Here is a 227,580-nt window from a genome sequence, read left to right as displayed (position 1 = left end):
CTATTCAAAAACCGCGCAGGTCCGAGCCATTAACCATTACAGGAAAGCCCGTAGAGCAACAGGCGGTTTAAAAAACCTGATGCGCGGCCTGAATAAATACTGTCATGGATAACCACGTTCGGAGTCAGACAATGGAGTTGATCACCATGAACACCCCTACTGCCAACACCACGTTCAAAGGTCTGCGCGGGCTGAAACTCGCTGCGCTGGCTCTGGGTAGCACTTTCATCCTTGCCGGTTGTGCAGGCAACCCGCCGTCCGAGCAGTACGCCGTTTCTCAGTCGGCCGTGAACAGCGCAGTCAGCGCTGGCGGTACTGAGTTTGCTGCGGTGGAAATGAAGTCGGCTCAGGACAAGCTCAAGCAAGCTGATCTGGCCATGCAGGACCACAAATACGACGAAGCACGCAAGTTGGCCGAACAGGCTGAGTGGGACGCCCGTGTAGCGGAGCGTAAGTCTCAGGCTGCCAAGGCCGCCAAAGCCGTGCAGGATGCTCGTCAGGGCGTCAACGAACTACGTGAAGAAGGCATGCGCCAGGTGCAGTGAGCACCGCCATCCAGCTTTGGTTTTCATGCATTCGTAATCGATTAAAGGACGACCCTAATTATGCGTAAACAATTGATGATCCCTGCCCTGCTGGCCATGAGCGTTGCTTTGGCAGCCTGCGCCACCAAGCCAAACCCTAACCTTGATCAGGCGCGCACCAACTTCACCGCCCTGCAGACCAACCCGGACGCCACCAAGGTTGCCGCGCTGGAGACCAAGGACGCGAGCGAGTGGCTGGCAAAAGCTGAAAAAGCTTTCCGCGATGACGAAGACGCCAAGAAAGTGGACCAGCTCGCTTACCTGACTAACCAGCGCGTTGAACTGGCCAAGCAGACGATCAACCTGCGCAACTCCGAAGCTGCCCTGCAGAACGCTTCGGCCGAACGCGCCAAGGCTCGTCTGGATGCCCGTGACGCTCAGATCGCTGCGCTCAAGAACAGCCTGAATGCCAAGCAGACCGAACGCGGCACCCTGGTGACCTTCGGTGACGTGCTGTTCGACTACAACAAGGCTGAACTGAAGCCAGGCGCTCAGGGCGATATCGGCAAACTGGCCGCTTTCCTCCAGGAAAACCAGGACCGCAAGGTGATCGTTGAAGGCTACACCGACAGCACCGGTTCGGCTGCCTACAACCAGTCGCTGTCCGAGCGTCGCGCCAATTCGGTTCGCATGGCGCTGACACGCATGGGTGTAGACCCAACCCGCATCGTGGCCATGGGTTACGGCAAGGAATACCCGGTTGCTGACAACACCAGCAACTCCGGCCGTGCCATGAACCGTCGTGTGGAAGTGACCATTTCCAACGACAACCAGCCGGTTGCCCCACGTTCTTCGATGAAATAATCGACTGAGCGGCTGTACCCAAAGCCCCGCCTGCGCATACAGGCGGGGCTTTTTCATGCCTGCGTTACTGCCCTGGCGCTGACCGATTCTGAGCGATGCAGCGCACAGCCTGCTTTCGATCATCGACCAGGACGCCCGACAGCCCCTTGCGCGAGGTATCGAACAAGACCAGCACGCCATCAATGCACTGTGCGACCTCAGCCGCAGGTGTGGCGGCAACTTTGTAATCCTCGCCCGGCACCGTCTTGAGCAAGGTGAATTCGCTGAGCAACAGGGCATCCTCAGGCCGGGCAAAGTGCAGATAGCCGTAATACCACAGACAGCCGACCGTACCGATGATGCTCGCGATGCCGGTCAGGATCATGCCTCTGACGTTGCGTTCCTCGCTCATTCCTGCGTCTCGGGTTGCTTTGAAGCCGCGGGGTAATTGGGAACTTCGGCAAGGCGACGCAAGCCATCGAAATGCTGTGGATCTTCCAGATAACGGACCATGACCTGCCGCCACAACGGATCGGCGAAGGTCTGCACATGCCCGCCGCGGGTCAGTTGCAGCACACGGGGCGGCGGCGCAGCCTTGTAGAGGCTGATGCCATTGGCGAGCGGCACCAGGGTGTCGTCCATGCTCTGGAAGATCAGCATCGGCGTACCGGCCAGTTTCGGCAGCCCGTTAAGCGCGCTGTCGCTGTCGGGGATCAGCCAGGACAGTGGCGTTTTCAGCGGCCAGGTCAGCCAGGACGTGCCCAGTGTGTAGCGTGCGACGTCGCGATAACTGGCAGGCGTGCCGTCCAGAATCAAGGCTTTTACCCGGGCACGCTCCTGCGGGTGCTGCGAAAGATAATGCACTGCCAGCGCCCCCCCGATACTTTGTCCCAGCACCACCAGCGGCGCACTCTTCACCTCGGGCGCGGCGTTCAGCCAGTCAAAGGCCGCCTGAACGTCCTGATAGATCGCAGGCAGACTCGGCTCGCCCTGTGACCGACCGTAGCCACGGTAATCGAGCATCAGCACCTGATAACCCTGCTCGGGCAGCCACCCGCTTCCTCCCAGATGCCAGGACAGATTCCCGCCGTTGCCATGCAGGTGCAACACCGTGCCCTTGACCGGCACGCCCTCCTTCGCCGCAAGCCACCAGCCATGCAGCCGCGTGCCGTCCGCGGCAGTCAGGTTGACGTCACGGTACTGCAGACGTGCCTGGTCAGGCGTGAACGGCAGACCCGGCTCCGGGTAGAACAGCATAGAACTGCAGCCGGCAAGACTGAGGAGCAGGGCAAGGATGCTGAACAGTTTCAAATGGGGGGGATTCCTTGAGAGAGTCAAAATCGTGCCCGTCGCGCGGAAACGACCACCAAACCTGTGGGAGGCGGCGTGCCGGCGATAGCGTCAGCCCAATCACTTATATGTCGCTTCAAAAGACGCATCGCCGGCAAGCCGCCTCCCACAATCCATTGGTTGCTGCAGACTTGCGTGTAACGCAGGAGCGTGGAAGTGATCGGGCTTTATCAGAGAATATTCGAGTAGTCCGCCTCGATGCGATCCAGACTCAGGTGATTGAGGAAGTTGGAGAAGCACATCCAGGCCGACAACGCATTCATGTCACGGAACTGTTCGGGCAGGTATTTGGGAGCGACCACCAGACCTTCATCGACCAGTTGGCGCAGGGTGCGCATGTCTTCCAGTGTGGTCTTGCCGCAGAACAACAGCGGTACCTGTTCAAGCTTGCCCTTGCGCACCGCAAGCTGAATGTAGTTGTAGACCATGATGAAGCCTTTCAAATACGACAAGTCCTTGGTGAACGGCAGCCCGTTCGGCACCGAACCACGAAACACCCGGCTGGCATTGCCATAGCTTTCCGGCATGCCGAAACCCTGTTCGCGGTAGAACTCGAACACCTGCAGAAAATCCGCGCCTTCTTCGGCCATGTGAATGGCACGTGTGCGGTTGGTCAGCTTGCGCAGACGGCTGGGATAGGACGCAAAGGCGATGACTTCCATGAGGATCGCCAGACCTTCCTGGGTCACAGTCGAGGACGGCGGCCCCTTGGACAGAAAGGTGCAGATCGGCTGGTTCTGGCCGTTAAGCGTGGTGCCGACATGCACCAGACCTTCGTGGACTTCCAGGGCTCGCACGTCGCGCTCGTTGAACATCGCGTCGCTGCGGATCTTGATGTAATCCGCGCCCGCCGCCGCATCGGCCACAATACCGTCGGATTCGAAAACGCGGATGGTTTCTTCAGCCTCGCCGAACACCCGGTTCAGGCGCGATTGCAGCAAGGCCACGGCGTCCTTGGCCGTCAGGATTTTCGGTTCGTCCTTAAGGTCGCCACGTCCGGCGATGTTATTCAGGTAGTCGGAAAGCATCAGCCCAAGATCGGCCAATGTGGGATCGCCCGCGTGAAACGCATCGGAGGCCGCGCCGTACAATTCCTGAGAGATCAGCCCGAAGTCGGGTGTGCCACGCGCTTCAAGCATGCGGATTACCATGCGGTATTCCCGGCACATCCGGCGCATGATCTGCCCAACCGGATTGAACTGCCCCAACTGGCGCGTGACGTCGCGCTCGATGTTCTGGAATTCCTGCTTGAGAGCGCTAGAGTCGAAGCCCAGTGGGCGATTCTCGTAATACGCACGATCCACGGCAGGCATGACCTTGCCTTTGGCAGTGAGGAAGTCCCGGCGGACCGTGTCGTCCCACTTCACCGCATCCAGCACGCGAATCGGTGTCTGCGCGGCAACAATTCGATCCGATAAAACACGAATAGTCTGTTGGTACTCGTCCACCCGGTACTCCTTGGCTGGCGGGCTATCGCCCTACTACTTGACGGCGCGCTGGTAGCGCGCGACCTCTAGAAAAACATCGGAGTTGGCGGGATCGTCGAGATAACCGAATACCTGTTCAAGCGAACTGGTAATCAGAATGCCCTTGCCCGCTTCACTCTCGATTGACTGACCGTCGAGCTTGTTCTGCTCGACCCACTGACCGACGCGGTCCATGTCCAGACTATAGACAACCAGTTCGCCGTTAACGGTCAGCTCGAACCCACCCAGGCCGTAATGAGCACCGTATTTGTCCGGGAGATTTGCAGACAGATACCAGCGGCTGCCGTGGCGCGCCACGGTCACCGTGTAGTCATCGCCGTGACGCCTGTCGCCCTTGCGATAACTCACGGCCTTGTAGCTGTTGACCCCGGCACGCGAAACATCCAGTTCCAGAGGTTCGCCCCAGGCATTCTTGCTGGTCCAGTGCCCCAGTAATCCGGGCGGCGCGGCATCGCGAGCGGGAATCGGGTCTTTGAAGGTCACCAGACAGCCACTGAGCAACAGGAACGACAGCGCAAAAATCACGCGCCAGCTCTTCATGGGGTTCTCCTGAACAGAGGTTTCGTCACCCTCGAACCGGTTGAGGGGTTCCAAGCACCAGACGCATCTGGCGGGTGAGAATACAGAGGATTTCTTCGTCCGCCTGACGCTGCGGGCCATGAAGCAGACCCTGATATTCCATCCGGCGGATGAGCCCCGTCAACACTTGCGCGTCCTGATAAGGCTGCAACGAGCCGATCACCTGGAAAAACTGACAACTGCCCTGCAACAGAATTTCCTGGTGCGCCATGACCAGCGGGGTAAGACGCGGATTGATCAGCGCCTCGTGATAGAACGCTTGCTCGGCAATCAATGCATCGCGGCGGGTGAGGAGTTGATGGCGGATGTACTCCATGACCATCCGGGCAATGTCGTCGGCCAGGCGAAATCGGTCGCTGGGGCTGCCGGAACTGCGCGCCATCATGTCGCGCAGCATGACCTCGGTGTTCTGCCACAGCTTGACCAGATAATCGGCGCTACGCTGCACATACTGGGCGAACGCATCGGTCAGCAGGTCATCAATGTCCTTGAAGTAATACGTGGTGGCAGACAGCGGTACGCAGGCTTCGGCGGCGACGGCGCGGTGTCGCACCGCCCGCACGCCATCTCGCACCACGATGCGCATGGCGGCGTCGAGAATCACCTGCCTGCGCTGCTCACTGCCCTCCCGGCTGGTCTTGCGACCTTGGTACTTGACACTCTTGGCCACCGCGCTCGCTACGCCGGCAGCCCCTTCTCTGGCAATCGTCACACCGTATTCCTTATAAAATCGTCCTGAAAAAGACCCAAAAAAAAGCCGCCCATTCGAGGCGGCTTTCTTTTTTTCACTACGCTTGCGGGCGCATGTGCGGGAACAGGATCACGTCCCGGATCGACGGCGAGTTGGTGAGCAGCATCACCAGGCGGTCAATACCGATCCCCTCACCGGCGGTTGGCGGCATGCCGTACTCCAGCGCACGCACGAAGTCGGCGTCGTAATGCATGGCTTCGTCGTCGCCCGCATCCTTGTCGGCCACCTGGGCCTGGAAGCGTTCGGCCTGGTCTTCGGCATCGTTGAGCTCGGAATAGGCGTTGGCGATTTCACGACCACCGATGAACAGCTCGAAGCGATCGGTCACGTTCGGGTTGTCGTCGTTGCGACGGGCCAACGGCGAAACTTCGAACGGGTACTGGGTGATGAAGTGCGGCTGCTCCAGCTTGTGCTCGACCAGTTCTTCGAAAATCATCACCTGCAGCTTGCCCAGACCTTCGAAGCCCAGCACCTTGGCGCCGGCCTTCTTGGCAATGGCGCGAGCCTTGTCGACGTCCTGCAGGTCGGCTGCGGTCAGCTCGGGGTTGTACTTGAGGATCGAGTCGAACACCGACAGGCGTACGAACGGCTCGCCGAAGTGGAACACCTTGTCGCCGTAAGGCACGTCGGTGGTGCCCAGAACCAGTTGAGCCAGTTCGCGGAACAGCTCTTCGGTCAGGTCCATGTTGTCTTCGTAGTCAGCGTAGGCCTGGTAGAACTCGAGCATGGTGAACTCGGGGTTGTGCCGGGTCGAGACGCCTTCGTTACGGAAGTTGCGGTTGATCTCGAAGACCTTCTCAAATCCACCCACAACAAGCCGCTTGAGGTACAGCTCAGGCGCGATACGCAGGAACATTTCCAGGTCCAGCGCGTTGTGGTGGGTTTCGAACGGCTTGGCTGCCGCGCCGCCAGGAATGGTCTGCAACATCGGCGTTTCGACTTCCAGGAAGTCGCGTTTCATCAGGAAGCTGCGAATGTGAGCGATAACCTGCGAACGCACGCGGAAGGTCTCGCGCACATCCTCGTTGACGATCAGGTCAACGTAGCGCTGGCGATAGCGTTGCTCGGTGTCGGTCAGGCCGTGGTGCTTGTCCGGCAGCGGACGCAACGACTTGGTCAACAGGCGCACGGTTGTCATTTCGACATACAGATCGCCCTTGCCGGAGCGGGCCAGGGTGCCTTCGGCGGCAATGATGTCGCCCAGGTCCCAGGTCTTGACTTCGGCCAGCGTCTCTTCAGGCAGCGTCTTGCGGTTGACGTAGACCTGAATGCGACCGGTCATGTCCTGGATCACCATGAACGAGCCACGGTTGAGCATGATGCGACCGGCAACCTTGACCGGAATCTCTGCCGCAGCCAGATCTTCCTTGGTCTTGTCGGCGTACTGCTTCTGCAGATCGTTGCAGTAGCTGTCGCGACGGAAGTCATTCGGGAAGGCCTGACCCTTGGCGCGGCCGGCAGCAAGCTTTTCCTTGCGCAGGGCGATCAGGGTGTTTTCTTCCTGTTGCAGGGCTTGCGGGTCGAGTTGTTGGTCGCTCATGTTTTCAGTCATTCCATCACAGGTTCGTTGCCCCGGTTCATCCGGGTTCGCGGGCGAGGCCGATAGCCGTCCCGGACGCTTGCAAAGGGTCGCACCTACGGTGCGGCCCCTGCGAAGCGTGCATTACAGCCCTTGTTTGAGGCTTGCGATCAGGTACTCGTCAAGATCGCCATCGAGCACTTTGTCGCAGTCGCTGCGTTCGATGTTGGTCCGCAGGTCCTTGATGCGCGAGGCATCCAGTACGTAGGAGCGAATCTGATGACCCCAGCCGATGTCGGACTTGGTGTCTTCCAGCGCCTGGGACGCTGCATTGCGCTTCTGCACTTCCTGCTCATACAAACGGGCCCGCAGCATTTTCATGGCGGTGTCCTTGTTCGCATGCTGGGAACGTTCGTTCTGGCAGCTGACCACGGTGTTGGTCGGTACGTGAGTGATACGGACCGCCGAGTCAGTGGTGTTTACGTGCTGACCACCGGCACCGGAGGAACGGTAGGTGTCGATGCGCAGGTCCGACGGGTTGATGTCGATTTCGATGTTGTCATCGATTTCCGGCGACACGAACACGGCCGAGAACGAGGTGTGGCGACGATTGCCGGAGTCGAACGGGCTTTTGCGCACCAGACGGTGCACGCCGATCTCGGTGCGCAGCCAGCCAAAGGCGTATTCACCCTTGATATGTACGGTCGCGCCCTTGATACCGGCGACTTCGCCAGCGGACAGTTCCATGATGGTCGCATCGAAACCACGCTTGTCAGCCCAGCGCAGGTACATGCGCAGCAGGATGTTGGCCCAATCCTGTGCTTCGGTACCGCCGGAACCGGCCTGGATGTCCAGGTAAGCGTTGTTCGGGTCCATCTCGCCGCTGAACATGCGACGGAATTCCAGCTTCTCCAGCGACTCACGCAGGCGCTCGACTTCGGCAGCGACGTCATCGACGGCCGCCTGGTCTTCTTCTTCGGCCGACATCAGCAACAGGTCCTTGGCATCGGCCAGCCCGGACGTCATTTCATCGAGCGTGTCGACGATCTGCGCCAGCAAGGCACGCTCGCGGCCCAGGTTCTGTGCGTATTCGGGGTTGTTCCAGACGTTTGGATCTTCGAGCTCGCGGTTGACTTCGGTCAGACGATCATGTTTGTGATCGTAGTCAAAGATACCCCCGAATGGTTTCGGAGCGCTCGGACAAATCCTTGATGCTGTTTAGGATCGGGTTGATTTCCATGGTAGGCAGCACTCGCAGGCGAAATTTTCAAAGCCGACGAGTATACCCCAGGCAGCGCCATGAAGGCAGCCCGTCGAGCACGCCTTGTGACGCCTATTTGCAGCGATACGGTGTACAGAGGTCCGCGGACACCTGCACGGGTGTCCGGTCAGCCTACCGCCACCTGATTGCGACCATTGTTCTTGGCCGCATACAGCCCCTTGTCGGCATCCAGAATGAGCTGTCGACTGTTCAGCCCGACCTGCGGCCCTACGGTCGCCACCCCGATACTGACGGTCAGATGCGCTCCCTCGGCGGGCGCGATATGAGGGATGTTCATGCCCACGACGCTCTGGCGCAGTTTCTCTGCGATCAAGCGCGCACCGCCCGGAGACGTGTTGGGCAACACCATCGCAAACTCTTCGCCACCATAGCGGGCGGGCAGATCGGACGGCCGGCTGCAACTGTTGCGAATCGCTTTGGCGACCTGACGCAACGCCTCGTCACCTTCAAGATGCCCGAAGCTGTCGTTGTAGGCCTTGAAGTAATCAACGTCGATCATCAGCAGCGACAACTGCGTCTGGTCGCGGGTCGCCCGACGCCATTCCAGTTCGAGGTACTCGTCAAAATGGCGACGGTTCGACAGCCCGGTCAGGCCATCGGAGTTCATCAGGCGTTGCAGCACCAGATTGGTGTCGAGCAACTGTTGCTGGCTGACGCGCAAGGCGCGATAGGCCTCATCGCGTTGCAACAGGGTCAGATATGAGCGCGAGTGGTAGAGAATCCGCGCGACCAGCTCGATGTTGTCCGGCAGCTTGACCAGGTAATCATTGGCGCCGGCGGCAAAGGCTGCGCTCTTGATCAGCGGGTCTTCCTTGGTGGACAGCACGATGATCGGGATATCGCGCGTCAGCGGATTGCTCCGGTATTCGCGCACCAGGGTCAGACCGTCCAGGCCAGGCATCACCAGGTCCTGCAGAATGACCGTCGGTTTGATCTGGACCGCCTGGGCGATGGCTTGATGCGGATCGGCACAGAAGTGGAAGTCGATCGAGCTCTGGTTGGCCAGACCACGCCTTACCGCTTCACCGATCATGGCTTGATCGTCGACCAGCAGCACCATCGCAGAGTTTTCATCCGGGGTTTTGATGTCGTCCACCTGCACATCAAGCATGTCGTTTCTCCTGCTCACCGGGCTGCAGTGAGTTCACCTGGAAAGTCATTGAGCGAATACCTCTACAAGGCGCGGGGCAATGGCCGTCAACGTACGGATCTCGACGGCGGCGTCGATGGCAGCCGCTGCCTTGGGCATGCCATAGACGGCAGAGCTTGCCTGATCCTGAGCAATGGTCAGGAATCCGCGCTCACGCATTGCCTTGAGCCCCATCGCACCGTCACGCCCCATGCCCGTCAATAAAACGCCCACAGCATCTCCACTCCAATAGCGAGCCACACTTTCGAAAAACACATCGATAGAGGGCCTGTAAATTTCGTTCACCGGCTCGGCCGTGTACGCCAGCGTGCCACCTTTAAGCAGACGGATGTGATGATTGGTGCCCGCCAGCAGGACCTTGCCACGTTGCGGCACCTGCCCCTCGCAGGCCAGTTGCACAGGCAGCCCGGACGCGGTGGACAGCCACTCGGCCATGCCTGCGGCAAAGACCTGATCGACATGCTGCACCAACACGACTGCCGCCGGAAAGGTCGGCGGCAGGGCCTTGAGCAAAATCTCCAGGGCGGCAGGACCACCCGCTGACGAGCCGATGGCCACCAGCCTGTCACGCCGGACCGCTTCACGCAAAGGTGTCGCCACCGCACGTTCGTGGGTGCTGCGCTGTCCCACCAGCCACTCGATATTCAGAATCTTGCGCAGCAGCGGCGCCGCCGCTTCCTTGGGATTGCCTGCACCGATGGCCGGCGTGTCCACCACATCCAGCGCACCGTAGCCCATGGCCTCGAAGACGCGATGCACGTTCTGCTCGCGATCCACTGTGACAATGACGATAGCGCACGGTGTACTGGCCATGATCTGGCGCGTGGCTTCGACACCATCCATGACCGGCATGATCAGGTCCATCAGGATCAGATCAGGCGTTTGCTCGGCGCAGGAGCGCACCGCTTCGGCACCATTGCCCGCCACCCATATCACCTGATGCATGGGCTCGAAAGCCAGCGCCCGACGCAGTGCTTCGACAGCCATGGGCATGTCATTGACGATAGCGATCTTCATGCCTGCGCATCCCCTATCAGCTCGACGACAGCGTCGAGCAAGGCATCATCATGGAAACTGGCTTTGGCCAGATAGTAATCGGCACCCGCATCCAGCCCGCGGCGTCGATCTTCCTCTCGATCCTTGTAGGAAACCACCATTACAGGCAGCGATTGCAGCCGGGTATCCCGACGCAACAGGGTGACCAGTTCGATACCGTCCATGCGTGGCATGTCGATGTCGGTAATCAACAGGTCAAAATCTTCAGCGCGCAGCGCGTTCCAGCCGTCCATGCCATCGACGGCAACCGCCACTTCGTAGCCGCGACCGACCAGCAGCTTGCGCTCCAGCTCACGCACCGTCAGCGAGTCATCGACGACCAGCACACGCTTGCGCGACACGCTGTCGATCTGGCGGTTACGCCGGTCGATACGCTCCAGACGCCCGGTATTGAGCAGCTTCTCGACGGAGCGCAGCATGTCTTCCACGTCGATGATCAGCACCACCGACCCGTCGTCGAGCAGCGCCCCGGCCGAAACGTCCTGCACCTTGCCCAGCCGCGCGTCCAGCGGCATCACCACCAGCGTGCGCTCGCCGATGAAGCGCTCGACCGCCACTCCATACACCGCGTCACGCTCGCGAATGACCACGACCTTGAGCGCTTCACCAGCATCCTGCAACGAAGGCCGGTGCAACAACTGACTGGCCGACACCAGACCGACGTGGCGCTCTTCATCCCAGAAATGCTGTCGCCCTTCAAGCTGGACGATGTCATCGGGCTGCAGATCGCGCATGCGCTCGATGTGGGCCAAGGGGAAGGCATAGGCTTCGCCACCGACTTCGACCACCAGACTGCGCACGACGGACAGCGTCAGTGGCAACTCGATTCTGAAACGACTGCCCTCGCCCGCCCATTGCTGCAGTTCGACGCTGCCATGCATCTGGCGAACCATATGCTGCACGGCATCGAGGCCCACGCCGCGCCCGGACACCTGAGTGACCTTGTCGCGCATGCTGAAGCCAGGCAGAAACAGAAAACTCAGCAGTTCCTCTTCGCTCAACTGGGCAGCGGTTGCGGCAGGTGACAGGTTACGCTGCACGATGCTCTGGCGAAGCCGTTCCAGATCCACGCCGCCGCCGTCGTCGCTCAACTCCACCACCAGCAGACCAGCCTGATGTGAAGCCTGAAGGCGGATCAGACCTTCGGAATCCTTGCCCTGTGCAAGGCGTTTTTCCGGCGATTCGATACCATGATCGACCGCATTGCGCAGCAGATGTGTCAACGGAGCTTCGAGCTTTTCCAGCACATCCCGGTCGACCTGGGTCTTGTCGCCCTCGATCTGCAGACGAACCTGCTTGCCCAGCTCGCGCCCCAGGTCACGCACCATGCGCGCCTGACCGACCAGCACATCGGCGAAGGGCCGCATGCGGCAGGCCAGCGCGGTGTCATACAGCAACTGCGCTCGCTGCCCGGACTGCCAGCCGAATTCATCCAGCTCGGCAGTCTGCTGAGCCAGCATCTGCTGCGCCTGAGACAACAGGCTACGCGCATCTTCCAGGGCTTTCTGCGCGTCGGCATTCAGGCCGCCTTCGCCAAAGCTGGCCCCCAGCACTTCAAGGGCACGATCACTGCTGCTTTGCAGACGCTTGAGGCGTTGCATCCCGGCCAGCAACGGCTTGAGACGCTGGGTCTCGACCAGGGATTTACTCGACATGTCCAGCAGACCGTTGAGGCGCTCGGCGGTGACTCGCAGCACCCGCTCGCCACCTTCGGTGACCCGGCGCTCGCGAAGCGGCCCGGAGGAACGGGCTTCAGGTTCAGGTTTCTCAGCCACGGCAGGCGCTTGCTCAGGAGCCGGACCACCAGGCAACGGGGCAACCGTCGATTCAGCTATCGACTCCGATGCAGCCGAATCTTCAAGCAGCTGCAAGGCGCTGGCCAGCAGCGGGTCGGGCATCGGCACGCTGACGGTGCGCGCCGCCCCGGCACCGGAGCTCAGCAATGTGTTCAACTTTTCGACATAGGCATCGATATCGGGCTGGCCGACGCTGTTACCGCCCGGTGTGGCGATGCGCATCAACAGATCGGTGCCGGATAAAAGGGCGTCGATGTGGTCGGGCTGAAGGAGCAACCGCCCCTCCTGCGCGCTGACCAGACAATCCTCCATCACATGCGCAACGCTGACCCCGAACTCGACCCCGACAATCTTCGCTGCACCCTTGAGCGAATGGGCCGCGCGCATGCACGCTTCCAGTTGATCGGCCTGGGTTGGGTTACGCTCCAGCGCCAGCAGACCCGCACTCAGAACCTGAGTCTGCGCATCGGCTTCCAGCGTAAACAGTTCGAACAGTGAGGCGTCGCGCATTTGATCTGGCGTCATGTAAGGCTCCGGTGCACCGCCGACAGCAACTGTTCTTCATCGAGCCACCGCAGGCTGCGGTCCTTCCACAGAAACACACCCCGGGTAAAGCGCGCATTCGCATGCGTGCCGGACGCCGAAGCGGCCTCCAGCTCGCGCTCGTCGATGGCATGGATACCCTCCACCTCATCCACTGGCACCACAACCGGCCCGCCTTCGGCTGCCAGAATCAGCATGCGCGGCACCGTTCGGGCAGAGTGGGCCGCGACCGGGTTGCTGTCCAGACCCAGCAGTTCGACCAGCGAAATACAGGCCACCAGTGCGCCGCGTACATTGGCGACCCCCAGCAAGGCGCGCGAGCGCTGATGCGGCAGGGAGTGGATGGTCTGATCCGGGGCCACTTCCGACAGGCAGCGCGATGCCAGCCCCAGCCACTCCTCGCCCAGACGAAAGACCAGAATCGAGCGCGTCTTGATATCGCGCTGCAAGACCGATCCCTGGAAATGTTCGTGACGTTCCTGGGCCAGTGAATAACGATCGAGCAGGCGTGTCGCCGCTGCCGAGTAGACCGAGCAGTTGCGGCAATGGATGTGATCTTCGAGCAACGGGCACGAGCGGTCGCCGTGAATGCCGATACGGTTCCAGCAGTCGTCGATGTCCTGGGCCTGATCATGGGTAATGCCTGAAAAACCGAACGCGCCCGTCATCAGTGGCTTCCTTGTTTATTCGCGCCGCGCGCTGCGCGGTCCTGCAGTCGACGGGCACCCGCGCTGTCCCCTTGCGCGGCCAGCAATGCGGCCAGTTGAGCCAGCGATTCAGAGTGCTGCGGCTGCAAATAAAGCGCCTTGCGGTAAAAGCCCTGGGCCTCGGCCACACGCCCCTCCACTTCACTGAGCAACCCCAGCCAGTAGAACACCTGAGCGACAGGTTCATGCTGCTGCAGATAACGCTCACAGGCAGCGCGGGCTTCGACACTTTTACCTTCATTGGCCAGGCTGGCAATCGTGGTCAGCAGCGTCGCGCTTTCCGTGTTACCCGTCGGTGCGGCGGATTTGACACTGGGCGCAAAGGCAGTCGAGTTTCGCGAAACGGGCTTCGAGACGGGCGGGCGCGCCAGGGGTTCAGGCACCGGGCGCGGTGCAGGGCTGCTGACCGGCGCAGGCAGGGTGAATGCAACGGGCTTTTCCGGTGGCGCGTGACGAAACACGAAGGACTGGGCGATGCCCAGTGAGCGCATGCCGATGGCGGACAGCAGGTTGCCCTCTGCCGGCCCGATGAACAGCACGCCGTCTTCCCGGGTCAGTTGCTTGAGAACCTGAAACACGTGCTGTTGCGTCGGACGATCGAAGTAAATCACCAGATTGCGGCAGAACACGATGTCGTAGGCCGTCTGCGTGGCGAGCTTGGGGTCCAGCAGGTTTCCAGGCTGAAACTCGATGCAATCGCGTACCTGACCGACTATCTCGAACCCCTCGGCGACCGGGTTGAAGAACCGCTCGCGAAAACCCAGGTCGCTGCCCCGAAAGGAATTCTTGCCATAAACGCCATGTTTGGCCCGCGCGATGGAGATAGGGCTGATATCAATGGCGTCGATTTTGAACTGCCTGGGCCCCATGCCGGCATCGATCAGCGCCATCGCAATGGAGTACGGCTCCTCGCCAGTCGAGCAGGGCAAGCTGAGGATGCGCAGAGGACGTGCGCCCGCGAGCCTGTCCAGTTGCTCGCGCGCCAGCTTGCCAAGTGTCGCGAAGGACTCCGGGTAACGGAAAAACCAGGTTTCCGGGACGATGACCGCCTCGATCAACGCCTGCTGTTCCTTGGCCGATGTCACCAGCAGGTGCCAGTAAGCATCGCTGTCTGAGCAGTGCGCGCTGGCCTCTCGCTGGCGAAGGGCACGTTCGATGATGGCCTCGCCGACCGAGGTCACATCCAGCCCGATACGCTCTTTGAGGAAGCTGAAAAAACGCGAGTCGTCCGTCATGACGCATCCTCGAGCAATTCCAGATCCAGCGGCGGCACCGGATACAGCAATTCGCGAACCGGCTCGCTCAGCAGCTCCTGCACATGAATCCACTGCAGCAGGCCCTGCTCGTCTTCCCGCACAGGCCCCAGATAAGGCGACAGGCGATTGTCCAGTCCGTACTCCTTGAACTGCGAAGCCGGACAGCGCAGGGTCTCGGTGGCCTGCTCAAGAATCAGGCCCAGCAGTTGAGCCGGATGCTGATCGTCATGCCGATAGTGCACCAGCACCATACGCGTACTGGTGCGCGCCTTGGCAGGCTGGCCGGAGTTCAACGCACTGATGTCGATCACCGGGACGATCTCGCCCCGATGCGCAAAAATACCCGCCACCCAGTGCGGCGCCTGGGCAATGGCCTTGAGCTTCACACGAGGCAATATCTCGGCGATTTCGGTCGCTTCCAGCGCGTAGCGGTCTTCGCCGATACAAAACAGCAGGAACAGCTTGTTGGAAGCGGGCAGCGCAACGTTACGCCTGGGCGATTGATCCATCATGGGCGATGCTCAGACTTTGAATCGCGAAACGCCACTGCGCAGCCCGACCGCCACCTGACTCAACTCGTCAATGGCGAAACTGGCCTGGCGCAATGACTCGACGGTCTGGCTGCTGGCATCGGCCAGTTGCACCAGCGCCTGATTGATCTGTTCGGCACCCGTGGCTTGCGCCTGCATGCCTTCGTTGACCATGAGCACCCGCGGGGCCAGCGCCTGGACCTGATGAATGATCTGCGACAACTGCTCGCCGACCTGGGTGACTTCGTACATGCCGCGACGTACTTCCTCGGAAAACTTGTCCATGCCCATGACGCCAGCAGACACGGCGGACTGAATTTCGCGCACCATCTGCTCGATGTCATAGGTGGCGACAGCCGTCTGATCGGCAAGGCGACGTACTTCGGTGGCAACCACGGCAAAACCACGTCCGTACTCGCCGGCCTTCTCGGCCTCGATGGCGGCGTTCAGCGACAGCAGGTTGGTCTGGTCAGCCACTTTGACAATGGTCACAACGACCTGATTAATGTTGCCAGCCTTCTCGTTGAGGATTGCCAGCTTGGCATTGACCAGATTGGCAGCGCCCATCACCTGATGCATGGTGTCTTCCATGCGCGCCAGCCCCTGTTGACCGGAACCGGCGAGAATCGAGGCCTGGTCTGCGGCCGACGTGACTTCGGTCATGGTGCGCACCAGATCGCGGGACGTCGCGGCGATTTCACGCGAAGTAGCGCCGATTTCAGTGGTCGTTGCAGCGGTTTCAGTGGCCGTTGCCTGCTGTTGGCGCGACGTGGCGGCAATTTCAGTGACCGAAGTCGTGACCTGGACCGAGGAGCGCTGGGCCTGGGCGACCAGTGCGGTCAACTCGGTCATCATGTCGTTGAAGCCGGTTTCAACCACGTTGAACTCGTCCTTGCGCGACAGGCTGAGACGCGAGCTGAGGTCGCCAGTGCGCATGGTTTCCAGAATCCGCACAATGAGCTGCATTGGCGCGATGATCGAACGCATCAGGAGCAAACCGCACGCCGCGGCAGCCATGACCGCGATCAACAGGGAGAAGACCATGCTGATCTTGGCGCCAAGCACGGCATTGACGATGTTGTCAGTGGCGCGGTCCGCCAATTGCTTGTTGGCAACGATCAACTCATTGAGCTGCTTGCGACCGTCACTCCAGACCGGATTGGCCTCGCCGTAGAATTCTGCGCGTGCGCCGGAATAGTCGCCACGCTCGAATTTGTTATGAACTTCGGCGAGCAGTCGGGAGTATGTTTCGCGGCGTTTTTCGAAGACGGCGAAGCTGGCCCTGTCGGCATCATCGAAGATAGACCTTTTGTAACCGTCCATCTGGGTCTGCAGCGCATCGTCAAATCCCTGGAACTGATCCTTTTCCTGTTTGGTCAGGGCGCGGCCCTGTCCTTCGCCGATCAGTTCAAGCGTGCGGATATAACTCTCGCCCCAGGCACTGCGCACCAGCGTGCTGTAGTAAACGCCCGGCAAGGCGTCGAGACGAACCTGTTCTTCGCTGGACTCGATGGATAACAGGCGGGAGTAAGACACAACAACCATTAACAACATGATTGCAATGATGACGGCAAAACTCGCCAGAATTCGTTGGCGCAAGGTCCAGTTCTTCACAGTCAGCCCTCAGGAGTTCAACAACGGCATCCGGCCGTGTTCAAGAAGTGGACCGACAGACGGTCCAAGCCGCGTGAGTATAGCCCAGCGTTCTATACATTAGCGTGTCATGTGAAAATGAAATCAAAGGCGGTTTTAACACGCCCGGATTTACAGCACGAAACCTGCACTTGGGCGCAATAAGAAGGGTTTGAACAGGTGCAATAAAGCTAACTATCGAAGCGATAACGCTGGCGTGCATAGGCGTCGGGAATGCGCTGTCGGGGCGCTGACGGGATCGCGCTCCGACAGGCACTTCAATACAGCCTTACTGCGCGTCCCGGACCTGCGCTTCCAGCTCGGCCTTAAGGCCGGGTTCCAGTTTCAACGCACGTGCCAGCTCATCCAGATAGGCGCGTTCCATGAAATGCTCCTGATCCACCAGCATCACACTGGCGATGTACATTTCTGCAGCCATTTCCGGTGTAGTGGCCGCTCGGGCGACTTCAGCGGGATCCAGCGGCTTGTTCAACTCGGCATGCAACCAGCTTTGCAACGTCTGATCGGTGCTCAACTTGTTGAACTCGCCTTCGATCAACTCGCGCTCGCGCTCATCGACGTGGCCGTCAGCCTTGGCGGCGGCGACCAGCGCGCGCAGTATCGCCTGGCTGTGCAACTCGGCTTCGGACTCAGGCAGGCGGTCAATGGTCTGCGGCTCGCGCTGGCCGGTCATGCCCTGGCTGGCCTGCCAATTGTTGTAAGCCTTGTAAGCCAGCACACCCAACGCGGCCAGGCCGCCGTAGGTCAATACCTTGCCGCCCATGCCCCGAGAGCGCTTGCCTTTGAGCAGGCTCATGGCACCGGCGGCCAGCGCCCCGCCACCAGCGCCTGAAAGCAGCCCGCCAAGTCCGCCCTGCCCGCCACTCTTGCCGCTGCCGAGCAGGCTGCCCAGCCCGTTCATCAACGAATCACTGCCCGATGACGCTTTGCCGGGCTTGCCGCTTGCCTTGTCCTGCAACAGGTTCTGACCAGACTTGAGCAACTGATCGAGTAAGCCACGCGTATTCACAGAAACCTCCAGAGGGTTGTCAGATAAAACAATTGACCCGAAACACGGCGCGATGTCGCTAAACGCTGTTCACGGGTGTGCTTCCAGATGTTGCAGACGAGCGTAATGGCGAGCGTGATAAAGAAGCAGAAGCGGCTGACAGGCCGTCGTGAAGACCGTGCAACCCTGCCTGATTAAAACGGTCAGTTCGTGTGAGCCTCAAAAGAGAGGACAATACAGGGCATTCCTTTGAATGGGTCGTTAATACCGCTAACGCTCGTGGATACTTATATGCAACCCAGTAGCCCATCAGGAGCTTGCCTGAAGTGATATCACATCTTGGTTTCCCGGTAGGCACCAGCGAAGCAGCCGGGGTAATCAGGTCCATGGACTGGAGCCAGACCTCACTCGGCCCCATGGCCCAATGGCCTTCTACGCTCAAGCATGCACTGAATCTGATCCTGAACAGCCCGGAGTCGATGTACGTGCTGTGGGGTCGGGAGATGATCTTCTTCCATAATGACGCCTATGCACCGATTCTCGGCCCGCGCAAGCCGCATGCTATCGGTGCGCGGGTACAGGAGCTATGGGCCGATGTCTGGGATCAGGTGGCCCCCTTGGTCGAGCAGGCGCTGAGTGGCCAGCCAGGGCGCTGGACAGACATGCCGCTGACCATGGCCCGCTACGGAGAAATCGAACAGACCTGGTGGTCGTTTTCGTTCTCGCCGTTGATCGATGAGCATGGCGTGACCGTGGGCATACTCTGCGCGACCAACGAAACCACGCGGCATGTGCTGGATCAGCGGGCACTTCAGGACAGCGAACACAAACGGCGGGACCTGATCAAGCAATTGATCGAGCTGGAAAGACAGCAGACCGCAAAGCTTGAAGCACGCACGCTGGAGCTCGATACATTCTGGACGATTTCGCCCGACCCACTGGCGATGCTCGACTTCAACGGCATATTCCTGCGCGTTAATCCGGCCTGGACCTCAATCCTGGGCCGGACGGAAGACGAACTGGTCGGCACCTCGATCTTGAACCTGCTGCATCCTGACGACGTCGCCAGCACGCAGAACGCCCTGACGCATACCATTCATCACGTGCTGCCGCTGTTCGAAAACCGCTACCAGCACGTCGACGGCACCTACCACTGGTTTGGCTGGACCGCGGCACCCGGCAACGGCGTGATTTTTGCGCTGGGCAAGCACCTGACCGATGAGAAACAGCGCATTGAAGCACTGCGGCTCACTGAAGAAGCACTGCGTCAGTCACAAAAGATGGAGGCCGTCGGGCAACTGACCGGAGGGCTCGCGCACGATTTCAACAACTTGCTGATGGGCGTGACCGGCAACATCGAGCTGCTGCAGTCACGTGTGAAGCAGGAACGATTCTCCGAGCTGGATCGATACATCGGCTCGGCACTGGAAGGCTCACGCCGGGCCGCCTCATTGACCCACCGTCTGCTGGCGTTTTCACGCCGTCAGACCCTGGCACCTAAGTCGACAGACGTCGATCAACTGGTCGCTGGCATGGACGAACTCATCAGGCGCACGGTCGGGCCGTCCATCGACATGCAGGTACGTCCCTCACGAGGCCTGTGGTCGACCATGGTCGATCAGCACCAGCTGGAAAACTCCCTGCTCAACCTGTGCATCAATGCCAAGGATGCGATGCCTGACGGCGGCCGACTGCTGATCGAAACCGCCAACCGTCATCTGGACGCGGCTTCTGCCGCGCGCTACGAACTGACAGCGGGACGTTACGTTGAGCTGACCGTCAGCGACACCGGCACCGGAATGGCAAGGGACGTCATCGGACGGGCGTTCGATCCCTTCTATACCACCAAGCCTATTGGCATGGGCACCGGACTGGGCCTGTCGATGATTTATGGCTTTGCCCGCCAGTCGGGCGGCGGCGTGAGCATTGAATCGCAGGTCGGGCGAGGCTCGAAACTCGGCATCTACCTGCCGATGTTCGAAGGTGAAGCGCAACTGCCCGAACCGGACAGCAACCTCATCCTGCCGGCGCCGATCAGTGCCGGTGGCGAGACGATACTGGTTGTCGACGATGAACTGGCGGTACGCCTGCTGATCACTGAAGTGCTTGAGGAGCTGGGTTACCTGGTGCTGCAAGCCGAGCGCGGCGCCGAGGCACTGGTCATTCTGCAATCGAAGGCTGCGATTGATCTGCTGATTACCGATGTCGGCCTTCCGGGTGGCATGAACGGTCGCCAGGTAGCCGACGCGGCTCGGTCAGTGCGGCCGGATCTGAAAATCCTGTTCGTGACCGGCTACGCCGAAAATGCGGCACTGGCGCACGACACACTTGAGCCCGGCATGTACGTTCTGCCCAAGCCCTTCTCCATCGCGGCGCTGACCGCACGGGTCGCTGAATTGCTGGAGAGTGCCAATGAACGGTTGTAGCCCAGGCTGCCGGTCATGAAAAACGCCAGCCACTGAAGAAAAACGGCTGTACGTTTTGAGCGAGGTGCCGCCGTGTCACAGACACGACTGCATCTCCCACGCTACCGCGCCAGGCGGCCCTTCCCTCAGTCCCGAAGATCAGACTCGTGAATCGGCTGATCCCGATGCGTGGCGCGCTGATATTGAGCGGGCCAGGTGGCCAGTCGCCCGCCCAGATCATCATCGGCGTGCAGCGGCCAGTACGGGTCGCGCAGAAGCTCGCGGGCCAGCAGGATGATGTCCGCTTGCCCGGTACGCAGGATGTGCTCTGCCTGTGCGGGGTCAGTGATCATGCCCACTGTACCGGTCGCAATCCCGGACTCCTTGCGAACGCGTTCGGCAAAGCGGGTCTGGTACCCCGGGCCGACCGGAATTTCCGCATGCGCGGCGGTGCCGCCCGACGACACGTCGATCAGGTCTGCGCCCAACGCCTTGAGACGGCGCGCCAGCTCCACGGTTTCATCCGGGTTCCAGCCATCTTCCACCCAGTCAGTCGCCGAAACACGCACGAACAGCGGCAGCTCTTCCGGCCAGATCGAGCGAACGGCCTCGGTCACTTGCAAGGTCAGGCGAATGCGGTTTTCAAACGAACCGCCGTACTCATCCGTGCGCTGATTGCTCAGCGGCGACAGGAATTGATGCAGAAGGTAGCCGTGCGCCGCATGGATCTCGACCACTTTGAAACCCGCCGTCAATGAACGTCGCGCCGCATCGACAAACGCCTTGATCAGCTCCTGAATCTGGATTTCGCTCAACTTCACCGGTGCAGTGTGCTGTGGATCGAAAGCAATCGCCGAAGGACCGACCGGGGTCCAGCCGCCTTCACTTTCGGGGATACTGCCATGCTTGCCCAGCCATGGACGCCAGGTGCTGGCCTTGCGTCCGGCGTGCGCCAGTTGCACACCGGCTACAGCACCCTGTGCAGTGATGAAACGCGTGATGCGTTGCAGCGGCTCGATCTGCTCGTCGTTCCACAAACCGAGGTCTTCAGGGGTAATACGCCCGTCAGGCGTCACCGCCATGGCTTCAGTGATCACCAGCCCTGCGCCACCAACGGCACGGCTGCCCAGATGCACCAGGTGCCAGTCGTTAGCCAGACCATCGACGCTGGAGTACTGGCACATAGGCGATACGGCGATGCGATTACGCAGGGTCAATTGACGCAGGGTATACGGCTCAAGCAGCAGGCTCATGGCAACCTCTCATGTTGTAAATTCGGGTGTCCCGGCTCGTTTTCAGTGAGCAGCTTTCAGGGAACAGAGCCTAGTCGACAACCCATGAGCCTGACGGGTTCCAGCGCATTCTCAACGTGGCGCGATGTGCACCACCATCAGTTGCACGGTTTCATTGCCGCGAAATTCGTTGAGATCCAGCTTGTAGGCCAGCTCGACCCAGCGGATGTTAGGGTTGGGCCAGATATCACGGTCCACGCTGAACGCAATACCGTCGAGCTTGACGCTGCCGCACTCGGTCTTGAGCACCATTTTCAAATGGCGTTCTCCGACCACCCGCTGTTCCACCAGCTGAAACACGCCATGAAACAACGGCTCGGGAAAATGCTGGCCCCAGGGACCGGCGTTGCGCAGCGCACGGGCCAGTTCCAGATGAAACTCTTCGACCGCCAGGGAGCCGTCCGACAGCAGACGCCCGGTCAGGTCCTGTTCGTCGAGCTGACGCCGCACCTCCTGATCGAACGCCTCGGCGAAGGCCGCAAAGTTCTCTTCAGGCAAGGACAAGCCCGCGGCCATGGCGTGTCCGCCAAACTTGCTGATCAGGTGCGGATGAGCCGCCGCCACAGCATCCAGTGCATCACGAATATGAAAGCCCTGCACTGAGCGAGCCGAGCCCTTGAGCACGCCCTCCCCCGCGCTGGCAAAGGCGATGGTCGGGCGGTGATAGCGCTCCTTCAGTCGCGAGGCCAGGATACCGATCACGCCCTGGTGCCAGTCCGGCTCGAACAGGCACAAGCCGAACGGCATCGATTCCAGCGGCAGGTCCTTGAGCTGAGCCAGTGCTTCGCGCTGCATGCCTTGCTCGATGGATTTGCGGTCCTGATTCAACTCGTCCAGTTGCACGGCCATTTCCCGCGCCAGCGTCGGGTCATCGCACAGCAGGCACTCGATCCCCAGGCTCATGTCATCCAGACGTCCGGCGGCATTCAGGCGTGGGCCAAGGATGAACCCCAGGTCAGTGGACGTGATGCGTGACGGCTCGCGGCGGGCCACTTCCAGAATCGCGCGCAACCCCGGACGCGCACGACCGGCGCGGATCCGCATCAGGCCCTGATGCACCAGAATGCGGTTGTTGGCATCCAGCGGCACCACGTCCGCCACGCTGCCCAATGCGACCAGATCCAGCAGTTCACCCAGATTGGGCTGGGCACGCTGATTGCTCTCGAACCAGCCGGTATCACGCAGACGTGCGCGTAACGCCATCAGCACATAGAAAATCACCCCCACGCCCGCCAGTGATTTGCTGGGGAACGTGCAGCCAGGCTGGTTGGGATTGACGATGGCGTCGGCGGCGGGCAGCTCATGGCCTGGCAAGTGGTGATCGGTGACCAGCACGTGCAGACCTGCCGCCTTGGCCGCCGCAACGCCTTCGACGCTGGAGATGCCGTTGTCCACGGTGATCAGCAACTGCGGTTCGCGCTGCAGCGCGACTTCGACGATCTCCGGCGTCAGGCCGTAACCGTATTCGAAACGGTTCGGCACCAGATAATCGACGTGGGCTGCGCCCAGCAATCGCAGGCCCAGTACCCCAACCGTGCTGGCGGTCGCGCCATCGGCATCGAAGTCGCCAACGATCAGCATGCGCTGGCCCTCGCGAAGTGCCGTCACGAGCAGGTCAACGGCAGCGTCGATGCCCTTGAGCTGCTGATAAGGGATCAGGCGCGCCAGACTCTTGTCCAGCTGGGCCTCGCACGCCACGCCCCTCGCCGCGTACAGACGAGTGAGCAGCGGTGGAAGATCGCCGAGGAATGGCAGGGTGTCGGGCAACAGACGAGGTTCGATGCGCATGCGGGTCAGCTGATTCTCTTCGATGGGTCAGTAAATGTGGGCAGCGCGGTGTCAGCCGCGCTCGCCAGCGAGCCATTGCAGCTGGACTTCGTGCTGGCCACGGTCATCGGTGACAAACACTGTGCCTTCGCTGATCATCACATCCCACTTGATAACGCGTGGCATGTCTTTGGCCAGTACCTCAAGCACCTCTTGTGGAACGGCCGCGATATTGACGTTCTTCAGATTCTTGATGGCCGGAATGACCTTGCCTTCCCAGACCCGCAGGCTACCGTAAGCCAGCAGACTTGTTCGCTCAGTGCGACGCGAGCACCACGTCAGTCGATCAGCATCAGGCTGGCCCACTTCGATCCAGTGCAGAACCCGGTCGTCGAGGCTTTTTTCCCACAGCGCCGGCTCGTCTACATCAGACAGACCACGGCCAAAGGAAAGCTGCTCGTTGTACCAGAAGGCGTAGGCCAGCAAACGCACGGTCATGCGCTCTTCGGTTTCGGAGGGATGGCGGGCAATGGTCTGCTTGACGCTTTCGTAAACGCCCCGGTCAAGATCGGTGAGGTTCAGTTCGAATTTATAGGTCGTGGACGGCTGGGCCATGAACGGGCTTCTAGAGTCTGGAGGAAAGAGGCCAAGTCTACCCGATGCGGGCCCGGCGAACGAATCGGCTCTGCGTCGAACCCTCGAACGGCGGCGCATTCACCGCGTAACCTCCAGCCTGGCGGGCGTTCACTTGCCTGACAAGGAAATTGGGTTAGCCTGTTACTTACTGTGTCTACCGGCTGGATGTGACCCCGTCACGCTGGGGCGACTCAAAGCCTTGCAGTCTGGCAACCGTGACTGACTGAAAAACTTTCGAGGATGACACCAACGAATGACTTTTCGTGCCTCGTACTGCGCAACGCTGCTCGTGCTGCTGTTGCCTGCCATGTCGACCCCGAGTCAGGCACGCGAGACCCTGACCTGGCTGCTGCGCGACCTGCCGCCTTCGACCATCTTTTCGGGAGCGATGCAGGGACAGGGCGCCATCGATCAACTCATGCCGCAACTGACTGCAAGGATGCCCGAATACGACCACGTCCTGATGCGGGTCAACAGGGCCAGGGCAATGCAGATACTGACCGAAGGCACCTCACTCAGCTGTGACCCGACCATGCTGTGGACACCGGAGCGTGCCAGAATCATCGCGTTTTCAATCCCCACGTTTGTCCTGTTCAGTAGCGGGCTGATTGTGCGCAAAGAGGAAATGGACCGGTTCAAGCCCTTCATCTCCGAGGGAAAGATCGACTTTGACGAGCTGATGGCCAGCAAGACGATCAAACTGGGGATCGTGGCCGAGCGCAGTTATGGCGGGGTGATCGACAAGACGCTGCAGACCACCCAGGAGCAGGACCTGAGCCTGCATTACGGCAGCGACGCCGTCGGCAGCCTGCTGCAGATGGCGCGGGCGGGCCGCCTGCAAGGCATGCTTGGTTTCTGGTTCGAGGTACGTTATCAGGCGCTGCAGCAAGGCATTGATCCAGAAGAACTGGTGTTTGTGCCGATCAAGGACAACCCCGCCTACCAACCGGCTTACATCGGTTGCAGTAACACAGCACAGGGGAGACAGGCGATTGCCTCGATCAATCGGGAAATGCGCACCCTGCGCGAGAGCAGCCTGATGGGGCTCTACGCCCAGTGGCTGGCGCCTGAACAGCGTGCGCAATACCTGCAGGATGTGAAGGCGATATTCGAGGCCAGCCCGTCCCCGTAAACCCGCCTCCACAAAAAAGAAACCCCGGACAGCAGAGCGGCTGACCGGGGTAAACGTGGCCTTTAAGACCAGTACGTCAGACCCTGATCACCGGAGCACAATGATCAGTCCTGACATACCGTATAAGAGCGCCGGGCAACCATAAGGTTCCGGCCGGCAATCATCCGAAGGCCGGAGCGCCGACGAATGTGCGGCTGATTTCGGCATTGCGCATCGCGGCGATCATGCAGGGCTCGATTCTGCCCTCTGCAACCATCAGATCGCGGTGAAGTCCATCGACAACGTCCGTCAACTGGCGTTTGTCACTGAGCTGATCAGCAGTGAATGTGCGTTCGACCACGCAGGCACCCGACCTATCTTTCAGCGTCACCAGACGCTCACCGTGAGCGCCCGCCGGGCCGATAACGGCCTGATAGGGAGCAAGCGCTTCACTTAGCAGTAAGCTGATATTTTCCATATAGATCACCACTCAACAGTTTGAATGCAAAGGTGCTTATCAATGACCATCGGCACAGGCACAAAGTTCTTTCCTGCTGCCCGGTCATAGCGACTCTTTCGGCATTCGAGCATGCCTGTCGAATGTGACAGGGAAAAAACTGCACTTCAGAGGCAGATTTGCGCCAGGTTGTGCATGGACAATGCGGTCGGGTTCACCAGGCCGTCATCATTGCGTAGGATTTTTCATCAATTATCAGATCAACATCCTACAAATCGCTTATCCACTGCCTGCCCTTACAAACAGCCGCGTCAGATGCAATACCATTAGGACCTGTACGAAACGTCGGCGAGCGCAGCCACTGTTCGTGCCGAGCCTGCCATCCCTCCATGGAGCCAGACCTTGAGCGCTTCCAACGCCCCGCCCTTGCGTATCATCGTGGCTGATGACCACCCTATCTTCCTGATCGGACTGCGAGTCGTTCTGGAGCAGGATGACGCTGCAACCGTGATTGCCGAGGCAAGTGATCCGGACGAACTGTTGATGGCGCTCAAGAACCACGCCTGTGATGTGCTGGTGACGGACTTCATGATGCCTGCCGAAAAGCAGGGCGACGGGCTGCGTCTGCTGCAACGCATTCAACGGGATTTCCCCACGCTGCCTGTGGTGGTGGTGACCACGCTAAGCAATGCCGGTCTGTTTCAGGCCATGCTGGCGCTTAACGTCAAAGGCCTGTTGAGCAAAGCCAGCGTGGCAGGCGAGTTGCCGGTGGCGATTGAAAGCGTTCGCAGTGGTCAGGTGTTTCTGGCCGACTCGGTGCGCAGGGTCCTGCAGGACGCACAGCATCACGGCCCTGACGCGCCGCTGGCCTTCGAGCAGTTGTCGCCCCGAGAACTTGAAGTGCTGCGCCTGCTATCAGCGGGCCATGCGGTAGGCCAGATCGCCACTCAACTCAACCGCAGCAAGCAGACGGTGAGCGCCCAGAAGGTCAGCGCCATGCGCAAACTCGGCCTGGCGAACGAGGCCGCCCTGTTTATCTATTTGCAGGAGCACGGACTGTCCTGAACCACAGCACCACGGACAGCGGCACGCGTCCTGCTGCGCTCATCCAGCCAGCGAACGAGGTCTGCTGCCGCCATCGGCCGAGCAATGAAGTAGCCCTGAATTGCCGACGCCTCCAGCGCCAGCAGACTATGGTAGTCATCCAGAGTCTCGACACCTTCGACCACCACCGTCATCGACAACCGTTGCGCCATGAGCATCGCGCCCGCCACGACCGCCGACTTGCGAGCATCTTCGGCCATCCCCCGCACGAAGTCGGTCGGGATTTTCAGCTCACTGAACGGTAGCTGCAGCAGGCGATCGATGTTCGAAGCCCCCATGCCGAAGTCGTCGATCGACAGCTTGCAGCCCTGCATGCAAAGACGTAACAGCACCTCCATCGGCCAGGCCTGCAGGCCTGCGTCATCCTGCTCGAGAATCTCCAGGGTCAGGGCATCGGCTGGCACCTGATGACGCGCCAGCGCTTGTGTGACCTGCTCCATGAAATCGGCCTGCTGCAAGACCTGCGGGGCAATGTTCACTGACACCGGTAGCGTCTGCCCCCGCTCGCGCAGACATTGCGCAGACAGCGCCAACGCCTGATCCAGTACGCGCCAGGTCAATGGGACAATCAGTCCTTGCGCTTCAATGATGTCCATAAAGCGTCCGGGCGCCAGCAGACCAAGCACCGGGTGCTGCCAGCGAACCAGCGCCTCAACCCCAAGCACGTCACCATCCAGGCTGACCTTGGGTTGAAAGTGGGCGATCCACTGCGCTGCACAGGATGCATTCGACGGGCCGCAGAACAACTGATGCACACTCAACGGCTTCTGCAATGGACGCTCCGACACGGGCTCATGGCGTTCGGCGGCATTGTGTTCATAGGTATCGAGCAGCTCGCGCAGGACCGCAGCCGAGGCGGGTTTCTGCAGACAGCCCAAGACTTCAAGCCCCTGATCGACAGCCAATCGGGCTACGCCCTCCAGCACGCAGCTGGTCGTGCTGCTGAGCACGATCAAGGCATTTGCCCGCCGTTCGGACGCCAGATGGCGAATCAACTCCAGACCGTCCGCCCCTTCCATCTGCAGATCACAAATGGCGATATCCACAGGACCACGACAGTGCAACGACTGCAGGGCATCCTCGACGCTCTCGGCCGTGCGCACATCGAAAACCTGCAGGGCGTTGAGCATCTGATGCAACGCCATCAGTTGGAAGGGATGATCTTCGAGGATCAGAACCTTGAGTGAGCGCACAATCATGCCTATCGAGTCGCAGCCGTCAGGCCAGAAGAGCGTTCACTCTAGACACTCGCGGTTCTGCGTCCCATAGGACAAGTCTTAAAACACAGCTTGGCGTTCACACGTTGTGCCCTGGTACTCAACCAGACTGAGGCGACACTTCAGGCAACTCGACAAGATGAAGCTCTATGTCCTGACGCAAGCTGTCGATGGCCGCCTCAAGAACAGGCCAGCGCTCACGCACTTCTGCCGAGGCCTCGCGCAAGGTGCTTTCGTCCAGAGCCGCACAGGCCTTTGCCAGCGGCAACGCATCGACCAGGCACGCTGCGCCCTTGAGACGATGCAGCGACGCCCCCAGGCCCTGCCAGTCCTGCGAATGGACTGCCGACTCCAGAAGCGAATGCTCATGCAGCAGGTTTTTCCAGAGTTCAGCCAACAACCGCTGTATCTGCTGGTCATTGGCCTGGGTCATACGATGCAGCGTCTGGATATCGAACGTGGGATCGCGGACCAGCCTTGTCAGCGACTGCGCCAGATGTTCCAGTGACACGGGCTTGGTCAGCAGGCCGTCCATACCTGAACGCTCGCAACGCTGCACCTCATCGTTCATGGCGTTCGCGGTACAACCGATGACCGGGCAACGCCGGCGCAACGTCTGCGCTTCGACCCGTCGAATGGCTTCGGTCAGCGCATAGCCGCTTATGCCGGGCATGTTGCAGTCGGTGATCACAGCGTCGAACACGCCCTCCCGCCACGCCTGCAACGCCGCCTCTCCGCTCTGGACAGGGACTACCTGATGCCCTAAAAACTCCAGCTGCCGGGTCAGCACCATGCGATTGGCAGAAAGATCGTCGACCACCAGCAATTCCAGACTCTTGTGCTGGGTGAGCGACCCATGCGGTTCGCTATCGGGAGCGATAGCGTGCTCAACCCTGGCAAGCGTCAGGTCGATCATCACCCGCGTACCTTTTCCAGGCTCGCTCTGCAGGTTGATCTGGCCCTTCATCAGCTCCACCAACTGACGCGAAATGCTCAGCCCCAACCCACTGCCGCCATAACGCGCTGCGGTGTCGACGCTGGCCTGGGTAAACGGTTTGAACACCTGCTGCTGGCGCTCCGGCTCGATGCCTGCGCCACTGTCCTCGACATCGATTTGAATGTGCGAAGCGTGATCGGACCGGTCAAGCAGCCGGACCGTCACAACGACCGACCCCTCCTCGGTAAACTTCAAGGCATTGCCCACAATGTTATGCAGAACCTGACGCAACCTCAGGGAATCGAGCCAGTAATCACCTTCGGCCTGCGCCGAAAAATCCAGCCGAAGCTGCAGCCCCTTTGCCCTGGCCTGAGCGGAAAACAGCTGAACCACGCCTTCGAAGAACCCACGCAGCGACGTCACTGCGAGGGACAATTGCATTTCCCCGGCCTCGATCCTGGCCAGATCGAGACTGTCGCCCACCAGTGCAACAAGTTCAGTGGCTGAACGGTGTGCCACCTTCAGACCTTCGGAGGGCGCATGCCCTTCACGCAGCGCCTGCTCACACTCCAGCTCGAGCAGCCCGATGATTGCTCCCATTGGTGTGCGAATCTCATGACTCATGCTGGCCAGAAACGCGCTCTTGGCCTCATTGGCCTGATCGGCGTGGCGCAACGCCTCTTCGAGCTGGCGCTCCAGACGCTTGCGCTCGGTGATGTCGACCCAGCCACCCAGCAAACCCTGCAACTGGCCATCAGCACCGAAGAACGGCACCGTCCACTGCCAGGCGTCCAGACGCTTGCCCAGGACTTCCAGTGTGCGATCGGCAAAGACCGGACGATGGTCTTCCAGTAACTTCAGGTAGTCCGCATGCATCTGCTCGGCGACAGGGCGCGGAATGAGGTCAACGTCCGTCAGGCGACGGCCGTTGAGTTGCTCGAAGCTGACACCGAAGCTGTCCTCGTAACTGCGATTGCAGGAGATCAGACGCCCCCTGAGGTCGCGTACATAGATGGGGTTGGGAATCCCGTCGAGCAACGCACGTTTGAAGGCCAACTGGTCGCTGAGTTGTCGCTCCACCTTGAGACGCTGGCGAATCTGCGCCTTGAGCCGACTGTTCCACACCAGCGACACCAGCCCGACCAGCATGGCCACGGTCATTACCCAGATCACCCAATCGGGAATGCGGCTCCAGAGAGAGGGTTGGGGCAGCATCGAACCCAGCCATTTCACCCGAATGGAGCGCAACTCGGCGACGGGAAATTCTTCGAGCGCCTTGTTCAGGATGCCGAGCAGTTCGGGCTGTGACTTGACCACCGAAAAGCGGTCAGGCGACCATTTTCCGTCCACACTGCGAGCCACCTTGAGCTTGCCGGAGGGAAACAGATAAGCGCCGGCCTCGTTCTGGATCGAGGCATCGGCAACGCCACTTTCAACCAGCGCCCGCGCCTGATCGTAGGTATGAACGAGCTTTAACTGGATGCCGGGGTATTCGCGCCTGATCTGGTCTTCGAGTGCGTGACGGGCAGGTAACGCAAGCACACGTCCTTCAAGACCTGCCAGGGAGACATCCGAAGAACTCTCGGAGCGCACCACGAACACCCAGTTGTTGCCGCCGAAGGAGTAGGTGAAATCCAGAAAACCTCGACGCTCGGCGTTCTCGGCAAGGGTCGTGTTCATGTCCGCCATGCCGTTACGAAGCGCCTCGATACTCTCGCGGGTGGACGGCACTTCGCGGTGGACGAACTGCAAGCCCGTCATGCGCGATATACGCGCCAGCACATCGATGTTGAGCCCTACCCAATGGCCATGTTTGTCCTTGTAGATATAGGGTGGATGCTGAGTGGTCGATACAGTGACGACGGGATGTTTGAGCATCCAGCGCCGTTCGGCACCGGTGACGCTGACCCGCTGCCCCACCAGATCAGCACCCAGCCCCATGGTCCAGCGACTCAACACCTCGCGACAGACCGAAGGATCGATGCCGGCCAGCGCACGGTCGAAAAGCGCGAGCAAACGCTGCTCATGCTCGCGTACCGCAAACGCAAAGCCTACCGGAGGCAACGCGCTTTCGAATTTGATCTGCAACCCGAGATAGGGGCGCAACGCGATGTAGGAACGCACGATCACTTCATTGCCGATGAAGACATCCACCTCGCCCTGGCTCAGGGCTTCCAGCGCGCTGTACAGGTTGGGCGCGATGATAATCCTGCTGCCGGGATAAACGCTACGCACGACGTCTGAGTCGGCATAGCCGTCCAGCAGAACGACTTTCTTGCCCTCAAGCCCAAGAGACGGACTCAAATCGTTGCCACGACCCACCACGACCGAACGGTCCGGCATGTATTCTGTGGAGAAGGCCAGGCCTTTGACGCCGCGCTCGAAGCCATTTGCGCTGGTCAGTACATCGATGGTGCCCTTGCGCAACGCTTCGATGGCCTCGTCACGCTGGGCAAACCCGGTGACTTGCATCGACACGTTCAACTGATCACCGACCATACTCAGGTAATCGGCACTGATGCCTTGATAGCGGTTACGGTCACTGGTGATATCAATGGGCTCGTAATCGGCAATGGCGATGCCGACCCGAATGACCTTGTGCTGGTCCAGCCATTGTCGATCCTGTTCATCCAGAGGCAGGTCCTCGGACACCAGAAACGGAGCGGTCAGGGTAAAGGGCAGACTTTGCGCTGCACTGACCGACTGGGTGAAGAAAATCATCAGCAGCAGGAATAACAGGCGCCATGCGCTGCCCTCCTCGACCCTGCCTGTCATCCTGACGATCCTTCGCATACTTGCCTGCTTCACAACACCCGACCCGACTGAACTGAAAACATCCGAAGTTTGGCACGTAGAAACGAGAAGGCCCGCCAGATGGCGGGCCTAAAGTTGTTACACAACGATTCTGTCAGAGCGGCTTGCCGCGGTTACCGTGCTGGCTGACGAACGCCTGTATGGCTTTCAGGTCATTTGGCAGGACCGTGCAGCGTTCCTCACGCTCGAAAAGATCAGACATATGTGCAGGTAGCTCAAGCGCTTTTCCTACGCCTGCCTTCTCCACAGCCTCGGGGAATTTGACCGGATGCGCCGTGCCCAGAATCACCATCGGCGTGTCCAGGCTGCGACGGCACTCACGAGCGGCTCTGACACCGATCGCCGTGTGCGGATCCAGCAGCTCGCCGGTTTTTGCAAACACGTCGGCGATGGTTTCGCAGGTTTGCTCGTCACTGACTGCCAGGGAGTCGAACAGCTTGCGCGTTTCGGTCCAGCGCTCTTCTTCAACGCTGAAACCACCACCTTGCCTGAAGCTGTTCATCAGCTCGGCAATGGCCAGACCGTTGCGACCGTGCATGTCGAACAGCAGACGCTCGAAGTTGGACGACACCATGATGTCCATCGACGGCGACAGCGTGGCGTGCAGGGTTTCCTTGACGTACTGATTGCCACTCATGAAGCGGTGCAGGATGTCATTGCGGTTGGTGGCCACGATCAACTGATTGATCGGCAGCCCCATGTTGCGCGCCAGGTAGCCGGCGAAGATATCGCCGAAGTTGCCGGTCGGCACGGAGAACGACACGGAACGCGCCGGGCCGCCCAGTTGCAGCGAGGCGTGGAAGTAGTAGACGATCTGGGCCATGATCCGCGCCCAGTTGATCGAGTTGACCGCGACCAGACGCGTACCTTTCAGGAAGCTCTGATCGGCGAAGCTGGCCTTGACCATCTCCTGGCAGTCGTCGAAGTTTCCTTCCACGGCGATGTTGTGGATGTTGTCGCCGAAGATGGTGGTCATCTGACGGCGCTGAACATCGGACACACGATTGTTCGGGTGCAGAATGAAGATATCGACGTTGTCGCAGCGGCGGCAGCCTTCGATGGCAGCCGAGCCGGTATCGCCGGAAGTGGCGCCAATGATGACCACGCGCTCGCCGCGCTTGGCCAGCACGTAATCCAGCAGACGACCGAGCAGTTGCAGGGCGAAATCCTTGAACGCCAGGGTCGGGCCGTGGAACAGCTCAAGCACCCACTCGTTGCCGTTCAATTGACGCAGCGGCGCGACCGCGCTGTGAGCAAAGACGCCGTAGGTCTCTTCAAGAATCTGTTTGAAGTCGGCGTCCGGGATGCTGCCGGTCACGAAGGGACGCATCACCCGGAAGGCCAGCTCGTGATACGGCAGGCCTGCCCAGGAAGCAATTTCCTCCTGAGTGAAGCGCGGCAGGTTTTCAGGAACATACAAGCCGCCATCGGTGGCCAGGCCAGCCAGCAGCACGTCTTCGAAATTCAGCGCAGGCGCTTGGCCGCGAGTACTGATATAGCGCATGGGATCAAACCTTTGGTTTGAGCTTCAAGCCCGCAGCGTGCAGCCGCAGGCTTGCAGCTGAAGTTAATTCAGATGTTCGACACGGATGCGAACCACCGGGCCCACAACGTCCTGCAGGGCTTCCAGAGCCTTGATGGCGTCGTTGATGCGCTGTTCGATCACGCGATGCGTCAGCAGGATCATGGGCACCAGACCGTCATGCTCTTCGACTTCTTTCTGCATGATCGATTCGATATTGATGCCGCGCTCGGACAGGATGCTCGCCACCTGCGCCAGCACGCCCGGATGGTCCTTGGCCTGAATGCGCAGGTAGTAGGCGCTTTCGCAGGCTTCGATCGGCAGAATCGGGTGAGCCGACAGCGAATCGGGCTGGAAGGCCAGGTGTGGCACACGGTTCTCGGGGTCGGAGGTCATGGCACGTACGACGTCGACCAGATCGGCGATGACCGACGACGCTGTAGGTTCCATGCCAGCGCCTGCACCGTAGAACAGGGTCGAACCCGACGCATCACCGTTGACCATCACCGCATTCATCACACCGTTGACGTTGGCGATCAGACGATCGGCCGGGATCAGGGTCGGGTGTACTCGCAATTCGATACCTTGGGCGGTGCTGCGCGCCACACCCAGATGCTTGATGCGATAGCCCAGCGCTTCGGCGTAGTTCACGTCAGCGGTGGTGAGTTTGGTGATGCCTTCGGTATAAGCCTTGTCGAACTGCAACGGGATACCGAACGCGATGGACGCCAGAATCGTCAGCTTGTGCGCCGCATCGATACCTTCAACGTCGAAAGTCGGATCGGCTTCGGCGTAACCCAGCGCCTGGGCTTCAGCCAGCACGTCAGGGAACGTGCGGCCCTTTTCACGCATTTCAGTGAGGATGAAGTTGCCAGTGCCATTGATGATGCCGGCGACCCAGTTGATGCGGTTCGCCGACAGGCCTTCACGAATCGCCTTGATGACCGGGATGCCGCCCGCGACGGCTGCTTCGAAGGCGACAATGACGCCCTTCTCGCGAGCCCTGGCAAAGATCTCGTTGCCGTGAACGGCAATCAGCGCCTTGTTGGCGGTGACCACGTGCTTGCCGTTCTCGATGGCCTTGAGCACCAGTTCGCGCGCGATGGTGTAGCCACCGATCAGCTCGATGATGATGTCGATTTCAGGGTTGCTGGCAACAGCGAACACATCACTGGTCGTAGGCGTACCGGTAATCTGGCAGTTGGGGTTTGGTGTACGAACCGCAATTTGCGCGACCTCGATTCCACGCCCGGCACGGCGGGCAATCTCCTCGGCGTTACGCTTGAGTACGTTGAAAGTACCGCCACCGACAGTACCCAGCCCACATATGCCTACTTTGACCGGTTTCACTGATGAACTCCCCGAAAAACAGCCGAACCTGAATCGACTGTGAAAAACAGTCGCGTATCGCCACGCGACCACAATTTAGCGAGACGACGGCAAGGCCGTCATGTCAGGTCGCGGGCGTGCCCGACGACCAGAACGCCTGACACGAACTACTTGGCACCCAGTGCCAGTTTGGCAACCTGGGCTGCGGGTTGATAGCCCGGAATGACCTGACCATCGGCCAGGACAATCGCCGGCGTGCCGTTTACCCCAATGGACTGACCCAGTTCGTATTGCCGGGTGACCGGGTTGTCGCACTTGGCGGCCTTGATGTCTTTGCCATCGACCATGCGATCCATGGCCGCTTTACGATCCTTGGAGCACCAGACAGCCTGCAACTGCTGGTCACCCGGCGAACCCAGCCCCTGGCGCGGGAACGCAAGGTAACGCACCTCGACACCCATCTTGTTCAACTGGCCGACTTCTTCGTGAAGCTTATGGCAGTAAGGGCACGTGGTGTCGGTGAATACCGTGATGTGCGATTTGGTCTCGCCGACCGCCGGATAGACCACCATTTCGGCAGCGGGAATGGCGTTGATGGTCTTGGAAATGGCCAGACGCTCGGTCTTCTCGGTCAGATTGACCGGCTTGCCGTTCTGCACCTGAAACAGGTAACCCTGAACCACGAACTGCCCGTCGGCGCTGGCGTACAGAACGCGGCCGCCTTTGAGCTTGACCTCATAGAGGCCATTGAGCGGGCTGGGCGCAATGCTTTCAACCGGCAGTTCCAGTTGGAGCGTATCAAGGGTCTTGCGAATGGCCTGCTCAGGGGCGGCATCGGCCTGGGCAAACGTACTGAACGTGCCGGCCAGTGCAACGACGGCGGCAGCGAAAATCTGGGGCAAGCGCATGAAAACTCCTATGACGGCGGACAGACGAACCACTGCTGAGAGGGAGAAGGTCGGTCTGGTTCTGCGAAACCGGCAAAGCCTATCACATAAGGCCTGTAACACCGACCCGGACTGACGTCAGACGCGTCGGAAATTGCAGCCGTAACTACCCTCGCGGATGGTGCCTGGCATGCAGGTCCTGCAACCTGGCGCGTGCTACATGAGTATAGATCTGCGTGGTCGACAAGTCGCTGTGCCCCAGCAGCATCTGCACCACCCGAAGGTCGGCGCCATGGTTGAGCAAATGCGTGGCAAACGCATGGCGCAACGTGTGAGGTGACAAGGATTTATCGATGCCGGCAACCATGGCCTGGTGCTTGATCCGGTGCCAGAAGGTCTGTCGGGTCATCTGCTCGCCGCGCTGACTGGGAAACAGGACGTCACTGGGACGACCGTTCAACAGTTCGTCCCGAGCGCCGCGCATGTAGCGCTCGACCCAGACGATAGCCTCTTCGCCCATCGGCACCAGACGCTCCTTGCTGCCCTTGCCCATCACCCGCAGTACACCCTGACGCAGGTTGACCTGCTCCAGTGTCAGACTGATCAGTTCCGTAACACGCAGGCCGCAGGCGTACAGCACTTCCAGCATCGCCCGATCCCGCTCACCGATGGCTTCGCTCAGGTCCGGTGCCGCCAGCAACGCCTCGACATCCGCTTCGGACAGTGACTTGGGGAGCGGTTTGCCCAACTGGGGCATGTCGATCTGCAGGGTAGGATCGACTGCGATCAGCTTTTCGCGCAACAGATAGCGGTAGAAACCGCGCGCACCCGACAGAAAACGCGCGGTTGAGCGCGGCTTGTAGACCTGATCCACGCGCCACGCCAAATGATCGAGAATCGCCTCGCGCCCCGCGCTCGGCAGATCGATGTTGCGCTCCTGCAGCCAGCCGTTAAACAAGGCCAGGTCGCTGCGGTAGGCGTCACGGGTGTTGTCGGAAAGGCCTTTTTCCAGCCAGAGAGCGTCTAGAAACTGGTCAATCAGCGGATGGTCGATGGCAGGCATGGCTACTCGGGGGCTTGTACAGGAGCGGGAAGGTCAATCATTAAACACCAGACAACAAAAAAGCAGCCCGAAGGCTGCTTTTTTTATGCATCGAAAAACTGTATCAGGACAGTTTTTCCTTGATGCGAGCTGCTTTACCGGACAGGTCACGCAGGTAGTACAGTTTGGCCTTGCGAACGTCACCGCGACGTTTCACAGCCATGCTGTCGATTTGCGGGCTGTAAGTCTGGAAAGTACGCTCAACGCCAACACCGTTGGAGATTTTACGAACAGTGAAAGCACTGTTCACGCCACGGTTACGCTTGGCAATTACAACGCCTTCAAAGGCTTGCAGACGAGCGCGGTCGCCTTCCTTCACTTTCACCTGAACGACAATAGTGTCGCCTGGGGCAAAGGTAGGGATCTCTTTGGTCATCTGCTCTGCTTCGAGGGCAAGAATGATTTTGTTAGTCATGCTGGTGCTCCTAAGGTAATCCGTCTGGATCGACCATCGATACGTTAACTATCGTCCCGCTCGCGGATGTATTCCGCCAGCAGCTTCTTCTCTTCTCCAGAAAGCGAGCGGCTTTCCAGAAGATCAGCGCGTCGTTCATAGGTCCGCCCGAGGGACTGCTGTAAACGCCAACGCCGGATGTGCGCGTGATTGCCACTTAGCAACACGTCGGGAACACGCTGATCCGCATACACCTCAGGTCGGGTGTAATGCGGGCAATCCAGCAGACCGTCCGTGAAGGAATCTTCCTCCGCGGAGTCCACATGCCCTAAAGCTCCAGGCAGCAGCCGCGTAACCGCGTCAATCAGGACCATCGCCGGCAGCTCGCCACCGGAAAGAACATAGTCACCAATCGACCACTCTTCATCGACATGAGCCTCAATAAAGCGCTCGTCAATGCCTTCATAACGACCGGCGATGAGGATAATCGCGTCCTCCTGCGCCAGTTCGCGTACCGCAGACTGATCCAGCTTGCGGCCTTGTGGCGACAGGTAGATCACCTTCGCCGCATCCCCCGCCGCTTGCCTGGCCTGAACCAGAGCATCTTCAAGGGGCTTGATCTTCATCACCATGCCCGGACCACCGCCAAATGGGCGATCATCCACAGTGTGATGGCGATCAGTGGTGTAATCCCGCGGATTCCAACAAGTGAGCTGCAACAGCCCCTGTTTCACCGCACGGCTGGTAATACCGTATTCGCTGATGGCGGAAAACATCTCGGGAAACAGACTGATGACTTCTATGCGTAGGCTAGCCATGGCACTCAGAAGTCCGCATCCCAATCCACCTTCATCTCGCCAGCATCCAGGTCAACTGCCAACACGCATTGCTCCGTATAGGGCAACAGGCGTTCGCGATCATCTAGGCTACCCGCGCAGGGCTTTACAACCATTACATCGTTCGAACCGGTTTCGAGCAGGTGATCGATTTTCCCGAGCAGTTGCTCGTGTTGATCAATGACCTTGAGGCCTTCAAGCTGGTACCAGTAGTACTCGCCATCGTCCAGATCAGGGAACAGGTTACGCGGCACGCAGATTTCGTAACCGGACAGAAGACGGGCTTCTTCACGATCATCGAGATCTTTGAGCTTTGCGACCAGAAACTTGCTCTGCAAGCGTCCGCTGACCAGCTCAACCTGCTTCTCAACGCTGCCTTCGCGCCGAAGCGTCCAGGTTTTGTAGTCCAACAGGTTTCCAATCGGATCAGTAAAGGAAAAAACCTTCACTTCGCCGCGAACGCCATGAACTGAGTAAATCTTGCCAATGACGATCAGATCGTCGGCAGGTGCAGGCGTCGCGTTCATAAGACTCAGGCCGCGGCCTTTGCCTTGTTGTGCTCTTTGAGCAGCTGTGCAACGCGCTCGGAAGTTTGTGCACCCACGCTCAACCAGTAGTTGACGCGTTCTTCGTTAACGGACAAACGGATTTCCTGACCACGGGCAACCGGGTTGAAGAAACCTACTTGTTCCTTGTGGGAACCGTCACGAGCGTTGCGGCTGTCGGTAACGGTCAAGTGGTAAAACGGGCGCTTTTTGGAGCCGCCAAGGGCAAGACGGATGGTTAGCATTGAACATCGTTCCTGTAGTCGGTGCTGCAAATCTAAGATGCACAGCGGGCATAGGTGCCCGAAAGGCCGCATATTCTAAGGAATATCCCGACTTTTGCAAATGTCTTTTTCCGGTGCCTATCGGCGTGCCATCCAGATTTGCCAGAGCGCTGTCGGTATGACAGCAGGTAGAAGCCCGCACAACGCGGGCTGAGCGGGGGTCACCCCCCATGCGGGACGCGCGCAAGACACTCCGCGCGCGACACAATCACATCTTTGGCATGCCGCCGCCGGGGAACATTCCACCCATGCCGCGCATCATTTTTGCCATTCCGCCCTTGGCGGAGAATTTCTTCATCATCTTCTGCATCTGCTTGTGCTGCTTGATCAGACGCCCGATGTCCTGAACCTGAGTGCCCGACCCCATCGAAATGCGGCGCTTGCGCGAGCCGCTGATCAGATCAGGATCACGACGCTCGGCCGGAGTCATCGAGTTGATGATGGCTTCCATCTGCTTGAACTGCTTCTCGGCTGCGCCCTGAGCGTTGCCCATCTGAGAGAGATTGACGCCACCGATGCTCGGCAGTTTGTCCATCAGGCCGCCGAGGCCGCCCATGTTCTTCATCTGTTGCAGCTGATCGCGGAAGTCTTCGAGGTCGAAGCCCTTGCCCTTCTTCAGCTTCTTGGCCAGTTTGTCGGCCTTGTCCTTGTCGAGGGTCTGTTCGGCCTGCTCGATCAGGCTGAGCACATCGCCCATGCCCAGGATGCGGGAGGCTATACGGTCCGGATGGAATGGTTCGAGCGCATCGCTCTTTTCACCCATACCGATGAACTTGATCGGCTTGCCGGTAATTGCCCGCACCGACAATGCAGCACCGCCACGCGCATCGCCATCGACCTTGGTCAGGATCACGCCGGTCAGTGGCAGCGCATCGCCGAAGGCTTTGGCGGTGTTGGCAGCATCCTGGCCGGTCATGGCGTCGACGACGAACAGTGTCTCGGCCGGCTTGACCGCCGCATGCAGGGACTGGATCTCGCCCATCATCTCGGCGTCGATGTGCAGACGGCCGGCGGTGTCGACAATCACGACATCGATGAACTTGAGCTTCGCTTCTTTAATAGCAGCCTGGGCGATGTCCACTGGCTTCTGGCTGATGTCGGACGCGAAGAACGTCACGCCGATGTCGTTGGCCAGGGTTTCCAGCTGCTTGATGGCGGCGGGACGATACACGTCGACCGACACCACCATCACGGTTTTCTTCTTTCGCTCTTTGAGGAAGCGTGCCAGCTTGCCTGCGGTGGTGGTCTTGCCCGCACCCTGCAGGCCGGCCATCAGCACGACGGCCGGTGGCGTGACGTTGAGCACCAGGTCTTCGTTAGCCGCGCCCATCAGGCTTTCGAGCTCGGCCTGGACGATCTTCACGAACGCCTGGCCCGGCGTCAGGCTGCGCGACACTTCGGTGCCGACTGCACGTTCCTTGACGTTGTTGACGAAGTCCTTCACCACGGGCAAAGCGACGTCGGCCTCGAGCAAAGCCATACGCACTTCGCGCAAGGTATCTTTGATGTTGTCCTCGTTCAGCTTGGCTTTGCCAGTTACGTGGCGAAGCGTCTGCGAGAGGCGGTCTGTCAGATTTTCAAACATGCGCGATCCTTTCAGGCTCTCGTCGAACCCCGGTTGATGCGGCCCGGCCCGTGATGCAGAAATGGCGCTCGGCGAGCCTGCGGCTTGAGCAGGTCGCGGATTATAGCGAAGACTCCGCTGCACGGACACCACGCAGACTGCTTCTGTGGCCTTTCGTGATTTGTGGGTTCTATGCCAAACTCACCCTCTTTCCAGGCCCGTCCTTCAGGATCTATGTCCCCTTTGCCACCCAGCCTGCTTCCCAGCCTCGCCGCCGCCAGCCTTTACGCCGCTGCGACCGCCTATCAGGGCCTTCGCCTGAGCCAGACCACAAGGCCCGACAAACGGCTGCTTTGCCTGCTTGGCACTCTGGCCGTCATCGCTCATGCCATTGGTCTTTTCTCGCAACTGGCACGCCCCGCAGGCCTTGGCCTGGATTTTTTCAATTCGGCCAGCCTTATTGCAGCTTCGGTTATCGCAGTGACCTTGATCGCCACGGCGCGCATTCCGGTTGAAAACCTTCTCGTCCTGCTGTTTCCGCTCGGCATGATCACCGCCCTGCTGGCGCAATTTGCGCCCAGCGGCACAGTGCAGCCGATCGAAGAAGAACCCGGCATCCTGAGCCATATCCTGCTGTCGCTGCTGGCCTACGGCATGTTCACCATTGCGGTGTTTCAGTCGTTGCTGCTGCTGGTCCAGGACTATCAGCTCAAGCACAAACACCCGTTGGGTCTGATCAAGAACTTCCCGCCGCTGCAGACCATGGAGAGCCTGCTGTTCGGCTTCCTGTGGGCGGGCTGGACCCTGCTGTCGCTGTCGCTGATCTCGGGCTGGCTGTTCGTCGAGAATCTGTTTGCCCAGCACCTGGCTCACAAAACCCTGTTGGCCTGTCTGGCCTGGATAGTGTTCAGTGTCCTGTTGTGGGGCCGTAACCGCCTGGGCTGGCGTGGGCACAAGGCCATTCGCTGGACGCTGGGCGGCTTCTGCCTGCTGATGCTGGCCTATTTCGGCAGCAAGCTGGTACGCGAATTCATTCTGCATATCTGACGGGCGACGATCATGGATAACCTGCCCATCGGCCCGCTGCTTGGCGTGCTGGCGCTATTGATACTCTGGTCCGGCCTGTTCACCGCTGTCGAAACTGCACACCAGCAACTCAAGATACTGCGCGCAGGCAGCCGCCCGGGCGGAGCGGAGTTTCCCGAACTGGCGTTCAATCTCAACAGCCTGATCCTCAGCAACACGCTGATCAAGGTGCTGATCACCGTCATCGCCACCCTGATCGCAGCCGATTACTGGTTCTATAACGGGCCTACTGTCGCCTGGCTGGGCACGGCTGGCGTGATGCTGGTGTTTGCCGAATACATGCCGCGCCGCCTGGCGGGCCGTTATCCTGTTTCAACGCTGCTGCTGGGTAATGGCCTGCTGCGCATCCCCATGAAACTCCTCTGGCCAGCGACGTACGTGTTCAACGTCGTCGCCAAAACCCTGTTGCGCCCATTGCTGAAGGGCAACGCGCAGGATCCTGGCCGGGAATTCGACGAAGAAGCGCAAAAATCCGTTCATCACGATGGCGTTCACGAACATTATCCGCAGGCCAACGTGCTGTCAGGCGTACAGGCGCTGGACAGCATTACGGTCAATGACATCCTGATCCCTCGCAGCGAAGTGGATGGCGTCAACCTCGATGACTCCATCGAGCTGATCATCGAGCGGCTGATCATTTCGCGCCATACACGCCTGCCGGTGTTTCACAACGACATCAATCAGGTGCAGGGCGTGATCAACACACGCGAAATCAGCCACCTGCTGCCCAAGGGCACGCTGACCAAGGAGCAATTGCTGGCGGTCTGTTATGAACCGTATTTCGTTCCTGAAAGCACGCCGCTGCAACTGCAACTGCTCAACTTCCATAAACAGCAGCGTCGTCTTGGCGTGGTAGTCGATGAGTACGGCGAAGTGTTGGGGATTGTCACGCTGGAAGACATTCTCGAAGAAATCGTCGGCGAATTCGAAAACGAGCAGGCGCTGGACAACCCGCACATCAAACGCCAGGAAGATGGACGGCTTGAAGTGGAAGGCGCGGCATCCATACGCGACCTGAACAAAAGCCTGGGTTGGCACTTGCCGTCGGACGGCCCGAAAACCCTGAACGGGCTGGTGACCGAAGCCCTGGAAACCATCCCCGACGCCCCGGTCTGCCTGAAGATAGGCCCGTACCGGCTGGAAATTCTTGAAACCGAAGACAACCGCGTCAAACGGGTTGCCATGTGGCAGAACGCCCCCAGCAGGGTTTTCAAGTAGCGATCGACGTCACAGCGGCTCTGTAAGCACTTGTTTCAGAGCCGGACTGCTTCCTATAATCGAAACGCTTATCCAAGCCCGGCTTTCGTTGTGCTACCCGCACAGGACGCGAACTCCCGGTAGCCTGATCGCCCCACGCCTTATCTGGCTCACGCTCCATCCACGAGCGAAGCCACGCCCCTGCCCAACCGGGCTACGCTGCTCAGCGCTGCGCCAACATGACACGACTATCACAATAACGAATGCTTGCTGGCGTGCATCCGCGCACCGACAGACAAGCCGACCGTCAGGGATAACCGCATGACCAGCACCTCAACCGTTCATGAAGACGACACTGTCGCAACGCCACCCGTGAACTCTGCGACTCGCGTTGCGACGGCCAGCTTCATTGGCACTGCCATCGAGTTTTACGATTTCTACGTGTACGCCACCGCCGCTGCCCTGGTAATCGGTCCGGTGTTCTTTCCGCAGACATCCGGCACCGCACAGATGCTGTCGTCGTTTCTGACGTTCGGCATCGCCTTTCTTGCTCGCCCGCTGGGCTCGGCGCTGTTTGGCCATTTCGGTGATCGTATCGGCCGCAAGTCGACGCTGGTCGCCTCGCTCTTGCTGATGGGCATCTGTACCACCTTGATTGGCGTGCTTCCCGGCTACGCAACCATCGGCGCCTGGGCTCCGATTCTGTTGTGTGTACTGCGCTTCGGCCAGGGTCTGGGCCTGGGGGGTGAATGGGGCGGAGCCGCGTTACTGGCGACGGAGAACGCGCCCAAGGGCAAGCGCGCCTGGTTCGGCATGTTCCCGCAACTGGGGCCCTCCATCGGTTTCCTGGCCGCCAACGGCCTGTTCCTGACGCTGGCCATGACCCTGAGCGACGAACAGTTCCGCGCATGGGGCTGGCGTATTCCGTTTCTGCTCAGCGCGTTGCTGGTCATGGTCGGGCTGTACGTGCGCCTGAAGCTGGAAGAAACACCGGTCTTTGCCCAGGCCATGGCGCGTCATGAGCGGGTCAGGATGCCGATTGTCGAGACCTTCCGCGATCACTGGAAGCCCATGCTACTGGGTGCCGCCTCGATGGTGGTGTGCTATGCGCTGTTTTACATCTCGACGGTGTTTTCGCTGAGTTATGGCGTCTCGACACTGGGCTACACCCGCGAAACCTTCCTGGGCCTGCTGTGCTTTGCAGTGCTGTTCATGGCGGCTGCCACGCCACTCGCGGCGTTGGCGAGCGACCGTTATGGACGCAAACCGGTCCTGCTGGTCGGTGGCGTGCTGGCAATTTTGTCAGGTTTTGCGATGGAACCCCTGCTGACCCACGGCACCACATGGGGCGTAGCGTTGTTCCTGTGCATCGAGCTATTCCTGATGGGCGTGACCTTTGCACCGATGGGTGCGCTGCTGCCTGAGCTTTTTCCCACGCAGGTGCGCTACACCGGCGCGTCGGCTGCCTACAACCTGGGTGGAATTGTCGGGGCGTCGGTTGCACCCTTCTTCGCCCAGAAACTGGTGGCGATGGGCGGTTTGAGCTGGGTGGGCGGGTATGTGTCGGCAGCAGCGCTGATCAGCGTGCTGGCGGTGCTGTGCCTGAAAGAGACACGCAATGATGATTTGAATCGGGTGGGTTGAACACATTCACAATTAACCCTGATCGTGCCCATGGGCACGATCAGGGACAATTTTACAGCTCGACCTTGACCGCCTGCGATGCGCGGGTCGCCTTGGCGCGAGCGGCCTCAATGGACTCGTCACGTGCCAGGGCTACGCCCATGCGGCGCTGGCCATTGACTTCCGGCTTGCCGAACAGACGCAAGGCCGTGTCCGGTTCGGCCAGTGCGGCACCGAGGTTGGAAAACGCGGTTTGCGTCGACTGACCTTCAACCAGAATCACGGCCGAAGCGGATGGACCGAACTGACGGATCAGCGGAACCGGCAGGCCAAGAATGGCGCGTGCGTGCAACGCGAACTGCGACAGGTCCTGCGAAATCAGCGTGACCAGGCCCGTGTCATGCGGACGCGGCGAGACTTCGCTGAACCATACCTGATCACCCTTGATGAATAGCTCGACGCCGAAGATCCCACGACCACCCAGCGCCTCGGTCACGGCCTTGGCTACACGCTCGGACTCTGCCAGCGCTGCCGGGCTCATGGCCTGTGGCTGCCAGGATTCCTGGTAGTCGCCTTTTTCCTGACGATGACCGACCGGTGCGCAGAACGTGGTGCCGCCCACATGGCGCACGGTCAGCAGGGTGATTTCGTAATCGAAGTCGATGAAGCCTTCGACGATGACCCGACCTTTGCCGGCACGGCCACCCTCTTGAGCGTAATCCCAGGCCTTCTGCACGTCGTCAGTGCTTTTGAGCAGGCTCTGGCCCTTGCCGGAAGAACTCATGACCGGCTTGACCACGCACGGGAAGCCCAGGTCCTCGACGGCCTTGCTGTAAGCCTCGAAGGTGTCGGCAAAGTGGTAAGGCGAGGTCGGCAGCTTCAGCTCTTCAGCGGCCAGGCGACGGATGCCTTCGCGGTTCATGGTCAGCTGGGCTGCGCGCGCGGTCGGGATAACGGTGAAACCTTCCGCTTCCAGCTCCACCAGCGTGGCGGTGGCGATGGCTTCGATTTCCGGAACGATGAAATGCGGCTTTTCGGCCTCGATCACGGCACGCAGTGCAGCGCCGTCGAGCATGTTGACCACATGACTGCGATGAGCCACCTGCATGGCCGGCGCGTTCGCATAGCGATCGACTGCAATCACTTCGACGCCCAGGCGTTGCAGCTCGATCACGACTTCCTTACCCAGTTCGCCGCTGCCGCAGAACAGTACGCGCGTCGCGGTAGGCGACAGTGGAGTTCCGATTTGAGTCATCTCAGGTCCTCGTGGAGCAGATATCGAGGGCAGCCCGCCGTGTGCGAGCGACCGCTGTGGAGAAAGGCGCGCAATTTACCACGAAGCCCCGGCAAATGGGGGCTCAACCCGGACAAGCGTTGTTGCGCGCACGCCAGGCCATGATCATCCAGACGGCAGTCACGCCAGCGAACTTGGAGAGCAAGGCAGTCAGCACAACCGGCGCTGTCAGGGCATCGATCATGCCGAAGAAGATGAAGGTGTCCAGCGGGATACTCAGCGCAGAGCTGATCCACAGGCGGTCACGCAACGGACGCCTGGTGATGGTGAACACCAGCCAGTCGATGCACTCGGAGACTGCGAACGCCGTGGCGCTGGCCAGGGCAATGGTTGGATCACTGGTGATGTACGACAGCACCAACGCGGCCAGCATGGCGAGAATCGCGCCGTGGCCGAAACGGATCTGCACCATATCGCGCAACACAAAGACCAACCCGCCCCACGCCGACCAGATGATGTCCAGGTGCGGTGCGCTGGAAAATGCGAAGTTGATCAGCACGACGCTGCCGATATAAGCGATCAGAAAAAGCATGGCGGTACTGCTGCCTGAAAAAATGGGGGCCAATGGTAGCAGCCGCGGGCGCAGCGGTGGGAATGGTTACGGGCTGCTCATCGCTCCTCGCCAGGGCTCAGCCCTTGCCACCCACCGTCCACATCATGCCGCTGGCCCTGGCCCGGTCATCGCACAGACCCAGCACGACACGACGCTCGTCATTGCTCATGCGGCTCCAGCGGGTGATTTCGCTCACGGTGCGCTGGCAACCGGTGCAGACATCGTCCTCGTCCAGTGCGCAAATGCTGACACAGGGTGAACGGACCGGCTTTTCGATAATCGATTCAGTGCTCATCACTCTTCCTGCACGGCTAGATCGCGGGCGTAGCGCTGGGCGTTGTGTACGTAATGGGCGGCGCTGGCTTCGAGCATTTTCTTCTGCACATCGGTGAGTTCGCGGACGATTTTACCCGGAGACCCCATCACCAGAGAGCCATCAGGGATGACCTTGCCTTCGCCGATCAGCGAATTGGCGCCAATGATGCAGTATTTCCCGATCTTTGCGCCGTTGAGAATGACCGCGTTGATACCGATCAGGCTGAAATCGTCGACGCTACAGCCGTGCAGCATAGCGTTGTGGCCGATGGTCACACCTTTGCCGATGTTCAGCGGCGACCCCATGTCGGTGTGCATGACTGTGCCGTCCTGCACGTTGCTGTTCTCGCCAATATGAATCAGCTCGTTATCACCGCGTAATACCGCGTTGAACCAGACACTGGCGCCCGCCTCCAGCCTGACCTTGCCGATCAATACCGCATTGGGCGCAACCCAGCTGTGCGGGTCGGTCTGAACGCGGGATTCTCCCAGTCGGTATTTCATGCACTTTCCTCAGGCTGGCCACGCTCGTGGGCATGACTCTTTATGGATGACACGGCGTTCAGGTGGTGGAGCGTTCGGGCGGATGATGCAGGCTGATCTTCGTGCCGTACATCACATTGACCAGTTCGACGATCATGATCGCCGTCAGCCCCCAGATCTTGTATTCGCCATAACGATAGCTGGGGACGTACCAACTGCGACCTTCGTAATCGATGCGATGCGTGTGTTCGCGAGTGTCCTGACGAAAGAACTCCAGCGGCACACTGAACACGGCAGCGATCTCGCCATCGTTAGGCCGGTACTCGACAAAATCGGGAACCACACCCACATAAGGGGTCACTTTGATACCGTGCTTGGAAATCAGCGGGCTCAAGGGGCCGACGATTTCCACGAGACCGGGCGGCAGGCCGATTTCTTCCTCGGCTTCACGCAGTGCGGTGAAAATCAGGTCGGGATCTCCGGGGTCGCGGTGCCCACCGGGAAACGCGACTTCGCCACCATGAGTGGAAAGCCCACTGGCGCGCAGGGTCAGGATCAACTCAGGTTCGTCACTGCGCGTGACAGGCACCAGCACCGCAGCCTCGGGAAAGAGTCGATCCGTCTCGAGGGTGTCTGGCGTGTGACTGACTACACGGCGAAGTAGCTCATCCAGCATGGGAAATCTCGATCTGTTGCCTGCCTGGCATCATGCACCAAAGCAGCCAAGTGCCCAACCCCTTGCAGGACAAGTCATGTGACATGGACGCTTGCTCATGGACGGCGGGACGGGCCAAGATAGCGCCTGCATCCACTATCGACTGACACCATGAATTTTTGCAGCCAGTGTGGCAAACCCGTTATCCAGCGCATCCCCGAAGGCGACAGCCGTCTGCGCTATGTCTGCGAACACTGCCAGACCATCCATTATCAGAACCCGAACATCGTCGCCGGCTGCCTGGCCACGCTGGGCGATAAAGTGCTGTTGTGCCGTCGCGCGATCGAGCCACGCCTGGGTTTCTGGACGCTGCCCGCCGGTTTCATGGAGAACGGCGAGACGATCGAACAGGCCGCCCGGCGCGAAACCGTCGAGGAAGCCTGCGCGACGCTGAGCGAGCTGGATCTGTACGCAATCATCGATGTGCCGCATATCAATCAGGTGCACGTGTTCTATCGCGGCGAAATGGCCACCGACGACTTCGCGGCCGGTGTCGAGAGCCTCGAAGTTCAATTATTCGAGGAAGCCGACATTCCGTGGCAAGACCTGGCTTTCCTGACGGTCAGGCGTACCCTAGAATGCTTCTTCGCGGATCGGCGTCGGCAGGTTTACCCGGTTCATACCAGTGCCCTCCCTCCATCGCGCCCGATACATACCACTTAATTCAAGTTCGCACAGTCAGGATCGGCTTGCTCACAGGTCGTCAGGGAAATGGTAATGCGCTGGTTGCTCGCTTTTGTTTGCATAGTGTTCGTCCCGTTGTCACAGGCTGCGTTCACCCAGACCATCGTGCCCAAGGGCAGCGAACAGAAGATCATCAACAACAAGGTCATCAATACCGAGCCTATTGCCGGCAAGAAGATCGACAAGGTGCTGGTGCTCAAATCAGTACGGCAGTTGCAGTTGATCAGTGGCGGCGAGGCGCTCAAGACCTACCGTATTTCTCTGGGCAAGAACCCCAAAGGCACCAAACTTCAGGAAGGCGACCAACGCACCCCGGAAGGCTTCTATTGGCTCGACTGGCGCCAGCCAAGCGGCAACTACAACCTGTCGATGCACATTTCCTACCCCAACATCGCAGATTCGGCACGGGCGCGTCGCGAAGGGGTGAAGCCGGGCAGCATGATCATGATCCATGGCACGCCCGTGGATGAGGAGTACCCGGAATGGTACTTTCACACCCTGGACTGGACCAACGGCTGTATCGCGCTGAAGAACAACGACATGCGCGAGATATGGGATCTGGTGAAAGACGGGACGATGATCGAGATACGGCCCTAGCCTGACCGCTGAATGCACACTTCGTGGGCCTGCGCCTGCTCACGAACAGGCCGACACAGTCGCTGAAGATGCAGCGCGTTTATCACGATGAGCGCGAGAACGATTTGGCGATGACCTAGAAGTCTTCCAGTCGCCACACTTCATAAGCCGGCGTTTCATAGGGATGGCTTTGCTTGAGCGCCACCACAACCTGCTGAATCAGCTCGTCGGCCACGACCAGCTCGACCTTCCACTCCTCCACCTGCTCGACCACACCGCCCTGCCCGATAAACGGCTGACTGCCATCCAGCGGACGGAACTGACCATGGCCGAGCACCTGCCAGCAGCATTGGTCGTAAGCGCCGATTCGCCCTGCACCTGCAGCGAATACGGCGCTCTTGACCTCGTCCACATGACTCGGCGGAACAAAGAAGGCGAGCTTGTACATGTGCCGACCGGCGCGCCTTAGTTCACCCAGACGCGTGCATTACGGAACATGCGCATCCAGGCGCCGTCTTCGTTCCAGTCTTCAGGACGCCACGAGTTCTGCACAGCGCGGAACACGCGCTCCGGGTGCGGCATCATGATGGTGACGCGACCGTCCAGAGTGGTCAGACCGCCAATGCCGCGCGGCGAGCCGTTCGGGTTGGCCGGGTAGGCCTCGGTGGTCTTGCCGTGGTTGTCCACGAAACGCAGGGCCACAGTCCCGGACACATCGGCTTCCAGCAGCGCATCGGCGTTACGGAACTCTGCGTGGCCTTCGCCGTGAGCGATAGCGATCGGCATGCGCGAACCGGCCATCCCCTGCAGGAAGATCGACGGCGACTCCTGAATCTGTACCATCGCAACGCGAGCTTCGAACTGTTCGGAGCGGTTACGCACGAAATGCGGCCAGAACTCACTGCCCGGAATCAGCTCGTGCAGATTGGACAGCATCTGGCAACCGTTGCACACACCCAGCGTGAAGCTGTCGGTACGCTCGAAGAAGCCCTGGAACGCGTCGCGTGCCCGGCTGTTGAACAGCGCCGACTTGGCCCAGCCTTCACCGGCCCCCAGTACGTCGCCGTAGGAGAAGCCACCGCAGGCAACCATGCCCTTGAAGTCGTTCAGATCGACCCGACCGGCCAGAATATCGCTCATGTGCACGTCGATGGCGTTGAAGCCTGCGCGGTCAAACGCTGCCGCCATTTCGACCTGCCCGTTGACGCCCTGCTCACGCAGTACGGCAACCTGAGGACGCACACCGGTCTTGATGTAAGGCGCGGCGATGTCATCGTTGACGTCGAAGCCCAGCTTGACGGTGAGGCCCGGATTGTCTTCTTCCAGCAGTGCGTCGAATTCCTGATCGGCGCATTCGGCGTTGTCACGCAGACGCTGGATCTGATAACTGGTCTCGGCCCACTGACGCTGCAGCAGACGGCGTTGGCCGCTGAATACCGGCTCGCCAGCGTAGCTGATGACCACTTCGTCGTTATTCACCGGCTGACCGATGACCGACACGCAGTCTGCCAGACCGGCAGCACTGAACTGAGCCAGCACCAGCGGCGTGGCGTCCTGACGAACCTGGATGACCGCGCCCAGTTCTTCGTTGAACAGAATCTCGTTCAGCTCGGCGGCATTGTCAGCCAGACCGTCGAGGTGCAGTTTCAGACCGCAATGGCCGGCGAAGGCCATTTCCAGCGCACTGACCAGCAGACCACCGTCGGAACGGTCGTGATAAGACAGAATATGGCCGTCGGCATTGAGCCCCTGAACCACAGCGAAGAACGCCTTGAGGTCTTCAGCGTCATCGACATCCGGTGCCAGACGGCCCAGCTTGCCGTGAGTCTGGGCAAGAATGGATGCGCCCATACGGTTCTGGCCACGGCCCAGATCAATCAGGATCAGGTCAGTGATGCCCTTGTCCATGCGCAGCTCTGGCGTCAGGGTCTTGCGAATATCAACAACCGGCGCGAAGCCGGTCACGATCAACGACAGCGGCGAAGTCACGCTCTTCTCTTCGCTGTCATCGCTCCAGCGGGTCTTCATGGACATCGAGTCCTTGCCCACCGGAATGGTCAGACCCAGCTCAGGGCACAGCTCCATACCGACCGCTTTCACGGTGTCGTACAGACGCGCGTCTTCGCCTGGGTGGCCAGCGGCCGACATCCAGTTGGCCGACAGTTTGATGTCGGACAGCTTTTCGATGCGCGAGGCCGCAATGTTGGTCAGGGTTTCGCCGATGGCCATGCGACCCGATGCAGGCGCATCCAGCAGCGCCAGCGGAGTCCGCTCACCCATGGCCATGGCTTCACCCGTGTTGACGTCGAAGCTGGTGGCAGTCACCGCGCAGTCGGCGACAGGGACCTGCCACGGACCGACCATCTGATCGCGTGCCACAAGGCCCGTGATACTGCGGTCGCCGATGGTGATCAAAAAGCTCTTGCTGGCAACGGCCGGGTGACGCAGAACGCGCTGTACGCTCTCTTCGAGGTCCAGCGTGCTCGGGTCGAAATCATCGCCCATCTCCGCTTCACGCTCGACCGAACGGTGCATGCGCGGCGCCTTGCCCAGCAACACTTCCAGCGGCATGTCCACCGGATTGTTGCCGAAATGGCTGTCGGTCACGGTCAGCTGTGGCTCGGCGGTAGCCTCGCCCACTACTGCGAACGGGCAGCGCTCGCGCTCACAGATCGCCTTGAAGCGGTCGAAGTCTTCGACGCCCACGGCCAGCACGTAACGCTCCTGGGATTCATTGCTCCAGATTTCCAGCGGAGCCATGCCCGGCTCGTCGTTGGGCACGTTGCGCAGTTCGAAACGACCGCCACGACCGCCGTCGTTGACCAGTTCAGGGAACGCGTTCGACAGACCACCGGCACCCACGTCATGGATGAAGCTGATCGGGTTACGGTCGCCCAGCTGCCAGCAACGGTCGATGACTTCCTGGCAGCGACGCTCCATTTCCGGGTTTTCACGCTGAACCGAAGCGAAATCCAGGTCCGCAGAGCTTGTGCCGGTTGCCATGGAGGAAGCTGCACCGCCGCCCAGGCCGATCAGCATGGCGGGACCGCCGAGCACGATAAGCTTCGAACCGACTGTAATCTCGCCTTTCTGGACGTGATCTTCGCGGATGTTACCCATCCCTCCAGCCAGCATGATCGGCTTGTGGTAACCGCGAACTTCGTCGCCGTGCGGCGTGGTGATCGACTGCTCGAACGTACGGAAGTAACCGGTCAGGGCCGGACGACCGAATTCGTTGTTGAACGCCGCGCCACCCAGCGGGCCTTCAATCATGATGTCCAGCGCGGTCACAATGCGCTCGGGTTTGCCGTAAGGCTTCTCCCAAGGTTGCACGAAGCCGGGAATCTGCAGGTTGGAAACGGTGAATCCGGTCAGGCCAGCCTTTGGCTTGGCGCCGCGACCGGTTGCGCCCTCGTCGCGAATCTCGCCACCGGAACCGGTCGATGCGCCAGGAAACGGAGCAATCGCCGTCGGGTGGTTGTGGGTCTCGACCTTCATCAGAATATGCACCGGCTCCTGCACCGCACCGTACTGGCGGGTTTCAGGGTCCGGGAAGAAGCGACCGGCAACATTGCCGACGATCACCGAAGCGTTGTCCTTGTAAGCAGACAGGACACCTTCGCTGTGCATCTGATAGGTGTTCTTGATCATGCCGAACAGGCTTTTTTCCTGGCTCTGGCCGTCGATATCCCAACTGGCGTTGAAAATCTTGTGACGGCAATGCTCGGAGTTGGCCTGGGCAAACATCATCAGTTCGATGTCGTGCGGGTTACGACCCAACCCGGTGAAGCTGGTGACCAGATAGTCGATCTCGTCTTCGGCCAGGGCCAGACCCAGTTCGACGTTGGCCTTCTCCAGTGCAGCGCGACCGCCGCCCAGGATATCAATGGCCGTCAATGGCTTAGGCTGAGCGTGGCTGAACAGGCCAGCGGCCTGCTCGTGATCGCCCAGCACCAGTTGGGTCATGCGGTCGTGCAGGCTATCGGCGATGGCCTGAGCATCGGCGTCGCTGAACTGGCCTTCTACATAAAAGGCAATCCCGCGCTCGATGCGCTGAACCTTGGCCAGCCCGCAGTTGCGAGCGATGTCACTGGCCTTGCTCGACCACGGCGAAATAGTGCCAAACCGCGGCAACACCAGAAACAGACGGCCGCTCGGCTCCTGAACCGGCACACTGGGGCCGTATTTCAAGAGACGGTCGAGAACCTGCTGTTCTTCGCTGGACAGAGCGTCAGAGACGTCGGCGAAGTGGGCGAATTCAGCGTACAAGCCACTGACAGCTGAAACTTTTTGTTTCAGTTGTTCTAGTAATTTGCTGTGGCGGAAGGCAGAAAGGGCAGGAGCACCGCGCAGGATCAACATCTTCGGGACAGCCTCGGGAAGGGGGTGTGCTTTGAGGCCGCACATTCTAGCCTAAAGTAGGTCTTTGATCACCCAAAACGGCAGCATTGCATGCGCCCGAATGTCGCCCCTCTCGGAAAGCGAGACAAATGCCACTAAAATGCCTTCGCTTATCAGACGCAAACGCTACTGTCGAGATATGGCGCCCGGTGCGCTTTGCGTATACTGCACCGATGTTCTTCAGACCTGATTTCCGCACTCGTTGCGCCAGATGGCTCATCGCAACCGGACTCTTCCTGATACTCGGCGCCTGTGTGGATAAACCCAACACACTGGAGCGAGTCAAGGAGGACGGCGTGCTGCGCGTGGTCACCCGCAACAGCCCGGCCACCTACTTCCAGGATCGCAATGGCGAAACCGGCTTCGAATACGAACTGGTCAAGCGATTTGCCGAGGACCTGGGCGTCAAGCTGGAGATCGAAACGGCCGACAATCTTGACGACCTTTTCGACCAGATGAACAAGCCGGGAGGCCCGGTACTGGGCGCCGCTGGTCTGATAGACACCGAAAAACGCAGGCAGCAGGCGCGCTTCTCGCACGCCTATCTGGAAGTCACCCCACAGGTGGTTTACCGCAACGGTCAGTCACGCCCCACCGATGCGGGCGATCTGGTGGGTAAACGCATTGTTGTGCTCAAAGGCAGCAGCCACGCCGAACAGCTCGCAGCGCTCAAGGTGCAGAATCCCGGCATTGAATACGAAGAATCCGACGCCGTCGAAGTCGTCGACCTGCTGCGCATGGTCGATGAAGGCCAGATTGACCTGACGCTGGTGGACTCCAACGAGCTGGCGATGAACCAGGTGTACTTCCAGAACGTACGCGTAGCCTTCGACCTGGGCGAGGCCCGTGAACAGCGTTGGGCGGTCGGGCCGGGCGAAGACAACAGCCTGCTCAACGAAATAAACGCGTATCTGGACAAGGTCGAGAAGAACGGCACGCTGCAACGCCTGAAAGACCGCTACTACGGACACGTCGATGTACTCGGCTATGTCGGCGCCTACACCTTCGCCCAGCACCTGCAGGAGCGTTTGCCCAAGTACGAAAAGCACTTCCAGACCTCGGCCAAGAAAGAACAGGTGGATTGGCGCCTGCTGGCCGCTATCGGTTATCAGGAATCGATGTGGCAGCCGACCGTGACATCAAAGACCGGCGTGCGCGGCCTGATGATGCTGACCCAGAACACGGCGCAGGCGATGGGCGTCACTAACCGGCTGGACGCGAGACAAAGCATTCAGGGCGGTGCCAAGTATTTTGCCTACGTAAAGGATCAACTGGACGAGAAGATAGAAGAGCCAGATCGTACATGGCTTGCTCTTGCGTCCTACAACGTTGGCGGCGGTCATCTTGAAGACGCACGCAAACTGGCTGAAAACGAGGGCCTGAATCCCAATAAATGGCTCGACGTGAAAAAAATGCTGCCGCGTCTCTCGCAGAAGAAGTGGTACAGCAAGACACGTTACGGGTACGCCCGAGGCGGCGAGCCGGTGCATTTCGTTGCCAACATCCGCCGCTATTACGACATTCTGACCTGGGTCACGCAGCCGCAGCTCGAAGGCAATCAGGTGGCTGAAGGCAATCTGCACGTGCCCGGCGTGGATAAGACCAAGCCAGCTTCCGACTCGACGCCCCGACCTGCCAGCACCGATGACAAAAGCGCGCTTTAACCCTCACCCTTTACCTTGCCCGCCACATCCTTCGCAGCACGCCGCATCCTGAAGAACTCGCTCAACATCGCTCCGCACTCTTCTCCCAGAACACCGCCTTCATACAAGACGCGATGGTTGAGAAAACCCTGCGTGAAGAACTGCCCCTGGCTTTGCACTATCCCGGCCTTGGGCTCCAGCGCCCCGTAGACCACCCGCGCGACCCGCGAGTGAACGATCAGACCCGCACACATACTGCACGGCTCAAGCGTCACGTAGAGGGTACTGCCGGGCAGACGATAGTTGTCCACGGCTCTGGCAGCCTCACGGATGGCGACCATCTCGGCGTGCGCACTCGGGTCGCTGCCACTGATCGGACAGTTGTAACCACGACCGATGATCTCGCCGTTCTGCACCACAACCGCACCGACCGGCACTTCGCCCAGCAGCGCACCCTGGGCGGCAAGCGCCAGTGCCTCGCGCATGAAATACTGATCATGGCTGCGGTCGATGATCTGCGGCTGCCTCATCAGGACACCTCGATTGCAGCCATGAGGCCGGTTTCCATGTGATCGATCACGTGGCAGTGAAACATCCAGACGCCCGGGTTATCCGCCACCAATGCCACACGCGCGCGTTCGTTTCTGCCCAACAGGAAGGTGTCGGTGAAATACGGAATGATCTTGCGCCGATTGGACGCGATCACCTTGAAACTCATGCCGTGCAGATGAATCGGATGCTGGTATTGAGTCATGTTCTTCAATTCGAAGATGTAGCTCTTGCCCAGCTTGAGTTTGGCGATGGGCCGATCGGCACACGTCTTGTCGGTGATGTCCCACGCCTCGCCGTTGATCTGCCACAGGCTCGGCGGTTTGCCGTTATCGGTATTGACCGACATAGAGCCCACCCACTCGAAGTTGAAGTTGATCTTCTCGGCACTCTCCAGATCCGGCTCGGCGACCGGATTGGCTGGCAACTCGGGCGGCCACTCGCCCGGCGCGTCATTGTTGGCGACCGAGCGAAAGGTGCCCAACCGAACCGGTCCGTTTCGCAGGGAGATTTCCTCGCCCACCGCCGGGGCCTTGATCGCCAGACAGATCCGCATGCCAGGCCCGAGCCAGTAGTCGTCGCCAAATGGACGTGGCGTGACCGGGTTACCGTCCAGCGCATAAATCTGCGCCTCGGCGTCCGGCAGATTGAGGCGATAGGTCACGGTGTTGTCCAGATTGAGCAGGCGCACACGGGTGATCTGCCCGGCGGGCAACTCGATGACCGCCTGTGGAATACCGTTCAACGTCGACAGCCGCCCGGCCGTGCCTTCACGCGCCGCTTCACGGAGCACGCTGAACTCAGTGAATGCGCCCTCTTCGTCCACATGCCAGCTTTTCAGGCTGACCGTGCGCTCATGCTTGAAACCGGTCGGCTCGCGCTCTTCGACAATCAAGGGCCCAACCAGCCCACGCCCCAGCTCCTCGCTGCTGCTGACATGCGGGTGATACCAGTAGCTACCGGCGTCCGGCACCCGGAATTTGTAATCGAAATACTCGCCCGGCTTGACCGGCAACTGCGAGACATACGGCACGCCGTCCATTTCCAGCGGCAACCGAATGCCATGCCAGTGAATGGTCGTCTCGACCGGCAACTGATTGATGAACCGCAAGCGCAACCACTCTCCCTGCCGCACCCGCAACTCGGTGCCCGGCGCCGAACCACCGAACGCCCAGGCAGGCGTCTGGTGGCCGGGAACCAGTTCGACGTCCAGCGGCGCGGCGATCAGCACGAAATCCGAACCGGCTTGCGACTCCTTGCGCCCCATCCAGTATCGCGAAGCCCCGCCTGCGCCCAGGCCGACTACGGCAAGACCGGCGATGCCCGTGAGAATTTGGCGGCGGGTGAAGGACATAAAGCAAGAACCTCAAAACGACTGCGGGGACGCGTCCAGGGGCGGATGCGCGGGGGCGAATACGATACACCTGCATTTAGGTAAAGATAAGGGTCAACTGGCTCAGGCGGGCGCCTTGATTTTCCTGAGCCCCTTGGCGCCGCTCTCATGGTAAGCAGACACACCCAGGTACGCGGCAAGGCTCAAGGCCTGCTCGCGGTCCTGTCTGGCGTCGTGATGGCGGGTCACCAGCAGCCTCCCGTTCTCGTAGACGATAAAAGTTCGAAAGCTGAGCACGCGCGCGAAATCGCAGCTGATAACCACCCGCTGGGGTGCCCGATACCCGCGAGGGACACCCGCGACCACCGCCGTACCTGAAGGGTCTACAGTGAGGGAAGTGCGACGATGGATACCTTTGGCAATCCGGTAAGCCATAAGCACCAGCACCAGAGCGCCGAATAACAAGCCTGCCCACGCTTTATTCGGGTCATCCTGAGGTGACCATGACGAAACGAGCAGCCACATCGCAATCAGTCCCAACGGGATCTGGCCTGACAGCACTGGAAAGACCAGTGGCAAGAAACTCAACTTCGGGCGCAGGACCTTATAGGCGGGCACCGGAGGCGGCAGTGGCTCTGCACTGAGGTAGGGTTCGAGTATCCGGCTTGCCCTGGCTATCAGCTCAGCATCAAGACGAGCATTCGCCGGCTCGTTTTCAACGAGTAGCATGATCCCGAGGTAGTGCTCCAGATGCAGCGTAACCACCCCGCCGTCCACCGCCAGATCCCAATAACGTTGATCCAGCCCATCCGCCTTTACCAGCCATTCGCCGCCTAGCTCATGCTCCAGCGTCGCGGCGATAGCGTTGAACAACGCCCAGTCAGAAACATCGCAGATGTGCAGTTCCATGAGAGGCCTGTGTGGTCTGCCGGTCGATCGCGGCTTCGAGTTGTAAGGAATAAGGGCTTTGACTGCAAGAGCAACGGTCTTTGAGGCATTGCTGCATAGAGATTACAGACATTGTTGAGGGTGTGTATTCGGGTCAGGCCCTCTGCATGAGAGTTGATCATCATCTGCTCTCACGTTGTCGCCGAGCGATAGCAGACAATCATCCAGCGCTAACCAGGCAATTAGCGTCTTCCCTACTCTAAAAAGCCAAAAGCCCGCCATTACGCGGGCTCCGGGTATTTCCTGCTAGTGGACTCCGGACAATACCGGACGTCCAATGATTCCCACCCTATTGCTGATAACCGATAAAAATCCATTACATTCAACAAGTTATCTATCGCAAAAACTTAAACGCCCTGAAATGTGCCACAGCGTTAAGTTATCCATTCACCGGGTCTTGGGAGGAAAGATTTGCGTTGAACACATCATGCCTCCTCGCCCTCACGTGCTTACGACTTGAAGCGCCCTACCAGCCCGTTCAGCTCATTCGACAGATGCGAAAGCCGGCCCGAGTCTTCCTGCGCAGAACTGGCGAGGCTCTCGACCAGTTGCGCCTCATCGTAGATCTGCTGGATATGCTTGTTGATGTCTTCGGCCACGCTATGTTGCTCTTCGGCGGCGGCGGATATCTGCAGGTTCTGATCCCGGATTTCATTCACCGACAGCTGGATACCTTCAAAGCTTTCACGTGCGCTTCCAATGGAGGAAACGCTGGCGCGTGACAGCTCCAGGCAACTTTCCATCTTCTGCGACACTTCCTGAGTCTTGCTACCGAGCGCGCTGAGCAACTGATCGATTTCCCCAGTGGAATCCGAGGTACGCTTGGCCAGCGCTCGAACTTCATCCGCGACCACCGCAAACCCTCGCCCCTGGTCACCGGCCCGTGCCGCTTCGATTGCCGCGTTCAGTGCCAGCAAGTTGGTCTGCTCGGCGATGGCGCGGATGGTGCCCAGAATCTGGTTGATACTGCGACTACCCTCCTCCAGCTCCACCATGGCCTGTGAAGATTCGGTCAGGCGACGCCCCAGACGATTGACGTTGTCGGTGGTCAACTCAATCTGCTCTTTGCCTTCGGCGACACGATGATGGCCACTCTCGGCGGAATTGGCCGCAGCGCTGCACGAGCGCGCCACTTCATTAGCAGTGGCGACCATTTCATTGAACGCCGTGGACACCAACTCCACTGCCTCACGCTGGCGTCCAGCCGCCTGGTTCATGTTAGTGGCCACTTCGCTGTTCACACGCGAAGCATCCTGCAGGTTGGTCGATGCCGCGCCGATGCTCTGGATCAACTGGCGTATTGCGGCGAGAAACTTGTTGAACCAGCCTGCCAGCTCGGCGGTTTCGTCTTTGCCCTGCACATCAAGATCGCGGCGCAGGTCGCCCTCACCCTCAGCAATCGACTGCAGCCCGGTGCTGACCTGGCCGATGGGCTTGACGATGACCTTGGCGAAAGCCGCCGCCAGCAGTGCGAAAAGCAGCACCAGCACCACCACGATCGCGACCGTCAGGTAGGTCATGCGTGTGGCCTCGGCCATGACTTCGCTGTACTCAATCAACCCCACGTAACGCCAGCCCAGACCCGGCGATGTCCACACGTTTGCCATGTACCGGACGCCGTTGATTTCCACTTCGGTGGAACCTTGCGCAGTGGCGGCCAGTTTGGCGTAAGGCTCACCCAGATCCTTGAGCTGCTTGAAGCTGTGCCCGGCATCACGCGGGTCGACCAGTACTGTGCCGTCTTCGATGAGCATCACATAGCCGCTTTCACCGAGCTTGATGCTCTTGACCAGTTCGGTGAGGTTGGTCAGCGATACGCTCACCACAAACACGCCTTTGGCCTTGCCTGCTTCATCGAGCATGGCCCTGGCGCTACCAACCAGCGCGACCGCATCCTTTTCGTAGTAATACGCCGCGGTCCTTACAGCTTTACCAGGGCTGGCCATGGCGGCCTTGTACCACGGGCGCGTACGCGGATCGTATTTCGACAACTGCGGGTCATCCGGCCATTTCGCGTAACTGCCGTCTTCCAGGCCAATGGACAGGATTGCCGCGGCCGGATGCGTCGCGCCATACCGGGCAAACGCATCTATGACTTGCCGGGCTGCCGCAGGCAGCGGCTGACTGGCTGCATCAGCACCTTCGTAGTGCTTCAGGCTGGCGACCGATGTGTAGAAAGGGTCTGTAGCCATTTGATCGACGTTTTGCTGCGTACCATCAAAAAACTGCCGGATATTACCGTCGATCTGGCGTATTTCTCGGGTGCTTCCATCCATGAACTGGTTGACCGCTTCGGACCGGGTATTGAGCACAGAGATCACGGCCACCAGACTGACGGGGATGAACGCGACGAGTACAAAAGCCAGGACGAGCTTGTTTTTTATTTTCATTTTGCAGATCACTGCCTGAAATAAGTGAGATAACGCACCCGAAGCAAACCTGCTGGACGCGAGTCGCGGCAAAAGCGATATCGGCCTGCGTCGCGCAATCTTTACCGTCGTCTACGCGAATGCCGTTTGGAACGTAGCGCATAATAAAAGTGGCTGAGAGCCCTGCAGATGTCGCTGCCCTCAAATGATCAAAAGGACAAACGACAGCATTCCGTCCCCTGCTTCTGCCCGGACAGTAATCAAAAAAGACGCACTACCAGTAAGACCCGGACGGCAGCGTTTGCCTGCAGGAGTGCCTGAAAGCGTTCGGCGGCGATAAACAGTGAATAACGACCAGGGCGTGTGCAGGCCTTTCTAGAAAGAGTCAGACGACGGCGTATCATATGCTTTCCGAGTCATACCATCAGGGAAGACGCCATGTTTACCAAGAACCTGCTGTTGAGTTTTTGCGCGTTATTATTGATCGGCTGCACAGGTAGGGGCTTTCAACCGCCACCGCCGGAATTTACCAATTGGAAAAAAAGCGGGGTCTCGCAAGAGGGTGTCAAGAGCGCGATGAAGGCATGCGGCTATATCAACCTTACAGGGACGGGGGACACGACGCCTATTGACGAGGTACTCACGCAGTTTTATTGCATGAAAGACTCCGGTTTCAAACGCACAGATAACATTGACCTGTGCAAGGAAGGCCGCATCGGCGAATCGCCGGTGTGCGAAGGCCGTCGGTAACCCATCAGCAAGAGAAAGCAGGGAATGAACGATCTACGCAACGGAATGTACGGCATTGCATGGGTGTTGGCGGTAGCAGCGCTCGGCGGCTGCGGCCAAGTGGCGAACGTGCGTTCGCTGTCCACCGGCTACGTGCCCCCTAAGGGCGGCGAGACTGCCCGTATCCGCCTGCTCACTGACGGCCTGGTGCGCGCCGTACCGGGGCGCAACTGCATCGACTGGAACGTGCCTGGTGCCGGGGTAATGGCGTCGGCGAAATCCGGCTTCCCCGACCATAACGGCGAAAACCTCGGCATTCCCGGACCGATCTACTCGTTGACAGGTGCGGCCTCGTCAGAGCTGGTAGTGCCGGCGAACAAGCCGATCGCGTTCCATTACCTGGGGCGCCTGCAATATTCCCGGCAGTGTGCCAAGACCATGACCTTCGTACCTCGGCCTGGGGTGGATTACATGGTGCAGGCATCCATGTCGGCAGACTGTTCATTCCAGCTGGATGAGCTTTCAACTGACGGTATGCAATGGGTAGTGGTCGCGCCGAAGCCTGACGACAAGGTGGCGATGTGTAACGCGATTGATAACTTCTAGCCCGAAATCAGCACGGGTTGAAGGCTGTGCGTGAGTTCTTCCAAACACACGCCCTATTGGGTACCGGCAAACAGTGATTGCTGACATCTGCGCTGCCAAGCGTTCTCGATACCATGTCGGCATTACTTATCCGGGACATGGTATCGATACAGCTTTCTTAAATACGTACGATGTGCGCCATTAACAACGCCATTGATGACGTATCAAACATAACTATTCAATTTTATTTTTTAAATAAAATCAAATAGTTATGATCCAACCTTACTCCCACTCTATTATCAATTAACCAAAAAAAGCCTTATAAAACAGAGAACTCAGAAATATGAAAAATTAAAAACCATGAAAAAATGCCATACCAAGTAAAACGTTCAAGAAGCCGGATTAGCCTCTATCGTGCCAACGATTGCCGATAGCTGCCGCCATAGGATGACTAACTCTTCCGCATCACCATCACGAACAAGCTCGGCCAGCAGCTCAGCCGCGTACGCCGGATCAGCCCGGAAAAGCTCTGCCATTGCCTCATCGTGACTACGGTCCTTCATCAATCGCCCCTGTTTTGTAGATGCCCTGAGCCTCAAGAATAGCCTGAATCCACCCGCTTCTGGCCGGCACTGCTTGTCACGGCTGACAGAGAACAGTCATAACCGGTCACAGACACCTCTACCTGATTGGGGGCATTCAGAACGATGCGACAGATTAGAACTAGCCAATCAGTTCAGTAGCCCTGTAAATCGTTCTTCTGGCAGTCCCCCAGCGACAATCGCTTCGGCTTTTATCAGCGTGCCATCGAAATCTGCCGGCTTATCCAGCCCTATCCTTGCGCTGGTGCAGTAAAGCGTTTCATAACCAGGTCCCGCTAAGACCGGGCAAGTGGTCTGAATACACGGGGAGCCGATCACGCTGTCAACTTTGCCGTCTGTCGCGTAACGCACGACTCTGCTACCGCCCCATTCCGCACTCCAGAGAAAACCCTGCGCATCAATGCAAGAACCGTCTGGAGCACCCTGACCGCTGACTGTAGTGAATACACGCTGGTTTTCTAGCGATGGGTAATCGCAGCAGAAAATGCATCCTTGCAGGGAGTCCGCGTAATACATGGTGAAACCGTCCGGGCTGAAACAGATGCTGTTCGGGATCGCCACTTCGGGAAGGTCCAGCGTTTCTGTCTCGAGCGTCGCGGCATTGAGCCGGTGAAATCTGCCTATGGTTTGCACCGGCTCGCCGGTGTCCATCGTGCTGAATACGAAGTTTCCCATACGGTCGCAGCGGCCATCATTGATCCGGGTTCCTGCCACGCCAGGGGTGGCTGTGACTTTGCTGAAACGACCGGTGCTCAGGGTGTAGTAGCCCAGGCAGGATGCCAGCCCCATCAGCAATATGTCTTCGTCTGCCGTGAGGGCAAATGACCCTAGCGGCTCTGGCAGGGACCAACGCTGCACTTCGCCGTTTTCGGGGTACAGAGCACACAACTCGCAGCCGGGGATATCGGTCCAGAACAGGCGTTCGGTTCTTTCACACCAGACAGGGCACTCGCCAAGAAGACTGGTGGTGTCGGTTAGGGCTTTAAACATGGTTGCGTCCTACGAAACAGGATGGGATAAACAAGGCAGTCAGTTGGAGAAAAGCGCTGTCCACCTGTCACCGAACAGAGCGATGACCAGGCCTGCGAGCATCACCATTGCCCCGGCCAACTTGACGAGAGACACCGGCCTTTCCAATGCCCCCATCAAGCCGAAGTGATCGATAACCAGTGACGAAATAATCTGCCCGGCGATAGCGAGGCCCAGCAGGGCTGACAGACCGATTTTTGGCGCAAGCACCACATAACTAAGCAAGGCACCGGCACCCAGCAGACCGCCCAGCAGGCTCCACCAGGGCTGGGCAGGTATAGCCGCCAGTGAGACCACTATCCCGCCGCGCATCAATGAAAAGATACCCAGGCATAACGCACCGGCAGTAAAAGAGAACAGCGCCGCCGCGACCGAATCTCCACCCACGCCTTTAGCGAGTTCGCCATTCAGCGTGGTCTGCAGGGTGATGCCAAGCCCTGCGCAGACGGCCAGCAGGTAGTAGGCTGCGTTCATCTCACGCCTCCTTACTTGGCTGACTCAAGCGGCAGGAATTTCTCGGCAAACATATCCGGCTGATAGCCTGCAGCAGCAAACAGATGCTCACGGGATTCGTCGATCGCCGCACGCAGCCTTTCGCTGTCCACGCCCAGCACCTCGCCGCCCTGCTTGACGATGCGCCCGCCAATAATGACGGTATCGACATTACTGCGTTCGGCCGCGTGTACAACGGTGCCGAATGCGTTGCCTGACGGGTAAAGGTTGATGTCCTGCGCGTTTATAAGGATCAGGTCGGCCTGTTTGCCGGGGGCCAGGCTGCCGACTTTGTCCTGCAATCCGGCACAGGTAGCGCCGTCGAGAGTGGCGGCTTTCAGTAGGCCATGAGCAGGTTGGGTCACCGGATGATGTTCTGCGCCGCAGCAGCGCTGCTGGTGCATGCCCATGACGCGCTGCAGGTAGAACGCCACCCGCATCTCCATGAACATGTCACCGCTGTAGGAGGTTTCGTTATCGACACTCAGCCCCGGACTGATGCCGTGACGCTGGGCCGACTGCATGGCGAACATTCCATCTTCAATGCCGTAGTGGGCATCTGAACGCGGGCATACGTTGACCCGCACGCCAGCCTCGCGAAGGATTTTCCAGCCGGCGTCCGGCAGCGAGGTGCAGTGGTTGAAGATGTTATCGGGGCGCAGCAGACCCTCGCGATGCAAACCTTCCAGCTCAGCTGCCATGTCCCCACCGAAAAATTCGGTAATGATCGGCAGCCCCAGACGCCGGGCTTCAGCCCACAGCTCAAGCTCCAGCTGCGCCATCACCGCCAGCGAGAGCAGTGGGTTATCGCCGTTCTTGACGTATTTTTCCTGCAGGCGCTCCAGGTTGCCGGGCCAGTGGGCTTTGTCCCACTCGCCGGAAACTGGCGCACCGGACGCGTGTACAGAGCGGATACCAGCATCGAGCAATGCCTCGACTGCGGCGTCGGAATGCGCGCCGGTACGGCTGTTGTGCGAGTTATCGACCACGGTGGTGATGCCGGCATCGATGCAGCCCAATGCAGTCAGCAGGTTGCCGATATACATGTCAGCCGGGCGATAGTATTTAGCGAACGAGAAGTGCGTGGCGTTGCAGTAGTCTTCAAGGGTTTCGGCATTTGGATTGATTCGACGCAGTTGCCCTTCCCAGGAGTGACGGTGCGTATCGACCATGCCCGGCATGGCGATCATGCCGGATGCTTCGATAACAACAGCATCGCCTGCCTCGAGGTTTTCACCAATGGCCGTGATGGTGCTGCCTTCGATAAGGATATCGCCGCGCGCCAGATTGCCGATATCGCCATCCATGCTCAGCACAGTGGCGCCACGGATAAGTGTGCGGCCGGCCGGAGCGGCTGGGCCTTGCACGATGCTGCGGTTATATTCAGCCATTTTCTGTACACCTCTTCAAATTTCGTCGGAAGCAATGTACGCAAGGCGATACTGCGGGAAAAAGGTGGTAAAACTGTTTTAATTATTCAATTTCTACGAATAATAAGACCTTTCCCGATCACTGCTTTGAGGCTGCTAACAGTCATGGACCGTATTCAAGCGATGCAGGTTTTCGTCCGTGTGGCTGAAGCAGGAAGCTTTATCCAGGCGGCGCAGACGCTCTCTCTGCCGGCCTCGACAGTTACCAGCAGCGTTAAAAATCTTGAGAAGTACTTGCAGGTGCGCCTGCTGAACAGAACAACGCGGCGAGTCAGCCTGACGCCTGAGGGCGCTCAATATCTGGCGCAATGCAGGGAAATATTGGAGCTGATCGAACACACAGAGAACAGCCTGACGGATTCCGTAAAACGGCCACAGGGGCGTTTGCGTGTCGATATGTCGGGTGGCATTGCACACTTCATCGTCATGCCAAATCTGCAAGACTTTTACCGGCGCTACCCGGATATCTATCTGATGATAGGCGTCAATGACCGGCAGGTTGATCTGATTCAGGAGGGTGTCGATTGCGTCATTCGTACAGGCGAGCTCGATGACTCAACGCTCGTTGCGCGCCCACTCGGACGGTTTCGCTGGGTGACCTGTGCGTCTGCCGCCTATCTCGAAGAGAACGGTACTCCGCAAACCCCGCAAGATTTGTCTCACCATCGATCCATTCATTACTTCTCAGGCCGCGCAAGGCAAGCAGGTGAAATGCGCTTTGCCCGTGGCACTGAAAAGGTCTCAGTCCCGGTCAACGGCACAGCGGCCGTCAACGAGACTGGGCTCTACATCAAAATGTGCCTTGAAGGTTTTGGGTTGGTGCAGCTCGCCGAGAACGTGGTCAGCGAGCATCTGCGAGAAGGGCGGCTGGTCGAAGTGCTTGCTGACTGGCAGCCTGCATCGGTTCCTGTGCACCTGCTATACCCTCATCAGCGCTTTCTTTCGCCAGCCGTGAGTGCATTCGCTGACTGGATTGCCGGGCTTGTTCGCGACGATGATTCAGCATGTTCAAGTTGAACGTTGCGCCCGGCCAGCATGCCAGTGAATGCGCCGGCTACGGAGATTGCGGCTGTGATCAGCAGCGGTGCTGTCCAGCCACCGGTCCAGTCGTGCAGTTGGCCCAGCAGCAAGGGGCCTGCGGCTGCCATCAGGTAGCCGACGCACTGCGCCATTCCTGAAAGTGCCGCCGTGTCACCGGCATTCTTTGTGCGCAAGCCGATGAAGGTCAGGCCGAGCATCATGCTGGCACCAGAGCCGAAGCCCAGGAACGCGGCCCACAACATGGCGTAGTCTGGCGCGTAAATGAGCCCGATCAGGGATGAGGCGGTTAACAGGCTGACGGTAGCGGCTGCCAGTTTCTGGTCTTTGAGACGGCGAAGCGTGGCCGCCAGAATCAAGCCGGGAATGGCCGTGGTCAGTTGAAGCGTGCCGTGTACCGTGCCTGCTTGCTCCGGGGATATGCCATGGTCCATCAGAATGGTCGGCAGCCAGCCGACGGCGACATAAAAAGGCATCGCGTTCAGCCCCATGAACAGTGTGACCTGCCATGCCAGCGGCGAACGCCAGACGGCCACGGTTGGCGCTTGTTTCGGACCGGACAGATTTACGTGTTCGTGTTTTTTCAACTGCGGCAGCCACACCACCAGCGCCAACAATGGGGCTGCGACCAACAAACTCAGGGCAATCGGCCATCCCCATGATTGGGTCAGCGGAACTATTACGGCTGAACCGACAGCGCCCGCTGCGCCCATCGTGATGGAATAAGCGCCGGTCATGGACGCCATTTTTGTCGAGAAGTCGCGTTTGATCAGGCCGGGCAGCAGCACGTTGGCCAGGGCGATCCCAGTGCCTATCAATATCGTACCGGCGTACAACGCCCACGCGCTGCCTGCGGAGCGGAGCAGGATGCCCGCTGAAATGACCAACAGTGCACCGAAAAGCGTGCGCTCGATGCCGAACCTGCGGGCGACCGATGCGCTGAGCGGGGAGAAGGCGGCAAAGGCAAGTAATGGCAGTGAAGTAAGCAGGCCTAGAGCTGAGGCGCTCAAGCCAAAAGCATTCTGGATCAGCGGCAAAACGGGCGCGATGCTGGTAAAGGGAACGCGCAGGTTCACGGCGATAAGCAGAATGCCTGCGACGAGCGCGATGGCATGCCACTTGTTTTTTATATCTGACATATTCTTTATCTGTCCTCTTAAAAGAAGACAACTGTAGAGAACTTCAGAACTGTCTAATATAGATATCAAGACACCTGATACCTAAATTATGCCAAGCTCAAAAAATGTCGTTTCCTCGCCGGAAGATTTTGATTCAGACCTTTTCGCCCAGGCAGCGATTGCCCTCAATGTTGCGCCTGACCTCAATGATTCGGGTGCCCGCCCGCATGATCATCGCAAAGGCCAGCTGATCCTGTCTTTGCATGGCGCAGTGAGCTGTGAGGTGCAAAATGCACTATGGCTTGTCCCTCCCCAGCACGCCGTATGGATCCCGGGCGGCACGCCGCACAGTTGCCGAGTGACCGAAAACGCCCGGACCTGCTTTCTGTTCGTTGAGCCCGGTGCGGCAGCCATGCCTGAAGAATGCTGCACGGTTGCCATTACGCCCCTTGTTCGGGAGATGATCCTGCATCTCGCTGAACAGGAACCTGCTTACCATTCCGAGGGCAAGACAGCGCGGCTGGTTGCGGTGCTGCTTGAGCAGCTTTCCGATGCCCCACTGAAAGAGCTGCATTTGCCGATATCAGCCCACCCCAAGATCAAACAAATCGCGGATACGCTCTTTGCAGACCCTGGAGACAGAACCACTTTGCGCGAGTGGGCTACTCGACTTGCAACCAGCGAACGAACGCTGGCCAGGCTTGTAGAAAGTACGACCGGGCTGAGCTTCGGACGCTGGCGCCAACAGTTGCATTTGATGATCGCACTGAGCCATTTGGCGGAGGGGGTATCCGTGCAGCGTGTGGCGGGCATTCTGGGATATGACTCTGTTAATGCCTTCATCACGATGTTCAAGAAAGCCCTGGGTAAACCGCCTACACAGTATTTTTCCTCGCTACTGTATGAAGGAGGCAGGGTTCAAGCGCAGGGATAATCTCGACCTGTGCAAGCTAGGCCGCATTGGCGAGTCGCCGGTGTCCGAAGGCCGTCGCTAATCCATCACCCAAAAGACACACGAAATGAACAATCTATAGAAGAACGGACTGTGTGGCGCCGCGTTGGCCCTGAAGGCAACAGCGCTGGGCGGTTGTGCCTCTTCGGCCGCGATCACCGGCGAGCCTGGGGTAAATATGGGCGACAGCTATCAGAAGGTGCTTGATGTGCAACGCGCTTGATAACTTCTAGCTCGAAATCTGCGCGTGAAGCTCTCCAAAACACACGCCAACACCATAGTGGAGACTGGTAAATACTTATTGCTGACACCTGCGCGACTAAGCGTTGTCGATACCATGTCGGCATTCCTTATCCATGACATGGTATCGATGTAGCTCCCTCACATACGTACGATGTGCGCCATTAAAAACGCCATTGATGACGTATCAAACATAACCATTCAGTTTTATTTTTTAAATAAAATCAAATAGTTATGACCAGGACCTACTCCCACTCTATTATCAACAGACGCCCTGAAAGCATGTATTTAGTGGCTTTCAATGAACTAATTTTTTCAAAACCATGAAAAATACCATGCAGGATAAAAATCACTTCTGAGGGCTAGCGTCGCCAAGATACATGCACTTAGAGGACGGCCCGCAGAAAGGAGACGCATCAGCACGGCAAGCTCAAAAGCTGCTCCCTCAGCGCAGACTTCGGCAACCAATACGATGGCATCGACGGACCAGCCTGAAAAGCCTCTGCCATTGCCTCATCGTGACCACGATCTCTCACGTTCTTATCTCTGGCATATCATCTGAATGAATCGCCCCCCATTTCCAGAGATCCTCAAGCCTCAAGATGGTCCGCCAACGGCGGTGAGACCGTCCTCTTTTCGCCAGTTTCAAGCCACAGCAAAGGGCCGCTTTTGGCCGAAAGCAGTCGGTCACTAGGACTGCTGCCGGTCAAAGGAGGTCTTTTAATAACGACGAAGGAACAGCTGAATGCGCTCGCAACTGTAGCCACTGAAGAAGGCTTCGCTGGCGCAATCCATGGCTACAACGATTCTCCATGAACACAACACGGTCCGCAGCCTCCTTGGCAAAGCGCAATTCGTGGGTAACCCCACGCATGGTCATACCAGTATTGGCCAACTCGCGCATGACGCGGAGCACTTCGTCACGCAACTCTGGGTCCAGCGCAGAAATTGGCTCATCGAAGAAGATCAATTGAGGGTCCTAGAAAGCCGTCGTGCGATCGCGACACGCTGCTTTTATCCACCTGAGTGCTTGGGGGGATGACTGTTGGTTTTGTCTGCAAGGCCAAGCTGACCCAACAAATGGCGTCCTCGCTCGACGGCTTGTGCCCATGGGACCTTCTTCACACTGAGAAGCCCCTCGGTCCCATTCTAAGGGGCGGTCATATGCCGTATCCGGATCTGGTGGACCTGAGCGCCCGCGGTGCTTTGAAGATGGTCGCTCGTTAAGCTGTTTAAAACCTAGTCCAGCTCCATCTGAACTTTAATCAATCGCTACCAACGCAACCACCGCGGCCCCATGGCAGCACCGATCAAGGTCGGCACCAGCATCCCCAGAAAATACCAGATACCCCAGAACGGTATGGCCATTTCAGGACAGTGCAGGCAGTAGGCAAGCGTAGCCAGGGAGCTGGCGAGCAGGCCGCCGCAGGCGCCGGCGAGCTTCGGCCGGGTCGGCGCCAGGCCGCGCAACGCCCAGAACACAGCAACAAAGCCTGGTACAGAGAGCAAGGTGATGTTGATGGCGCACACTTTCCAGGTTGTGCCCAAGACTATGGCCACTCGCTCATCTGCAGGTGCTACAGCCAGCCCGTACAGCGTGCCGACCCAGATCGCCGCCACTCCCAGGGTCACCCACAGCTTGCCGCCACCCGCACTCATGCCGGGACGAGCCAGGCGCGTCACCATCAGCAAAGCGCCCACCATCAGGCTCAGGGGAAAGGCGATCTTGGCCCAGAAAATCGGAGTCGTCGCCACTTCGGTCAGATCAGGCCGTACACCGAAGCGGAGTAGGATCACCAAAAGAGCCCCCACACCGCCAATCAGAATCGCCAGGCTGAAGCGGTTGGCGATCGCCTTGGGATCGACGGGTTCGACCCCGGTGGAGAGCATGGAAACAAGATCGTCTGTGTTCATCATTTACCTCTGATCATGGCCGCAAGGGCCTTGAGCCCGCGATGCACGCCAATCTTTACCGCAGACTCGGAAAGCCCGGTCAACTGCGCCGTCTGCGCAACGGAAAGCCCTTCGAGCTTGACGTGCATGATTGGCAGGCGCTGCTTGTCCGGCAGCTCTTCGAGCAACTTGTCCAGATCGCGACTTGCCTGAGCCGGTTCCAGACAGGGCTCGGCAAACAGCTCCTCGGCGTTATCAATGGAATCGTTGAGCCCATCGTGCCGCGAGCGGGAACGATAGAAATCAGCCAGTTTGTAGCGCGCAATGGCAAACACCCAGGCCGTCAACGGCTGATCGGATTGATAGGTCTGACGGCCGTTATGCACCGCCAGCAGAATCTCTTGCAGCAGATCCTCTATCTCATCTGGCTGACGCAGCAGCCGTGCCCTGAGAAAACCACGCAGGTGCGTGCTCAGCTCCCGCAGGAAATGCGCGTAGTCGGCTTGCTTGCCCTTGAGCCCAGACAGGAAGAGCGTCTGAAGATCGATCTCTCGCCTGCGCAACGATTCGTTATGTGTAGTTCGGTCCATCAATAGCCCTGGTTACACAAAAGTTAAATTTTTTTAATTGTTCTTCTCATCAAGTGCGTTGAGAGCGCGCACTGACTGAACGCAAGGTGGGTAGTGAACTGAGAAACCCCACGCGGCGCAAATTTTTTCACGATATTTCAAATATTTTTTCGATCGCTGTAACCGGTTGGCGTTTCGCGACGAATTACTTCCCGGATCGCAAGTAAAGCGAAAGATTCGCTGAACTGCTGACCAACTACATGAATCCTCGGAGAAATACCATGAAAACTATGAATATTGCCGCTATCGCAATCGCCCTGTCTTCCGTTGCTGCCGGTTCCGTCATGGCGGCCGAAAAACCAGCGGCCATGGAGAAGTGCTACGGCGTTTCCATGGCGGGCAAGAATGATTGCAAAGCAGGCGCAGGCACCACGTGTGCTGGCACTTCGAAGACCGACTACCAGGCCAACTCGTGGAAAAACGTTCCGGCCGGCACTTGCACCTCGATCAAGACGCCAAACGGTCACGGTACTCTGGAAGCCATGTAACCCGCCACATCAAGGGAGACGTCAATCATGAAAACTTCCCAAAAGATGGGCGCCGGAATTGGCCTCAAGGCAGAGCATTATGAGCACGCACTCGATTGCACCGCCAGCGGCCTATGGTTTGAAGTCCATCCGGAAAATTACATGGTTGACGGCGGCCCCCGACTGGCCTGGCTTGAAGCGATTGGAAGCCGGCACCCGCTGTCACTGCACGGTGTATCCCTGTCCCTGGCGGCCGATTGCCCGCCGGACATGGCACACTTGCAACGGCTCAAGGTGCTTGCCGATCGCGTTCACCCCGCCCTGATGTCGGAACACTTGGCCTGGTCAACCTGGCGAGGCCAGTACCACCCGGACCTGCTGCCGTTTCCCCGCTCCCATGAAGCGCTGCAACGGATCGTCGACAACGTTGATTGCACCCAGAACACCCTCGGACGCCGGATTGCGATTGAAAATCCGACCCACTATTTAAAGCTCGACGGCCATGACTGGAGCGAGCTCGACTTCCTCACCGAACTAAGCGACAGAACCGGTTGCGGGCTGCTGCTGGACGTAAATAACGCGTTTATCAGCGCCCGTAACCTTGGATTCAACGCAGCTGGGTATCTGGACGCCTTCCCGGCCAATGCGGTCATGGAAATCCATCTGGCCGGTCATACCCCTGACCCTGGCGACTCAAGGCTGCTGATCGATTCCCACGACAGTGCCATCAGCGAATCGGTCTGGTCCCTTTATGAACGCTTGATCAAGCGCATCGGCCCACGCCCGACGCTCATTGAACGCGATGACCAGATTCCCGCTTTCGATGAGTTGGTTATCGAACGCAATCGGGCCCAGAGCGTCCTGGACACCTATCGGCACCTGCAACTGGAGACTTCATAATGAATCTGTCACTGGCCGGTTTTCAGGACGCCTTTCTCAGCGCCTTGTATGGCAAGGACCCCGAAAGCTTGCCGGTACTGACTGAGCAGTCGGGATTTCTGGTGTATCGCAACACGGTGATGAAAGGCGCCAGTGATGCCCTCTTGGCGAATTTTCCTACCGTGGAGCGTCTGGTAGGCACCGAATGGTTGCAAGCCGCCGCGGCGCGCTATGTCCGCCAATTCCCGCCTACCGATGCGCGGTTGCTTCATTACGGCAAAGGCTTCCCGGACTTTCTTGACGCTTTCGAGCACGCCCGGGATCTGCCTTACTTGGGCAATGTGGCGCGCATTGATCTGCTTTGGAATGAAGCCCATGGCTCGGAAGACGAACTCGCCCTTGATGTCACCGCCTTTGCAACCATCGAGCCGGAGCTGTTGGCCAGCGTGAGGCTCAAATTGCGCGCCCCAGCACGCTGGAAATGGTTCGCGGAACAACCGGCTTACACCATTTGGCGATGCAATCGCGAACAGATCGACGTACCTGCCGAGCTGGACTGGGTCAGCGAAGGCGTTTTGATCAGCCGCAGCACCACGTCCATTGCCTGGTATCCGTTGAGCATTGGCGAGTGTGCCTTTCTGGAAGCCTGCGCAGCCAATTTGGCTCTGGATGAGGCTGCCGAATACGCAACCCGAGCTGAACCCGAGTTGGACCTGATGAACATGCTCAGCCGACTGATCGCTGCCAACGTATTTGCTGCTCACTAAGCATTGGAGAACACCGTGAATATGCCTCGACTGTTCAATCTGTGGAACAGCCTCGCCGACCGTATGCATCGCCTGATTAATGATTCCGCCTTGGCACTGGTGGCGCGGATCTCGATTGCCGCGATCTTTATCATGTCCGGTCGGACCAAGGTCGAGGGCTTTTTAACCATCACCGATAGCACTTATGAGCTGTTCCGCACTGAATACAACTTGCCGTTAATTTCTCCGGAACTGGCTGCTCATCTTTCTGCCTATGCGGAACATCTGTTCCCGGTGCTACTGATTCTTGGTCTGTTCAGTCGTCTTTCGGCCCTGGCCCTGCTCGGCATGACGTTGGTAATCGAGATATTTGTCTACCCCGATGCGTGGCCGACTCATTTGTCCTGGATCGGATTACTGCTGATTATCATAGCCAAGGGTGCCGGTACACTTTCTCTGGATAGACGATTTGGAATTCGATGATTTATAAAACAGTCATGGTTCCAGACGTCTGACAGTTTCGCTAAATAGTTAAATGACAACCTGGAATGTCAAAAAGAGCTGCGTCGGCCGGTAATCAGTTACAACCACCTCGGTTTCCTGGTGGGTGAGTCAATGGGCAACTCTAGATGCCTGAGTTCTTAACAGCTGCGGAGTCATCATGCTGATCAAGATCCCCTCTACATCCGATTGCAAAGAGTCGGATGTCACACCCGAATCCCTTTACCTCTCGCGTCGGGCATTGCTCGGTAGCTCACTTGCGGGCCTCGCTGTCAGTGCTATGCCCCGATGGGCGCAAGCCGACGCCTTGCGCTACGCCGATGTCGAAGCCGGCGCGGCTCCTGACTGGTTCAAGGGCAAATTGCCTGCGACAAAGTGGCAAGCCGTTACCGTCAAAGACGAGACGATCACGCCGTTCAAGGACGCGACCCACTACAACAACTTCTACGAGTTCGGCACCGACAAGGGCGATCCTGCGCAAAACGCCGGCTCCTTGAAAACCGAGCCCTGGAGCGTGGTCATTGACGGGGAGGTAGGCAAGCCTGGCCGCTACGCACTCGAAGACTTCATGAAGCCTTATCAGCTGGAAGAGCGTATCTATCGTCTTCGCTGCGTGGAAGCGTGGTCGATGGTTATTCCCTGGCTGGGTTTCCCGATCTCCGAACTGCTTAAGCAGGTTGAACCGACAGCGAACGCCAAATACATCCGCTTCGAAACCCAGCAGGACCCGAAAACCATGCCTGGCCAGCGCTCCGGCTTTGCGTTGATCGACTGGCCTTATGTGGAAGGGCTGCGCCTGGATGAGGCAATGAACCCGCTCGCGATTCTGGCCGTGGGCATGTATGGGCGGGAGCTGCCCAATCAGAACGGGGCGCCGCTGCGTCTGGTGGTGCCGTGGAAATACGGCTTTAAAAGCGTGAAGTCCATCGTGCGCATTAGCCTTACAAGTGAGCAGCCAAAGACCACTTGGCAGAGCATCGCCGCGAGTGAGTACGGCTTTTACGCCAATGTGAACCCGACGGTGGATCACCCCCGTTGGACCCAGGCACACGAGCGACGTCTGCCTAGCGGGTTGTTCAGCCCGAATATTCGCCAGACCGAGATGTTCAACGGCTATGGGGAGCAAGTCGCTTCTCTGTATACGGGCCTGGATCTACGGAAAAATTATTGATGCGCCTCATCTACTGGCGACTGTCCGTGTTAGCGGCTGCAGCTTTAGTCCCTCTGTTTTGGCTCTACCAGGCGTGGATCTTTGCTTTGGGGCCTGATCCCGGGAAAGTGCTGGTCGATCGCTTGGGCCTTGGCACATTGACCCTGCTTTTGATCACGCTGGCGATGACGCCACTGCAGCGCACGACGGGCTGGCCCGGATGGATTGCGGTTCGCCGGCAGCTGGGGCTGTGGTGTTTCACCTATGTGTCGCTGCACATGCTGGGTTATGGCTTCTTTATCCTGGGTTTCGACTGGGCGCAATTGGGCGTGGAGCTGGTCAAGCGGCCCTACATCATTGTCGGCGCTTTAGGATTTCTCGGCTTGCTGGCACTGGCGGTCACGTCCAATCGCTATAGCCAGCGCCGTTTGGGAAGGCGCTGGAAGAAACTGCATCGGCTCAGTTACCTGATTCTCGGACTGGGATTGCTGCATATGCTGTGGATTGTGCGGGCTGATCTGAAGGCGTGGGCTATATATGCAGCCATAGGTGTACTCCTCTTAACGCTCAGAATCCCTGCCATTGCTCGGCGAATTCAGCCTAGTCAAACTAGAAGTAGCAACATCGGCATAAAAAGCTTGGCCGCGGATGCGAAGTGAACCACTTGCCGGTAAATCGCTGCCCACGCTACCTGAATCAGAAGCCAGCGCAGTTACCGGTTCACGGCGCTGCAGCAAGGGTCAATGAATATCGATTAGTCGGGACGTACTTTCGAAAAATCAGACTGCGATCATTTAATAATGAATGCGCAACCCTGCTACCAATTTGAGCGACTTCTAATGGATCCTATGCCGCAACTATTGCGTCATTTTTCAGCGGGAGAACAAGGGCTTTGGCAGATACAAAGCAACACTTCATTGGCTGGAACTCCGCGGCCTGATGCATTAAGGCTCATGATCACCGGGGACACACTGGATAAGCGCCCGAGGACTGCTTGGCGATTACAAGGTGTTGGCGGTGATGCGATTTTTGACCCAGGCTGCTGATTTCAACTGACCTAAATGCGGTATCTGAAATCCTCCACAAAAACTTCATTCGCTGAGTGTTTGGGGAGGTGAATGAATTCCTGCAGCCTTGTTAAAAACGCATCAGCAGCAACAGCTTGGAAGAGTGAGCATGGCTCTGACGTTGTAGAGTCCTGGCTTTCGAAATGAGTGACTGAGTGATTATCAAAGCTGCCTTTATGGCTGCTTTTGGCCGAAAGCGGCCCTTCATTCCAACCAAGAGGAGCAGCCCCTAAGGTTAGCTTCGTTGCTACTGCGTCATAAGATCCCGTTCGTTCGAAGCGTCGTACTTTCTAATATCGCCTCGCATCAACCGCTCCCATCGGTTTACGAACTGTACGGTGTCTATGGCGTTAAGATGAGCGCTAAGCGCAGCTTGATCAGTCCAGCGTTCTAATAGAATAAGTTTTCCGGATTTTGGGTCTTCAATTGCGGCGTCGTAAGAAATATTTCCTTTACGTTGTCGTGTCGCGACTGCAAAGGTCTGAAACTCGCCCTGAAATCGCTCGATGTCTTCGGACGAGACGTATAGGTAGCCAGCTACGATGAGCATTTTTGCCATCCTTTTTGGTGTAGACCCCAATTACAGATCGGCTCTGAAATTGGAGGCATTGATAACTCAGGCGATAAGCACGATCTTTCCTTGAATACTTCCCCGTGAAGCTCGGTGATGCGCATCCGATGCCTGGGCAAGCGCAAACGTACTGTCGATCATCACGCGGACAGTACCGTTATCCAATAAGCGGCCAGCCTCTGCCAGTTGGGTACCGTTGGAGCGCACCTGCGTTGAGGAAACGGTGATGCCCAGATCAGCTGCTTCTTTATGCGCGCAGAAACCCATGGGATTGACCAGGAAGAGGGCGCCGCCCGGTCTTATGACGCTCAGAAAGCGTTCCATATTCGCACCACCGACGGCGTCAATCACCAGATCCACATCCTTCGCGACGCTTTCAGCGGCCGTCATTGTGTGATCGATAAATTCCTCTGCGCCCAGGTCGCGAAGCAGGCTCTCATGCTTACCGGAGGCAACCGCGATGACGCGCGCACCTTTCCATTTGGCAACCTGTACTGCCAGATGCCCCACGCCACCGCCGGCACCGTTTACCAGCACGGTCTTGCCTCGCAGCGGGACTGGCTCATGTCGAAACGACTGAAAGGGATTTGGCTCGTCATGGCCCAGCTCAATCAGAAACTGCCAGACAGTAAGCAACGACATGGGCGCACCTGCGGCCTGGACGTGGTCTATCCCGTTGGGTTTCAAAGCCAACTCGGTCTCATGGATGCGTATGTATTCGGCGTAGGCGCCGCTGCCAGTCATCAAATCTTTCGGAAAGCGCACCATTGCGTAGACGTTGTCACCGACGCTGAATCTGGAAACTCCGTCCCCGAGCGCGACGACCTCTCCCGATACGTCCGTGCCTAAAGTCAGCGGAAACTTGGCGTCTGGCCGCCACTCAGGGGGTAGGGCACGATAGCCGTCTCGTAGAAAAAGGTCTGGCGGGTTAAGGCTCGCCGCATGGACGCGGACAAGCACTTCGCCAGGTTGTGCCATGGGTTTGGGCGCATCCTCGTAGCGCAACACTTCAGGGCCGCCAAATTCGTGCAACTGCACAGCTTTCATTGTGTCGTTCATCACAACCTCGTTATCGATGGGGGATGACTTAAGTTAACCCCTATCAGCCAGGTTGATAATAAGGTTGAAAGTCGTTTCAATGGTGCCATGAAGGAACCAATCGGATTTGAACGACTGAGCGGATTGATCGCATTCGCCCGCGCCGGCTCTCTGGGCAGCTACAGGGCTGCGGCCCGCTCGCTGTCCATTTCGCCCTCGGCGATCAGTAAAAGCATCCAGCGCCTAGAACGTCATTTCGGGGTGTCGCTGTTCACCCGCACCACACGCTCGCTGACCCTCACCGTTGAAGGCCGCGATATTCATGAGCGTGTGTTGCAGCTGTTGCGTCATGCAGAAGAGATCGAGCAGGTGGCTAAGTCAGCACGCTCCGAGCCTGCTGGCACGTTACGGATTGCGGCATCACTTCCCATCGGGTTGCATATCATCGCGCCTGCCATCAGCGAGTTTCGTAAACGCTACCCGAAGGTATTGATCGACCTGCGGCTAAGCGACCAGATCGTGAACCTGGTCGAGGAAGGCATTGATCTTGCGGTAAGGATCGGTGAGCTTTCGGACTCATCGCTTTTGTCCCGTCGGCTCTTGCCATACAAGCTCGGTTGCTACGCCTCTCCTGACTACTTGGCAAGGTGCGGAACGCCTCAGCATCCTGATGAGCTGGCGGAGCATGAAACGGTGAACCTACGCTATCAAAACACCGGTCAAACCTTACGCTGGCCGTTTCGCATCGCAGATAAAGAGATCGAAATACTGCCGTCATCGTCCGTCGTCGTTGATGCAAGCGAGGCTATTTTGGAAGCAATGGCCGCGGGCACGGGTATAGGAATAGCCGCGAGCTTCATGGCAGCTCCGAGGGTGAAGCGTAAGGAGCTGGTCCCGATACTCTCCGAATTCGCGGTACAGAGGCACAATATCACCGCCATTTGGCCCGAAAGCCGTCGCACCAATCCTGCGGTACGCGCTTTTCTGGATATGCTGATCGAACTTCGCTGAGGTCCTGACTCTTCGTTCAGACAGGGTATTTTCAACAGCCGCTAGCTGATCTAGGCGCAGATACTCCAGGTGTACCGCTCCGGAGACGTCGCTTGCAGGCAGCGCTCTTGATCGTCAGGTATCGGCCAAAAGCGGCCCTTCTCAGAATTGAGAGAAATGGTCTCCAGTGCCCAGCACGATATTGAATATCTCTATGCTTGCTTTGGTAGTAGGTACGCTACACCAATTAAATCAATGGTTTAGAGTTGGAAAGGTAGTCGATTCTGTAAAAGAAGTTACATTTTTTAAGGGGCTAAAAACTGATTTCCAAGCCTCTTGAAAACTCTTATTAACAGTATTAGGATCGTTGTGCGTTACTAGTATCCATATCAATGTGAGGAAGACTGTATGGCGCTCAAACCAGGTCCAAAGCCTATTGCCAAATCAACCGGGAAAGTAGATAAGCGTCGTCGCGATAATAAAGACACGCAAGGTAATAATCCCGACTTGAAGCCAAGCAAGTCTTCTAAAAAGTAACTTGTAACTGATAAAAGCTACGTAACAGTAGCTTTTATCATTTCAATGTAATTTCTTGGTATCAAGGAGCCGGAGCGCAATTGCACTGACGCGTCCCATCAGGTGTCCACCGCCCATTACTTGGGGTGAAGTTCAGATGTTGTGCAGCCGTCTGGTATGGGGCTGTTTCTGCTGGTCGGCAGACAGTGCAAAAGCGGTTGGTTGTATTCAGGTAGGCGACCCCTGGGCGCTGTCTATAACGTCCATCGCTGCGGGCCCAGACCAGAGATTGGGAATCCTGAAATGCCCGTGAAATGTGGCCGTACGCGCAATCGTTATCACTGGAGCCATGATGGGGGGCTGTGCAGATCGCGTTATTTAGCGCGATGGCGGAGAGGTCGATATCAGTCAGCTGGGAGTCTGCACAAAAAAGTACCCCTGGCATACTCTGGGCCGGTGGTGCCCACAGCACCAAGCTCTCCTTATTGACTACCGTCAACCCGATCACATCCATAACAGAGTTGTCCCGAGGTTTGTGAAATTGGATTTCACGTGCGTTTAGCGGAACCAGCACGTTCTCGATGCCACCACTGGGGTGAGTTGTGTCATATTCAAACCAACGTATTGGGATTTCGTGATGTAACGCCAATAATGCGACAAGCATGATGCGGTCCAAGGCATCAATCAGCTCAATGAATAGTGTCGTTTGCTCTTCAGTCAGGGCTTGTATAAGAGTTTTGAGACTTGATCGCTTATTCGCGGAATAAATAAAGGGATACCGCATCTCTGGGGAATAGAAGTGACGATATGGAAGTTGGGCTTCATTTAAGTAGTCCTCAATCGCCATGTCAGTCAGTTGCTCTGGTGGCTGCTCCCTCTCCTGTGGTGGCACATGCGCCGCTTCGTACGTAGTCGCCTCTCCAGTTCGGAGATTTTCGATTTTTTCTAATGCACGCTTAATTGGAATCTCACGGATATCCGTCAAGAGTTTTTCGGCTATTGACGGACCGCGCTTCAGCGCGTGACCTATAACTTCAATCCATTTGCCCGGTAGCCATATTTCATCGCAGGCGCGCTCTTGACGCAGCAGGCCAATGATACCGTCCACATGATCAGCGTCATTATGTGTGCAGACGATAATATCAAGGGGCCGAGCGTCTATTTCGTCCAGCTTCTGCCGCATCCATCGTGTACTTCTGCCGCCATCCACAAGCACCGAAAAGTTATCACGCTCAAAATAGAACGCATCTCCTTGACCTACCGGAATTGCGGTAAAACGGGGCATCGAATAATCCTAAGCGTGGACAGAGGCATTGATTTCGTGATGGCTTTAAGCCATGGCTAGTATACCTACTCTGGTTTCTGGATCCAATGGAGGGCCGCTCCCGCAGATCACGTGGGCCACCATCAATGGAGAAGGCTCTTGTAATGGCGTAAACCTAAGGGCCTAGGTCGTGCGCGACAATGCGAGAACGACCATCAAGTAACGACTGACCGGCAGCTTCTGGCCGATTTCTGCCTGTCGCGACCGGCTGAAACCGACCCAAAGCTGACGGTGGCGACAGTCAGAGATCGGCCAAAAGCAGCTCCTCAATTCAGGGGGGTTTTCGTCCGAAAAAACACCATTCGGAAATGTCTGAAAGAGGACGCGCAGGCACCTACCTCAAGGACGATGCAGCCCTGTCGCATCCCGCCAGTACAAGGTTTTTTCGAACTGAAAGCTAATAAGAAAGAAAGCCGAACACGACTGAGATATGGACCGAGCGATTTTATCCAGATCTTCCATAGCCGACTCCCCCTCTGGTTCGGGCCCTTTAATTCTGATGGTGCAACGCACAGCGACAGGGAAGTCGATACCCATTGTATTCTCAGCATAAATCGTAGGGGCATCGAGTACGTCATTGGTACTCAATTTAAGTCCCGAGGTAAATTCAGCGTATAGCCCATTTCCTGCGACCTCTATTTCCCAAGCACCGGCATTCGCAACTGCCTTGCTCAGCGTCGAAATTGTGAGCGTACTATCAGCTTCCAAGCACAGATCAAGACTCATGAATCCTCCCTTTTCCTTGGCTGCACACTTGCACCAAAATTTTTGAGTGCGATCTTCGCGACAGTGTATTTGGCTAGGGGTTTGAACGACCTCCGCCGTTCACTATGGGGGGGAGTCGACCCAAAGCCGACATAACTCCGTGCATTATCGTTTTTCCACAACAACCACATAATCGGAGAAGTCGACATCACCCACCCCGTCGCTACATTCCAACGTCATCGTGCCATCGGTCCCGTGGACGTGAATTCCAGCATTGCCAACCCATGCATTCATGCCAAAAGCGCTCTTCTAGACGTTCCAGATTTTTAGAACGTTTCCACCTTTAGAAAACACTTCTATCTCCAAAGCATCGGGACTGATATCAGACCACAAAACTATTTCGGGACAGCCGTTGCCAGAGCCTTCGACGACGATTTGCCCGCCCATCATCTTTAATGCCAATCCTTGCACTCGACCGTTCGTAGCGCCCAATCGACGAACTGAAAAGACGGTTCTGGGCTCTGTGATCTTGATCTCCATGATCGCAACGATAGTTTTTCCATTGAAACTTATGGGCTTCCCTTTGGTGCGCATAAATGTAGAGGAGAGTGTTTCTTCCATTTTTTGATCCCCGGAATCTCTCAGGTGCCTTGCCTCAGTTTGGCCTAGCGAGGTTAGCATCCCTATACCTTAAGGGATTATGAATGGCTGCTTCTGGCCGAGGCTGTGGAAAAACGTTTTTGAGCGCGACAGGTACTCAAAACCGAACCGAAAATCGCGCTTCTACGCAAAATCCACATCTGCTGACGTACCGATAAATTTCAGATTTGACGTAGACGCGGACACTTAAATTTTGGTGAAGCGTTTTTACACACTCTGGGCCATTAGCCGCCATTTACTAAAAGCCGCTTTCGACTCAAAGCTGGCAATGGCGATACCCCAGACTGATTCCGGCCCGATACGATAGAAGCATTTACAACACTTGGTCGTGCCCAGCCCCATTGTTCGGGAACCTTCTGGCCACTTAATAAGAACTAATGCTGATCGTCTGGAGGGACGGTAACGGGATGAAGAAAAGAGTTCCAGGCCTTGTATGCTTCATGATGCTTTTTGACTTCCTCATCCCAATCAGGCCCTGAAACTCTCTTCGAGACCACCATCATCATCATTTTGGTATTGGCGGCATCAAGCTCAACTAGTAGCTCGTGGCATCTAAATCTAAAATCATCTATGTCTTCCATATACTCACCTTGCGACAGGTCTAGCCGGATATACCGGGTCATGCCCATTTTCGTAATGACAAGTCCCCAAAGACAAAGGTTCATTGAGCAGCCGAGTTTCTATTCGGCATGTTTTGAACAGACTGCATCGCACAGCAGCTCCAACAACTCATTCGCCAGGACCGCCGCTTCTTGTCGATAGTCGGCGTTCCAGCGGCACGACCAGTTATCAGGCTTTCCCTCATCCTCCCATTGCGCCAATGCAAGCCCGTTTAGTATTTCCAGCTCGAACCAAACACGCTGCCAAGCGACAGCGTCCTGGACTGACGCCGTGTCTTGCCATAGGAATTCTGTTTGCACGACAAATGCCGACCATGCAAACAGATCCTCTGAGGCTCGCTCACCGATCATTCGGAAGTATTTTGCGCTAGCCAATCAACGATTCCTTGTAGTCGTTTACCTGTTTAGTAAACGTCTATCCCCGGATAGAGATCCGCGGGTGGACGATAATTGGGGTTCTCAAAGCGGCTGTTCTCGTAATGGGTTTTGGCCGTCGGTCCATCGCCGTTATAGGTCACCTGCGGGTTTGGCGTGAGATGCCAACCGCTTCCTTCCTTGTCGCGCTCGATCAGTGATGCGTACAACCTACAGTTGCCTGATGAGCCGGATGTCAGCCTGAACTGGTAATAGCGTCCGGCTTGGGGCGTGAACTTAGTCGAGACATAGCAGGAACGAGTGCGTGTCCCCTCCCAGAATAGATCCACTTGCGTTTCGATACCGGGTCGGATCTGCGTTTCGTAATAGTCCCATGTAAGGTCTTGCCCTGCCTTTGGCATGCCCACGTCCTGTGTGTGGGTGAACGGCAGGGGGCCGGTGCGAACGGCGCCGCCCGAACGTTTGCCGTTTTCGTATTGGTAAATTTCGGCGTGCTGCGTGTAGTCGACGATACGTACCCAGGCAGGGTTGGGCTCGTTTTCGGGCGCGGTAAAGTAGTTGGTATGGGGCAAAAACTGGCAGCCTGCGAACAACGGCAATGCAAGCAGGCAGAGCAGAGGGCGTATCGACATGAAGCCTTTCCTTTTGCGGAGTCAGGGTTACAGACAGCAAAAGAGGAGGCGCATTGCGTAAAGGCTGAAAATTTTGTGGCTGAATCGTCGCGGCGATATCGGTTTCAACCGGTCGCGACAGGCAGAAATCGGCCAAAAGGAGCCAGTCGAAGGCATCTAGGAAATTACGGGCGATTCACATCTGCCCTGCAAAAAACCTATAAGGCCTCCCAAACAATCACTTGATGATCCACAATGGATCTGACTCCTAGAACTTTGGTGAAGCATGGCCGCTATTTCGAATCGCCGTTTTATCCTACCTATCCTGATAGCGTGCTCGTTCGCGACTGGTTTATTTTTCGGACTAGTAGCAAAAGGTTTGTTAAGTTCTTCAGGTTGGGCTGAGGCCCTTTCCGGAATCGCTACAGTAGTAGCTCTCATTCTAGCTGTCGTCACATATATAGGGTGGCACAAACAAAAGATTAGAGAAGACGCGTACTCAACAAAGAAGCTATATATTTCAACACTTGTTCAGATCGAATCAACCACAGTTCAAATAGCAAATCTGCTGTTCAATCTTGTCCCGGAAGCTGGTATGTTGGTGCCTAGTGATTCTCAAGCAAAGTCTAATCTAGAGAAAGTAGTTGATAATAACAACGAACTGAAACTCTATGCCCAATCTCTTACTTCCGTGAATAGCGAGCTTGGCTTTTGGGGGGCTTCATTGAGCCAGGACTCAGCCGTCGAGCACGTCAAACTGATGGATTCAATAAACGAATACTTAACGTCTCTACACTACCTTCATAACTGCCTGATAAATTTTTACGTCCACAAATCAAACGACATTACCATTCAGCAATGGAAAACAAGGTTTATTGAGGCCAACAAGACCATATTTGATTTGTTCAACTCAAGAAAGAGAAAAAGCATGAGCACAGTTTTTCTAGACTAGCTCTATTTCAGATGTTCTGCGGACATGTAGGTTACGGCATCAACGCTCTTACGTACGCCTGACAGGTCAGTGGCGCGATCAGCCCGTTATCCCCGTCTCGGTGATTGCCAAAATTCGTTGAGCATGCGTAGGGTCAAGTCAGACGCAAACGCCGCATAAGCCAGGCCCATGATTGAAACGATTGCTGCCCCTTATCAGGCCAAAAGGAGCCAGTCGGATGCCTCCAGGAAATTAGGGGTGATTCAAAACAATCACGCAATCCAGAACTTCACCCCCCGCGTCGTGAAAGAACATCAACCCACTTCGCATTCATCTCCGCAAAAACTGTATGGAAGTGGTTGTCAGGAAATTTGGCAAGCCTGCCAAATTGATCAGTTGCATCCATCAGTACCATCAACGAGGTGGAAATGATCGATTCTACAAATTTAGGTGAATCAGCCTGCTTATAGACCATGTTCGTTTCATTCTGATGTCGGAATGCCAGCACAGCTAGATCGTTATGTGAGAAAGCACAAAGCATCGAATAAGGGCCAACTAAATGACCTAACCCGGCAGCACCAATATCGTCGCTTATTTTCTTGGGCTTGAGGCCGGCAGCACGAAAAACCTCACACTCGGAATGACAGATATCGTCCATTTCTTTTATTGAGATTTTCAATTGTTCAGGAATATGAGGGTCAGCAATTATCCCCTTGTAGACACGTCGCTCGCTTTTTAATTTTTCATATCGCATCTGGTCAATATATGTGTTACTCGTCTCAAGCATCTTCATAGCTACGAGTGCCTCGATCATTGACCTCACATGAGTGGCTGCGTGCGTACTCATATGGGCATTAGCCAAATGCAACATTGCCTCAAACTGCTCAGCGATAGTCAGTACAAGGCTGACCCGCAAACGATCTGGTGAAACCAATGGGGGCCGAGCACGAATAATAAGGCTTCGAAGACCTTCAAGTATTTGCTCCGCCGATTTGAGAAGTTGTAGGGCCGTCGTTGTACTCATCTACTCTCCACCAATAGGTTCATTCCCGCATCAAAATAGACCGCCGAATGCGTTAGGCAAAGCGTCACGGATGGAGTGAGTGAGCAAAACGAATTCTGCTGGCTCATCGCTTCCCATGCCCGAAGCTACCCGGCAGGCGCGCCCATGAGTCGAGCATATCAACACGCTTTGGCGCCTTCCTCTCCTTCGTAGAAACAGGCTTCACCGGTACTTTTGCCTTAAATTTCGCTCCGGCGAACTCTTCCACACTTACCTTAAAGCTCATATGCGTGTTTGGAGGTTTCCCGCTCCTTGCGAAGACGGCCCCCACCGGCCCCATTTTGCTTGTCAGCCCAAGGCGTTCACAGATCCATGCTGAAACGAACAGCTTAAAGTCACGACCGTCGAATACGTTCACCAATGCACCAAGAAGGCTGTAATCACCATGCTTTTCCGAATGTTCTATACAGTGCGTAAGCGCCTGGCTATACAGGTAGGACATGAGAACTTTCTTTTCGTCGAGAAGTGTTCGTACTGATCCTTTGCTCAGGGCTACTATCTGTTTATATGAGTCCTTCATACTGCTTCCAGCTCCTGCCGTTCATGTATTGAAGCCAATTTAACCTAAAAAGCAGGGGCTCTGAATGTTCCTCTTTTCGTAGGCGAACCATAACTCCATTTTTGCCAGCTGCCATCACGGCTGATGGTCCGCTTTTGGCCGATAGCGGCCGGTCATCTACATCTGCTCTTGGCCGGTAGCTGCCCCTCGTCACCGGCGACTGCTATCGACCCAAAACGAACATCCCTCGCACCGCACGCTCTGCACCCCGTTGGGTCCGGTTATACGTCGGCTTGTTAGCCGAACCGAGCGGCTCTAAGATCGAACCATCTCAAGGTCATAGCCGGCCATGCGCTGCGCTGTGGATGACAACAAAGGATCCTTCAGTGAAAATTCGAGAAATGTTTTGCGGGCTGGCCATATTGGCGATGGCCAGCCCGGTACTGGCGAACAAGTACATCATCGATATGCAGGGTGAATCGCCCAACCGCGTGATCGTGTATGCCAATGCGGAAGATATCGCCAGACTGGGTGGCAGTGCATTCTCCAAAACGCTGATCCGAGGGATGGAGCTGGAACTGGTCTACGAGGCGGCGGACAAGCCTCATTGGACGGTCATGGCGGCGCAATTCGAATGCCCCAACATGAATCGCATGATCATGCCGGACTTGAACGGAAGCAATGTGCGGGTCCCGAAAGATTCCGAGATCAAACTTGCATCCTTGCCGGAAGTAGACACCATCAGGTTCCGTTCCAATGGAGGTGGAACCTGGTCCCGGAAGAAGGACAGGTACGATGCAACACAACCCACGGATTGGCAAACGACCTCGAGCTACACCCTGCTGCAGGCCTATCGCATTGCCTGTCAGCCGGATGCTTTCTCGAGCGCACTGCAGGCGTCGGGTAACCCGGAGCGCTCTATCAATAACGGACTGCTTGCAAAAAATATGGAAGGGCTCGGCATCCATGTTTTGGGCGTGGTTCCGATAGGTACTGGTGAGGATGCGGCGGATTTCACCTGGAAGCACATCTGGAAGGACGCGGTACGTCCACCCTCGGTAGCCGCGCGGAAAATGACGCCGGATGAAATCGCCGGACTCAAACGAAACGTGGCCGAGCTCAGGTCGAGCGTTGACCGTGAAGCAGATAAGACCAATGCAACGCTCAAGAAGCTTGGCGGAGAACTTTCCTTTACCACCAAGGCTGCGCAATTGCGCGGCAAGCGCAAGCTGTCGCGGGCCGAGTCAACGCTGGTCCAGGTGTGGGTAGGGAAGACAGAACACGATGTGGTCGTGGCGAACGGGCCGCCGGCAATCAATGATGCCGGTGGGATGCGCTTTCTTTCCTACGGCAGTTCGTACGACAACCAGGTGCAGTGGGTGAATGCTTTCAATGGCGCCCCAATGGGCACGGCGGGCGGTTGGCAGTATTGCAACGTGCGCTATGTCCTGATTCCGGACGAGTCGGACAACGTAAACAAGGTTGTCGATGTCCGGGTGACGGCTGACTCTGCAGGGGATACCCGAGGCATGCATGCCTGCGCCAACATCATGAACGCGCCCGGCCAATAGACGGCACGGTAAGGCGGTGTAACGTACTGCCCCGGAGCTGTCGTCCGGGGGCCTACTTTACCCGCACCGCCATGCATTCCTTCAAACGCTTATAGGCGGCCTGCACGGCAATGGGTTTTATATCGACCATGGATTTGCCATCCATGCCGATGGTGTAGTGGGCAGTGTCGCTTTTATCCTTCAGAACCGAATCAAACTTGAGCGACAGGATGAAAACCCCTCCCTGGCCGTCACTGCCGGGTATCTGGTAGGCCCCGACATCAGCATTGCCCAGCCCATTGCCGAATGTGACTCTTACGGTCTTAGGGGCTTTTACCTGGGGAATGTCCTTGCTGTTGAACCACAGCATCCCGTCGCCTTTTTTGGCCATGTCGGCATCCCACGGACCTGCAATTTTCAGCGAGGCCGTCTCGGTGATGAAACTTACGGAGCACTGGTAGCCATCGTTCACCGCCTTGTGCGACAGCACCCAAATGCCTTCCTTGCCTTTGTAGAACGGCGTGTTTGCCATTTTCCCGTCATTCGCCGAATTGCCACCACCCAACAGTTCCATTGGTACCTGCGCCATCAAGGCCATAGGAAGCAGTGCAAGCATGCATGCGGCGATGCGGGGGCGGAGTTTCATGTCGGCGTTCTCTCGGGGCGGTCTGCACATGTGGGAACGACCTGCTGGCCGTCGTGTGGCTTCGGTACATTCTGCTGGAATGCCCTATTAGCGGCAAGCACGGGTGGCAGCCAGTGTAGTGGGCAGTGCACACAGCCGAGCTTGCGCGCGCGGCTGTGCCCCATGGGAGTACCCGTAATTTGGCTGAAGTGATGGACTGGGAATTTGATGGATATGTCCCCGCTTGACGTGACCGGCGAAGGTTGCTGTTCGCTACTACTGGTGTGCTGCGATCACTGGCTCTCCAAAGCAAGGGTCAGAATACGGAGCACCCCGGCTTCCCAGAGGCTTACCACCCCATCCCGAACACCCGCACATTGACCCGCCCCAATCCCTAAAACTCGCGGCTCCGCCGGAATAGCTCAGTTGGTAGAGGGGCGCATTCGTAAAGCCTCCAGCGCAGTTCCAAAACGATGTTTACAAGCAACACCGAACAAGGCCTGCTAACGAGGGCCTTTGTTTTTTCAGGTCTTTTTAATTGATATGGACGAGAACGGTCCAAGCTGGAAATGAGCGCATCGCACGCGCGTTGGCTTAGCCCCGTTAGCTGCCGGATACCAAAGACAGCAGTCGGCCACTACCCCGGCACAAGCTCCGGCCTGGAACTTAGCTGGCTCCGATACCATGCCTAGAACGCTCCACCAAGCATGGTACCGAGATAAATCTTATGACTTAGCCTTTTCGAGCCATGCGAAAGACCATTAACAATACAGAGCACATCAGCCTAGAATCAGATTTTATCTTTAAAAATCAAAATATTAAGAAAAAATCCTACTCCCACTCAATCGTCGCAGGCGGCTTGCTCGACACGTCATACGTCACGCGGGAAATACCCTCGATCTCGTTGATGATACGACCGCTTACGGTTTCCAGCAGTTCGTAAGGCAGGTGTGCCCAGCGTGCGGTCATGAAGTCGATGGTTTCGACTGCGCGCAGTGCGACAACCCATGCGTAGCGGCGGCCGTCGCCGACGACGCCAACCGATTTCACGGGCTGGAACACGACGAAGGCCTGGCTGACTTTGTGGTACCAGTCGGCCTTGCGCAGTTCTTCGATGAAGATGTGGTCGGCGCGACGCAGCAGGTCAGCGTATTCCTTCTTCACTTCACCGAGGATGCGCACGCCCAGGCCTGGGCCGGGGAATGGGTGGCGGTAGACCATGTCGTACGGCAGACCGAGTTCGAGGCCCAGACGGCGGACTTCGTCCTTGAACAGCTCGCGCAGGGGCTCGACCAGTTTGAGGTTCATTTCTTCTGGCAGGCCGCCCACGTTGTGGTGCGACTTGATGACATGTGCCTTGCCGCTTTTCGCGCCAGCCGACTCGATCACGTCCGGGTAGATGGTGCCTTGCGCCAGGTACTTGATGTTGTCCAGCTTGCAGGATTCGGCATCGAACACGTCGATGAAGGTGCGGCCGATGATCTTGCGCTTCTTCTCTGGATCGCTCTCGCCTTCCAGGTTGTTCAGAAACTGTTCTTCGGCGTTGGCGCGGATGACCTTGACGCCCATGTTCTCGGCGAACATGGCCATGACCTGCTCGCCTTCGTGCAGGCGCAACAGGCCGTTGTCAACGAAGACGCAGGTCAGTTGGTCGCCGATGGCCTTGTGCAGCAAGGCGGCGACCACGGAAGAGTCAACACCGCCGGACAGACCCAGCAGGACGTTGTCGGTGCCGACCTGGGCACGGATGGTGGCGATGGCGTCGTCAGCGATGTGCGACGGCGTCCACAGGGCTTCGCAGCCGCAGATGTCGAGGATGAATCGCGACAGGATGCGACCACCCTGCTTGGTGTGGGTCACTTCCGGGTGGAATTGCACGCCGTAGTAACCGCGGGTGTCGTCGGCCATGCCGGCAATCGGGCAGCTCGGGGTGCTGGCCAGGACGTGGAAACCGTCCGGGATTTCGGTGACCTTGTCGCCGTGGCTCATCCAGACGTCCAGACCGAACACACCATCGGCGTCGATGTGGTCTTCGATGCCGTCGAGGATGCGGCTCTTGCCGACGACATCCACGCGGGCATAACCGAACTCGCGCAGGTCGGAACCGGCAACGCGGCCGCCCAGTTGCTCAGCCATGGTCTGCATGCCGTAGCAGATGCCGAAGACCGGAACGTTCAGGTCGAACACGGCTTGCGGCGCGCGCGGGCTGTTGGCTTCGTGCACAGACTCCGGGCCACCGGCGAGGATGATACCGCGCGGGGCGAATTCGCGAATCGCTTCGTCGTCCATGTCGAACGGATGCAGCTCACAGTAAACGCCGATTTCACGCACGCGGCGGGCGATCAGCTGGGTGTACTGGGAACCGAAGTCGAGGATCAGGATACGGTGGGCGTGAATGTCGAGGGCCATGACTCAATCTCGTCAAAAAACAGAAACGACACGGGGCTGCGTCAACAGCCCCGGCTATGAAACTTGCTGAACTGCATCGCGGCGCGAACCCCGATGCAATCCGGATCAACCAACGCGATAGTTCGGCGCTTCCTTGGTGATCTGCACGTCGTGAACGTGGGATTCAGCCATGCCGGCACCGGTGATGCGCACGAATTCAGGCTTGGTACGCATCTGTTCGATATCGGCACTGCCGGTGTAACCCATGGAGGAACGCAGGCCGCCCATCAACTGATGGATGATGGCGGACAGCGGGCCTTTGTAGGCGACACGGCCTTCGATACCTTCCGGCACGAGCTTCTCGGCACCGGCGGACGAATCCTGGAAGTAGCGGTCGGACGAGCCTTGCGCCTGGGACATGGCACCCAGCGAACCCATGCCGCGATAAGCCTTGTAGGAGCGACCCTGGAACAGTTCGATCTCGCCTGGCGCTTCTTCAGTACCGGCGAACATCGAGCCCATCATCACGCAGGAAGCGCCCGCCACGATGGCCTTGGACAGGTCACCGGAGAAGCGGATACCGCCGTCGGCGATCATCGGAACGCCAGTGCCTTCAAGGGCAGCGGAAACGTTGGCGATGGCGCTGATCTGTGGAACGCCGACACCGGCAACGATGCGGGTGGTGCAGATCGAGCCAGGGCCGATACCGACCTTGACCGCGTCAGCGCCAGCCGCGACCAGCGCCTTGGCCGCTTCGCCGGTGGCGATGTTGCCGCCGATGACCTGCACTTGCGGGAAGTTTTCCTTGACCCAGCGAACGCGGTCGATCACGCCTTTGGAGTGACCATGCGCGGTGTCGACAACCACCACGTCAACGCCGGCAGCAACCAGCGCGGTGACGCGCTCGCCGGTATCCTTGCCGGTGCCGACGGCTGCGCCGACCCGCAGACGACCCTGGTCGTCCTTGCTGGCCAGCGGGTATGCCTTGGCTTTTTCGATGTCCTTGACGGTCATCATGCCCTTGAGCGCGAACTTGGCGTCGACGATCAGGACTTTCTCGAGACGGTGCTTGTGCAGCAGTTCGCGCACTTCGTTCTTGTCAGCGCCTTCGCGCACGGTGACCAGACGCTCTTTAGGCGTCATCACTTCGCGGACAGGAACATCAAGACGGTTTTCGAAACGTACGTCGCGGGACGTCACGATGCCGACCAGGTCGCCATCATGTAGCACGGGTACGCCGGAAATGTTGTGCATGCGGGTGAGTTCGAACAGGTCGCGAACCGTGGCGTCGGCCTCGATCGTGATCGGGTCCTTGACGACACCGGCCTCGAACTTCTTGACCTTGCGCACTTCGGCAGCCTGCTGCTCGATGGTCATGTTCTTGTGGATGATACCGATACCGCCTTCCTGAGCCATGGCAATTGCCAGACGGGCCTCAGTGACAGTGTCCATTGCAGCGGAGACCAAAGGAATATTCAGCTCGATGCCACGGGTCAAACGGGTTTTCAGACTGACTTCGTTGGGCAGTACCTCGGAATAACCGGGCACAAGGAGAATGTCGTCGAATGTAAGGGCTTCTTGACTGATACGCAGCATCGCGGGGGCTCCCGGGCGGGAAATTGGAAGCGCGCCATTATACCTACACACCCTGCCCGGCTCAATGTAAACCTCAGTCTATTATCAAAGCCACTTATAAGCGGACTTTGACGAAGGACACCGGACGATCCAGACGCTCGGCGAACTCGTCGAGAAAGGTCTGAGTGAAAGACGCATCCAGCCAGTTATTGAAGATGAATCCCAGGTTGGAAAAGCCGCACGCATCCAGAAACAGAAAGCCGTTGATGTCGTCTTCGTGACGGCATTCAGGGCACGTGAAGTTGTCGGTGTGGCCGGGCATCCAGTCTTCAAGGCTGTCGAACAGCGCCTCGCCGATCTCGCGACGACATTCCGGGCAGCCAGCTTCTTCGGCGAAATGGTTCAGCGGCGTGAAGATGCAGCGTTTGGTCACGACTTCCAGACCGTTGACGATTTGCCCGAACGGCAAGGCATCCGGGTTCTGCACCACGCGTCTGGCGCCCGGTGCCACGGCATAAGCCATTTTGTTTCCGGCGCGCCCGCAGGTGGTCAGCTCCGGCTCGACCACATTCAGTTTGATCAGCCAGCGCAGGATCAGGCGCGCTCTGGCCTCATGGGCCGGGAAGGTCGAGATTTGCGGGACGATGATGCTTTGGGTGTTCATGACGGAGTGTCGCTTGAAGCTGAGTGAGGCCGCAGCTTAATCGGCCCTGATGTCAGGTCAAGCGTCAGTTCGGTATTCATCCCGCCATGTAGCGGCCGATCAAGGCAATGCCGCTGACCAGCACCAGCCAGGTCACCAGGCGTACGAAGGTTTCGCGCGACAGCCTGTTGGTCAGCGCCCTGCCCACCGACGATCCGATCAGCATCGCCGGTAACAGGCAGGCACCGAGCACCAGCAACGGGATTTGGGCATAGACACCGGCGATCAGGAACAGACTCAGACGCACCATGGTGCTGCAACTGATCAGCGCGCTTTGCGTGGCGCGCGCCTGCTCTTTTGAGGTCAGGCGGCTGTTGAGGTAGATCGCGTATAAAAAGCCACCACTGCCAAACAAGGCACCGAACAACCCGCCGACAGTGCCTATCGGGATTGCCCAACCTGCTGCGAGTTGAGTCGGTCGCACTTTGACTGCCAGGCTGTAAAGCGCGTAAGCCGTGACAAACAGCCCCATTAATAGAAGCAGCAGATCGGACTTGAGGTTAAGCAGAAACAGCACCCCCAATGTGCAACCCACGGCCATGCACGGCAGCAGACGCAGAAGTTCGGATCTGACCACCAATTGTCGGGAAGGCAGCAGGTTGCCGAATGCAGCGAGAAAATCCAGCATCACCAATAAAGGAATGATGTGCGAAAGCGGCATGAAGTTGATCAGGATAGGCCCTGCCACCAGCGCCGTGCCGAAGCCTGCGATGCCGAAAACGATATAAGCAGCTATCACGCTCAACTCGATGATCAACCAGTCGAGCGGCGTGAAGCCCAGTTGCATGAAGGCCGCGAACACCCCGATATCGCCCACGATGCTTCCTTTCTGAAGGACCTGAGGAGGACTCTAGCAAAAGCGCCGGCGTGCCGCCGTCACGCGCTGCGTCACCTTTGCCCGCTGAGTGCAGATCCCGTGCGCTCAACCGACATTGCCTTTATGATGCCCGACATGATCAAAGACCCTTTCGCAAGACTCGGCCTCGACCGGGAAGTCCTTACTGTCAGCCAGCTCAACGGCCGTGCGCGGGTGTTGCTGGAGGACGTATTCAGCAGCATCTGGGTCGAGGGCGAGATCTCCAACCTCTCGCGTCCCGCGTCGGGCCATGTGTATTTCACCTTGAAGGACTCGGGTGCCCAGGTGCGTTGCGCGCTGTTTCGCCAGAGCGCGGCACGCGTACGCCAGGCCCTCAAGGACGGCTTGCAGGTCAAGGTGCGCGGCAAGGTATCGCTGTTTGAAGGTCGCGGCGACTATCAACTGATTCTCGACACCGTTGAACCGGCAGGTGACGGCGCGCTGCGTCTGGCGTTCGATGCACTGAAGGCCAAGCTCAGCGATGAAGGCCTGTTCAGCGCCGAACGCAAGGTCGCCCTGCCCCTGCACCCGCAACGCATCGGCATCATCAGCTCGCCCACCGGCGCCGTGATTCGCGACATCATCAGCGTGTTCCGCCGTCGTGCGCCGCGTGTCGAGCTGACCTTGATCCCGACCGCGGTTCAGGGGCGCGAAGCTATCAATCAGATCGTCCGCGCGCTCAAGCTGGCCGACTCCCGGGGCTTCGACGCCCTGATCCTGGCCCGAGGCGGCGGATCGCTGGAAGACCTGTGGTGCTTCAACGAAGAAGCCGTGGCACGCGCAATCGATGCCTGCGTGACACCTATCGTCAGTGCGGTCGGTCACGAAACCGATGTGTCGATCAGCGACTTCGTGGCCGACGTGCGTGCACCAACCCCCTCCGCCGCAGCCGAACTGTTGGCGCCCGATTCCAGCGACCTGCATCGCCGCGTCGACAACCTGCATCGCCGACTGGTCAGCCGTATGCAGGACCGCCTGATGCGCGAACGCTTGCGCCTTGAGGGGATCTCACGTCGTCTGCGTCATCCCGGCGAGCGCCTGCGCCAGCAGTCTCAGCGCCTGGACGATCTGGACATGCGCCTGCGTCGCGCCTTCGATCACAGCGTGCACCAACGACAGGTGCGTCTGGCGCATATGCAAAGCCGTCTCGCCGCACAGCATCCGGGACGCACGCTGGCGTTTCTGCGTCAGCGACTCGATGGGCTGGCCGAGCGCCTGCCCCGCGCCATCCGTGAACAGATCAAGACCCGCAAGCTGCACCTGCAGAGCCAGGTTCAGACCCTCAACGTTGTCAGCCCGCTCGCCACGCTGGGGCGCGGTTACAGCATTCTGCTCGACGAACGCGGTCATGCGATCCGTACCGCCGCGCAAACCCGGACCGGTCAACGCCTGACCGCGAAGCTGGGTGAAGGCGAACTGCAAGTGCGGGTCGAGGACAACCATCTCACGCCCGTGACCCTTTCTCTTCTGGACTGACTGCCTGATGCTACGTTTTATCGCCCCGCTGTTCGCTCTGTTGCTGTGCCTGCCCGCGCAGGCCGACAGTTTCATTACCCGCGCACTCAACAAACCGGTGCCCGGCGGCGTTGCCGTGATTGATCTGGGCACCGGTGTGCAGGCTCCGACCGCCACCTATCAGGGCAAGCCGGTATTGGTGGTCAAGGAAAAAGGCACGCGCTGGCTGGCAATTGTCGGGATCCCGCTGACCGTCAAGCCGGGCGCTCAGCAGATCACCTCAGGCGGCCGCTCGCTCGGCTTCACGGTTGGTACCAAGAAATACCCGGAGCAGCGCATCACGCTGAAGAACAAGCGTCAGGTCAATCCGAACGCTGAAGACAACACGCGTATTGAAGGCGAGCTGGCCGAACAGATTCGCGCCTACCGCAGCTTCAGCCCGGGTACGCCGAGCAACCTGATTCTCGACAAGCCCGTCAATGGGCCACTGTCCAGCAAGTTCGGCGTTCGTCGTTTCTTCAACGGCGAAGAGCGCAACCCCCATGCCGGGCTGGATTTCGCAGTGCCTGCAGGCACGCCAATCAAATCGCCCGCCGCTGGCAAGGTGATTCTGATCGGCGATTACTTCTTCAACGGCAATACCGTGTTCGTCGACCATGGTCAGGGCTTCATCAGCATGTTCTGCCATATGTCGAAAATCGATGTGAAGCAGGGCGATGTCGTGCCGCGCGGCGGCGTAGTCGGAAAAGTCGGCTCTACGGGCCGCGCAACCGGTCCTCACATGCACTGGAACGTGAGCCTGAATGATGCCCGCGTGGATCCGGCGATCTTTATCGGCGCGTTTCAGCCTTGAGGGTGTGCAGATAACAGATCTAAGCCCTGCATAAGATTTTGGGGGCGCGGCTTAACGGCCGCGCCGAAATCTGTTTCTGCCTGCAGGCGTGGGAGCTCTCGGAGGTTACGACGGCAGCGATGGGCTGCGCAGCGGCCCCTGATAGCATCAGTCACACCGCATACGCAGACCTTGCTGCCGGTTCCCGGCAGATCGCCGGCAAGCCGCCTACCACCCTCTCCAGTCTTTCTCGTTCATCACCGACCTCGGTCTCAGAAAATACGTGCGGGCATCTTGCGCACATCAATGCCCGGCAACAATAACCCTGATAGAAACACACTGAACGCGCGATAAAAAAGCCGAAAAACAAAGATAACAAGAATTTATCCCAATTATTTTCAAGTGCTTGCCATCCTTGACCCCAGTGGTTACGGTTGCCGTCATGAAAACCTCTCAAACCCTATTCCTGTTGCGCCAACATCGGTGCCTCAGCCTGGTCAGTGCCCGACTGCCAGGCTTGATTGCAGTGCCTCGACCTTAGTTTGCGACAACGGTTGGCCGCCTCTTTCCGGCCTTTCAGTACAAAGGACTATTCACATGACCATGCTCAAAGATCCCTCGAACAAGTACCGCGCGTTTGCGACCATCGATCTGCCTGACCGCACCTGGCCTTCGAAGACCATTACTGCGGCGCCGATCTGGTGCAGCTCCGACCTGCGCGACGGTAACCAGTCGCTGATCGAGCCTATGGATGCGGTTAAAAAGCTGCGCTTCTGGAAGACGCTGGTCAGCGTGGGCGTGAAGGAAATCGAAGCCTCGTTCCCGTCAGCCTCGCAGACTGACTTCGACTTCGTGCGCACCCTGATCGAAGACGGCCATATCCCGGACGACACCACCATTCAGGTGCTGACCCAGGCACGTGAGGATCTGATCGCCCGCACCTTCGAATCACTGCGCGGCGCGAAGAAGGCCATTGTCCACCTGTATAACGCCACCAGCCCGTCGTTCCGCCGCATTGTGTTCAATCAGGACAAGGCTGGCGTGAAAGACATCGCAGTCAACGCTGCCAAGCTGTTCGTCAAATACGCGGCTCAACAGCCTGAAACCCAGTGGACGTTCGAATACTCCCCGGAAACGTTCAGCGCAACCGAGCTGGAGTTCGCCAAGGAAGTCTGCGACGCCGTGATCGAGGTCTGGAACCCGACGCCGCAGAACAAGGTGATCCTCAACCTGCCCGCCACGGTGGAGGTTGCCACGCCGAACATCTATGCCGACCAGATCGAATGGTTCGGCCGCAACATCACCCGTCGTGACAGCGTGCTGATCAGCCTGCACACCCACAACGACCGCGGCACCGGCGTCGCCGCCACTGAACTGGGCCTGATGGCGGGCGCGGATCGCGTCGAAGGCTGCCTGTTCGGTAACGGCGAGCGTACCGGCAACGTCGACCTGGTCACGGTCGCTTTGAACCTGTACACCCAGGGTATCAACCCTGAGCTGGACTTTTCGGACATCGATGGCGTGCGCAAGGTCGTCGAAGAATGCAACCAGATTCCGGTTCACCCACGCCACCCGTACGTCGGCGACCTGGTCCATACCGCGTTCTCCGGCTCGCACCAGGACGCCATCCGCAAGGGCTTCACGCAGCAAAAAGAAGGCGAGCTGTGGGAAGTGCCTTACCTGCCAATCGACCCGGCCGACATCGGTCGCAGCTACGAGGCCGTGATTCGCGTCAACAGCCAGTCGGGTAAAGGCGGCATCACGTATCTGCTGGAACAGGAATACGGCATCTCGCTGCCACGCCGCATGCAGATCGAATTCAGCCAGGTGGTGCAGGGTGAAACCGACCGTCTGGGCCTTGAAATGACCGCTGAGCAGATCCACTCGCTGCTGCGCCGTGAGTACCTGCAGGCCAACACGCCTTACGCGCTGATCAGCCACAAGTTGCAGGAAGAGAACGGCAACAGCTCGGTCGATGCCGAAGTGCATGTGGATGGCGAAACCCAGCACTGGCGCGGCAAGGGCAAAGGAGCGCTGGAAGCACTGGTAGCGGGCCTGCCTATCGCCGTGGAAATCATGGACTACAACGAACACGCCATCGGCTCCGGCACCACAGCCAAGGCAGCGGCCTACATCGAGTTGCGAGTGAATGGCGACAAGGCCGTGCACGGTGTGGGCATTGACGAAAACATCACCACCGCCAGCTTCCGTGCGCTGTTCAGTGCGCTGAATCGTTCGCTGAGCCAGGCACAAGCCAAAGCGGCCTGAGTGAATGACATGGGCAGCGGACACCGATCCGCTGCCCATTTTCAACCTGAAATAGCCCCTCCCCGCCTGGTTCCGATACAGAACCAGGCGTCTGCGGAAGATTCCACTCTGCGCATGACCCTGTCCGTTTCGGCATAATCTTTTTTATTTATGCTGTGGTAGCATGCTGCCTTTACCTCAGACTGACTTGAATCGAACAGCAACTCATAAGCTGAAGATGCCCGTCTGAATTGACCTGCCCGCTCCACCTTTCCTATAAAAACCAAGACGACTACTGCATTGTTTCCCGGACGAAGAAAATGCACGGGTAGACCTTCCGTGCATTGAAAACAGCATTGGCGTCGTTAACGCCAAGCTGATCCAATCACATTTGGAGCGATTATGCCCAAGGCTTCCCATCAAGACCTGCGCCGCAGCTTTCGCGAGCTGACCTCGTCAACATCCTGCTATCACACTGCCTCGGTATTCGACCCCATGTCTGCGCGTATCGCGGCCGACCTGGGCTTTGAAGTCGGCATCCTCGGCGGCTCGGTCGCCTCGCTGCAGGTACTCGCAGCGCCTGACTTCGCACTGATCACCCTCAGCGAATTCGTCGAACAGGCTACGCGCATCGGCCGTGTCGCCCAGCTTCCTGTCATTGCAGACGCAGACCATGGTTACGGCAATGCCCTTAACGTCATGCGCACTGTCACTGAACTGGAACGCGCAGGCATCTCGGCCCTCACCATCGAAGACACCTTGCTACCCGCGCAGTTTGGCCGCAAGTCGACAGACCTGATCTCCACGGCAGAAGGCGTCGGCAAGATTCGCGCGGCGCTGGAAGCCCGGGTCGATCCGGAAATGTCGATCTTTGCCCGCACCAATGCGGCGATCATTCCGGTTCAGGAAGCCATCAGCCGTGTGCAGCAATACCAGAGCGCTGGGGCCGACGGCATTACCATCGTCGGCATCCGTGACTTTGAGCACCTGGCGCAGATTTCCGAAGGCCTGACCGTGCCGCTGATGCTGGTGACGTACGGCAACCCGGAGCTGCACGATAATGACCGTCTGGCCGAGATGGGCGTGCGAATCTGTGTGGATGGACACGCGGCCTACTTTGCAGCAATCAAGGCGACCTACGACTGCCTGCGCGAGCAGCGCCAGATTCTGGGCAGCACCTCGAACATGAGCGCGACCGAACTGACACACACCTACACCCAGCCGGAAGACTACGTGGAGTGGGCGAGAAAGTTCATGAACGTCAACGAGTAAGCATGACGTCAGTGCTGTAGCGCTGAAACAAAAAAGCCTCCCTCTCGGTCAGAGAGGGAGGCTTTTTCATGAGGCCGATTTCACCAACACCCGCGAGCCGCTTCAGGCCGTGGTATTCACGCCGCCCTGAGTCTGCAACTGCAGCAGCGAGGCTTGCAGGGTTTGCAGCGTGGCGCTGGTCGCCATGATTTGAGACAGGATCGACAAGGCCTTCTGAGCCTTCTCTTCCGGCGTGCCCTTGCCACTTTGCGCGGCGGCCAGTTGCGACTGCTCTTGGGCCAGCTGCTTCTGAGCCTGCTTGATCTGCTCCTTTATCTTCTCGATGGTCGAGTCAAGCGCAGACGAGCTTGAACCGCCTGCACTGCCGCCTTCGACAGGGCCAGTCGCGTTCGCGGCCGCAACATCCGTTTCAGCCGTCTTCTTATCATCCGTGGCAACTGCAGTGGCTGCTTGTGCTTCCTGGTTTTTTACCGTTACAGACAACGAACTTGAGTAAGCATTAAGCGTGGACGTATTGATCGTAGTCATGACGTTCTCCGGAGGGACTGCGAACGCTATCGACCGACTTGAAACATTCTGAAGCATTTATTGAATATTAAATGAATCGGCGTCCAGCCCGGCCGGAAAGCGCGTTCGATAGGCCTGAAGATCAGCCGCATTCAGGGTTGCCTGAAACACGCCATCCGCTTCACCGATACCGAGCAACGTCTCGCCCTGGAAGTCCAGTACCTGACTGTCTCCGGTATAGGCGAAGCCCTTGCCATCGGTTCCGACGCGATTGACCGCCGCCACGTAGCACAGGTTCTCGATGGCTCTGGCGGGCAGCAGCCGATTCCAGTGCAGACGTCGGGCACCCGGCCAATTGGCGGTGTAGAGCAGCAGATCGGTGTCCTGAGCATCGCGGCTCCAGACCGGGAACCGCAAGTCGTAGCAGATCAGCGGCCGAATACGCCAGCCCTTGAGTTCGAACATCACCTGACGCTCGCCTGGCGTGTAGTGCTCATGCTCGCCTGCCATACGAAACAGGTGGCGCTTGTCGTAGTGCAACAGCTCGCCATCAGGACGTGCCCACAGCAGGCGGTTACGATGACTGCCATCGGCTGCGCGGATAATCACGCTGCCCGTAATGACCGCACCGATCCGTCGGGCTTGCGCCAGCAGCCAGTCGGACGTCGGACCTGCCTCGGGCTCGGCGAGCGCTTCTGACTCCATCGAGAAGCCGGTGGTGAACATCTCCGGCAAAATCACCAGATCGGCACCCCTCGCCTGATCAAGCAGCAACTCGAAATGCTCCAGATTGGCGTCCCGGTCATGCCAGGCCAGCGTGGTCTGGATCAGAGCGAGGTTAAGATTCGGCAATCCGCTCATATCGCGCATAGTTTTTCCGCCGCCAGACGCAGCGTCTCCTCTTGCTTGGCGAAGCACAACCGGATCAGGCGCTGACCTTCAGGCGGGCTCTGGTAAAACACGGAGATCGGAATACTGGCCACGCCATGTTCGCGGGTCATCCACAGCGCCATGTCGACATCGTTGAGGTCCGGACGAATCTGCGAATAATCCACCAACTGGAAATAGGTCCCGCCGACCGGCGCGAAACTGAAACGTGAAGGCTTCAGTTGATTGCAGAAATAATCACGTTTGGCCTGATAGAAAGCAGGCAATTCGTCGACGTGCTCCGGGTGTTCAGCCATGAAATCTGCCAGCGCGAACTGCAGCGGCGTCACCCCGCAGAAGCTCACATATTGATGCACCTTGCGCATCTCGGCGGTCAACGCAGGCGGTGCGACCACGTAACCGGTTTTCCAGCCTGTTACGTGATAGGTCTTGCCGAACGAGCTGACGACGAATGCACGCTGATACAGCTCTTCATGATCCAGCACACTGACATGACGCAGGCCGTCGAACACCAGATGCTCGTACACCTCGTCGCTGAGCAGATAGATGTCACGCTCGGCAATCAACGCCGCCAGTCGGTCAAGTTCAGCGCGACTGATCAGCGCGCCGCTCGGGTTGTGCGGGCTGTTGATGACGATCATGCGCGTACGCGGGCTCAGTGCGTCGCTGAGTTTCTGCCAGTCGATCGAGAAATCATCCAGCCCCAGTTGCACATGAACACAGCGGCCGCCGGCCAGTTCGACCGCCGGCTCGTAGCTGTCATAGCAGGGATCGAAAATGATGACTTCGTCACCAGGACGAATGACCGTCTGAACGGCACAGAAAATCCCTTGCGTGGCACCCGGCGTGATGGTGATTTCAGTGTCCGGGTTGACGGTACGCCCGTAGCTGCGGGCGATCTTGGCCGCAACCTGCTGACGAAGCGCGGGCAGGCCGGTCATCGGTGAGTACTGGTTATGGCCCTGCATGACATGACGGCATACCGCATCACGCAATGCCTGCGGCCCATCGAAATCGGGAAAGCCCTGGGACAGATTAATAGCGCCGGTTTCGGCAGCCAGTTGTGACATGACGGTGAAGATGGTGGTGCCCACATTAGGCAGCTTGCTGTCGATCATGGAGCCCTTTCCCTGCAATCCCCCGGCACCACGGCGGCACGGGTCAGGCAGGATAGCCCATGGAGCGCGCATAAAAAAAGGCACCAGAGGTGCCTTTTTCGTACATTTCCTACAGACGATTCAGCGCTTATCGCGGCGCTTCTTGTCGGCTTTCTTGTGGTGCGACATCATCCGACGCTTCTTGTTGACCTGGCGGTCGGTCAGCGTGTTCTTGTTGCCTTCATACGGGTTCTCACCGCCCTTGAACTCGATACGGATCGGCGTACCGACCAGTTTGAGCACACGGCGATAGGTGTTTTCCAGGTAGCGGACGTAGGACTTGGGGACCTTCTCGACCTGGTTACCGTGGATCACGATCAACGGCGGGTTGGCACCCCCCAGGTGAGCGTACCGCAGCTTGATGCGGCGGCTGCCAACCATCGGCGGTGCGTGCTCGCTGACGGCGTCTTCGAGAATCTGGGTCAGACGGCTGGTCGGCCAGCGAGTGACCGCAGACTTGAACGAGTTCTGTACCGACTGATACAGGTTGCCCACGCCCGTGCCGTGCAGGGCCGAGATGAAGTGAATGTCCGCGAAGTCGACAAAGAACAGACGACGCTCCAGCTCGACCTTCACGTAGTCACGTTCGCCCGGCGTCATGCCGTCCCACTTGTTCAGCGCGATAACCAGCGCACGACCCGCTTCAAGGGCGAAGCCCAGCAGGTTGAGGTCGTGATCGACCACGCCCTCGCGGGCATCCATCACGAAGATCACGACGTTGGCGTCCTTGATGGCCTGCAGCGTCTTGACCACGGAAAACTTTTCAACTTCCTCGTGAATCTTGCCGCGCTTGCGCACACCGGCGGTATCGATCAGCGTGTACTTCTCTTCGTTACGCTCGAAGGGAATGTAGATACTGTCACGCGTAGTGCCCGGTTCGTCATAAACGATGACCCGGTCTTCACCCAGCATGCGGTTGACCAGCGTCGACTTGCCGACGTTGGGGCGACCGATGATTGCGATCTTGATGCCGTCCTTTTCGCTGGGGCCTGGAATGCGCTTGGCTTCCTGACCTTCGGCGACCTCTTCGACTTCAGCGTCTTCCTGGTCGTCCTCGTCGCGCGGGAATTCGCGCAGGGCGATTTCCAGCATCTGCGAGATACCGCGACCATGGGCGCCGGCTACCGGAATGGCATCACCCAGACCCATCGGACTGAACTCGGCACGGGCCAGGTTTTCGTCGATGTTGTCGATCTTGTTGGCGACCACATAGGAACGCTTGTTACGTTTGCGCAGGTGCTCGCCAATCATCTGATCGGCAGCGGTATAGCCTGCTCGGGCGTCTACAAGAAACAGCACCACATCGGCTTCTTCGATGGCCAGCAGCGACTGCTCGGCCATCTTTTCGTCCATGCCATGCTCGTCACCGGAAATACCGCCGGTGTCGATCAAAATGTAGGAGCGCCCCTGCCACTTCGCCTCTCCGTATTGGCGATCACGGGTAAGACCGGACAGATCGCCGACAATGGCGTCGCGGGTCCTGGTCAGGCGGTTGAACATGGTGGACTTGCCGACGTTCGGTCGACCCACCAGGGCGATTACGGGAACCATGCGGCTCTCCACTTCGTTATTTCAGAAAATACAAAAGCCGCTGCAGGGCAGCGGCCGGAGTTCGGGGCAGTGCCCGAGGGCACTGCAGCCTTGCCTGAGCAAGGTCGCCAGAGGCCTTGGGCCTCCGGCATGTTCACTCATTACTTGATGGTCAGGGCTTCCAGTTTGCCGCTGTTGCCATACACGTAAATCATGTCACCAACCACCAGCGGACGAGCACGCAGCCCATCGCTGTCGATGCGCTGACGCCCCACGAAACGACCATCCACCTGGCTCAACAGGTGAAGATAGCCTTCCATGTCGCCGACCGCGATGTAGCTGGAATACACTTCCGGCGCGCCCAGTTGGCGACGGGCCAGAGATTCGTTGCTCCACAAGGCGGAGGAAGAACGCTCGTCGATACCTTCGACCGTACCGGAGGCCAGCGTCGCGTAGACGCTGCCGAAGCCCTGGGCAACACCCGAGTAGCTAGACGCATCACGCTGCCAGAGGACTCGACCGCTTTCCAGCTCCAGACCCGCAACACGGCCCTGATAAGTCGCGACGTACAGTGTACCGCCGGACAGCAAAAGGCCGCCGTCGATATCAACCACACGATCCAGTTCCGAGCGACCTTGCGGGACCGCTACGCGCTGCTCCCAGATCGGCACGCCGTTGGTGATGTCCAGCGCGACCACCTTGCCAGTGGACAGACCTGCCACCGCAAGGCGATTGGTCGCCAGCGGTGCGCCTGTACCACGCAGGGTCAGTACGGCCGGCGTGCTTTCGTAGATCCACAGTTGGGAACCGGTGGAGGCATCGAAGCCGACCACGCGATCATCCTGAGTCTGAACCACGACAACGCTGCCGTTGGTGGCAGGCGGAGCCAGCACTTCACTGGTCACGCGAGCGCGCCACTTTTCCTCACCGGTGGTTGCGTCCATGGCGACCACTTCACCCTTGAGGGTGCCGATCATCACCAGGCCGTAACCCACACCAACCGCGCCGGACACCGGAAGATCGAGATCCTTCTTCCAGATCACGTCGCCGGTCAGGCGGTCCAGCGATACGATTTCGCCCGTGACGTCGGCCGCATAGATGCGATCGCCATCGATGGCCGGAACCAGCATGTTGTAAGTCTTGCCCTGGCCGTCACCGATGGAGCGGCTCCACTGCTTCTGCAGGACCACTTCTTCCTTGAAATCGGTCAGCTCGGCTGGCGGCAATTCCTTCTTGCTATTGCTGCTGCAACCCGCGGCCAGAATGGCCAGAGCCAGCAATGCTGCATGTTTCCAACGAATCACGTCACGCATCCCCTTTCGCCAGATCGTCGAGCTTCATTTGCAGGCCGCCCACCGCTGCGTCTTCGGACAGAGCAGATTTGGCCTTTTGGTATGCAGCATGTGCCTCGTCGGTACGACCCAGCTGTACCAGCAGGTCACCCTTGAGTTCTTCACGGCTGGCCAGGAACGATTTATCCGCATCGCCCGCCAGCAGTTTCAGCGCGTCATCCGCCTTGTTCTGTGCAGCCAGCACGCGAGCCAGACGCTGGCGGGCAATTTCGCCCAACGTGTCGTTGGCAGGCTTGTCGGCGACCGCCTTGAGCTCTGCAGCCGCGTCGTCAAGTTTACCGGCATCCACGGCCACTTTGGCGACGAAAAGACTGCCGAACTGCGCGTAAGTCGTGCCGCCGTATTCGCTTTTCAGCTTGCCGGATATTTCGGCGACACGGGTAGTGTCTGCCTGGCCACTGGGCGTCAGTGCGGTTTCGAGCAACTGCTGATAGAGCATCGAGGCGCCTTGCGACTGATTGGCCTGATACCTGTGCCAGAACTGCCAGCCAAGAACCACGACCAACGCCAGCAGACCACCTGTTACCAGGGGTTTGCCGTTGCGCTGCCACCAGTCCTTCATTACTGCCAGCTCATCATCTTCGGAACTCGACACCCCAATACTCCTATTCGCTAAAACGGCTGTTAATCAGCTTCAACCCTGCACGATGCAGGAGGCCAGGTGCTCGGACAGAGCATCCCAGGCAATATTTTGTTGTTCACCCTGACCACGCAGGGGTTTGACGCCAATGATCTTCTGGGCGAGCTCTTCTTCGCCAAGGATCAGAGCATACAGCGCGCCGCTCTTGTCGGCCTTCTTGAACTGGCTCTTGAAGCTGCCGGCTCCGGCATTGACCTGCAGACGAAGGTTCGGCATGCGGTCACGCAATTGCTCGGCCAATGTCAGCCCGGCAAGTTCAGCCGCTTCGCCGAACGCGCACAGGTACACATCCACCTGACGGGAAATCTCTTCAGGGATCTGCTCAAGGGTTTCCAACAGCAGCACGAGACGCTCGATACCCATCGCAAAGCCGACACCTGCAGTCGGTTTGCCGCCCATCTGCTCGACCAGACCGTCGTAACGACCGCCCGCACAGACAGTGCCCTGAGCACCCAGTTGATCAGTGACCCATTCGAAAACGGTCTTGCTGTAGTAATCCAGCCCGCGCACCAGCTTGGGATTGATCACATACGGAATACCGGCAGCGTCCAGACGGGCTTTCAGGCCCTCGAAGTGCACGCGGGATTCGTCGTCCAGATAATCAGCCAGCTTCGGCGCATCCACCAGCACCGCCTGAGTCTCGGGATGCTTGGTGTCGAGCACGCGCAACGGGTTGGTTTTCAGGCGGCGCTGGCTGTCCTCGTCCAGTTGATCGAGACGGGCCGACAGAAACGCCACCAGAGCGTCGCGGTAACGCGCGCGCGCTTCGCTGGTGCCCAGGCTGTTGAGTTCAAGCTTGACCGCGTTACGGATGCCCAGCATGCCCCACAGGCGCCAGGTCATGACGATCAGCTCGGCGTCGATGTCCGGGCCATCAAGGTTGAAGACTTCCACACCAATCTGGTGAAACTGGCGATAACGACCTTTCTGCGGACGTTCGTGGCGGAACATCGGACCGATGTACCACAGCTTCTGCACCTGACCACCGCCCGTGATGCCGTGCTCGAGCACAGCACGCACGCATGCCGCAGTCCCTTCAGGGCGCAGGGTCAGGGAGTCACCGTTGCGGTCGGCAAAGGTGTACATCTCTTTCTCGACGATATCGGTCACTTCGCCGATTGAGCGTTTGAACAGGTCGGTGAACTCGACGATAGGCATACGAATCTGCCGATAACCGTAGTTATCCAGCAGACGCGAAACAGTGCCCTCGAAGTGCCGCCAAAGGGGCGTCTGCTCGGGCAGGATGTCGTTCATGCCACGAATGGCTTGCAGAGACTTACTCACAAAAAATCCTTAGCAATACGGGTTAGCTGCGCACGATGACCGATGCATCAGCTTCGACCTTTTGAGCCGCTTTCTCGCGAATCAAGCGTTCAAGCTCGTCCACGAGATTGTCGTTGGTCAGCTTCTGCGCGGGCTTGCCGTCGATGTAGATCAGGTTCGGCGTACCACCGGTGAGGCCGACATGAGCCTCCTTGGCTTCGCCAGGACCATTGACCACGCAACCGATAACAGCGACATCCAGCGGCACCAGCAAATCTTCGAGGCGACCTTCCAGCTCGTTCATGGTCTTCACCACATCGAAGTTCTGCCGCGAGCAGCTCGGGCAGGCGATGAAGTTGATGCCACGGGAACGAAGGCGCAACGATTTGAGGATGTCGTAACCGACCTTCACCTCTTCGACCGGATCAGCGGCCAGCGAGATGCGGATAGTATCGCCAATCCCTTCGGCGAGCAGCATACCTAGGCCGACGGCCGATTTCACTGTGCCTGAGCGCAATCCGCCCGCCTCGGTGATGCCAAGGTGCAACGGCTGGACGATCTGTTTGGCCAGCAGACGGTAGGCTTCCACGGCCATGAACACGTCCGAGGCCTTCACACTGACCTTGAAATCCGGAAAATTCAGACGATCCAGGTGCTCGACATGGCGCAGTGCCGATTCGACCAGCGCGGCAGGCGTAGGCTCGCCGTACTTCTTCTGCAGGTCTTTTTCCAGCGAACCGGCGTTGACGCCGATGCGGATCGGAATACCGCGGTCACGTGCAGCATCGACCACGGCACGCACACGGTCCTCACGACCGATGTTGCCAGGATTGATACGCAGGCAGTCCACACCCAGTTCAGCCACGCGCAAGGCAATCTTGTAGTCGAAATGGATATCGGCAACCAGCGGCACCTTGACCAGCTGTTTGATTCGGCCAAAGGCCTCGGCGGCGTCCATGTCCGGCACGGAAACGCGCACGATGTCCACGCCCGCGGCTTCCAGCCGGTTGATCTGGGCGACCGTGGCCGCCACATCATTGGTGTCGCTGTTGGTCATGCTCTGCACTGCAATCGGGGCATCGCCGCCGACCGGAACAGAGCCCACCCAGATTTTTCGGGATTCGCGACGCTTGATCGGAGATTCGCCGTGCATGACTTATTGCCCTAGTTTCAGGCGAGCAGTTTCGCCGCTGGTAAAAGGAGCCACGTCTACAGGCTGACCGTTGTAGCTGACTTGCGCACCGCGTGCGAAACCCAGACGCAGGGTCAGCGGCGGCTTGCCGTTGACGTCCAGGCTTTCGCCCTTGCGCTTGAGGCCACTGACCAGCACCTTGCCGTTGCCGTCAGTCACCTGGGTCCAGCAATCTGCGGTGAACTGCACGTTGACCTGACCGGCACCTGCCACCATGGGCGCAGGCTGTTCGGCGGGCGTGGTTGGCATCGACGGAACGACAGGTGCAACGGAAGGCGTCTGGGCCGTGGTCGCCGGAGGCGTTGCGGTAGCTGCAGGCGCCTGCGTGTGCGCAGGCGCGTTAACGGTTGGAGCCGGAACGACAGGCGTAGCGTTCTGGGTTTCATTGGCCGGCGTTCCGGCGTTCAACGGCAACGTGGTCTGACCGGCGGTCTGGTTCTCGACAACGGCCTGATCCTCAGGCTCATCCAGCGGATGAATCTGGGTCGTACCGTCGGCGCTTTCGACTTCAACGTGCTCAAGGTTGAGCCCGGACTGATCCTTGCCGCGCAAGGTGGCCTGATCCTGCCACCAGACGAAACCACCGCCCACCAGCACCACAAGCAACAACAGACTGACGATACGCAGAATGTTGTGCGACAGGCGAACGGGCTCTTCGATCCGGCCCAGTGCATGAACCGGGCTGCCCTTGCCGTCCGTACCGGTGAACTGGTCGAACTGCTCGACCAGCGCGGCCTGGTCAAGCTCAAGGAGTTTGGCGTAGGCGCGCACGTAACCGCGGGCGAAGGTATGCCCGGGCAGCTTTTCAAAGTTCCCGTTTTCCAGGTGACTGAGCGAGGCCACAGTCAGGTTCAGCCTCAACGCCACATCTGGCAGCGACCAGTTTCTGCTCTCGCGGACCTGGCGCAGGGTCTCCCCAGGATTCGTGCGGGTGGTTGCTACAACTTCGGGATGCGCCGCTTTCATCATTGCTCCGACAGGTATTGCTGATATTCCGGCGTACCGGGATAGAGTCTTTTTAATTGCAGACCATAACTGGCTGCCTTGTTGCGGTCGTCATAAATTTTAGCCAACCGCGCACCGAGCAATAGACTACGTGCATTTTGCTCGCTCAGCTGATTAAAGCGGTCGTAATAATCACGCGACGGCACATACTGCCCGTCTTCGTAGGACAACTCAGCCATTTCCAGCAGGGAGCGCGGTTGCTGACGGTCAAGGCGCAGGGCCTTGGTGAACTGCTCACGGGCTTGCTCACGGTTGCCGAGCTTGAGCGATGTCATGCCCAGGCTCTCGAAAACCCGTGAGCGCTCAGGGTAGAGGTTATCGGCTGCGGCCTGCTCGAAGCGCTCGTAGGCTTCCTTGTAACGCCCCTGCTCGAACAGGAAACTGCCGAAATTATTGACGATTCGTGTGTCATCGCGGCTGGCGGACATCGCCTTGCGAAAATACTGTTCGGCGAGCTCTGGCTCCATCTCGGCCTGAAAGACCAGTGCCAGCGCCGCGTTGGCCTGCGCATCTGAACCGTCGAGTTCAAGGGCCTTCTTCAGCGGGACCTTGGCACGTTCGGTCTGACCCTGCTGAAGGTATCCGATACCCAACTGAACGTAAGCCTTGCGCGCCTCTTCACGACCCTGGGAGGTCGAGAGCGGATTGATATTGCCTGTCGAGACGCAACCCACGAGCAGCATGACAGCACAGAGCAGCAATGAGGCGCGTACAGACATGAGATCCCTCTTGGCGGTGTCGCAGTCAGGTTCGGGTTGCTGCGCCTGGCGCTGTATCGGCCTCGGCACTCAACTCACGCACGGCAATGTAGCGCTCGCTACGGCGCGTGCGATCCATCACCTGCCCGACCAACTGGCCGCATGCAGCATCGATGTCTTCACCGCGCGTGGTACGCACAGTGACGTTGTAGCCCGCCTGATGCAACAGATCCTGAAAACGACGGATCGCATTGTTGCTCGGACGCTCGTAACCGGAGTGCGGGAACGGGTTGAACGGGATCAGGTTGATCTTGCAAGGCGTGTCCTTGAGCAGCTCGATCATCTCGACGGCATGCTCGACCTTGTCGTTGATGTCCTTGAGCATGGTGTACTCAATGGTGAGCACACGCTTTTCGCCCAGGTTCGACATGTAGCGACGGCAGGACTCGAGCAGCATTTTCAGCGGGTATTTCTTGTTGATCGGCACCAACTGGTTGCGCAGCGCATCATTGGGCGCGTGCAGCGACAGGGCCAGCGACACGTCGATGTGCTTGGACAGCTCATCGATCATCGGTACCACGCCTGAGGTGGACAGTGTCACCCGACGTTTGGAAATGCCATACCCCAGGTCATCCATCATCAGATGCATGGCGGCAATGACATTATCGAAGTTCAGCAGTGGCTCGCCCATGCCCATCATCACCACGTTGGTGATGGCACGGTCGACGGTTGCCGGGACACTGCCAAAGGATTTGTTGGCAATCCACACCTGGCCGATGACTTCGGCGGCAGTGAGGTTGCTGTTGAAGCCTTGCTTGCCGGTGGAGCAGAAACTGCAATCCAGGGCACAGCCCGCCTGGGAAGACACGCACAAGGTGCCGCGCTTGCCCTGCGGAATATAGACGGTCTCGACGCAACTGCCGGACTCGACGCGCACCACCCATTTACGGGTGCCATCGCTCGAAATGTCCTCGCTGACGACTTCAGGACCGCGAACTTCAGCGCAGGCCTTGAGCTTTTCGCGCAGGGCCTTGCTGACGTTCGTCATGGCGTCGAAATCATCGACGCCAAAGTGGTGAATCCACTTCATGACCTGACCGGCACGGAAGCGCTTCTCCCCGATAGAGTCGAAGAATTTTTCCATTTCCAGTTGAGTCAGACCCAACAGGTTGGTTTTACCAGTCGATGCAATCATGAATTCACCCTTCACTCGTGAGTCGCAAGACTTAGCGAGTGGTTACCTCGGTAGCTGCGAAGAAGTACGAGATTTCGCGAGCAGCGGCTGCTTCGGAATCGGAACCGTGAACAGCGTTGGCATCGATGGAATCAGCGAAGTCAGCACGGATGGTGCCGGCAGCAGCTTCTTTAGGGTTGGTAGCGCCCATCAGCTCACGGTTCAGAGCGATAGCGTTTTCGCCTTCCAGAACCTGAACGACAACCGGACCGGAAATCATGAACCCAACCAGGTCACCGAAGAAACCACGAGCGCTGTGCTCAGCGTAGAAACCTTCAGCTTCAGCCTTGGACAGCTGCTTCAGCTTGGAAGCAACGACGCGCAGACCGGCTTTTTCGAAACGAGTGGTGATCTCGCCGATTACGTTCTTTGCAACGGCGTCAGGCTTGATGATGGAGAAAGTACGTTGAACAGCCATGGTGAAACTCCAGAAACAGTGATTGAAGCGAAAAATTAAACCCGCGAATTATACGCGGGTTCTGGTGTATTGCCTAACTGCGTAAGTAACTGAACGTCAATCCGCCTCATCATTCCAGGTGCTCTGGATCGCTTCGAGGACTTTCTCCCCGCCACGATCGCGCTCATCCTCGAAGTCGGGAAGCGCCATGACCAGATCGCGCAATTTGACGAAATTCAATGAAAACGGATCCGTATCCGGGTATTTCTCGGACAGTTGAATAGCGATTTCCTGCACATCGACCCATTTGAGGCTCATGAGCGTTCCTTGAATCAGTGCGGCGCTTCGGCAGCGTGGTTGAGCGAGTATTTCGGTATTTCGACGGTCAGGTCTTCAGTGCCGACAATCGCCTGACAGGATAGACGCGATTGAGCTTCAAGACCCCAGGCTTTGTCCAGCATGTCCTCTTCCAGCTCATCGGCTTCGTTCAGCGAGTTGAACCCCTCGCGAATGACGCAGTGGCAGGTCGTGCAGGCACAGACACCACCGCAAGCGCTTTCGATCTCGATGTGGTGCTCGTGAGCAATCTCGAGGATAGACGTACCGGGCTCAACTTCTACAACCAGCCCGTCCGGGCAATGCTCGGCGTGGGGCAGAAAAATCACCTGCGGCATCAGTTATTCCTCAATTTCATTCAGATTGCGCCCGGCCAGTGCGGCTTTTACCGTCGAATCAAGGCGGCGGGCAGCAAATGCATCGGTCACTTGCGACAGACGCTTGGTCTGCTGCTCGATGGCGTGACCATCGGTGCCTTGCATCAATTCACGTAATTCGTCCATTTGCAGGTTGATGACCAGTCGCTCTTCCTCATCGAGAAGACGCTCGCCATCTGCATCCAGCGCGCCCTGCACCGCTTCGAGCAGGCGCTCGGCGTCGACCTGATGCTCGCGCAGCACGCGGGCAACCTTGTCATCGCCGGCATACTCGAAGGAATCCTTGAGCATGCGGGTGATTTCGCCATCGGTCAGACCGTAAGAAGGCTTGACCTGAATGCTCGCTTCGATGCCCGAGCCCAGCTCACGCGCCGAGACACTCAGCAGACCGTCGGCATCCACCTGAAAGGTGACGCGGATCTTGGCCGCACCCGCCACCATTGGCGGAATCCCGCGCAGCTCGAAACGCGCCAGAGAGCGGCAATCGCTGATCAGCTCGCGCTCGCCTTGCAGCACATGAATCATCATGGCCGTCTGGCCATCTTTGTAAGTGGTGAAGTCCTGACCGCGCGCCACGGGAATCGTGGTGTTACGCGGAATGACCTTCTCCATCAGCCCACCCATGGTTTCCAGCCCCAGCGAGAGCGGGATCACATCGAGCAGCAGCAATTCTTCGCCATCCCGCTTGTTGCCAGCCAGCGTATCGGCCTGGATCGCGGCCCCGATGGCCACCACTTGATCCGGGTCAATCTCGGTCAACGGCTGACGACCGAACAGCTCGGCAACGGCTTCACGCACACGCGGCACACGAGTCGAGCCGCCCACCATGACAACCGCTTCGACTTCTTCAAGCTCGATCCCGGTGTCACGCACGGCACGACGACAGGCTTTGAGGCTGCGGGCGACCAATGGCTCGATCATCGCGTTGAACACTTCACGTGTCAGCGCTCCCTGCCACTCGCCATAGGCCACGTCGACAGTATCGGTATCGGTAAGGGCTTCCTTGGCTGCGCACGCTGCCTGCAACAGGCTGCGCTGGGCAGAAGGCGCCAGGTCGGCAGACAGACCAGCCTCGGCGACAATCCAGCTGGCAATCGCGTGATCGAAATCATCGCCACCCAGTGCGGTATCGCCACCCGTGGCCAATACTTCGAACACACCGCCAGTCAGACGCAGGATCGAGATATCGAATGTGCCGCCACCCAGGTCATAGATAGCAACCACACCTTCGGCTTTCTGATCCAGGCCATAAGCGACCGCCGCAGCGGTTGGCTCATTGAGCAGACGCAGGACGTTGAGACCTGCCAGCCTGGCGGCGTCCTTGGTGGCCTGACGCTGAGCGTCATCGAAATAGGCCGGAACGGTGATGACCGCTCCCACCAGCTCGCCACCCAAGGACTCTTCAGCACGCTGACGCAGTACCTTGAGAATATCGGCCGACACTTCCACCGGGCTTTTCGGCCCCTGGACGGTTTCAATGAAAGGCATGTGCGATTCGCCACCGACGAAGCGGTAAGGCAGCTGCTCACCCAATTGCTTGACGTCGGTCAGCCCGCGCCCCATCAGACGCTTGACCGACAGCACGGTATTGAACGGGTCCTGCGAGGCGGCGGCCTTGGCCGATTGCCCGACCTCGACACGTTCAGCGTGGTAGCGAACGGCAGAAGGCAGGATGACCTCCCCTTGCGCGTCAGCCAGGGGCTCGGACAGGCCGCTGCGCACTGCAGCAACCAGAGAGTTGGTAGTGCCCAAGTCGATCCCCACAGCCAGACGGCGCTGATGCGGTTGAGGACTGAGGCCGGGTTCGGCGATCTGCAGTAAGGCCATGCGTTTTCAGAATAATCACTGGCGTGCGGCCAAGGCAGCACGGGGTTAATCGTCGAGGCGCTCTTCTAGCTGGCGCACTTCGTGAGAAAGCTTGTCGAGAAACTGCATGCGCCGCATCAGCCTTTCGGCGTGCTCGCGCTGCGCAGCGTCATTCCAACAGGCAGCAAAGCTCTGGTTCAGTTCATCCTGAGCCACCTTGAGCCGACGCTTGAACGTCGCAACTCCGGCAAGATCAGCTTCATCCTGCAGATCCTCGAGTTCTTCGCGCCATTGCATCTGCTGCAGAAGAAAGTCGGGATCGTGCACAGTGACCTCAAGAGGCACCTCGTTGCCATTCATGGCCAACAGGTAGCGTGCCCGTTTAGGCGGGCTCTTGAGGGTCTGATAGGCTTCATTGAGACTGGCGGAACGTTCCAGCGCCGTACGCTGCTCACGCTCGGAAGCGTCGGCAAAGCGGTCGGGATGGACGCCACGCGCCAACTCGCGATAACGCGTCGCCAGATGATCGAGATCAAGCTCAAAATCGGGCTTGAGCTCGAACAGGGCGAAGTGACAGGGAGTACCCACGATAGAAGCCTCAGACGTTGAAGCTTTCGCCGCAGCCGCACTCACCGCGCGAGTTGGGGTTATTGAACTTGAAGCCTTCGTTCAATCCTTCCCGAACGAAGTCGAGCTCCGTGCCATCGAGATAGACCAGGCTTTTCGGGTCGATAATCACCTTCACGCCGTGCATTTCGAACACGGTGTCTTCGCCGGCCGCCTCATCGACGAACTCGAGCACATAGGCAAGACCTGAACAGCCTGTGGTGCGAACACCCAGACGAACGCCATCACCCTTGCCACGCCCCTCGAGGGAACGTCGTACGTGGTTAGCGGCAGCTTCTGTCATGCTGATAGCCATCGGAACTCCTTACGCGTTTCTGAAAAAGAACTGCTTACAGCAGGCCTTTCTTCTGCTTGTAATCGCGAACGGCCGCTTTGATAGCGTCTTCAGCGAGTACCGAGCAGTGAATCTTTACCGGTGGCAGCGCCAGCTCTTCAGCCAGCTGAGTGTTCTTGATGGTCTCTGCTTCATCCAGAGTCTTGCCTTTCATCCACTCGGTTGCCAGGGAGCTGGAAGCGATTGCCGAACCGCAGCCGTAGGTCTTGAACTTGGCATCTTCGATGACGCCCTGCTCGTTGACCTTGATCTGCAGACGCATCACGTCGCCGCACGCCGGAGCGCCGACCATGCCGGTGCCAACATCAGGATCTTCCGCGTTCATCTTGCCGACGTTGCGCGGATTCTCGTAGTGGTCGATGACCTTTTCGCTGTAAGCCATGATTCTATTCCTCTCACATCAGGGAGCCGCTCTTCAGGTCGCGCCAGCCGATGCTGACCACGACCTGTCTTGGAGGCGACTTTAAATTAGTGCGCCGCCCACTCGATCTTGGAGATATCGACGCCGTCTTTGAACATGTCCCACAGCGGCGAAAGCGTACGCAGCTTGGTAACGGCCTCGCAGACTTTCTGCGCGGCATAATCGATTTCTTCTTCGGTGGTGAAGCGACCGAAGGTGAAGCGAATCGAGCTATGCGCCAGCTCGTCGTTGCGGCCCAGGGCGCGCAGGACGTAAGAAGGCTCGAGCGACGCCGAGGTGCAGGCCGAACCGGACGACACAGCCAGATCCTTGAGCGCCATGATCAGCGACTCGCCTTCAACGTAGTTGAAGCTCAGGTTCAGGTTGTGCGGTACGCGGGCGGTCATGCTGCCGTTGACATAAAGCTCTTCGAGGTTCTCGACCTGCTTGAAGAAGCGATCGCTGAGCGCTTTGACGCGCACGTTTTCAGCGGCCATTTCTTCTTTGGCGATGCGGAACGCTTCACCCATGCCCACGATCTGGTGGGTCGCCAGCGTGCCGGAACGCATACCACGCTCGTGACCACCGCCATGCATGGCGGCTTCGAGGCGCACACGCGGCTTGCGGCTGACGTACAGCGCACCGATACCTTTCGGACCGTAGGTCTTGTGGGCAGAGAACGACATCAGATCAACCTTGAGGCTGGCCAGGTCGATTTCAACCTTGCCGGTCGATTGCGCGCCGTCAACGTGGAACAGAACACCGCGAGAGCGGGTCAGCTCACCGATCGCTGCAATGTCGTTGATGGTACCGATCTCGTTGTTCACGTGCATGATCGACACCACGATGGTGTCGTCACGCAGTGCCGCTTCGATCATGGCTGGCGTGATCAGACCGTCTTCGCCCGGCTCGATGTAAGTCACTTCAAAACCTTCACGCTCCAGTTGGCGCGTGGTATCCAGGACGGCCTTGTGCTCGACCTTGGAGGTGATGATGTGCTTACCCTTGCTGGCGTAGAAGTGCGCAACACCCTTGATCGCAAGGTTGTTGGACTCGGTGGCACCGGAGGTCCAGACAATTTCACGCGGATCGGCGTTGACCAGGTCGGCGACCTGACGGCGGGCATTCTCGACCGCCTCTTCAGCTTTCCAGCCAAAGACGTGGGAGCGCGATGCCGGGTTGCCGAAGTTTCCTTCGACTGTCAGGCATTCGATCATTTTCTGCGCGACACGCGGATCGACCGGGGTCGTCGCGGAGTAATCGAGGTAAATCGGCAATTTCATTGAAGCTCTCCTATCAGGCAGGCGCACCGCTCATTCATCTGCGTTCATTCAACGGCGGACGTTTCAATCTTACCCAGTTGCGACGTATTGCTATGGCTACGGCGCATATCCTGGCGCTGAGCGACTTCTTGTACCTCACGGCGAGTGACAAGATCCGCCAAGCTGATACCGCTTAGAAATTCGTGAATCTGCTGGCTCAGGTCGCACCACAAGTGGTGAGTGAGACAGGTGTCGCCAGCATGGCAATCACCCAGTCCCTGACAGCGCGTGGCATCGACCGATTCGTTCACCGCGTCGACGACCTGCGCCACCTGAATACCTTTCATGTCGCGAGACAGCTGATAACCACCGCCAGGGCCGCGAACACTGGAAACCAGGTTGCCGCGGCGCAGCTTGGCGAACAGCTGCTCGAGATAAGACAGGGAAATGCCCTGTCGCTCGGAGATATCGGCCAGAGACACTGGCCCGGTCTGCGCGTGCAAGGCCAGGTCAAGCATGGCTGTTACAGCGTATCGGCCTTTTGTAGTCAGTCGCATGGCGTGTACCGCAGAGGATCGGAATAAGCGCGAGTATGCTATTCCCGAGTAAATGAGTCAACTATTAGACCGAGTAAAACAGTCGGGATTAGCAAAAAGTGCGGGCTGCATCATAGCAAAGGTGCGGCACAATGGCACGCCCGCGACCCCCACCCTGATCAGTCGACCTTGTCCTCGAGCCTGTCTTCGCGCTTGTCCTTCACGCAATCGAAGACCTCATCGCGCAGCTCCGGCAGATCCTTGGCGCAATAGTCGCTGCCCAGCCGACTGAGTGCGCCGCACATGCCTTCGAGACGACCATCGACTGCCTGCAAGTGGTCGAGCAACTGGCCGATGGCGCGCGCGACCGGGTCGGGCATGTCGGCGCTGACACCGTAGGCATCGAAACCCAGCTTTTCAGCCATGGCCTTGCGCTTGGCTTCGGTTTCGTCGTCAGACTTGACGATGATGCGCCCCGGAATACCGACCGCCGTGGCACCGGCAGGCACTGCCTTGGTCACCACTGCGTTGGAGCCGATCTTGGCTCCGGCACCCACCGTGAACGGGCCCAGCACCTTCGCACCGGCCCCGACCACCACTCCGTCTTCCAGGGTCGGGTGGCGCTTGCCGGCATTCCAGCTGGTGCCGCCCAGGGTCACGCCCTGATACAGCGTCACGTCATTGCCGATCTCGGCGGTTTCACCGATCACAATGCCCATGCCGTGATCGATGAAGAAACGGCGACCGATCCGAGCCCCCGGATGAATCTCGATCCCGGTCATCCAGCGGCCGAAATTGGACACCACTCGCGCCAACCACTTCCAGCCCTTACCCCACAGAATATGCGCAAAACGGTGCAGCCAGATGGCGTGCATGCCCGGATAGCAGGTCAGGACGTCGAACGCGTTGCGCGCGGCAGGATCACGGTGAAACACACTTTGAATATCTTCTCGCAGACGCTCGAACATCACTGATCCTTCCGCTTGTAGGGTTCACCGCGCGCGGCCTTCTGGGTCTCGGTAAGAATCCCGCGCAGGATGCTGAGCTCGGAATGCTCGACTTCGCTGCGACCGAAAAGCCTGCGCAACCGCGCCATCAAGTGACGGGGCTTTTCGGGGTCAAGGAAACCGATGGCCACCAGGGTTGCTTCCAGATGACCGTAAAAACCTTCCATTTCGTCCATGGTCGCAAGCTCGGCGCTGTGCGCAGCTTTTGACGCCTCGCCCTGAGCCGGCTGCTCACTGGCAGCAAGCCAGGACATGCGCACTTCGTAGCTGAGCACCTGCACGGCAGCAGCCAGATTCAGCGAGCTGAAACCGGGGTCGGACGGGATGTGCACATGGAAATGACAACGCTGCAGCTCTTCGTTGGTCAAGCCGGCGTGTTCGCGACCGAACACCAGCGCAACCTCGGCGCCCTGCCCTGCCTGCTCGACAACCTTCACGCCCGAGGCGCGCGGGTCCAGCATCGGCCACGGCAAACTGCGATCACGCGCACTGGTCCCCAGCACCAGACGGCAACCCACCAGCGCCTCTTCAAGAGTGGCGACGACCTGGGCACCTTCCAGAATATCGGTGGCGCCGGACGCACGTGCATCGGCATCGGGCGACGGAAAGATCCGCGGATCGACCAGTACCAGGCGCGAAAGCCCCATGTTTTTCATGGCGCGAGCGGCCCCGCCGATATTTCCGGGATGGGTAGTGCCGACCAGGACAACACGAATGTTCTGCAACAAGGCGAACGCTCACTGACGCGAATTAGGGGGGCAAATCTTACAGAAACACCCCGATTAACGCTATGAACCTGTTCAAGCCAGGCGACCTTTGGCCGCACCCGCGCGCGATGAAAAATGCCCTGAAACCCGACAACCGTTACAACGCAAGGCTGGAAATAATTCGACGCACCCCATAGAATGGCCGGCTCTCTTTAACAACCTTAGGTGAATTGTCCATGCAGCCCATGCTGAATATCGCGCTGCGCGCCGCCCGCAGCGCCAGCGAATTGATTTTCCGCTCCATCGAGCGCTTGGATACCATCAAGGTCGACGAAAAAGAAGCCAAAGACTACGTCACAGAGATCGACCGTGCCGCCGAACAGAGCATCATCACCGCTCTGCGCAAGGCGTACCCGACCCACGGCATCCTGGGTGAAGAAAGCGGCATGCATGAAGGCAGCGGCGAAGGTACCGATTACCTGTGGATCATCGACCCACTGGACGGCACCACCAACTTCGTTCGCGGCATCCCGCACTTCGCGGTCAGCATCGCCTGCAAATACCGCGGCCGCCTAGAACACGCTGTCATTCTGGACCCGGTCCGTCAGGAAGAATTCACCGCCAGTCGTGGTCGTGGTGCCGCACTGAACGGTCGTCGTCTGCGTGTCAGCCAGCGCAAGAGCCTTGAAGGCGCACTGCTGGGTACCGGCTTCCCTTTCCGCGACAACCAGATGGACAACATCGAAAACTACCTGGGCATGTTCCGCAGCCTGGTCGGCCAGACTGCAGGCATTCGCCGCGCAGGCGCTGCCAGCCTGGACCTGGCGTACGTAGCGGCCGGTCGTTTCGACGCGTTCTGGGAATCGGGCCTGTCCGAGTGGGACATGGCTGCCGGCGCCCTGCTGATTCAGGAAGCAGGTGGACTGGTCAGCGACTTCACAGGCGGTCACGACTTCCTGGAGAAAGGCCACATCGTTGCCGGTAACACCAAGTGCTTCAAGGCTGTGCTGACGGCGATCGCCCCGCACCTGCCGCCTTCACTGAAGCGCTAAGCGACAGACGTAAAAAAACCGGCGAAAGCCGGTTTTTTTATGCCTTGCAGAAGCTCGGCTGACTTATTGGGCCTGGCCCAAAATCAACTGACCATTCTTGTCGACAGGAATCTGATTGCCTGGATCACGCTCCATACGGACCTGACCCACCTTCTCGTTCAGCTTGTACTTCACGTTGTAACCTACAACCTTCTGGCTAACATCGTTGACTGTCGTGCAACGGTTCTGCGTCGTGGTGTAAGTGTCACGCTCCTGCATACCTTCCTGGACCTTGTTACCGGCATAACCGCCGCCGACCGCACCCGCAACCGTCGCGAGCTTCTTGCCGTTACCACCACCGACCTGATTGCCCAGCAAACCGCCGGCAACGGCACCGATGACGCTACCCACGATCTGGTGCTGGTCCTTGACCGGCGCCTGACGGGTAACGGTTACGTCCTTGCAAACTTCACGGGGGGTTTTGATCTGCTGATTGATCGGCTCGACAGCCAATACATCAGCATACTCAGGACCACCCTTGACCAGGCTATAGGTGGCAACGGCACCGCCTGCAGTCACAACAGCAGCACCTAATACAGCACCAACAAGCATAGACTTGTTCACTTGAACCTCCTGACCCAATCGAAACGCAGCATTACTGCGCAATGCCTAGCCTTGGAGCATAAAAAAAGGCGCGAGTTCATCACTCGCGCCTTTTTAATGACAGCTGGCTATTAAGGCAGATCGTCCGCCTTCTCGACCACGACCGGAGGAATCAGATCCTCGGTGGTCAGGTTCAGCCAGATCAACACCACGTTGGCGATGTAGATCGACGAGTAGGTACCCGCCAGTACACCGATGAACAACGCGATAGAGAAGCCTTCCAGGCTGTCGCCACCAAACGCCCACAACGCGACAATCGCCAGCAGCGTGGAGATCGATGTCGCCATGGTGCGCAGCAGCGTCTGCGTAGTGGAGATGTTGATGTTCTCGATCAACGACGCCTTGCGCAGCAGACGGAAGTTCTCGCGCACCCGGTCGAACACGACGATGGTGTCGTTCAGCGAGTAACCGATGATCGCCAGTACCGCCGCCAACACCGTCAGGTCGAAGGTGATCTGGAAGAACGAGAGAATCCCCATCGTCACGACAACGTCGTGGATCAGCGAGATGATGGCACCGACCGCGAACTTCCACTGGAAACGAAACGCCAGGTAGATCAGTACGCCACCGAGCGCCAGCAGCATGCCGATGCCGCCCTGGTCGCGCAGCTCTTCACCAACCTGCGGGCCGACGAATTCAACGCGCTTGACCACCGCCGGGTTGTCAGCACCCGACTTGCGCAGCGCATCTGCAACCTGGGTACCCAGTTGCGGGTCTTCACCCGGCATGCGCACCAGCAGGTCCGTGGTCGCACCGAAGCTTTGCACAACGGCTTCGTGATAGCCCGCCTGAACCAGTTCCTGACGAACCTTGCCCAGATCGGCAGGACGCTCGTAGGTCAGCTCGATGAGCGTACCGCCGGTGAAGTCCAGACCAAAATTAAGCCCTTTATGGAACCAGCTGAACAACGCCAGTGCGGTAAGGAGCATGGTGATGGCGAACGCAACATTGCGAACGCCCATGAAGTTGATGGTACGTTTCATGGCAGCCCCTTAAATCCACAACTTCTTGAAGTCACGACCGCCATAGATCAGGTTGACCATTGCGCGGGTCACCATGATGGCTGTGAACATCGAGGTAAAGATCCCGAGCGACATGGTTACCGCAAACCCTTTGACAGGGCCTGTGCCCATCGCAAAGAGAATGCCGCCGACCAGCAGCGTCGTCAGGTTGGCGTCGAGGATCGCCGTGTAGGCACGATCGAAACCTTCGCTGATTGCGCGCTGCACCGTCATGCCATTGGCGATCTCTTCACGTATCCGCGAGAAGATCAGTACGTTGGCATCCACCGCCATACCCATGGTCAGGACGATACCCGCGATACCCGGCAGAGTCAGTGTGGCACCCAGCAGCGACATCAATGCCAGCAGCATGACCATGTTCAAGGCCAGTGCCACCGTGGCGATCAGACCGAAGAAGCGGTAGATGGCCATGATGAACAGCGACACGAACAGCATGCCCCACAGGGAAGCGTCGATGCCTTTGGTGATGTTGTCAGCACCCAGGCTCGGACCAATGGTGCGCTCTTCAGCGAAGTACATTGGTGCGGCCAGACCACCGGCACGCAGCAGCAGCGCCAGCTCGGACGATTCGCCCTGACCGTTCAGGCCCGTGATACGGAACTGGCTGCCCAGTGGCGACTGAATGGTCGCCAGGCTGATGATCTTCTTTTCTTCCTTGAAGGTCTGGACCGGTACGTCTTTCTCGACGCCATTGACCATCTGCTTGGTGTAAGTGGTGGTCGGACGCTGCTCGATGAAGATCACCGCCATGCTGCGACCCACGTTGCTGCGGGTTGCGCGGCTCATCAACTCGCCGCCATGACCATCAAGGTTGATGTTCACCTGTGGACGACCATGCTCGTCGAAGCTCGCCTTGGCGTCGGTCACCTGGTCACCGGTGATGATCAGACCACGCTCCACCGCAGCCGCCGGACGTCCGCCTTCGCGGAATTCGAACATCTCGGTGGTGCCTTTCGAATCATCAGGGCCTGCGCCCAGACGGAATTCAAGGTTGGCGGTCTTGCCCAGAATACGCTTGGCTTCGGCCGTGTCCTGCACGCCTGGCAGTTCAACCACGATGCGGTTGGCACCCTGGCGCTGTACCAGCGGCTCGGCAACACCCAGCTCGTTGACCCGGTTACGCACTGTGGTCAGGTTCTGCTTGATGGAGTATTCGCGAATCTCGGCCAGCTTGGCCGGCGTCAGCGCCAGGCGCAGCACGGGAATCCCGTTCAGCTCGGCAGGCGTGATTTCGAAATCGGTAAAGGTCTTGCGCACCAATGCACGAGCCTGCTCGCGCTCTGCATCGTCGGTAAAGCCCAGTTGAATCACGTTACCCAACTGCGGCAGGCTGCGATAACGCACCTTTTCCTTGCGCAACAGGGTTTTGACTTCGCCTTCGTAGACCTTCAGACGGGCATCGATTGCCTTGTCCATGTCCACTTCCAGCAGGAAGTGCACACCACCGGACAGGTCGAGGCCGAGCTTCATCGGAGTTGCGCCAACATTGCGCAGCCAGTTCGGCGTGGTACGAGCCAGGTTCAGCGCGACGACGTAGTCATCACCCAGCGCCTTGCGCACGACATCCTTGGCCGGCAACTGGTCTTCCTGCTTGCTCAGACGCAACAAACCGCCTTTGCCATTCTCAGCCAGAGAAGAAGCCTTGACCGCAATGCCGGCATCGGTCAGCGCCTTGGCTGCACGATCCACATCTGCCTGAGTGACTTGCAGCGCGGTACTGGCGCCACTGATCTGGATGGCCGAATCGTCAGGGTAGAGATTGGGTGCGGAATAAATAAAACCGATCACCAGCACCGCCAGGATCAGTACGTATTTCCACAGAGGGTATTTGTTCAGCATCACGCCGCCCGCTTAAAACGCGGGGCGCCTTGCGCGCCCCGTCGATGGGTAAAAGTTGGTACTCAGATCGCTTTCAGGGTGCCTTTTGGCAGAGTGGCTGCGATAGCGCCCTTCTGGATTTTCAGCTCAACGGTGTCGGACACTTCAATCACGACGAAATCGTCGGTCACTTTGTTGATCTTGCCGGCGATACCACCGCTGGTCACCACTTCGTCGCCCTTCTGCAGGTTACCCAGCAGGTTTTTCTGCTCTTTGGCGCGCTTGGCCTGTGGACGCCAGATCATCAGATAGAAGATGACCAGAAAGCCAACCAGGAAGATCCACTCGAAACCGCTACCCGCAGGACCGGCAGCCGGTGCAGCAGCATCCGCGAAAGCGGGAGAGATGAAAAAGCTCATGTGTCGCTCCAAGTTACATAATTAGTATAGAAAAGCGGGAAAAACTCGTTCTGTTTCAACCCAGAGGCGGCGTAGGAAGGCCGCGTTTGGCATAGAAGGCATCGACGAAGGCGGCCAATGTACCCTGTTGAATAGCCTCGCGCAAACCAGCCATAAGCAGCTGGTAGTGCCGCAAATTGTGGATTGTATTGAGCATGCTCCCCAGCATTTCGTTGCACTTGTCCAGGTGATGCAGATAAGCGCGCGAGAAGTTCTTGCAGGTGTAGCAGTCGCAGGTCGGATCCAGCGGCGAATTGTCATGCCGGTGAAACGCGTTACGAATTTTCAGCACACCGGTATCAATGAACAAATGACCGTTGCGGGCATTGCGGGTCGGCATGACGCAGTCGAACATATCGATACCGCGGCGCACACCTTCGACCAGATCTTCCGGCTTGCCTACCCCCATCAAGTAACGAGGTTTGTCTGCTGGCATTTGGCCCGGCAGGTAATCCAGCACCTTGATCATCTCGTGCTTGGGCTCGCCCACCGACAGACCGCCGATGGCCAGGCCGTCGAAACCGATCTGATCCAGGCCTTCGAGCGAGCGCATGCGCAGGTTCTCGTGCATGCCGCCCTGAACGATGCCGAACAGCGCAGCGGTATTCTCGCCATGCGCGATCTTGGAGCGCTTGGCCCAGCGCAGCGACAGCTCCATGGAGATGCGCGCCACGTCTTCATCGGCCGGGTATGGCGTGCACTCGTCGAAGATCATCACGATGTCCGAACCCAGATCACGCTGAACCTGCATGGACTCTTCCGGCCCCATGAACACCTTGGCGCCATCGACCGGCGAGGCGAAGGTCACGCCCTCCTCCTTGATCTTGCGCATCGCGCCCAGGCTGAACACCTGGAACCCGCCGGAGTCGGTCAGAATCGGACCCTGCCACTGCATGAAATCGTGCAGGTCGCCGTGGCCCTTGATGACCTCGGTACCCGGACGCAGCCACAGGTGAAAGGTGTTGCCCAGAATGATCTGCGCCCCGGTGGCTTCGATGTCGCGTGGCAGCATGCCCTTGACCGTGCCATAGGTGCCCACCGGCATGAACGCCGGGGTCTCGACCACGCCACGCGGAAAGGTCAGGCGACCGCGACGGGCCTTGCCGTCAGTGGCCAACAACTCGAACGACATACGACAGGTGCGACTCATGCGTGATCCTCTGGTACCGATTCCTGTGGGGCCGTCGGCGCGGGATTGCGGGTGATGAACATCGCATCACCGTAACTGAAGAAGCGGTACCCATGCTCGATGGCCGCGGCGTAGGCGGCCATGGTCTCGGGATAACCGGCGAACGCCGAAACCAGCATCAACAACGTGGATTCGGGCAAATGGAAATTGGTCACCAGCGCATCGACCACGTGAAACGGCCGACCTGGATAGATGAAGATATCGGTGTCGCCACTGAACGGCTTCAGCACACCATCACGCGCCGCACTTTCCAGCGAACGCACGCTGGTAGTCCCGACCGCGATCACCCGCCCGCCCCGTGCGCGGCACGCAGCCACGGCATCGACCACGTCCTGGCCGACTTCCAGCCATTCAGTGTGCATGTGGTGATCTTCGATCTGCTCGACACGCACCGGCTGAAACGTACCCGCCCCGACGTGAAGCGTGACAAAGGTCGTCTCGACGCCCTTGGCAGCAATCGCCTCCATGAGCGACTGATCGAAATGAAGACCCGCCGTGGGAGCCGCCACGGCACCGGCCCGCTGGGCGTAAACGGTCTGATAACGCTCGCGGTCCGCGCCTTCGTCCGGTCGGTCTATATAAGGAGGCAACGGCATGTGCCCGACCCGGTCGAGCAACGGCAACACCTCTTCGGCAAAACGCAGCTCGAACAACGCGTCATGCCGCGCCACCATCTCGGCCTCCCCGCCGCCGTCGATGAGGATCGACGAACCCGGCTTGGGCGACTTGCTGGAGCGCACATGCGCCAGCACACGATGGCTGTCCAGCACGCGCTCGACCAGAATCTCCAGCTTGCCGCCAGAGGCTTTCTGTCCGAACAGACGGGCAGGAATGACGCGGGTATTGTTGAACACCATCAAATCGCCCGGGCGCAAATGCTCGAGCAAATCAGTGAATTGACGATGTGCCAGCGCGCCGCTCACCCCGTCAAGGGTCAACAGACGACTACTGCGACGCTCGGCCAGCGGGTGACGAGCAATCAGGGAATCCGGGAGTTCGAAGGTAAAGTCAGCGACGCGCATGATGGGGTTCGTTTAGCAGGGCCGGGAAGTTTATCCGGTTTGGCGGAATTAGTAAAAAACCCGCGCAAATCCCTGTTGACCAACGGAAAACTCATCCCTATACTTCGCCGCCATTGAGCCCTGATGGCGGAATTGGTAGACGCGGCGGATTCAAAATCCGTTTTCGAAAGAAGTGGGAGTTCGATTCTCCCTCGGGGCACCAACATTAAAAAAGACCCTGAAATTCAAGGTCTTTTTTTTCGTCTGCGTTTTTTGGTTTTGTGTGTGCTGCTCGACCGCGCAAAGATCGAAAACGCGGTGAGAACGCCCGTGATACGCCTTGGACAAGGACATCAGCTAACTGCCCGGCAACGGTAGCAAACTCGAACGGAACGTTGAGGAGGGTGACGCGCCGATCGACAACAACGCCGCAGCGCGGGCGATCGGCTCCTTCGTGATCGGACGGCCGAACGGGTTGCTCAGCGACACGCCCAAAAGCGCTACGACCAATGTTCAACAGTACAGTCTGGTCGAGACTGCCAAAGCTAACGGCCAATAGTCCTATGCATGGCTGCGCCACACACTTGAGCACTTGCCAATGGCATCCTCAATTGAGGATTACGAAGCCCTGCTGCCGTGGAGCTGCGCACCTCGACCTCACCGTTAAACGCTCCTATCACCTTTGGCCAGTTGGGGTTTATGGAGCGCCTATAACGCAACCAATACCACAGCTAATAAGACCGCCATCAAAACTGACTCCAGCCTCGATAGCTTCAAAAAAATCAACACCTGAACGCCCACCAGAACGATTACGGCAACACCCCGTACCACGGAACGGTCACCCGAGCCGTCTTCAATAAGCGTCATCGTCGGATCGTGGGGCAAGGGCATCAATGCGCCAGTGTCCATCCAGTCGTATTTTGAGCCGTGGAGCATCATGTACAGCGCAAGACCTCCGAAATAGAGGGTGTACAAAACAACCCGAACCAGTATTCCCTTAGCCTTCATGTCTCTCACTTCATGAGCCGATTGAAAACAGACCAGTTGCTCACTATGAAATTTCCATAGCTTGTATTTTCCTTGATTCTGGCCAGTGGCAAGTCCATACCACGGTTGTAACGGGCACCGATGATTCTGGCCTCTTCCAACCCAATGGTTCTGAATGAGTCGTGGTCGGCAAGCATTCGCAAATGCTTCGCGGCAAGGTCGATGTTAAAAACATCCTGTTCAAGACAGTTGGCCAATGTGCGTAATTGGCTGCTGCTCAAGCTTTCAGGATTGACGCCTATGGTGAGCGCTGCAGCTCTGAGCTGGATACTTACCCAGCCAAAACTAGTCTTGGCGGGAGCATTCGTTATTGTGGTCGGTAAATTACCTATATGGTCGAACACACGCACTTCAAACGCTATTCTATCGATAAAATTGGGGTCGCCTCCTGTCTCGATCCAGCACACGCCAGCCAGCAGCTCGACAGGGAGCGAATTTCTGACGGCCGCTGCTGTAATGAAACGCTTGTTGTGGATCACCCATGCACTTTTGAAGCGCTGAATGTAGCCTCGGCCTCCGCCCAATCGCTCCGGCACTACCTTCCATATAAAAAGATCCAGACCGCCCCAGGTAGGACTGCCATTCGATTCGGTGCCGCAAAACGCTTCCATGTCGCCCAAGCCCTAATCAAACGTTATTTAGTTAATGAGTACGCCTACTTGCTTGCTTCAGTGATTCGTGACCTGGGACAGCCTGTACACATCTTGTCCATCCTCGCACGCTGTCAGGGAAATCAAGGACACGAATCAGTAGCGGCGACCATTATGCACGACCAGATATCGTCCTTGGCTGGCGGGAAAAAAACCGGAAACGTCGCACAAAGCACCAGAATTTTCCCGTCTCTCAAACCATCGCGGCCCACTGTTAATCAAATTCCTCCACGCTAATCTCTCCGCCGCTCGCTGCCCAATCAGCGATCGGATTCAGCGATCCGTTTCAGACCTTATAAGAAAGCGTTGCGTCTGGATTAAGTTTGCCTGCGTAATCCTTTACGTTGATCTCCAAGGAGGGCTTCGACCTGGTTCCATGATCATCAATGATCAGGCTTCTGACGCCCTGCAATTGTGCAAGGCCTGGCACGCCTTCAAAGGTCGTGGCGTGAGTCGAACCGACAAAAGCGATCCATTTTCCCTCTGGCTTGCTCAGGCTTATTGTCTGCGCTGCATAGTAGTTCATTGCTTTGATGCGCTTGAAGTCAGCCTGGCCCGAGGTCGCGTAGGTCTTGGTCGTGTCCAGAGGGACGACGTGCATCCCGGCTTCTTTGGCCGCCTCCAAAAGCTTTTTAAAGCCGTACTTCGGAGCGGCCTGATCCGGGCTTCGATTGCCAGCGGTCTGCATATCCAGATAGACCTTCAGCCGGGCGGGCATCTGACTGCCCTTCGGGGAGTTCAAGTATTCGTTGAGGGCTTTGCTGTGGGACTCAACGCACAGATGCTCCATGTAGAGCGTGTTGACACCGTCGGCTTTCAGGCTTTTGAAGTTCTTTATCAATTCGCGCTTGCTTGATATTGCGCCGTGCCCTTCACCAACAATCAGCCCCGGTGAGTCACGCAATAACTCACGCATCACGCCAAGGCTTTCCTTGCTTTTCAGGTTCGTGATCGGTGCCAGTGCGGGGATGTCCTGAGCGTTGAAATCCTCGAAATAAAGGTTTGCCCTGTCGATCAACTTCTTGCTCTGATCATCGGGCATCCACAGGCCTTTATTGCGCCCCAGACAGTAGTCCATTTCCTGAAGATTCAGGTTTATGTGCAGATGCTTTCGGCTCTCCGCTATAACAACGTCTTCCAGCTTTATACCTTTTGCATCAAGGCCTTTTTTGATAGCGGCCTTGCCATTTCCCAGCAGCTCGGCGACCAGATTGGCAGGCAGCTTATTATCCTTGCCAGCGGTTTTTGTGGGGTCGAGGCTGAACGGGTGCTGGCTCTCGCACCAACGGGCCAGTTCGGCGAGATCGTTGGCCTTGAAGTCTACGGCTGAATGCGCTGCGGTCGCGCGTGAGCTTGAAGCCACAATCTGACTGCGATGCACATGGCTGCTGCTCGCTGCATCAGATCTGATTTTCCCGGCATGCTTTGCAGTGCCCTCACTGTTTGAAGGCGCCATTTTTTCAAGCATGGCTCTGACTTTTTCTGCATCCTCCTCAGAGAAACGTCTGGCGCGATAGTGGGTGATATTCGCTAACGACGGCGCTTCTGCCAAGGCAGTGGGTGCTTGAGATGCGCTGGTGTGAGAGGAGCGGGATGGATTTTCAGCTTTTTGCGTTACGGGTCCCTCAGCCTCGGGCATCGGTGGGTAATAGCTGGAAGACGGGCCGCCAACGGGTCTCATGGTTGAATCTCCAGGTGTGAATAATCATGCAGAGGCCGGCGTCAGTCGGCGCGGCCTCTGGTCTTTCAGGCGATCAATGCGCCTTTGGAATCCCGAACTGGTTCAGCACGGGATCGACGTTATGGTCGAAGGCTTTTTGCGCTTTGTGCTTCTTGACGGCGTCGACGATCATGGAAATCCCGAAACCCAGCGCCATGGCGCCATCGATAGCCCAACCGATAACCGGGATAGAAGCACCCACCGCCATACCAGCTGCCATGCCTGCGGCTTCACCCGCGACCATGGCGACGGCGCGTCCGGCCAGTTGCCCGGCCATGCGGCCAAGCCCGACCGAGGCTTCACGGCCCAGCATTTTGGCGCCCGCATCGATCCCGCCTTTGATCGCCTGTGCGCCGTACTTGGTGCTGTCGTAGATCACTTGCGAGGCACCGAGCTTGTCGCCGTTGGCCAGCATGTCCTTCACAGAAGCGAAGCCCATCACCGACCGGAGAATCTTCGGTCCGCCGCCCGCAAGAAGCTCGGCCGCCACCGACGGCCCCTGGCTTTCATCGGTCTTGCCTTCAAGCAGCTTGCGACCTTTCTTGCTGTTCTGCAGTTCGCTGACCGTGGAGTTGGCGTAACTCTCATTCACGCTGTCCGTGAGTTCGCTGGGCAGCACGCTGTCGTAGGCCGCTTTCTGGCCAGCCAGCGTTTGCATGGCTTGCTCGCCATCCACTTTTTTCTGACCGAGAAGCTGTTTGAGCGCACCGCCGTTTGCAAAATTTTCGACGTACGAGTTCTGAATCGTGGCGCTCAGATCCGGGCGATTGCCCAGCACCTCCTGAGAGGTTGGCACCTTGGCATCCGGAAACAGGTCTTGCTGCAACTGCAACTGGGCCGACATGCCGTCGATGGCGCTGCTGTAATCGACATTCGGGTTACGTTTGTTGACGGCCTTGTCGGCAGTCGCCATGTCGGTTTGCAGCGCCTGGCCGCTGTTGACGTTCTGCGCCTGCTGGATGACGGCTTTCTGCAGCGCGGCGTCGCTGCGTACCAGGCTGCGCTCCTGCTCGGGAACAGCTTTGTTGAGGTACGCCTGCACATCGGGATCGGACTGTAGCTGGGCGATCCTCTCGTTCAGCCCTGCTTCGGTTTTCTCGGTATTGCGCAGTTGACGCCCCGCAATCACGCTTTGCTGAGTCTGCTGCAGCTTGATCATGACCGCCGCCTTCTGCGCACCGCTGTACGATTTGGGCTGGTCGAAAACCTTTGAATCGAGCTTGCTGATGTCGATGCCCGATACCGCATTCACGGTGGCGGCATCGCTGAGCATGCTGGCGAACTGGCCGCCATTGGTGGGTGCGGCCTTTTTGATCCACTCGCTCAGGTTCTTCGAGTCGAACAGTTGGTCGGGGCTGTGGGCGGCCTTGGCGCGGCCTGTCATGCCCGCCTCGTCGAGCTGGCCGAGAAAGCCGGGTTGCGCCCAGGTGTTGCACGATTGCTTGAGTACGCCAGAAAGGCCCGGGTTGCCGGCGGTCAGGCCATTGAGATCGTCGGCGCTGATGTTGCCATCGACCTTGGTCTTGTCGGCTGCACCCACAGCGTTATGCGGGTCGGCGGCGCGCACCAGCGGCAGGTTGGCCTGCATCAACGAGGCGTTACGCACCATCTCCAGGGATTGCGGATCGGCGTTGGGGTTGTCCTCAACGTACTTGGCAAAGTCCTTGTCCGCCTTGTCAGCAGCCTTCTCCATATTCTTGGCGAAGGCCTTGAGGTCCTTGTTGGTAATCTTGCCGTCTGCGTTGCCACCACTCTTGCCCACATCCACGGCAGTCTTCAGGGCCGGGTTAGCGTTGATGAATTCCATGGCCTTCTCGGCATCAGGCCCCTTGCCTGCGGCCATCCGCGCAGCCGCGATGGGCCGGTTGAGTTCCTGCTGCGCCTGCAAACGCTGTTCAGGCGGCAGGTTGGCGACCAGCGGTTCCCAGCGCTTCAGCTCTTCTGGAGAGGAATATTCGGAGTTGTCGAGAAACGCAGCATCAGCCGCCTTTGGCGCATTGGCCGGATCGGCCGCATCGCTGGACGTGACGCTGTCGGTCGGCGCTGCCGGGGCTGCAGGCGCGACTTGAGCGGGATCGGTCTGAGCAGGATCGGTCGTGCAAGGAGGTAGAGGTTCAGGGCTGACGCGGGCAGACGCCCTGCCGGCACCCTGGAACAACAAGGCCAGCAGTGATGATGCGGTTTGCTCGTTGCCTTTGAGCGCAGCGGGTGAATTCTGCGCAGGCTGGCCGAATTGCACGCCACATTGCGCACCGGCTGACGTGCCGCCGCCAGGTTTGAGCAATGCATTGGCAAGTGGCGACTCGCTCGCCAGTTCGCCAGGGGGTGGTTGAGACACGATACCGCTGAAGGGAGAACTGGAAATACGCATGCTGAGTCGCCATCCGGGAGTGAGGGATGCTCACTGTGTGGCTGGCGGTGCGAGTTGGTTCCAGTTCCCCTCCAGATCACCGCCTTTCAGGCGAACGGGTCTATCTGCTGTTTAAGTTGCACCCGCGCCCGTGACAGCCGCGAGCGCACGGTGCCAATCGGCACGCCCAGGCTAGACGCTGTGTCCTGATAGTTGCCGTCCATTTCCAGCGACACCTCAAGCACCCGCTGCATGTTCGAGGGCAGGCCGCTGATCGCCTGGATCACGCGCGCCAGTTGCCGATGTCCGTCCACTTGATGACCGATATCGCCATGCCCATCCAGCTCGGAGTGAACCTCGTCTTCCCAGCTTTCCTGGTACGGCTGACGATACATCTTGCGAAAGTGATTGCGGATCAGGTTCAGCGCGATGCCACACAACCAGGTTTGTGGCTTGCTGGCATGTTGAAACTTGTGCTCGCTGCGCAGGGCTTCGAGAAACACACATTGCAGGATGTCATCGACGTCGTCAGGGTTCATGACGCGCTTCTGGATAAACGCCCTGAGCATCTGAATCTGATCATCGGTCATCTGGCGAATGCCGGCCGAGGATGCGGGCTGGCGAGGTTGCGTCTTATCGAGAATCACAAGATTTTGAAACATGGGGTCTACCCTTTTTTTGATGGTGTGCAACCTCTATAGCGATAAGCATGCCACCCCAAAAAACGACGTAAGCCTTTGTTTTAAAATGAAAATAAAAAACTTGTAATTCCCTGAAATACAATTTTTTGCGCTGACACACATTTGCGTCGACAGCATTTGGCACAAACACGACGACGACTTCCGGCAGGGAACCGAACCTGAGCTGCGACCCACTCAGCGGACATGACCAGGCTCAGAACCGTCCTATGAAAATCGTCGCCCCGCCTCTACTGCCGATACATCCGGTCACGCCGACCCGCGTTGTCACGCCTGCCGTCGCGCCGCCCATTCACGCCCCCACGCCTCACAGCGGGGGGACGTCGTCGCAGCAGATATCGCGCTTCGCTGCGGCTCTGGTGCTGCACAGCAGGATCCTCAGCCAGCGCGAACTGATTGCGAGCAATAACGCCCTGCAATCGCGTGCCGTGAAGCTGGGCGAGCTGTATCAACTGTTGATGGGCGCGCAGGACACAGGGCTGGATAACGCCGCCAAGGCACTGCGCAAGAAGCTGCAGCAAGAAAGCTCGACCGACGACCTGACGCAGGTGCTGGCCTACACCGAAGGCGATGCCGCCAAGGCCCATGTGGTGTTGCAGGCGGCGCGCAAGCAGGCCGAAGCCGATGGCGAAATGGTCGAGCACGTAATGCTGACCCAGCAGCTCAAACAGTTGCGTCGCAAGTACGGACCCCGCGCGCGTGCCGGTATCAATACCGCCAAGGCCTTTGGACGGCAGAACATCGATGAAAAGCGCAGGGCGAATTTGCGCAGCCTCTATGGCGTGGCCGTTTCGGGCCAGCCGAACATCACCGGACTGATCGAAGCGCTGCTCAGCGAACAGGAGGAGCCCGGCCAGTTCGACCTCAATCTGCGCGACATGCGCAGCGCGATTGCCGATGACCTGTCGGCGCTGAATCCGTCGGCCCCCAACGAACAACTGCGCACCCTGATGCACGGCCTGACCACCGCGCGCTACGTGACCACCCTGCTACGCGCTTGCGAGCATTTGCTGGGGCGCATGCGCAACAAGAATCCCGACCTCAAGGTCGATCCTCCTGCTTTTCTCAAGCACCTGCTGACCCTGACGGCCAATGGCATGAACGTGAACCAGACCCTGCAATTGACCCAGCACATCGGCGGCAAGCAACTCAAACATCAACTGGCCTTTCTCAACGGCCTGCGCCCGATGCTGCTGCAACTGCCCATCCTGCTCTGGCGAGACATGAAAAGCCGTCAGGCAGCGCTGGGTAATCTGCTGATCCTGATGGCAGAACTCACTCTACAGGAACAGAAGCAGCTTTACGGGAGCCTCGCCTGATGAATCAAGTCATCAACCTGCTGAACGGCGTTGCTCTGGCGGCCATGCGCCGCTCGGAGCTGGTCGGGGCATTCTTCGTGATTGCCATCGTGTTCATGATGATCACGCCACTGCCCACCGGGCTGGTGGACGTGCTGATCGCCGTCAACATCTGTATTTCCTGCCTGCTGATCATGCTGGCGATGCACCTGCCCAGGCCGCTGGCGTTCTCGACATTTCCGGCCGTGCTGCTGCTGACCACCATGTTTCGTCTGGCGCTGTCGATTTCCACCACGCGGCTGATTCTGCTCAATCAGGATGCCGGGCACATCGTTGAAGCCTTCGGCGAGTTCGTGGTCGGCGGCAACCTGGCGGTGGGTCTGGTGATCTTCCTGATTCTGACCGTGGTCAACTTTCTGGTAATCACCAAGGGCTCCGAGCGGGTCGCCGAGGTCGGCGCACGCTTCACGCTGGACGCGATGCCAGGCAAGCAGATGTCCATCGACAGTGACCTGCGCGCCAACCTGATCAGCGTGTACGAAGCGCGCAATCGCCGGGCCGAGCTGAACAAGGAAAGCCAGCTGTTCGGGGCCATGGACGGGGCGATGAAGTTCGTCAATGGCGATGCCATCGCCAGCCTGATCATCGTCGCCATCAACATGATCGGCGGCATCTCCATCGGGGTGGTGCAACATGGCATGACCGCCGGTGACGCGCTGCAGCTGTACACCGTTCTGACCATCGGTGACGGCCTGATCGCGCAAATCCCGGCGCTGCTGATTTCCGTTACCTGCGGCATGATCATCACCCGCGTACCCAACACCGAAGCTGGCGTGGAAGCCAATATCGGCCGCGAGATCGCCGAGCAGATCACCAGTCAGCCCAAAGCCTGGATCATCGCTGCCGTGGCCATGCTCGGCTTTGCCGCGCTGCCGGGTATGCCGACCGGCGTATTCATCACGATCGCCATCATCTGTGGCGCGGGCGGCCTGTTGCAGTTGCATCGCGCCAAACCTGAGGCAGAACAGGAAGGCGCGGCGAACGTCGCCCCCGAACTCAACGGTCGCGAAGACGTGCGCACCTTCTCGCCGAGCCGCCAGTTCGTTTTGCAGTTCCACCCCAGCCAGGACCCGGCGCTGGTCGAGGCGCTGGTCAGTGAAATCCGTCAGCGGCGCAACCGTCTCGTGGTGCAATACGGGCTGACCCTGCCCTCATTCATCATCGAGCACCCCGAGCAGTTGCCACCCGACGAGTTCCGCTTCACGGTCTATGACGTGCCGTTGCTGAAAGCCACTCTGTCACCGACCCATATGGCGGTCGATGCGCGGGCGCTGGCAAATGAGCAATCGCCAACGGGCATCCCCGGCAGTGTCGAGCGCCAGGAAGATCAATGGGTCTGGATGCCGGTCGATGCGCCAGAGTTGCAACGTGGCGAGCTTGCTGGCGTGAGTGCCATGACCCTGATCACCGAGCGCATGGAGCGTGCCTTGCAATTCAGCGGGCCGCAGTTCATCGGCCTGCAGGAAACCAAGGCCATCCTCAGCTGGCTGGAATCCGAGCAGCCGGAGCTGGCGCAGGAGATGCAACGCGTGCTTACCCTGACGCGACTGTCGGCGGTGCTGCAACGCCTGGCGTCCGAGTGCGTGCCACTGCGCGCAATCCGGGTGATCGCCGAAACCCTGATCGAACACGCCCAGCACGAGCGCGACATCAGCGTGCTGACCGATTACGTGCGCATCGCGCTCAAGTCGCAGATCTATCACCAGTACAGCGGGCCGGACGGGTTACTGGTCTGGCTGCTGACCCCGGAAAGCGAAGGCCTGTTGCGCGACGGGCTGCGTCAGACCCAGACCGAAACCTTCTTCGCCCTCAGCAATGACGTCAGCCAGATGCTGGTCCAGCAACTGCACATGGCGTTTCCCCTGCGCGCGCCGGAACAGGCGGTGCTGCTGGTCGCTCAGGACCTGCGCAGCCCGCTGCGGGCGCTGCTCAGGGAAGAGTTCTACCACGTCCCCGTCATGTCCTTCGCGGAGATCAGCAACGCAGCCAAGGTGAAGGTCATGGGTCGTTTCGACCTGGAAGACGATCTCGAACCCATGGATAACGAACACGCCGCTTGAGCCCGCCAGGCTTGAGCACAGGGAGAAGGTCGGATGTTTGAATTACGCGTACTGAACGGCCAGCACCAGGGCGCCGCACTGCCTTTGATCGGCGAAGAGTGGTCCATTGGCTCCGCCGAACAACAGGATCTGGCGCTTGACGATGCCGGTGTCGAAAACCTGCACGGCCGCCTGCAGCGCCTGGGTGAGCGCTGGGTGCTGAACGGTGAAGAAGGCGCGGTGTGCGACGAGGAAGGCAACGCTCAGGGCAGCGCCGAGCTGACGCTCAACACCGCCTTCATGCTCGGTTCAGTGTGGTTGTGCGTCTCGCCCGCCAGCGACGCCTGGCCGCAGGTTCCGGCAATCATCCCGCCGCAGGCGCAGCACGAGCAGGCGCCTGAAGCCGAACCTGCCCGCCCTGAAGCACCACTGGAAAAAGTCGAATCCCGTTCGCAGAAACTGCTGAATCGCACGACTGGCATCATCGCCGGGCTGCTGATCGGCGTCATTGGCAGTGCCTGGAGTCTGACCCGTACCGCGCCCATCGCGCTGGATCAGGAAATGCCTCACGTGGCGTCCGCTACAGCGGTGGCGACACCTGCGTCGGCCAACGCCTCAAAGCCGTCACAGCCCCAGACGTTGAGTAAAAATGCGAAGCCGGTTAACGACACGCGGATTCGCCTGGCCAATGTCGACGCGGTACGCCGGGAACTGAGCACCATGCTCAGCGACCGGCTGCTGACCGACATCAAGATTGAAGACACCCCGCAAGGGCTGATGCTCACTGGCGATATCAAGGACGAAGCGCTGCTGGTGTATCAACGCATGCTGCAGCGGTTCAAGGACCGTTACAGCTCGCCTGTGACCGTGCTCGACAACGTGGCCAGCGTCCGGGACACCCTGCCGTTCGTGGTGGTGCAGATCATGACCGGACCGCATGCCCATCTGGTCACCGCTGACGGCAAACGAATGTACGTGGGCGACGAACTCAATGGCCTGCGCCTGACGCGCATTGAGGATCAGCGTCTGCAGTTCGACGGCGACCGGCACATCGAGGTGAACTGGTGAACGCGGCGCTGGACCACTGGAAGGCTGTCCACTCGACACGCCTGCGCAACTACAGCGCCGTTCGCGTCAGCGGCCGGGTGAGTGCAGTGCGAGGCATTCTGCTGGAGTGCAAGTTGCCTGCGGCCAAGGTCGGTGATCTGTGCGAAGTGAGCAAGGCCGATGGCAGTCTGCTGCTGGCCGAGATTGTCGGCTTCACGCCCGATTGCACCTTGCTCAGCGCCCTCGGCGCACCGGACGGCATTCAGGTCGGCGCGCCGATCCGTCCGCTGGGCATGGCCCACCGCATTGGCGTGGATGACAGCTTGCTGGGATGCGTGCTCGACGGGTTCGGGCGTCCACTGCTGGGCGATTGCCTGGGGGCCTTCGCAGGCCCCAACGATCGCCGCACCACGTTGCCGGTGATTGCCGACGCCCTGCCGCCCACCCAGCGCCCGCGCATCAGCCGGGCCTTGCCCACCGGCGTGCGCGCCATCGACAGCGCCATTCTGCTGGGCGAAGGCCAGCGTGTCGGGCTGTTTGCCGGTGCCGGTTGCGGCAAGACCACACTGATGGCCGAACTGGCGCGCAACATGGATTGCGACGTGATCGTCTTCGGGCTGATCGGTGAACGGGGCCGTGAGCTGCGCGAATTTCTCGACCACGAACTGGATGAAACCCTGCGCAGCCGTTCGGTATTGGTCTGCGCCACGTCCGACCGGTCCAGCATGGAGCGCGCACGGGCAGCGTTCACCGCAACGGCGATTGCCGAAGCCTTTCGTGCTCGCGGGCAAAAAGTGTTGTTGCTGCTCGACTCTCTGACCCGCTTTGCCCGAGCCCAACGGGAAATCGGTATTGCATCCGGCGAGCCTCTGGGCCGTGGCGGTCTGCCGCCCTCGGTGTACACCTTGCTGCCGCGTCTGGTGGAGCGCGCCGGGATGAGTGAAGACGGCTCGATCACTGCGCTCTATACCGTGCTGATCGAGCAGGATTCGATGAACGACCCGGTGGCGGACGAAGTGCGATCCTTGCTCGATGGGCACATCGTGCTGTCGCGCAAACTGGCCGAACGCGGGCATTACCCGGCCATCGACGTGTCAGCCAGCATCAGCCGGATTTTGAGCAACGTCAGCGGTCGCGATCACCAGCGCGCCAACAACCGGCTGCGCCAATTGCTGGCCGCCTACAAGCAAGTGGAGATGCTCCTGCGCCTGGGTGAATACCAGGCCGGCGCAGATCCGGTCACCGACTGCGCCGTGCGCCTCAACGACGACATCAATGCCTTCCTGCGTCAGGACCTGCGTGAGCCCGTGGCACTGCAGGACACCCTCGACGGCCTGCTGCAACTCACCTCGCAATTACCGGAATAAGCATGGACGACACGCTGGAAGAAGACCCGCAACGGGCGGCGCTCGAGCAGGTGATCTGTCTGCTCACGCCCCTGCGCCAGCATCGCCAGGCCAGTGCCGAGCGCGCACAACGCGAGGCACAGGTGGAACTGAAATCGATGCTCGACCACCTATCAGCAACCAGAGCGTCTTTGAGCCTGGCTCGCGATCACCACCGCAAACGGCGGGAGAGCCTGTCCGAGGATCATCTGGAAAAGACCATCAGCCTCAACGATGTCGACCGCTGGCACGAGAAAGAAAAAAACATGCTCGACCGCCTGGCACTCATCCGTCAGGACATACAGCAGCAGCAATTGCGGATCACCGAACAACAGGCGTTGCTTGAAGAGCGACAACGACAAGCCAAGGCGTCTCAGCGAGCAGTCGAGAAACTGGCCTGCATGAGCGAGACCCTCAACGAAGAAGGTTAAGAGCCGATGCCCACACCGATCCAGTCCGCGCCCAAGCCACCGCCTGCGCCGCAACGTCCCGCGCCGATGGAGAGACCGTCTGCCGCGCCCGCAACACCTGCCGTTTCGGGTGAAAAGCGACCGGCCCTTGCCGTCATTGGCCGTGGAGACGCTCAGACCAGTCGCTCGACCTCAAACAAGCCCTTTGCGGACGCCCCGATCAGCCCTGACGGCCTGTTCTTCTCCCAATTGCTGGTGCCCGCAGTGAGCGAAGAGCGCGATCAGCAAGGCTTTGCGGGCGGTGCGCTGGTCTTTCCTGTGAAAACCGAAGCGGTCCCCACCCAACTGATCGATGAAGTGGCGCAGCGCCTGCCTGAACAGCCTGAAGGCCCACTCAACTTCACCCTCTTGATGCCCAATCTGGGCACGGTGCGGGTCAATGCGGAAAAGACCGATAACCGTTGGAGCATTCAGCTGGGCTTTGCTCGCCGTGACGTGCTCAAGCGGTTGCAGGGTCATGTCGGAGCCTGTCGCGACGCGCTGTCACAGGCCATGGGGCTGGACGTCGATCTGGACCTTCATGAAGAGCTTGAAGCATGAACGCCCTCTATCTGCGCAAAGTGGACCCGCTGCTGGCCCGCGCCACACGTGAACTGGGTGCCGGTCAAAGCCTGGCGTTCGACAGCCAGGGGCAGCACGGCGAACTGACCCTGCTGCCGCTGATTGCCGAATCAGATGTGGCGGCCATCGGCGTGTGGCTCAACAGTGCTGTAGGCGCCCTGTGCCTGAGTGATGCAGAAGCCCTTTTGAGCCTGTTGGGCGATGCGCCGCTGACGCTGGCCGGTGAGCAACAAGGCTGGTACTGGCAGTTTTTCAACCAGCGCCTGAGCCCAACGATTGCCGCATTGCTGGCCCCGCTGGAGCCGTTGTTCGACAGCCCGGAGCAGGCTTCTTTCGGCTGCCGGATCCAGGCCCGTCTCGCCGAAGAGTCGGTGCATGCCCACTTGCACACCACCCCCGAAACCCTGCTCAGGCTGCTGCGTTGCGCCCCCTGGAAGGCCCGGCAGCGGCCAGTGGATGAAACCTGGTCCGTGACTACGCCTTTGATCATCGGCGAGCTGTCGCTAACGCTGAACCAACTGGCGTCGCTGCGTCCCGGCGACGTGGTGTTGCCCGCCCGTTGTGACTTCGACAGCACCGGTCAGGGTCGCCTCGCGCTGGGTGCACGCCAGTGGGCCGCGCACGCCGACAACCAGGCGCAACACCTGTTTTTGCGGCTCAGCCATGAGGAGCACGGTCACAATGAGTACTGAGGATCTCTACCAGGAAGATGTCGACAGCCTGGACGATGAGCACAGCCTGGCTGACGAGGCTGGCGAACACGAGCCTGCCTATGAGACGGGTTATGGAGACGAGCCGTCGTGGCCTGAAACCAAAACCGATGTCACCTCCGAACCCGAGACGCCGCCCGAGCCCGCCGGCTTCGAAGACCTGGCGCTGGACCTGACCCTGCGCTGTGGTGAGCTTCGGCTGACGCTCGGCGAACTGCGCCGCCTGGACGCCGGGACGATCCTGGAGATCAACGGCGTTGCACCGGGGCATGCCACGCTTTGCCACGGCGACCGCGTCGTGGCCGAAGGCGAGCTGGTGGATGTCGATGGCCGACTCGGCTTACAGATTACCCGGATGGCGGCTTACTCATGATCATGGAGGGGATGAACCCGATCCTGCTGGCGCTGTTTCTGGGCGCATTGTCGCTGATCCCGTTTCTGTTGATCGTCTGCACCGCGTTCCTGAAAATCGCCATGACGCTGCTGATCACCCGCAACGCCATCGGCGTGCAGCAGGTGCCGCCGAACATGGCGTTGTATGGCATTGCGTTGGCGGCGACTCTGTTCGTGATGGCGCCGGTGGCGCACGAAATCCAGCAAAAGGTTCATGACCATCCGCTGGAGATGGGCAACATCGATAAGCTGCAGGCCAGCATCGGCAACCTGATCGAACCGCTGCAACGCTTCATGACCCGCAACACCGACCCTGACGTCATCGCCCATCTGCTCGACAACACCCAGCGCATGTGGCCGAAGGAGATGGCTGACCAAGCGAGCAAGAATGACCTGCTGCTGGCGATCCCGGCCTTTGTGCTGTCGGAATTGCAGGCCGGTTTCGAGATCGGCTTTCTGATCTACATTCCGTTCATCGTCATCGACCTGATCGTCTCAAACCTGCTGCTGGCGCTGGGCATGCAAATGGTCTCGCCCATGACCCTTTCGCTGCCGCTCAAGCTGCTGTTGTTCGTGCTGGTGTCGGGCTGGTCCCGACTGCTCGACAGCCTCTTCTATTCGTATATGTGAGGCGGTCATGGAAGCGCTGGCGTTATTCAAACAGGGCATGTTTCTGGTGGTGATCCTCACCGCACCGCCGCTGGGTGTGGCGGTACTGGTCGGGGTGATCACCTCGCTCTTGCAGGCCCTGATGCAGATTCAGGATCAGACCCTGCCGTTCGGCATCAAACTGGCCGCTGTCGGCCTGACCCTGGCCATGACCGGCCGCTGGATCGGCGTCGAGTTGATCCAGTTCATCAACATGGCCTTCGATCTGATCGCCCGCTCAGGGGTCAATCACTAGATGCCGTTCAATGCCCAGGAGGCTTTCGAACTGATGCTGGGCATGGGCCTGGCCATGGCGCGCCTGCTGCCCTGCATGCTGCTGGTGCCAGCGTTCTGCTTCAAGTACCTGAAAGGCCCATTGCGTTACGCCGTGGTGGCAGTGGTGGCGATGGTACCGGCACCGGGTATCAGCCGGGCCTTGTCTTCCCTGCAGGACAACTGGTTCGAGATTGCCGGCCTGCTGATCAAGGAAGCGGTACTGGGTACGCTGCTGGGCGTGCTGCTGTACGCGCCGTTCTGGATGTTCGCCTCGGTCGGCGCGCTGCTCGACAGCCAGCGCGGCGCACTCAGCGGCGGGCAGATAAACCCGAGTCTGGGCCCGGATGCCACGCCGCTGGGTGAGTTGTTTCAGGAAACCCTGATCATGCTGGTGCTGCTGTGCGGCGGGCTGTCACTGATCACCCAGGTGATCTGGGACAGCTACAGCGTCTGGCCGCCGACCGCCTGGTTGCCGGGCATGACCGCGCAGGGCTTCGATGCCTTTCTTGGCCAGCTCAACCAGACGCTCCAGCACATGATGCTGTACGCAGCGCCTTTCATCGCGCTGCTGCTGTTGATCGAGGCGGCGTTTGCCATCGTCGGTCTCTATGCCCAACAACTCAACGTGTCGATCCTCGCCATGCCCGCCAAAAGCATGGCCGGTATCGCGTTTCTGCTGATCTACCTGCCCACGCTGCTGGAACTGGGCACCGGCGAGCTCTTGAAGCTGGCTGACCTGAAGTCGTTGCTCAACGTTCTGGTCCAGGTGCCATGAGCGAAAAAACCGAAAAGGCCACGCCCAAGCAGATACGCGACGCCCGGGAAAAAGGCCAGGTCGGACAGAGTCAGGACCTGGGCAAGCTGATGGTGTTGATGGCCGTCAGCGAAATCACCCTGGCCCTGGCCGATGAAAGTGTCGACCGGCTGGAAGCCTTGCTGGCGTTGTCGTTCAAGGGCGTCGACCGGCCCTTTCTGTCGGCGGTCGAGTTGGTGGCAAGCGACGGTCTGGCCGTGCTGCTCAGTTTCACGCTGTGCAGCGTCGGCCTCGCCATGCTCATGCGCCTGCTCAGCAGCTGGGTGCAGATCGGCTTTCTGTTCGCCCCCAAGGCGCTGAAGCTCGACATTAACAAGATCAACCCCTTCTCCCACGCCAAGCAGATGTTTTCCGGGCAGAACATCACCAACCTGCTGTTGAGCATTCTCAAGGCGGTTGCCATTGCCGCGACGCTCTACAGCCAGGTCAAACCCGCCCTGGGCACGCTGGTGTTATTGGCCAACAGCGATCTCACCACCTACTGGCATGCACTGGTGGAGCTGTTTCAGCATATTCTTCGCGTGATACTCGGGCTGCTGCTGGTAATCGCCCTGATCGACTTCGCCATGCAGAAGTACTTCCACGCCAAGAAGCTGCGCATGAGCCATGAGGACATCAAGAAGGAATACAAACAGTCCGAGGGCGACCCGCACGTCAAAGGCCATCGCAGACAGTTGGCCCACGAGATTCTCAATCAGGAGCCCAGCGCCGCCCCCAACCCGGTGGAAGACGCCGACATGCTGCTGGTCAACCCCACGCACTACGCGGTGGCGCTGTACTACCGACCGGGCGAAACACCTTTGCCGCTGATTCACTGCAAAGGTGAGGACGAAGACGCCCTTGCGCTGATTGCCCGAGCCAAAAAAGCCGGGATCCCGGTGGTGCAGAGCATCTGGCTCGCCCGCACGCTGTACCGCGTCAAGGTCGGCAAATACATCCCCCGCCCGACCCTCCTGGCCGTCGGGCACATCTACAAAGTGATCCGCCAGCTCGACGAGGTCACTGACGAAGTGATTCAAATCGAAGTCGAGTTGTAGCGTCCGGGCTCAGCCTCCCTGTTTGTAAAGTCTTTCGTAGAGTGGGCCGCGGCTTGCCAGCGATGGCGTTGATTCAGTCGCTGAAGTGGCGCCTGATAAACCGAATCGCCGGCAAGCCGCCTCCCACAAAAACGGTGTCGATTCAGCTGGTCTGGTGCTGTTTGACGAGCAGTAGCTGCTTGCTTGCCAAGGCAAAAAACCGCCTTCAGGAGGCGGTTATCCAGGAGGTCTTTCGCAGAGAACACCCGACCGTGGGAGGCGGCTTGCGGGCGATGGCGTCGAGTCAGTCGCTGAAGTGGCGCTCAAGAAACCGTATCGCCGGCAAGCCGCCTCCCACAAAAAACGGTGTCGATCCAGCTGGTCTGGTGCTGTTTGACGAGCAGTAGCGGCTTGCTTGCCAAGGCAAAAAAATGCCTTCAGGAGGCGGTTATCCGTTAGGTCTTTCGCAGAGAACACCCGACCGTGGGAGGCGGCTTGCCGGCGATGGCGTCGAGTCAGTCACTGAAGTAGCGCCTGAGAAACCAAATCGCCGGCAAGCCGCCTCCCACAAAAAACGCTGTCGATTCAGCTGGTCTGGCGCTATTTGAAGAACAAGCGCTGCGTGTTTGCCAAGGCAAAAAAACCGCCTCCATGAGGCGGTTATCGGTGAGGTGTTCAATGCGAACTGATCGGGCTACGCCAAATGATCAAGCCCTGCCAGGATCAACTCATGCCGTCGTATCTCATCCAGATTGGTGACCGCGTTCGGCGCGTCGCTGACGGCGTGCCACACGACAAAATCACGCTGCACATCCAGAAACAGAAAGTAGTCATTGAACCGCTCTGCTTCTGAAAACCTAAGCTGCAGCGCTTCTCGCAATTGCTCGGGGCGCAATGCCCGACCTTCGATGTGCAAGGCGATGCCCCAGTTCTGGTGCTCGCGGCGGCTGACAAAGGCTACCCCGCTGGCCACCGGCCAGACGGCTGGCGCCTGCGCGGCGACCTGGGTGTAGAACGCCTTTTTTTCCTTTACCTCAATCATCTTCAGTCCTTTAACTGCACAACGGTATAGTCCCGGTCACGGTCTTGCTCATCCAGTCCCTGACGCATGTCAGGCGGCCACCAGATGACCAGCTCACGGCTGTTCGAATCAGGGCGCTTGCAGGCATAACCGGCACAACCGTGGGTCGCGCATCCGGTCAGCGTAGCGAACATAACGAACAATAGAACAACGCTACGTTTTTTCATGGTGCGACTCCCCTGAGCAGCGACGGACGACTTTCCTTGGCCATTTTGGAGATCTGAGGCTGACGCAACGCGATATACACCTCGCTTTCCTCTCCCGGCTGCAGCCAGGCATGTGGCCAAGCGGCGACGGCCATGACCCAGCGACCACCACAGCGGCTTTCATCGATACGTACAGGCCTTGCGGTCGTGTTGCGCGCAACCACTACGGCCACGCCCCAGTCCTTTTGCACGAACCACTGCGACCGTTGCCGATCCAGACTCAGGCCTTCGCCAGGGTCGCACAGGCTGTCCGCCTCAAACGGCAGGGACTCGCCAGCACGCATGCCGGCAGGTGCGACGCCATCGGCCATCTGGGTGAAGATTTTCTGGATGTCACCCCGGGTCGGCAGCTCGCCACCGTCGCGACGCTCCTTGATCTTTTTCATCTGATCATCCACATCATGAGGGTTGCCGTTCACGACGTAACGGGCCGGGTTGACCTGATCACCGATGAGGCGCGGGGTCAGGATGAACAGCCGCTCGCGCTGGCTCAGCTCACGGCTACGGGATTGAAACAGCAGCTTGCCGATGTAGGGGATGTCGCCCAGCAATGGCACTTTATGCACCTTGTCGTTGGCCTCCATGCCATGGAAGCCGCCGATGACCAGCGAACCGTGTTCAGCAATCACCGCCTGGGTGCTGACGTTGCCTTTGCGTACGCTGGGCTGTTCGTCATTGATGCTCGACACGTCGATCTGCCCGTCCTCGATGTCGACGATCAACTGCACCTGTGGCTTGCCGTCGTGATCCAGCGAACGCGGAATCACCTGCAGGCTGGTGCCAGCAGTGATGGGCTGGATGTCGGCGACCCGCTCAGACGTTGCGGTGATGTATTCGGTACGGCTGAAGTCGATCACGGCGGGCTGGTTTTCCAGGGTCAGGATCGAGGGATTACCAATCACCGAGGCCGAGCCATTGCCTTCCAGCGCATGCAGCTCTGCAGAAAACTTGCTGGCGTTCTGGATGAACAGGGTCGAGCTGGTTCCCCCTTCAAACAGATTGGCACCGCCACTGACGTTGCCTGAATTGAAATTCCAGCGGCTGGACAGCTCCGCCAGTTCGTTGCGGTCGATGTCGAGGATGACCGCATCGATTTCGATCAGGTTGCGCGGTACATCCAGCTCCTTCACCAGTTTCTGGTACATCGCCTTGCGCTCGGGCAAGTCGTAAATCAACACGGCGTTATTGCGCACGTCAGCACTGACACGGATGTTGGCGCGACCGCCGCCGCTGCCCTTGCCGGATTTCTTGCTGCCGAAATTGAGCACCCGGTCCAGGCCTTGTTGCAGCGCGCCGGTGTCGATGCCATTGGAATCCAGGTTATACGCAAGGCCTGTCGAGCCCAGGCTGCCGCCACTTGAGCGACTGCCCTTGCCCTGCCCGCCCAGTAGATTGATGCTGCTGATGTCGTCGCCTCGCGAACGGCTTTCCAGCAATTCCTGAAGAATGCTGGCGACGCCTGCCACCACCAGTTCCTGATCGCGATAGTGAATCGTGCGGTCAGCCGCGTTGGCGTACTTGAGCGGCAGCATGACCACGTCCTGCTTGTCGGCCTTCTCGGGCGGCTCGACCTTCTTGCTGTAGCTGCGCACGAACTCCACGTACTTGGCCGGGCCCCGGACCAGCACCACGCCTTCGTCCGGCAATGCGCCCCAGCCGAAGCGCTTGTCCAGCAGCCCCACATCGGTCAGGGCCGTTTGCAGGTCATCGACCGCATCGGGCGAGACTTCGATGCGCGCCGAGGTGTGCTGGCTGGACGGGCTGATGTACAGGGTGTCGTTGTACACGAACCACTGGAAATGATGCTCCTGAGCCAGACGGTCAAGAAACTCCTGAGGGTTCTGAGCGCGAATACGCCCGTCCAGTTTGCCCGGCACCGGCTCCATGTCGAGCGCCATGCCGAACTCCTTGGCGAAATCGGCCAGCGCTACCGACAGCTCGGTCTGGCGAGCGTCATAAGCGTAGGCGGTGTGTTTCCAGGCTTCGGGGGTGACCGCCCATGTCGCTGAGGTCACCCCGATCAACAGTAAAGGCAACCACATTAAGGCCTTGCGCATTTCACACTCCCGGTTGCCGCTGATTGAGGATCGCGCGCACGGATGAGCCCGGCGCTGTCGTGCGAATAGTGGTGTGCATCAGGCTGAGCATGGCGCCGCGCTGGTTGGCCAGGCTTTCCAGACGATTGAGCAGGTCGCCAAGGCTGCACGGATTCGGCATCCAGCTGAGCAGCACCACGCAGCGCGTCTGTGGGTCGATGCCCAGCGCGCCGTCGCAGGCACACGCCACGCTGGCGCCGCCCTGAACGAGCAGGGCTTCGAGGCGCTGCGGATCACTGGCGTCGTACGGATCGAGCAGCTCGATGCTGCAACGCACGCCATCGCCGTCCACGGCCAGGCGCGCGTTGGCGTCATCGATCCAGCAATCCAGAGGGGTTGCCGGACGCTGCGCCGACCACTGACCGAGGATCTCGGAGAAGTCACTGAATTCCATCGATGATTGCTTTGGTGATGCCGTGTTTGGCGCGCAGGCTTTCGTTGACGGCGATGCTGGCGACATCGGTCTGCTGCTGGGCTTCGTTGAACGCTTGCAGGTCTTCGATGGAGCCGCTTTCAGAGGCGTCCATGGCCGCGTTGTTCATATCGGTCTGAGCGCGGCTCAAGGAATTATCAAGATGGTTTTGCAGGCTCTTGAAACTGATCATGTTCAGGTACTCCAGCAGAAGGATTCAAACCTTGAGTGGAGCAAACCTGCGTTGCGGTTCCATCCTGCAAGCAACGCGTGCGTCAGGCCGTCGTTTCAGCGCCCAGCAACCCGTCGCGCAACGCCGCCCACTCGATGTCGAACGCGCCATTGGCATCACTCAGACGCAGACTGCCTATGGCGATCGAGAGGTCACGCTTGAGCCGCCAGTGCTCGGCAAACCTACTCTCGGTCAGCCACTCGGCCACCGGTTCGGCCATGTCAGGGTGAACGCTGAGCGTCGCCGCCGCCTCGTTCAGCTGGCTGGCGGCCAGATTGCGCACGACAGCGCGGGCGCGTTCGGCCAGTGTGGTGTCGTCCAGCAACTGCGCCAGCGCCTCGTTCAACAGCGACTCGACACTGTCCATCATCTGCCGTTGCAAGGCGTCACGCGTTACGTGCAGGTCGCAGAGAAACGCATTGGCCGTGGCCCAGAACTCGGCCAGGGCCTGCTGCTGAAGGCGCTCGCCTTCTTCCTGCGCCTGCCGCAAAAGCTGCTGAGCCTCACGCCGCGCGTTGGCCAGAACGTCTCGCGCCAGCAGGCTGTCGGCAATGTGTTCGCGGCGCACGATGGGTTCAGGCAGCAGCGCAGTGTCGGTCAGGGCAATACTGCGTTTGGCGAGCATAAAACAAACTCCGTGACGCACAGAAAAGGGAATGAAATCAGCCTGCGGTGACGCGCCAGAGAATGGCTTGCCACAACGTCTGGAGTTTTCCGTCGGGGGCCCGACTGGGGTTGTCGGCGACCTCGCCGGGTGCCCAGGCCAGGCGCAATCGCGACCAGCACGCGGGCCCCAGCCAGGCACCGAGCAGCGAGCGGGCGTCGGCGGTTTCGGGCATCAGCCAGACGCTGGGACGCAAGGCCTTGGTCAGCGCCCGGCACCATTGGCCCTCGGGGTCATCGCGTTCGCCGGGCGCAAAACAGATGCACTGCGCCAGCGCCAGCGCGTGATCACGCTGCGACGGGGTGAGCGACAGCCAGCGCAGCGTCGCCTCGTCAGGAGGCGGCGGCTGGCTGGGTTCGATCCCCATGGTGTGCAGAAACACCGCATGGCGGCTGTTCAACAGCGCCGTACACACGTCAATCGACAGCCCGTGAGCCTGTGCAAACCTGTTCTGCCAGGCCGGGTGTGCCCAGTGCCAGGGATTGCACCACCACTGGACCCACAGGTCCTCGGCGGTCGAGCCGGTCATGCCCGCGCCGGCAAGGTCGAGCGACTGCGACGACCGATGCCGATCCGTTGCAAGGCAGCGGCGCGCCAGTCACCGCGCAGTCCCAGCGCAATGATCAGCAACATTACGACCAATCCCAAGGGCACCAGCCATAGCATCAGGTTCCAGAACGGCAGGTTGTCGCTGTCCAGCTTGAACGGCCCGAAGTTCGCCCACTGCGTGGTTTCCTGAAACTCGGTGGCCGGCACGAAGACGATCGAGAATTTCTTTGAATCGGCCGACTGCCCGGACATACCGGGGATGCTGCTGGCAACCATCTGCTGAATGCGTCCGCGCACGCTGTCAGGATCGAGCGCGGCGGAATGCTTGATGAACACCGCCGCCGAGGCTGGCTGCACCGGCTCGCCAGGGGCGATACGCTCCGGCAGCACCACATGGACCCTGGCCACAATCACCCCGTCGATCTGCGACAGGGTGGCTTCAAGCTCCTGGGACAAGGCATAGATGTAGCGGGCGCGCTCTTCCAGCGGCGTGGAGATCACGCCTTCCTTCTTGAAAATTTCACCCAGGCTGGTTCGCGAACGCCGAGGCAGGCCTGCGGCATCCAGCACTCGCACGGCGCGGTTCATTTCCCGGGTCGAGACGGTGACCACCACGCCACTTTTTTCCATGCGTTTGCGCGCGTCGATGTGCTGATCGGCCAGACGTGCCACCACCTCGTTGGAGTCTTGCTCGGACAAGCCGGTAAACAGTTCGGTTTCGTCGCTGCAGCCGCCCAGCATCAGCAGGCTCAACAGGAGCAACCCTGCACTCAGACATTTCACGGAAAACCTCTACTGCAGGTTGGTCAACTTGTCGAGCGCCTGGGCGCTCTTGCTCACGACCTTGGTCGTCAGCGCCATTTGCAACGAACACTGCGACAACGCACGGCCCATCTCGATGATGTCTGCGCCGTCTTCGGAACCTGCGACTTTCTTCATTTTGCGCAGCGCCTGCTGCGACAGTTTCTCGGTGTCGCTCAAACGATCGGACAGCGCGTTGGCAACCTGATCAGACAGGTGAGAGGTCGGACGCACGTTATCCGGTCGTATGGCCGCGTTGAACAGGTCGACATCCGCCTGTACAGGCTCGGAAACGAGCCCCTGATGCACATCCAGCCCAGATTCCGGCGTGGCGCTTTTGAGGTTACTGAGGTGGGAAATGGTCACGAGGGCTCTCCGTCAGGCGGTTTTCAAGTCAGGACAACGTCGGGTTCTGGGCGCCTTGCAGCAGGGTGTTGATGATCTGTGCAGCAGTTTGCGCAGCACTGGCCTGCAGATCTGCCCCGCCACCATTGACACCGGCGTTGCCTTGCAGCGTCACTTCCAGCCCTCGTTCGAGCAGCCCACCGAGCAGTTGGCCGAGATCGGAGGTCGGCGAGTTGCCCGCGGGCGTCGCGCCCGATTGCGGCGAAGTACCGACGGGAGTGCCCAGACCGCCACCTTCGGACAGCACCGATTGCAGGCCGCGCTCCACCAGCTCACCCAACAGTTGGCCCAAGCCATCGCCGCCCGTAGCATTCGGGGTGGTATTAGCAGCAGGATCGGTCAGTGAATCAGGCGAACTGGCCGCGTCCGTTACCGGGGAGCCCAGGCCACCGCCGGCTGTATTACCAACGCCGCTGGCATCGCTCTGCTGTTTGCCGAGCTGCTGACCGATGATGTCCAGCGCAGAGCGAAATTGAGCGGTCTCATTACCGTCCAGGAAGTTATCTTCCTTGAGTTCGTTCATCCACGAACCCGAGTCCGGCGTCGGAAATGCGGCCTTGTTGTCGTCCATGAACTGCGCGATCTGTTCAAGCATCGGCATGTCGTCCTGGGAGAAGTTGGTCCCGTCGGTCTGTTTGGTCAGCAAATCATCCAGTGCCGCTTTGCCAAGGCCGTTCAACACCTGGTTCATCAGGTCGGACTGACCGGCATCTGCGCCACCTGCACCACCCACGCCGCCAGAGCCAGCACCGCCACCGCCCGCCCCTGTACCGGCCGAGGCGCCGAAATTATCGCCGAGCTTGTCGTGAATCAGTTTGTCGAGCGCGATCTTGAGGCCTTCGATGCCTGCGGACTTGCCCTCGGCGCTCATCGCCTTGGCGAGCATCTTGCCCAATGGCGAGCTTTCGTCCAGTTGACCGTTTTTGGTCAGGGCCTGGATAAGCTGCTCGACCACGTCCTGCAGCGGTTTGCTGGACTGAGTGGTGCTGCTGTAGTCCTTGCTCTGGAGCGGCAGGGTGAAAAGTGAAGCCGAAGCTTGAAGAAGCGGGTTGGCGCTGTTGAGACTTTGCATGAAACACCCATCCTAAGGTAGCGGCCCCCTCTGACGAGGGGGCAATCAGAAAGAATTAGTAACTGATACCTTTGGTCGTCTGCGCCGTGGCACTGATTTTCTTGTTCGACGAGTCGTCCTTGCCGGACTGGATGGCGTTGAGCACGTCCATGGTCTGCTTCTTGATCGTTTCCTTGGACTGCATGTCGATCAGCTTGGCCTGGTTGGCATCCTGCTCGCGGCTGGAGCGTTCCTGCGCATCGACTGCTGCGCTGCCGCCGGTGCCCTTGAGGATTGCACCCTGCAGTTGAGCCGTGGAGGAGACGGTGTTCACGCCCTGCGCCACTCCGCCCGCAGCACTGACGCCGCTGTTGAACATGTTGGTGATTTTCGAGGTGAGACCTACAGGTGCGACCATGATGTGAAACCCCTTATCGTAACCAGCGTGATTGCTTGGTACAGATAGGTGGCAACGACTGGCAGATCGGTTCCAGGCCCGATGCAAAAATCAGATCTGCAATTCCTTGATGCGCCTGTAGAGCGTGCGGCGCGGCATGTCCAGCTCCTGACTGACCGCATCGACACAGTTGCGATGGCGCTTGAGCGACTCCTGAATCAGGACTTTCTCGATGCACCGCAGCTGCGATTTGAGCCCACAGTTCTGGCGCTCGTCATCCGAAGCCTCGATTCCCAGCAATGGCAGGCCGAGCACGAAGCGCTTGGCAGCGGCCTTGAGTTCACGAATGTTGCCAGGCCAGTCATGGTCGAGCAGGGTTTGCTGCAACAACGAACACACTCTGGGCGCTGTCACGTTCAATTCATTGGCAGCGACGTTCGCGAAACGGATGAACAGGGGCACGATGCGCTCATGCTGGGTGCGCAGCGGCGGTAACTTGAGCGTCAGGACATTGAGGCGAAAATACAGGTCGCGGCGAAAGGCGCCCTCTTCCACCGCATTGTCCAGCGAGCGCTGGGCCGACGCGATCACGCAGATGTCGAGCTTGATGCTCGACGTGGAACCCAGGCGCTCGATTGAACGGGTTTCCAGCACTCGCAGCAGCTTGGCCTGCAGGCTCAGGGGCATGCTATCGATCTCATCCAGGTACAAAGTACCGCCATGCGCCGCTTCGATGTAACCGACCCGTGAGCGATCGGCGCCGGTGTAGGCGCCACTGACCACGCCGAACAGTTCGCTTTCCGCCAGGGTTTCCGGAATGGCCGCACAGTTCATCGCGACCAGACGTCCTTTGCGCCCGGACATCGCATGGATGCGTTTGGCAATGGTGTCCTTGCCCGTACCGGTTTCCCCCGACAGCAACACGTCGATCCCCAGGTGCGAAATGCTTTCAGCGACAATTCCCAGATTCGGCACACGCTCGTCATCGAAATCATCATCAAAACCCACATCAACGCTCATCCATGACCCCACACTATGAGTAGCCGGATTACACAAACTCGGATCGGAAACCCAGATCAGGCGTCAGGCGGCGATGTGGCCAGCCACGCCCAGCTCCTTCATGCGGTGGTACAGGGTGCGTCGGGGCAGTTCGAGTTCCTGCAGCACAGCATCGACATTGTGACGGTGCCGCTTGAAGGCGTCCTGGATGAGCCTTTTTTCGATGACACGCAGTTGTGTCCGCAGGCACATGGCTGAATCCCGGACCTCGGGCGGCTCTGCGCCGAGAAGAGGGAGACCCAGCACAAACCGTTTGGCAGACGACTTGAGCTCCCGAATGTTGCCAGGCCAGTCATGACTGAGGAGCATCAACACACGGGCGCTGTCCAGCGTCGGAGCAGGCCTTCCGAAATCCTGCGCGATGCTCTGGGTGAACTGGTCGAACAACGGCAAAATATGTTCGCGACGTGTACGCAACGCTGGCAGCTGCAGCGTCAGTGCATTGAGCCTGAAGAACAGGTCGCGCCGAAAAAGTCCTTGTTCCACCAGTTCATCCAGAGGCCGCTGGGCGGAGGCAATCACTCGCAAATCCACGGGAATGAATGCCGTCGAGCCCAGGCGTTCAACGCCTCGACACTCCAGTACACGCAAAAGCTTGGCTTGCAGGCTCATCGGCATGCTGTCGATTTCGTCCAGGTACAGCGTGCCGCCCTGAGCGGCTTCGATGTAGCCCTCCCGGGAGCGGCAAACGCCCGTGAACGCCCCGTTGACCACGCCGAATAGCTGGCTTTCGGCCAGCGACTCCGGGATGGCCGCGCAATTCATACCGATGAACGCGCCCGGCCGATTGGAGAGCGCGTGGATGCGGTTGGCCAGGGTGTCCTTGCCGGTCCCGGTCTCCCCGCACAACAGCAAGTCCATATCCAGTACTGCGCTATTCATTGCAATTTCATGAAAGGCCGACAATGCACTATCTGGATGACATCCTCGGCCGCTTACATCGCCTTTTGCGTTCATTGCTCACTCTCACTGTGGATGCAGGCGCACTAGTAATACCACGACTTACAAGGCACGAATATATGGATTTAGTTCCCCACGCACTGAGAAAAGAGTCACACATTCAGAAAATAATATCAAAGTAGCATCATCCTACAAAGAATGACGCATTGATAGAGCGAGTCTTTTCAAACGATTATTTTAAACTATCGTTATTTGAGGTTTCTCAACCAGTTAGATGGCTACAAACCGCCCCCTACGCCGGTTTCACGGCCCAGGACGGGCCTACGCAGACGTTTGTCAAGAAGCATTCTCAGCCGCACCTGGTCGGTTGACGCCCCAAAACCGAGCAGACCTACGGTAATCCAGAGGCGACTCTCACTTGAAACAACTTGCCAGAATCCAGGCAGTAAAAGAGCGCACGTTAAAGACGGCGCGCTTAAACACCCAACTAAAAGACATGATGAATTAAACAGCGCCTTTATGGCGACATACTGTTCACCGCCCCCCCAAACAAAGACATGTCATAAAAAAGAAACACACTTCAATATAATGATGTTATCGGCATTTAGTTAGAAGTGCGTGACACCGAAAGCAGTCGGTTTTCCGAACGCCGGACGACGTCACGCTCCCGCCCTATTGACCCACAAGGGTTACACGAGGCCAAGAGTGATACCTTTATGCCATCAACCATTCGGCAATCCGAACGCGTGGGGCGCACGCACCTAAAAGGTCAGGCCAAAAAGAAGAGTAAATTGAGCAGAAAGGATTCAGCGCGAACCCGCTCAGTGGCTTTGTAAAAAAGTTCAATAAATCTTGTGGTCATCAGGCTTGCAGATGGGATCCCATCAACCGAATGTTTCTAAATGTGTGTAAAGATGCCGACACAAAACATCTAAAAAGCTCATCTTATTAACCGAGTTTTTCGATAGTTAAATGACCCATCCAGCTATGGATACGGCATATGGCAGGCAGGCTCAGCAAGGCCAAGCGTTGTATTTAAGCCGTTACAAATCGACTTGGCAGCCGACAAAGGCACCAAAAAAGGGCGCACCTGAGGGATATCGCGGGTACCTGTCGCGCGCAATCTACTGGCGTGGATCACTCGCAAGCACCACAACACGCGGACCTGCTCGCAGCACTTCCGGCTGCGTGCGACGCTCCCGATTCTCGACCACGGGAGGTGGTGAGGGTTGAGGTGTCCGCTCCACAGCGACGGGCGGTGGTGAAACGGGTGATGAACGGTCAGCGACAGTCTCAGGCATGGGTCGCTGCGGCGCAGGTTCAGGTACAACGGACGGTGTTGGCGTTGGCGTTGGCCGCTCCATGACGACGGGAACCGACTTCACAACCTTGGGAACCGGCCCCCGTTCCGCTACCCGCTGCGGCATGACAGGAGGTGCTACAGGTGCAGGTGCAGATGCGGGTTCAGATACAGGTGCAGGCGCCACCCAGGACGGCTCTCCCCTCATACGCGCCAGACTGGCAGTCAGCAGCTGCTTTTGAGTCTTGGGCACCAGCAGTCGCCCCGGACCGTCCGGGGTCTTCTTGCGCAAAAAGGCTGAGTTGAGCCTCAACAACTGCCCTTCATCCACGCCTGCGGTGGCAGCCAGCCGGGGAATGTCCACGGCATGATTGAGTTCAACCACGTCGAAATACGCTGTATTGGCGACCGGTGTCAGCTTCACACCGTAGGCTTCCGGATTGCGCACCAGCAACGACAGCGCGAGCAGGCGCGGCACATAGTCCTGGGTTTCCCTGGGCAGCGACAGGCTCCAGTAATCGGTGGGCAGTCCACGCCGTCGATTGGCTTCGACCGCCCGGCCCACAGTGCCCTCTCCGCAATTGTAGGCGGCCAGCGCCAGCAGCCAGTCATTGTCGAACTCATCGTGCAGGCGCGTGAGGTAATCCATGGCCGCCTTGCTGGACGCCACCACGTCACGCCGGGCGTCGTAGGTCGCGCTCTGATGCAGGTTGAAATCACGTCCCGTGGACGGAATGAACTGCCATAGACCCGCCGCAGCGGCCGACGAGTTGGCCATGGGGTTGTAGGCGCTTTCGATCATCGGCAATAACGCCAGCTCCATCGGCATCCTGCGCTCATCCAGACGCTCGACAATAAAGTGCAGATAGGGCGCGGCTCGCTCACTGGCACCTTTCAAAAAGCCACGGTTGCTCAGCAGCCAGTCACGCTGGCGGGCGATCCGTTCGTTAATGTCCTTACCTTTTACCAGCGTGCTGCGTTGGGCAACCCGCTGCCACACATCTTCCCCGTTATAGACAGGCAGATCATCGGGCACCTCAAGCGATGTCCCGCTCGACGGATACACATCGGGGCTGTAATTCAGGCCCGCGATGAGCCTTGGGGTGCGCTCGGCGCGCGGCTGGGCGTAGTCCACGGACTGGCAGCCTGCGCACAACGAGCCCAGCGCCAGGGCGGCGATGCGAATCGAGCGGGCAAGCGAATGGCGGCTCGTAAGATGAGGGTCAACGGCTGGCATGAGCGGGGATGTCCTGATCGTGTAGACCCTACGTGGCTTGTCCGGCATTCCGGTTCCCTGAGGGCGGACACTCCCCCTTGGGCGGGACCGTCCAACCTGCCACGTATCGCATGGAACCTGCGGCCGCGCCCTTGCCACTCAGACACAGGCAAGACTTCTCGGGATTCGTCAAAGGCTCCATCGGGCCAAACAGGGAGATAATCGCGTGCTCGTAAATTCAACGCACCGGAACACCGGACTTAACGTGCAGCCAGAAGCGGTTGCCAGTACCAGCACAAACACTGACGTACACCAACAACGAGCCCGGCGACCGACCCAAGGCTGCGCCCACTCTCTGAGCACTATCGGCAAGCGGATGGCTCACGGTGTTGGAAGGCTGTTCCAGAAGCCTCATCCACCTCGCCAGACTGCCACCGGCACGAACAACGCCAGAAGCACGAGCACGCCCATACGCACACCGGTGCCTGGGTCCTCATCGAGATCGGCCTCTTCATCCGGGTATGCACCAGGGTCGGAATCCGAATCGGTCTCGGCATCGACGTCTGTCTATGCATCAGGATCTGGCTATGCACCCGGATCCGAATCCTCATCGGTGTCCGGATTGAGCCATGCCTCTGATCCTGAACACCCTCCCCGTTCGGTATCTGCCTCTGCATCTTCATCTGCACCCGCCTCTTTATCCGGATATGCACCTGACTCCGAATCCACATCGACGTTGGCATCCGCACTGTCGCGCAGCAATGGCGGGCGCTTCGAGATGCAGCAGGATCGTCTTGAGCGTCTCGCCCAGCCGCAGAATACGATTGCGCTGGGCCTCAATGGCCAGGCCGACTTCACGACGTTCAGCCCGCCCGGTGTCGGACCACTGCTCAACAGCATCCTGGCCAAGCCCGGCCAGACGTATCTGGCGCATGACAGCCGGCCGGACGCAAACCAGCATCTGCTGCTCGAATCCGACGGGCATCTGCTTCATCTGGATCAGCACAATGACTCGCTGTCGTTGATTCGCAGCAGCGGTCAACTGCCCAACCTGCAGGGCGGCGATCCCTTGACGGTGAAGTTGCAGAGTGACGGCGGGCAGGCCCGCATTCAGGCACCGGCGGGCAATGCGACCCAGGGCCTGCCGGGCAAGGCGCACATCGCCCACATCACCGGCGTGTATCAGGGACCCGATGGCCAGCGCATGCGGGTGCATGAAGACAGGCTGTATGAATTCGATCAGAACAGTGCCAGCTGGAAAGCCCCCGAGGGCACTGAAGACATTGCATTCAATGCACTGACAATGGGCGGCAACGGCGCCGTCTACGCAAAAAGCGATGACGTTCTGGTCGACCTTTCCAGCCCGCTGATGCCGCACCTTGAGGCCAAAGACCTCAAATCCTTTTCGGTTGCGCCGGATAACACTGCGGCGCTGCTCAGCGGCGATGATGTGCAGTCCATCCTGCTGGCGGACATGAGCCCCGGCATCGGAGGCGCAAAACGGCAAAAGGTACTGGAGCTCGACGGCGGACAGTCTGAGGCAGCGGCCGTTGGTTTGAGCGCGGATCGGCTGTTCGTCGCCGACACTCAGGGCAGGATTTACAGTGCCGATCGTCAGGCATTCGAAAGTGATGACCCATTGCTGCGGCTGATGCCTGAGCGCGAACATTATCTAATGGCCGGTGGCAGTCACAGCATGGTCACCGGGTTCATCAGCGGCGATGACGGCCGCCTGCATGCGCTGGTCCAGGATCGCGCTGGCAGCGTCCACTCTCACGCACTCGACGAACAGCGCGCGCAACTGGACAGTGGCTGGAACCTCACCGACGCGTTGGTGCTGGACAATGTACGTGGCCTGACGCAAACCACCGAGCCTGCGCCTGCCGACCGACTCAATCTGGATCGGTCCGGGCTGGTGGGCATCAACGCCGGCCGGATTCAGCGCTGGGATGCGACCCCGCAGGCCTGGAAAGACACCGACATCAAGGACATCGACCTACTGCAACGCGGCGCCGACAGCAACGCCTATGTGCTCAAGGGTGGCAAACTGCACAAGCTCGACGTCAGCCCCGAGCACCACAAGGCTGCGTTCGGCTCGACCACATCGCTGGCCCAGGCCCCCCGCTCGACCAAGGTCGCCATGGGCGAGGAGATCGAAGGTCTGGATGACCGACTGATCAAGGCCTTCGCCATGGTCTCTGACAAGCAGTTCGTCGCCCTCGATGATCAAGGCCGACTCACCGCCCACCATAAAGATCGCAAGCCCGTCGACCTTAGTTTTCCGGGGCTTGCGGGCGACATCAAAACACTTGCCCTGGATGAAAAGCACAACCTGCATGCCCTGACCAGCACAGGCGAACTGTTCCGCCTGACCAAGGACATCTGGCAAGCCGCCAAACCTGCCGATCATCCAGAGGCCAGCTGGACACCTGTCGCGTCGCCCGACGGCCAGCCCGTCGCCGCCCTTTACAGCAACGATGACAATATCCTGAGCGCCAAGGTCGAGGACGCGGCCGGAGATGGCCTGCTCCAGCTCAAAAGCGGCAACTGGCAAGCGGTAGTGCCGCGCCCAGTGGAACAGAACGGCCTGAACGACTTGTTCTCGCGCATCACAGGCACGTTGAAAACCAAGCGTATTCCCGGCACTGGCGGCACTGGCAGGATGGACATCAACGTGCTGGGCCGCAGTGGCATGGAAAAAGGCAATCGCGCCAGCACCAAAGAATTCGTCCGCGCCAACATCTACAAGAACACCCTTGAAGCGCCGCGCTGGATGAAGAACGTCGGCGACTATGTGCAACACAGTTACCAGGGGCGTGAAGGACTGCGTCCGGTCTATGACTGTCAGTCCACGGTGTTCAAGCAGCTTGAACTGATTCATGAAACCGGTGAAACGCCACCGGCCGCAGGTAACGACCTCAAGGCCCGTATCGCGCGTCTTGATCTGGGTCCGGCGGGCGCGGATCTGGTCAAGGACCTGGAGGCGTTCCGCGATGAGCTGGAAAAACACACCTACACCGCACTGGTCGACATTGGCCAGGGCTACGGCCAGTTCAAAAGCCTGCGCCAGCGTGATGGGCTGCTGAACCTGCACGGCGAACTGGCAGAAAAATCCGCGCGCACCCAGATGGGCAAGAAGCTCAGCGATCTAGGGGCTAAACTCAACTTCAAGAACTCCGGTCATGACCTGGTCAAGGAGTTGCAGGACGCACTGACCCAGATCGCCCCGTCAGCAGAAAACCGCACCGGTCAGTTGCTGGAAGTCCTCAAGGACAACGGCCTGAAGGTCTCTCACCAGAAAGCCGATATTCCGTTGGGACAACGCCGCGACAAAGGTGACGAGCTCGCGTTGAGCAAGGCGCGTCTGGCGCTGGACGTGGTCACGCTCAAAAGCCTTGCCAACCTGCTCGATCAGCTTGAACTGGTCGGTCCGAACAGCGACCTGGGACCGTTGCAGGAAAAGCTCACTCACCTCAAAGAAACCACCTACGGCGAAAACCCGGTCAAGCAAGTGACCGACATGGGCTTTACCAATCACGCAGCGCTTGAGAGCGCCTACGATGCGATCAAATCGTTCCTGAAGTCCTTCAAGAAAGCCGACCATGCCACCAGCGTCAATCTGCGTGCCGCCAGCGGTGCCAAGGACCAGGCAGAACTGGCCACCAATCTGAAGGCAACCCTCAAGCAACTGGAACATGCCGATGATGAAATCAGCCTCCAGCGCAGCTACGGCCTGAACTTCACCAGCCCCTTCACCGTGCTCGCCAACCATACGCCAGGCCCATGGCCTACCGCGTCCGCCACCGGCAATCGCAACTACATTCTCAACGCCGAACGCGGCGAAGCAGGAATCACGCTGTATCTGATGACCGAAGCGGCAGGCAGCCTGAGTGGCGGCGTGGGTGGCGGCAAGGATTACTGGCCAGTCCTTTTCGACGAGAACAACCCCGCTCGCGCGGTCGATATCGGCAACAAACGCAAGTTGACGCCCGGCTTGCGGCTCGGCGTCGACGCGACAGTCACCGGCGCAGGTTCACAGCGGGCCGGGGTGGTGTTTCGAGTGCCGGATGAAGACATCGACCAGTTTGTCGATGACCTGTTCGAAGGCAAGGTAAACCCGATGCAGGTCCTGCAAAAGGCTGCCGACCACGAAACGTACGAAGCCCGACGCTTCAATTTCGATATCACCGCCGGCGCCAACGTCGACTTCCGTGTCGGCTTTGACCTGTCCGAAAACGGCGATAAACCATTGTCGGCGGTCGCTCGACTCGGCATCGCAGCCAGCGTCACCGTCAACCTGCTGACCTACACCGATTACTCGCTGGAGCAGAACAACGACAAGGTCCATCTGCGTGAAGGTGGCAAGAACCGGCCACGATTGCTCAATACCTTGATCGGTGCGTTCGGCGGACGCGCACAGCTTAGCGGCACCCACACCAATCCCGGCCCGCTGGCGCAACCCGGTACCCAGTCAGCGGCCAACAACATGGGCGTAACGGTCACGGGAACAGTGGATTCCAGAACCACCAAACGCGTGAAATTCCGCTATCAGGTGGCTCAGCCCATGACCACCAAGACGCTGGACAAGCTCTCCGACAGCCTCAAGGGCGCTTACAAGGATGCAGCGTCGAAAGCCGCGCTGGCGGCATTGGCCGACCCACTTGACCCGCGCTATGTCGACAAGACTCCTGAGCAAGCCATCCAGTCAAGACTGGACGGGCTGACGGCGTTCGTGGCCGAAAGACCGTCGCGCACGGATGCGCAATACAAGGCGGTACGCGAAGTGAAGCGCGCAGCCGTGCAGCACGAAGCCTCGGCCAACAACCACAGCGTGCTGGAAAATGCGCGCTTTGAAAGCAACTACACCAACCTCTCGCGCCTGGACGAACAGAGCATGATCACCAGCATCGTGGGTTCGGTGAAGGAGCTGAGCAACCCCAGCAACGCGTCCAGAGTCGCCGACCTGATGGAGCGCGATCCCAAGCTCAAGGCTCTGCTCAAGGGCATGCAGGCCAGCGAAGGCACGCTGGCCCGAGTCCGTCTGGAACCCAAGGACTCACTGATCGACGCCATCGACGAGGGCAGCCGCGCAGGCACCATGACCCAAGGCGAGCTCGCGACTCGGCTGGAGAATCGCAACGACATGCGCATCAGGGCCCTGACGGTGTTCCACACTGCCACTCAACCGGAAAACTTCACCTCACCCACACCTCTGGTCAGCTACAACAGCGGGGCCTCGCTCAGCGTGACCAAAACGGTCGGCCGTATCGTATTCCAGTACGGTGAAGACCAGGACACGCCGATTGGCTACACCTTCGACGGCGAGCAGTCCAGGCCCTCGGAAAACCTCAAGGAAGCAGCCAACACGTTGAATCAGGCCGGGCTGGTGCTGAAAAGCTGACGTAAAAAAGCGCCGATCCAGGTCGGCGCTTTTTGACAACGCGCAGTATCAGGCTTGCACGACGGTGCGGGCCTCACGTGCCTGGGCAATAAAACCGCGAGTCATGTTACAGAACCCCGCCTCATCCAGTGACGCCAGGTCACGCTGGGCACACAGGCGTACGTTGCCCTGATCCAGTGCGAACCAGCAACCATGCAGGCGCGCGACATCGAAATTCAGGTTCAACAGGCGTTGCAGGTCCGCGGCGCGCTCCGGGGTGCGACCGACGCGGCAATGGAAGACCACCATCTCGCTGTGTTCGGGCAGCTCGATCACGGCAACTTCGTGGTCCTGGCTGTCGTACAGGGCACACACCCCGTTCTGCACCGACAGCGGGGTGCCCAACTGAGTGCCCAACGCGTTGATGAAACGGGCGAAGGCGGTCGTGGAAGTGTTCATCGCATAGTCCTTTAGAGAGTGGATCTGAAGATGCCGAACACTGTGTGGCCGAAAGGTTTGATCGGTTCCGCGCACCGGTCTGTTTCCAGGGCCTGGTTCAGTGACCGGCAGCGCACAGGCGTGGGTAAAACCCGGACAGAACGGGAACTGCACCTTCGCTCGTAACCACTCACTTCACGCAACGTCAATCCAAACGCCCTCACTCCCGATATCGAACCGACAGGGACGCAGCGATCCTTCCTGATGGATTCAGGACCTCGCTCGCCAACGTGTCATCAACGAGGTAAGCACATGAGCATCGGTCTTTCGCCACGCCCGCTTCAAGGCACTTCGCCCGCACTGGACTTCTCGGCATTGAGTGGCAAAAGCCCTCAGCAGAACGCAGTGGGTGATCAGCAAAACCAGCAATCCATCGATCCCGGTGCCCTGCTGTTCAACACGGGCAAGCAGCAAGACGTCAATTTCGGTCCGCCCAACGTCACCAATCAGAATGCAGTCGATGGCAGCAAGTCCGGTGAAGGCCAGGACAATGTGATCAAGATGCTGACTGCACTGCTGATGTCGCTCATACAGATGCTCATGAAGCTGACGGGCCAGGATAAAAATCCAGCCGATGAGCAGCAGCAACAGGACCCGTACCAGAACAACAGTGGCCTGGGTACGCAGCCGACTGACAGCGGTGGCGGTGGTGGCGACGGTGGCGGCGTTACGCCAGATGCCGCAGGCGGTGGCGGAGGTACACCGACCGCAGCGGGCGGCGATGGCGGCGGCGATGCAGGCAGCGGCGCCCCAACGACTTCAGGACCCAATGGCAGTGGCACTGGCGGCGGTGTCGGCACGCCCACGGACACAGGCACCGGCGGCGACAGCAGCGTTGGCAGCACATCCCCTTCGGTAACCAGTCCTTCAACCAGCCCGACCGGCAAGTCGGACCCAGGCACAGCGTCTGGCATCAAACCCGTTGAAGTGCCCAAGGCATCCGGCGATACCGTGACGGTGAACGAAACCATCAAGGTAGGCCCAGGCCAGGTGTTTGACGGTGGCGGCAAGACCTACACCGCTGGCAGCAACCTAGGCAACGGCGACCAGAGCGAGAACCAGAAACCGTTGTTTGAGCTGGCCGAGGGCGCCACGCTGAAGAACGTCAACCTGGGCGAAAACGAGGCTGACGGCATTCATGTTCGTGCCGCCAACGAGAAAGCCGTGACGATCCAGAATCTTCACGCCGCCAACGTGGGTGAAGACCTGATCACGGTCAAGGGCGAAGGTGGGGCCAACGTCACCAATCTGAACATCCTCGACAGCAGCGCCAAAGGTGCCAATGACAAGGTCGTGCAACTCAACGCTAACACCCACCTGAATATGGATGGCTTCAAGGCTGACGACTTCGGCACGCTGGTGCGCACCAACGGTGGCAAACAGTTTGATGACATGGAGCTGAAGCTGAACAACGTCGAAGCCAACCACGGCAAGTTCGCATTGGTCAAAAGCGACAGCGAAGACCTGAAGCTGGCCACCAGCAACATCGCCATGACCGACGTCAAACACGCTTACGACAAAACCAAAGCTTCGACTCAGCACACCGAAGCCTGAAACACCGTTCAAGCCACAACCTAAAAGGGCGCGTTCTTTCGAACGCGCCCTTTTTACGTTTTATTGAAGCTCTGGGTTCAGGAACGCCCTGCCCCCAGAGGCCACTCACTCGGCGACCCGGCCGGGATGCCACCTTCTTCCAGATCGGGCTCACGCACGTTGCGATGGCGCAAGGTGTCAAAGGTGTTGCGTAAGGTGGCACCGGTGGCCGTGATCACTTCTTCACCCGCACGCAGACCCGCGCTGGCAAGTTCTGCGGTCTGGCTGGCCACGTAACCGGTTGCGCTGGAGGCGGCTGACTTCACCGTTTCCTGGACGAACGCTTCGGCTTTATCCACTGCAGGATCGGTCACCACGCCAGCGGTGGTCCAGGCCGCGAATACGCCTGCGGAACCTGCCAGGTTTGTGAGCTGACTGACCGCCGCCTTGGTGGCCGGGTCGGTGATATTTTTGGTGGCCATTTCCTGCAACTTGCCGACCCCGGCAAAACCACCCGCCAACGCCAGGCCGTTTTGCGTAAGGCTGGTGGCCGAAACCAGGCTGCGGACCGCCTTCATCCCGTCAGTGGCAATGTCCAGCGGCAAACCGGCCAGGCGCTTGCCGGCATTAAGCGCTGCGCCGGAGTAACTGGCAGACTTGATAGCGTTATAGGCATCAAGCCAGTCCGTTTCTGCCTCCAGATCTGCCTTGGGCTCCTTGTCCTTGAGGCCCAGCACGAACGCCCCGCCGCGCAAGTGATCACGTGCCTGAACGCTGAGCATGCGATTGCCCAGACCGGCGTTGGCCGCAAGGCCGCCTGCGGCCGACACGGTGATGTCCACCGCACCCTGAACCTTGGGATGCGACGCCAGTGCCGGGGCCAGTACCGTGCGCAGGGCATTGCGCGCCGTGTAAGTCTGCACGCCGATGCCCAGGTCCACAGACTGCTGGACGAGCCCTGGCGAATGGCGTTTGACGGAGGCGGCCATCACGTCATGAAGTTTTTCCGGTGCTGCGGCCAGGTAATGAATGTCATCGGTGGCACGGTTCATCACACCCGTGCCGACCTGATCCATGACACCCGACAGCGCGCCGGAGATCAGCGGTGTCAGCGGCTTCAACGAGGTCGGCAACCAGTCGCCCTTGTTAATGGCAGGCTGCATGTACTGAAGCACCGATGCGGCTGCAAACGGCATGGCCCTCAATGAACTGGACGCGGTAGTCGCCAGCCGGTCGAGCTTCTGCGCCTTGGCGAAGGTGTCGGCAATGGTGCCTTTGGTTTCGCCCTGGGCATGCAGGCGTCTGGCGCGACTGTCGGCCAACGCATCGACCTTCTCGTTATGGGTCCGTACGGCGGCATGTTCCTCGCTTGAAGCGTTGTCTGCCGGGGCCGGCAGCTTGTGGGCGGCGAAGACCTGATCTTTCAGGTAATCCGTGATCGCTTGCAGATCCGCGTGAGCCGTCGGGCTGGTTGCTTCCACATATCCGGTCGCGTCGGATTCATGGGCAGAGTGGATTTCGTTGAGTTGAATAGCGGGCTGTTGAATGGGACGGTTGACGATAGGCGTCATGGGAGTTTCCTCTTGAGTGCATCCGTTCGAATGGCAAAGCGCCAGGGGAGGTGTCCCGGAAAACAGCTTGCCTGCCTGGTGGCGTTGGCTTCGGGACGGTCGATCAAGCCGTGACAGGCGTCACGCAGGTGTTCAGGGTTGCCCTTGAAAGGATCGACTGAGGCTGGGTGGTCATCAGTGCAGGGAAGGTTCCAGGCAATGGACGCAGGCAAGACTCACGGTGCATCGATTAAGCGACGGTTAAGCCTCGTCCCGTAGGTTTGTGTCACGACTTGTTACAACTGTGTGAGAAGTCATTCTCCAACCCCGGACAGGAGCAACCTCATGACCGGTCTCTTTGAAAAGAAATGGAAGTGCTTCAAAAGGACGCTGACCTACGTCGGCTGGTCGCTGCTGTGGCTGTTGATCTGGGATATCGGCGTGACGATGGATGTCATGCTGGTGCAAGGCAGCGGTATCGACATTCCCCTGATGCCACTGACACTGTTGTGCTCGGCGCTGATCGTGCTGATCAGCTTTCGCAACTCCAGTGCCTACAATCGCTGGTGGGAAGCGCGCACGTTATGGGGCGCGATGGTCAATAGCTCGCGCAGTTACGGTCGTCAGGTCTTGAGCTTGATCGATGGAGAAGGCCTACACCGCCACAACCCGGTAAAAACCCTGCTTTTGCGTCGTCACGTGGCCTACCTGCGTGCACTGCGAGCTCATCTGAGAGGCGATGTCAGCGCGGCGCAACTCGGCGGGCTGATCCCTGAGTCTGAAATACAACGGGCGCTGAGCAGCAACAACGTTCCCAATGACATCCTCAACGGCTCGGCGGGAATCCTTGCCGACGAGTTTGCCGAAGGCCGACTGGACAGCATCCGCTTCACCCGGCTTGAAACCACCCTGCTCGACCTGTCCAACTGCCAGGGCGGCATGGAGCGCATTGCCAACACGCCGTTGCCCTACCCTTACGTCTATTTCCCAAGGCTGTTCAGTGCATTGTTCTGCGTGATCATGCCGCTGAGCATGGTGACCACCCTGGGCTGGTTCACCCCGCTGATATCGACGGTGGTGGGTTGCCTGCTGTTGGCGATGGAGCGGATCGGCACCGACCTGCAGGCACCGTTCGGCACCAGTCAGCACCGCATCCGCATGGATGACCTGTGCCAGAACATCGAGAAGAACCTGTGTTCGATGTACAACGAGCCCATAAAGGGCCCGTTGCTGTCACCTGTGAACGTGGACACACGCCCGATCGGTCATGCGTTTCACGCCGCCATGTCATGAGCCGTGAGCGTATCGACGCCGACCAGCTTGATCTCGAAGTCCGCGTGCAGGTCGCCGTTAACGTTGCCGTACAACACATGATCGACGAAACGCAGCTGGCCTGCAGCGGTGAAATCGCCGCTGCCAATGAAGGTGAACGCGTCCAGCGCCTGGGTATCGGCATTGGCGTCCAGCTTGAGAAAGCTCAGCTTGTCGCCTTCCTGACTGCTGAAATCCGTGATGACGTCCCGTGCCTGGCCCTTGCCCATTTCCGCAACGCTGTTGAAGACGAAACGGTCAGCGCCTGAGCCGCCAGTCAGGATGTCAGTGCCAAAGCCGCCCACAAGTTTGTCCCTGCCTGCGCCGCCGTCGAGAACGTTGTTGGCGTCGTTGCCGGTGAGTGTATTGTCACGCTCGTTACCCACCACGTTGAACGCGCCCTTGCCACGCACGTGGACGTTTTCAAAGTTGGCCAGTTGCGCCGAGTTGAGGTCCAGGGTGACCGCGGTCTGCGAGAGGTTGTCGTAAGTGATCTTGAGCGAATCGACACCCTGATTGGCCTGCTCCTTGACCAGCCCCAGCTCGGCGGCCTGATCGATCACATAGGTATCATTGCCCAGCCCGCCGATCATGGTGTCCACGCCACCGCGACCATCGAGTACGTTCGCCGCGTCGTTGCCGATCAGCGTGTCATTGAACGCCGAGCCGATGGCATTTTCGATGGTCACGCCGTAGGCGATGGCCAGGCCTGAATCCATCACCGTCGGGCTGTCGGGTGTCACGTTGTAGTTGAGGAACGGCTTGCCGATGGTGCTGAACTCGCCTGGGTTGAGGTTGAGACTGACCGCCGCCGTCTGGTTGCTCGCGTCGATCGTGTCCTTGCCGCCTGCGTCCCAGATGGTCTCGAAAACCGACTGACCCGGCGCCCATTTGTAGACGTCATTGCCGGTGTGATACGACATGTTGGCGCCGTACAGGTACTGCATGGTCAGGATATCCAGCAGCATCGGCGTGGTCGGCTTGAAGCTGTAGTCGTTGGTGTAGCTCATGATGGTATAGCGGGCGTCTTCGAACTTGGGGTCGAGCAGCACGTCGTTGTACTGCGAGCCTTCGAACGAATGCTTCAAGCCCAGCGCGTGGCCGATTTCATGAATGAAGGTCAGGTAATCCAGCGAGCCTTTTTCAACCTTGTCGACCTTCACGTCAGGTCCAATCCAGACGTCGCCAGACCTGGGCAAGGTGCCCGGAACATAGGCCTGGCCCATCTCTGTGCCTTTAAGGCCATTGAACCCGCCAAAACGCAGATCACCGACCTGGGTGGCGGTATCTTCGACTTGTGTGAAGGTGATGTTCGCCACCGCACTCCATGCGTCCAGTGCACTCTTGGTGGCCGCTACCTGAGCTGCACTCAGCGAAAAGGCGTCGCCCGGTTCCTGACTGCGACTGTAGTCACTGGCATACACCGATTGATCGTTATGAAAACTGTATGTCAGGTGGTTGCCTGACGGTCCGGCGGTCCAGTAAGGCCCGTACAGCAAACTCGTGACACGTTCGTCAGCGGGTTCTTCAGTCAGCAAATCAACGGGGGTCGAACCATCTGGGCTGGGCATAAATAATCCTGCAATGGGAATAACGACAAAAAATCCACAACTACACAGCTGTAGAGACCTGTTAAAAGCACCATGACGTAACGGATACAACCTGGACACAATACGTTACAAAATGGCGATTGGCGGGAAATTACTTGCGCGGTGCCGAAGATTTTCCATCACTGGAACGAACGTACTTAGTCCGCCCCTACAGAAACGCCTAGAGCCATTAACCTGTTGAAAGTAATGAATCTTTTAAATGATAAGTGTCATGTAGCCAAATCCTGACATGCAGGCATGGCGTCCTCTGACAATAGCCATCAGCCAAGTAAGACTGTTCAGCCGTAACAACAACTTGATCAGGTTTTATTGAGCACAGGCGTGCCCATTGAGTGCGTGCTCAACCGCAGCCTTGTCGATAACAGAAGAGACACGGGTGATGCGAGTCTGCAGGCCGGCTGAACGCTGTCTGAATACCGGCCTCTAACAACCAGACCTACCAGGAATCCTCAAGGAGAACCCCCATGCCCACTTCATTCAAGGTTGGCGATGCCGTGCGCTGGAACTCCGAAGCTGGCGAAATACGCGGCAAGATCACCAAGGTGCACGTCAAGGACGTGGCGTTCATGGGCAAGCACCGGCCTGCGTCCAAAGACAGTCCCCAGTACGAGGTCAAGAGCGACAAGACCGGGCACTTGGCTATGCATCACGAAGATGCCCTGCACAAGGCCTGAAGCCGGATTCAGAACACGAACCCGTGACCCAGCTCGCTCTCCATCCATTCCAGAAAGCGCCTGACTCTGGGAAAGCTGGAGTGGGCCTTGGGAAACACCAGGTGGTGTGCAGCCACCGGCGAACTCAACAGGTGCGGTGCGACTTCCAGCAACGCGCCGCTGTGCAGGTATTTCTGCGCCAGCAGTGTGCTTTCCAGCGCAAAGCCAAGGCCATGGCAGGCCGCCTCCAGCGTCATATAGGAGCGATCAAAGCTCAACGCGTAGGGTTTTTCCGGCCGCGCCAGGCCATGCTGGGCAAACAGCTCGGGCCACTTCAGCAGCGTGGCTTCGGACAGAATCAGTTCACCATTGAGCAGGTCTGTCGCGCTGTTGACCGGGTATCGTTCCAGCAGCTTCGGCGACGCCAGCACCGCGAAAGTTTCGTGACGCACGGTACGCACTTCATAGCTCGGCCAATTGGGTCGGCCATGGCGGAGATCGACGTCGATCTTGTCACGACTGAAGTGCAACGACTCGTAGGAACACGACAGGTTGATTTGAATATCCGGGTGGCTGATACGAAAGGCTTCCAGACGCGGCATCAGCCACAGCAGCCCGAAACTGGGTGACGAATGCAGACGCAGGCAGTCGAGGCTGACGTCGCTGGCGGCGCGCTCGGTGGCCACGGCCAGGCTGTGCAACAGGCCGGAAACCTCTTTCAGGTACTGCTCGCCTACCGGCGTCAGCGTCACCCCGCGTGCTGCACGCACGAACAGTTGCCGGCCAATCATCGCCTCCAGCCTGGCGAGTTGATGGCTGACCGCCGACGGCGTCAGATCCAGCACTTCGGCGGCGCGAGCCAGGTTGCCGAAACGTGCCGTTTGCTCGAAGGCCTGAATGGCTTTCAAGGGTGGCAGGTTGGAGGGTGCATCGTTGTCGGCCCGCATAAGGCTCCCAGGCATCAGGAAAATTGAGTTCTTCCCATTCAAGCACTGCCTGAGGGCTCTGACGAGAGGTGAATTTTTTTCATCGACCAGTGATGTTTGCGTTATTGCTCGCCAGCAGCCCCCGGAACACTCTGAGCTCATCGATCACCTGGATCGACCCCATAACAATAATCAGAGGACTCCCCTCATGCTGCTTCAAGGCAAAATCGCAATCATCACCGGTGCCGCTTCAGCCCGCGGAATCGGTCGTGCCACCGCTGTCACCTTCGCGCAACACGGCGCACGGGTGGTGATACTCGATCTGGATGAATCCGCCGCACGCGACGCCGCCGCCGCGTTGGGTGAAGGCCATCTGGGGCTGGCCGCCAACGTGGCCGATGAATCCCAGGTCAAACAAGCCGTTGCCAGGATCATCGAACACTTCGGCCGCATCGACGTGCTGGTCAACAACGCTGGCATCACCCAACCTATCAAGACACTGGACATCCGTCCGGGCGATTACGACAAGGTGCTGGACGTCAGTCTGCGCGGCACGCTGTTGATGTCGCAGGCCGTAATTCCAAGCATGCGGGCGCAAGGCTCTGGCAGCATCGTGTGCATGTCGTCGGTCTCGGCGCAGCGTGGCGGCGGCATCTTCGGCGGCCCACACTACAGCGCAGCGAAAGCGGGCGTGCTTGGGCTGGGCAAGGCCATGGCACGGGAGTTCGGCCCGGACCAGATTCGCATCAACTCCATCGCGCCGGGTCTGATTCATACCGACATCACCGGCGGGTTGATGCAGGACGAGCGACGCCACGCGATCATCGAAGGCATTCCGCTGGGTCGCCTGGGCGCGGCGCAGGACGTGGCCAATGCGGCACTGTTTCTGGCCAGTGACCTGTCCTCATACCTGACCGGCGTTACGCTGGATGTGAACGGCGGCATGTTGATTCACTGATCGCCATCCGCGGGCTGACTCACACCTGTAACGCCCGCATTTGTTCTGGATCGACGACGTGCCAGGCCGGTTTGCCTGGCGGTCTATAAAAACAAGAGATCAGACCATCATGATAACCACCATGCCCCTCGACGCGGCTTCGACCGCCCGTGCCAATGCCTACCGCAAGACCGCCTGGCGGCTGATGCCGTTCCTGATGCTGTGCTACCTGTGTGCCTACCTGGACCGGGTCAATGTCGGCTTTGCCAAGCTGACCATGATGAACGACCTGGCCTTCAGCGAAGCCGTCTACGGCCTCGGCGCCGGTATGTTCTTCATCGGTTATTTCCTCTGTGAAGTGCCCAGCAACCTGATCCTGCATCGCGTCGGTGCACGGCGCTGGATCGCCCGAATCATGATCTCCTGGGGCATCATTTCCGCCCTGTTCGCGTTCGTTGAAACCGCCTGGCAGTTCTACGGCCTGCGCTTTCTGCTCGGCGTGGCCGAAGCCGGTCTGGCACCGGGCCTGCTGCTTTACCTCACTTACTGGTTCCCCTCCTATCGCCGTGCGCGCATGACGGTACTGTGGTTCGTCGCCATTCCGTTGTCCGGGATGATCGGCGGGCCGCTGTCGGGCTACATCATGGCCACATTCGCAGGCTTTCATGGCTGGGCGGGCTGGCAGTGGATGTTCGTCATCGAGGCCATTCCCACAGTGATCGTCGGGCTGATGGTGCTGGCTTACCTGAAAGACGGCGTGCATCAGGCGACCTGGCTCACCGATGATGAAAAAGCGCTGATCACAAAGGAGCTGGCCGAAGACAACAGCCAGAAGGTCGTGCACGCCTCGGTCGGTGAGTTCATCCGCGACCGCCGTTTGTGGCTGCTGGCCTGCATTTACTTTTGCGTAGTCATGGGTCAGTACGCAATCACCTTCTGGCTGCCGACGCTGATCCGCAACGCCGGGCTTTCCGACCCGCTGCACATTGGCCTGATGACCAGCGTGCCGTACCTGTGCGCCATCGTCGCCATGCTGTTGATGGGCCGCAGCGGCGACCGGCACCGCGAGCGCCGCTGGCACCTTGTAATCCCGATGATTGCCGGTGCGCTGGGCCTGAGCCTGGCAGCGGTCTTCGGCAACAGCCTGCTGCTCTCGGTGCTGAGCCTGTGCCTGGCGGCGGCTGGCGTGCTCTCGGCCTCGTCCCTGTTCTGGATGCTGCCCACCACCCTGCTCGGCGGCGTGTCCGCAGCGGCAGGCATTGCGGGCATCAACAGCTTCGCCAACCTGGCGGGTTTCTGCTCGCCGTACCTGATCGGCTGGATCACGACCACGACCGGCTCCAGCGCCATCGGCATGTACCTGATCACCGGCGTGCTGTTCATCGGCGCGTTTCTGGTCCTGCGCATCCCCGCTGCCTCGGTCAATCGTTGAATCATCGGAGTCATCACCATGACAACCCAAGCGTTATCTGCCTCGTCCACGTCGCTGGTACAGCGTGCCCACAACATTCGTCGCCATGCCTTGCGCATGGGCCAGGTTCAAGGCCAGGGCTATGTCGGCCAGGCGCTGGGGGCGGCCGACCTGTTGGCCGTGTCCTACTTTCACGCCTTGAACTACAAACCCGAGGACCCGGAATGGGAGTTGCGTGACCGGTTTTACCTGTCGATCGGTCACTACGCCATTGCCCTGTACGCCGCCTTGATCGAGGCTGAAATCATTCCGCTGGACGAGCTTGAAACCTACGGCTCGGATGACAGCCGCCTGCCCATGTCGGGAATGGCCGCCTACACGCCGGGCATGGAAATCACGGGGGGCTCGCTCGGCCACGGGCTTGGCATCGCGGTCGGCGCATGCCTGGGGTTGAAGCGCAAACACTCCGCCTCCTTCGTTTACAACCTGTTGTCGGACGGCGAACTGAACGAGGGGTCGACCTGGGAAGCAGCGATGTCGGCATCCCACTGGAAGCTGGACAACCTGATCGCGATCATCGACGTGAACAATCAGCAGGCCGACGGCCACTCGAGTGAAGTGCTGGCCTTCGAGCCCATCGTGGATCGCTGGCAGGCCTTTGGCTGGTTCACGCAACGGGTCGACGGCAACGACCTGCCTGCGCTGGTCGCCGCCTTCGACGCCGCCCGCCAGCATCCGGGCGCACAGCCTCGGGTGATCATCTGCGACACAAAAATGGGCAAAGGCGTGCCCTTTCTGGAAACCCGCGAAAAGACTCACTTCATCCGTGTCGATGAACACGAGTGGGACCTTGCACTGAACAACCTCGACGAAGGGCAAACCGTATGAGCACTGCCAACCAGAACCCTGCGGCGGCACCTGCCGCGAAGAAAAAGCTCACCACCTCGGCGATGATCGCCTCGATTGCCTCCGAAGGTCAGGCCACCCGTTCGGCACCGTTTGGCCATGCGCTGGCGGCACTGGCCGATCAGCGTTCGGACATCGTCGGGCTGTCGGCGGACCTGTCCAAGTACACCGACCTGCACATCTTCGCCAAAGCGCATCCCGAACGTTTTTATCAGATGGGCATGGCTGAACAGCTGCTGATGAGCGCAGCGGCGGGGATGGCCCGCGAAGGCTGTGTACCGTTTGCCACCACCTACGCGGTGTTCGCCTCGCGCCGTGCCTATGACTTCATCTGCATGGCGATTGCCGAGGAAAACCTCAACGTCAAGATTGTCTGCGGCCTGCCCGGCCTGACCACCGGCTACGGCCCCAGCCATCAGGCCACGGACGACCTGGCGATCTTTCGCGCCATGCCCAACCTGATGATCGTCGACCCGTGCGACGCACTGGAAATCGAGCAGGCCGTACCGGCCATCGCGGCGCACCAGGGACCGGTGTACATGCGCCTGTTGCGTGGCAATGTTCCGCTGGTACTGGACGAGTACGGCTATCAGTTCGAGATCGGCAAGGCCAAGACCCTGCGCACCGGCAATGACGTGTTGATCATTTCCACCGGCCTGATGACCATGCGCGCGCTTGAGGCCGCCAAGGAACTGCAGGCCGATGGCGTGGATGTCGCGGTGCTGCATGTGCCGACCATCAAGCCGCTGGACGAACAGACCCTCCTCGCCGAAGCCAGAAAACCGGGACGGCTGGTGGTGACGGCGGAAAACCACTCGATCATCGGCGGGCTGGGCGAAGCGGTTGCCACGGTGCTGCTGCGCAATGGCGTCACGCCGACCTTCAGGCAGATTGCGCTGCCTGATGCGTTTCTCGACGCCGGTGCCTTGCCGACCCTGCACGATCGCTACGGCATTTCCACACCAGCGGTCTGTGCGCAGATCAAAGCCTGGTTGTAGCGGTCGGATAGTGAAAAGGCGCTGATATCCGCTTCTGCCCGCAGGGCGTGGGAGCTTTCGCAGGTTACGACGGCAGCGATGGGCTGCGCAGCAGGCCTTGCCCGCATGCGCAGGCCGTGCTGCCGGTTCCCGGCAGATCGCCAGCAAGCCGCCTCTTATAAAACAACCCATAAGTCACTGAAGAAACGCTATTTTTCTGTGGGGGGGTGTTTGCCACGTGACAGCGCTAAAACGAAGACATGGTGAGGCTTGCCACAATCCGGTGTTTGCTGCGCTTTTTGACGAGACTGAACGATGGATGCCAACCACCTGCTCGACCCGGCCTACGCCGTTTTCCTGGATGAGCCTTCGAGCGTCTGGACGCTCGATAATCTTCCCGCCATCAGGCGTCGCGTTGAAGCTGCCTGGAAACAGCCTGACGGAGCGAGGCACCAGCAGTACCGGACACAGAAGGATCACATCAGGCTGTGCGTCTATCGCCCGGCAAACATCCTCAATCCTGCACGCAAACTTGCGACGCTGCTGTACATCCACGGCGGCGGTTTTGTGCTCGGCCGACCCGAGATGGCTGAAGATTATCTGGCCGATCTGGCCAATGAGCTGAGCGTCCTGATCGTGGCCGTCGATTATCGACTCGCTCCCGAGCACCCTTTTCCCACGTCGTTGAACGACTGCTATTCAGCATTGGCGTGGATCTTCAACGAAGGCCTGGCACTCGGCGTGGATACGCAAAAGGTAATGGTCATGGGCCACAGCGCAGGCGGCGGACTGGCTGCTGCCGTATCGATCATGGCGCGGGACAGAAACGAGTATCGGCTGGCAGGGCTGTTGATGGTCTATCCGATGCTGGACCATCGAACCGGCTCGACCCTTTCGCCTGAAGACAATCCGACCACCGGAACCCTGAGCTGGACCCGTGAAGCGAACCGGTTCTGCTGGCAGTGCCTGCAAGGTTCCTATGCACTGGACGATGAACAGGCAGCGCTGTTTTCACCCGCACTGGCCAATGACCTGACCGGGCTGCCGCCTAGCTTTATCAGCGTCGGCGCGCTCGATCTGTTTCTGGAAGAAAACCTGGCCTTTGCGCTCAGGCTTTCCACCTCCGGCGTGCCGGTAGAGTTGCATGTGTACCCCGGCGTGCCGCACATGTTCGATCAGTATCCGGGCCGTCAGACCGGGCAGCTCAAACAGGACATCACCCGCGCGCTCGCCTGCCTGTGCGCAGACGAGGGCACGTTGTAGCCACTAAACCAGCGCTTCAGCCGGGCCGAAGAATTCGTAATGGCTCTGTTCATCCGGGATACCCAGATCGTGCAGCGCCCGCTTGATGAACGCCATGAACGGTTTGGGACCGAGGAAATACGCCTCGATGTCTCGGTTCGCAGGCAGCCACTGTTGCAGATGCTCGACGGCAGGCAGGCCCACAGCAGTGGGTTGGGCAGGATCAGCAACCGTGTCTTGGTAGACCACATGGGCGCGGAACTGCGGATAGCGAGCCTGCCAGTCCTTGAGCGCTGCCTGAAATGCATGCACCCCGGCATTGCGGGCGTAGTGAATGAACACCACATCCCTACCGCCAGCCTCCAGCGCGGCTTCGGCCATCGCCAGAGTGGGCGTGATGCCGACACCACCACTGATCAACACCAGCGGCTTGCTGCCCTCGATAAGCGTGAACTCGCCGGACGGCGGAAACAGCTCCAGCTCGTCCCCTGCCTCAACCTGATCATGCAAGTAATTGGAGGCCGCTCCGCCCACCTCTTTTTTGACGCTGATGCGATAGCCGATGCCGGTCGATGCGGCCGACAGCGAGTAGTTACGGCGGATTTCCTGACCATTCACGATCAGACGCAGGCCAATGTACTGCCCGGCCTTGTGCGCAATGACAGGTTGACCGTCCGCTGGCTCGAGATAGAACGAGGTGATCTCGTCGCTTTCCGGTGTCTTCGCTTTCACCTTGAACGCACGCCCGCCACGCCATCCGCCTGGCGCTGCGGCGATGCTTTCGTACACCTCTTGTTCAGCGCCGATAAGGATGTCAGCCAGTTGCTGATACGCCGCGCCCCATGCCGCGATCACTTCGTCAGTGGCGGTTTCGGCACCCAATACTTCGCGGATCGCCTGCAGCAGGCATGTTCCGACGATAGGGTAATGCTCGGGGAGGATCTGCAACGCCACATGCTTATTGACGATCTGGCTGGCGAGCGGACCGAGGTTATCCAGACGATCAATGTTGCGAGCATACATCAGCACCGCGTTGGCCAGAGCGCGAGGCTGAGCACCGTTGGCCTGATTGGCCGGGTTGAACAGCGGGCGAACCTCTGGGTAGTCGCGCAGCATGATCTGGTAGAAGTGCGTAGTCAGCGCCTCGCCACCGACCTCAAGGATCGGAACGGTTGCTTTGACGATGTCACGTTGAATGTCGGTCAGCATGGGGCAGCTCCAGAACGTTTGAAAATCGATACCTGGATAGAGCAACCCACGTGCCAACCGCAAACCCCAATCAAATCAATGGCAAAGCGATCAGGGAAGTCAAAATGACAAGGTCATAATGACTCTTTTCACGGTGAACAGGTCATTCGGACCCGATCCTTATCCTGACTGCGTGCGCGACCGACCGAGCCCTTGATTTGAATCTGGGCACGCTCACGTTCAGTGCAGGTAAGCGGCCCAGGCTGACACCAAGAGCAACACCGCCATGCTCCTGTTCAACCACTGCAAGGCACGCGCGGATTTGAGCAAGCGTGCAGAACCCGCGCCCAACAGAGCCCAGCACGCCATGCAAGGCAGCGACACGAAGAAAAAGACCAGCGCCAGATGGGCCACGGCCCCCTGACTGAACACACTGACAACGGCCAGCGCCATCATCCAGGTCTTGGGATTGACCACCTGCAGGCCCGCCGCGCCGACGAATCCGAGGCGCGGGCGACTGTCATCGGGGCTCAGGGGGTCGGCCGGGCTGTTGAAGATTTTCCACGCCAGCCAGGTCAGCCAGCCGACGCCGATGGCGGCCATGACCGGCTGTACGGCTGGCACCTGCATCAACGAACGCCCGACGCCGGTGCCCACCAGCAACACTAGCCCGGCAGCCCCCAGGCAGGCACCGAGAATGATCGGCAGACTGGCTTTCAGCCCGTAACGGGCGCTGTTGCTCAGCACCAGCAGATTGGTGGGGCCAGGGGTGATTGACGCAACGAAAGCGAACAGCAGAAATGACAGCATGAGCGGACTCCATGAGTGACCGGCGTCATGCTCGCGCAACACGCAGCGTCAGTCTGGAAGGTCTGTGCAGCGCGTGCGATACACCGCAGGCGTCAGGCCGTAGGCGCGCAGGAACCAACGGCCCAGATGACTCTGATCGGCAAACCCCAGATCGCTGGCGACTTCAACAGGCTGCGCGCCCCTGGCCAGAAGCCTGCGGGCCATGGACAGTCGCAACTGCACCAGATAGGCGTGGGGTGGCAGGCCGAAGGCAGCCTTGAAGGCGCGGGTCAGCCTGAAGCGGTCCACACCGCACGCCAGCGCGAGTTCGTCCAGCCCCAGATCACGCCGAAAATGGGCGTGCAGATAATCCCGGGCACGCAGCGCCACCAAGGGCAGCCGAGGGTCATGTTCCTGTCTGACTCGCCAGTGCACGTGGGCGGTGAGCCGTTCGAGCAGACCATCCAGGGCGCTTTGCCGGATAATGCGTGACTCTTGGCCATGCAGCGCCGAAAACGCAAACACGATGGACTGGGCCAGCCTCGGGTCACGCACCAGCGTGCTGGCAAAACCCGGCTGAAAGTCCTGCGGCGCGTCTTCGAACAACGACGTCAGTTCACGCCCGATCCAGTGCGGGTCCAGGTACAGCATGCGGTAGGTAAAACCATCGGCATTCGGTGCGTCGCCGTCGTGGATCTCATCCGGTTCAAGCATGAACACTTGGCCGGATGTACTGGCATGCCGCTGTCTGCGACAGTGAAACTGCTGCACGCCCTGCTCCGTGACACCGACCAGATAACTGTCATGCCAATGCGGATCGTAGGCATGCCCACGAAAATGGGCGCGCAATGTCTCGATACCGGTATCCCGGTCCTGAGCGAGGTCGATCCAGTTGGTTGATTTCATGAGTGGTTTGAATGGGCAGGCAAGCGTGTCTGCTTTATCGCGCGGCTGAGGCGTCAAGTCTAGAAGGTTTGTGCGCAGGCACTGGGTCGTCTATATTTGCGTCCGGCGCCTCCACGCCTCCATCCGCGGAAAGGGCTGCGCCCAGGACACTGCTTTACCCTCTTGTCATTACGACTCCCGACCTTCAAGCGGACAAGGTTTGTACAAGGAGATCGTATGTCCAGCACCACTGCATCGCGGCCCCGCGACGGCCGTATCAGCCTCGAGCAGCAACGCAAACGCGCCAAAGCACTTCTGCAACGCCTGAAACTCGGGACTGCGCCCGATCAACTGGCGCTGCTTGGCAGCCGTGCGCAATCGTCCGCGCCAACGCTGTCCGACGCCCAATGGCTGATCGCCCGGGAATTGGGCTTCAGCAGCTGGCCCAGGCTCAAGGCCCATGTCGATGCCATCACGTTTGCCGCCCTGCACCCCGACTTCGACGCCAGCGACGAAGCCCGAACCGTGCACTGGCGATGCGGCAACGACATTGCCCACAGCCTGCAACTGGCCGGTTTCAAAGGCGCCTTCCAGATGCTCAGCGACCCGATGTGCATGGGGCCGGTTCAGGATCTGCCCGACGAGCACTATCAAGCGGTACGCAGTCAGTTCATTCATGAAGCGTTCGGCATTGATCACTCCGACGCCGCACGTCGCATGGCCGACGAGTACAGCCGTCTCGAACACCTGAGCCGTGACCACCACAGCGTGTTGTGGTGCGAAGCGGACGCCTACGACCAGTTGTTTCTGGTCAGGGCGCTGGCGGGCCTCGATCGGCTGCCGCCAAGGCTTGAGCTGATCGAAGTGGATCGTGTGCCCGGTGTAGAGCGCTTCATCGGTATAGGCCAATTGGCACCCGACGTGCTCGCCTGGCTATGGCCGCAGCGCAAACAGGTGACACAGGCCATGCTGGATTGCTCACGCCAGGCATGGCGAGCCTTTCGCGATGCATCACCTGTCGCCCTCGCCGAACTGGCTCACGGGCCGCAACTGCCGCTGCCACTGCTGGCACCGGCGCTGTTGCGACAGCTTCAGGAACTGCCGGGCTGCCGAGACGGGCTGTCGCTCACCGAACGCCTTTCATTGCAGTACCTGCGTGAAGCAGGCGAAGTGACATTCGGGCGCGTGTTCGCAGAACTGATGGACAAACGCGAGCCTCTACCGTTTCTGGGCGACATGATGTTTCATGCGTTGCTGCGGCCATTGATCGACGCACCTGCTGCACTGATCACCGAATCGGACACACACCTGGCGTGGCCTCGCCGCACCTTGAGGATTACCGCGTTGGGCGAACGCGTGCTCGACGCCCACGCCTACTGGCCAGACCATGCGCAGCAGTCACGCTGGGTGGGTGGCACCTGCATTCAACCCGGCCGGGCTCATTGGGCACTGGACGAGCAGTTGCGACCGGTATGGCACGGCTAGCCGGATAGCACCGCACTCTGACCGGCGTCAGCCTGCGCCAGACGCGGCTCATGGTCGGGTCTGGCGCCCTGACAGTTCGCGGGCAAGCCCGTCTTTCCCGTCACGCGACCGGTTTACGAAACAGGATGTCGACCGCAAACACGCCCAGCACGGTGCCGGAAATCCACCGCTGGGTGCGCATCGCCGACGGGCGAAGGGTCAGGAATCTGCTCACCTTAGAGGCTGCCAGAACGATGATGCCATTCACGGTGACGGCAATGACGATCTGTACCAGCCCCATTTGAATGAACTGCTGGAAAGTCGAACCGGCAGCGGGGTCGATGAACTGAGGAATAAGCGCGGAGTACATCAGGGCGATTTTGGGGTTCAAGAGGTTCGTGACCAGACCCATGGTGAACAGCCTGCGTGCGGAATGAGGTGCAAGCTCACGCGCCTCGAAAGGGGAAGTCCCTCTCGGTCTCAACATGTTCCAGGCCAGATAGCCCAGATAGAACGCACCCGCAATCCTGACGACGTCATAGGCCATCGGCACTGCCTTGAATAGCGCCGCCAGCCCCAGTCCCGCCGCCAACAGATAACAGACGAAACCCAGCGCCACACCCGCCAGCGAAATCAAGCCCGCCACCCGTCCCTGAGAGATCGTCCGCGACGTCAGATACACCATGTTCGGGCCAGGTGTCAGCACCATGCCTAGAGAGATAATGGCCACACCGGCCAGGTTTTCCAACGCCATCATAAGACTGTTCCTTCATTCAGAGTTGGGTTGACGCCGCGCCAGCCAGCGCTGTCGCGAACATCTAAGTTGCCAATGGCGTTGCAGTCATCGGTCATATCGACTGCCGTCACGTTTACGCGCTCCACGACGCGGACGACTGCTCCAGAATAGCCCCGACACCTTGGACACGTGTTTGAAACTGGAGCCGGCTTAACGTTGAATGCATCTAGTTCGGATAGCACACACCACAATATTATTACCAGCATCGGTGAAGTGCGCCCAACCCATCAACACATAAAGAACTCAGGTTCACACATCAAGCGTATCCCTATGAAACAGGAGATCGGTTTATCAACCCGTCGCCGGTGTTAATCAACGGCGCACACCGCAAGCACCTTCCAGGCACAAATACTTGTCTGCCAAGTCAACTTATTAGCCTGCCGGACACCCTGTAAACACTCACCACTTCCAGTCTTCTGGCATTTCTGAAAGGCTCACTAACCCCTTCTCGCTAGTGGGGGTCAATCGAAAAATTAACCTCGCGCTCAACAGCACAACTGACGAAAATACAATTGGAAAAAAAATTCCATTACCGGTATTAAGTGAACGGATTCTGCGCTCGGCATCCAGTGTGTCGGGCCTTGATCCCTCCCTATCGACAGTTATCAAGCCTGAGGCTTTTTATGAATTCGTCCTTGTCCCGCCGCAAGATCCTTCAGGGTGCGTGCTGCCTTCCCGTAGCAGCTGTGCTGTTGGAAATGCCTTCCATCGCCCACGCCGCTTCGCCGACCTCCCCCCGCACCAACATGACCGCTGACCAGGCGCTCAAAGCGTTGCGCGATGGCAACGATGCGTTCATGAAGGACGCCACCATCAACGTCGAACGCAATCGCGATCGTCGCCTGGAAATCGCCAAAGGCCAGACACCTTTCTGCATCCTGATTTCCTGCTCCGACTCACGCGTGCCGCCAGAGCTGCTGTTTGGCCGTGGTCTGGGTGAGCTGTTCATCGTGCGTAACGCCGGCAACACCGTCGACACCACCGCATTGGGTTCGATCGAATATGGCGTCAGCCAGCTCGGCGTACCGCTGGTCGTGGTCATGGGTCACGAGAAGTGCGGGGCCGTCGCTGCCGCTGTTTCGGTGGTCGAGGACAACACGGTGTACCCAGGTGCTATCGGCCAGATGATCGAGCCGATCATTCCTGCCGTCCTGACGGCCAAAGGCAAGAAGAGCAAAAACCTGCTGGAAGACTCGGTCAAGAGCAACATCCAGCGCACCGTGGCACGTCTGCGCTCGGCTTCCGAGCCAGCCCTGATGAACCCGATCAAGGAAGGCAAGGTCAAGGTCGTGGGCGCCTACTACAGCCTGGAAAACGGCAAGGTCGATTTTTTCGACGTCTGATACTCGTCCGCCGTAACGGTTGACGCGCCCGGACAGATTCAAGCGCATGGATTGCGCCACTCTCCTGAATGTGGCATTAGAAAAAGCCGCCAAAAGGAGCGTCGCGTGAGCAAGGATTATCTGGCGTTTTTCACTTCTCTGTTTCTGTCGCGCCTGGCGGATCAGGTCCTTCTTTTCATCGTGCCACTGGTTGTCTTTCAGACCACCCACAGTGCGTCGTGGGCGGGCTTTGCATTCTTCGTGGAATCATTGCCACGCTTTCTCGCGTTCCCGATCTGCGGGGCGCTGTGCGACACATTCCCTCCCGTGCGGATCCTTCACATCAGCCAGATGTATCGGGCGCTTGTCTGTCTGCTGGCGATGGTGCTGTACGGGCTTTTCGGCGGCCTTGTCTGGCTGATGCTGCTGTCGGCGTTGTGCGGCGTGCTGACCACTCAAGGCATCATGGCGCGCGAAGTGCTGATGCCCCACGTGTTCCAGCGTTACAGCTATACGCGCACGTTGTCCTATTCACAGATTGCCGACCAGGGCGGGCTGGTGCTCGGTCCTCTGGTGGCCGTGCTGTTGCTCAATGTCTGGCCGTGGCACTGGGTCGTGTCGGGTTGCGCGGTTCTGTTCCTGCTGGCGGACCTGGCCATGCTCGTCTGGCAACGCACTCGCGAAAGCCAACCCGAGGCGTGGGAACAAAAGAGTGGCGGTGCCTGGCAATCATTGAACACCGCAGTCGGGCATATCCTGCGCCTGACCGAGCTGAAGAACCTCATCACCCTGGCGGTGGGCATAAACCTGATCGTCGGCGTAACACTGGCCACTTGCGCTGCCATGGTCATCGGCGAATACGGGGCCGACCAGGACGACTATGCAAGCCTGCAGATGGCAGGCGCAGGGACGACCATCCTGATCCTGTTTTTTCTGGCGCGAGTGGTGGTGCCGCTGCGGATACTGGGCCCGCTGGCCTACGTGATGAGCGTTGTCGGGGCGTTCGTCTGCGCCCTCAGTCCTGCGCTGACTGGCTATGCGGCGGGCTTTCTGCTCATCGTCGGATTCGACAAGATGTTCAACGTCTACCTGCGCAACATTCGTCAGCGAGTGATACCCCGAGAGGACTTCGGCAAGACCGTGGGTGTCATGACCCTGCTCAATAACCTGTCACAGCCAGCGGCAGGTCTGCTGGTGGCGCTGCAGGCGGGTCCTCTGGGGCTTCGAGTGATCATCGTGGCGGTGGGAGTGCTGAGCGCCCTGCTCGGCGCACTGGCGCTATGGTTGTTTGCGGGCCGGACAGTGCCGGTGGTGACGGATTGATTGCTTCAGCGCCCGATGCAGGCGCACTGCACCGGATACAGAATCGTGTGAGATGCCGGATCGTGGGAGCGTCTGTTCAGCAGGCGACACGCGCCCGCTGAGACTGTAAACGCACTATCAGATTACGCCACATGCAGCGCGGTCGCCGCCACCACCCAGAGGCTTGGGATGGTCGGAGTGGTTGTCACCGCCAGCATGGACCATCAGGGCATGGCCTTTGATTTGCGAAATGTTCTTCAGACGAGGCGCCAGCACCGGGTAATCGGCAGTGCCGTCCGCCATGACATACAACGCAGGCAGGTCGCCCAGGTGACCGTCGGCATAAGGCCCCAGGTGCTTGCCGGTCTTGGCCGGGTCGAAGTGCCCGCCTGCCGCCAGAGCAGCGACTTTGACGCCGTCCTTGGTACCCGCTTCACAGCTGCCGTTTTCATGCACGTGGAAACCGTGAATACCCGCAGGCAGGCCACTGAGTTTAGGCGTGAACAATAGACCGTATTCGGTTTCGCTCACGGTCACGGTGCCAATTGGCTTGGGCGCGCCATCAGCACTGACCAGGTTGATCGGGACGTCCAGCGATGCAGCCTGAACACTGACAGAAAAGAGGCCCAGCAGGCCGAGCCAAAGATAAGGTTTCATAAGGTCAATACGTCCTTGATCTGAACAACGAATATGAATGGTGCCGGGGACCGTTGATCGTCCGCGCCTGCGCGATACCTGACAACATCATGGATACGACAAAAGGTGTGACCACAGCGAAACGGGTTTTGATGCAAATAAATCAAGTTGCCGCCGCGCTCCGCCGGGCAACCCTGCAAACAGGCGCCGCCTCGGCTAACCTGAGACACACCGTGTCCTTGCATCACCGTCACTGATGAGGCCATAGCGACAAATGAAAGACCCCTACGCGTTCGGGTTCTACAGTGCCTGTTTTGCGCTGGTGGTCGTTGTAGCCGCAGTCTTTTACAGCGCAGCCGTCAGCACATCGCCAGGCAGTGCCGCCAACGCCTACTACATCGTCGAGGCGGCCTCATCGCTGAGCGAAGCACTGGCGGTGATCGGCATCGCGGGCGTGGTCTTCAAGGCCTACGGCTCATGGAAACGCGAGACCCGCCAACAAAAAGCCCTGAGCATTATCTGGGACGCCAACGTGGCCTTCCGCGAAATAGAAATCGGTTTCAACGACTGGTTCTTCGGCCCCGCCGCGAATCAGAAGTCCGGCTACGATGCCGGCAAGATCGATTCGCTCCTGGCGTCCAGCCCGCTGGGCATCGCACTCAGGGCCTTCAAGAAGCAATGCATTCTGCTCGACAAGGTGGTGATCAAGGACCACTGGCACTGGCTCAACCATGCCGCGCAGCTCGACATGCTGGCCCGTGCGTTGAGCGCCGAGGCGTTCGGGGCTGTCGGCAAGGGCAGAGTCACGCACACCATCGTCGACTTTCTCTACGCGCATGAGGGCGAAACCTGGAAGCGAACCCAGACGGACTGGGAATCGCAGATGGTGCTCATCGATGAGCAACTGGCCTCACTGGAGGAACGGTACACCTGAAGAGCCCCGCGCCTGGACCCCATCTTTGCTGGCAAGGCACCGTTCTTGCTTCACATCCTGTCAGCAAATGAAGCACTCTGTCGCTTCCAATAAAACCAATGACACACGCGAGCCCCCATTCTCATGATGAAACTGAACTACAGCGCATCGGCAGCCCTTTTGTTGGTCCTGACAGGCCTGGCACAGGCGCAGGAATCGTCTTCGCATCTGGACAAGGTGTTGCAGGCCGGCCAGTTGTCGGTGTGCACCACGGGTGACTACAAGCCTTACACCTTTCATCGCGAAGACGGCGAGTACGAAGGTATCGACATCACCATGGCCCGCTCACTGGCCAAGAGCCTGGGCGTGAATGTCCAATGGGTGCCCACCACCTGGAAAACCCTGATGCCCGACATGATCGCTGGCAAATGCGACATCGGCATGGGGGGTATTTCGGTGACGCTGGAGCGTCAGAAGAAAGCCTTCTTCAGCAATACGCTGGACATCGACGGCAAGATCCCGCTGGTGCGCTGCGAAGATCAGGCGCTGTACCAGACCATCGAGCAGATCAACAAACCGTCGGTACGCCTGATCGAGCCCGCTGGCGGCACCAACGAGGCTTTCGCCCGCGCCTACCTGCCCAACGCACCTATCGCGTTCCACGACAACAAGACCATCTTCCAGGAACTGCTCGACAAGAAAGCCGACGTGATGATCACCGATGCTTCAGAAGCGCTCTACCAGCAGAAACGCATGCCCGGTCTGTGTGCCGTCAACCCGACGCGCTACATGCAGTACGGCGAGAAAGCCTACCTGCTGCCGCGCGACGACGTGACCTGGAAAGCCTATGTCGATCAGTGGCTGCACCTGAGCAAGGCCACCGGGGCCTATCAACAGGCGCTTAGCGAATGGCTTGCAGTGCCCGCCCAGTAATTTCATCACACGATCACACGATCCCATCCGGCAACAGTTGCAAGGCGGGGTCGGCTGAAATAGCGTGTTGCAGGATATCGTCTGGAAGGCACCTCAGAGCATGAAGCCCAGCAAGCCCATCACCCGCGCGTTTTGCGTCGAGCTGCAGCAGGAGCTGTCCATTGCCGCTGCCCGCCGCGAGTATTTCTCTCAGGTGCCGCCCCGCAAGCGCTTCGAGTTCCTCTGCTCGAACGAAGCCTGCCGGGCCATGGTCGCGAAAGTGACCGGGGTCAATTACACCGTCAAGCCTCAGGACAACCCGACCTTCGTGGCGGCGCACTACCGCGCCAATCCGCATTGCGAGCATCACCCCGATTGCGAATGGGTGGACGAAGATGCAGCCGAGCCGGCTGATGAGCCTGCCGACACGAATGACCCACATGCAGTACTGCGCAAGGCCAAGCGCAAGCTGGACGACTACATCGACGTCTTCGACCCGACACTCAAAGAACCTGCCAAGGAAAAATCGGGAACAGAAAAAGCCGGTTCACCTGATCAGCCCCCTGCGCTGAAACCTTCGCCTGTCGAATCCGCCGAACCCAAGGCCCCGCGCTACAGCGAGACCCGCACCAACAACCTGGAGCGCCTGGTGGACAGTTATCGCCAGGCCAAGGCCGAATTGTCGATCGATGAGCTCAAGTTGCTGAAGCTGCGGATTCCGGGTCAGGGCGAGGTGTCCTTGCGCTCGTACTTTCGGCACATCAAATACGCGCAACCAGGCGACAACGGACGCGTGCTGTTCGGCGGCGGACTGATCGAGCAACGCTACGGGCTGGGGTTCAAGTTCAAGTTTTTCGACAGGCTTGAAGGCAAGCTGGTGACGCTCTATGTGTCGCCCGCGCAGATGCAGGCCTACCGTTCCAGCCGTTACATCAGCGAACTGCTGAGCCACGCCGATGAGGTGAGGTTTTTCACGGTCTATGCGCTGGGGAAGCTGACGCAGAGCCCTTCGGGGAAGAGCTACAGCGTTGAGGTGGATGATCTGCGGCACCTGGCAATTGTGCTGGGGCCGGAGAAGGAGCCTGCAAGTGGCAACGTTTGATCCCTACCCCCTATGCGCGCCTTGCCTGCGACCTGATGTGCCTGGCTCACCGAGAAAGCAACATCATCGACACGCTTTTCAAACGCGATAGTGAGAACACCGCCGATCGCGACGCGGGTGAAGGCTGAGTCCTGGCGCTGATTCGGGGGGCAATCGGCATGGATGCCGATTGAGCCGCACTGGGCCATGGATGGCCCATTTGCGGCGACCCCCGAATCAGTGTCAGGACGAAGGAACCCCGGCGAAGCCGGGGCCGGAACCGGAGCTTAGGGGTTTGCCTACTTTGCCCCGTCAAAGTAGGTCGCCGAGGGGCGAAAAGGTGACGTGAGTCGAGCGCTCGGCTCACTGAATCCACGATCTATGGCGATTGTGACGCAGAGCGTCACGCGCGGCATGCATACGCATAGCGTTGGGCAGGATCAGCGATCCTGCTGAAGAGTTCAAACCTTGACGATCCAACCCGCTGGCGGCTCGACATCACCGGACTGCACACCGGTCAGCTCTTTGTAGAGACGCTGGGTCACCGGGCCGACTTCGGTTTCGCTGTGGAACACGTGCAGTTTGTCCTGGTAGGAAATCCCGCCAATCGGCGTGATCACTGCAGCCGTACCGCACGCACCGGCTTCCTTGAACTCACCGATCTTGTCGATGAACACGTCACCCTCGACGACCGTCAGGCCCAGACGGGATTTTGCCAGCTCGATCAGCGACAGACGGGTGATACCCGGCAGCACGGAAGGCGACTTCGGCGTCAGGAACACATCGTCGTGGGTGATCGCGAAGAAGTTGGCAGAACCCACTTCCTCAATCTTGGAATGGGTCTGCGGATCCAGGTAGATGCAATCGGCGAAGTGGTGTTTCTTGGCTTCGGAACCCGGCATCAGACTGGCAGCATAGTTGCCACCGACCTTGGCGGCACCGGTGCCATTGGGTGCGGCGCGGTCGTAGCCGGAGATGACGAAATTATTCGGCTTCAGGCCACCTTTGAAATAGGCGCCCACCGGAATGCAGAAGATCGAGAAGATGAACTCAGGCGCGGTGCGTACACCAATGTTGTCGCCCACACCGATCACGAACGGACGCAGGTACAACGCACCGCCGGAACCGTAAGGCGGAATGAAGCGTTCGTTGGCTTTCACGACCTGCTTGCAGGCCTCGATGAACACATCGGTCGGCACGTGCGGCATCAACAGACGGGAACAGCTGCGCTGCATGCGCAGGGCGTTCTGGTCAGGGCGGAACAGGTTGATCGAGCCGTCCTTGCAACGGTAGGCCTTCAGGCCTTCGAAACACTGCTGACCGTAATGAAGCGCAGTAGAACCCTCGCTGATGTGCAGGGTGTTGTCTTCGGTCAGCGAACCCGCGTCCCAGGCGCCATTACGCCAGTGAGAGAGGTAGCGTTTGTCGGTCTTGATGTAATCGAAACCCAGAGTGTCCCAGTTGATGCTTTCTTGACTCATAACGCCCTCTATCATTTAGCGACTGCCTGGACGAGTCAGGCCAATGCCGTATTCTGCCAGATCATTCGAAACCTGAGGCTTGAAATAAATACAAATAGATCCGGCGTTTTTGCATCCATTCAAACCCCTGCGTGTCAGCCTGCCAGTACCTGCCCGGAGGACTGACGCTGACGTACATACGCCAAAAACGCCTCCATGTCGGCACTGCACAGTGTCCGTGCAACCGTTTTCACTTCCTCCATGGGCCAGTCCCACCACGCAGCCTGAAGCAACAACTCGCGCACGTCTTCCTCGAAACGCCAGCGGATGAACTTGCACGGGTTGCCGCCGACCACCGAGAAAGGTGCCACGTCGCGCACAACCATTGCCCCGGCGCCCACAATGGCGCCATGGCCGATGGTCACGCCGGAAAGAATCACGGCGTCCGCACAAATCCAGCAGTCGCTGCCGATGGTCACGTCACCCTTGCTCGGTGCGTAATCCTTGATGTCGCTGACCTTGTCGACCATTGCCGGGAACGGGTACGTGGTGATCCAGTCGGTTCGATGCTCACCGCCCAGCAGAATCCTGACACCCTCGGCGATGGACGTGTAGGACCCCACCCGCAGGATCGTATCGTCGCCGAACTCGATGACGTCGGGTATGCCGTACGTCCCGACACCGACTTCGTAGCGGGGGTAACGCAACCTGATCTTTTCGGCCGCCCGCTCCAGCTTGTCCAGCTGACGAAGTTGCTTGCGTACTTTTCTGGCTTTGAGCCGGTCGATGAATTTCATGAGCACTCTGGTTCAAATGAAGGGCAAGGCCTGTTTATCGGAAGCTCAACAGCAGGCGCTTGCAGCGACGCCACGTGGTCCGGTTGGCATGCTTAAACGGGATGGAGCACAGCAATTTCCAGGCGTAGCGCTTGTCCGCCACAACGGCGTACTTGAGTGCCTTATTGATAATGACCGTTCGACCGCTCTGATAATCAGGATGATCCTGGTAAGGCTCGATCGTCTTCATATCGGCCTCCAGCAAGACCTTGTACTTGCGCGACAGGTTGTTCGGATGACGGCGATAACGCGTAACAATCACCGGTAGAACATGAATCTCGTAACCCTGAAAAGCGATTCTCAGGGTGATTTGAAAATCCTGCACCCTGATCAACGGGTCATAACCGTTCGCATCCCTGAGTGCTTGCATGCGGTACAACGCAACCGGCGCTCCGACCACCACGGCTCCGCGCAGGACCTGGTCGAAGTCAAGCTCTTCGATAGACTCGCGAGACTGGCTCTTGGTGTCGTTGCCGTCGCAATCCATATAACGGATCAGCGCACCGACGCAACCGACCTTCGGGTGTTGATCGAGGTATCGGGCACGAACACTCACCGACGACGGGAGCATGATGTCGTCCAGGTCCGGGGTGGAAACATACACGCCCTTGGCGTACTTGAGGCCGTGATTCAGTGCGGCGCTCACACCCTGATTGGGCTGGCGATAGAGCTGAAACGAATACTGGCTTTGCAGCGCTTCCAGCATCGCAATGCTGTTGTCGGTCGAACCATCATCGACAATGATGACTTCGAAGTTCTCATAATCCTGGGCAAAGATGCTCTGAATAGCAGCGTCCAGAAATCGCTCGGCGTTATAACAAGGCGCGATAATCGAAACGAGCGGTTTGGGTGTCATGTCCTGAATAAGGGAGGACGTCATAAGCGTAACAGCCATGGTTATTGTTCAGCCCAGCGCATTGAGCGCTGGATATCGCGTAACAGAGTGAACACAAGAGCGACATGATGCGACATGTGAACTCACTTTTCCATGACCGGCCCATGAGCAATTGTTCATTCAGCGCCTTTCAAGACCCGGCTCGCAGCTTTGGAACGCTCCGCATAGCGACAAAAAGCCTGCGCCCTGCACCTTCATGCCGTACATCCGTTTCCAGATCGCAGGCATAAAAAAACCCCATTCTTGTGGAATGGGGTTTTATTGGAACGCGATTACCGGTCAGAACGCATAAGTGACCAGCAGCTCCTTGGCGACCTGAAAGTCCACCGACATCATCACGCTCAAAGCCGTGATGGTGAAGATGGAGAACACGAACAGCTTGCGCGCCCAGACAGTATCGTCAACGGCCTTGTAGCCCTTCCAGGCCATGTACAACCAGTACATGCCCATGCCCGCCGCTACGGCGAGGTAGTTCAGACCTGCATAGCCGCCAACCGTCAACATCAGGGTCGCCACGAGGAACGCCAGGATGTAGAGCAGGATATGACGCTTGGTGACCAGAATGCCGCGCTTGACCGGCAGAACCGGAATCTTCGCTGCACGATAATCATTGAAACGGAAGATCGCGATGGCATACGAGTGCGGCATCTGCCACAGGCTGAACATCACCAGTAGTGTCAATGCCGCAAAATCGAAGCTGTTGCTCACTGCGCAGTAACCGATGACCGGAGGCATGGCCCCCGACAGGCTACCGACCAGTGTGCCGTGAACGGATTTGCGTTTCAGGTACAGGCTGTAGAAGCCGACGTAAATCACAAAGCCGATCACTGCGAACATGGCTGCCAGCGGGTTGGCCTTGGTATACAACAGGCCAACGCCTGCGATACCCAGCACGGTGGCGTAGAGCAGAGCCAGTTTCAGCGAAACCAGGCCCTGCACCAGAACCCGGTTACGGGTCCGTTCCATGCGCTGATCAATGTCACGATCAATGCAGTTGTTGAACACGCAACCGGACGCAACGACCAGGGAAGTACCAATGACTGCGGCCAGGAACACGCTGAAATCGATATTTCCCTTGGAAGCCAGAAAAAAGCCACCTGCCACCGAAAGCACGTTACCGAAAATGATCCCCGGCTTGGTGATTTGGATAAAGTGCTTCAGTGACATCTGGTATTCCTCAATGCGCCATCATTTCGCGGTGGATGCTGAAGATGATCCACAACGACAGGCCAACCAGCAGAACGATAACCATCGTGGTAAAGGCGAAGGCCATCACGTTGTTGCGTTGCACACTCGAGAAGTCCAGGTGCAGGAAGTAATGCAGGTGCACCAGGATCTGAATGATCGCGAACGCCAGGATGATCGCGATGGTCATGTCCTTCGGCAACGAAGGAGACATCACCAGAGCAAACGGGATGGCCGTCAGGATAATCGACAGTACGAAGCCAATGATGTACGACTTCACAGAGCCGTGGCTATTGTCTTCAGCCGAGTGATGTGAATTCGACATTACAAAGCCCCCATCAGGTAGACAACGGTGAATACGCCGATCCAGACAACGTCCAGGAAGTGCCAGAACAGACTCAGGCAGCTCAGGCGCGTCTTGTTGGTGTTGGTCAGGCCCTTTCTCTGGACCTGAATCATCATGATTGCCATCCAGATCAGACCGCTGGTCACGTGCACACCGTGCAGACCCACCAGCGCGAAGAACGCTGACAGGAAGCCGCTGCGGCTAGGGCCGAAACCTTCTTTGATCAGGTGATGGAACTCATAGATTTCCATGCCGATAAACGCAGCACCACACAGGAAGGTCAGCGCCAGCCAGCCCAGTACCTGGCTTTTCTTGCCCTTGTACAGCGCCAGCATGGCGAAGCCGTAGGTGATACTACTGACCAGCAGGAACGCGGTTTCCACGGCCACGAATGGCAGCAGGAAAATGTCCTGGCCCGACGGGCCGCCCGCGACACTGTTGACCATCACGGCGTAGACCGCGAAGAACGAGGCGAACAGCACGCAGTCGGTCATCAGGTACAGCCAGAAGCCGTAAACCGTCATGCCACCGCTGTCGTGGTGATCGTCATGCCCGTGATCATGATGATCGTGATCGTGGGCTCCAGGGTTGATTGCAATATTCGACATGTTTAAACCTGTTCCAGCGAGGACTTGACAGGAGTGTATGCACCGTTGGCCGCCAGGACCTTGTGATGCTCACCTTCAATACGCGCTACTTCTTCGGCCGGTACCATGTAGCCCTGGTCGTCACGTGCAGCGTGAGCAACGAAGACCGCAATGGTCGCGACCAGGCTTGCGCCCACCAGCCACCAGATGTGCCAGATGAATGCGAAACCGAATACGGTCAGCAGCATGCCCATGTACAGGCCGGTAGGCGTGTTGTTAGGCATGTGGATCGCCGAGTACTTGGCCGGAACGTTGTAGGCAGTGCCCGCACGCTTGGCGTCGGTGAACGCATCGATGTCGTCTGCTTTTGGCAGTTCGGCAAAGTTGTAGAACGGTGGCGGCGACGAAGTGGACCACTCAAGCGTGTGGCCATTCCATGGGTCACCGGTCAGATCCGGGTTCTTCGCACGGTCACGAATACTGACGAACAACTGGATCAGCTGCGAAGCGATACCGCAAGCGATCAGCACGGCGCCGAACAGCGCGACGTCCAGATAGATGTTCCACTCTGGCATGTCGGTCGCATTCAGACGACGGGTCATGCCCAGGAAGCCCAGTGCATAGAGCGGCATGAACGCGACGAAGAAACCAACGATCCAGAACCAGAACGCAGCCTTGCCCCACTTCTCGTTCAGGGTGAAACCGAACGCTTTAGGGAACCAGAACGCGAAGCCGGCGATGTAACCGAACACTGCACCGCCGATGATGACGTTGTGGAAGTGAGCGATCACGAACAGGCTGTTGTGCAGTACGAAGTCAGCACCTGGAATCGCCAACAGAACGCCGGTCATGCCGCCGATCGAGAAGGTGACCATGAAGCCCAGGGTCCAGAGTACCGGTGCTGTGAAGCGCAGGCGGCCCTGGTAGATGGTGAACAGCCAGTTGAATAGCTTCACACCCGTCGGGATCGCGATGAGCATCGTCGCAAGCCCGAAGAAGGCGTTGACGTTGGCCCCTGCCCCCATGGTGAAGAAGTGGTGCAGCCAGACCATGAAGCCCAGGACACAGATCGCGCCGGAGGCGAAGATCATCGACTTGTGGCCGAACAGACGCTTGCCCGAGAACGTGGAGATGACTTCCGAAAACACGCCGAAGGCCGGCAGGATCAGGATGTACACCTCAGGGTGACCCCACGCCCAGAACAGGTTCACGTACATCATGGGGTTACCGCCCATTTCGTTCGTGAAGATGTGGAAGTCCAGGTAGCGGTCAAGGGTCAGGAATGCAAGGGTGGCGGTCAGGATCGGGAACGAAGCCACGATCAGGATGTTTGCCCAGGTGCAGGTCCAGGTGAAGATCGGCATGTCCAGCAGTTTCATGCCAGGGGTACGCATCTTCAGTACGGTCACGAGGAAGTTGACACCCGTTAGCGTCGTACCTAACCCGGATAACTGTAGCGCCCAGATGTAGTAGTCAACCCCTACGCCAGGACTGTATTGCAACCCGGATAACGGCGGATAAGCGACCCAGCCCGTCTTGGCGAACTCACCGACACCCAGAGAGATGTTGATCAGCAGCATACCGGCAACCAGCAGCCAGAAGCTCAGGGAGTTCAGGAACGGGAAGGCAACGTCGCGAGCGCCGATCTGCAGAGGCAGAACGATGTTCATCAGACCGGTAAAGAACGGCATCGCCATGAAGATGATCATGATCACACCGTGAGCGGTGAAGATCTGGTCATAGTGTTCCGGTGGCAGGAAGCCCTCGGAACCATTCTGGGCCATCGCCAGTTGGGTACGCATCATGATTGCGTCGGCAAAGCCGCGCAGCAGCATGACCATGGCAACGATGATGTACATCACGCCGATTTTCTTGTGGTCGACGGACGTCAGCCATTCAGACCACAAGTAGGTCCACTTGCGGAAATAGGTGATCAACCCGACAACCGCGAGGCCGCCGAGCGCGATCATGGCAAGTGTCACCATGACTATCGGCTCGTGGAACGGCACCGCTTCCAGACTTAATTTGCCAAACATCGTTTACTCCTCTGCCCCAGCAGCTGAATTTTTGCCCTTTTCCGCACCTTCGTTACCGGCGACTTCTTTCTCACCTGCAACAAGCTTCTTGCCTGGATTCATACCTTCATACTTGTCGATGATGATCTGGAACAGGTTCGGAGTGACCGCAGAAAACAGTTCAACAGGATTACGCTCGCTCGGCTTGAGCAGTTCAGCGTATTCGGTCGTGCCCAGCTTCTTCGGCGAGTTCCTGACTTCAGCGATCCAGTTGTCGAAATCGGCCTGGGTCACGGAGTTGGCCTTGAACTTCATGCCGGTAAAGCCCGCACCACTGTAGTTGGCGGAGATACCGTTGAATTCGTGAACTTCGTTGGCGATCAGGTGCAGCTTGGTGTGCATGCCCGCCATCGCGTAGATCTGGCCGCCCAGACCCGGGATGAACAACGAGTTCATCACGCTATCGGAGGTGACCTGGAAATTGACCGGCGTGTTGGCCGGGAACACGACCTTGTTGACCGTCGCGATGTTGTATTCCGGATAGATGAAAATCCACTTCCAGTCAACGGAGACCGCCTGAATAGTGACCGGCTTCACATCGGAAACAAGCGGACGGTACGGGTCCAGCGAGTGGGTCGAGACGTAGGTGTAATAGCCCAGGAACACCAGCAGGAGCATGGGAACACCCCAGACCGCAATTTCGATCTTGGTGGAGTGCGACCAGTCCGGCGTGTACTTGGCGGCCTTGTTCGTGGAGCGATACTTCCAGGCGAAGATCAGGGTCATCAAAATGACCGGGATCACGACGATAAGCATCAGCAACGTAGCGATGATGATCAGGTTACGCTGCTCGATACCCACCTGCCCTTTAGGATCGAGCAGAGGTACGCCTTCGCATCCACTGAGCAAAAGCATACAGAAAAGGGCCAAGAAGCCAAAAAACCTGGGGTACCTTTTTTTACTCATTTCACGACCTCTAAAAGCAGCTTGCGCGGTGCAGTTGGGTTTCGACCGCCAACACTTCACCCTGCCAGTGCCGGCAATTTTTTTGAATTGAACAAGGGCCTGCCCATACGCCAACGCGACATATCGACAAATCCGGGTTTAGCTATGGATTCTTATTTTGAGCTGCTGGAACTGCCCGATGTGCAGGGCAGACGCCTTCAGCGCGGCCATTATGCGCCCTCGGAGGCCAGCATTGCGCTGCCTGTTCAGAGTACACAGGTGACGCTCAAGGCCTCAAAATTGCTGATCGTCAGGTCAAGCCGGACGACAAGTGACGGGGATTGTAGATATGTAAATTTTTAATGACTATGCCTAATTTTGTAACAGTTAATCTCTTATTCGGTAACAATAAAGCTCGATTGGCCTCATTGGACGAGAAAAAAGCCTCGATTTCACGAGGCTTTTGAAACTAAAGTCCTTGTATTCCGTAAGGTTTACGCCGATTGCGAATAACGCACACAGGGACCAGCAAAGCGGTCAGAACGAAGGCGACCAGCGCCCATTGCGCCAGTGACAAACCCAGGACTGGCGGATAAGGGGTCGTGCAAAAACCGCTGACCTGAAACACCACGGGGAGCAGATCCGCCAACGGCAGGCCGTCGATGATCGGTTGCAGCGTGTCGATACCGCAGCTGACGGCGGGGTGAGCCAGAATCCAGGCATGACGACCCGCTGCGGCAATACCGCCCAGTGCAGCGAGGGTCACCAGCACTTCGAACAGCGTCACGCTGCGCCGGCCTGGCATCGCCGCGCCGATGAAAGCGAAGATCGCGATGAACAACAGCGCATAGCGTTGCAGGATGCACAGCGGGCACGGCGCCTCGCCCAGCACGATCTGCATGTACAGGGCTCCGCCGATCAGGGACAGGCAGATGATTCCCAGCAAAACCAGAAAGCGCTTTTCGCGTCGCAGGTACAACAGGTTGTCGCTCATTCACATACCTTACTGAACTGATGAGGGGGGTTGGACGGGCCCACGCGCCCTGCGCGCTTGCCTGCCTGGCCGGATCGCGGCGGGGCGCAGTGTAGAATCGCCGGATCCGGATCGCACGCGATAATCGTTCGCTACTCCCGACAACTCAAGGGCGCGACGGCCATACGGGCGCATTTGGCCGCCAGGTGGTTACGTCGCCCGCCAGATGGCACCGCAATTGCGCGGTCGCCCAGGCTGAGCGCGAAATCGTTTCTCTTCCTTATATATAGAAGCATGCGTCAGTTTGTCGCACCTCTTCTATATATAGAAGGCGCGGTATTTTGTCGCACCCTCAGGCTTTGGCTCCGGGAATCGCTATCCTGTAATAATCCTAAAGCCAGAACGCCACGGGTCGATAACCTGTCAGAGAAAGATGTTTGTCGCCTCGATGCGACGAAACACCTATAGCCAGAAGGTTCATATGTCCAAGAACGTCCGAGCAGATTCACTTTCGCTGCTCCTCTTCACGTTGCGCAGCGGCAAGCTGATGGCGATCAACCTGCTCAAGGTCAGCGAAATCATTCCCTGCCCTCCCCTGACCCATCTGCCCGAGTCGCATCCGCACGTCAAAGGCGTCGCGACACTGCGGGGTTCGTCGCTGTCGGTCATCGACCTGAGCCGCGCCATTGGTGAGCGACCACTGGCCGATCCCGATGGCGGCTGCCTGATCGTGACCGACGTGAGTCGCTCCAAGCAAGGTCTGCATGTGCAGGCAGTCAGCAAGATCGTGCACTGCCTGACCACCGATATCCGTCCGCCGCCTTACGGCTCCAGCAGCAAGTCATTCATCACCGGGGTCACTCAGGTGGATGGTGTCCTGGTGCAGGTGCTGGATATCGAAAAAGTCATCCATGGTATCGCTCCGGCACAGATCGTCGTGCAGTCGACCGAACTGGCCAGGGAAGATGTCGAGGTCCTGGAAAAAGCGCGAATCCTGGTCGTCGACGACAGTCAGGTCGCCCTGCAACAGTCGATCATCACGTTGCGCAATCTGGGCATCAACTGCCACACCGCCCGAAGCGCCAAGGAAGCCATCGACGTGCTGCTGGAGCTGCAAGGCACGGCCGCGCAGATCAACGTAGTGGTCTCCGATATCGAGATGTCGGAGATGGACGGTTACGCCCTGACCCGCACCTTGCGTGACACTCCTGATTTCCATGACCTGTACATCCTGCTGCACACCTCGCTCGACAGCGCGATGAACGGCGAGAAAGCCCAGATTGCAGGTGCCAATGCGGTCCTGACCAAGTTCTCCTCGCCCGAACTGACCAAATGCCTGATCGAAGCCGCCCGTACGGTCGTGGCCCAGGGCATCTGATTCGTCCTGCGCGCCCGGCCCGCCCCGGGCCTGGCGACGCATCGACCTTGCATTGCTGGCTGATGCGTCGGGATCTCCGTACGCCCCTATGTGTCGCGCCCTGGCCAGCGGACACCGTGCCCGCCCTTCTGACGCCCGACCTGAGCCTTCAGGCCCATCAATTGCTGTCGCAAAATCCCATGCCGGGCGAAGAGCCGTTGGCGAGCCACGCGAGTTGGCTGGACGCGTTCGAACGCGACCCGGAGTTCGACCGGTCCCGTTGCTTTCTGGCGATGAATCGCGAACGCGTCGTAGGTGTCATCACCTGTTGGACCAGCGCTTTCATCAAGGACCTGGTTGTTCACCCCGACCACCGAAACAGAGGCATTGGCGCAGCGTTGCTCAACCACCTGTTCGTCCACCTGATCCAGTGTGGCGAGGCGGTGGCCGACCTGAAAGTCATGGAAAACAATCGAGTGGCGAGGCGTCTTTATGAAAAATCAGGCATGTCCTACGTCGCTCGTCTGGCCGTGGACCTGAACTGATCTGGCATAATTTGCGCCCGATACGTTGCACCTGGAGACCGTGATGAAAGCATCCATCCTGCTGCTGGCTGGCCTGGCCGCTGTCGCCGTTCAGGCTGAGGCCGCTACACCTCAGGCCTGGAGCGCGCTGGACAAAGCCATGCTCGACAGCTGCCTCAAGGCCAGCCAACTCAAGACCCCGGCCCCTTTCGGGACCAGCGCCCAGTTCGATGATCGCGTTGGCTACAGCGCCTTGTTGCTCAAAGGCCGCTACCCGCAAAAACACATGAATAACCGCCCGGGCACCGAACTCTGTCTGTACAACCGCAAAAGCAGGCAAGCCAGCGTGACTGAATGGGACAGCATCGCCCCTTCCCCGTCCCGTTAGATCACTGGCGCGCAACTTGCTTCCTGTCCCTCATCCGCCTGAACGGCGACAGAAATGTCGCCACTTCCGGCTCTCGCCCTGGACAGGTCACCAACACCATGAACACCCAGTTTTCCTGCACCGGCTGCGGCGGTTGCTGCACCGATCACCATGTGCCACTGACACTCACTGAAGCCACCCAGTGGGCAGCGGACGGCGGCACCGTGATTGTTCTGACCGAGGCCTTTCTCGCTAACGGTTATGGCGTTCCCGAAGCGCAACTGACGCACGCCACCCGACGCTCGACCGAGGTGAACACCGGGCAGACAACAGCCCATGTCGCCATCACCTTCGCAGCCTACAACGTGGGCCGCTGCCGGAATCTTGACGACGAAAACCTCTGTCGCATTTACGAGCGTCGCCCGCTGGTGTGCCGCATCTACCCGATGGAGATCAATCCGCACATCCCGCTGCGGCCGGAAACCAAGGGCTGTCCACCGGAGTCCTGGGAACAGGGGCCGGATCTGATCGTAGGCGGCAAACTGGTGGACACCCACCTTACGGCCCTGATCGAGCAGTCGCGTCAGGCAGACCGGGATGAGATCAAGGCCAAGCAATCCATCTGCCAGCGGCTGGGTATTCGCACCACAGCCCTGAAGGGCAACGGATTTGTCGCTTATCTACCGGACATGGCGGCGTTCGCAGAGGCTATTGCGCAGGGCGTACGCAACGAAAGCGAAGCGCTTGAAGATCAAGGCTGGGAATTTCACGTGGCAGGGCAGACGGTCATCGACACCTTGAAACAGGCAGGTGCCGAAGTGACCGGCAGGGAGCCGGTCTCCTACCTGTTCATCCCGCTGCAGGCAGCGTGAATCAGCGCTTGCCCATCGAGCGACGCGTCCCGGACGGGGCTGCTCCCGGCGTCTTGTGATGGCCAGGCTTGTTCGACTTCTGATACCAGGCCTGGTCTTTCTTCGCCTGAGCGAATTGCGAAGGCTTGAACGGAAAGCTGAACGGTGCAATCGCCGGTTTTTTCTCAGCGGCATCTACTGAATCGGTTGCGGCGTCTTGAACAGGAGTGTGTTCAGGGGTGTTCATGGTGTCACCAGAAAGTCGAAATGGCCGGGCGATGGCCCGCGGCCGCGCAGCATACATCAATCGCCGCGCGGCCGCCCGAGCCTCCTGTCGCCATCATTTGTAGAACAGATCCACCATGATCTCGGCGTCGAACGGCCCTACCCGAGGCCTGGCGCTGTTCCAGACCAGTTCGGCATCGAAGTCGGCCTGTGCCGAATGGGTTTCGCCCAGCAGATCAGATAAATGGAACGGCTCGTTGTAACGCAATGACTCGCCGTTGACGGCACTGGTGATCCGGATCCCTAATGAATCATTGGCGGCAGGTACCAGCAGCCCCCCGGCCTCGGAAACCGTGCCGCTGACCGGGCGAAACCGGGCATTGATGCTGAAGGGCGAATCGCAGGTGCGGCTGGTGACCAGCGCAAACGGCTTTTTGGCGAAGACCTTGCCGATGACTACCTCCTGGATGGGCACCTCACCGAACTCCACGGTTTGCGGAAGGACCTGCAACTCGGCATCACAGGCCACGAAGCGCAAGCCGTTCAGGTTGTCGATGACGTAACTCAGGCTGCGGCCAGGCTCGGATTGCCTTGCGACGCTGCTGTCGAGCTCAAAGAACCGGTATTCCTGCAGGTCGCTTGCCACACCCGAGGGCGGCGTGGAGCCGAACTTCTGGATGAACACTGAAAACGCCAGATTGAAGCGAACAACCGGACAATCAACGAGGTTCGCCTCCTCTTCATGGCAGACAGGCAGGTAATGCCCGGTGCCGATGCGTCCGCCACCCTGCACGTAATCAACCCCATTGAGCGTAAGACCCGCGCGAATTCCCTGCCCGATAGCGACGTTATCGGGATTGAGGGAGAGCATGACTTCTTCCTGAACCAATGGCTGATCGTCCTTTACGCATTCAACCTGAATGTCCAGAGGTTCGGAGCGCCAGACCACTTCCCCATTCGCCACGGACGCGGGAATGGCCACGGTACTGCTCAGTTGATCGCGAATGGCGACTTCACCCGATCCTTGAGTCCGGCAAACCAGGGCGAATCCGGGTGTCGGAGCCAGTAGCAATACCAGCACGAGGGATCGCAACCAGCGACGATTGAGCAAGTGTTTCATATCAGCATTTTTCCTGAAGCGAAGGGTTATCCAGCAGGCTGGCGGTGAATGACGACTGCCCGTCCGGTTGCGCACAAAAGCGACGCCGCCCGCCATAGTCGGTCAGTGCTTCGAACGACAGCCGTCGCCAAAAATGTTCCCGCGCGCGCTCGGGCAACGGGAATTCGAGCCGGGCACCGGGCGCCAGCATGACGTAGCCGGTGACCTGCACATCGTCCAGACTCAGCCTTTCCAGCGAGGCGTAGTAGGCCGTCGGATTGCTGACGTGCAGCCACAAAGCCCCTTGTTCGCCGCGGGTCAGCGTCCAGTTCAAGCGTTGAGCAGTGTCCGCCGGATCGCCCTCAAGCCCCGCCGGTCGGTAGAAGACATTGATGCGCTGCCGCACGGCGATGTTGAGCTGACGAGCGCCATCGCGACGCTGCGGCACCTCCAGCACGTAGAGGTGCAGCAGGGACTCGCGCTCTTGTGGCATTCCAGCACCCTGATACAGCACGCGCAGCGTCTGCCTGCCATCGGCAGCCAGCCGCGACAGCGGTGGCGTAACCACAAAGGGCAAGGCACGCCGTTGTGCCAGAGGCGTGTCGTCGTCATCGTGCGGGTCACTGAGCCAGGCCTGCGCCAGCACCTCATCCTGTCCCCGGTTGCTGACGTCAAGGCTGGCTGCCCGGTAGCGCCCATCGAAAATCAACCGCGTCCCCGTCAGCGCAAGCGCGGCCTGGGCCTCGACACTCGCCGACAACAGCAACGCAGGCAGCAGACGCTGCCAACTCAAACGAACGGTCATTGGCAAATCACCTTCAAGCGTTCGTAGGCTCGGGCCGGATCCCGAGGCGGCAGCGTGAAAGACGCCTGGCACTGCTGATCGGACCAGCGAACCTGCAACCGCCCGCTGTCCTGATCGCTCAGCACCAGCGCCTGGCTACTCGGGTCCACCACCGCGAGCGACCGACCCTGCTCGTCCTCGACAGTGGCACCCAGCGGCACCTTGCTGCCGTCTGCGCGAACCAGTTCGAACTGCACTCGCCTGCCCGTTGCGGCCTTGAAGTGCACCACCGGTATCGCGCCACGCCGCGGGACGATCTGAGTGATGGCGCTTTCCAACTCGATATCGGCGCCCAGTTGCCGGGTGTCCAGACTGACCCAGTTGGTGCGATAGGGTTGCGCATAGGGCAGCACCGCGTAGCCATTGGACGCGGTTGCGACGTTATTGAATGACTTGAGCTGTGCGCCGCCCACCTCGGGGACGTGAACCAGAGCAAAGGTTTCACCCAGCGACTGACCGGCGTTGACCCCACCGGCGTGAACGACCACTGACCCGGATGCTGCCAGGGTGAATGCATCGTAATCCTGACCCTGGCTGTAACCGGCCTCGAACCGACCAAACGGCGTCGTGGTGTTGAGCTTGCCCGCGCCAAAACTGCCAGAGCGGCTATCACGTCCGGCCTGGACCGAGTAGAAGGTGTTGCGATCATCCAGCACCTGTCCATTGAGGCCGGTTTGCACGTTGTACTCGCCGGTACTGTCACGCACGGCATTGAACGACAGACGCGAAGCGCCCGGACTGGAACCCAGCGGCAAGGTCACGCTGAGGGCGATGCGGTTGTCAGGTGTCGCATCCCCCATCAGACCGAACGCTTCGTTGCGCTCGATCGACACGCTGTAATTGAGCGAACGCCAGGCAGCGTTCCAGGACAGATAGAGCTGCCGGGTCTTGCCGGGCAGATTCCAGTAATGCTGTTCGGAAGCGGTCAGGCTCAGCGATGCGTTCCAGACGGGCAGCACCTGTGTGACGTTGAGTTCGAGCCGGTCTCTGGGCCAGCCGCCAGGCGCCCTGTCGGTCCGGCCATCGGCCTCGGCCACGTGCTGACCGAGCGTGCGGTACTGCTCGGTGGAATACCGATAGCCGGCCACCGCAAGGGTGGTATGAGTGACGTTCAGGGTGTTGGCATAACGTACCCGCAGGCTTTGTCCCGCAAGGGCCCGCTGGTCTGGCTGGCTGACCGAATGAGTCACATCCAGCGAAACCGCGCCCACGCCGGTGTTCACCCCGGCACCCAGATTGCCGGCCTGATAGTCTTGCGCCAGTTGCAGCCCACCGAAACCGGTGACCCGTTCGGACAGCCCATAGATCAAGGCCGCACTGGTAAACGTCGGCGAGGCTTGATCATCGCTGTCGACCTGCCCCGCCGCCACGCTGTAACGCAGCGCACCGGCCGGCACCATGATTGGCAGCGACGCGTAGGCCTGGATAAACGAATGACGACGACCGTCGGCTTCAATCACGGTGACCGCCAGATCACCATTGGATCCGCTGGGGTAGATATCGGTGATTTCGAAGGGGCCGGGCGAAACGCTGCCGCTGTACAGCATAAAGCCATTCTGCCGGACCTCCACCGTGGCATTGGTTTGGGCGATACCGCGAATGACCGGTGCATAGGTGCGCTCACTGTCGGGGAGCATCCCGTCGTCCGAGACGATGGAGGCCCCCTGAAAACGCACACTGTCGAAGACCTGCGAATCGGTAAAGGTCTGGCCGATCGTCAGTTGGCTCTTGAGGGTGGTGAGATCACGCTGAGCAAAGGTGCGATTGCCGCGAAACCGCCACGAGCGGTCGGAGCCGTACACCAGCGAGGACTCGTTGCGCAGCCGCCAGGCGCCCAGATTCAGGCCGTTGCGCATACCCAGATAATACTGATCGGTTTCACGGTCGCGACTGCGGCGTCTGGCAGCGTTGGCGGTGTAATTGACGAAACCGGCTGTTTCGCCCTCATCCCACAACTGCGGCGAAACATAGCCCCGGGCACCGCGCGCCATCAATGCCTGGGGCACGCTGATGTTCAGGCGCAGCGCGTTGGGGTTGTAATCGACCCGCGCGAACTCGACGCTGGCGGGCAGGTCGAAACACGCCAGCTCAACGTCGCCCGGCGCAGGCAGGCGAGCGGGATCAAGGCCCAGGCCCTGCAACATCTCCAGGTTCAGGCACGGTTCGATTGCCCCGGAGCGCAGGTTTTTCGAGAACACCACATCGCGGCGACCGCTCAACGCACGATTGACGTAGATATCCACCCGATAGGTGCCGGGCAGCACGCTGTTGGTGCGCAGGAACTCTTTCAGATCGGGGGGCTGATCGCTGCCCTGGATAAACGCTGTGTTGAATTTCACTGGCGAATCGTTGCCAGTCTCAGCCAAAGGTGCCGCGAACCCGGAAATGGACACACTCAGTACAAGCCCCATGCCCACCGGATAACGCATGCGCAGCCTGATTGAGCAACGTCTTTTACCCCGTTCGGGACAGGGGCGAAGGGACGCTGCAATCGCAGCGTCATTGTCTTTTTTATGCCATTCCATTAGCGATTTTCACTCTACGTCGGATAGACCGCACATCGCGTAATCCCTTCACGCGCGCACGGCGACAGGGCCGTCGTCTTGCACGGACCTTGATGTACAAGCATTCGATGAACGTCATTCATAAAGGGCCGGGGTGCTATCGATCCACGGCCTTGCTGGCGTAACCCACCCCGTTTTCGCTCAGCACGCTGCGGTACGCGACCTGCCCGCCAAAGTCGTTGATGCTCATGAAGCTCACATCCAGAGGCGCAGCATTGCTGCCGTCCGCAAGGGGCAGGCTCAGGCTTTGGTGTGGCGCAAGCATCTGGCGGTCCAGACTGGCCAGTTCGGCACCCCGCTGGCGAGCGGAAAGCCTGAGCATGGAGACGTGATAAGGGCCGGGGTTTTCCACATGCAGCACGTTTGCGCCGCGACGCCAGCGCAGTTTTTCAGGCGCCTGCAGCGGATCCCCGATCAGCCCCTCGGGCCGGAAGAACACCTTGATACGTTGACGGATAGCGATCTGCAGTGTGTTTTCCGCAGCCGTCTGGGGAATTTCCTGAACGTTGAGCCAAAGCACCGACTCACGGTCCACAGGCATGCCGGCCCCGGAATGAATGATGCGCAGCAGTTGCCGACTGCCGCCCGCCATACGCGCCAACGCTGGCGTGACGATAAACGGCAGGTTCTGCGCGGCTTCCTCGCCCGCAGAACCCTGCGCTTCGAGCCAGGACTGCAAAAGGATTTCTCCGGCGCCACTGTTCTGGACGCCCAGGCTCGCTTCCTTGTCGGTCCCCTGATAAATGACACGCGTGGTGTTCAGCACAATCCCGGCGTGAACCGAAGGCACGGCTAACCCCATCACGACAAGCGCAATGCAACGGATACAGTCGAAAAACATACGGGTTGTTCGTCTCTGATTGGCGTGAGACAGGGCGAGCCAGGCCCGCCCTGTCAGGCAGTTACTCGTAGTCCATCACGAACGGCATGAAGCCATCGGCATTACCCGGATTGGTCGGTGTACCGTTGAGCACATAAACCGCACCGAAGTTGATTTCGGCCGTGGCACCGCCAGCACTGTCCTTGACCAGCGAGGTGTCGATGGTTTCAGTGCCACTCAGGTCCATCAGGACACTCGAGGCGTTCAGCAGACCGATGCCCACACCATCAGCCGCACCGGTGGTGCGCAGCAGTTTGGGGTCGTTGTTGTCCAGCCCGCTGCCATTGCGTGCGGTAAAACGCATCTTCACCATGTTGTACTGATCGGCGCCCGCACTGCAGTTGACCAGTAACTGGATCGGCGTCGCGGTTTCATACTTGGTGTCGCTCGACAGGCCGATATCGGAAAACGATACGTTGCCCATGTCCACGTTGATTTCACCCGGGTTGCTGCCGGGGCTTACACCCGTGCCCGGTGCAACATCACAGGAAATATTGGTGAGTGTTCCGTTAAAGATCAGTGTGCCGTTATTCGCAGCGCTGGCAGTACCTGCCATGCCGAGACCGACTACGCCCATGACTGCCAGTGTCAGAGAAAGCTTTTTCATGCTAACTACCATCCTTGTGTTGTTTCGTGTGTGCCCTCATCGGACGGCGAGCACTATAGGTCTCAGACTTTTTAATCGCTGTCAGGCTGAAGACTTTGAATGCACGGACAACACAACAGGAAACGCAGTACTTTTCTGTAGGATTAACGAGATGTGCCGTACACGCCACGATCTTAAAGACTTACGCACAATACCCACGTGCAAAGATCAGGCAAATGTTTGCATTTGGAACACATGCATTTTGACGTGACAGGCCAGCCAGAGCAGGCCCGCAGTAGAAGTTGCATCGCGCCAGGCGCCGCAATGCAGGAGGGTTTCAACGCAACGACATCACTGATAGGTCAATGTCACCAGACCCGAACGCGACGTTATCAAGGGTGCGGACGCGTCGTTCCGGCGGGTATCGGGAATCGCCTCGTAGTGCACACTGAACGAGACAAACTGTGCAGAACAATTAGGATTAACTGTACTGACTTGAAGCGTGACATCTGGAGTTGCCTGCAAGAAACGCAAGTACTCACCCGAACGTTGGCTATCAACGGCCGACACTTCGCAACCGGCATTGACCACACTGCCGTGAAAACTCATCGCCCCGGCTCCGGCAAAACAAAGTGCTGGCGAAAACAGCAAGGGAATACACAGTCCCGTCGCACGCACGGGGCGAGCGAACAGCACCTGCAGAACGCGGTTGCCTAATAACGCGGTATTGTTCATGCCAGACCCCACAAGATAAGCCGAAACGCTGAGTTAAGTTGAAGGATCAACACGACGCCAGAAATTACCTTAGGAAGGAGTAGGAATTATCCTAGGACTCACTCATTATCTGGACGCGCGTACCCTCTACCGTTATATCGCCCACACTTGGGTTTTCTTGATCGCGCGCAATTCGTGTGGCGGCTTCCTGACAATCCTGACAGCTGAAAGTCATTCTGCTGACCGGGTTTGCAGGCTATAAGGAAAGCCATAACCTTCGTTGCTTTCACTCTGACTCTTCCGGCGCCTTTTCCACATGCGTAAACAGACCCTGACTGTCACTGCCGTCGCCCTGATCGCCCTCCTGATCGCGGTGGTCGCCTGGAGCCTGACACGCCCTGCCAAGGCACAGAAAAGTGCACCTGCCGCAATCCCTGTCAAAGTGGTCACGGTGCAGGTCGAGGACGTACCGCGTTTCGTGACCGGCATCGGTTCGGTGCTGTCGTTGCAAAGCGTGGTGATCCGCCCGCAAGTGGACGGCATCCTGACCAAAGTGCTGGTCAAGGAAGGCCAGCAGGTCAAGGTCGGCGAGCTGCTGGCCACGCTGGATGACCGGTCGATTCGCGCGTCACTGGAGCAGGCCCGTGCGCAACTGGCGCAGAGCAAGGCTCAACTGGACGTCGCCCAGCTCGACCTCAAACGCTATCGCCAGCTCACCGAAGACAACGGCATCTCCAGGCAGACCTATGACCAGCAACAGGCGCTGGTCAGGCAGTTGAGCGCTACTGCGCAGGGCAACGAAGCGAGCATCAATGCCGCGCAGGTCCAGCTTTCCTATACACAGATACGCTCCCCGGTGAGTGGCCGGGTCGGGATTCGCAATGTGGATGAGGGCAACTTCATGCGGGTGACGGATGCCGCCGGGCTGTTCTCCGTGACCCAGATCGACCCGATTTCAGTGGAATTCTCCTTGCCGCAACAAATGCTGCCCACCCTGCAAGGGCTGATCGGCAACACAACACGCGCGGTGGTCAAGGCCTATCAGGGTGACAGCGCGGCCAACGGTCTGTTGCTCGGCGAAGGCACCCTGTCGTTGATCGACAATCAGGTCTCGGCGACCACCGGTACGATCCGCGCCAAGGCGCAGTTCCAGAACCCTGGCGAGAAGCTCTGGCCGGGGCAACTGGTGACCGTGAAGATCCAGACCGGCATCGAGCGCAACTCGCTCAAGGTCACACCTCAGGTGGTACAGCGCGGCATGGATCAACATTTTGTCTACCGGGTCACGGCCGATAAAAAGGTCGAGGTGGTGCCGGTCAAAGTGCTGTATCAGGACAGCGAGCAAATCCTGATCAGCGGCCCGCAGGCCGGAGACACGCTGGTCAGTGATGGCCAGTCGCGCCTCAAGCCGGGGGTGTCGGTCGACGTGCTGAGCGGCGCAGCCAATGACAACCGCACAGCAAACGTGGAGCGCGCGTTATGAAGGGCCGAGGTTCGGTATCGGCGTGGTGCATCGACCACCCGGTCGCCACCTTGCTGCTGACCTTCGCGCTGGTGCTGCTGGGGGTCATCGCCTTTCCGCGCCTGCCCGTTGCGCCGTTGCCGGAAGCCGAATTCCCCACCATCCAGGTCAGCGCCCAGCTTCCCGGCGCAAGTCCGGAAACCATGGCGTCGTCTGTCGCCACGCCCCTTGAAGTGCAGTTCAGTGCAATACCGGGCATGACGCAAATGACCTCCAGCAGCGCGCTGGGGTCGACCAACCTGACCTTGCAGTTCACCCTCAACAAGAGCATCGACACCGCCGCTCAGGAAGTACAGGCCGCGATCAACACTGCCGCCGGACGCCTGCCCGCCGACATGCCCAACCTGCCGACCTGGCGCAAGGTCAACCCGGCCGACAGCCCGGTCCTGATCCTCAGCGTCAGCTCCAGCCTGATGCCGGGCACCGAACTGAGCGACGTGACCGAAACCATTCTGGCGCGGCAACTCAGCCAGGTCGAAGGCGTGGGGCAGGTGTTCATCACCGGCCAGCAACGCCCGGCGATTCGCGTACAGGCCGCTCCCGAGAAGCTCGCCGCGCTGGGCCTGACCCTCGCCGACATTCGCCAGGCCGTGCAACAGACCAGCCTGAACCTGGCCAAGGGCGCGCTGTATGGCAAGGACAGCATCTCGACGCTGTCGTCCAACGACCAGTTGTTCAAGCCGCAGGATTACGCGCAGTTGATCGTCTCGTACAAGGATGGCGCGCCGGTGCACCTGAGTGATGTGGCTCGGGTCGTCAACGGTTCGGAAAACGCTTACGTCAAGGCGTGGTCGGGCGATCAGCAGGGCGTCAACATCGCCATCTTTCGCCAGCCCGGCGCCAACATTGTCGAAACGGTCGATCGCATTCAGCGCGAACTGCCGCGCCTGCAGGAAATGCTCCCCGCCGCGGTCGACGTCTCGGTGCTTAACGACCGGACCCGCACCATTCGCGCCTCACTGCACGAAGTGGAGCTGACGCTGCTGATTGCCGTGCTGCTGGTGGTCGCCGTCATGGCGCTGTTCCTGCGTCAGCTGTCGGCGACCCTGATCGTCAGTGCGGTGCTGGGGGTCTCGCTGATCGCCAGCTTCGCGATGATGTACCTGTTCGGTTTCAGCCTGAACAACCTGACACTGGTGGCGATTGTGGTCGCCGTGGGCTTTGTGGTGGACGATGCCATTGTGGTGGTGGAGAACATCCACCGACACCTTGAAGCCGGACAAGGCATGCGCGAGGCGGCGATCAGAGGCTCCGGGGAAATCGGCTTCACAGTGGTCTCGATCAGTTTCTCGCTGATCGCGGCGTTCATTCCGCTGCTGTTCATGGGCGGCGTGGTCGGGCGACTGTTCAAGGAATTTGCCCTGACGGCCACCGCGACCATTCTGATTTCGGTGGTGGTGTCGCTGACCCTGGCGCCAACGCTGGCAGCGCTGTTCATGCGTGCGCCGTCGCACGCCAAGCATTCCAGACCGGGCTTCGGCGAGCGCTTGCTGGCCACTTACGAGCGAGGCCTGCGTAAAGCGCTGGCACACCAGCGGATCATGCTCGGTGTGTTCGGCCTGACCCTGGGCCTTGCCGTAGTGGGTTACATCATCATCCCGAAGGGTTTCTTCCCGATTCAGGATACGGCCTTCGCTCTGGGGACCACCGAGGCCGCCGCCGACATTTCCTACCCGGACATGGTGGAAAAACACCTGGCGCTGGCCAAAATCGTCGGTGCCGACCCGGCAGTACTGGCGTTCTCCCATTCGGTCGGTGTGTCGGGCAGCAACCAGACCATCGCCAACGGCAGGTTCTGGATTTCACTCAAGCCGCGCGCTGAACGCGATGTGTCGGTCAGTGAGTTCATCGACCGCCTGCGCCCCAAGCTGGCCAAGGTGCCCGGTATCGTCCTTTACCTGCGTGCCGGGCAAGACATCAACCTCAGTTCCGGCCCCAGCCGCAGCCAGTATCAATACGTGCTCAAGAGCAACGACGGGCCACTGCTCAACACCTGGACCCAGCGTCTGACTGAAAAACTGCGTGAAAACCCGGCCTTCCGCGACCTGTCCAACGACCTGCAACTGGGCGGCAGCGTGACGCACATCGACATCGACCGCAGCGCCGCAGCACGCTTCGGGCTGACCACGGCCAACGTCGACCAGGCCTTGTATGACGCGTTCGGTCAGCGGCAGATCAGCGAATACCAAACCGAGGTCAACCAGTACAAAGTGATCCTCGAACTCGACGCCCAGCAACGCGGCAAGGCCGAGAGCCTGGCCTACTTCTACCTCCGCTCGCCGCTGACCAACGAAATGGTGCCGCTGTCGGCCCTGGCGAAAGTCAGCGCGCCACGCATGGGGCCGTTGTCGATCAGCCACGACGGCATGTTTCCAGCGGCCAACCTGTCATTCAACCTGGCGTCCGGCGTTGCATTGGGCGATGCCGTGCGCATGCTCGACGAGGCCAAGGCCGAGATCGGCATGCCCGCCTCGATCATCGGTAGTTTCCAGGGGGCAGCTCAGGCGTTCCAGAGCTCGCTGGCCAACCAGCCATGGCTGATCCTCGCCGCACTGGTGGCGGTGTACATCATTCTGGGCGTGCTGTACGAAAGCTTCGTGCACCCGCTGACCATCATCTCGACGCTGCCGTCTGCGGGCATCGGCGCATTACTGCTGCTGTGGATGATGGGTCAGGACTTCTCCATCATGGCGCTGATTGGCGTAGTACTGCTGATCGGCATCGTCAAGAAGAACGGTATCCTGCTGGTCGACTTTGCCTTGCAGGCGCAACGCGAGCAGGGGCTGACGCCTCAGGAAGCGATCTACGAAGCCTGCATGACCCGCTTTCGACCCATCATCATGACCACGCTGGCTGCACTGCTTGGCGCGCTGCCGTTGATGCTGGGCTTCGGCGTCGGTGCAGAACTGCGTCAGCCACTGGGCATCGCCGTGGTTGGCGGGCTGCTGGTGAGCCAGATGCTGACGTTGTTCACAACACCCGTCATCTACCTGCAACTGGAGCGGCTATTCCATCGGCGTCATCCCGCGCCTGCGCCCGCACTGGTCATTCACGAGTGAGAGTCGCTTCATGCGCGTGCTGATTATCGAAGACGAAGAGAAAACCGCGGACTACCTGCGTCGCGGTCTCACAGAACAAGGCTATGCCGTGGACGTGGCCCGCGACGGGATTGAAGGGCTGCACCTGGGGCTGGAAAACGATTACGCCGTGATGATTCTGGACGTGATGCTGCCCGGCCTGGACGGCTTCGGTGTGTTGCGCGCATTGCGGGCGCGCAAGCAGACGCCCGTCATCATGCTCACCGCCCGCGAGCAGGTCGATGACCGCATTCGCGGGTTGCGTGAAGGCGCCGACGATTACCTGGGCAAACCGTTCTCGTTTCTCGAACTGGTGGCGCGCCTGCAAGCGCTGACCCGGCGCAGCGGCGGCCACGAGCCTGTGCAGATCAGCATCGCTGATCTGTGGATCGACCTCATCAGTCGCAAGGCGACCCGTGCCGGAGCGCGCCTGGAACTGACCGCCAAGGAGTTTTCACTGCTGAGCGTACTCGCTCGACGCCAGGGGGAAATCCTCTCCAAGACGGCCATTGCCGAGATGGTCTGGGACATCAATTTCGACAGTGACACCAACGTGGTCGAGGTCGCGATCAAGCGCCTGCGTGCCAAGCTCGACGGCCCGCACGAGCACAAGTTGCTGCACACCATTCGCGGCATGGGCTATGTGCTGGAGAACCGCAGTGCGGATTGACTCGATTGCCCTGCGTTTGAGCGGCCTCTTCGCGCTCGTGGCGCTGGGCGTCTTTACGCTCATTGGCTGGGCGCTGTACCTGCAGGTCGACAAGAGCCTGGACCTGTTACCCCGCGCCGAAGTGGATGCGCGCTACAGCGTGCTGGAATCGGCAGTCAATCGCTACGGCACGCCGGAGCATTGGGCCAAGATAAAGAACAAACTCACGCTGCTCAGCGAAGAAGACAAACGCCTGCGGTTCTGGGTGATCAGCGATGATCCGCTCTACGAATTCGGCCGCCCCGACGCGGATATCCGCCGGTTTGCCCAAGGGCCTCTGGGCATGCACGACCTGAAACTGGCCGACCATCCTTTCGCATTCAAGGTACTGGTCAGCGAGTTCGAACCCAAGGATCAGCGCCCTGCCCTGCGCTTTCTCACCGCCATCGACACCGAAACGTTCTGGCACACTCAGCATTCGCTGCTGGTCGCCCTGGTCGGTTTCGCGGCGCTGGGCATTCTGCTGGCGTCAGCGCTGGGTTACTGGGTGGCGCGGGTCGGCCTGCGACCGTTGGCAACGCTATCGCTTGAAGTACAGAAGCTCGCGCCGCCCAGGCTGTCCGGCCGTCTGCAACTGTCGCCGTTGCCGCCGGAGCTTGAGCAGTTCGTGGCGTCGTTCAATTCAACGCTTGAGCGCGTCGAACTGGCCTATTCGCGACTTGAGTCATTCAACGCCGATGTCGCCCACGAACTGCGCTCGCCGCTGACCAACCTGATCGGCCAGACCCAGGTCGCCCTGACGCGAGGCCGCTCCGCCGAGCATTACTTCGAGGTGATGCAATCCAACCTGGAAGAACTGGAACGCCTGCGCTCGATCATCAACGACATGCTGTTTCTGGCCAGTGCCGATCAGGGCACAAAGGTTCAGGCGCTGACCCATGCCTCGCTGGCTGAGGAAGTCGCCACTACCCTGGATTATCTGGATTTCATCCTCGAAGACGCTCAGGTTCGGGTGCAGGTCGAAGGTGACGCCTGCCTGCCCATCGAAAAAGCTCATCTGCGTCGGGCATTGATCAACCTGCTGCACAACGCCGTGCAGCACACCCAGGCAGGCGGGCAGATTAACGTGACCATTCGGGCGCGTGCCGATTACGTCAGCATCGGCGTGGCCAATCCGGGCGCGCCTATTGCCGAAGAACACCTGCCCAGACTGTTCGAGCGGTTTTATCGGGTCGACGCATCGCGCAGCAACAGTGGCGCGAACCATGGCCTGGGTCTGGCCATTGTCAAAGCCATCGCGCTGATGCACGGCGGTTCGGTATTTGTTAATAGCGAGCACGGTATCAATACATTTGGCCTCAGTCTTCCGCGCTGACGCGTGCAACACCCGCAGCGGTCGAATATTGGCGTTTGATATTTGACGGCAACACCTTCATTTAAAACTGCTTTTATTCATCCGCCACTCTTATTAGCGCCATGAGAGGCGTGTTATATATGCGCGCACCACAACACTTCTAATAAAGTTAATTATCAACATCAATTATCAAGAATCATTCGTTTGCAGGTAGTACGCCCCATGATGTTGTCTGCACCCACCCAAGCCGCGTCTTTCAGGTGGTCTCGTCCGGAACTCATGCTCATTTTCGGCAGCTCACTGTCCGTGCTTTCGATTTTGACCATCGTTGCATTCCTGCTGGTCCGTGAACGCAGTGATGCGGCACTCTCGGCAGCACGAACCGCCTCCAACATGGTGCAGTTGATCGACGCTGACGTCATGCGCAATGCCGAACTGTACGACTCTTCCCTGCAAGGCATGATAAAAGCCTGGCAACGCCCTGACTTGATGGGCCTGTCGCCGGAACTGCGTCAACTGGTGTTGTTTGATCGCTCCACAGCGGCCCCTTACAAAGGCGACCTGGTATTGCTCGATAACCGGGGGGAAATACTGGCGGACTCGCTATCGGTCATTCCGCGTGACGATAACTTTTCAGACCGTTCTTACTTCAAGGATCACGCCACTGATCCTTCTCTGGAATTGCATGTCAGCCGTCCGTACAAGACCCGCTGGGGTTACAAGGATTGGTGCATCGGTTTCAGTCGACGAATGTCAGGCCCCAACGGCGAATTTCTGGGTATCGCCAGCGCGGCCATGCGCCTGGTGTACTTCAAGCAGTTGTTCATGAGCCAGAAGCTGGGCAGCGACAGCAGCATCAACCTGATCAACACTCAGGGAATCCTGATTGTGCGCTACCCCGACAGAGACGGTCAGGACCTGATCGGCAAGGACTACAGCCATACCCCCAATTTTCAGCGCATGCTGGCGGAAGGTGAAGGCAGTTTCTCAGGCTGGTCAACCCAACTGAACGCACAGCGGTTCTATACCTTTTCCCGGGTCGGGAGTCTGCCGTTGATTGTGGTGATCGGTCAGTCCGAAGAAGAGGTCTATACGGTATGGCGGCGCAACGCATGGTTGGTGGGCTCGGCGACCAGTGTGCTCTGTCTCGGCATTTTATGGCTGACGGGATTGCTGTGCCGCGAACTGCGCAGGCGTCATAGCGCCGAAGACCAGCTGGCCTGCCTTGCGGCTACGGACGGCCTCACCGGCCTGGACAACCGTCGTCAACTCGATGCCGCCATGGACACCGAATGGGCTCGCGCGCAGCGCTCCGGCCATCCACTGTCGCTATTGATGATTGATGTCGACCATTTCAAGGCGTTCAATGAACGTCACGGGCATCAGGGCGGCGATCAGGCGCTGCGCAAGGTGGCGCAAACCATCGCAGAAAACATCAGAAGGCCTGGCGACATGGCGGCCCGTTACGGTGGCGAGGAGTTTGTCGTGGTGCTGCCGGAAACTGACAGCAACGGCGCGTTGAGTCTGGCTGAAAACCTGCGCCAGGCCATTGAATCGATACCGACCTTCCCCGGCGATCAACAGCCGATCACGGTCAGCATTGGCATTGCGTCGCAGAAGGTTCGTTCGGGTGACAAGCTGGCAGCGTTCTTTGGTCTCGCAGACAAGGCGCTGTACCAGGCCAAGAACAATGGGCGTAACCGGGTGGAACTGCATCTCGCCGCATTGAGCGCGGCGGGTCGGGCCTGAATGATCGCGAATTGAAGGCATAAAAAAACGCCAGACTGGCTGGCGTTTTTTAACGTGCGGTGCAGCGAATTACGATGCAGCGCGGGCCGCATCACGAAGTGCTTTGACTTCGTCGTGGTTCTTCAGCACGCCTTGGTACTGCTTTTCGATCACTGCGATAACAGCTGGGGAAACACCCTTCTCGCGGGACTTCTCCAATGCCTTGCTGTACGCCTTCTTCGCGACGTCTTCGCCACGCTCGGCTTCTTCCAGCACAGCCTTGTCATCGTTGCTGGTGAACGCAGTCTTCAGCTTGACCCATGCCTGATGGATGTCAGCCGAGACGCTCGACGAGTCTTCTGGCTTGCCGCCCAGCTGAGTCACGTGTTGCTGCAGCTCACCGACCGCAGCGCCAACTTCGGTGGAGCGACGTGCGAGGAACGTTTTGACCTGTGGGCTTTTTGCATTTTTTGCGCTGGTAGCGAAACCTTCTTCGCCGTCAATGCTGGTTTCGATCAGGTCATTGAGGATAGAGATCGTTTCTTTGTTGATATCAGTCATTTGATAATTTCCTAATGGCAGGTTGATACGAAATTTACTTCTGCCTAGAAGATTGCAGTCGTCATGCCAAGTTTTAAAAACAAATTAACTCTTTAAATTCAATACCTTACGAAATTTTCACAAGTCCATTGTCGTGAGTTCTGCATGAACTGTCCTTTGGCCTGCATGCAGAATGCACGTATCGTGTTGGTTCAAGTGAAATGACAGAAGGTCTCGCCCATGAATCCTGAAAAACTCAAGCTGCTGGTCACCCAGGAGATGCCCTTCGGCAAGTACAAGGGACGACTGATCGCCGACCTGCCCGGCCATTACCTGAACTGGTTCGCTCGCGAGGGATTTCCGAAAGGTGAACTGGGTGGCCTGCTGGCCTTGATGCAGGAGATTGATCATAACGGCCTCAGCGAGATACTGGACCCGATACGCACTCGCCCACGCCAGTCCTTCAAGGACCGTGGAGCTTGAAGAGGCGCAAAAAAAAAACGGTGTGCCGGACCAGGGCACACCGCAAAGCCATACAACAACCAACAACAACTTCTTTGCCGGGGTCCCGCCTGACCGGCTCAATGCAGACCAGGCAAGCCCCGTGAAAAAGTAACCACCGACACGCTATGCCGGAGGCCTGAACAGTGCACGACTGCAGCGGCAGGCCGCGCCCTTGAAACTCACTCAGTCAAACAACGCCAGGGCCTGCGCAGTCGCTTCCTGGATACGACCCCAATCGCCATTTTTGACCCACGCGTTATCAATCATCCACGTGCCGCCTACGCACATGACGTTTGGCTGAGCCATGTAGTTCTTGAGGTTCTGCTCATTGACGCCACCGGTTGGGCAGAAGCGCACTTCATTGAACGGACCGCCCAACGCCTTGATCGCTGCCACACCGCCACTGATTTCAGCCGGAAACAGCTTGAAGCGGCGATACCCCATGGCGTAGCCGATCATGATTTCCGACGCGCTGCTGATGCCCGGCAACAAAGGCAACGGGCTGTCGAGCGCGGCCTGCAACAAGTCCTGCGTGCTGCCAGGCGTGACGATGAACTGCGCGCCAGCCGCCTCGGCATCGGCAAGCATCTTGCGGTCCAGAATAGTGCCAGCGCCGGTGCACAGCTCCGGACGCTGCTCGCGCAGAATACGGATCGCGCTCAGGCCGAACGCCGAGCGCAGGGTGATTTCCAGCGCCGTCATGCCGCCAGCGGCCAAGGCGTCAGCCAGCGGCAGCACGTCCTGATCACGGGCAATGGTAATGACCGGCAGAATCTTCGCCTTGGCGCAGAGTTCGTCGATCTGGGCAATCTTGTTCGCCATGCTGGTAAGCGGCTGATTATTTTCGTTCTGTGTCATGGCGACGCTTCCTTTACTTATGGGCACCAGTAAATCTCAAGGGACGGTTCTAGAAAGGCACGGACCGGCATCCGGGCGAGGTCATCGCCCGCCAGCGCCGCGCGCAGGGTGTCGAGTTTGGCCTGCCCGGAGACCGACAGAATCGGCAGCTTCGCCGACGCCAGCAGGCGACGGGTCAGGGTCAGGCGTTGATGCGGCACGGTCGGTGCCAGCATCGGCAGGCAACGTCGCTCGCCTTCCAGGCTCAAGGCCTCGGTCAGGTTGGGACTGTCGGGAAACAGGGATGCAGTGTGCCCGTCATCGCCCATGCCCAGAATCAGCACATCGATGGGCGGCAACTCGGCCAGCGCCTGATCGGCCGCCAGTGCGGCTTCTTCAAGGCTGCCCGCAACGCTGTACAGCCCCAGGAACTTCGCCTTGGCCGCAGGGCCTTGCAGCAAGTGACGCTGCAACAACCCGGCATTGCTGTCGGCATGTTCGGTGGGCACAAAGCGCTCGTCAGCCAGGCTAATGACCACCTGGCTCCAGTCCAGCGGCTGTTGCGCCAGACTCTGAAAAAACGCGACCGGGCTGCGACCGCCGGACACCACCAGCGTCGCCAGACCGTTTTCGGCAATGGCCGACTTCAGTCGCTCGGCCACATTCGCAGCCAGCGCATCGGCCAGTTGCTGCGGGTTGTCGAATTCACGTGCTACCAGCCCTGCTGGCAGCTCAAGGTCACATATCGCCATACCAGGATCTCCCGTCGCGAGTAATCAGAGCAATGGAACTCATGGGCCCCCAGGATCCGGCGGCGTAAGGCTTGGGCGCGTCGCCCGCCTTCTTCCAGCCTGCGATCAGCTGATCACACCATTGCCACGCGTACTCGATTTCATCTTTGCGGACAAACAGGTTCTGATTGCCACGCATGACTTCCAGCAACAACCGCTCATAGGCATCGGGGACCCGAGCGCTGCGGTAGGTGTCGGAAAAATTCAGTTGCAGAGGGCCGCTACGCAGTTGCATGCCCTTGTCCAGGCCCTGGTCCTTGGTCATCACTTGCAAGGAAATACCTTCGTCCGGCTGCAGGCGGATGATCAGACGGTTGCTGATCTGCAAACGCTGCTCAGGGGCAAAGATGTAGTGCGGCGGCTCTTTGAAGTGGATCACGATCTGCGACAGCTTCTGCGGCATGCGCTTGCCGGTACGCAGGTAGAACGGTGTCCCCGACCAGCGCCAGTTGCGGATATCGGCCCGCAAGGCGACGAAGGTTTCGGTGTCGCTCTGGGTGTTGGAGTTCTCTTCCTCCAGATAACCCGGCACCGCTTTGCCTTCGCTGTAACCGGCGGTGTACTGCCCGCGCACGACCTGGGTCGCCAGACGCTCGGGGTTGAACGGTGCCAGGGCCTTGAGCACCTTGACCTTCTCGTCACGGATACTGTCGGCAGACAGGTCGCTGGGCGGGTCCATGGCGATCAGGCAGAGCAGTTGCAACAGGTGGTTCTGAATCATGTCACGCAGCTGGCCGGCCTGGTCGAAGTAGCCCCAACGGCCCTCGATACCAACCTTCTCGGCCACGGTGATTTCCACATGGGAAATGTGATTCTGGTTCCACTGGGTTTCGAACAGGCTGTTGGCGAAACGCAATGCGATGAGGTTCTGTACGGTGTCCTTGCCCAGGTAATGGTCGATGCGATAAACGCGGTTTTCCGGAAAGAACTGCGCCACGGCGTCGTTGACCCGACGCGAAGAGGCCAGGTCGTGACCGATGGGCTTCTCCAGCACGGCGCGCGTGCGATCGGCCAGGTTGACCGACGCCAGGTTTTCACAGATTGCGCCATACACCGATGCAGGCGTGGCGAAGTAGGCAATCAGGGTTTCAGCGCTGCCCACACGCTCCGCCAGCGCGACGTAGTCCTCGGCCTTGAGGAAGTCGACGTGCAGGTAGCTGAGGCGTCCCAGAAAACGGGCGACGTTGTCGGTTTCAAGCTCCGCTTCCGGAATGAAGCGGCGCATGGATTTTTCGATATGCGCCAGATGCGACTGTTCGTCGCCTGGTTCACGCGCCAAGGCAAGAATTCGAGTGTCTTCATGCAGCAATCCGGCGCGATCAAGCTGATAAAGAGCCGGGAACAGCTTGCGGACTGCCAGGTCCCCCAGGGCACCAAACAGGGCAAATGTGCACGGTTCAACCGTTATCAAGGGCATAATGTTGGTTCTTTTATCAAGTTAAGCTACAAATACCTTTTTTAAAGGCGTTACTCAAGGCCATATGTAGTAATAACCACAACATTCTGCCTAAAAGCATATTCCAGTGGTGATCAACACAGGCCCTCAGTACGATAGGCCACCTTTGCTACAGGCTAAAGGGCTAATAAAAGCCCGAGACAAAACCGTTGGTGAACAAGCCCCGACAAGGACTCTGAATGGACCGCACTCGAAACCTCCTGGAGCAAATCCAGGGCCGACTCGACGAGCTGAACAAGGCCGAACGCAAGGTGGCCGAAGTGATTCTGCTCAACCCGCAGATGGCGACGCGGCTGAGCATTGCCGCGCTGGCCCAGGCTGCCAAGGTCAGCGAGCCGACCGTCAACCGTTTCTGCCGCTCGTTCAGTGTCAGCGGCTATCCAGAGCTCAAACTGCAACTGGCACAGAGCCTGGCCAGCGGTGCGGCCTACGTCAGTCGTGCGGTCGAGGCCGACGACAACCCCGAGGCCTATACCCAGAAGATTTTTGGCAGCGCCATCGCGTCGCTCGACAGCGCCTGCCAGCAACTGGACCCGGCCCTGATCAGCAAGTCGGTGGACATGCTGATTCAGGCGCGTCAGATCCACTTTTTCGGTCTGGGGGCTTCGGCACCTGTGGCGCTTGATGCGCAGCACAAGTTCTTCCGCTTCAACCTGGCCGTGACGGCACATGCCGACGTGCTGATGCAGCGCATGATTGCCTCGGTGGCACACACCGGTGAGCTGTTCGTGATCATTTCCTACACCGGCCGCACCCGCGAGTTGGTGGAAGTGGCGCGCATCGCCCGGGCCAACGGCGCCTCGGTGCTGGGCCTGACGGCAGCAGGCTCGCCCCTGGCGCAGGCCAGCACCGTCAGCCTGAACATTCCGCTGCCGGAAGACACCGACATCTACATGCCAATGACCTCGCGAATCATTCAGTTGACGGTTCTGGATGTACTGGCCACCGGCATGACCCTGCGCCGCGGCGTGGACTTCCAGCCGCATTTGCGCAAGATCAAGGAAAGCCTCAACGACAGCCGTTATCCGGTCGAGGATCAGGGCTGAGCGCCTCATCCCTGCACGAACGCGACTGAACGGTGGGAGATATCGCCGCCTGGCTGCCTGACAGCAAACACGGGGTTGTGGGAGGCGGCTTGCCGGCGATGCGATTTCAAGTCCGCCCTGTCAGCGACTGGACTAGCACGGTCGCTGACAAATAGCCTCCTGCAACAACACGCTTGTTCAGCAGACCATGCGTTGTCGCAAAGCCGACGCTCAATACGCCAGCTGCGCCTGAAGCTTCAGGCGTGCCTGCTGACCCGGTGCAAGGCTGAAGCGGTCGCCGCTGCCTGACGCGGCTTCCACCCGCACAAAACCTGCTGTCTCGCTGCCACATACGCCGAGCAGCGGCCTGCTGCCGGGGTGCCAGACCACCGTATTGGCACTGTCACCCGTGTCGATGTTGAATCGCCGCTCCCATACCGGATCCTGAAGCTGCAGCGCGCCCTCGTGCTCGAAGACCCGTTGACAGCCACCTGCCACCCGCAGCTCACCCTGCTGCTGACATGCCTGACGACTGAGTTGGTCGTAGCCCTGCGCACCGTCCAGACCTTGCAGTGCGACGTCGGCCACATCGCCGATGCGCCAGTAGGCATGCAGCGCATGGCTGAAATGGCACGGCTCGCTGTCTTCATGGCATGTGCTGAGGTTCAGTTCCATGCCCTGCCCCAGTTCGGCATGCAGGTCGGCCTGCCAGTCCCAGAGCTGCAAGCGCCAGTGCAGGCTGACGCCCGCTTCGCTTTCGCGGCTGTCGATCAGCTTCCAGTCCAGCAGGCGTCCCCAGCCGTGGGCAGGCCAGCCGCTTTCCCCCGGATGCCGGCCGTACCAGGGCCAGCACACCGGCACGCCGCCCCGAATCGCCCCGACCTGCGGCCACTGCGCCGCGCACCAGAGCCAGGGCTTTTGATCGCGAGGCTGGAAGTGCAGCAATTGCGCACCTTGGCGGCTGAACACCGCCTGACATTGCGGGTGATCGATCACCAGCACATCACGCAGCTGATAACGTTCCCACTCGAACGTCGGGCGGGCACGTCGGGATCTGAAGAAGCGTTGCAGGGGATGTTCGGACATCTGCGCGTCGTCGGAAGTCATCGCCAATCGCGTCCTGAAAAAAAGAGAAATCAAACCCATAAAAAACGGGCAGCCAGGCTGCCCGCAAAGCACACACGACCCTTGATCGCTTTATGCGTCAATCATGATTGATCAACGTGCTGCACATCAGAACTTCGACTGAATCTTCAGACCGGCCACGATGGCATCGTCAACCTTGTCCACACCGCCAGGGTGCTTCACGTACTGCAGGTTAGGACGCACAGTCAGCCAGTTGGTGACGTGGAAGCCATAGTAGATTTCGGAGTTGTATTCGGTCTGCTGCACAGGCAGGAAGCCCGGATTGTCGTAGTCGTTGATGTTGTTGATCTGGTTCTGCAGACGGCGGCGATCCTGAACATCATCGTTGACGTGGATACGGGCGAAGCCGATACCGATGTCATCCTTCGGACGCGAATCGAACGGACCTTTGTAGGTGAAACCGATCTGCTGGTAGTTGTCGACGAAGTTGGTTTCCTTGTCGTGCACAGTCGCGTTGGCGAAGATGCTCAGACCGCGCGAGGCATCGCCATTGTGTGCAGTCAGCTGTTGCTGAGCCACGACCCACCAGCCTTTCTTGCTGTCATGCGACTTGAATGCAGCGCCGGTCACAGCCTGCGGCTGGCCGTTGACATCCTCGTAGACGTCGTCAGCGTTTGGCGTGCTCTTGTAGAAGCCGACACGGTATTCACCCGGCAACGAATTGACGGTAGGTGTCCAGACCAGTTCCACCGGCAGGATCATGCCTTTGGTGCCGCTGCCGCTGAGCTTGAAGCCGTTGCCGGTTTCCAGGTTGGACGGGTTCTGCTCGTACACGCCGACCTGCGCGTACACTTCAGGCGTGATGTTGTACTTCACGCGCAAGGCCCACTGGCTGATTGGCCAGTTGTACCAGGTGTTCACGTAGTTGCCGACCTGAGAGCCGCAGAACGACAGGTTCTGGAAGTCGCACGGGAAGCTGTTGAAGTCTTCGCCCGGACCGAAACGGCCCACTTTCACGTCCAGTGCGCCGTCGAAATACTTCTGTTTGACCCACATTTGCGTCAGGCGCCAGGTCTGACCCCGACCCCAGACTTCCTGCGAAGAACTGAGTGTACCGGCACGTGGATCGCCGATGCGGTCGTTGGAGATGTTGCGGCCACTACGCTCGGTGATCGCCAGCTTGAATTCCGCGTCCTGCCAGCCAAAGGCCTTCTGCAGGTCGACCTTCATGCCCAACGCAAACTGGTCGCTGTAACGGCCGGTCTTGTCGTCGTTGTAGCCACCCTTGATGTTGCTGGCCATCTCGGAAACGTATTCCAGCGAGAAGTCATAACCCTTGTCGAGCAGCTCGGTACGTTTTCCGCCCCAGTCGCCTGTCATCCAGGGTGAATCGTAAGAAAACGCATCCGCTGCATGAGCGCTACCTGCCAGGCTCATTGCACCGATAACCGACAACTTGCCTACCAACCGAAGCCGGGAGTGCGATTTAGCCTTGTTGATCTTCTTCATCCCATCAATCCTCGTTTTATTGTTATTAGCTTTGGTCTACGCGTTACATTTACTGCTTCGTGTTCGCTGATGGACCGCTCGTGGTGGCAGTGAGCGGTCTGTCAGCTGTGCTCGGGTGTGGATCAAACTTTCATTTGCGGCTCAACTGAGAAACGTTGCTCGTCCGCTCGACCGATGGCTGTGCTCCCAGGACACCGAGACGCTCACCGCTTTTGGCATCGAACAACAGAACCCTGGCAGGATCGAATTGCAGGGTCAGGCTTTCTCCGACCTGCGGTGCAACGTCCGGCGCCAGACGGCAGCAGACTTTGCTCTGATTGAGCGTGACGAATACAAGCGTGTCCGGACCGGTCGGCTCGGTCACCTGGACCTCGGCACGAATGGTCGGCAGCGCGGTAGGTTCGCCGCTCGCAAGGGTGATCTGTTCAGGGCGGATGCCCAGAATGATTTCCCGATCCTCAAGCCCTGTATCGCTCACGCCGACCGGCAGTTCGCAGCGAGCCTGACCGCTGTCGAGCAGCGCGACCAGACGGCCGTCCTGGCGCTGAAGGCGCAAGGGAATGAAGTTCATCGGCGGCGAGCCAATGAAGCTGGCCACGAACAGGTTGGCTGGATCATTGTAGATCTGTTTTGGCGTACCGAACTGTTGAACGATGCCGTCCTTCATGACCGCGACCTTGTCGCCCAGCGTCATGGCCTCGATCTGGTCATGGGTCACGTAGACCGTGGTGGTCTTGAGGCGCTGGTGCATCAGTTTCATTTCGGTGCGCATTTCGACGCGCAGCTTGGCGTCGAGGTTGGACAGCGGTTCGTCGAACAGGTAGATCTTCGGTCGACGCGCCAGCGCACGGCCCATCGCCACTCGCTGTTGCTGGCCACCGGACAACTGGCCCGGCTTGCGGTTGAGCAAGTGCTCGATCTGCAGCAGCTTGGCGACCCGCGCCACTTCTTCTTCGATGGCGGCAGGTGCCATCTTGCGAATCTTCAGACCGAAGGCGATGTTTTCTTTCACGCTCATGGTCGGGTAAAGCGCGTAGGACTGGAACACCATTGCGATGTCGCGATCCTTGGGGCTGGTACCGCTGACGTCTTCGCCATCGATCAGAATCGCCCCGCCGCTGATGCTTTCCAGCCCGGCGATGCAGTTCATCAGGGTGGATTTGCCGCAGCCGGACGGGCCGACCAGGATCAGGAACTCACCATCCTTGATCGACAGTTCGATGTTCTTCAGCGTGTCCGGCAGGTTGGCGCCGTATGTCTTGTTGACGTTGCGTAGCTCGAGAGTCGCCATGATTACCCCTTGACCGCGCCGGCTGTGAGCCCACGCAGGAAATACTTGCCAGCCAGTACGTACACCAGCAGTGTCGGCAGCCCGGCGATCATCGCCGCCGCCATGTCAACGTTGTATTCCTTGGCCCCGGTGCTGGTGTTGACCAGGTTGTTCAGCGCCACGGTGATGGGCTGCGATTCACCACTGGAAAACACCACACCGAACAGGAAGTCGTTCCAGATCTGGGTGAACTGCCAGATCAGGCACACCATCACAATGGGCGTCGACATCGGCAGAATGATGCGCCCGAAGATGGTGAAGAAACCCGCGCCATCCAGCCGTGCAGCCCGCACCAGTGCGTCCGGCACGCTCACGTAATAGTTACGGAAGAACAGCGTCGTAAAGGCCAGGCCGTAAACGACGTGGACGAACACCAGACCGGTAGTGGTGCTGGCCAGTCCCATCTTGCCCAGCGTGAAGGACGCTGGCAGCAGTACGGTCTGGAACGGCAGGAAGCAGCCGAACAGCAACAGACCGAAGAACAGTTGCGAGCCCTTGAACTTCCACATCGACAGGACATAGCCGTTGAGCGCACCAATGGCCGTGGAGATGATCACCGCCGGAACGGTGATGCGCAGCGAGTTCCAGAAATACCCGTCAACGATGTCCCAGGCCTTGACCCAGCCGATCACCGTGACCACGCTCGGCCAGCTCAACAGGTTGCCGGTGCCGATGTCCTCAGGCGTCTTGAAGCTGGTGAACAGCATGACCACCAGCGGCACCAGATAAATCACGCAGGCCAGCAACAGCACGGCGTGGATCACCACACGGCTGAGGCTGATGCCCGGTTTGCCTACAAGACTAGTCATTGCGCTTGGTCCTCAGCTCGGAGTACAGGTACGGCACCAGAATCGCCAGGATCGCGCCGAGCATCAGAATCGCACTGGCCGAGCCCATGCCCATCTGGCCACGGCTGAAGGTGAAGGAGTACATGAACATGGCGGGCAGGTCCGAAGAATAACCAGGACCGCCAGCCGTCATCGCCGCCACCAGGTCGAAGCTCTTGATCGCGATGTGCGCCAGGATCATCACCGCACTGAAGAACACCGGACGCAGGCTTGGCAGCACCACGCGCCAGTAGATCATCGGCAAGCTCGCGCCATCCATCTGTGCCGCGCGGATGATCGACTGGTCCACCCCGCGCAGGCCTGCCAGAAACAGCGCCATCACAAAGCCCGACGACTGCCACACCGCAGCGATCACCAGGCAGTACACCACCCGGTCAGGATCGATCAGCCAGTCCAGACGAAAGCCTTCCCAGCCCCAGTCGCGCAGCATCTTGTCCAGACCAAGGCCCGGGTTGAGCAGCCATTTCCAGGCCGTACCGGTGACAATCATCGAGAGCGCCATCGGGTACAGATAAATCGTGCGGATCACGCCTTCGCGGCGGATGCGCTGGTCCAGCAGGATCGCCAGAAACACACCGATCACCAGACTGATGCCGATGAACATGCCGCCGAACACCGCCAGGTTCTTGCTGGCGACCCACCAGCGGTCGTTGTCCATCAGGCGCGCATACTGCGCCAGACCGACCCACTTGTAGGATGGCAGGAACGTCGAGTTGGTGAACGACAGCACGAACGTCCACAGGATGTAACCATAGAAACCAACCAACACGATGAACATGCTTGGCGCCAGTACCAGTTTCGGTAGCCAGCGTTGCAATGTATCCAGTGGCGAGGCTTTGCTGAACACAGCGACAGAGCTCATCGGGCGCATCCCATTCGGTGTATCGAATTCAGGCCACAGGCGCGGGTGAAATCGAACTTCGATTCCACACGCGCAGACTGCGGCGGTACGTCAGGTTGTGCGGATTACTTGGCTGAAGCGACGGCGGTCGCCAACTGCTTGGCAGTCGCGGCAGGATCGGCTTTCGGGTCGTTGATGTAGTTGGTGATCACATCAAAGAACGCGCCCTGTACGGCCAGCGAGGTGGCCATGTTATGCGCCATGCTCGGTTGCAGACCGCCGGTTTTCGAATCCGCCAGGAAGTCCTTGGCTGCGGTTTGCGCGCAGGAATCGAAGCCGTACTTGCCCATGTCGCTCAGCATGTCTTCGCGAACCGGAATCGAGCCCTTGTTGATGCTGAAGACTTTCTGGAAGTCTTCACCCATCGCCACCTTGGCCAGATCCTGCTGAGCTGCGGTGGTGCCCTTGTCTTTCTGCTTGAACACTGCCAGCGAGTCGATGTTGTAGGTGAACGCCTTGTCGGTGCCCGGGAACGCTACGCACTGGTAGTCCTTGCCGGCGACTTTCTTGGCGGCGGTCCACTCGCTCTTGGCCCAGTCACCCATGATCTGCATGCCAGCCTTGCCGTTGATGACCTTGGCAGCTTCCAGGTTCCAGTCCTGGCCCTTGCCGTCGGCATCCATGTAGGTAGCGACTTTCTTGAGTTCGGTGAGCGACTTGACCATGCCTGCGCCAGTCAGCGCGTCTTTGTCGAGGTCAACCAGCGCTTTCTTGTAGCCGTCTGCGCCCATGACCGACATCACGACCGCTTCGAACACGGTGCTGTCCTGCCAAGGCTGACCGCCATGAGCCAGCGGGATGAAGCCGGCTTTCTTGAGCTTGTCGCCGGCGGCGTAGAATTCTTCGAGGGTGGCGGGCGCTTTGTCGATACCGGCTTTCTTGAAGACTTCCGGGTTGATCCACAGCCAGTTGACGCGGTGGATGTTCACCGGCACGGCCACGTAATCACCGTCGTACTTCACCGTATCGGAGACTTTCTTGTCCAGCAGCGAATCCCACTTCTCGGCCTTGGCAACGTCTTTCAACGCGTCGGTATCGAGCAGGCCGGTGGACGCCCATTCCTGAATGTCCGGGCCTTTGATCTGGGCAACGCCTGGCGGGTTGCCGGCCACCGCGCGGCTCTTGAGCACGGTCATGGCGGTAGAACCACCGCCACCGGCCACAGCGCCGTCTTTCCAGGTGAAGCCGTCTTTTTCAACTTGCGCTTTCAGGACATCGACCGCAGCCTTTTCGCCGCCCGACGTCCACCAGTGCACGACTTCAACAGTGCCTTTGGCATCAGCAGCATGGGCGCTCAACGGGAACAGGGAGGCGAGGGAGATGACAACGGCGAGGCGTGACATTGAATTCATCGAATTGACCTTTCTTGTTGTTATGCATGAGCAAGTCTGGTGCTTGCGCTTCGTTGGAGTCTAACCAAGCGAATCGTGACGACGGTAACGAAGGGATGCGCGAATGTCACAGGATGGTTACATTCAGATTCATTCGGTCGTCCGGGGTAGGTACAACGTGACCCGCAGACCGCCTTCGCGCAGGTTCTGCAGGCTCACTTCACCGCCGTGGCTGTGAGCGATATTGCGGGCAATTCCCAGCCCCAGCCCGTAACCCTGCTGCTGGCTCCCCGCGAGCCGGAAATGCGGCTCGAACACATGCTCCAGCCGCTGTTCAGGCACACCCGGACCTTCATCATCGACATGCAGCACGAAGGCCAGCGCATTGTCTTCGACCTTGAGGTGCGCGCGGTCGCCGTACTTGAGGGCGTTGTCGATCAGGTTACCGATGCAGCGTCTCAGGGCCAGCGGCTTGCCGGGGTAGCAGGACAGGGCCGCGCCCGTCTGTGTGACACGCCCCTCTCCATCAGCACGCAGGTAAGGTTCGACGAGGCAGTCGAGCAACACGTTGAGGTCCACCTGCTCGATATTTTCGTGAATGTCGGTGTCCTTCACGCATTGCAGGGCGCCCTTGACCAACAGCTCAAGCTCATCCAGGTCACGCCCGAACTTGTACTGCAGTTGCTCGTCCTCCAGCAGCTCGACCCGCAGTCGCAAGCGAGTGATGGGCGTGCGCAGGTCGTGGGAAATGGCACTGAACAACTGGCCACGCTCGGTCAGGTAGCGGCTGATGCGGGTGCGCATGGCGTTGAAGGCGCGGCTGACCTCTACCACTTCGCTGCCACCGCCCTCCACCACAGGTTCCACATCCGCGCCCAGCGACATGTCTCGCGCCGCACGCGCCAGACGCTTGAGCGGTCGGCTTTGCCAATGCACCAGCAGGCCGATGAACAGCAGCAGAAACACGCTGGTCAGGGCGATGAACCAGACCTGCTGAACAGGCAGGTCCTGCTCTTCGAGCGTGGTGTAAGGCTCAGGCAGCAACGAGGCGATGTAGAACCATTCGCCAGGTGCCATTTCGATCTGCGTGACCAGCACTGGCGGGTTGACGGGTTCCAGCGTCAAGGCGTAATGCGCCCAGGAACGTGGCAGCTCGTCGAGCTTGAGGCCACTGTTGAAGATCCGCAGGTCGTCAGGCTTGACGAACCACACAGCGATGTCCGGGTCGTTGCCCAGATGCTGGCGCAACACCTGACCGACCACGTCGAGGACGGCCTGCTTGCGCGGCGTAGCCTCCAGGGTCTGCATGTCCAGCGGATGATCGTTGAGCGATACCACGAAACGCGTACCGCCCATGCTGCGCAACTGGTCAAGCACCAACGGGCGATAGGCCAGCGGCAAGGAGCGGAAGTAACTGACGCTGGCGGCCATCGAGTACGCCAGGCTACGCGCACTGGTCACCAGCCCTTCCATTTGCGTGGCCCGCAGCTGCGAGAGCCAGATCACGCTGGACAGGGTCTGGGCCAGCAGAACCGCCAACAGCGTCAGCAGCAACATGCGACCCAGCAACGAACGCGGCAGCGGCAGACTGCGCTTTTTCAGGCCCGTCGCCGGCGCGTTAATAACCGTTGCCCGCTTGCGCATTGACCTGCGCAGCCAGCAGATAACCACTACCACGTACCGTGCGAATCAGACGCGGCGACTTGCCGGTGTCACGCAGACGCTGGCGCAGGCGACTGACTGCCATGTCGACAATGCGCTCCAGCGGCATCAGCTCACGACCCCGGGTGGCGTTGCCAATGGTGTCGCGGTCCAGAATCTGCTGGGGATTATCGAGAAACAATTTGAGCAGGGCGAAGTCGGCACCGGACAGAATCACTTCCTCGCCATCGTTGTGAAACAGCCGATGGCTGACCATGTCCAGACGCCACTCATCGAACAGAATAACGTCGCCGCCGGGGCGCTCCTGACCGAACTGGGCGCGGCGCAGCAGCGCCTTGATACGCGCCTGAAGCTCGCGAGGGCTGAAGGGTTTGCCCAGGTAATCGTCGGCACCCAGTTCCAGGCCTATGACCCGGTCAGCCTCGTCGGAACTGGCGGTGAGCATGATGATTGGCACATGCGGCTGGCGTGGATGCTGACGCACCCATCGGCACAGGCTGAAGCCATCTTCGTCGGGCAGCATGACATCGAGAATCAACAGATCGCTGGGCGCCTCGTTGAAGGCCTGGCGAAAACCCGCACCATCGCCGACCGTGCGCACCTGAAAACCGGCGCGGCTCAGGTAGGTGTCCAGCAACTCGCGAATCTCCTGGTCGTCGTCTACCAGCAGGATCGATTTACTGACTGAACTCACGTGTAGGCGTCCTTGTTGGCTGTCGGTTTTTGTTGTTATGTGCCGTGATGGCCTTCGCTTCAGATCTCTGAACCGAACGCCTGCTGCAGCGCCACGCCCGCTCCAATGAGACCGGGATACTCGGCAGTGACCAGCCAGACCGGCAAACCTTTGAAATAATCGCTCATCACGCCCTTTTCGGCGAGGGCGCGCTTGAAACCGCTGGTCATGAAAAAGTCGGTGAATCGCGGGACCACGCCACCGGTGATGTAGACGCCGCCCAGGCCGCCGACGGTCAGCACCTGATTACCGACCACCCGCCCCAGGAAGACGCAGAACTGGTCCAGCACCGCCG

The 227,580-nt window shown here is 59.0% G+C and carries 218 protein-coding genes, 1 tRNA gene and 4 pseudogenes (1 of these 223 cut by a window edge); 73 read left to right on the top strand and 150 right to left on the bottom strand.

What is annotated here, in order from left to right:
* The first annotated feature begins 131 nt into the window (after positions 1–131).
* Positions 132–545: a DUF4398 domain-containing protein gene (locus BUB69_RS07290; protein ID WP_073163917.1), complete on the top strand. Its 414-nt coding sequence runs from the start codon at positions 132–134 to the stop codon at positions 543–545.
* A 60-nt stretch (positions 546–605) separates the two neighbouring features.
* Positions 606–1,388 carry a lipotoxin F family OmpA-related lipoprotein LptF gene (lptF, locus tag BUB69_RS07285; RefSeq protein ID WP_073163915.1) on the top strand — a complete coding sequence of 261 codons (783 nt, stop codon included), beginning with the start codon at positions 606–608 and terminating at the stop codon, positions 1,386–1,388.
* A 64-nt stretch (positions 1,389–1,452) separates the two neighbouring features.
* Here lptF and BUB69_RS07280 read toward each other — a convergent pair whose 3' ends face one another.
* The 15 genes from BUB69_RS07280 to BUB69_RS07210 form a co-directional block, all read right to left on the bottom strand.
* A complete protein-coding gene (locus BUB69_RS07280) occupies positions 1,453–1,779 on the bottom strand; it encodes a PA3694 family proteiin (protein ID WP_073163911.1) in 327 nt (108 codons plus the stop codon).
* Positions 1,776–2,624: an alpha/beta hydrolase gene (locus BUB69_RS07275; protein ID WP_425439355.1), complete on the bottom strand. Its 849-nt coding sequence runs from the start codon at positions 2,622–2,624 to the stop codon at positions 1,776–1,778. Before BUB69_RS07275 ends, BUB69_RS07280 begins: the two co-directional genes overlap by 4 nt.
* Positions 2,625–2,887: 263 nt before the next feature.
* Positions 2,888–4,165, bottom strand: coding sequence for a flavohemoglobin expression-modulating QEGLA motif protein (locus BUB69_RS07270; RefSeq protein ID WP_073163906.1), 1,278 nt, complete (start codon positions 4,163–4,165; stop codon positions 2,888–2,890).
* 33 nt (positions 4,166–4,198) lie between these two features.
* The gene (locus tag BUB69_RS07265; protein WP_073163903.1) at positions 4,199–4,744 is read right to left on the bottom strand and encodes a hypothetical protein; all 546 of its coding nucleotides are present in this window, start codon (positions 4,742–4,744) and stop codon (positions 4,199–4,201) included.
* Positions 4,745–4,769: 25 nt separating this feature from the next.
* Positions 4,770–5,495 (bottom strand): TetR/AcrR family transcriptional regulator, encoded by a 726-nt coding sequence (locus BUB69_RS07260; RefSeq protein ID WP_032610477.1) that lies wholly within the window; start codon positions 5,493–5,495, stop codon positions 4,770–4,772.
* A 76-nt stretch (positions 5,496–5,571) separates the two neighbouring features.
* A complete protein-coding gene (gene lysS / locus BUB69_RS07255) occupies positions 5,572–7,074 on the bottom strand; it encodes a lysine--tRNA ligase (RefSeq protein WP_073163899.1) in 1,503 nt (500 codons plus the stop codon).
* Positions 7,075–7,197: 123 nt separating this feature from the next.
* Positions 7,198–8,293, bottom strand: a protein-coding gene (prfB, locus tag BUB69_RS07250; protein ID WP_122697295.1) for a peptide chain release factor 2 whose coding sequence is annotated in 2 segments (ribosomal slippage) — positions 7,198–8,220 and positions 8,222–8,293 — 1,095 coding nt in all. Because the reading frame shifts where the segments join, the coding sequence is not laid out codon by codon here.
* Positions 8,294–8,441: 148 nt separating this feature from the next.
* Positions 8,442–9,446, bottom strand: coding sequence for a response regulator (locus BUB69_RS07245; protein WP_073163891.1), 1,005 nt, complete (start codon positions 9,444–9,446; stop codon positions 8,442–8,444).
* A 45-nt stretch (positions 9,447–9,491) separates the two neighbouring features.
* Positions 9,492–10,502 carry a chemotaxis response regulator protein-glutamate methylesterase gene (gene cheB / locus BUB69_RS07240; protein WP_073163886.1) on the bottom strand — a complete coding sequence of 337 codons (1,011 nt, stop codon included), beginning with the start codon at positions 10,500–10,502 and terminating at the stop codon, positions 9,492–9,494.
* Positions 10,499–12,862: a hybrid sensor histidine kinase/response regulator gene (locus BUB69_RS07235; protein ID WP_073163883.1), complete on the bottom strand. Its 2,364-nt coding sequence runs from the start codon at positions 12,860–12,862 to the stop codon at positions 10,499–10,501. Before BUB69_RS07235 ends, cheB begins: the two co-directional genes overlap by 4 nt.
* The gene (locus tag BUB69_RS07230; RefSeq protein WP_073163880.1) at positions 12,859–13,548 is read right to left on the bottom strand and encodes a chemotaxis protein CheW; all 690 of its coding nucleotides are present in this window, start codon (positions 13,546–13,548) and stop codon (positions 12,859–12,861) included. The genes BUB69_RS07235 and BUB69_RS07230 overlap by 4 nt, the downstream gene beginning before the upstream one ends.
* Complete coding sequence (locus BUB69_RS07225) at positions 13,548–14,822, bottom strand: CheR family methyltransferase (protein ID WP_073163877.1); 1,275 nt, start codon at positions 14,820–14,822, stop codon at positions 13,548–13,550. The genes BUB69_RS07230 and BUB69_RS07225 overlap by 1 nt, the downstream gene beginning before the upstream one ends.
* Positions 14,819–15,355 carry a chemotaxis protein CheW gene (locus BUB69_RS07220; RefSeq protein WP_073163874.1) on the bottom strand — a complete coding sequence of 179 codons (537 nt, stop codon included), beginning with the start codon at positions 15,353–15,355 and terminating at the stop codon, positions 14,819–14,821. The genes BUB69_RS07225 and BUB69_RS07220 overlap by 4 nt, the downstream gene beginning before the upstream one ends.
* 9 nt (positions 15,356–15,364) lie before the next feature.
* Positions 15,365–16,987 carry a methyl-accepting chemotaxis protein gene (locus tag BUB69_RS07215; RefSeq protein WP_073163871.1) on the bottom strand — a complete coding sequence of 541 codons (1,623 nt, stop codon included), beginning with the start codon at positions 16,985–16,987 and terminating at the stop codon, positions 15,365–15,367.
* Between the two features lie 307 nt (positions 16,988–17,294).
* Positions 17,295–18,035 (bottom strand): tellurite resistance TerB family protein, encoded by a 741-nt coding sequence (locus BUB69_RS07210; protein WP_073163868.1) that lies wholly within the window; start codon positions 18,033–18,035, stop codon positions 17,295–17,297.
* A 305-nt stretch (positions 18,036–18,340) separates the two neighbouring features.
* Here BUB69_RS07210 and BUB69_RS07205 point away from each other — a divergent pair, with 305 nt between their 5' ends.
* Positions 18,341–20,440 carry a response regulator gene (locus tag BUB69_RS07205; protein WP_073163865.1) on the top strand — a complete coding sequence of 700 codons (2,100 nt, stop codon included), beginning with the start codon at positions 18,341–18,343 and terminating at the stop codon, positions 20,438–20,440.
* A gap of 125 nt (positions 20,441–20,565) precedes the next feature.
* Here BUB69_RS07205 and BUB69_RS07200 read toward each other — a convergent pair whose 3' ends face one another.
* From BUB69_RS07200 to BUB69_RS07190, 3 genes are all read right to left on the bottom strand, one after another.
* Entirely contained in the window at positions 20,566–21,672 is a 1,107-nt protein-coding gene (locus BUB69_RS07200) for an NADH:flavin oxidoreductase/NADH oxidase (RefSeq protein ID WP_073163860.1), read from the bottom strand.
* 111 nt (positions 21,673–21,783) lie between these two features.
* Positions 21,784–23,499 carry a single-stranded-DNA-specific exonuclease RecJ gene (recJ, locus tag BUB69_RS07195; protein WP_073163857.1) on the bottom strand — a complete coding sequence of 572 codons (1,716 nt, stop codon included), beginning with the start codon at positions 23,497–23,499 and terminating at the stop codon, positions 21,784–21,786.
* 51 nt (positions 23,500–23,550) lie between these two features.
* On the bottom strand, positions 23,551–24,093 hold the full coding sequence (locus tag BUB69_RS07190) for a YaeQ family protein (protein WP_003314240.1): 543 nt from the start codon (positions 24,091–24,093) through the stop codon (positions 23,551–23,553).
* Positions 24,094–24,367: 274 nt separating this feature from the next.
* Here BUB69_RS07190 and BUB69_RS07185 point away from each other — a divergent pair, with 274 nt between their 5' ends.
* Positions 24,368–25,246 carry a TIGR02285 family protein gene (locus tag BUB69_RS07185; RefSeq protein WP_073163853.1) on the top strand — a complete coding sequence of 293 codons (879 nt, stop codon included), beginning with the start codon at positions 24,368–24,370 and terminating at the stop codon, positions 25,244–25,246.
* A 160-nt stretch (positions 25,247–25,406) separates the two neighbouring features.
* Here the strand turns inward: BUB69_RS07185 and BUB69_RS07180 are convergent, their stop codons facing one another.
* Positions 25,407–25,703, bottom strand: coding sequence for a DUF3509 domain-containing protein (locus BUB69_RS07180; protein ID WP_073163849.1), 297 nt, complete (start codon positions 25,701–25,703; stop codon positions 25,407–25,409).
* Positions 25,704–26,084: 381 nt separating this feature from the next.
* Between BUB69_RS07180 and BUB69_RS07175 the strand changes: the two genes are divergently transcribed.
* Complete coding sequence (locus BUB69_RS07175; RefSeq protein WP_073163844.1) at positions 26,085–26,747, top strand: response regulator; 663 nt, start codon at positions 26,085–26,087, stop codon at positions 26,745–26,747.
* Here BUB69_RS07175 and BUB69_RS07170 read toward each other — a convergent pair.
* The 11 genes from BUB69_RS07170 to ffh all read right to left on the bottom strand — a co-directional run bounded on the left by BUB69_RS07170 (position 26,720) and on the right by ffh (position 40,238).
* Positions 26,720–27,979 carry an EAL domain-containing response regulator gene (locus BUB69_RS07170; protein WP_073164358.1) on the bottom strand — a complete coding sequence of 420 codons (1,260 nt, stop codon included), beginning with the start codon at positions 27,977–27,979 and terminating at the stop codon, positions 26,720–26,722. The two genes, BUB69_RS07175 and BUB69_RS07170, sit on opposite strands and share 28 nt — an antisense overlap.
* Positions 27,980–28,103: 124 nt before the next feature.
* Complete coding sequence (locus BUB69_RS07165) at positions 28,104–31,661, bottom strand: transporter substrate-binding domain-containing protein (RefSeq protein WP_425439354.1); 3,558 nt, start codon at positions 31,659–31,661, stop codon at positions 28,104–28,106.
* A gap of 187 nt (positions 31,662–31,848) precedes the next feature.
* Positions 31,849–33,258, bottom strand: coding sequence for a threonine synthase (gene thrC, locus BUB69_RS07160; protein WP_073163837.1), 1,410 nt, complete (start codon positions 33,256–33,258; stop codon positions 31,849–31,851).
* Positions 33,259–33,321: 63 nt separating this feature from the next.
* Entirely contained in the window at positions 33,322–34,626 is a 1,305-nt protein-coding gene (locus BUB69_RS07155) for a homoserine dehydrogenase (RefSeq protein WP_073163834.1), read from the bottom strand.
* Between the two features lie 146 nt (positions 34,627–34,772).
* Positions 34,773–35,513 (bottom strand): bifunctional protein-disulfide isomerase/oxidoreductase DsbC, encoded by a 741-nt coding sequence (gene dsbC, locus BUB69_RS07150; RefSeq protein ID WP_073163831.1) that lies wholly within the window; start codon positions 35,511–35,513, stop codon positions 34,773–34,775.
* Positions 35,514–35,658: 145 nt separating this feature from the next.
* A complete protein-coding gene (xerD, locus tag BUB69_RS07145; protein WP_073163828.1) occupies positions 35,659–36,555 on the bottom strand; it encodes a site-specific tyrosine recombinase XerD in 897 nt (298 codons plus the stop codon).
* A 103-nt stretch (positions 36,556–36,658) separates the two neighbouring features.
* Positions 36,659–37,009: a 50S ribosomal protein L19 gene (gene rplS, locus BUB69_RS07140; protein WP_002552524.1), complete on the bottom strand. Its 351-nt coding sequence runs from the start codon at positions 37,007–37,009 to the stop codon at positions 36,659–36,661.
* Positions 37,010–37,053: 44 nt separating this feature from the next.
* Positions 37,054–37,806 (bottom strand): tRNA (guanosine(37)-N1)-methyltransferase TrmD, encoded by a 753-nt coding sequence (trmD, locus tag BUB69_RS07135; protein WP_004878872.1) that lies wholly within the window; start codon positions 37,804–37,806, stop codon positions 37,054–37,056.
* Positions 37,807–37,811: 5 nt separating this feature from the next.
* Positions 37,812–38,351: a ribosome maturation factor RimM gene (rimM, locus tag BUB69_RS07130; RefSeq protein WP_073163825.1), complete on the bottom strand. Its 540-nt coding sequence runs from the start codon at positions 38,349–38,351 to the stop codon at positions 37,812–37,814.
* A 5-nt stretch (positions 38,352–38,356) separates the two neighbouring features.
* Positions 38,357–38,614, bottom strand: a complete 258-nt coding sequence (gene rpsP / locus BUB69_RS07125; RefSeq protein ID WP_024685933.1) for a 30S ribosomal protein S16 — start codon at positions 38,612–38,614, stop codon at positions 38,357–38,359.
* A 247-nt stretch (positions 38,615–38,861) separates the two neighbouring features.
* Positions 38,862–40,238, bottom strand: a complete 1,377-nt coding sequence (gene ffh, locus BUB69_RS07120) for a signal recognition particle protein (protein ID WP_004878868.1) — start codon at positions 40,236–40,238, stop codon at positions 38,862–38,864.
* Positions 40,239–40,451: 213 nt separating this feature from the next.
* Here ffh and BUB69_RS07115 point away from each other — a divergent pair, with 213 nt between their 5' ends.
* The 4 genes and pseudogenes from BUB69_RS07115 to BUB69_RS07105 all read left to right on the top strand — a co-directional run bounded on the left by BUB69_RS07115 (position 40,452) and on the right by BUB69_RS07105 (position 44,144).
* Positions 40,452–41,264 carry a cytochrome C assembly family protein gene (locus BUB69_RS07115; protein ID WP_073163820.1) on the top strand — a complete coding sequence of 271 codons (813 nt, stop codon included), beginning with the start codon at positions 40,452–40,454 and terminating at the stop codon, positions 41,262–41,264.
* A 12-nt stretch (positions 41,265–41,276) separates the two neighbouring features.
* Positions 41,277–41,724: pseudogene (locus BUB69_RS29540) on the top strand (DUF21 domain-containing protein); the annotation flags it as partial.
* Between the two features lie 80 nt (positions 41,725–41,804).
* Positions 41,805–42,521 (top strand): annotated as a pseudogene (locus BUB69_RS29535) (transporter associated domain-containing protein); the annotation flags it as partial.
* 300 nt (positions 42,522–42,821) lie between these two features.
* Positions 42,822–44,144, top strand: coding sequence for an MFS transporter (locus BUB69_RS07105; RefSeq protein WP_073163814.1), 1,323 nt, complete (start codon positions 42,822–42,824; stop codon positions 44,142–44,144).
* A gap of 52 nt (positions 44,145–44,196) precedes the next feature.
* Here BUB69_RS07105 and purT read toward each other — a convergent pair whose 3' ends face one another.
* The 5 genes from purT to BUB69_RS07080 all read right to left on the bottom strand — a co-directional run bounded on the left by purT (position 44,197) and on the right by BUB69_RS07080 (position 47,444).
* The gene (gene purT, locus BUB69_RS07100; RefSeq protein WP_073163809.1) at positions 44,197–45,378 is read right to left on the bottom strand and encodes a formate-dependent phosphoribosylglycinamide formyltransferase; all 1,182 of its coding nucleotides are present in this window, start codon (positions 45,376–45,378) and stop codon (positions 44,197–44,199) included.
* 103 nt (positions 45,379–45,481) lie between these two features.
* Positions 45,482–45,949, bottom strand: a complete 468-nt coding sequence (locus tag BUB69_RS07095; protein ID WP_073163804.1) for a preQ0 transporter — start codon at positions 45,947–45,949, stop codon at positions 45,482–45,484.
* A 97-nt stretch (positions 45,950–46,046) separates the two neighbouring features.
* Complete coding sequence (locus tag BUB69_RS07090) at positions 46,047–46,265, bottom strand: DUF1289 domain-containing protein (RefSeq protein ID WP_024685927.1); 219 nt, start codon at positions 46,263–46,265, stop codon at positions 46,047–46,049.
* Positions 46,265–46,789, bottom strand: a complete 525-nt coding sequence (locus tag BUB69_RS07085; protein ID WP_073163800.1) for a gamma carbonic anhydrase family protein — start codon at positions 46,787–46,789, stop codon at positions 46,265–46,267. The genes BUB69_RS07090 and BUB69_RS07085 overlap by 1 nt, the downstream gene beginning before the upstream one ends.
* 58 nt (positions 46,790–46,847) lie before the next feature.
* Complete coding sequence (locus BUB69_RS07080) at positions 46,848–47,444, bottom strand: CoA pyrophosphatase (RefSeq protein WP_073163796.1); 597 nt, start codon at positions 47,442–47,444, stop codon at positions 46,848–46,850.
* Between the two features lie 150 nt (positions 47,445–47,594).
* Between BUB69_RS07080 and BUB69_RS07075 the strand changes: the two genes are divergently transcribed.
* Both BUB69_RS07075 and BUB69_RS07070 read left to right on the top strand, forming a co-directional pair.
* A complete protein-coding gene (locus BUB69_RS07075) occupies positions 47,595–48,146 on the top strand; it encodes an NUDIX hydrolase (protein WP_073163793.1) in 552 nt (183 codons plus the stop codon).
* A 54-nt stretch (positions 48,147–48,200) separates the two neighbouring features.
* Positions 48,201–48,764: a L,D-transpeptidase family protein gene (locus tag BUB69_RS07070; protein WP_073163790.1), complete on the top strand. Its 564-nt coding sequence runs from the start codon at positions 48,201–48,203 to the stop codon at positions 48,762–48,764.
* A 115-nt stretch (positions 48,765–48,879) separates the two neighbouring features.
* On the opposite strand, the gene BUB69_RS07065 is transcribed toward BUB69_RS07070, so the two are convergent.
* Together BUB69_RS07065 and purL are read right to left on the bottom strand one after the other, a co-directional pair.
* Entirely contained in the window at positions 48,880–49,191 is a 312-nt protein-coding gene (locus tag BUB69_RS07065; protein ID WP_073163787.1) for a YqfO family protein, read from the bottom strand.
* A gap of 17 nt (positions 49,192–49,208) precedes the next feature.
* Complete coding sequence (gene purL / locus BUB69_RS07060; protein WP_073163783.1) at positions 49,209–53,105, bottom strand: phosphoribosylformylglycinamidine synthase; 3,897 nt, start codon at positions 53,103–53,105, stop codon at positions 49,209–49,211.
* A 212-nt stretch (positions 53,106–53,317) separates the two neighbouring features.
* Between purL and mltF the strand changes: the two genes are divergently transcribed.
* A complete protein-coding gene (gene mltF / locus BUB69_RS07055) occupies positions 53,318–54,808 on the top strand; it encodes a membrane-bound lytic murein transglycosylase MltF (protein ID WP_073163779.1) in 1,491 nt (496 codons plus the stop codon).
* Here mltF and tadA read toward each other — a convergent pair.
* From tadA to BUB69_RS29525, 5 genes and pseudogenes are all read right to left on the bottom strand, one after another.
* Positions 54,805–55,317 (bottom strand): tRNA adenosine(34) deaminase TadA, encoded by a 513-nt coding sequence (tadA, locus tag BUB69_RS07050; RefSeq protein WP_073163776.1) that lies wholly within the window; start codon positions 55,315–55,317, stop codon positions 54,805–54,807. The two genes, mltF and tadA, sit on opposite strands and share 4 nt — an antisense overlap.
* Complete coding sequence (locus BUB69_RS07045; protein WP_073163773.1) at positions 55,317–56,690, bottom strand: multicopper oxidase family protein; 1,374 nt, start codon at positions 56,688–56,690, stop codon at positions 55,317–55,319. The genes tadA and BUB69_RS07045 overlap by 1 nt, the downstream gene beginning before the upstream one ends.
* A 102-nt stretch (positions 56,691–56,792) precedes the next feature.
* The gene (locus BUB69_RS28825) at positions 56,793–57,578 is read right to left on the bottom strand and encodes a hypothetical protein (protein ID WP_073163769.1); all 786 of its coding nucleotides are present in this window, start codon (positions 57,576–57,578) and stop codon (positions 56,793–56,795) included.
* A gap of 488 nt (positions 57,579–58,066) precedes the next feature.
* Complete coding sequence (locus tag BUB69_RS29530) at positions 58,067–58,834, bottom strand: methyl-accepting chemotaxis protein (protein WP_370671230.1); 768 nt, start codon at positions 58,832–58,834, stop codon at positions 58,067–58,069.
* Positions 58,835–58,921: 87 nt separating this feature from the next.
* Positions 58,922–59,809: pseudogene (locus BUB69_RS29525) on the bottom strand (cache domain-containing protein); the annotation flags it as partial.
* Here BUB69_RS29525 and BUB69_RS29100 point away from each other — a divergent pair.
* The 3 genes from BUB69_RS29100 to BUB69_RS07025 all read left to right on the top strand — a co-directional run bounded on the left by BUB69_RS29100 (position 59,810) and on the right by BUB69_RS07025 (position 61,321).
* Positions 59,810–60,031 carry a hypothetical protein gene (locus BUB69_RS29100; protein ID WP_245825269.1) on the top strand — a complete coding sequence of 74 codons (222 nt, stop codon included), beginning with the start codon at positions 59,810–59,812 and terminating at the stop codon, positions 60,029–60,031.
* 393 nt (positions 60,032–60,424) lie between these two features.
* Positions 60,425–60,736 carry a hypothetical protein gene (locus tag BUB69_RS07030; protein WP_073163762.1) on the top strand — a complete coding sequence of 104 codons (312 nt, stop codon included), beginning with the start codon at positions 60,425–60,427 and terminating at the stop codon, positions 60,734–60,736.
* A 24-nt stretch (positions 60,737–60,760) separates the two neighbouring features.
* Positions 60,761–61,321, top strand: coding sequence for a hypothetical protein (locus BUB69_RS07025; RefSeq protein WP_245825265.1), 561 nt, complete (start codon positions 60,761–60,763; stop codon positions 61,319–61,321).
* A gap of 368 nt (positions 61,322–61,689) precedes the next feature.
* Here the strand turns inward: BUB69_RS07025 and BUB69_RS28820 are convergent, their stop codons facing one another.
* The 4 genes from BUB69_RS28820 to BUB69_RS07010 all read right to left on the bottom strand — a co-directional run bounded on the left by BUB69_RS28820 (position 61,690) and on the right by BUB69_RS07010 (position 64,814).
* Positions 61,690–61,863, bottom strand: a complete 174-nt coding sequence (locus BUB69_RS28820) for a hypothetical protein (RefSeq protein ID WP_175561657.1) — start codon at positions 61,861–61,863, stop codon at positions 61,690–61,692.
* 168 nt (positions 61,864–62,031) lie between these two features.
* Positions 62,032–62,892: an SMP-30/gluconolactonase/LRE family protein gene (locus BUB69_RS07020; RefSeq protein WP_073163758.1), complete on the bottom strand. Its 861-nt coding sequence runs from the start codon at positions 62,890–62,892 to the stop codon at positions 62,032–62,034.
* A 39-nt stretch (positions 62,893–62,931) separates the two neighbouring features.
* Complete coding sequence (locus BUB69_RS07015) at positions 62,932–63,405, bottom strand: DMT family transporter (RefSeq protein ID WP_073163755.1); 474 nt, start codon at positions 63,403–63,405, stop codon at positions 62,932–62,934.
* Positions 63,406–63,416: 11 nt separating this feature from the next.
* Positions 63,417–64,814: an amidohydrolase family protein gene (locus tag BUB69_RS07010; protein ID WP_073163751.1), complete on the bottom strand. Its 1,398-nt coding sequence runs from the start codon at positions 64,812–64,814 to the stop codon at positions 63,417–63,419.
* Here BUB69_RS07010 and BUB69_RS07005 point away from each other — a divergent pair.
* Positions 64,785–65,870 (top strand): LysR family transcriptional regulator, encoded by a 1,086-nt coding sequence (locus BUB69_RS07005; RefSeq protein WP_245825264.1) that lies wholly within the window; start codon positions 64,785–64,787, stop codon positions 65,868–65,870. The genes BUB69_RS07010 and BUB69_RS07005 overlap by 30 nt on opposite strands.
* On the opposite strand, the gene BUB69_RS07000 is transcribed toward BUB69_RS07005, so the two are convergent.
* Positions 65,783–67,099, bottom strand: coding sequence for an MFS transporter (locus BUB69_RS07000; RefSeq protein ID WP_245825263.1), 1,317 nt, complete (start codon positions 67,097–67,099; stop codon positions 65,783–65,785). The two genes, BUB69_RS07005 and BUB69_RS07000, sit on opposite strands and share 88 nt — an antisense overlap.
* 19 nt (positions 67,100–67,118) lie before the next feature.
* On the opposite strand from BUB69_RS07000, the gene BUB69_RS06995 reads away from it, so the two are divergent.
* Entirely contained in the window at positions 67,119–67,943 is an 825-nt protein-coding gene (locus BUB69_RS06995) for an AraC family transcriptional regulator (protein ID WP_073163740.1), read from the top strand.
* A gap of 964 nt (positions 67,944–68,907) precedes the next feature.
* On the opposite strand, the gene BUB69_RS29520 is transcribed toward BUB69_RS06995, so the two are convergent.
* The 3 genes from BUB69_RS29520 to BUB69_RS06975 all read right to left on the bottom strand — a co-directional run bounded on the left by BUB69_RS29520 (position 68,908) and on the right by BUB69_RS06975 (position 70,684).
* Positions 68,908–69,171: an ATP-binding cassette domain-containing protein gene (locus tag BUB69_RS29520; protein ID WP_141121828.1), complete on the bottom strand. Its 264-nt coding sequence runs from the start codon at positions 69,169–69,171 to the stop codon at positions 68,908–68,910.
* A gap of 302 nt (positions 69,172–69,473) precedes the next feature.
* Positions 69,474–70,115, bottom strand: a complete 642-nt coding sequence (locus BUB69_RS06980) for a DUF1109 domain-containing protein (RefSeq protein ID WP_073164351.1) — start codon at positions 70,113–70,115, stop codon at positions 69,474–69,476.
* Positions 70,115–70,684, bottom strand: a complete 570-nt coding sequence (locus BUB69_RS06975) for a sigma-70 family RNA polymerase sigma factor (protein ID WP_073163729.1) — start codon at positions 70,682–70,684, stop codon at positions 70,115–70,117. The genes BUB69_RS06980 and BUB69_RS06975 overlap by 1 nt, the downstream gene beginning before the upstream one ends.
* 260 nt (positions 70,685–70,944) lie before the next feature.
* Here BUB69_RS06975 and BUB69_RS06970 point away from each other — a divergent pair, with 260 nt between their 5' ends.
* The 6 genes from BUB69_RS06970 to msrQ all read left to right on the top strand — a co-directional run bounded on the left by BUB69_RS06970 (position 70,945) and on the right by msrQ (position 75,125).
* Positions 70,945–71,211: a BufA1 family periplasmic bufferin-type metallophore gene (locus BUB69_RS06970; protein WP_073163725.1), complete on the top strand. Its 267-nt coding sequence runs from the start codon at positions 70,945–70,947 to the stop codon at positions 71,209–71,211.
* Between the two features lie 45 nt (positions 71,212–71,256).
* Positions 71,257–72,090, top strand: a complete 834-nt coding sequence (gene bufB, locus BUB69_RS06965; protein WP_122284637.1) for an MNIO family bufferin maturase — start codon at positions 71,257–71,259, stop codon at positions 72,088–72,090.
* Positions 72,090–72,836 carry an HvfC/BufC N-terminal domain-containing protein gene (locus BUB69_RS06960; protein ID WP_073163719.1) on the top strand — a complete coding sequence of 249 codons (747 nt, stop codon included), beginning with the start codon at positions 72,090–72,092 and terminating at the stop codon, positions 72,834–72,836. The genes bufB and BUB69_RS06960 overlap by 1 nt, the downstream gene beginning before the upstream one ends.
* Positions 72,837–72,899: 63 nt before the next feature.
* On the top strand, positions 72,900–73,298 hold the full coding sequence (locus tag BUB69_RS06955; protein ID WP_375232899.1) for a DoxX family protein: 399 nt from the start codon (positions 72,900–72,902) through the stop codon (positions 73,296–73,298).
* A gap of 178 nt (positions 73,299–73,476) precedes the next feature.
* Positions 73,477–74,487 (top strand): protein-methionine-sulfoxide reductase catalytic subunit MsrP, encoded by a 1,011-nt coding sequence (msrP, locus tag BUB69_RS06950; RefSeq protein ID WP_073163713.1) that lies wholly within the window; start codon positions 73,477–73,479, stop codon positions 74,485–74,487.
* Positions 74,487–75,125 (top strand): protein-methionine-sulfoxide reductase heme-binding subunit MsrQ, encoded by a 639-nt coding sequence (gene msrQ, locus BUB69_RS06945; RefSeq protein ID WP_073163710.1) that lies wholly within the window; start codon positions 74,487–74,489, stop codon positions 75,123–75,125. The genes msrP and msrQ overlap by 1 nt, the downstream gene beginning before the upstream one ends.
* A gap of 655 nt (positions 75,126–75,780) precedes the next feature.
* On the opposite strand, the gene BUB69_RS06940 is transcribed toward msrQ, so the two are convergent.
* Positions 75,781–76,083 carry a putative quinol monooxygenase gene (locus tag BUB69_RS06940; RefSeq protein ID WP_073163707.1) on the bottom strand — a complete coding sequence of 101 codons (303 nt, stop codon included), beginning with the start codon at positions 76,081–76,083 and terminating at the stop codon, positions 75,781–75,783.
* Between the two features lie 66 nt (positions 76,084–76,149).
* Positions 76,150–77,163: an NADP-dependent oxidoreductase gene (locus tag BUB69_RS06935; RefSeq protein ID WP_073163704.1), complete on the bottom strand. Its 1,014-nt coding sequence runs from the start codon at positions 77,161–77,163 to the stop codon at positions 76,150–76,152.
* Positions 77,164–77,250: 87 nt separating this feature from the next.
* On the opposite strand from BUB69_RS06935, the gene BUB69_RS06930 reads away from it, so the two are divergent.
* Together BUB69_RS06930 and BUB69_RS29295 are read left to right on the top strand one after the other, a co-directional pair.
* A complete protein-coding gene (locus BUB69_RS06930; RefSeq protein WP_073163701.1) occupies positions 77,251–78,153 on the top strand; it encodes a LysR family transcriptional regulator in 903 nt (300 codons plus the stop codon).
* A 387-nt stretch (positions 78,154–78,540) separates the two neighbouring features.
* Entirely contained in the window at positions 78,541–78,669 is a 129-nt protein-coding gene (locus BUB69_RS29295; protein WP_262410392.1) for a hypothetical protein, read from the top strand.
* Between the two features lie 61 nt (positions 78,670–78,730).
* Here the strand turns inward: BUB69_RS29295 and BUB69_RS06925 are convergent, their stop codons facing one another.
* The 6 genes from BUB69_RS06925 to BUB69_RS06900 all read right to left on the bottom strand — a co-directional run bounded on the left by BUB69_RS06925 (position 78,731) and on the right by BUB69_RS06900 (position 82,964).
* Complete coding sequence (locus BUB69_RS06925; RefSeq protein ID WP_073163699.1) at positions 78,731–79,933, bottom strand: MBL fold metallo-hydrolase; 1,203 nt, start codon at positions 79,931–79,933, stop codon at positions 78,731–78,733.
* A 378-nt stretch (positions 79,934–80,311) separates the two neighbouring features.
* A complete protein-coding gene (locus BUB69_RS06920) occupies positions 80,312–80,698 on the bottom strand; it encodes a hypothetical protein (protein WP_056858383.1) in 387 nt (128 codons plus the stop codon).
* A 288-nt stretch (positions 80,699–80,986) separates the two neighbouring features.
* Entirely contained in the window at positions 80,987–81,298 is a 312-nt protein-coding gene (locus tag BUB69_RS28815) for a hypothetical protein (protein WP_175561656.1), read from the bottom strand.
* Between the two features lie 413 nt (positions 81,299–81,711).
* A complete protein-coding gene (locus BUB69_RS06910) occupies positions 81,712–81,918 on the bottom strand; it encodes a hypothetical protein (RefSeq protein WP_032883549.1) in 207 nt (68 codons plus the stop codon).
* A 99-nt stretch (positions 81,919–82,017) separates the two neighbouring features.
* Positions 82,018–82,332 carry a hypothetical protein gene (locus tag BUB69_RS06905; RefSeq protein WP_015371109.1) on the bottom strand — a complete coding sequence of 105 codons (315 nt, stop codon included), beginning with the start codon at positions 82,330–82,332 and terminating at the stop codon, positions 82,018–82,020.
* A gap of 29 nt (positions 82,333–82,361) precedes the next feature.
* Positions 82,362–82,964, bottom strand: a complete 603-nt coding sequence (locus tag BUB69_RS06900) for a hypothetical protein (protein WP_015371108.1) — start codon at positions 82,962–82,964, stop codon at positions 82,362–82,364.
* 265 nt (positions 82,965–83,229) lie between these two features.
* Here BUB69_RS06900 and BUB69_RS06895 point away from each other — a divergent pair, with 265 nt between their 5' ends.
* A complete protein-coding gene (locus BUB69_RS06895) occupies positions 83,230–83,895 on the top strand; it encodes a hypothetical protein (protein WP_073163697.1) in 666 nt (221 codons plus the stop codon).
* 268 nt (positions 83,896–84,163) lie between these two features.
* Here BUB69_RS06895 and BUB69_RS06890 read toward each other — a convergent pair whose 3' ends face one another.
* Both BUB69_RS06890 and BUB69_RS06885 read right to left on the bottom strand, forming a co-directional pair.
* Positions 84,164–84,898, bottom strand: a complete 735-nt coding sequence (locus BUB69_RS06890; protein ID WP_073163695.1) for a DUF5677 domain-containing protein — start codon at positions 84,896–84,898, stop codon at positions 84,164–84,166.
* A gap of 103 nt (positions 84,899–85,001) precedes the next feature.
* Positions 85,002–85,457 carry a hypothetical protein gene (locus BUB69_RS06885; protein ID WP_061436649.1) on the bottom strand — a complete coding sequence of 152 codons (456 nt, stop codon included), beginning with the start codon at positions 85,455–85,457 and terminating at the stop codon, positions 85,002–85,004.
* Between the two features lie 365 nt (positions 85,458–85,822).
* On the opposite strand from BUB69_RS06885, the gene BUB69_RS06880 reads away from it, so the two are divergent.
* Positions 85,823–87,007, top strand: a complete 1,185-nt coding sequence (locus tag BUB69_RS06880) for a hypothetical protein (protein WP_141121827.1) — start codon at positions 85,823–85,825, stop codon at positions 87,005–87,007.
* A gap of 52 nt (positions 87,008–87,059) precedes the next feature.
* Here BUB69_RS06880 and BUB69_RS06875 read toward each other — a convergent pair whose 3' ends face one another.
* The 5 genes from BUB69_RS06875 to BUB69_RS06855 all read right to left on the bottom strand — a co-directional run bounded on the left by BUB69_RS06875 (position 87,060) and on the right by BUB69_RS06855 (position 93,064).
* Complete coding sequence (locus tag BUB69_RS06875; RefSeq protein WP_141121826.1) at positions 87,060–87,632, bottom strand: hypothetical protein; 573 nt, start codon at positions 87,630–87,632, stop codon at positions 87,060–87,062.
* Positions 87,633–88,442: 810 nt separating this feature from the next.
* Positions 88,443–90,020, bottom strand: coding sequence for a glutamine-hydrolyzing GMP synthase (gene guaA, locus BUB69_RS06870; RefSeq protein ID WP_024685910.1), 1,578 nt, complete (start codon positions 90,018–90,020; stop codon positions 88,443–88,445).
* 105 nt (positions 90,021–90,125) lie between these two features.
* Positions 90,126–91,595, bottom strand: a complete 1,470-nt coding sequence (gene guaB / locus BUB69_RS06865; protein ID WP_073163691.1) for an IMP dehydrogenase — start codon at positions 91,593–91,595, stop codon at positions 90,126–90,128.
* A gap of 94 nt (positions 91,596–91,689) precedes the next feature.
* Positions 91,690–92,238, bottom strand: a complete 549-nt coding sequence (locus BUB69_RS06860) for a sugar ABC transporter ATPase (RefSeq protein ID WP_073163689.1) — start codon at positions 92,236–92,238, stop codon at positions 91,690–91,692.
* A gap of 76 nt (positions 92,239–92,314) precedes the next feature.
* Positions 92,315–93,064 (bottom strand): sulfite exporter TauE/SafE family protein, encoded by a 750-nt coding sequence (locus tag BUB69_RS06855; protein ID WP_073164343.1) that lies wholly within the window; start codon positions 93,062–93,064, stop codon positions 92,315–92,317.
* A 165-nt stretch (positions 93,065–93,229) separates the two neighbouring features.
* Here BUB69_RS06855 and xseA point away from each other — a divergent pair, with 165 nt between their 5' ends.
* The 4 genes from xseA (at position 93,230) to BUB69_RS06830 (ending at position 98,939) form a co-directional block, all read left to right on the top strand.
* Positions 93,230–94,609, top strand: a complete 1,380-nt coding sequence (gene xseA / locus BUB69_RS06850) for an exodeoxyribonuclease VII large subunit (RefSeq protein WP_163032172.1) — start codon at positions 93,230–93,232, stop codon at positions 94,607–94,609.
* 7 nt (positions 94,610–94,616) lie between these two features.
* Positions 94,617–95,441, top strand: coding sequence for a M23 family metallopeptidase (locus tag BUB69_RS06845; protein ID WP_073163684.1), 825 nt, complete (start codon positions 94,617–94,619; stop codon positions 95,439–95,441).
* A 576-nt stretch (positions 95,442–96,017) separates the two neighbouring features.
* The gene (gene leuA / locus BUB69_RS06835; protein WP_073163682.1) at positions 96,018–97,688 is read left to right on the top strand and encodes a 2-isopropylmalate synthase; all 1,671 of its coding nucleotides are present in this window, start codon (positions 96,018–96,020) and stop codon (positions 97,686–97,688) included.
* A 381-nt stretch (positions 97,689–98,069) separates the two neighbouring features.
* A complete protein-coding gene (locus BUB69_RS06830; protein WP_073163679.1) occupies positions 98,070–98,939 on the top strand; it encodes an isocitrate lyase/PEP mutase family protein in 870 nt (289 codons plus the stop codon).
* Between the two features lie 102 nt (positions 98,940–99,041).
* On the opposite strand, the gene BUB69_RS06825 is transcribed toward BUB69_RS06830, so the two are convergent.
* The 22 genes from BUB69_RS06825 to trmJ all read right to left on the bottom strand — a co-directional run bounded on the left by BUB69_RS06825 (position 99,042) and on the right by trmJ (position 118,215).
* Complete coding sequence (locus BUB69_RS06825; protein ID WP_073163668.1) at positions 99,042–99,467, bottom strand: hypothetical protein; 426 nt, start codon at positions 99,465–99,467, stop codon at positions 99,042–99,044.
* A 57-nt stretch (positions 99,468–99,524) separates the two neighbouring features.
* The gene (locus BUB69_RS06820; RefSeq protein WP_073163666.1) at positions 99,525–100,316 is read right to left on the bottom strand and encodes an amidohydrolase; all 792 of its coding nucleotides are present in this window, start codon (positions 100,314–100,316) and stop codon (positions 99,525–99,527) included.
* Positions 100,304–101,452, bottom strand: a complete 1,149-nt coding sequence (locus tag BUB69_RS06815) for a pyridoxal phosphate-dependent aminotransferase (protein WP_073163664.1) — start codon at positions 101,450–101,452, stop codon at positions 100,304–100,306. Before BUB69_RS06815 ends, BUB69_RS06820 begins: the two co-directional genes overlap by 13 nt.
* 120 nt (positions 101,453–101,572) lie before the next feature.
* Entirely contained in the window at positions 101,573–103,042 is a 1,470-nt protein-coding gene (gene der, locus BUB69_RS06810; RefSeq protein ID WP_004878760.1) for a ribosome biogenesis GTPase Der, read from the bottom strand.
* A 140-nt stretch (positions 103,043–103,182) separates the two neighbouring features.
* The gene (bamB, locus tag BUB69_RS06805; RefSeq protein WP_073163661.1) at positions 103,183–104,334 is read right to left on the bottom strand and encodes an outer membrane protein assembly factor BamB; all 1,152 of its coding nucleotides are present in this window, start codon (positions 104,332–104,334) and stop codon (positions 103,183–103,185) included.
* Positions 104,327–104,968 carry a tetratricopeptide repeat protein gene (locus BUB69_RS06800; protein ID WP_024687085.1) on the bottom strand — a complete coding sequence of 214 codons (642 nt, stop codon included), beginning with the start codon at positions 104,966–104,968 and terminating at the stop codon, positions 104,327–104,329. The genes bamB and BUB69_RS06800 overlap by 8 nt, the downstream gene beginning before the upstream one ends.
* Positions 104,969–105,007: 39 nt before the next feature.
* The gene (gene hisS / locus BUB69_RS06795; RefSeq protein ID WP_073163659.1) at positions 105,008–106,297 is read right to left on the bottom strand and encodes a histidine--tRNA ligase; all 1,290 of its coding nucleotides are present in this window, start codon (positions 106,295–106,297) and stop codon (positions 105,008–105,010) included.
* 22 nt (positions 106,298–106,319) lie between these two features.
* Positions 106,320–107,429, bottom strand: a complete 1,110-nt coding sequence (gene ispG, locus BUB69_RS06790) for a flavodoxin-dependent (E)-4-hydroxy-3-methylbut-2-enyl-diphosphate synthase (RefSeq protein WP_073163657.1) — start codon at positions 107,427–107,429, stop codon at positions 106,320–106,322.
* A 3-nt stretch (positions 107,430–107,432) separates the two neighbouring features.
* On the bottom strand, positions 107,433–108,434 hold the full coding sequence (locus tag BUB69_RS06785; RefSeq protein ID WP_073163655.1) for a RodZ domain-containing protein: 1,002 nt from the start codon (positions 108,432–108,434) through the stop codon (positions 107,433–107,435).
* A complete protein-coding gene (gene pilW / locus BUB69_RS06780; protein WP_024687089.1) occupies positions 108,434–109,192 on the bottom strand; it encodes a type IV pilus biogenesis/stability protein PilW in 759 nt (252 codons plus the stop codon). Before pilW ends, BUB69_RS06785 begins: the two co-directional genes overlap by 1 nt.
* 25 nt (positions 109,193–109,217) lie before the next feature.
* Positions 109,218–110,366 carry a dual-specificity RNA methyltransferase RlmN gene (gene rlmN / locus BUB69_RS06775; protein ID WP_024687090.1) on the bottom strand — a complete coding sequence of 383 codons (1,149 nt, stop codon included), beginning with the start codon at positions 110,364–110,366 and terminating at the stop codon, positions 109,218–109,220.
* 31 nt (positions 110,367–110,397) lie between these two features.
* Positions 110,398–110,823, bottom strand: coding sequence for a nucleoside-diphosphate kinase (gene ndk, locus BUB69_RS06770; RefSeq protein WP_073163653.1), 426 nt, complete (start codon positions 110,821–110,823; stop codon positions 110,398–110,400).
* Between the two features lie 96 nt (positions 110,824–110,919).
* A complete protein-coding gene (gene iscX / locus BUB69_RS06765) occupies positions 110,920–111,120 on the bottom strand; it encodes a Fe-S cluster assembly protein IscX (protein ID WP_073163651.1) in 201 nt (66 codons plus the stop codon).
* A 14-nt stretch (positions 111,121–111,134) separates the two neighbouring features.
* Complete coding sequence (gene fdx / locus BUB69_RS06760) at positions 111,135–111,476, bottom strand: ISC system 2Fe-2S type ferredoxin (RefSeq protein ID WP_024687092.1); 342 nt, start codon at positions 111,474–111,476, stop codon at positions 111,135–111,137.
* Positions 111,477–111,479: 3 nt separating this feature from the next.
* Positions 111,480–113,342: a Fe-S protein assembly chaperone HscA gene (gene hscA / locus BUB69_RS06755; RefSeq protein WP_073163648.1), complete on the bottom strand. Its 1,863-nt coding sequence runs from the start codon at positions 113,340–113,342 to the stop codon at positions 111,480–111,482.
* A gap of 45 nt (positions 113,343–113,387) precedes the next feature.
* Positions 113,388–113,909 carry a co-chaperone HscB gene (gene hscB / locus BUB69_RS06750; RefSeq protein WP_073163646.1) on the bottom strand — a complete coding sequence of 174 codons (522 nt, stop codon included), beginning with the start codon at positions 113,907–113,909 and terminating at the stop codon, positions 113,388–113,390.
* Between the two features lie 10 nt (positions 113,910–113,919).
* Positions 113,920–114,243, bottom strand: a complete 324-nt coding sequence (gene iscA / locus BUB69_RS06745; RefSeq protein ID WP_002552477.1) for an iron-sulfur cluster assembly protein IscA — start codon at positions 114,241–114,243, stop codon at positions 113,920–113,922.
* Between the two features lie 34 nt (positions 114,244–114,277).
* Positions 114,278–114,664 (bottom strand): Fe-S cluster assembly scaffold IscU, encoded by a 387-nt coding sequence (gene iscU / locus BUB69_RS06740; protein ID WP_002552476.1) that lies wholly within the window; start codon positions 114,662–114,664, stop codon positions 114,278–114,280.
* Positions 114,665–114,750: 86 nt separating this feature from the next.
* Positions 114,751–115,965, bottom strand: coding sequence for an IscS subfamily cysteine desulfurase (locus BUB69_RS06735; protein ID WP_024687095.1), 1,215 nt, complete (start codon positions 115,963–115,965; stop codon positions 114,751–114,753).
* A gap of 44 nt (positions 115,966–116,009) precedes the next feature.
* On the bottom strand, positions 116,010–116,501 hold the full coding sequence (gene iscR, locus BUB69_RS06730; protein ID WP_024687096.1) for a Fe-S cluster assembly transcriptional regulator IscR: 492 nt from the start codon (positions 116,499–116,501) through the stop codon (positions 116,010–116,012).
* A 158-nt stretch (positions 116,502–116,659) separates the two neighbouring features.
* Complete coding sequence (gene cysE / locus BUB69_RS06720; protein WP_024695241.1) at positions 116,660–117,448, bottom strand: serine O-acetyltransferase; 789 nt, start codon at positions 117,446–117,448, stop codon at positions 116,660–116,662.
* Complete coding sequence (gene trmJ / locus BUB69_RS06715; RefSeq protein WP_073163643.1) at positions 117,448–118,215, bottom strand: tRNA (cytosine(32)/uridine(32)-2'-O)-methyltransferase TrmJ; 768 nt, start codon at positions 118,213–118,215, stop codon at positions 117,448–117,450. The genes cysE and trmJ overlap by 1 nt, the downstream gene beginning before the upstream one ends.
* A gap of 215 nt (positions 118,216–118,430) precedes the next feature.
* On the opposite strand from trmJ, the gene suhB reads away from it, so the two are divergent.
* Positions 118,431–119,246, top strand: coding sequence for a type III secretion system regulator SuhB (suhB, locus tag BUB69_RS06710; RefSeq protein ID WP_024687099.1), 816 nt, complete (start codon positions 118,431–118,433; stop codon positions 119,244–119,246).
* Between the two features lie 63 nt (positions 119,247–119,309).
* Here suhB and BUB69_RS06705 read toward each other — a convergent pair whose 3' ends face one another.
* From BUB69_RS06705 to queA, 6 genes are all read right to left on the bottom strand, one after another.
* Complete coding sequence (locus tag BUB69_RS06705) at positions 119,310–119,849, bottom strand: glycine zipper 2TM domain-containing protein (protein ID WP_073163641.1); 540 nt, start codon at positions 119,847–119,849, stop codon at positions 119,310–119,312.
* A 110-nt stretch (positions 119,850–119,959) separates the two neighbouring features.
* Positions 119,960–120,871, bottom strand: a complete 912-nt coding sequence (gene secF, locus BUB69_RS06700; protein WP_073163638.1) for a protein translocase subunit SecF — start codon at positions 120,869–120,871, stop codon at positions 119,960–119,962.
* A 9-nt stretch (positions 120,872–120,880) separates the two neighbouring features.
* Entirely contained in the window at positions 120,881–122,749 is a 1,869-nt protein-coding gene (secD, locus tag BUB69_RS06695; protein WP_073163635.1) for a protein translocase subunit SecD, read from the bottom strand.
* A 62-nt stretch (positions 122,750–122,811) separates the two neighbouring features.
* A complete protein-coding gene (gene yajC / locus BUB69_RS06690) occupies positions 122,812–123,147 on the bottom strand; it encodes a preprotein translocase subunit YajC (RefSeq protein ID WP_002552468.1) in 336 nt (111 codons plus the stop codon).
* 55 nt (positions 123,148–123,202) lie between these two features.
* Entirely contained in the window at positions 123,203–124,318 is a 1,116-nt protein-coding gene (tgt, locus tag BUB69_RS06685) for a tRNA guanosine(34) transglycosylase Tgt (protein WP_122697207.1), read from the bottom strand.
* Positions 124,319–124,332: 14 nt separating this feature from the next.
* Positions 124,333–125,397: a tRNA preQ1(34) S-adenosylmethionine ribosyltransferase-isomerase QueA gene (queA, locus tag BUB69_RS06680; RefSeq protein ID WP_073163633.1), complete on the bottom strand. Its 1,065-nt coding sequence runs from the start codon at positions 125,395–125,397 to the stop codon at positions 124,333–124,335.
* 117 nt (positions 125,398–125,514) lie between these two features.
* On the opposite strand from queA, the gene BUB69_RS06675 reads away from it, so the two are divergent.
* Both BUB69_RS06675 and BUB69_RS06670 read left to right on the top strand, forming a co-directional pair.
* Positions 125,515–125,599 (top strand) — tRNA-Leu (locus BUB69_RS06675).
* Between the two features lie 138 nt (positions 125,600–125,737).
* Positions 125,738–126,043: pseudogene (locus tag BUB69_RS06670) on the top strand (transposase domain-containing protein); the annotation flags it as partial.
* A 41-nt stretch (positions 126,044–126,084) separates the two neighbouring features.
* On the opposite strand, the gene BUB69_RS06665 reads toward BUB69_RS06670, so the two are convergent.
* The 5 genes from BUB69_RS06665 to BUB69_RS06645 form a co-directional block, all read right to left on the bottom strand.
* Positions 126,085–126,384, bottom strand: coding sequence for a hypothetical protein (locus BUB69_RS06665; protein ID WP_073163630.1), 300 nt, complete (start codon positions 126,382–126,384; stop codon positions 126,085–126,087).
* 5 nt (positions 126,385–126,389) lie between these two features.
* On the bottom strand, positions 126,390–127,034 hold the full coding sequence (locus tag BUB69_RS06660; RefSeq protein WP_073163628.1) for a hypothetical protein: 645 nt from the start codon (positions 127,032–127,034) through the stop codon (positions 126,390–126,392).
* Positions 127,035–127,359: 325 nt separating this feature from the next.
* Positions 127,360–128,754 (bottom strand): membrane-targeted effector domain-containing toxin, encoded by a 1,395-nt coding sequence (locus BUB69_RS06655; protein WP_073163626.1) that lies wholly within the window; start codon positions 128,752–128,754, stop codon positions 127,360–127,362.
* A gap of 73 nt (positions 128,755–128,827) precedes the next feature.
* Entirely contained in the window at positions 128,828–131,164 is a 2,337-nt protein-coding gene (locus tag BUB69_RS06650; RefSeq protein ID WP_073163624.1) for a type III effector HrpK domain-containing protein, read from the bottom strand.
* 86 nt (positions 131,165–131,250) lie between these two features.
* Complete coding sequence (locus tag BUB69_RS06645) at positions 131,251–131,805, bottom strand: RNA polymerase sigma factor (RefSeq protein WP_073163621.1); 555 nt, start codon at positions 131,803–131,805, stop codon at positions 131,251–131,253.
* A gap of 245 nt (positions 131,806–132,050) precedes the next feature.
* On the opposite strand from BUB69_RS06645, the gene sctW reads away from it, so the two are divergent.
* The 13 genes from sctW to BUB69_RS06580 all read left to right on the top strand — a co-directional run bounded on the left by sctW (position 132,051) and on the right by BUB69_RS06580 (position 142,965).
* On the top strand, positions 132,051–133,160 hold the full coding sequence (gene sctW / locus BUB69_RS06640) for a type III secretion system gatekeeper subunit SctW (RefSeq protein ID WP_073163618.1): 1,110 nt from the start codon (positions 132,051–132,053) through the stop codon (positions 133,158–133,160).
* Positions 133,160–135,259, top strand: a complete 2,100-nt coding sequence (gene sctV, locus BUB69_RS06635; RefSeq protein ID WP_073163616.1) for a type III secretion system export apparatus subunit SctV — start codon at positions 133,160–133,162, stop codon at positions 135,257–135,259. The genes sctW and sctV overlap by 1 nt, the downstream gene beginning before the upstream one ends.
* A 33-nt stretch (positions 135,260–135,292) precedes the next feature.
* Complete coding sequence (locus BUB69_RS06630; RefSeq protein WP_073163614.1) at positions 135,293–136,306, top strand: FHA domain-containing protein; 1,014 nt, start codon at positions 135,293–135,295, stop codon at positions 136,304–136,306.
* Positions 136,303–137,652, top strand: coding sequence for a FliI/YscN family ATPase (locus BUB69_RS06625; protein WP_073163612.1), 1,350 nt, complete (start codon positions 136,303–136,305; stop codon positions 137,650–137,652). The genes BUB69_RS06630 and BUB69_RS06625 overlap by 4 nt, the downstream gene beginning before the upstream one ends.
* A 2-nt stretch (positions 137,653–137,654) precedes the next feature.
* Complete coding sequence (locus BUB69_RS06620; protein ID WP_073163610.1) at positions 137,655–138,101, top strand: type III secretion protein; 447 nt, start codon at positions 137,655–137,657, stop codon at positions 138,099–138,101.
* Positions 138,102–138,107: 6 nt separating this feature from the next.
* Positions 138,108–138,680 carry a type III secretion system HrpP C-terminal domain-containing protein gene (locus BUB69_RS06615; protein ID WP_073163607.1) on the top strand — a complete coding sequence of 191 codons (573 nt, stop codon included), beginning with the start codon at positions 138,108–138,110 and terminating at the stop codon, positions 138,678–138,680.
* Entirely contained in the window at positions 138,677–139,393 is a 717-nt protein-coding gene (locus BUB69_RS06610; protein WP_073163605.1) for a type III secretion system protein, read from the top strand. The genes BUB69_RS06615 and BUB69_RS06610 overlap by 4 nt, the downstream gene beginning before the upstream one ends.
* Complete coding sequence (locus BUB69_RS06605; RefSeq protein WP_073163603.1) at positions 139,383–139,784, top strand: FliM/FliN family flagellar motor switch protein; 402 nt, start codon at positions 139,383–139,385, stop codon at positions 139,782–139,784. Before BUB69_RS06610 ends, BUB69_RS06605 begins: the two co-directional genes overlap by 11 nt.
* On the top strand, positions 139,781–140,434 hold the full coding sequence (sctR, locus tag BUB69_RS06600) for a type III secretion system export apparatus subunit SctR (protein WP_073163601.1): 654 nt from the start codon (positions 139,781–139,783) through the stop codon (positions 140,432–140,434). Before BUB69_RS06605 ends, sctR begins: the two co-directional genes overlap by 4 nt.
* Positions 140,435–140,441: 7 nt before the next feature.
* Complete coding sequence (sctS, locus tag BUB69_RS06595; protein ID WP_024687116.1) at positions 140,442–140,708, top strand: type III secretion system export apparatus subunit SctS; 267 nt, start codon at positions 140,442–140,444, stop codon at positions 140,706–140,708.
* Positions 140,709–141,503, top strand: a complete 795-nt coding sequence (gene sctT, locus BUB69_RS06590; protein ID WP_073163598.1) for a type III secretion system export apparatus subunit SctT — start codon at positions 140,709–140,711, stop codon at positions 141,501–141,503.
* Positions 141,500–142,579: a type III secretion system export apparatus subunit SctU gene (sctU, locus tag BUB69_RS06585; protein ID WP_073163596.1), complete on the top strand. Its 1,080-nt coding sequence runs from the start codon at positions 141,500–141,502 to the stop codon at positions 142,577–142,579. Before sctT ends, sctU begins: the two co-directional genes overlap by 4 nt.
* A 62-nt stretch (positions 142,580–142,641) precedes the next feature.
* Positions 142,642–142,965: a hypothetical protein gene (locus BUB69_RS06580; RefSeq protein ID WP_073163587.1), complete on the top strand. Its 324-nt coding sequence runs from the start codon at positions 142,642–142,644 to the stop codon at positions 142,963–142,965.
* Positions 142,966–143,252: 287 nt separating this feature from the next.
* On the opposite strand, the gene BUB69_RS06575 is transcribed toward BUB69_RS06580, so the two are convergent.
* The 14 genes from BUB69_RS06575 to BUB69_RS06510 all read right to left on the bottom strand — a co-directional run bounded on the left by BUB69_RS06575 (position 143,253) and on the right by BUB69_RS06510 (position 154,948).
* Positions 143,253–143,600 carry a type III secretion protein HrpV gene (locus tag BUB69_RS06575; protein ID WP_073163584.1) on the bottom strand — a complete coding sequence of 116 codons (348 nt, stop codon included), beginning with the start codon at positions 143,598–143,600 and terminating at the stop codon, positions 143,253–143,255.
* A gap of 2 nt (positions 143,601–143,602) precedes the next feature.
* Positions 143,603–143,806, bottom strand: a complete 204-nt coding sequence (gene hrpT / locus BUB69_RS06570) for an HrpT family type III secretion system protein (protein ID WP_024687616.1) — start codon at positions 143,804–143,806, stop codon at positions 143,603–143,605.
* Complete coding sequence (gene sctC, locus BUB69_RS06565) at positions 143,803–145,902, bottom strand: type III secretion system outer membrane ring subunit SctC (protein WP_073163582.1); 2,100 nt, start codon at positions 145,900–145,902, stop codon at positions 143,803–143,805. The genes hrpT and sctC overlap by 4 nt, the downstream gene beginning before the upstream one ends.
* A 1-nt stretch (position 145,903) precedes the next feature.
* Positions 145,904–146,335, bottom strand: a complete 432-nt coding sequence (locus BUB69_RS06560; protein WP_073163580.1) for a type III secretion protein — start codon at positions 146,333–146,335, stop codon at positions 145,904–145,906.
* Positions 146,322–146,546, bottom strand: coding sequence for a type III secretion protein (locus BUB69_RS06555; RefSeq protein ID WP_024687619.1), 225 nt, complete (start codon positions 146,544–146,546; stop codon positions 146,322–146,324). Before BUB69_RS06555 ends, BUB69_RS06560 begins: the two co-directional genes overlap by 14 nt.
* An 82-nt stretch (positions 146,547–146,628) precedes the next feature.
* Positions 146,629–147,210: a type III secretion system stator protein SctL gene (gene sctL / locus BUB69_RS06550; protein WP_073163578.1), complete on the bottom strand. Its 582-nt coding sequence runs from the start codon at positions 147,208–147,210 to the stop codon at positions 146,629–146,631.
* A 37-nt stretch (positions 147,211–147,247) separates the two neighbouring features.
* Positions 147,248–147,778 carry a type III secretion protein gene (locus BUB69_RS06545; protein WP_073163576.1) on the bottom strand — a complete coding sequence of 177 codons (531 nt, stop codon included), beginning with the start codon at positions 147,776–147,778 and terminating at the stop codon, positions 147,248–147,250.
* Positions 147,775–148,581 (bottom strand): type III secretion system inner membrane ring lipoprotein SctJ, encoded by an 807-nt coding sequence (gene sctJ / locus BUB69_RS06540; protein WP_073163574.1) that lies wholly within the window; start codon positions 148,579–148,581, stop codon positions 147,775–147,777. The genes BUB69_RS06545 and sctJ overlap by 4 nt, the downstream gene beginning before the upstream one ends.
* Positions 148,582–148,590: 9 nt before the next feature.
* A complete protein-coding gene (gene sctI, locus BUB69_RS06535; RefSeq protein WP_073163572.1) occupies positions 148,591–148,965 on the bottom strand; it encodes a type III secretion system inner rod subunit SctI in 375 nt (124 codons plus the stop codon).
* A gap of 28 nt (positions 148,966–148,993) precedes the next feature.
* Positions 148,994–150,076 (bottom strand): type III secretion system effector HrpZ, encoded by a 1,083-nt coding sequence (gene hrpZ, locus BUB69_RS06530; RefSeq protein WP_073163570.1) that lies wholly within the window; start codon positions 150,074–150,076, stop codon positions 148,994–148,996.
* Positions 150,077–150,131: 55 nt separating this feature from the next.
* Positions 150,132–150,473 (bottom strand): type III secretion system major pilin HrpA, encoded by a 342-nt coding sequence (locus BUB69_RS06525; RefSeq protein ID WP_024687625.1) that lies wholly within the window; start codon positions 150,471–150,473, stop codon positions 150,132–150,134.
* 90 nt (positions 150,474–150,563) lie between these two features.
* Complete coding sequence (locus tag BUB69_RS06520; protein WP_073163568.1) at positions 150,564–151,472, bottom strand: sigma 54-interacting transcriptional regulator; 909 nt, start codon at positions 151,470–151,472, stop codon at positions 150,564–150,566.
* 63 nt (positions 151,473–151,535) lie between these two features.
* The gene (locus BUB69_RS06515; protein ID WP_073163566.1) at positions 151,536–152,468 is read right to left on the bottom strand and encodes a sigma 54-interacting transcriptional regulator; all 933 of its coding nucleotides are present in this window, start codon (positions 152,466–152,468) and stop codon (positions 151,536–151,538) included.
* A 1,067-nt stretch (positions 152,469–153,535) separates the two neighbouring features.
* Positions 153,536–154,948, bottom strand: coding sequence for a transglycosylase SLT domain-containing protein (locus BUB69_RS06510; RefSeq protein ID WP_073163563.1), 1,413 nt, complete (start codon positions 154,946–154,948; stop codon positions 153,536–153,538).
* Positions 154,949–155,705: 757 nt separating this feature from the next.
* Between BUB69_RS06510 and BUB69_RS06505 the strand changes: the two genes are divergently transcribed.
* Positions 155,706–160,328 (top strand): AvrE-family type 3 secretion system effector, encoded by a 4,623-nt coding sequence (locus tag BUB69_RS06505; protein ID WP_425439353.1) that lies wholly within the window; start codon positions 155,706–155,708, stop codon positions 160,326–160,328.
* A gap of 48 nt (positions 160,329–160,376) precedes the next feature.
* On the opposite strand, the gene BUB69_RS06500 is transcribed toward BUB69_RS06505, so the two are convergent.
* Positions 160,377–160,766, bottom strand: a complete 390-nt coding sequence (locus tag BUB69_RS06500; protein ID WP_073163558.1) for a type III secretion system chaperone — start codon at positions 160,764–160,766, stop codon at positions 160,377–160,379.
* A gap of 291 nt (positions 160,767–161,057) precedes the next feature.
* Here BUB69_RS06500 and BUB69_RS06495 point away from each other — a divergent pair, with 291 nt between their 5' ends.
* Positions 161,058–162,359, top strand: coding sequence for a pectate lyase (locus BUB69_RS06495; protein ID WP_073163556.1), 1,302 nt, complete (start codon positions 161,058–161,060; stop codon positions 162,357–162,359).
* Positions 162,360–162,436: 77 nt separating this feature from the next.
* Here BUB69_RS06495 and BUB69_RS06490 read toward each other — a convergent pair whose 3' ends face one another.
* On the bottom strand, positions 162,437–163,909 hold the full coding sequence (locus tag BUB69_RS06490; protein WP_073163554.1) for a type III effector: 1,473 nt from the start codon (positions 163,907–163,909) through the stop codon (positions 162,437–162,439).
* 324 nt (positions 163,910–164,233) lie between these two features.
* Between BUB69_RS06490 and BUB69_RS06485 the strand changes: the two genes are divergently transcribed.
* Entirely contained in the window at positions 164,234–165,181 is a 948-nt protein-coding gene (locus BUB69_RS06485) for a bestrophin family protein (RefSeq protein WP_073163552.1), read from the top strand.
* Here the strand turns inward: BUB69_RS06485 and BUB69_RS06480 are convergent.
* On the bottom strand, positions 165,163–166,770 hold the full coding sequence (locus BUB69_RS06480; protein ID WP_073163549.1) for a M10 family metallopeptidase C-terminal domain-containing protein: 1,608 nt from the start codon (positions 166,768–166,770) through the stop codon (positions 165,163–165,165). The two genes, BUB69_RS06485 and BUB69_RS06480, sit on opposite strands and share 19 nt — an antisense overlap.
* A gap of 503 nt (positions 166,771–167,273) precedes the next feature.
* On the opposite strand from BUB69_RS06480, the gene BUB69_RS06475 reads away from it, so the two are divergent.
* Entirely contained in the window at positions 167,274–167,483 is a 210-nt protein-coding gene (locus tag BUB69_RS06475; RefSeq protein WP_024694286.1) for a hypervirulence associated TUDOR domain-containing protein, read from the top strand.
* Between the two features lie 8 nt (positions 167,484–167,491).
* On the opposite strand, the gene BUB69_RS06470 is transcribed toward BUB69_RS06475, so the two are convergent.
* Positions 167,492–168,409 (bottom strand): LysR substrate-binding domain-containing protein, encoded by a 918-nt coding sequence (locus BUB69_RS06470; protein ID WP_073163547.1) that lies wholly within the window; start codon positions 168,407–168,409, stop codon positions 167,492–167,494.
* A 187-nt stretch (positions 168,410–168,596) separates the two neighbouring features.
* Between BUB69_RS06470 and BUB69_RS06465 the strand changes: the two genes are divergently transcribed.
* The 5 genes from BUB69_RS06465 to BUB69_RS06445 all read left to right on the top strand — a co-directional run bounded on the left by BUB69_RS06465 (position 168,597) and on the right by BUB69_RS06445 (position 173,882).
* The gene (locus BUB69_RS06465; RefSeq protein WP_073163546.1) at positions 168,597–169,346 is read left to right on the top strand and encodes an SDR family NAD(P)-dependent oxidoreductase; all 750 of its coding nucleotides are present in this window, start codon (positions 168,597–168,599) and stop codon (positions 169,344–169,346) included.
* Between the two features lie 109 nt (positions 169,347–169,455).
* Entirely contained in the window at positions 169,456–170,757 is a 1,302-nt protein-coding gene (locus tag BUB69_RS06460) for an MFS transporter (RefSeq protein WP_073163544.1), read from the top strand.
* An 18-nt stretch (positions 170,758–170,775) separates the two neighbouring features.
* Positions 170,776–171,624, top strand: coding sequence for a transketolase (locus BUB69_RS06455; protein WP_073163542.1), 849 nt, complete (start codon positions 170,776–170,778; stop codon positions 171,622–171,624).
* Positions 171,621–172,640, top strand: a complete 1,020-nt coding sequence (locus tag BUB69_RS06450; RefSeq protein ID WP_073163539.1) for a transketolase family protein — start codon at positions 171,621–171,623, stop codon at positions 172,638–172,640. The genes BUB69_RS06455 and BUB69_RS06450 overlap by 4 nt, the downstream gene beginning before the upstream one ends.
* A 294-nt stretch (positions 172,641–172,934) precedes the next feature.
* Positions 172,935–173,882, top strand: a complete 948-nt coding sequence (locus tag BUB69_RS06445; RefSeq protein ID WP_073163537.1) for an alpha/beta hydrolase — start codon at positions 172,935–172,937, stop codon at positions 173,880–173,882.
* 3 nt (positions 173,883–173,885) lie between these two features.
* Here the strand turns inward: BUB69_RS06445 and hmpA are convergent, their stop codons facing one another.
* The 3 genes from hmpA to BUB69_RS06430 form a co-directional block, all read right to left on the bottom strand.
* Positions 173,886–175,070 (bottom strand): NO-inducible flavohemoprotein, encoded by a 1,185-nt coding sequence (gene hmpA / locus BUB69_RS06440; RefSeq protein ID WP_073163535.1) that lies wholly within the window; start codon positions 175,068–175,070, stop codon positions 173,886–173,888.
* Between the two features lie 219 nt (positions 175,071–175,289).
* Entirely contained in the window at positions 175,290–175,859 is a 570-nt protein-coding gene (locus tag BUB69_RS06435; protein WP_073163533.1) for a LysE family translocator, read from the bottom strand.
* Positions 175,860–175,907: 48 nt separating this feature from the next.
* Positions 175,908–176,744, bottom strand: a complete 837-nt coding sequence (locus tag BUB69_RS06430) for an AraC family transcriptional regulator (RefSeq protein WP_073163530.1) — start codon at positions 176,742–176,744, stop codon at positions 175,908–175,910.
* A gap of 216 nt (positions 176,745–176,960) precedes the next feature.
* Here BUB69_RS06430 and BUB69_RS06425 point away from each other — a divergent pair, with 216 nt between their 5' ends.
* Positions 176,961–178,208, top strand: coding sequence for a DUF1835 domain-containing protein (locus tag BUB69_RS06425; RefSeq protein WP_073163528.1), 1,248 nt, complete (start codon positions 176,961–176,963; stop codon positions 178,206–178,208).
* A gap of 100 nt (positions 178,209–178,308) precedes the next feature.
* On the opposite strand, the gene BUB69_RS06420 is transcribed toward BUB69_RS06425, so the two are convergent.
* Entirely contained in the window at positions 178,309–178,944 is a 636-nt protein-coding gene (locus tag BUB69_RS06420; RefSeq protein WP_073163527.1) for a LysE family translocator, read from the bottom strand.
* 662 nt (positions 178,945–179,606) lie between these two features.
* Here BUB69_RS06420 and BUB69_RS06415 point away from each other — a divergent pair.
* On the top strand, positions 179,607–180,326 hold the full coding sequence (locus BUB69_RS06415; RefSeq protein WP_024687647.1) for a carbonic anhydrase: 720 nt from the start codon (positions 179,607–179,609) through the stop codon (positions 180,324–180,326).
* Between the two features lie 105 nt (positions 180,327–180,431).
* Positions 180,432–181,628, top strand: coding sequence for an MFS transporter (locus tag BUB69_RS06410; RefSeq protein ID WP_073163526.1), 1,197 nt, complete (start codon positions 180,432–180,434; stop codon positions 181,626–181,628).
* A gap of 117 nt (positions 181,629–181,745) precedes the next feature.
* On the opposite strand, the gene sodC is transcribed toward BUB69_RS06410, so the two are convergent.
* Positions 181,746–182,264 (bottom strand): superoxide dismutase family protein, encoded by a 519-nt coding sequence (gene sodC / locus BUB69_RS06405; protein ID WP_073163525.1) that lies wholly within the window; start codon positions 182,262–182,264, stop codon positions 181,746–181,748.
* Positions 182,265–182,517: 253 nt separating this feature from the next.
* Here sodC and BUB69_RS06400 point away from each other — a divergent pair, with 253 nt between their 5' ends.
* From BUB69_RS06400 to BUB69_RS06390, 3 genes are all read left to right on the top strand, one after another.
* Positions 182,518–183,177, top strand: coding sequence for a hypothetical protein (locus tag BUB69_RS06400; protein ID WP_073163524.1), 660 nt, complete (start codon positions 182,518–182,520; stop codon positions 183,175–183,177).
* Between the two features lie 123 nt (positions 183,178–183,300).
* On the top strand, positions 183,301–184,089 hold the full coding sequence (locus BUB69_RS06395) for a transporter substrate-binding domain-containing protein (protein ID WP_073163523.1): 789 nt from the start codon (positions 183,301–183,303) through the stop codon (positions 184,087–184,089).
* Between the two features lie 100 nt (positions 184,090–184,189).
* On the top strand, positions 184,190–185,170 hold the full coding sequence (locus tag BUB69_RS06390) for an ATPase (protein WP_073163522.1): 981 nt from the start codon (positions 184,190–184,192) through the stop codon (positions 185,168–185,170).
* Between the two features lie 440 nt (positions 185,171–185,610).
* On the opposite strand, the gene BUB69_RS06380 is transcribed toward BUB69_RS06390, so the two are convergent.
* From BUB69_RS06380 to BUB69_RS06335, 9 genes are all read right to left on the bottom strand, one after another.
* The gene (locus BUB69_RS06380; protein ID WP_073163521.1) at positions 185,611–186,630 is read right to left on the bottom strand and encodes a branched-chain amino acid aminotransferase; all 1,020 of its coding nucleotides are present in this window, start codon (positions 186,628–186,630) and stop codon (positions 185,611–185,613) included.
* Between the two features lie 134 nt (positions 186,631–186,764).
* Positions 186,765–187,406 (bottom strand): CatB-related O-acetyltransferase, encoded by a 642-nt coding sequence (locus BUB69_RS06375; protein WP_073163520.1) that lies wholly within the window; start codon positions 187,404–187,406, stop codon positions 186,765–186,767.
* A 34-nt stretch (positions 187,407–187,440) separates the two neighbouring features.
* Positions 187,441–188,325 carry a glycosyltransferase family 2 protein gene (locus BUB69_RS06370; protein WP_073163519.1) on the bottom strand — a complete coding sequence of 295 codons (885 nt, stop codon included), beginning with the start codon at positions 188,323–188,325 and terminating at the stop codon, positions 187,441–187,443.
* 294 nt (positions 188,326–188,619) lie between these two features.
* The gene (cyoE, locus tag BUB69_RS06365) at positions 188,620–189,507 is read right to left on the bottom strand and encodes a heme o synthase (RefSeq protein ID WP_024686674.1); all 888 of its coding nucleotides are present in this window, start codon (positions 189,505–189,507) and stop codon (positions 188,620–188,622) included.
* A 10-nt stretch (positions 189,508–189,517) separates the two neighbouring features.
* Complete coding sequence (cyoD, locus tag BUB69_RS06360; RefSeq protein ID WP_024686675.1) at positions 189,518–189,850, bottom strand: cytochrome o ubiquinol oxidase subunit IV; 333 nt, start codon at positions 189,848–189,850, stop codon at positions 189,518–189,520.
* On the bottom strand, positions 189,850–190,479 hold the full coding sequence (locus BUB69_RS06355; protein WP_073163517.1) for a cytochrome o ubiquinol oxidase subunit III: 630 nt from the start codon (positions 190,477–190,479) through the stop codon (positions 189,850–189,852). The genes cyoD and BUB69_RS06355 overlap by 1 nt, the downstream gene beginning before the upstream one ends.
* Before the next feature lie 2 nt (positions 190,480–190,481).
* Positions 190,482–192,494 (bottom strand): cytochrome o ubiquinol oxidase subunit I, encoded by a 2,013-nt coding sequence (cyoB, locus tag BUB69_RS06350; protein ID WP_073163516.1) that lies wholly within the window; start codon positions 192,492–192,494, stop codon positions 190,482–190,484.
* A gap of 3 nt (positions 192,495–192,497) precedes the next feature.
* A complete protein-coding gene (gene cyoA / locus BUB69_RS06345) occupies positions 192,498–193,439 on the bottom strand; it encodes a ubiquinol oxidase subunit II (protein WP_073163515.1) in 942 nt (313 codons plus the stop codon).
* 448 nt (positions 193,440–193,887) lie between these two features.
* Complete coding sequence (locus tag BUB69_RS06335) at positions 193,888–194,412, bottom strand: disulfide bond formation protein B (RefSeq protein ID WP_073163514.1); 525 nt, start codon at positions 194,410–194,412, stop codon at positions 193,888–193,890.
* A 460-nt stretch (positions 194,413–194,872) separates the two neighbouring features.
* Here BUB69_RS06335 and BUB69_RS06330 point away from each other — a divergent pair, with 460 nt between their 5' ends.
* From BUB69_RS06330 to BUB69_RS06315, 4 genes are all read left to right on the top strand, one after another.
* The gene (locus BUB69_RS06330; RefSeq protein WP_073163513.1) at positions 194,873–195,769 is read left to right on the top strand and encodes a chemotaxis protein; all 897 of its coding nucleotides are present in this window, start codon (positions 194,873–194,875) and stop codon (positions 195,767–195,769) included.
* Positions 195,770–195,831: 62 nt separating this feature from the next.
* Positions 195,832–196,293, top strand: coding sequence for a GNAT family N-acetyltransferase (locus BUB69_RS06325; protein WP_073163512.1), 462 nt, complete (start codon positions 195,832–195,834; stop codon positions 196,291–196,293).
* Positions 196,294–196,336: 43 nt separating this feature from the next.
* Positions 196,337–196,660: a hypothetical protein gene (locus tag BUB69_RS06320; protein WP_073163511.1), complete on the top strand. Its 324-nt coding sequence runs from the start codon at positions 196,337–196,339 to the stop codon at positions 196,658–196,660.
* Between the two features lie 98 nt (positions 196,661–196,758).
* Positions 196,759–197,511, top strand: coding sequence for a YkgJ family cysteine cluster protein (locus tag BUB69_RS06315; protein ID WP_073163510.1), 753 nt, complete (start codon positions 196,759–196,761; stop codon positions 197,509–197,511).
* A gap of 1 nt (position 197,512) precedes the next feature.
* Here the strand turns inward: BUB69_RS06315 and BUB69_RS06310 are convergent, their stop codons facing one another.
* The 7 genes from BUB69_RS06310 to BUB69_RS28445 all read right to left on the bottom strand — a co-directional run bounded on the left by BUB69_RS06310 (position 197,513) and on the right by BUB69_RS28445 (position 204,423).
* On the bottom strand, positions 197,513–197,737 hold the full coding sequence (locus BUB69_RS06310) for a hypothetical protein (protein WP_073164339.1): 225 nt from the start codon (positions 197,735–197,737) through the stop codon (positions 197,513–197,515).
* 93 nt (positions 197,738–197,830) lie between these two features.
* Positions 197,831–198,835, bottom strand: a complete 1,005-nt coding sequence (locus tag BUB69_RS06305) for a fimbrial protein (protein WP_073163509.1) — start codon at positions 198,833–198,835, stop codon at positions 197,831–197,833.
* Position 198,836: 1 nt separating this feature from the next.
* Positions 198,837–199,619, bottom strand: coding sequence for a fimbrial biogenesis chaperone (locus BUB69_RS06300; protein WP_073163505.1), 783 nt, complete (start codon positions 199,617–199,619; stop codon positions 198,837–198,839).
* Entirely contained in the window at positions 199,616–202,183 is a 2,568-nt protein-coding gene (locus BUB69_RS06295; protein WP_084537057.1) for a fimbria/pilus outer membrane usher protein, read from the bottom strand. Before BUB69_RS06295 ends, BUB69_RS06300 begins: the two co-directional genes overlap by 4 nt.
* A gap of 136 nt (positions 202,184–202,319) precedes the next feature.
* On the bottom strand, positions 202,320–203,063 hold the full coding sequence (locus BUB69_RS06290; protein WP_073163503.1) for a fimbrial biogenesis chaperone: 744 nt from the start codon (positions 203,061–203,063) through the stop codon (positions 202,320–202,322).
* A 61-nt stretch (positions 203,064–203,124) separates the two neighbouring features.
* Positions 203,125–203,709, bottom strand: coding sequence for a fimbrial protein (locus tag BUB69_RS06285; protein ID WP_073163501.1), 585 nt, complete (start codon positions 203,707–203,709; stop codon positions 203,125–203,127).
* Positions 203,710–204,039: 330 nt separating this feature from the next.
* Positions 204,040–204,423: a hypothetical protein gene (locus BUB69_RS28445; protein WP_141121825.1), complete on the bottom strand. Its 384-nt coding sequence runs from the start codon at positions 204,421–204,423 to the stop codon at positions 204,040–204,042.
* Positions 204,424–204,718: 295 nt separating this feature from the next.
* On the opposite strand from BUB69_RS28445, the gene BUB69_RS06280 reads away from it, so the two are divergent.
* The 5 genes from BUB69_RS06280 (at position 204,719) to BUB69_RS06260 (ending at position 212,753) form a co-directional block, all read left to right on the top strand.
* A complete protein-coding gene (locus BUB69_RS06280; RefSeq protein ID WP_073163498.1) occupies positions 204,719–205,885 on the top strand; it encodes an efflux RND transporter periplasmic adaptor subunit in 1,167 nt (388 codons plus the stop codon).
* Entirely contained in the window at positions 205,882–208,983 is a 3,102-nt protein-coding gene (locus BUB69_RS06275; RefSeq protein ID WP_073163496.1) for a multidrug efflux RND transporter permease subunit, read from the top strand. The genes BUB69_RS06280 and BUB69_RS06275 overlap by 4 nt, the downstream gene beginning before the upstream one ends.
* A gap of 10 nt (positions 208,984–208,993) precedes the next feature.
* Complete coding sequence (locus tag BUB69_RS06270) at positions 208,994–209,671, top strand: heavy metal response regulator transcription factor (RefSeq protein WP_073163493.1); 678 nt, start codon at positions 208,994–208,996, stop codon at positions 209,669–209,671.
* Positions 209,661–211,025 carry a heavy metal sensor histidine kinase gene (locus tag BUB69_RS06265; RefSeq protein ID WP_073163490.1) on the top strand — a complete coding sequence of 455 codons (1,365 nt, stop codon included), beginning with the start codon at positions 209,661–209,663 and terminating at the stop codon, positions 211,023–211,025. The genes BUB69_RS06270 and BUB69_RS06265 overlap by 11 nt, the downstream gene beginning before the upstream one ends.
* Positions 211,026–211,226: 201 nt before the next feature.
* Positions 211,227–212,753 (top strand): sensor domain-containing diguanylate cyclase, encoded by a 1,527-nt coding sequence (locus tag BUB69_RS06260; protein WP_073163487.1) that lies wholly within the window; start codon positions 211,227–211,229, stop codon positions 212,751–212,753.
* 69 nt (positions 212,754–212,822) lie between these two features.
* On the opposite strand, the gene BUB69_RS06255 is transcribed toward BUB69_RS06260, so the two are convergent.
* Entirely contained in the window at positions 212,823–213,293 is a 471-nt protein-coding gene (locus BUB69_RS06255; RefSeq protein WP_073163485.1) for a PA2169 family four-helix-bundle protein, read from the bottom strand.
* A gap of 219 nt (positions 213,294–213,512) precedes the next feature.
* Between BUB69_RS06255 and BUB69_RS06250 the strand changes: the two genes are divergently transcribed.
* On the top strand, positions 213,513–213,755 hold the full coding sequence (locus tag BUB69_RS06250; protein WP_073163482.1) for a DUF3820 family protein: 243 nt from the start codon (positions 213,513–213,515) through the stop codon (positions 213,753–213,755).
* A gap of 204 nt (positions 213,756–213,959) precedes the next feature.
* On the opposite strand, the gene BUB69_RS06245 is transcribed toward BUB69_RS06250, so the two are convergent.
* The 3 genes from BUB69_RS06245 to zwf are packed head-to-tail and all read right to left on the bottom strand — an operon-like array spanning position 213,960 to position 216,821.
* Positions 213,960–214,634 carry a bifunctional 4-hydroxy-2-oxoglutarate aldolase/2-dehydro-3-deoxy-phosphogluconate aldolase gene (locus BUB69_RS06245; RefSeq protein ID WP_073163480.1) on the bottom strand — a complete coding sequence of 225 codons (675 nt, stop codon included), beginning with the start codon at positions 214,632–214,634 and terminating at the stop codon, positions 213,960–213,962.
* 17 nt (positions 214,635–214,651) lie between these two features.
* Positions 214,652–215,365, bottom strand: a complete 714-nt coding sequence (gene pgl, locus BUB69_RS06240) for a 6-phosphogluconolactonase (protein WP_073163477.1) — start codon at positions 215,363–215,365, stop codon at positions 214,652–214,654.
* Positions 215,352–216,821 carry a glucose-6-phosphate dehydrogenase gene (gene zwf / locus BUB69_RS06235; RefSeq protein WP_024686698.1) on the bottom strand — a complete coding sequence of 490 codons (1,470 nt, stop codon included), beginning with the start codon at positions 216,819–216,821 and terminating at the stop codon, positions 215,352–215,354. Before zwf ends, pgl begins: the two co-directional genes overlap by 14 nt.
* 218 nt (positions 216,822–217,039) lie before the next feature.
* Here zwf and BUB69_RS06230 point away from each other — a divergent pair, with 218 nt between their 5' ends.
* Positions 217,040–217,906 (top strand): MurR/RpiR family transcriptional regulator, encoded by an 867-nt coding sequence (locus tag BUB69_RS06230; RefSeq protein ID WP_024686699.1) that lies wholly within the window; start codon positions 217,040–217,042, stop codon positions 217,904–217,906.
* A 210-nt stretch (positions 217,907–218,116) separates the two neighbouring features.
* Here BUB69_RS06230 and BUB69_RS06225 read toward each other — a convergent pair whose 3' ends face one another.
* From BUB69_RS06225 to BUB69_RS06185, 9 genes are all read right to left on the bottom strand, one after another.
* The gene (locus BUB69_RS06225; protein ID WP_073163475.1) at positions 218,117–218,992 is read right to left on the bottom strand and encodes a D-hexose-6-phosphate mutarotase; all 876 of its coding nucleotides are present in this window, start codon (positions 218,990–218,992) and stop codon (positions 218,117–218,119) included.
* Between the two features lie 126 nt (positions 218,993–219,118).
* Positions 219,119–220,480 (bottom strand): carbohydrate porin, encoded by a 1,362-nt coding sequence (locus BUB69_RS06220; RefSeq protein WP_073163473.1) that lies wholly within the window; start codon positions 220,478–220,480, stop codon positions 219,119–219,121.
* A gap of 130 nt (positions 220,481–220,610) precedes the next feature.
* Positions 220,611–221,771: an ABC transporter ATP-binding protein gene (locus BUB69_RS06215; RefSeq protein ID WP_073163470.1), complete on the bottom strand. Its 1,161-nt coding sequence runs from the start codon at positions 221,769–221,771 to the stop codon at positions 220,611–220,613.
* 2 nt (positions 221,772–221,773) lie between these two features.
* Positions 221,774–222,619, bottom strand: coding sequence for a carbohydrate ABC transporter permease (locus tag BUB69_RS06210; protein WP_073163467.1), 846 nt, complete (start codon positions 222,617–222,619; stop codon positions 221,774–221,776).
* Positions 222,612–223,520: a carbohydrate ABC transporter permease gene (locus BUB69_RS06205; protein ID WP_024686704.1), complete on the bottom strand. Its 909-nt coding sequence runs from the start codon at positions 223,518–223,520 to the stop codon at positions 222,612–222,614. Before BUB69_RS06205 ends, BUB69_RS06210 begins: the two co-directional genes overlap by 8 nt.
* A 104-nt stretch (positions 223,521–223,624) precedes the next feature.
* Positions 223,625–224,911 carry an ABC transporter substrate-binding protein gene (locus BUB69_RS06200; protein WP_073163465.1) on the bottom strand — a complete coding sequence of 429 codons (1,287 nt, stop codon included), beginning with the start codon at positions 224,909–224,911 and terminating at the stop codon, positions 223,625–223,627.
* A gap of 129 nt (positions 224,912–225,040) precedes the next feature.
* The gene (locus tag BUB69_RS06195; protein WP_175561655.1) at positions 225,041–226,567 is read right to left on the bottom strand and encodes an ATP-binding protein; all 1,527 of its coding nucleotides are present in this window, start codon (positions 226,565–226,567) and stop codon (positions 225,041–225,043) included.
* The gene (locus BUB69_RS06190; protein WP_024694317.1) at positions 226,509–227,246 is read right to left on the bottom strand and encodes a response regulator; all 738 of its coding nucleotides are present in this window, start codon (positions 227,244–227,246) and stop codon (positions 226,509–226,511) included. Before BUB69_RS06190 ends, BUB69_RS06195 begins: the two co-directional genes overlap by 59 nt.
* A gap of 59 nt (positions 227,247–227,305) precedes the next feature.
* Positions 227,306–227,580 carry the end of a glucokinase gene (locus BUB69_RS06185; protein ID WP_073163463.1) on the bottom strand. 691 nt of this gene lie beyond the right edge of the window, so 275 of the gene's 966 nt are visible here — the last part of the coding sequence; the start codon falls outside the window, past its right edge; the stop codon is at positions 227,306–227,308.

The organism is Pseudomonas asturiensis (assembly GCF_900143095.1).
GTDB classification, from domain to species: domain Bacteria; phylum Pseudomonadota; class Gammaproteobacteria; order Pseudomonadales; family Pseudomonadaceae; genus Aquipseudomonas; species Aquipseudomonas asturiensis.
Note: the sequence above shows the minus strand (reverse complement) of the source record. Positions and strands in the feature narration are given on the sequence as shown.

What these genes read in the sequence shown, in the direction of transcription:
- BUB69_RS06475 (WP_024694286.1), top strand. Translation starts at nt 167,274, where the DNA reads ATGCCCACTTCATTCAAGGTTGGCGATGCCGTGCGCTGGAACTCCGAA.
- BUB69_RS07045 (WP_073163773.1), bottom strand. Translation starts at nt 56,690, where the DNA reads ATGTCCTTCACCCGCCGCCAAATTCTCACGGGCATCGCCGGTCTTGCC.
- sodC (WP_073163525.1), bottom strand. Translation starts at nt 182,264, where the DNA reads ATGAAACCTTATCTTTGGCTCGGCCTGCTGGGCCTCTTTTCTGTCAGT.
- BUB69_RS06900 (WP_015371108.1), bottom strand. Translation starts at nt 82,964, where the DNA reads ATGTCGATACGCCCTCTGCTCTGCCTGCTTGCATTGCCGTTGTTCGCA.
- BUB69_RS07280 (WP_073163911.1), bottom strand. Translation starts at nt 1,779, where the DNA reads ATGAGCGAGGAACGCAACGTCAGAGGCATGATCCTGACCGGCATCGCG.
- xseA (WP_163032172.1), top strand. Translation starts at nt 93,230, where the DNA reads ATGATCAAAGACCCTTTCGCAAGACTCGGCCTCGACCGGGAAGTCCTT.
- BUB69_RS06435 (WP_073163533.1), bottom strand. Translation starts at nt 175,859, where the DNA reads ATGCTGTCATTTCTGCTGTTCGCTTTCGTTGCGTCAATCACCCCTGGC.
- BUB69_RS06855 (WP_073164343.1), bottom strand. Translation starts at nt 93,064, where the DNA reads ATGCAACTGGGCTTCACGCCGCTCGACTGGTTGATCATCGAGTTGAGC.
- BUB69_RS07115 (WP_073163820.1), top strand. Translation starts at nt 40,452, where the DNA reads ATGTCCCCTTTGCCACCCAGCCTGCTTCCCAGCCTCGCCGCCGCCAGC.
- secF (WP_073163638.1), bottom strand. Translation starts at nt 120,871, where the DNA reads ATGAAACGTACCATCAACTTCATGGGCGTTCGCAATGTTGCGTTCGCC.
- BUB69_RS06400 (WP_073163524.1), top strand. Translation starts at nt 182,518, where the DNA reads ATGAAAGACCCCTACGCGTTCGGGTTCTACAGTGCCTGTTTTGCGCTG.
- BUB69_RS06455 (WP_073163542.1), top strand. Translation starts at nt 170,776, where the DNA reads ATGACAACCCAAGCGTTATCTGCCTCGTCCACGTCGCTGGTACAGCGT.
- hmpA (WP_073163535.1), bottom strand. Translation starts at nt 175,070, where the DNA reads ATGCTGACCGACATTCAACGTGACATCGTCAAAGCAACCGTTCCGATC.
- BUB69_RS06970 (WP_073163725.1), top strand. Translation starts at nt 70,945, where the DNA reads ATGAAAACTATGAATATTGCCGCTATCGCAATCGCCCTGTCTTCCGTT.
- BUB69_RS06215 (WP_073163470.1), bottom strand. Translation starts at nt 221,771, where the DNA reads ATGGCGACTCTCGAGCTACGCAACGTCAACAAGACATACGGCGCCAAC.
- BUB69_RS06655 (WP_073163626.1), bottom strand. Translation starts at nt 128,754, where the DNA reads ATGAGACCCGTTGGCGGCCCGTCTTCCAGCTATTACCCACCGATGCCC.
- BUB69_RS07220 (WP_073163874.1), bottom strand. Translation starts at nt 15,355, where the DNA reads ATGATGGATCAATCGCCCAGGCGTAACGTTGCGCTGCCCGCTTCCAAC.
- sctR (WP_073163601.1), top strand. Translation starts at nt 139,781, where the DNA reads ATGATCATGGAGGGGATGAACCCGATCCTGCTGGCGCTGTTTCTGGGC.
- BUB69_RS06495 (WP_073163556.1), top strand. Translation starts at nt 161,058, where the DNA reads ATGAGCATCGGTCTTTCGCCACGCCCGCTTCAAGGCACTTCGCCCGCA.
- BUB69_RS06225 (WP_073163475.1), bottom strand. Translation starts at nt 218,992, where the DNA reads ATGACTTCCGACGACGCGCAGATGTCCGAACATCCCCTGCAACGCTTC.
- BUB69_RS06875 (WP_141121826.1), bottom strand. Translation starts at nt 87,632, where the DNA reads ATGAAACTCCGCCCCCGCATCGCCGCATGCATGCTTGCACTGCTTCCT.
- BUB69_RS06430 (WP_073163530.1), bottom strand. Translation starts at nt 176,744, where the DNA reads ATGAAATCAACCAACTGGATCGACCTCGCTCAGGACCGGGATACCGGT.
- BUB69_RS06615 (WP_073163607.1), top strand. Translation starts at nt 138,108, where the DNA reads ATGCCCACACCGATCCAGTCCGCGCCCAAGCCACCGCCTGCGCCGCAA.
- BUB69_RS07185 (WP_073163853.1), top strand. Translation starts at nt 24,368, where the DNA reads ATGACTTTTCGTGCCTCGTACTGCGCAACGCTGCTCGTGCTGCTGTTG.
- BUB69_RS29295 (WP_262410392.1), top strand. Translation starts at nt 78,541, where the DNA reads ATGGCGCTCAAACCAGGTCCAAAGCCTATTGCCAAATCAACCGGGAAA.
- BUB69_RS29530 (WP_370671230.1), bottom strand. Translation starts at nt 58,834, where the DNA reads ATGAACCAGGCGGCTGGACGCCAGCGTGAGGCAGTGGAGTTGGTGTCC.
- BUB69_RS06650 (WP_073163624.1), bottom strand. Translation starts at nt 131,164, where the DNA reads ATGCGTATTTCCAGTTCTCCCTTCAGCGGTATCGTGTCTCAACCACCC.
- BUB69_RS06445 (WP_073163537.1), top strand. Translation starts at nt 172,935, where the DNA reads ATGGATGCCAACCACCTGCTCGACCCGGCCTACGCCGTTTTCCTGGAT.
- BUB69_RS06375 (WP_073163520.1), bottom strand. Translation starts at nt 187,406, where the DNA reads ATGAAATTCATCGACCGGCTCAAAGCCAGAAAAGTACGCAAGCAACTT.
- BUB69_RS06450 (WP_073163539.1), top strand. Translation starts at nt 171,621, where the DNA reads ATGAGCACTGCCAACCAGAACCCTGCGGCGGCACCTGCCGCGAAGAAA.
- rlmN (WP_024687090.1), bottom strand. Translation starts at nt 110,366, where the DNA reads ATGATTGCATCGACTGGTAAAACCAACCTGTTGGGTCTGACTCAACTG.
- BUB69_RS06925 (WP_073163699.1), bottom strand. Translation starts at nt 79,933, where the DNA reads ATGCCCCGTTTTACCGCAATTCCGGTAGGTCAAGGAGATGCGTTCTAT.
- cheB (WP_073163886.1), bottom strand. Translation starts at nt 10,502, where the DNA reads ATGAAGATCGCTATCGTCAATGACATGCCCATGGCTGTCGAAGCACTG.
- rplS (WP_002552524.1), bottom strand. Translation starts at nt 37,009, where the DNA reads ATGACTAACAAAATCATTCTTGCCCTCGAAGCAGAGCAGATGACCAAA.
- BUB69_RS06280 (WP_073163498.1), top strand. Translation starts at nt 204,719, where the DNA reads ATGCGTAAACAGACCCTGACTGTCACTGCCGTCGCCCTGATCGCCCTC.
- BUB69_RS07020 (WP_073163758.1), bottom strand. Translation starts at nt 62,892, where the DNA reads ATGTTTAAAGCCCTAACCGACACCACCAGTCTTCTTGGCGAGTGCCCT.
- BUB69_RS06255 (WP_073163485.1), bottom strand. Translation starts at nt 213,293, where the DNA reads ATGACTGATATCAACAAAGAAACGATCTCTATCCTCAATGACCTGATC.
- BUB69_RS06575 (WP_073163584.1), bottom strand. Translation starts at nt 143,600, where the DNA reads ATGATTGAGGTAAAGGAAAAAAAGGCGTTCTACACCCAGGTCGCCGCG.
- cyoA (WP_073163515.1), bottom strand. Translation starts at nt 193,439, where the DNA reads ATGAGTAAAAAAAGGTACCCCAGGTTTTTTGGCTTCTTGGCCCTTTTC.
- BUB69_RS07080 (WP_073163796.1), bottom strand. Translation starts at nt 47,444, where the DNA reads ATGCTGGATGAGCTACTTCGCCGTGTAGTCAGTCACACGCCAGACACC.
- BUB69_RS06270 (WP_073163493.1), top strand. Translation starts at nt 208,994, where the DNA reads ATGCGCGTGCTGATTATCGAAGACGAAGAGAAAACCGCGGACTACCTG.
- sctV (WP_073163616.1), top strand. Translation starts at nt 133,160, where the DNA reads ATGAATCAAGTCATCAACCTGCTGAACGGCGTTGCTCTGGCGGCCATG.
- BUB69_RS28815 (WP_175561656.1), bottom strand. Translation starts at nt 81,298, where the DNA reads ATGGAAGAAACACTCTCCTCTACATTTATGCGCACCAAAGGGAAGCCC.
- BUB69_RS06285 (WP_073163501.1), bottom strand. Translation starts at nt 203,709, where the DNA reads ATGAAAAAGCTTTCTCTGACACTGGCAGTCATGGGCGTAGTCGGTCTC.
- purT (WP_073163809.1), bottom strand. Translation starts at nt 45,378, where the DNA reads ATGACTCAAATCGGAACTCCACTGTCGCCTACCGCGACGCGCGTACTG.
- BUB69_RS06205 (WP_024686704.1), bottom strand. Translation starts at nt 223,520, where the DNA reads ATGAGCTCTGTCGCTGTGTTCAGCAAAGCCTCGCCACTGGATACATTG.
- BUB69_RS06830 (WP_073163679.1), top strand. Translation starts at nt 98,070, where the DNA reads ATGCCCAAGGCTTCCCATCAAGACCTGCGCCGCAGCTTTCGCGAGCTG.
- BUB69_RS28825 (WP_073163769.1), bottom strand. Translation starts at nt 57,578, where the DNA reads ATGGAACTGCACATCTGCGATGTTTCTGACTGGGCGTTGTTCAACGCT.
- BUB69_RS07230 (WP_073163880.1), bottom strand. Translation starts at nt 13,548, where the DNA reads ATGACGGGCGCGTTCGGTTTTTCAGGCATTACCCATGATCAGGCCCAG.
- mltF (WP_073163779.1), top strand. Translation starts at nt 53,318, where the DNA reads ATGTTCTTCAGACCTGATTTCCGCACTCGTTGCGCCAGATGGCTCATC.
- BUB69_RS06470 (WP_073163547.1), bottom strand. Translation starts at nt 168,409, where the DNA reads ATGCGGGCCGACAACGATGCACCCTCCAACCTGCCACCCTTGAAAGCC.
- BUB69_RS06415 (WP_024687647.1), top strand. Translation starts at nt 179,607, where the DNA reads ATGAATTCGTCCTTGTCCCGCCGCAAGATCCTTCAGGGTGCGTGCTGC.
- zwf (WP_024686698.1), bottom strand. Translation starts at nt 216,821, where the DNA reads ATGCCCTTGATAACGGTTGAACCGTGCACATTTGCCCTGTTTGGTGCC.
- suhB (WP_024687099.1), top strand. Translation starts at nt 118,431, where the DNA reads ATGCAGCCCATGCTGAATATCGCGCTGCGCGCCGCCCGCAGCGCCAGC.
- BUB69_RS06210 (WP_073163467.1), bottom strand. Translation starts at nt 222,619, where the DNA reads ATGACTAGTCTTGTAGGCAAACCGGGCATCAGCCTCAGCCGTGTGGTG.
- BUB69_RS07085 (WP_073163800.1), bottom strand. Translation starts at nt 46,789, where the DNA reads ATGAAATACCGACTGGGAGAATCCCGCGTTCAGACCGACCCGCACAGC.
- ndk (WP_073163653.1), bottom strand. Translation starts at nt 110,823, where the DNA reads ATGGCTGTTCAACGTACTTTCTCCATCATCAAGCCTGACGCCGTTGCA.
- cyoE (WP_024686674.1), bottom strand. Translation starts at nt 189,507, where the DNA reads ATGTCACTGAAGCACTTTATCCAAATCACCAAGCCGGGGATCATTTTC.
- BUB69_RS07235 (WP_073163883.1), bottom strand. Translation starts at nt 12,862, where the DNA reads ATGACGCCAGATCAAATGCGCGACGCCTCACTGTTCGAACTGTTTACG.
- BUB69_RS07245 (WP_073163891.1), bottom strand. Translation starts at nt 9,446, where the DNA reads ATGCTTGATGTGCAGGTGGACGACATCAAAACCCCGGATGAAAACTCT.
- BUB69_RS06620 (WP_073163610.1), top strand. Translation starts at nt 137,655, where the DNA reads ATGGACGACACGCTGGAAGAAGACCCGCAACGGGCGGCGCTCGAGCAG.
- BUB69_RS28445 (WP_141121825.1), bottom strand. Translation starts at nt 204,423, where the DNA reads ATGAACAATACCGCGTTATTAGGCAACCGCGTTCTGCAGGTGCTGTTC.
- BUB69_RS06230 (WP_024686699.1), top strand. Translation starts at nt 217,040, where the DNA reads ATGGACCGCACTCGAAACCTCCTGGAGCAAATCCAGGGCCGACTCGAC.
- fdx (WP_024687092.1), bottom strand. Translation starts at nt 111,476, where the DNA reads ATGCCGCAGGTGATTTTTCTGCCCCACGCCGAGCATTGCCCGGACGGG.
- BUB69_RS06480 (WP_073163549.1), bottom strand. Translation starts at nt 166,770, where the DNA reads ATGCCCAGCCCAGATGGTTCGACCCCCGTTGATTTGCTGACTGAAGAA.
- recJ (WP_073163857.1), bottom strand. Translation starts at nt 23,499, where the DNA reads ATGCGCATCGAACCTCGTCTGTTGCCCGACACCCTGCCATTCCTCGGC.
- BUB69_RS06785 (WP_073163655.1), bottom strand. Translation starts at nt 108,434, where the DNA reads ATGAAAGCGGCGCATCCCGAAGTTGTAGCAACCACCCGCACGAATCCT.
- ispG (WP_073163657.1), bottom strand. Translation starts at nt 107,429, where the DNA reads ATGCACGGCGAATCTCCGATCAAGCGTCGCGAATCCCGAAAAATCTGG.
- bufB (WP_122284637.1), top strand. Translation starts at nt 71,257, where the DNA reads ATGGGCGCCGGAATTGGCCTCAAGGCAGAGCATTATGAGCACGCACTC.
- cyoB (WP_073163516.1), bottom strand. Translation starts at nt 192,494, where the DNA reads ATGTTTGGCAAATTAAGTCTGGAAGCGGTGCCGTTCCACGAGCCGATA.
- BUB69_RS06515 (WP_073163566.1), bottom strand. Translation starts at nt 152,468, where the DNA reads ATGAACGCAAAAGGCGATGTAAGCGGCCGAGGATGTCATCCAGATAGT.
- hrpT (WP_024687616.1), bottom strand. Translation starts at nt 143,806, where the DNA reads ATGAAAAAACGTAGCGTTGTTCTATTGTTCGTTATGTTCGCTACGCTG.
- BUB69_RS06395 (WP_073163523.1), top strand. Translation starts at nt 183,301, where the DNA reads ATGATGAAACTGAACTACAGCGCATCGGCAGCCCTTTTGTTGGTCCTG.
- iscA (WP_002552477.1), bottom strand. Translation starts at nt 114,243, where the DNA reads ATGGCTATCAGCATGACAGAAGCTGCCGCTAACCACGTACGACGTTCC.
- BUB69_RS06955 (WP_375232899.1), top strand. Translation starts at nt 72,900, where the DNA reads ATGCATCGCCTGATTAATGATTCCGCCTTGGCACTGGTGGCGCGGATC.
- tgt (WP_122697207.1), bottom strand. Translation starts at nt 124,318, where the DNA reads ATGTCGTTCGAGTTGTTGGCCACTGACGGCAAGGCCCGTCGCGGTCGC.
- BUB69_RS06910 (WP_032883549.1), bottom strand. Translation starts at nt 81,918, where the DNA reads ATGGAAGACATAGATGATTTTAGATTTAGATGCCACGAGCTACTAGTT.
- BUB69_RS28820 (WP_175561657.1), bottom strand. Translation starts at nt 61,863, where the DNA reads ATGAAGGACCGTAGTCACGATGAGGCAATGGCAGAGCTTTTCCGGGCT.
- BUB69_RS06200 (WP_073163465.1), bottom strand. Translation starts at nt 224,911, where the DNA reads ATGAATTCAATGTCACGCCTCGCCGTTGTCATCTCCCTCGCCTCCCTG.
- BUB69_RS06335 (WP_073163514.1), bottom strand. Translation starts at nt 194,412, where the DNA reads ATGAGCGACAACCTGTTGTACCTGCGACGCGAAAAGCGCTTTCTGGTT.
- BUB69_RS07070 (WP_073163790.1), top strand. Translation starts at nt 48,201, where the DNA reads ATGCGCTGGTTGCTCGCTTTTGTTTGCATAGTGTTCGTCCCGTTGTCA.
- BUB69_RS06380 (WP_073163521.1), bottom strand. Translation starts at nt 186,630, where the DNA reads ATGAGTCAAGAAAGCATCAACTGGGACACTCTGGGTTTCGATTACATC.
- BUB69_RS06520 (WP_073163568.1), bottom strand. Translation starts at nt 151,472, where the DNA reads ATGAGCGTTGATGTGGGTTTTGATGATGATTTCGATGACGAGCGTGTG.
- BUB69_RS06485 (WP_073163552.1), top strand. Translation starts at nt 164,234, where the DNA reads ATGACCGGTCTCTTTGAAAAGAAATGGAAGTGCTTCAAAAGGACGCTG.
- pgl (WP_073163477.1), bottom strand. Translation starts at nt 215,365, where the DNA reads ATGGCGATATGTGACCTTGAGCTGCCAGCAGGGCTGGTAGCACGTGAA.
- BUB69_RS06295 (WP_084537057.1), bottom strand. Translation starts at nt 202,183, where the DNA reads ATGGAATGGCATAAAAAAGACAATGACGCTGCGATTGCAGCGTCCCTT.
- BUB69_RS06735 (WP_024687095.1), bottom strand. Translation starts at nt 115,965, where the DNA reads ATGAAATTGCCGATTTACCTCGATTACTCCGCGACGACCCCGGTCGAT.
- iscR (WP_024687096.1), bottom strand. Translation starts at nt 116,501, where the DNA reads ATGCGACTGACTACAAAAGGCCGATACGCTGTAACAGCCATGCTTGAC.
- BUB69_RS06815 (WP_073163664.1), bottom strand. Translation starts at nt 101,452, where the DNA reads ATGATCGACAGCAAGCTGCCTAATGTGGGCACCACCATCTTCACCGTC.
- BUB69_RS06245 (WP_073163480.1), bottom strand. Translation starts at nt 214,634, where the DNA reads ATGACACAGAACGAAAATAATCAGCCGCTTACCAGCATGGCGAACAAG.
- BUB69_RS06935 (WP_073163704.1), bottom strand. Translation starts at nt 77,163, where the DNA reads ATGAACGACACAATGAAAGCTGTGCAGTTGCACGAATTTGGCGGCCCT.
- BUB69_RS06660 (WP_073163628.1), bottom strand. Translation starts at nt 127,034, where the DNA reads ATGGAAGCGTTTTGCGGCACCGAATCGAATGGCAGTCCTACCTGGGGC.
- purL (WP_073163783.1), bottom strand. Translation starts at nt 53,105, where the DNA reads ATGTTGATCCTGCGCGGTGCTCCTGCCCTTTCTGCCTTCCGCCACAGC.
- hrpZ (WP_073163570.1), bottom strand. Translation starts at nt 150,076, where the DNA reads ATGCAAAGTCTCAACAGCGCCAACCCGCTTCTTCAAGCTTCGGCTTCA.
- BUB69_RS06895 (WP_073163697.1), top strand. Translation starts at nt 83,230, where the DNA reads ATGGCCGCTATTTCGAATCGCCGTTTTATCCTACCTATCCTGATAGCG.
- lptF (WP_073163915.1), top strand. Translation starts at nt 606, where the DNA reads ATGCGTAAACAATTGATGATCCCTGCCCTGCTGGCCATGAGCGTTGCT.
- xerD (WP_073163828.1), bottom strand. Translation starts at nt 36,555, where the DNA reads ATGCCTGCCATCGACCATCCGCTGATTGACCAGTTTCTAGACGCTCTC.
- BUB69_RS06325 (WP_073163512.1), top strand. Translation starts at nt 195,832, where the DNA reads ATGCGTCGGGATCTCCGTACGCCCCTATGTGTCGCGCCCTGGCCAGCG.
- rimM (WP_073163825.1), bottom strand. Translation starts at nt 38,351, where the DNA reads ATGAACGCGACGCCTGCACCTGCCGACGATCTGATCGTCATTGGCAAG.
- BUB69_RS07180 (WP_073163849.1), bottom strand. Translation starts at nt 25,703, where the DNA reads ATGGAAAATATCAGCTTACTGCTAAGTGAAGCGCTTGCTCCCTATCAG.
- BUB69_RS06465 (WP_073163546.1), top strand. Translation starts at nt 168,597, where the DNA reads ATGCTGCTTCAAGGCAAAATCGCAATCATCACCGGTGCCGCTTCAGCC.
- BUB69_RS06460 (WP_073163544.1), top strand. Translation starts at nt 169,456, where the DNA reads ATGATAACCACCATGCCCCTCGACGCGGCTTCGACCGCCCGTGCCAAT.
- BUB69_RS07225 (WP_073163877.1), bottom strand. Translation starts at nt 14,822, where the DNA reads ATGACGGACGACTCGCGTTTTTTCAGCTTCCTCAAAGAGCGTATCGGG.
- BUB69_RS07265 (WP_073163903.1), bottom strand. Translation starts at nt 4,744, where the DNA reads ATGAAGAGCTGGCGCGTGATTTTTGCGCTGTCGTTCCTGTTGCTCAGT.
- sctL (WP_073163578.1), bottom strand. Translation starts at nt 147,210, where the DNA reads ATGCTCGCCAAACGCAGTATTGCCCTGACCGACACTGCGCTGCTGCCT.
- BUB69_RS06890 (WP_073163695.1), bottom strand. Translation starts at nt 84,898, where the DNA reads ATGAGTACAACGACGGCCCTACAACTTCTCAAATCGGCGGAGCAAATA.
- BUB69_RS07095 (WP_073163804.1), bottom strand. Translation starts at nt 45,949, where the DNA reads ATGCTTTTTCTGATCGCTTATATCGGCAGCGTCGTGCTGATCAACTTC.
- BUB69_RS06545 (WP_073163576.1), bottom strand. Translation starts at nt 147,778, where the DNA reads ATGACCGGCTCGACCGCCGAGGACCTGTGGGTCCAGTGGTGGTGCAAT.
- BUB69_RS06220 (WP_073163473.1), bottom strand. Translation starts at nt 220,480, where the DNA reads ATGAAGAAGATCAACAAGGCTAAATCGCACTCCCGGCTTCGGTTGGTA.
- iscX (WP_073163651.1), bottom strand. Translation starts at nt 111,120, where the DNA reads ATGAGCCTCAAATGGGTCGATGTGCAGGAAATCGCTATTCAACTGTCC.
- BUB69_RS06420 (WP_073163527.1), bottom strand. Translation starts at nt 178,944, where the DNA reads ATGATGGCGTTGGAAAACCTGGCCGGTGTGGCCATTATCTCTCTAGGC.
- guaB (WP_073163691.1), bottom strand. Translation starts at nt 91,595, where the DNA reads ATGCTGCGTATCAGTCAAGAAGCCCTTACATTCGACGACATTCTCCTT.
- BUB69_RS06580 (WP_073163587.1), top strand. Translation starts at nt 142,642, where the DNA reads ATGGCGTTGATTCAGTCGCTGAAGTGGCGCCTGATAAACCGAATCGCC.
- leuA (WP_073163682.1), top strand. Translation starts at nt 96,018, where the DNA reads ATGACCATGCTCAAAGATCCCTCGAACAAGTACCGCGCGTTTGCGACC.
- BUB69_RS06920 (WP_056858383.1), bottom strand. Translation starts at nt 80,698, where the DNA reads ATGAGTCTTGATCTGTGCTTGGAAGCTGATAGTACGCTCACAATTTCG.
- BUB69_RS06940 (WP_073163707.1), bottom strand. Translation starts at nt 76,083, where the DNA reads ATGCTCATCGTAGCTGGCTACCTATACGTCTCGTCCGAAGACATCGAG.
- BUB69_RS07105 (WP_073163814.1), top strand. Translation starts at nt 42,822, where the DNA reads ATGACCAGCACCTCAACCGTTCATGAAGACGACACTGTCGCAACGCCA.
- BUB69_RS06500 (WP_073163558.1), bottom strand. Translation starts at nt 160,766, where the DNA reads ATGAACACTTCCACGACCGCCTTCGCCCGTTTCATCAACGCGTTGGGC.
- BUB69_RS07290 (WP_073163917.1), top strand. Translation starts at nt 132, where the DNA reads ATGGAGTTGATCACCATGAACACCCCTACTGCCAACACCACGTTCAAA.
- BUB69_RS06315 (WP_073163510.1), top strand. Translation starts at nt 196,759, where the DNA reads ATGAACACCCAGTTTTCCTGCACCGGCTGCGGCGGTTGCTGCACCGAT.
- BUB69_RS06555 (WP_024687619.1), bottom strand. Translation starts at nt 146,546, where the DNA reads ATGATCAGTTTCAAGAGCCTGCAAAACCATCTTGATAATTCCTTGAGC.
- BUB69_RS07190 (WP_003314240.1), bottom strand. Translation starts at nt 24,093, where the DNA reads ATGGCCCAGCCGTCCACGACCTATAAATTCGAACTGAACCTCACCGAT.
- queA (WP_073163633.1), bottom strand. Translation starts at nt 125,397, where the DNA reads ATGCGCGTCGCTGACTTTACCTTCGAACTCCCGGATTCCCTGATTGCT.
- guaA (WP_024685910.1), bottom strand. Translation starts at nt 90,020, where the DNA reads ATGGCCCTCGACATTCACGCCCACCGTATCCTGATCCTCGACTTCGGT.
- BUB69_RS07090 (WP_024685927.1), bottom strand. Translation starts at nt 46,265, where the DNA reads ATGAGCACTGAATCGATTATCGAAAAGCCGGTCCGTTCACCCTGTGTC.
- BUB69_RS06960 (WP_073163719.1), top strand. Translation starts at nt 72,090, where the DNA reads ATGAATCTGTCACTGGCCGGTTTTCAGGACGCCTTTCTCAGCGCCTTG.
- der (WP_004878760.1), bottom strand. Translation starts at nt 103,042, where the DNA reads ATGGTTCCCGTAATCGCCCTGGTGGGTCGACCGAACGTCGGCAAGTCC.
- BUB69_RS06505 (WP_425439353.1), top strand. Translation starts at nt 155,706, where the DNA reads ATGCAGCAGGATCGTCTTGAGCGTCTCGCCCAGCCGCAGAATACGATT.
- cysE (WP_024695241.1), bottom strand. Translation starts at nt 117,448, where the DNA reads ATGTTCGAGCGTCTGCGAGAAGATATTCAAAGTGTGTTTCACCGTGAT.
- BUB69_RS06300 (WP_073163505.1), bottom strand. Translation starts at nt 199,619, where the DNA reads ATGACCGTTCGTTTGAGTTGGCAGCGTCTGCTGCCTGCGTTGCTGTTG.
- sctS (WP_024687116.1), top strand. Translation starts at nt 140,442, where the DNA reads ATGGAAGCGCTGGCGTTATTCAAACAGGGCATGTTTCTGGTGGTGATC.
- BUB69_RS06525 (WP_024687625.1), bottom strand. Translation starts at nt 150,473, where the DNA reads ATGGTCGCACCTGTAGGTCTCACCTCGAAAATCACCAACATGTTCAAC.
- iscU (WP_002552476.1), bottom strand. Translation starts at nt 114,664, where the DNA reads ATGGCTTACAGCGAAAAGGTCATCGACCACTACGAGAATCCGCGCAAC.
- sctC (WP_073163582.1), bottom strand. Translation starts at nt 145,902, where the DNA reads ATGCGCAAGGCCTTAATGTGGTTGCCTTTACTGTTGATCGGGGTGACC.
- thrC (WP_073163837.1), bottom strand. Translation starts at nt 33,258, where the DNA reads ATGCGCTATATCAGTACTCGCGGCCAAGCGCCTGCGCTGAATTTCGAA.
- secD (WP_073163635.1), bottom strand. Translation starts at nt 122,749, where the DNA reads ATGCTGAACAAATACCCTCTGTGGAAATACGTACTGATCCTGGCGGTG.
- BUB69_RS06355 (WP_073163517.1), bottom strand. Translation starts at nt 190,479, where the DNA reads ATGTCGAATATTGCAATCAACCCTGGAGCCCACGATCACGATCATCAT.
- BUB69_RS06605 (WP_073163603.1), top strand. Translation starts at nt 139,383, where the DNA reads ATGAGTACTGAGGATCTCTACCAGGAAGATGTCGACAGCCTGGACGAT.
- BUB69_RS07200 (WP_073163860.1), bottom strand. Translation starts at nt 21,672, where the DNA reads ATGAGCCTGCTGCTTGAGCCGTATACCCTGCGTCAATTGACCCTGCGT.
- sctW (WP_073163618.1), top strand. Translation starts at nt 132,051, where the DNA reads ATGAAAATCGTCGCCCCGCCTCTACTGCCGATACATCCGGTCACGCCG.
- BUB69_RS07275 (WP_425439355.1), bottom strand. Translation starts at nt 2,624, where the DNA reads ATGCTGTTCTACCCGGAGCCGGGTCTGCCGTTCACGCCTGACCAGGCA.
- rpsP (WP_024685933.1), bottom strand. Translation starts at nt 38,614, where the DNA reads ATGCTAACCATCCGTCTTGCCCTTGGCGGCTCCAAAAAGCGCCCGTTT.
- msrQ (WP_073163710.1), top strand. Translation starts at nt 74,487, where the DNA reads ATGCGCCTCATCTACTGGCGACTGTCCGTGTTAGCGGCTGCAGCTTTA.
- ffh (WP_004878868.1), bottom strand. Translation starts at nt 40,238, where the DNA reads ATGTTTGAAAATCTGACAGACCGCCTCTCGCAGACGCTTCGCCACGTA.
- BUB69_RS07075 (WP_073163793.1), top strand. Translation starts at nt 47,595, where the DNA reads ATGAATTTTTGCAGCCAGTGTGGCAAACCCGTTATCCAGCGCATCCCC.
- BUB69_RS06490 (WP_073163554.1), bottom strand. Translation starts at nt 163,909, where the DNA reads ATGACGCCTATCGTCAACCGTCCCATTCAACAGCCCGCTATTCAACTC.
- BUB69_RS06645 (WP_073163621.1), bottom strand. Translation starts at nt 131,805, where the DNA reads ATGTTTCAAAATCTTGTGATTCTCGATAAGACGCAACCTCGCCAGCCC.
- BUB69_RS06330 (WP_073163513.1), top strand. Translation starts at nt 194,873, where the DNA reads ATGTCCAAGAACGTCCGAGCAGATTCACTTTCGCTGCTCCTCTTCACG.
- yajC (WP_002552468.1), bottom strand. Translation starts at nt 123,147, where the DNA reads ATGAGCTTTTTCATCTCTCCCGCTTTCGCGGATGCTGCTGCACCGGCT.
- BUB69_RS06930 (WP_073163701.1), top strand. Translation starts at nt 77,251, where the DNA reads ATGAAGGAACCAATCGGATTTGAACGACTGAGCGGATTGATCGCATTC.
- BUB69_RS06275 (WP_073163496.1), top strand. Translation starts at nt 205,882, where the DNA reads ATGAAGGGCCGAGGTTCGGTATCGGCGTGGTGCATCGACCACCCGGTC.
- BUB69_RS06320 (WP_073163511.1), top strand. Translation starts at nt 196,337, where the DNA reads ATGAAAGCATCCATCCTGCTGCTGGCTGGCCTGGCCGCTGTCGCCGTT.
- BUB69_RS07030 (WP_073163762.1), top strand. Translation starts at nt 60,425, where the DNA reads ATGTTTACCAAGAACCTGCTGTTGAGTTTTTGCGCGTTATTATTGATC.
- bamB (WP_073163661.1), bottom strand. Translation starts at nt 104,334, where the DNA reads ATGCGTGACGTGATTCGTTGGAAACATGCAGCATTGCTGGCTCTGGCC.
- BUB69_RS06860 (WP_073163689.1), bottom strand. Translation starts at nt 92,238, where the DNA reads ATGAACACCCAAAGCATCATCGTCCCGCAAATCTCGACCTTCCCGGCC.
- BUB69_RS07010 (WP_073163751.1), bottom strand. Translation starts at nt 64,814, where the DNA reads ATGGCTGAATATAACCGCAGCATCGTGCAAGGCCCAGCCGCTCCGGCC.
- BUB69_RS06560 (WP_073163580.1), bottom strand. Translation starts at nt 146,335, where the DNA reads ATGGAATTCAGTGACTTCTCCGAGATCCTCGGTCAGTGGTCGGCGCAG.
- BUB69_RS06630 (WP_073163614.1), top strand. Translation starts at nt 135,293, where the DNA reads ATGTTTGAATTACGCGTACTGAACGGCCAGCACCAGGGCGCCGCACTG.
- BUB69_RS06260 (WP_073163487.1), top strand. Translation starts at nt 211,227, where the DNA reads ATGATGTTGTCTGCACCCACCCAAGCCGCGTCTTTCAGGTGGTCTCGT.
- BUB69_RS06290 (WP_073163503.1), bottom strand. Translation starts at nt 203,063, where the DNA reads ATGTTTTTCGACTGTATCCGTTGCATTGCGCTTGTCGTGATGGGGTTA.
- BUB69_RS06995 (WP_073163740.1), top strand. Translation starts at nt 67,119, where the DNA reads ATGCCAAGCTCAAAAAATGTCGTTTCCTCGCCGGAAGATTTTGATTCA.
- sctT (WP_073163598.1), top strand. Translation starts at nt 140,709, where the DNA reads ATGCCGTTCAATGCCCAGGAGGCTTTCGAACTGATGCTGGGCATGGGC.
- tadA (WP_073163776.1), bottom strand. Translation starts at nt 55,317, where the DNA reads ATGAGGCAGCCGCAGATCATCGACCGCAGCCATGATCAGTATTTCATG.
- BUB69_RS06975 (WP_073163729.1), bottom strand. Translation starts at nt 70,684, where the DNA reads ATGGACCGAACTACACATAACGAATCGTTGCGCAGGCGAGAGATCGAT.
- lysS (WP_073163899.1), bottom strand. Translation starts at nt 7,074, where the DNA reads ATGAGCGACCAACAACTCGACCCGCAAGCCCTGCAACAGGAAGAAAAC.
- BUB69_RS06825 (WP_073163668.1), bottom strand. Translation starts at nt 99,467, where the DNA reads ATGACTACGATCAATACGTCCACGCTTAATGCTTACTCAAGTTCGTTG.
- BUB69_RS07025 (WP_245825265.1), top strand. Translation starts at nt 60,761, where the DNA reads ATGAACGATCTACGCAACGGAATGTACGGCATTGCATGGGTGTTGGCG.
- BUB69_RS06885 (WP_061436649.1), bottom strand. Translation starts at nt 85,457, where the DNA reads ATGAAGGACTCATATAAACAGATAGTAGCCCTGAGCAAAGGATCAGTA.
- BUB69_RS06665 (WP_073163630.1), bottom strand. Translation starts at nt 126,384, where the DNA reads ATGAAGGCTAAGGGAATACTGGTTCGGGTTGTTTTGTACACCCTCTAT.
- trmD (WP_004878872.1), bottom strand. Translation starts at nt 37,806, where the DNA reads ATGGCTAGCCTACGCATAGAAGTCATCAGTCTGTTTCCCGAGATGTTT.
- dsbC (WP_073163831.1), bottom strand. Translation starts at nt 35,513, where the DNA reads ATGCGCTTGCCCCAGATTTTCGCTGCCGCCGTCGTTGCACTGGCCGGC.
- BUB69_RS06980 (WP_073164351.1), bottom strand. Translation starts at nt 70,115, where the DNA reads ATGAACACAGACGATCTTGTTTCCATGCTCTCCACCGGGGTCGAACCC.
- pilW (WP_024687089.1), bottom strand. Translation starts at nt 109,192, where the DNA reads ATGTCTGTACGCGCCTCATTGCTGCTCTGTGCTGTCATGCTGCTCGTG.
- BUB69_RS06845 (WP_073163684.1), top strand. Translation starts at nt 94,617, where the DNA reads ATGCTACGTTTTATCGCCCCGCTGTTCGCTCTGTTGCTGTGCCTGCCC.
- BUB69_RS06305 (WP_073163509.1), bottom strand. Translation starts at nt 198,835, where the DNA reads ATGAAACACTTGCTCAATCGTCGCTGGTTGCGATCCCTCGTGCTGGTA.
- BUB69_RS06250 (WP_073163482.1), top strand. Translation starts at nt 213,513, where the DNA reads ATGAATCCTGAAAAACTCAAGCTGCTGGTCACCCAGGAGATGCCCTTC.
- BUB69_RS06510 (WP_073163563.1), bottom strand. Translation starts at nt 154,948, where the DNA reads ATGCCAGCCGTTGACCCTCATCTTACGAGCCGCCATTCGCTTGCCCGC.
- BUB69_RS06820 (WP_073163666.1), bottom strand. Translation starts at nt 100,316, where the DNA reads ATGCGCGATATGAGCGGATTGCCGAATCTTAACCTCGCTCTGATCCAG.
- hscA (WP_073163648.1), bottom strand. Translation starts at nt 113,342, where the DNA reads ATGGCCTTACTGCAGATCGCCGAACCCGGCCTCAGTCCTCAACCGCAT.
- BUB69_RS06425 (WP_073163528.1), top strand. Translation starts at nt 176,961, where the DNA reads ATGTCCAGCACCACTGCATCGCGGCCCCGCGACGGCCGTATCAGCCTC.
- BUB69_RS07165 (WP_425439354.1), bottom strand. Translation starts at nt 31,661, where the DNA reads ATGATTTTCTTCACCCAGTCGGTCAGTGCAGCGCAAAGTCTGCCCTTT.
- cyoD (WP_024686675.1), bottom strand. Translation starts at nt 189,850, where the DNA reads ATGTCGAATTCACATCACTCGGCTGAAGACAATAGCCACGGCTCTGTG.
- BUB69_RS06370 (WP_073163519.1), bottom strand. Translation starts at nt 188,325, where the DNA reads ATGACGTCCTCCCTTATTCAGGACATGACACCCAAACCGCTCGTTTCG.
- BUB69_RS07065 (WP_073163787.1), bottom strand. Translation starts at nt 49,191, where the DNA reads ATGTACAAGCTCGCCTTCTTTGTTCCGCCGAGTCATGTGGACGAGGTC.
- BUB69_RS07015 (WP_073163755.1), bottom strand. Translation starts at nt 63,405, where the DNA reads ATGAACGCAGCCTACTACCTGCTGGCCGTCTGCGCAGGGCTTGGCATC.
- BUB69_RS06610 (WP_073163605.1), top strand. Translation starts at nt 138,677, where the DNA reads ATGAACGCCCTCTATCTGCGCAAAGTGGACCCGCTGCTGGCCCGCGCC.
- BUB69_RS06390 (WP_073163522.1), top strand. Translation starts at nt 184,190, where the DNA reads ATGAAGCCCAGCAAGCCCATCACCCGCGCGTTTTGCGTCGAGCTGCAG.
- sctU (WP_073163596.1), top strand. Translation starts at nt 141,500, where the DNA reads ATGAGCGAAAAAACCGAAAAGGCCACGCCCAAGCAGATACGCGACGCC.
- msrP (WP_073163713.1), top strand. Translation starts at nt 73,477, where the DNA reads ATGCTGATCAAGATCCCCTCTACATCCGATTGCAAAGAGTCGGATGTC.
- BUB69_RS06310 (WP_073164339.1), bottom strand. Translation starts at nt 197,737, where the DNA reads ATGAACACCCCTGAACACACTCCTGTTCAAGACGCCGCAACCGATTCA.